186 protein-coding genes, 5 pseudogenes and 1 other annotated feature (1 of these 192 cut by a window edge) are annotated in these 182,421 nt (G+C 39.8%); of the genes and pseudogenes, 16 read left to right on the forward strand and 175 right to left on the reverse strand.

The genetic code is table 11. The annotated features are described in order from the left end of the window. The 10 genes from HMPREF2780_RS01090 to HMPREF2780_RS01140 all read right to left on the reverse strand — a co-directional run. A protein-coding gene (locus HMPREF2780_RS01090; protein WP_000769868.1) for a bifunctional lytic transglycosylase/C40 family peptidase crosses the window boundary here: on the reverse strand, positions 1-82 show its 5' portion. It extends 920 nt beyond the left edge of the window; only the first 82 of its 1,002 coding nucleotides appear in the window; the start codon lies at positions 80-82; its stop codon lies off the left edge, out of view. Then, complete coding sequence (locus tag HMPREF2780_RS01095; RefSeq protein ID WP_000804748.1) at positions 79-2,256, reverse strand: CD3337/EF1877 family mobilome membrane protein; 2,178 nt, start codon at positions 2,254-2,256, stop codon at positions 79-81. The genes HMPREF2780_RS01090 and HMPREF2780_RS01095 overlap by 4 nt, the downstream gene beginning before the upstream one ends. Before the next feature lie 2 nt (positions 2,257-2,258). Beyond that, positions 2,259-4,706: a conjugal transfer ATPase TcpF gene (locus HMPREF2780_RS01100; RefSeq protein ID WP_000331160.1), complete on the reverse strand. Its 2,448-nt coding sequence runs from the start codon at positions 4,704-4,706 to the stop codon at positions 2,259-2,261. Next, positions 4,690-5,082, reverse strand: coding sequence for a conjugal transfer protein (locus tag HMPREF2780_RS01105; RefSeq protein ID WP_000723888.1), 393 nt, complete (start codon positions 5,080-5,082; stop codon positions 4,690-4,692). The genes HMPREF2780_RS01100 and HMPREF2780_RS01105 overlap by 17 nt, the downstream gene beginning before the upstream one ends. 88 nt (positions 5,083-5,170) lie before the next feature. After that, on the reverse strand, positions 5,171-5,668 hold the full coding sequence (locus HMPREF2780_RS01110; protein ID WP_000342539.1) for an antirestriction protein ArdA: 498 nt from the start codon (positions 5,666-5,668) through the stop codon (positions 5,171-5,173). A 116-nt stretch (positions 5,669-5,784) separates the two neighbouring features. Beyond that, entirely contained in the window at positions 5,785-6,006 is a 222-nt protein-coding gene (locus tag HMPREF2780_RS01115; protein ID WP_001009056.1) for a hypothetical protein, read from the reverse strand. A 42-nt stretch (positions 6,007-6,048) separates the two neighbouring features. Next, positions 6,049-7,254, reverse strand: coding sequence for a MobT family relaxase (mobT, locus tag HMPREF2780_RS01120; RefSeq protein WP_000398284.1), 1,206 nt, complete (start codon positions 7,252-7,254; stop codon positions 6,049-6,051). Between the two features lie 177 nt (positions 7,255-7,431). After that, the gene (locus HMPREF2780_RS01130; RefSeq protein ID WP_000813488.1) at positions 7,432-8,817 is read right to left on the reverse strand and encodes an FtsK/SpoIIIE domain-containing protein; all 1,386 of its coding nucleotides are present in this window, start codon (positions 8,815-8,817) and stop codon (positions 7,432-7,434) included. Between the two features lie 28 nt (positions 8,818-8,845). Further along, complete coding sequence (locus HMPREF2780_RS01135; protein WP_000985015.1) at positions 8,846-9,232, reverse strand: YdcP family protein; 387 nt, start codon at positions 9,230-9,232, stop codon at positions 8,846-8,848. Between the two features lie 15 nt (positions 9,233-9,247). After that, positions 9,248-9,562 (reverse strand): YdcP family protein, encoded by a 315-nt coding sequence (locus tag HMPREF2780_RS01140; protein WP_105025970.1) that lies wholly within the window; start codon positions 9,560-9,562, stop codon positions 9,248-9,250. 441 nt (positions 9,563-10,003) lie between these two features. Here HMPREF2780_RS01140 and ucpA point away from each other — a divergent pair, with 441 nt between their 5' ends. Beyond that, on the forward strand, positions 10,004-10,804 hold the full coding sequence (gene ucpA, locus HMPREF2780_RS01150; RefSeq protein WP_045502954.1) for an SDR family oxidoreductase UcpA: 801 nt from the start codon (positions 10,004-10,006) through the stop codon (positions 10,802-10,804). A 45-nt stretch (positions 10,805-10,849) separates the two neighbouring features. Here the strand turns inward: ucpA and xerS are convergent, their stop codons facing one another. The 7 genes and pseudogenes from xerS to HMPREF2780_RS01185 form a co-directional block, all read right to left on the reverse strand. Beyond that, positions 10,850-11,920 carry a tyrosine recombinase XerS gene (xerS, locus tag HMPREF2780_RS01155; RefSeq protein ID WP_061595745.1) on the reverse strand — a complete coding sequence of 357 codons (1,071 nt, stop codon included), beginning with the start codon at positions 11,918-11,920 and terminating at the stop codon, positions 10,850-10,852. A 175-nt stretch (positions 11,921-12,095) separates the two neighbouring features. Continuing rightward, a pseudogene (locus tag HMPREF2780_RS01160) lies at positions 12,096-12,457 on the reverse strand (MepB family protein). 178 nt (positions 12,458-12,635) lie between these two features. Further along, positions 12,636-13,439 (reverse strand): alpha/beta hydrolase, encoded by an 804-nt coding sequence (locus HMPREF2780_RS01165; protein WP_061595744.1) that lies wholly within the window; start codon positions 13,437-13,439, stop codon positions 12,636-12,638. Positions 13,440-13,516: 77 nt separating this feature from the next. Continuing rightward, positions 13,517-15,091 (reverse strand): signal recognition particle protein, encoded by a 1,575-nt coding sequence (gene ffh, locus HMPREF2780_RS01170; protein ID WP_061583393.1) that lies wholly within the window; start codon positions 15,089-15,091, stop codon positions 13,517-13,519. 28 nt (positions 15,092-15,119) lie between these two features. Further along, complete coding sequence (locus HMPREF2780_RS01175) at positions 15,120-15,335, reverse strand: hypothetical protein (RefSeq protein ID WP_061583394.1); 216 nt, start codon at positions 15,333-15,335, stop codon at positions 15,120-15,122. Between the two features lie 2 nt (positions 15,336-15,337). After that, a complete protein-coding gene (locus tag HMPREF2780_RS01180; RefSeq protein ID WP_008808687.1) occupies positions 15,338-15,670 on the reverse strand; it encodes a putative DNA-binding protein in 333 nt (110 codons plus the stop codon). A gap of 162 nt (positions 15,671-15,832) precedes the next feature. Further along, positions 15,833-16,531 carry a GntR family transcriptional regulator gene (locus HMPREF2780_RS01185; protein WP_045502937.1) on the reverse strand — a complete coding sequence of 233 codons (699 nt, stop codon included), beginning with the start codon at positions 16,529-16,531 and terminating at the stop codon, positions 15,833-15,835. Between the two features lie 142 nt (positions 16,532-16,673). On the opposite strand from HMPREF2780_RS01185, the gene guaA reads away from it, so the two are divergent. Further along, complete coding sequence (guaA, locus tag HMPREF2780_RS01190) at positions 16,674-18,230, forward strand: glutamine-hydrolyzing GMP synthase (protein ID WP_061595743.1); 1,557 nt, start codon at positions 16,674-16,676, stop codon at positions 18,228-18,230. Between the two features lie 63 nt (positions 18,231-18,293). On the opposite strand, the gene HMPREF2780_RS01195 is transcribed toward guaA, so the two are convergent. The 36 genes and pseudogenes from HMPREF2780_RS01195 to HMPREF2780_RS01370 all read right to left on the reverse strand — a co-directional run bounded on the left by HMPREF2780_RS01195 (position 18,294) and on the right by HMPREF2780_RS01370 (position 56,577). After that, entirely contained in the window at positions 18,294-20,159 is a 1,866-nt protein-coding gene (locus HMPREF2780_RS01195; protein WP_061595742.1) for an ABC-F family ATP-binding cassette domain-containing protein, read from the reverse strand. Beyond that, positions 20,156-21,355: a CCA tRNA nucleotidyltransferase gene (locus tag HMPREF2780_RS01200; RefSeq protein WP_105025972.1), complete on the reverse strand. Its 1,200-nt coding sequence runs from the start codon at positions 21,353-21,355 to the stop codon at positions 20,156-20,158. The genes HMPREF2780_RS01195 and HMPREF2780_RS01200 overlap by 4 nt, the downstream gene beginning before the upstream one ends. Next, positions 21,352-22,119, reverse strand: a complete 768-nt coding sequence (gene dapB / locus HMPREF2780_RS01205) for a 4-hydroxy-tetrahydrodipicolinate reductase (RefSeq protein WP_045634841.1) — start codon at positions 22,117-22,119, stop codon at positions 21,352-21,354. Before dapB ends, HMPREF2780_RS01200 begins: the two co-directional genes overlap by 4 nt. Before the next feature lie 30 nt (positions 22,120-22,149). Next, positions 22,150-23,001, reverse strand: a complete 852-nt coding sequence (locus tag HMPREF2780_RS01210) for a DegV family protein (protein WP_105025973.1) — start codon at positions 22,999-23,001, stop codon at positions 22,150-22,152. After that, positions 23,002-23,376, reverse strand: coding sequence for a DUF1149 family protein (locus HMPREF2780_RS01215; protein WP_045634843.1), 375 nt, complete (start codon positions 23,374-23,376; stop codon positions 23,002-23,004). It lies immediately after the preceding gene. Between the two features lie 151 nt (positions 23,377-23,527). Continuing rightward, complete coding sequence (locus HMPREF2780_RS01220; RefSeq protein WP_061595740.1) at positions 23,528-25,489, reverse strand: PTS fructose transporter subunit IIABC; 1,962 nt, start codon at positions 25,487-25,489, stop codon at positions 23,528-23,530. Next, the gene (gene pfkB / locus HMPREF2780_RS01225) at positions 25,486-26,397 is read right to left on the reverse strand and encodes a 1-phosphofructokinase (RefSeq protein WP_061595739.1); all 912 of its coding nucleotides are present in this window, start codon (positions 26,395-26,397) and stop codon (positions 25,486-25,488) included. Before pfkB ends, HMPREF2780_RS01220 begins: the two co-directional genes overlap by 4 nt. Next, the gene (locus HMPREF2780_RS01230; RefSeq protein WP_048775420.1) at positions 26,394-27,137 is read right to left on the reverse strand and encodes a DeoR/GlpR family DNA-binding transcription regulator; all 744 of its coding nucleotides are present in this window, start codon (positions 27,135-27,137) and stop codon (positions 26,394-26,396) included. The genes pfkB and HMPREF2780_RS01230 overlap by 4 nt, the downstream gene beginning before the upstream one ends. Positions 27,138-27,275: 138 nt before the next feature. Next, complete coding sequence (locus HMPREF2780_RS01235; protein ID WP_061595738.1) at positions 27,276-29,531, reverse strand: CAP domain-containing protein; 2,256 nt, start codon at positions 29,529-29,531, stop codon at positions 27,276-27,278. 213 nt (positions 29,532-29,744) lie between these two features. After that, complete coding sequence (locus HMPREF2780_RS01240; RefSeq protein ID WP_008808699.1) at positions 29,745-30,665, reverse strand: aspartate carbamoyltransferase catalytic subunit; 921 nt, start codon at positions 30,663-30,665, stop codon at positions 29,745-29,747. 106 nt (positions 30,666-30,771) lie between these two features. Beyond that, positions 30,772-32,055 (reverse strand): uracil-xanthine permease family protein, encoded by a 1,284-nt coding sequence (locus tag HMPREF2780_RS01245; RefSeq protein ID WP_045502904.1) that lies wholly within the window; start codon positions 32,053-32,055, stop codon positions 30,772-30,774. Between the two features lie 8 nt (positions 32,056-32,063). Next, complete coding sequence (gene pyrR / locus HMPREF2780_RS01250; RefSeq protein ID WP_046165616.1) at positions 32,064-32,585, reverse strand: bifunctional pyr operon transcriptional regulator/uracil phosphoribosyltransferase PyrR; 522 nt, start codon at positions 32,583-32,585, stop codon at positions 32,064-32,066. 257 nt (positions 32,586-32,842) lie between these two features. After that, the gene (locus HMPREF2780_RS11700) at positions 32,843-33,061 is read right to left on the reverse strand and encodes a hypothetical protein (protein WP_223359926.1); all 219 of its coding nucleotides are present in this window, start codon (positions 33,059-33,061) and stop codon (positions 32,843-32,845) included. Positions 33,062-33,471: 410 nt separating this feature from the next. Next, positions 33,472-36,651, reverse strand: coding sequence for a carbamoyl-phosphate synthase large subunit (carB, locus tag HMPREF2780_RS01260; RefSeq protein WP_105025974.1), 3,180 nt, complete (start codon positions 36,649-36,651; stop codon positions 33,472-33,474). 23 nt (positions 36,652-36,674) lie between these two features. Beyond that, complete coding sequence (locus HMPREF2780_RS01265) at positions 36,675-37,751, reverse strand: carbamoyl phosphate synthase small subunit (protein WP_048779566.1); 1,077 nt, start codon at positions 37,749-37,751, stop codon at positions 36,675-36,677. 166 nt (positions 37,752-37,917) lie between these two features. Further along, positions 37,918-38,082 (reverse strand): annotated as a pseudogene (locus tag HMPREF2780_RS01270) (bifunctional pyr operon transcriptional regulator/uracil phosphoribosyltransferase PyrR); the annotation flags it as partial. Between the two features lie 260 nt (positions 38,083-38,342). Then, a complete protein-coding gene (locus HMPREF2780_RS01275; RefSeq protein WP_048779561.1) occupies positions 38,343-38,975 on the reverse strand; it encodes a Pr6Pr family membrane protein in 633 nt (210 codons plus the stop codon). Positions 38,976-38,982: 7 nt separating this feature from the next. Beyond that, positions 38,983-39,321, reverse strand: coding sequence for a zinc ribbon domain-containing protein YjdM (locus HMPREF2780_RS01280; protein ID WP_045502884.1), 339 nt, complete (start codon positions 39,319-39,321; stop codon positions 38,983-38,985). A gap of 65 nt (positions 39,322-39,386) precedes the next feature. Further along, positions 39,387-40,193 carry a pyrroline-5-carboxylate reductase gene (gene proC, locus HMPREF2780_RS01285; RefSeq protein ID WP_048779559.1) on the reverse strand — a complete coding sequence of 269 codons (807 nt, stop codon included), beginning with the start codon at positions 40,191-40,193 and terminating at the stop codon, positions 39,387-39,389. A 2-nt stretch (positions 40,194-40,195) separates the two neighbouring features. Beyond that, the gene (locus tag HMPREF2780_RS01290) at positions 40,196-41,458 is read right to left on the reverse strand and encodes a glutamate-5-semialdehyde dehydrogenase (RefSeq protein WP_105025975.1); all 1,263 of its coding nucleotides are present in this window, start codon (positions 41,456-41,458) and stop codon (positions 40,196-40,198) included. A 21-nt stretch (positions 41,459-41,479) separates the two neighbouring features. Continuing rightward, entirely contained in the window at positions 41,480-42,589 is a 1,110-nt protein-coding gene (proB, locus tag HMPREF2780_RS01295; protein WP_105025976.1) for a glutamate 5-kinase, read from the reverse strand. A gap of 244 nt (positions 42,590-42,833) precedes the next feature. Next, positions 42,834-43,598, reverse strand: a complete 765-nt coding sequence (locus HMPREF2780_RS01300; protein WP_061583408.1) for a (S)-acetoin forming diacetyl reductase — start codon at positions 43,596-43,598, stop codon at positions 42,834-42,836. Between the two features lie 346 nt (positions 43,599-43,944). Then, positions 43,945-44,475 carry a CbrC family protein gene (locus HMPREF2780_RS01305; protein ID WP_105025977.1) on the reverse strand — a complete coding sequence of 177 codons (531 nt, stop codon included), beginning with the start codon at positions 44,473-44,475 and terminating at the stop codon, positions 43,945-43,947. 95 nt (positions 44,476-44,570) lie between these two features. Then, positions 44,571-45,461, reverse strand: a complete 891-nt coding sequence (locus HMPREF2780_RS01310; RefSeq protein WP_105025978.1) for an RluA family pseudouridine synthase — start codon at positions 45,459-45,461, stop codon at positions 44,571-44,573. Further along, a complete protein-coding gene (gene lspA / locus HMPREF2780_RS01315; RefSeq protein WP_061600401.1) occupies positions 45,445-45,912 on the reverse strand; it encodes a signal peptidase II in 468 nt (155 codons plus the stop codon). The genes HMPREF2780_RS01310 and lspA overlap by 17 nt, the downstream gene beginning before the upstream one ends. Beyond that, positions 45,909-46,817 carry a LysR family transcriptional regulator gene (locus tag HMPREF2780_RS01320; RefSeq protein ID WP_105025979.1) on the reverse strand — a complete coding sequence of 303 codons (909 nt, stop codon included), beginning with the start codon at positions 46,815-46,817 and terminating at the stop codon, positions 45,909-45,911. Before HMPREF2780_RS01320 ends, lspA begins: the two co-directional genes overlap by 4 nt. Positions 46,818-46,911: 94 nt before the next feature. Next, complete coding sequence (locus tag HMPREF2780_RS01325; protein ID WP_105025980.1) at positions 46,912-47,835, reverse strand: TDT family transporter; 924 nt, start codon at positions 47,833-47,835, stop codon at positions 46,912-46,914. Positions 47,836-47,883: 48 nt separating this feature from the next. Further along, complete coding sequence (locus HMPREF2780_RS01330) at positions 47,884-48,747, reverse strand: GNAT family N-acetyltransferase (RefSeq protein WP_105025981.1); 864 nt, start codon at positions 48,745-48,747, stop codon at positions 47,884-47,886. A 94-nt stretch (positions 48,748-48,841) separates the two neighbouring features. Beyond that, complete coding sequence (locus tag HMPREF2780_RS01335; RefSeq protein ID WP_105025982.1) at positions 48,842-49,798, reverse strand: ABC transporter permease; 957 nt, start codon at positions 49,796-49,798, stop codon at positions 48,842-48,844. Between the two features lies 1 nt (position 49,799). After that, positions 49,800-50,858, reverse strand: a complete 1,059-nt coding sequence (locus HMPREF2780_RS01340; RefSeq protein WP_105025983.1) for an ABC transporter permease — start codon at positions 50,856-50,858, stop codon at positions 49,800-49,802. Beyond that, complete coding sequence (locus tag HMPREF2780_RS01345; protein ID WP_048779548.1) at positions 50,851-52,386, reverse strand: ABC transporter ATP-binding protein; 1,536 nt, start codon at positions 52,384-52,386, stop codon at positions 50,851-50,853. The genes HMPREF2780_RS01340 and HMPREF2780_RS01345 overlap by 8 nt, the downstream gene beginning before the upstream one ends. 139 nt (positions 52,387-52,525) lie before the next feature. Continuing rightward, on the reverse strand, positions 52,526-53,584 hold the full coding sequence (locus HMPREF2780_RS01350; protein WP_020992636.1) for a BMP family lipoprotein: 1,059 nt from the start codon (positions 53,582-53,584) through the stop codon (positions 52,526-52,528). A 70-nt stretch (positions 53,585-53,654) separates the two neighbouring features. Then, positions 53,655-54,044, reverse strand: a complete 390-nt coding sequence (locus tag HMPREF2780_RS01355) for a cytidine deaminase (RefSeq protein WP_008808721.1) — start codon at positions 54,042-54,044, stop codon at positions 53,655-53,657. Next, positions 54,031-54,693 carry a deoxyribose-phosphate aldolase gene (gene deoC / locus HMPREF2780_RS01360; protein ID WP_061595732.1) on the reverse strand — a complete coding sequence of 221 codons (663 nt, stop codon included), beginning with the start codon at positions 54,691-54,693 and terminating at the stop codon, positions 54,031-54,033. The genes HMPREF2780_RS01355 and deoC overlap by 14 nt, the downstream gene beginning before the upstream one ends. A 16-nt stretch (positions 54,694-54,709) precedes the next feature. Beyond that, entirely contained in the window at positions 54,710-55,987 is a 1,278-nt protein-coding gene (locus HMPREF2780_RS01365; protein ID WP_061595731.1) for a pyrimidine-nucleoside phosphorylase, read from the reverse strand. Next, positions 55,984-56,577, reverse strand: coding sequence for a class I SAM-dependent methyltransferase (locus HMPREF2780_RS01370; RefSeq protein ID WP_060553637.1), 594 nt, complete (start codon positions 56,575-56,577; stop codon positions 55,984-55,986). The genes HMPREF2780_RS01365 and HMPREF2780_RS01370 overlap by 4 nt, the downstream gene beginning before the upstream one ends. A 105-nt stretch (positions 56,578-56,682) precedes the next feature. Here HMPREF2780_RS01370 and coaA point away from each other — a divergent pair, with 105 nt between their 5' ends. The 3 genes from coaA to HMPREF2780_RS01385 all read left to right on the forward strand — a co-directional run bounded on the left by coaA (position 56,683) and on the right by HMPREF2780_RS01385 (position 59,630). Next, a complete protein-coding gene (coaA, locus tag HMPREF2780_RS01375; protein ID WP_048779535.1) occupies positions 56,683-57,603 on the forward strand; it encodes a type I pantothenate kinase in 921 nt (306 codons plus the stop codon). Between the two features lie 96 nt (positions 57,604-57,699). After that, a complete protein-coding gene (gene rpsT / locus HMPREF2780_RS01380; RefSeq protein ID WP_008808726.1) occupies positions 57,700-57,948 on the forward strand; it encodes a 30S ribosomal protein S20 in 249 nt (82 codons plus the stop codon). Between the two features lie 230 nt (positions 57,949-58,178). After that, complete coding sequence (locus HMPREF2780_RS01385) at positions 58,179-59,630, forward strand: alpha-amylase (RefSeq protein ID WP_061595730.1); 1,452 nt, start codon at positions 58,179-58,181, stop codon at positions 59,628-59,630. Positions 59,631-59,777: 147 nt separating this feature from the next. Here the strand turns inward: HMPREF2780_RS01385 and HMPREF2780_RS01390 are convergent, their stop codons facing one another. From HMPREF2780_RS01390 to HMPREF2780_RS01700, 63 genes are all read right to left on the reverse strand, one after another. After that, positions 59,778-61,184: a sensor histidine kinase gene (locus tag HMPREF2780_RS01390; protein WP_061599021.1), complete on the reverse strand. Its 1,407-nt coding sequence runs from the start codon at positions 61,182-61,184 to the stop codon at positions 59,778-59,780. Next, entirely contained in the window at positions 61,174-61,848 is a 675-nt protein-coding gene (locus HMPREF2780_RS01395) for a response regulator transcription factor (protein WP_008808730.1), read from the reverse strand. The genes HMPREF2780_RS01390 and HMPREF2780_RS01395 overlap by 11 nt, the downstream gene beginning before the upstream one ends. A gap of 130 nt (positions 61,849-61,978) precedes the next feature. After that, positions 61,979-62,434, reverse strand: a complete 456-nt coding sequence (locus tag HMPREF2780_RS01400; RefSeq protein WP_048779525.1) for a hypothetical protein — start codon at positions 62,432-62,434, stop codon at positions 61,979-61,981. A gap of 183 nt (positions 62,435-62,617) precedes the next feature. Then, complete coding sequence (locus tag HMPREF2780_RS01405; RefSeq protein ID WP_080889703.1) at positions 62,618-63,421, reverse strand: SDR family NAD(P)-dependent oxidoreductase; 804 nt, start codon at positions 63,419-63,421, stop codon at positions 62,618-62,620. A gap of 14 nt (positions 63,422-63,435) precedes the next feature. Continuing rightward, complete coding sequence (locus HMPREF2780_RS01410; protein WP_081102607.1) at positions 63,436-63,762, reverse strand: DMT family transporter; 327 nt, start codon at positions 63,760-63,762, stop codon at positions 63,436-63,438. Between the two features lie 50 nt (positions 63,763-63,812). Beyond that, positions 63,813-64,097, reverse strand: coding sequence for a helix-turn-helix domain-containing protein (locus tag HMPREF2780_RS01415; RefSeq protein ID WP_045502814.1), 285 nt, complete (start codon positions 64,095-64,097; stop codon positions 63,813-63,815). Positions 64,098-64,279: 182 nt separating this feature from the next. Further along, positions 64,280-66,823, reverse strand: coding sequence for a M1 family metallopeptidase (locus HMPREF2780_RS01420; protein WP_061599019.1), 2,544 nt, complete (start codon positions 66,821-66,823; stop codon positions 64,280-64,282). Between the two features lie 130 nt (positions 66,824-66,953). Continuing rightward, positions 66,954-67,574, reverse strand: coding sequence for a hypothetical protein (locus tag HMPREF2780_RS01425; RefSeq protein ID WP_061595725.1), 621 nt, complete (start codon positions 67,572-67,574; stop codon positions 66,954-66,956). Positions 67,575-67,633: 59 nt separating this feature from the next. Continuing rightward, complete coding sequence (locus HMPREF2780_RS01430; RefSeq protein WP_048779515.1) at positions 67,634-68,254, reverse strand: hypothetical protein; 621 nt, start codon at positions 68,252-68,254, stop codon at positions 67,634-67,636. Between the two features lie 152 nt (positions 68,255-68,406). Further along, the gene (gene phoU / locus HMPREF2780_RS01435; RefSeq protein WP_045502789.1) at positions 68,407-69,060 is read right to left on the reverse strand and encodes a phosphate signaling complex protein PhoU; all 654 of its coding nucleotides are present in this window, start codon (positions 69,058-69,060) and stop codon (positions 68,407-68,409) included. A 21-nt stretch (positions 69,061-69,081) separates the two neighbouring features. Further along, positions 69,082-69,840, reverse strand: coding sequence for a phosphate ABC transporter ATP-binding protein PstB (gene pstB / locus HMPREF2780_RS01440; protein ID WP_060970509.1), 759 nt, complete (start codon positions 69,838-69,840; stop codon positions 69,082-69,084). Between the two features lie 50 nt (positions 69,841-69,890). Continuing rightward, positions 69,891-70,694 carry a phosphate ABC transporter ATP-binding protein PstB gene (gene pstB, locus HMPREF2780_RS01445; RefSeq protein WP_008808747.1) on the reverse strand — a complete coding sequence of 268 codons (804 nt, stop codon included), beginning with the start codon at positions 70,692-70,694 and terminating at the stop codon, positions 69,891-69,893. 10 nt (positions 70,695-70,704) lie between these two features. Then, positions 70,705-71,589, reverse strand: coding sequence for a phosphate ABC transporter permease PstA (pstA, locus tag HMPREF2780_RS01450; RefSeq protein ID WP_008808748.1), 885 nt, complete (start codon positions 71,587-71,589; stop codon positions 70,705-70,707). Further along, complete coding sequence (pstC, locus tag HMPREF2780_RS01455; RefSeq protein WP_061595724.1) at positions 71,579-72,496, reverse strand: phosphate ABC transporter permease subunit PstC; 918 nt, start codon at positions 72,494-72,496, stop codon at positions 71,579-71,581. The genes pstA and pstC overlap by 11 nt, the downstream gene beginning before the upstream one ends. Further along, positions 72,493-73,374 (reverse strand): phosphate ABC transporter substrate-binding protein PstS family protein, encoded by an 882-nt coding sequence (locus HMPREF2780_RS01460; RefSeq protein WP_061595723.1) that lies wholly within the window; start codon positions 73,372-73,374, stop codon positions 72,493-72,495. The genes pstC and HMPREF2780_RS01460 overlap by 4 nt, the downstream gene beginning before the upstream one ends. Before the next feature lie 96 nt (positions 73,375-73,470). Beyond that, positions 73,471-74,775: an RsmF rRNA methyltransferase first C-terminal domain-containing protein gene (locus HMPREF2780_RS01465; RefSeq protein ID WP_061595722.1), complete on the reverse strand. Its 1,305-nt coding sequence runs from the start codon at positions 74,773-74,775 to the stop codon at positions 73,471-73,473. Further along, entirely contained in the window at positions 74,776-75,549 is a 774-nt protein-coding gene (locus HMPREF2780_RS01470) for an inositol monophosphatase family protein (RefSeq protein ID WP_061595721.1), read from the reverse strand. Beyond that, the gene (locus tag HMPREF2780_RS01475; RefSeq protein ID WP_045773960.1) at positions 75,539-75,817 is read right to left on the reverse strand and encodes a UPF0223 family protein; all 279 of its coding nucleotides are present in this window, start codon (positions 75,815-75,817) and stop codon (positions 75,539-75,541) included. The genes HMPREF2780_RS01470 and HMPREF2780_RS01475 overlap by 11 nt, the downstream gene beginning before the upstream one ends. Positions 75,818-75,820: 3 nt before the next feature. Then, positions 75,821-76,222 carry a Spx/MgsR family RNA polymerase-binding regulatory protein gene (locus HMPREF2780_RS01480; RefSeq protein WP_045773959.1) on the reverse strand — a complete coding sequence of 134 codons (402 nt, stop codon included), beginning with the start codon at positions 76,220-76,222 and terminating at the stop codon, positions 75,821-75,823. Positions 76,223-76,642: 420 nt separating this feature from the next. After that, positions 76,643-77,971, reverse strand: a complete 1,329-nt coding sequence (locus tag HMPREF2780_RS01485) for an ISLre2 family transposase (RefSeq protein ID WP_060971036.1) — start codon at positions 77,969-77,971, stop codon at positions 76,643-76,645. 114 nt (positions 77,972-78,085) lie between these two features. Next, positions 78,086-78,394, reverse strand: a complete 309-nt coding sequence (locus HMPREF2780_RS01490; protein WP_060971035.1) for a hypothetical protein — start codon at positions 78,392-78,394, stop codon at positions 78,086-78,088. Positions 78,395-78,406: 12 nt separating this feature from the next. Beyond that, positions 78,407-78,679 (reverse strand): hypothetical protein, encoded by a 273-nt coding sequence (locus tag HMPREF2780_RS01495; RefSeq protein WP_225915774.1) that lies wholly within the window; start codon positions 78,677-78,679, stop codon positions 78,407-78,409. A gap of 39 nt (positions 78,680-78,718) precedes the next feature. Further along, positions 78,719-79,513 (reverse strand): ParA family protein, encoded by a 795-nt coding sequence (locus HMPREF2780_RS01500; RefSeq protein ID WP_060971034.1) that lies wholly within the window; start codon positions 79,511-79,513, stop codon positions 78,719-78,721. 169 nt (positions 79,514-79,682) lie between these two features. Beyond that, a complete protein-coding gene (locus HMPREF2780_RS01505; RefSeq protein ID WP_060971033.1) occupies positions 79,683-80,273 on the reverse strand; it encodes a hypothetical protein in 591 nt (196 codons plus the stop codon). 12 nt (positions 80,274-80,285) lie between these two features. Then, a complete protein-coding gene (locus HMPREF2780_RS01510; RefSeq protein ID WP_225915787.1) occupies positions 80,286-81,587 on the reverse strand; it encodes a CHAP domain-containing protein in 1,302 nt (433 codons plus the stop codon). Between the two features lie 75 nt (positions 81,588-81,662). Next, the gene (locus HMPREF2780_RS01515) at positions 81,663-81,920 is read right to left on the reverse strand and encodes a hypothetical protein (protein ID WP_060971031.1); all 258 of its coding nucleotides are present in this window, start codon (positions 81,918-81,920) and stop codon (positions 81,663-81,665) included. Between the two features lie 17 nt (positions 81,921-81,937). Beyond that, a complete protein-coding gene (locus HMPREF2780_RS01520) occupies positions 81,938-83,887 on the reverse strand; it encodes a virulence factor (RefSeq protein WP_060971030.1) in 1,950 nt (649 codons plus the stop codon). Positions 83,888-83,896: 9 nt separating this feature from the next. Beyond that, positions 83,897-84,547 (reverse strand): hypothetical protein, encoded by a 651-nt coding sequence (locus HMPREF2780_RS01525; protein ID WP_008809712.1) that lies wholly within the window; start codon positions 84,545-84,547, stop codon positions 83,897-83,899. Then, the gene (locus HMPREF2780_RS01530) at positions 84,547-84,861 is read right to left on the reverse strand and encodes a DUF5592 family protein (RefSeq protein WP_105025985.1); all 315 of its coding nucleotides are present in this window, start codon (positions 84,859-84,861) and stop codon (positions 84,547-84,549) included. Before HMPREF2780_RS01530 ends, HMPREF2780_RS01525 begins: the two co-directional genes overlap by 1 nt. 191 nt (positions 84,862-85,052) lie before the next feature. Then, positions 85,053-85,337: a BRCT domain-containing protein gene (locus tag HMPREF2780_RS01535; protein ID WP_023917005.1), complete on the reverse strand. Its 285-nt coding sequence runs from the start codon at positions 85,335-85,337 to the stop codon at positions 85,053-85,055. Positions 85,338-85,343: 6 nt separating this feature from the next. Beyond that, positions 85,344-87,413 (reverse strand): pLS20_p028 family conjugation system transmembrane protein, encoded by a 2,070-nt coding sequence (locus HMPREF2780_RS01540; RefSeq protein WP_060971053.1) that lies wholly within the window; start codon positions 87,411-87,413, stop codon positions 85,344-85,346. Between the two features lie 126 nt (positions 87,414-87,539). Further along, the gene (locus HMPREF2780_RS01545) at positions 87,540-88,022 is read right to left on the reverse strand and encodes a hypothetical protein (RefSeq protein ID WP_008809716.1); all 483 of its coding nucleotides are present in this window, start codon (positions 88,020-88,022) and stop codon (positions 87,540-87,542) included. Between the two features lie 97 nt (positions 88,023-88,119). Further along, positions 88,120-91,260 (reverse strand): VirD4-like conjugal transfer protein, CD1115 family, encoded by a 3,141-nt coding sequence (locus tag HMPREF2780_RS01550; RefSeq protein WP_105025987.1) that lies wholly within the window; start codon positions 91,258-91,260, stop codon positions 88,120-88,122. Next, positions 91,253-91,504 carry a hypothetical protein gene (locus HMPREF2780_RS01555; RefSeq protein WP_105025988.1) on the reverse strand — a complete coding sequence of 84 codons (252 nt, stop codon included), beginning with the start codon at positions 91,502-91,504 and terminating at the stop codon, positions 91,253-91,255. The genes HMPREF2780_RS01550 and HMPREF2780_RS01555 overlap by 8 nt, the downstream gene beginning before the upstream one ends. A 223-nt stretch (positions 91,505-91,727) precedes the next feature. Continuing rightward, the gene (locus HMPREF2780_RS01560; protein WP_105025989.1) at positions 91,728-92,192 is read right to left on the reverse strand and encodes a single-stranded DNA-binding protein; all 465 of its coding nucleotides are present in this window, start codon (positions 92,190-92,192) and stop codon (positions 91,728-91,730) included. 15 nt (positions 92,193-92,207) lie between these two features. Then, positions 92,208-93,098: an LPXTG cell wall anchor domain-containing protein gene (locus HMPREF2780_RS01565; protein WP_105025990.1), complete on the reverse strand. Its 891-nt coding sequence runs from the start codon at positions 93,096-93,098 to the stop codon at positions 92,208-92,210. Between the two features lie 20 nt (positions 93,099-93,118). Then, positions 93,119-94,201: a hypothetical protein gene (locus HMPREF2780_RS01570; RefSeq protein WP_060971024.1), complete on the reverse strand. Its 1,083-nt coding sequence runs from the start codon at positions 94,199-94,201 to the stop codon at positions 93,119-93,121. A 17-nt stretch (positions 94,202-94,218) separates the two neighbouring features. Further along, positions 94,219-94,566, reverse strand: a complete 348-nt coding sequence (locus HMPREF2780_RS01575; RefSeq protein ID WP_060971023.1) for a TrbC/VirB2 family protein — start codon at positions 94,564-94,566, stop codon at positions 94,219-94,221. Positions 94,567-94,662: 96 nt separating this feature from the next. Next, the gene (locus HMPREF2780_RS01580) at positions 94,663-96,486 is read right to left on the reverse strand and encodes an AAA family ATPase (protein WP_105025991.1); all 1,824 of its coding nucleotides are present in this window, start codon (positions 96,484-96,486) and stop codon (positions 94,663-94,665) included. Next, positions 96,480-98,237 carry a type IA DNA topoisomerase gene (locus tag HMPREF2780_RS01585; protein ID WP_105025992.1) on the reverse strand — a complete coding sequence of 586 codons (1,758 nt, stop codon included), beginning with the start codon at positions 98,235-98,237 and terminating at the stop codon, positions 96,480-96,482. The genes HMPREF2780_RS01580 and HMPREF2780_RS01585 overlap by 7 nt, the downstream gene beginning before the upstream one ends. A gap of 194 nt (positions 98,238-98,431) precedes the next feature. Next, positions 98,432-102,649: a PBECR4 domain-containing protein gene (locus HMPREF2780_RS01590; protein WP_060971020.1), complete on the reverse strand. Its 4,218-nt coding sequence runs from the start codon at positions 102,647-102,649 to the stop codon at positions 98,432-98,434. Positions 102,650-102,667: 18 nt separating this feature from the next. Further along, entirely contained in the window at positions 102,668-102,928 is a 261-nt protein-coding gene (locus HMPREF2780_RS01595; protein ID WP_060971019.1) for a hypothetical protein, read from the reverse strand. A gap of 109 nt (positions 102,929-103,037) precedes the next feature. Then, complete coding sequence (gene mobP2, locus HMPREF2780_RS01600; protein ID WP_105026031.1) at positions 103,038-105,404, reverse strand: MobP2 family relaxase; 2,367 nt, start codon at positions 105,402-105,404, stop codon at positions 103,038-103,040. Positions 105,405-105,420: 16 nt separating this feature from the next. Then, positions 105,421-105,894: a hypothetical protein gene (locus HMPREF2780_RS01605; RefSeq protein ID WP_105025993.1), complete on the reverse strand. Its 474-nt coding sequence runs from the start codon at positions 105,892-105,894 to the stop codon at positions 105,421-105,423. Between the two features lie 21 nt (positions 105,895-105,915). Beyond that, positions 105,916-106,710, reverse strand: coding sequence for a DNA/RNA non-specific endonuclease (locus tag HMPREF2780_RS01610; protein ID WP_060971017.1), 795 nt, complete (start codon positions 106,708-106,710; stop codon positions 105,916-105,918). Then, entirely contained in the window at positions 106,710-107,057 is a 348-nt protein-coding gene (locus HMPREF2780_RS01615; RefSeq protein WP_053794433.1) for a hypothetical protein, read from the reverse strand. The genes HMPREF2780_RS01610 and HMPREF2780_RS01615 overlap by 1 nt, the downstream gene beginning before the upstream one ends. After that, positions 107,050-107,388: a hypothetical protein gene (locus HMPREF2780_RS01620; RefSeq protein ID WP_053794432.1), complete on the reverse strand. Its 339-nt coding sequence runs from the start codon at positions 107,386-107,388 to the stop codon at positions 107,050-107,052. The genes HMPREF2780_RS01615 and HMPREF2780_RS01620 overlap by 8 nt, the downstream gene beginning before the upstream one ends. A gap of 409 nt (positions 107,389-107,797) precedes the next feature. Then, positions 107,798-108,073, reverse strand: a complete 276-nt coding sequence (locus HMPREF2780_RS01625) for a hypothetical protein (RefSeq protein WP_060971016.1) — start codon at positions 108,071-108,073, stop codon at positions 107,798-107,800. A gap of 127 nt (positions 108,074-108,200) precedes the next feature. Continuing rightward, entirely contained in the window at positions 108,201-109,214 is a 1,014-nt protein-coding gene (locus tag HMPREF2780_RS01630; protein WP_060971015.1) for a hypothetical protein, read from the reverse strand. A gap of 16 nt (positions 109,215-109,230) precedes the next feature. Continuing rightward, positions 109,231-109,431 carry a hypothetical protein gene (locus HMPREF2780_RS01635; RefSeq protein WP_053794429.1) on the reverse strand — a complete coding sequence of 67 codons (201 nt, stop codon included), beginning with the start codon at positions 109,429-109,431 and terminating at the stop codon, positions 109,231-109,233. Between the two features lie 10 nt (positions 109,432-109,441). Further along, complete coding sequence (locus tag HMPREF2780_RS01640) at positions 109,442-109,669, reverse strand: hypothetical protein (RefSeq protein WP_060971014.1); 228 nt, start codon at positions 109,667-109,669, stop codon at positions 109,442-109,444. Further along, positions 109,666-110,106: a thioredoxin domain-containing protein gene (locus HMPREF2780_RS01645; RefSeq protein WP_060971013.1), complete on the reverse strand. Its 441-nt coding sequence runs from the start codon at positions 110,104-110,106 to the stop codon at positions 109,666-109,668. Before HMPREF2780_RS01645 ends, HMPREF2780_RS01640 begins: the two co-directional genes overlap by 4 nt. Beyond that, positions 110,103-110,519: a hypothetical protein gene (locus tag HMPREF2780_RS01650; RefSeq protein WP_020992730.1), complete on the reverse strand. Its 417-nt coding sequence runs from the start codon at positions 110,517-110,519 to the stop codon at positions 110,103-110,105. The genes HMPREF2780_RS01645 and HMPREF2780_RS01650 overlap by 4 nt, the downstream gene beginning before the upstream one ends. Further along, positions 110,503-110,691, reverse strand: a complete 189-nt coding sequence (locus tag HMPREF2780_RS01655) for a hypothetical protein (RefSeq protein WP_225915773.1) — start codon at positions 110,689-110,691, stop codon at positions 110,503-110,505. Before HMPREF2780_RS01655 ends, HMPREF2780_RS01650 begins: the two co-directional genes overlap by 17 nt. Positions 110,692-110,704: 13 nt before the next feature. Further along, positions 110,705-110,905 carry a hypothetical protein gene (locus HMPREF2780_RS01660; protein ID WP_008809739.1) on the reverse strand — a complete coding sequence of 67 codons (201 nt, stop codon included), beginning with the start codon at positions 110,903-110,905 and terminating at the stop codon, positions 110,705-110,707. Between the two features lie 194 nt (positions 110,906-111,099). Next, a complete protein-coding gene (locus HMPREF2780_RS01665; RefSeq protein ID WP_105025994.1) occupies positions 111,100-112,590 on the reverse strand; it encodes a primase C-terminal domain-containing protein in 1,491 nt (496 codons plus the stop codon). A gap of 33 nt (positions 112,591-112,623) precedes the next feature. Beyond that, positions 112,624-113,295 (reverse strand): DUF2786 domain-containing protein, encoded by a 672-nt coding sequence (locus HMPREF2780_RS01670; protein WP_023916838.1) that lies wholly within the window; start codon positions 113,293-113,295, stop codon positions 112,624-112,626. A gap of 168 nt (positions 113,296-113,463) precedes the next feature. Next, on the reverse strand, positions 113,464-113,964 hold the full coding sequence (locus HMPREF2780_RS01680) for a hypothetical protein (RefSeq protein WP_042763686.1): 501 nt from the start codon (positions 113,962-113,964) through the stop codon (positions 113,464-113,466). A gap of 37 nt (positions 113,965-114,001) precedes the next feature. Beyond that, positions 114,002-114,172 carry a hypothetical protein gene (locus HMPREF2780_RS11615; protein WP_023916836.1) on the reverse strand — a complete coding sequence of 57 codons (171 nt, stop codon included), beginning with the start codon at positions 114,170-114,172 and terminating at the stop codon, positions 114,002-114,004. Between the two features lie 135 nt (positions 114,173-114,307). Beyond that, positions 114,308-115,225, reverse strand: a complete 918-nt coding sequence (locus tag HMPREF2780_RS01685) for a bifunctional riboflavin kinase/FAD synthetase (protein ID WP_060970513.1) — start codon at positions 115,223-115,225, stop codon at positions 114,308-114,310. Positions 115,226-115,247: 22 nt separating this feature from the next. Further along, the gene (gene truB / locus HMPREF2780_RS01690) at positions 115,248-116,126 is read right to left on the reverse strand and encodes a tRNA pseudouridine(55) synthase TruB (RefSeq protein ID WP_060970514.1); all 879 of its coding nucleotides are present in this window, start codon (positions 116,124-116,126) and stop codon (positions 115,248-115,250) included. A gap of 22 nt (positions 116,127-116,148) precedes the next feature. After that, positions 116,149-117,402: a glutamyl-tRNA amidotransferase gene (locus HMPREF2780_RS01695; protein WP_105025995.1), complete on the reverse strand. Its 1,254-nt coding sequence runs from the start codon at positions 117,400-117,402 to the stop codon at positions 116,149-116,151. Between the two features lie 25 nt (positions 117,403-117,427). Then, positions 117,428-118,702 carry a DUF2130 domain-containing protein gene (locus tag HMPREF2780_RS01700; RefSeq protein ID WP_061595719.1) on the reverse strand — a complete coding sequence of 425 codons (1,275 nt, stop codon included), beginning with the start codon at positions 118,700-118,702 and terminating at the stop codon, positions 117,428-117,430. A 160-nt stretch (positions 118,703-118,862) separates the two neighbouring features. Between HMPREF2780_RS01700 and HMPREF2780_RS01705 the strand changes: the two genes are divergently transcribed. Next, positions 118,863-119,390, forward strand: coding sequence for a hypothetical protein (locus HMPREF2780_RS01705; protein WP_061595718.1), 528 nt, complete (start codon positions 118,863-118,865; stop codon positions 119,388-119,390). Positions 119,391-119,428: 38 nt separating this feature from the next. After that, the gene (locus HMPREF2780_RS01710) at positions 119,429-119,941 is read left to right on the forward strand and encodes a transcription repressor NadR (protein WP_046165657.1); all 513 of its coding nucleotides are present in this window, start codon (positions 119,429-119,431) and stop codon (positions 119,939-119,941) included. A 40-nt stretch (positions 119,942-119,981) separates the two neighbouring features. Here the strand turns inward: HMPREF2780_RS01710 and HMPREF2780_RS01715 are convergent, their stop codons facing one another. From HMPREF2780_RS01715 to uvrB, 8 genes are all read right to left on the reverse strand, one after another. Then, on the reverse strand, positions 119,982-120,449 hold the full coding sequence (locus HMPREF2780_RS01715) for an 8-oxo-dGTP diphosphatase (protein WP_046165658.1): 468 nt from the start codon (positions 120,447-120,449) through the stop codon (positions 119,982-119,984). Between the two features lie 22 nt (positions 120,450-120,471). After that, positions 120,472-120,897: a hypothetical protein gene (locus HMPREF2780_RS01720; RefSeq protein ID WP_199774037.1), complete on the reverse strand. Its 426-nt coding sequence runs from the start codon at positions 120,895-120,897 to the stop codon at positions 120,472-120,474. Positions 120,898-120,968: 71 nt separating this feature from the next. Beyond that, positions 120,969-121,412, reverse strand: a complete 444-nt coding sequence (locus HMPREF2780_RS01725; protein ID WP_061595717.1) for a hypothetical protein — start codon at positions 121,410-121,412, stop codon at positions 120,969-120,971. Further along, entirely contained in the window at positions 121,390-121,926 is a 537-nt protein-coding gene (locus HMPREF2780_RS01730) for a hypothetical protein (RefSeq protein ID WP_061595716.1), read from the reverse strand. The genes HMPREF2780_RS01725 and HMPREF2780_RS01730 overlap by 23 nt, the downstream gene beginning before the upstream one ends. Then, complete coding sequence (locus HMPREF2780_RS01735) at positions 121,916-122,461, reverse strand: DUF1697 domain-containing protein (protein ID WP_061595715.1); 546 nt, start codon at positions 122,459-122,461, stop codon at positions 121,916-121,918. The genes HMPREF2780_RS01730 and HMPREF2780_RS01735 overlap by 11 nt, the downstream gene beginning before the upstream one ends. 34 nt (positions 122,462-122,495) lie before the next feature. Continuing rightward, positions 122,496-122,993 (reverse strand): GNAT family N-acetyltransferase, encoded by a 498-nt coding sequence (locus HMPREF2780_RS01740; protein WP_061595714.1) that lies wholly within the window; start codon positions 122,991-122,993, stop codon positions 122,496-122,498. A 31-nt stretch (positions 122,994-123,024) separates the two neighbouring features. After that, positions 123,025-123,801: a hypothetical protein gene (locus tag HMPREF2780_RS01745; RefSeq protein WP_061595713.1), complete on the reverse strand. Its 777-nt coding sequence runs from the start codon at positions 123,799-123,801 to the stop codon at positions 123,025-123,027. A gap of 106 nt (positions 123,802-123,907) precedes the next feature. Further along, complete coding sequence (gene uvrB / locus HMPREF2780_RS01750; RefSeq protein WP_008808768.1) at positions 123,908-125,896, reverse strand: excinuclease ABC subunit UvrB; 1,989 nt, start codon at positions 125,894-125,896, stop codon at positions 123,908-123,910. A gap of 448 nt (positions 125,897-126,344) precedes the next feature. Here uvrB and HMPREF2780_RS01755 point away from each other — a divergent pair. Continuing rightward, a pseudogene (locus HMPREF2780_RS01755) lies at positions 126,345-127,730 on the forward strand (amino acid ABC transporter substrate-binding protein/permease); the annotation flags it as partial. Continuing rightward, positions 127,730-128,470, forward strand: a complete 741-nt coding sequence (locus HMPREF2780_RS01760) for an amino acid ABC transporter ATP-binding protein (RefSeq protein WP_008808770.1) — start codon at positions 127,730-127,732, stop codon at positions 128,468-128,470. The pseudogene HMPREF2780_RS01755 and the gene HMPREF2780_RS01760, both read left to right, overlap by 1 nt. 66 nt (positions 128,471-128,536) lie before the next feature. Here the strand turns inward: HMPREF2780_RS01760 and gloA are convergent, their stop codons facing one another. The 6 genes from gloA to HMPREF2780_RS01790 all read right to left on the reverse strand — a co-directional run bounded on the left by gloA (position 128,537) and on the right by HMPREF2780_RS01790 (position 131,637). After that, positions 128,537-128,917, reverse strand: a complete 381-nt coding sequence (gene gloA, locus HMPREF2780_RS01765) for a lactoylglutathione lyase (protein ID WP_045634900.1) — start codon at positions 128,915-128,917, stop codon at positions 128,537-128,539. Positions 128,918-129,051: 134 nt separating this feature from the next. Next, positions 129,052-129,411, reverse strand: coding sequence for a 50S ribosomal protein L20 (gene rplT / locus HMPREF2780_RS01770; protein WP_000124830.1), 360 nt, complete (start codon positions 129,409-129,411; stop codon positions 129,052-129,054). Positions 129,412-129,461: 50 nt separating this feature from the next. Then, positions 129,462-129,662 carry a 50S ribosomal protein L35 gene (gene rpmI, locus HMPREF2780_RS01775; protein WP_001125942.1) on the reverse strand — a complete coding sequence of 67 codons (201 nt, stop codon included), beginning with the start codon at positions 129,660-129,662 and terminating at the stop codon, positions 129,462-129,464. Positions 129,663-129,696: 34 nt separating this feature from the next. Beyond that, positions 129,697-130,227, reverse strand: a complete 531-nt coding sequence (gene infC / locus HMPREF2780_RS01780) for a translation initiation factor IF-3 (RefSeq protein ID WP_008808772.1) — start codon at positions 130,225-130,227, stop codon at positions 129,697-129,699. 117 nt (positions 130,228-130,344) lie between these two features. Then, positions 130,345-130,474 (reverse strand) — a sequence feature (ribosomal protein L20 leader region). A 26-nt stretch (positions 130,475-130,500) separates the two neighbouring features. Further along, on the reverse strand, positions 130,501-131,178 hold the full coding sequence (cmk, locus tag HMPREF2780_RS01785) for a (d)CMP kinase (RefSeq protein ID WP_045634901.1): 678 nt from the start codon (positions 131,176-131,178) through the stop codon (positions 130,501-130,503). Positions 131,179-131,187: 9 nt separating this feature from the next. Then, positions 131,188-131,637 (reverse strand): SAG1386/EF1546 family surface-associated protein, encoded by a 450-nt coding sequence (locus tag HMPREF2780_RS01790; protein ID WP_012000446.1) that lies wholly within the window; start codon positions 131,635-131,637, stop codon positions 131,188-131,190. Positions 131,638-131,682: 45 nt separating this feature from the next. Between HMPREF2780_RS01790 and HMPREF2780_RS01795 the strand changes: the two genes are divergently transcribed. After that, positions 131,683-131,880 (forward strand): ferredoxin, encoded by a 198-nt coding sequence (locus HMPREF2780_RS01795; RefSeq protein WP_282187224.1) that lies wholly within the window; start codon positions 131,683-131,685, stop codon positions 131,878-131,880. Here the strand turns inward: HMPREF2780_RS01795 and HMPREF2780_RS01800 are convergent. From HMPREF2780_RS01800 to miaA, 38 genes and pseudogenes are all read right to left on the reverse strand, one after another. After that, positions 131,877-132,365, reverse strand: coding sequence for an EbsA family protein (locus tag HMPREF2780_RS01800; protein WP_105025996.1), 489 nt, complete (start codon positions 132,363-132,365; stop codon positions 131,877-131,879). The two genes, HMPREF2780_RS01795 and HMPREF2780_RS01800, sit on opposite strands and share 4 nt — an antisense overlap. 149 nt (positions 132,366-132,514) lie before the next feature. Then, positions 132,515-134,983 (reverse strand): LTA synthase family protein, encoded by a 2,469-nt coding sequence (locus tag HMPREF2780_RS01805; RefSeq protein WP_061595712.1) that lies wholly within the window; start codon positions 134,981-134,983, stop codon positions 132,515-132,517. Beyond that, positions 134,980-136,728, reverse strand: a complete 1,749-nt coding sequence (locus tag HMPREF2780_RS01810; protein WP_105025997.1) for a rhamnan synthesis F family protein — start codon at positions 136,726-136,728, stop codon at positions 134,980-134,982. The genes HMPREF2780_RS01805 and HMPREF2780_RS01810 overlap by 4 nt, the downstream gene beginning before the upstream one ends. A 1-nt stretch (position 136,729) precedes the next feature. Then, positions 136,730-138,079, reverse strand: a complete 1,350-nt coding sequence (locus tag HMPREF2780_RS01815) for a glycosyltransferase family 2 protein (protein WP_105025998.1) — start codon at positions 138,077-138,079, stop codon at positions 136,730-136,732. A gap of 12 nt (positions 138,080-138,091) precedes the next feature. Further along, entirely contained in the window at positions 138,092-139,315 is a 1,224-nt protein-coding gene (locus HMPREF2780_RS01820) for an ABC transporter ATP-binding protein (protein ID WP_105025999.1), read from the reverse strand. Then, complete coding sequence (locus HMPREF2780_RS01825) at positions 139,315-140,121, reverse strand: ABC transporter permease (RefSeq protein ID WP_105026000.1); 807 nt, start codon at positions 140,119-140,121, stop codon at positions 139,315-139,317. The genes HMPREF2780_RS01820 and HMPREF2780_RS01825 overlap by 1 nt, the downstream gene beginning before the upstream one ends. Next, positions 140,121-141,062, reverse strand: a complete 942-nt coding sequence (locus HMPREF2780_RS01830) for a glycosyltransferase family 2 protein (RefSeq protein ID WP_105026001.1) — start codon at positions 141,060-141,062, stop codon at positions 140,121-140,123. The genes HMPREF2780_RS01825 and HMPREF2780_RS01830 overlap by 1 nt, the downstream gene beginning before the upstream one ends. Continuing rightward, the gene (gene cps2T, locus HMPREF2780_RS01835) at positions 141,059-142,207 is read right to left on the reverse strand and encodes a beta 1-4 rhamnosyltransferase Cps2T (protein ID WP_105026002.1); all 1,149 of its coding nucleotides are present in this window, start codon (positions 142,205-142,207) and stop codon (positions 141,059-141,061) included. Before cps2T ends, HMPREF2780_RS01830 begins: the two co-directional genes overlap by 4 nt. A 192-nt stretch (positions 142,208-142,399) precedes the next feature. Continuing rightward, complete coding sequence (gene rfbD / locus HMPREF2780_RS01840; protein ID WP_105026003.1) at positions 142,400-143,251, reverse strand: dTDP-4-dehydrorhamnose reductase; 852 nt, start codon at positions 143,249-143,251, stop codon at positions 142,400-142,402. 68 nt (positions 143,252-143,319) lie between these two features. Beyond that, the gene (locus tag HMPREF2780_RS01845; RefSeq protein ID WP_105026004.1) at positions 143,320-144,246 is read right to left on the reverse strand and encodes a glycosyltransferase family 2 protein; all 927 of its coding nucleotides are present in this window, start codon (positions 144,244-144,246) and stop codon (positions 143,320-143,322) included. Positions 144,247-144,323: 77 nt separating this feature from the next. Next, the gene (locus HMPREF2780_RS01850) at positions 144,324-146,051 is read right to left on the reverse strand and encodes a glycosyltransferase family protein (RefSeq protein ID WP_105026005.1); all 1,728 of its coding nucleotides are present in this window, start codon (positions 146,049-146,051) and stop codon (positions 144,324-144,326) included. 165 nt (positions 146,052-146,216) lie between these two features. Continuing rightward, on the reverse strand, positions 146,217-147,692 hold the full coding sequence (locus HMPREF2780_RS01855; RefSeq protein ID WP_105026006.1) for a DUF2142 domain-containing protein: 1,476 nt from the start codon (positions 147,690-147,692) through the stop codon (positions 146,217-146,219). 9 nt (positions 147,693-147,701) lie between these two features. Beyond that, positions 147,702-148,484: a glycosyltransferase family 2 protein gene (locus tag HMPREF2780_RS01860; protein ID WP_105026007.1), complete on the reverse strand. Its 783-nt coding sequence runs from the start codon at positions 148,482-148,484 to the stop codon at positions 147,702-147,704. After that, positions 148,484-149,752, reverse strand: a complete 1,269-nt coding sequence (locus tag HMPREF2780_RS01865; protein WP_105026008.1) for a lipopolysaccharide biosynthesis protein — start codon at positions 149,750-149,752, stop codon at positions 148,484-148,486. The genes HMPREF2780_RS01860 and HMPREF2780_RS01865 overlap by 1 nt, the downstream gene beginning before the upstream one ends. Further along, a complete protein-coding gene (locus HMPREF2780_RS01870) occupies positions 149,742-150,077 on the reverse strand; it encodes a DUF2304 domain-containing protein (protein WP_048779445.1) in 336 nt (111 codons plus the stop codon). The genes HMPREF2780_RS01865 and HMPREF2780_RS01870 overlap by 11 nt, the downstream gene beginning before the upstream one ends. A 1-nt stretch (position 150,078) precedes the next feature. Then, on the reverse strand, positions 150,079-150,789 hold the full coding sequence (locus tag HMPREF2780_RS01875; protein ID WP_105026009.1) for a glycosyltransferase family 2 protein: 711 nt from the start codon (positions 150,787-150,789) through the stop codon (positions 150,079-150,081). A 282-nt stretch (positions 150,790-151,071) separates the two neighbouring features. Then, positions 151,072-152,091: a UDP-glucose 4-epimerase GalE gene (galE, locus tag HMPREF2780_RS01880; RefSeq protein WP_105026010.1), complete on the reverse strand. Its 1,020-nt coding sequence runs from the start codon at positions 152,089-152,091 to the stop codon at positions 151,072-151,074. Between the two features lie 40 nt (positions 152,092-152,131). Further along, a complete protein-coding gene (gene rfbB / locus HMPREF2780_RS01885; RefSeq protein WP_012000428.1) occupies positions 152,132-153,178 on the reverse strand; it encodes a dTDP-glucose 4,6-dehydratase in 1,047 nt (348 codons plus the stop codon). A gap of 168 nt (positions 153,179-153,346) precedes the next feature. After that, on the reverse strand, positions 153,347-153,940 hold the full coding sequence (locus tag HMPREF2780_RS01890) for a dTDP-4-dehydrorhamnose 3,5-epimerase family protein (RefSeq protein WP_060970533.1): 594 nt from the start codon (positions 153,938-153,940) through the stop codon (positions 153,347-153,349). 4 nt (positions 153,941-153,944) lie between these two features. Then, a complete protein-coding gene (gene rfbA / locus HMPREF2780_RS01895; protein WP_045634915.1) occupies positions 153,945-154,814 on the reverse strand; it encodes a glucose-1-phosphate thymidylyltransferase RfbA in 870 nt (289 codons plus the stop codon). Between the two features lie 129 nt (positions 154,815-154,943). After that, positions 154,944-155,769 (reverse strand): annotated as a pseudogene (locus tag HMPREF2780_RS01900) (ZIP family metal transporter). Positions 155,770-155,791: 22 nt separating this feature from the next. Continuing rightward, positions 155,792-156,322: pseudogene (locus HMPREF2780_RS01905) on the reverse strand (NUDIX domain-containing protein). A gap of 1 nt (position 156,323) precedes the next feature. Further along, positions 156,324-157,418: an NAD(P)/FAD-dependent oxidoreductase gene (locus tag HMPREF2780_RS01910; protein ID WP_105026011.1), complete on the reverse strand. Its 1,095-nt coding sequence runs from the start codon at positions 157,416-157,418 to the stop codon at positions 156,324-156,326. Positions 157,419-157,429: 11 nt separating this feature from the next. After that, entirely contained in the window at positions 157,430-158,227 is a 798-nt protein-coding gene (locus HMPREF2780_RS01915; protein WP_105026012.1) for a Nif3-like dinuclear metal center hexameric protein, read from the reverse strand. Beyond that, entirely contained in the window at positions 158,214-158,903 is a 690-nt protein-coding gene (locus tag HMPREF2780_RS01920) for a tRNA (adenine(22)-N(1))-methyltransferase (RefSeq protein WP_105026013.1), read from the reverse strand. The genes HMPREF2780_RS01915 and HMPREF2780_RS01920 overlap by 14 nt, the downstream gene beginning before the upstream one ends. Before the next feature lie 148 nt (positions 158,904-159,051). Continuing rightward, a complete protein-coding gene (yghU, locus tag HMPREF2780_RS01925; protein WP_105026014.1) occupies positions 159,052-159,840 on the reverse strand; it encodes a glutathione-dependent disulfide-bond oxidoreductase in 789 nt (262 codons plus the stop codon). 67 nt (positions 159,841-159,907) lie between these two features. Next, entirely contained in the window at positions 159,908-160,588 is a 681-nt protein-coding gene (locus HMPREF2780_RS01930) for a DnaD domain-containing protein (protein ID WP_046165684.1), read from the reverse strand. 8 nt (positions 160,589-160,596) lie between these two features. Continuing rightward, positions 160,597-161,538 (reverse strand): homoserine O-acetyltransferase MetA, encoded by a 942-nt coding sequence (gene metA / locus HMPREF2780_RS01935; RefSeq protein WP_105026015.1) that lies wholly within the window; start codon positions 161,536-161,538, stop codon positions 160,597-160,599. 99 nt (positions 161,539-161,637) lie between these two features. Next, entirely contained in the window at positions 161,638-162,150 is a 513-nt protein-coding gene (locus tag HMPREF2780_RS01940) for an adenine phosphoribosyltransferase (protein ID WP_008808805.1), read from the reverse strand. Between the two features lie 84 nt (positions 162,151-162,234). Further along, complete coding sequence (gene recJ / locus HMPREF2780_RS01945) at positions 162,235-164,454, reverse strand: single-stranded-DNA-specific exonuclease RecJ (RefSeq protein WP_105026016.1); 2,220 nt, start codon at positions 164,452-164,454, stop codon at positions 162,235-162,237. A 105-nt stretch (positions 164,455-164,559) separates the two neighbouring features. Continuing rightward, complete coding sequence (locus tag HMPREF2780_RS01950) at positions 164,560-165,150, reverse strand: HD domain-containing protein (RefSeq protein WP_105026017.1); 591 nt, start codon at positions 165,148-165,150, stop codon at positions 164,560-164,562. Positions 165,151-165,187: 37 nt separating this feature from the next. Beyond that, the gene (locus tag HMPREF2780_RS01955) at positions 165,188-166,234 is read right to left on the reverse strand and encodes an acyltransferase family protein (protein WP_105026018.1); all 1,047 of its coding nucleotides are present in this window, start codon (positions 166,232-166,234) and stop codon (positions 165,188-165,190) included. Between the two features lie 55 nt (positions 166,235-166,289). After that, positions 166,290-166,994: a class I SAM-dependent methyltransferase gene (locus HMPREF2780_RS01960; RefSeq protein ID WP_105026019.1), complete on the reverse strand. Its 705-nt coding sequence runs from the start codon at positions 166,992-166,994 to the stop codon at positions 166,290-166,292. Between the two features lie 39 nt (positions 166,995-167,033). Beyond that, positions 167,034-167,789 carry an SDR family NAD(P)-dependent oxidoreductase gene (locus HMPREF2780_RS01965; protein WP_105026020.1) on the reverse strand — a complete coding sequence of 252 codons (756 nt, stop codon included), beginning with the start codon at positions 167,787-167,789 and terminating at the stop codon, positions 167,034-167,036. 104 nt (positions 167,790-167,893) lie between these two features. Then, on the reverse strand, positions 167,894-168,823 hold the full coding sequence (gene rnz / locus HMPREF2780_RS01970) for a ribonuclease Z (RefSeq protein WP_061583461.1): 930 nt from the start codon (positions 168,821-168,823) through the stop codon (positions 167,894-167,896). Between the two features lie 10 nt (positions 168,824-168,833). Continuing rightward, a complete protein-coding gene (locus HMPREF2780_RS01975; RefSeq protein ID WP_061603900.1) occupies positions 168,834-169,457 on the reverse strand; it encodes a hypothetical protein in 624 nt (207 codons plus the stop codon). Then, positions 169,450-170,688, reverse strand: coding sequence for a GTPase HflX (gene hflX / locus HMPREF2780_RS01980; RefSeq protein WP_105026022.1), 1,239 nt, complete (start codon positions 170,686-170,688; stop codon positions 169,450-169,452). The genes HMPREF2780_RS01975 and hflX overlap by 8 nt, the downstream gene beginning before the upstream one ends. A 31-nt stretch (positions 170,689-170,719) precedes the next feature. Continuing rightward, a complete protein-coding gene (gene miaA, locus HMPREF2780_RS01985; protein WP_045634933.1) occupies positions 170,720-171,604 on the reverse strand; it encodes a tRNA (adenosine(37)-N6)-dimethylallyltransferase MiaA in 885 nt (294 codons plus the stop codon). Positions 171,605-171,685: 81 nt separating this feature from the next. Between miaA and HMPREF2780_RS01990 the strand changes: the two genes are divergently transcribed. Beyond that, positions 171,686-171,856, forward strand: coding sequence for a DUF3042 family protein (locus HMPREF2780_RS01990; RefSeq protein WP_008808815.1), 171 nt, complete (start codon positions 171,686-171,688; stop codon positions 171,854-171,856). A gap of 95 nt (positions 171,857-171,951) precedes the next feature. Here HMPREF2780_RS01990 and HMPREF2780_RS01995 read toward each other — a convergent pair whose 3' ends face one another. From HMPREF2780_RS01995 to HMPREF2780_RS02015, 5 genes are all read right to left on the reverse strand, one after another. Further along, positions 171,952-173,199: an MFS transporter gene (locus tag HMPREF2780_RS01995; protein WP_045634934.1), complete on the reverse strand. Its 1,248-nt coding sequence runs from the start codon at positions 173,197-173,199 to the stop codon at positions 171,952-171,954. Positions 173,200-173,427: 228 nt separating this feature from the next. Next, positions 173,428-173,793 (reverse strand): nuclear transport factor 2 family protein, encoded by a 366-nt coding sequence (locus tag HMPREF2780_RS02000; protein WP_105026023.1) that lies wholly within the window; start codon positions 173,791-173,793, stop codon positions 173,428-173,430. Positions 173,794-173,876: 83 nt separating this feature from the next. Continuing rightward, positions 173,877-174,803: a helix-turn-helix transcriptional regulator gene (locus HMPREF2780_RS02005; protein WP_105026024.1), complete on the reverse strand. Its 927-nt coding sequence runs from the start codon at positions 174,801-174,803 to the stop codon at positions 173,877-173,879. 59 nt (positions 174,804-174,862) lie between these two features. Beyond that, complete coding sequence (metK, locus tag HMPREF2780_RS02010) at positions 174,863-176,053, reverse strand: methionine adenosyltransferase (protein WP_105026025.1); 1,191 nt, start codon at positions 176,051-176,053, stop codon at positions 174,863-174,865. 416 nt (positions 176,054-176,469) lie between these two features. Next, a complete protein-coding gene (locus tag HMPREF2780_RS02015) occupies positions 176,470-176,958 on the reverse strand; it encodes a hypothetical protein (protein ID WP_105026026.1) in 489 nt (162 codons plus the stop codon). 340 nt (positions 176,959-177,298) lie between these two features. Between HMPREF2780_RS02015 and HMPREF2780_RS02020 the strand changes: the two genes are divergently transcribed. From HMPREF2780_RS02020 to HMPREF2780_RS02035, 4 genes are read left to right on the forward strand one after another with little or no spacing between them, the layout of a single operon-like run. Then, positions 177,299-177,979: an amino acid ABC transporter permease gene (locus tag HMPREF2780_RS02020; protein WP_105026027.1), complete on the forward strand. Its 681-nt coding sequence runs from the start codon at positions 177,299-177,301 to the stop codon at positions 177,977-177,979. Further along, positions 177,939-178,616 carry an amino acid ABC transporter permease gene (locus HMPREF2780_RS02025; RefSeq protein ID WP_105026028.1) on the forward strand — a complete coding sequence of 226 codons (678 nt, stop codon included), beginning with the start codon at positions 177,939-177,941 and terminating at the stop codon, positions 178,614-178,616. The genes HMPREF2780_RS02020 and HMPREF2780_RS02025 overlap by 41 nt, the downstream gene beginning before the upstream one ends. 1 nt (position 178,617) lies before the next feature. Further along, complete coding sequence (locus HMPREF2780_RS02030; protein WP_045773912.1) at positions 178,618-179,376, forward strand: amino acid ABC transporter ATP-binding protein; 759 nt, start codon at positions 178,618-178,620, stop codon at positions 179,374-179,376. A gap of 11 nt (positions 179,377-179,387) precedes the next feature. Next, positions 179,388-180,242, forward strand: a complete 855-nt coding sequence (locus HMPREF2780_RS02035; RefSeq protein WP_008808824.1) for a cysteine ABC transporter substrate-binding protein — start codon at positions 179,388-179,390, stop codon at positions 180,240-180,242. Between the two features lie 76 nt (positions 180,243-180,318). Here HMPREF2780_RS02035 and HMPREF2780_RS02040 read toward each other — a convergent pair whose 3' ends face one another. Next, positions 180,319-180,786, reverse strand: a complete 468-nt coding sequence (locus tag HMPREF2780_RS02040) for a deoxycytidylate deaminase (RefSeq protein WP_045502598.1) — start codon at positions 180,784-180,786, stop codon at positions 180,319-180,321. 18 nt (positions 180,787-180,804) lie between these two features. After that, positions 180,805-181,371 (reverse strand): TetR/AcrR family transcriptional regulator, encoded by a 567-nt coding sequence (locus tag HMPREF2780_RS02045; RefSeq protein ID WP_105026029.1) that lies wholly within the window; start codon positions 181,369-181,371, stop codon positions 180,805-180,807. A 125-nt stretch (positions 181,372-181,496) separates the two neighbouring features. On the opposite strand from HMPREF2780_RS02045, the gene HMPREF2780_RS02050 reads away from it, so the two are divergent. Beyond that, the gene (locus tag HMPREF2780_RS02050; RefSeq protein WP_008808827.1) at positions 181,497-182,342 is read left to right on the forward strand and encodes a DegV family protein; all 846 of its coding nucleotides are present in this window, start codon (positions 181,497-181,499) and stop codon (positions 182,340-182,342) included. Positions 182,343-182,421 lie beyond the last annotated feature (79 nt).

The raw sequence follows: 182,421 nt of genomic DNA on the forward strand, positions 1-182,421 counted from the left end.
ATAAAATGGCAACAAACAGAAGCAGTGAGAAGACCATCAAGAATAATCCAGAACCACCAATCACTAAAGTTTTCAACTTCATGGTTTCTTACCGACTTTCTTAATGGTGGCGGTTTTGATTGGTGGTCTACTTCTTGTATTTTGTAGTGGTACTCTTTGAACAGTAGACGGACGTTCTTTTGTGATTGGACGTTGTGAAGTTCTATCTGCTGTAGTGGTTGAAGTTGCTGGCTTTTGAACGGTTTTTTCTTGAACGGTATTGCCTTGGCGTTCCACTTTTGGACTTGAAAAATCGGACTTAACTGCTGGACGCTCTTGTTTGGCTTGTTGAGATTCCTTATATGAAGTCTGAATATTAGACTGTTTTGAGGTCTGTTCATCATGATATTGTTCTTGTCTTGTAGTCGGTCTTTCATGAACAGAAGAAGCAGGCTGTTTTTTCTGTTTGACCTGTTCCATTTCAGAGCGACGCTTCGCAATGGTTTTTCGCCTTTGTTCCTGCTGTTCCTTGCGTCCACTGGCTCTGTCCGCTTTGGTTTGAGAAATACTACTGGTTAAATCACGGACATTCTCTTTTACTTTGGATTTTCCTTGATATACTGCATATCTTGCATTGGTCGGCAAATCTTTAACCTGTTCTTTCAAACCACTAGCAGTGTCTACCATTCTGTCTTTGGTATCAGCTACTGTACCGATGGTTTGACCGATACGTTTTCCAAGTGTTGATTTTTCCTTTCCGTCTGGTCGGGAGTGATCTGCTTGTGTCCTTGCAGAACTCCCCGAACCCGACTGTCCTTTTTTACCTGTAACAATGGCAGACCCAGCCCCTAGAGTAGTCATGGAACGTCCAAGTTTCCGCTGTAGACGGTGCATGTGAGCGTGCATAAGCATACGAGGTTTTCTCATCACACGACTTCCCACACTTTGAGAATCGTTACTCTGTAGAGAAAACATACTCATTAAATCGCCCAGCTTGAAGTAGATTCCTGCAAAGGTCACAATCTGTAGAAAAGCAATCAAAAAGAACGGATAACCAGCCGATAAGGTATAGAGCATGGTTGAAATACTAAATGCTGTCGTAATAATCAATGTGATTCCAGCTCGTGTCAAAATGGTATTAAAGAGCTTTGTTATGGCTCGTTTTGACATACCATCAAATGATGGAATCATGCTTAAAATAAAGCTCACAGGCAGAAACATAGCATAGATGATAAAAAGTACCTGCGAGAAAATCATGATTCCTGTTAATAGGAATACAAATATGGAAATCCCAATATTGAAGACAAATAGGAAGAAGACTGTACCTAAACGGTTAATGGTCTTTGTAATGGTTAGATTGGTATTGCTTCTGTCTTCAATTTCTTCCGCAACAATTTTTTCTCTGTCTTCGCCATTGTTGGAATCTGGGCTGGTGGAGAGCAGGCTTTCCACACGGTCAATACCGATACTTTCAATGTCTGAACTGTTGTATTGAAGCAGTAGCCACGGTTGCTGAACCTGTATGGAAAACAGGCTATCTCTGATTAAGTCCACGCTGTCCTTGCCTTGACTATCGGAATGGGGCATGACAATCTTCGTGCCAAGTGATAAACTGGCATTACTGATGTCTGATGAAAAGTCATTGATTTTTTTAATGTAGTCGGGAGCGTAGGCAATAAAGGAAGCCGATAGGATAAACACCAGCACAAAATTCATAATGGCATGAATTGCCTTTGTGGTTTCTCTCTTTATCAGTCCCGTATAGGCAACATAAACCCCAAGAACCAAAATCAAGAGTAAGAGGAATCCAACATAGAAACCCTCTGTTGAAAATCCGTTTGCACTCACACCAGCTAAGGTCTGCATATTCTTACCAATGGAATCTGCTGTAGCGGAAATGAAGTCTAAGGAATAGGCTTCCTGTACTAAGTAACCTGTCGCATTGGAAACATACAAACTGATTGTCCAAATAAAATTGGTAATGGCATATAGTCCATACATGACCTGTTTTCCAATCCCGTCCGACCAGTTCCACGGAAGCCAGCCCCAGCTATTATCCACATAAAAATCCAGTTGATAGTTTTCAAGTGGGTATCGGCTGTATTCATTTGCCACATTGACCGTATCATCTACCAAGCCCGCAGCTTGAACCACCGTTCCCAGCATGGCTAAAAGAAAAATGGCAATCACAAGTGTGAAAGCCACTGTCATTGCCACTTTACCTAGACGTTTCAGCGTCCAGTTTGATTTTATTCTGTTTACTATTGATGGTTTCACATTTACACCTCTTTTCGCACAGGTGGTCTGGTATCAAAGGCATGGAGCAGTTCTTCAAATACAGGGTGGAACTGTATCACACCGACACGACCATATAAATCACTGATAAGGCATTGCCCGTTTTCCAAATCACGCAATCGCTTCTGATTGTTTTCGTCCTCTGGGTCTACACCAAAAAAGGCTAAGGTCTTTTTAATCTCGTTAAGGTCAGTGGAACGAAATGCAAATTTTAAGCCGAGGTTATTTTTCAGTTTTTCATCTAAGAGGTCGTCTGTATTTTGGGTCACGAAATATACCCCAGCGTTCATAGCACGACCAGCCCGAACCAGCTTCATAGATAGTGTTTTTCCTTGTGCTACCTGTAAAAAGCTCCATGCTTCGTCTAAATCTACAATCTTGAAAATGCTTCGGTCTGTATGGATAAAGTCTAAAGCAAAGGTACTAATGACAATCAGCATAGCAACGGATAAAAGCTCCATAGTGGTATATTCCTCAAAGGAAGTTTCCTTGTCGGGAAGTACCAAGTCCGCAACCTGTATAATGTTCAGTTGTTTTTCTAAGCTGATAGACTGCTCCACATAACCATTACTGAATAATAAATGTGCAAAGTCATAGTCTGTAAAACTTTCGATATGGTCGGCTATACTGGTACTTAGTGGCGTATTCTCAACCCGTAATTCCTCAATCACTTTCATCAACCCTCGTACTTCACTATTGGTTACTGCACGAATGGCTTTTCTAAGGATTGGGAAGCGTTCCCCATCACGAGAGGAAATCCCCGTAAGGAATGTCAGAATATCAATAGCCAGTGATTCAGAATCTTTGGGATTTTTCATAATCACATAAGGGTCAAGTAAGCCTTTGTTTTTCTCATCAGAAGTCAGAGTGACGATATTGATTTCATGGGAAATCTCTGGCAAGGTTTCTTTCCATCTGCCACGTTCTGCTTTTGGGTCTACAATCACTGCTTGTGCCCCATAAAGCACCGCATAATAGACGATAAGGTTATTCGCAAAGGATTTACCACCACCCAGCGAACCAACAAAAGCCGACGCTAACGCATTGGTTACTGAACCCTTAACCCCTTGACTGGCAAGAGCAGGTTTCAGATAGACATTGCGTCCAGTATCTAAGCTGTAGCCAACATAAATCCCCTCATTTTCCCCCAGCATTTGAGTAGCACCAAAACCTAAACCAGCGAGGAAATCAGAGGTCACGTATTGAATATAATCATTCATATAACGCTTGCTGGCAGGTAAAAATTCTTCATGTAAGCCGAGCATATCCCCAAATGGTCGTACCAGTTTTACGCTTAAATCGTCATAAAAATCTTTCACTTCATTACAACGACGTTTGAGTTCGTCAAGATCATTTGCTGATACCCTTACCACATAAGACAGCTTGTACATAGATTCCTTGCTTTGGTCTAAATTGGTTTCCAGCTCATTCACACTTTCCAGAGCTTCCGCCACATTGGAGCTGGTTTCATTATCACTTTGCCAAGCGTGGTTATCCAAGTCTTTCAGTTCTTTCTTTTTATTGCGGACAGTAGATAGGGCTTTACGATTCGCTACAATTTCCACATTCATTGACGTATCAATCGGGAATGTAAATTGCTGTTGCTGGTAGTAGAAGATTTCAGAGGACGGGAAGTCCAGTTCTCCGACAATGCTGTTAATGGTAAAGTAAGCTACATAGACGGTTTCATCTTCCTGCTGGATTTTCAAATATCGCTGTTTTTCTTCCACCAAACAGCGAGTAGGCTTAATCAAGTCATAGTATTTAATCAGCGTTTCATTATCCAGCTTTTTCTTTGATAGATGGTACTCATACTCTTCATAGGCAGTGCCTGTCTGTCCGTAAAGGTGTTCAATCAGATAGCCGAAGTCGTCCTTATCTAACCTGCGGATTTTGAAACGACGAGAGATTTTATTTTCTAAGAGCTTTTCCATCTTCTGAAAACGCAGGATTTCATCATTACTCATACTAACAAAATCGCCCATCAGCTTATGGTTCACATCATAGACAAAATCAGACAAAGCATTTTTTGCTTCAACGGTAAGACTTTTCATAGAAAACTCCTGATCGTTGAGAAGCAACTTAAAGCCGATAAAGAAACGGTAGTTCACTTGATTTTCGCCAATCATGGATATTAAAGCGTCTGTCTGTTGGTCGATTTTGTCATAGGCAACCGCTTTGAGCTTGCCAGTGACTTCATTTTTGGAACGCTCTTGTGCAGAACGTATGCTGGATTCTGTACTGATTTGTAAAGCATGAATTTTGCCATCACGATTTTGTGCGATAAGCTGTCTGAAAGAATCATGCACTTGTATTTTCTGTTCTGGACTTAGAAATGAGTAATTGTAAGGAACAAGCTCATAGTAAGCATAACATTCCCCGTCTTTATTCCAGACGAGATTGTTTTCAATGTATTTAATTGGATATGCCATAAAATTCACTCCTAACTGCTGTAATGGCTTCTTGTGGCTGGTTTCTGCCAAGCGTTACTTTTTTTCCTGCATAGGTCAGCTTTGGTCGCAGTGCATAAGCAATGACAGACTTCAAAAATCCATAAGGCTTTTTACCATCAAAAGTTTTTGTAGACATAAACCATGTGAAAGCCACAGGAATCCCAAAGTATTTGAGAAATGCTCCCTCTATCATGGAAAGAGGGGGCAAGTTGCCAAGTATCATCACTGCAAAGAGTGACACGACAAACCATGTCATTTGCGTAAAGGTTATGGGAAACGGAAGTCTAAAATCATTGATAGAATACAGTACCTTTTCCACAGACCAGATACTGGTATAGCTTCGTATTTTCTTCATGTAATCAATCCTTTCATAAAAAATAGGGGTAGCTGATTGAGCCACCCCGTAAAATAGAAAATCTGCCAGTAGTAATGTACCGACAGATTTAATAGACGATTTCAAAAATCCCATGATTGGTTGAGATAAACGTTCCTGAAAGGTCTAAATCCCGACCATAGGCTTGATAATCAATATAGTTTTGAAGACTAGCTGGTACTTCGCCTAAAGCACCCGTTTCTTCAATGTAGTAGCGTGCCACGTCATACATATCATCACAATCGGAATGAATGATAATATCCTCTTGATGTTCGCTTAGTTCTTCAATGCTTGAAAAATGAGTGAGCAGAGCAGATAGCTCCGATTGTAATTCTTCGGGTAATTCCGATACCATTTCCCATAGTCGATTGAGTTCGCCAATGGAAGTGTATTCGTCAACCGTAAAGGGTAACTCGTAGTCATGAATGGCGTATTCCTCATATTCATCATTCAAGCCGATTTTCTCTTTGACTTCCTCAAAGTCAATGGGAAAGGTAAACCACGCACCGACCAATTCGCCCTCATTGTATTTGCCTAAATTCGCAATATAGACTTGCATATCGTCCATATATTCACGTCCTTTCTTTGTAGAGATTCAAAAATCCCTACCGCACTTCGTTTGGTGTACCATTCCTTTGCGGAACATAAGAAAACCACTTATATTCCACAAAAGAACGGTTTTATTTAAGCACCAATAATGCGATTGAATAGCTCTAGTAAAATGTCTTTTACTCCAGCAGCGTTGAAGACTAAGCCAACCGCAATAATCGCAATAATTAAAAAGCCAATCAGTTTGCTAAACTCACGCTTGAAGCCAAGATACAAGCCAATCACAACGATTGCTAAAAGCACCAGTGATTGAGCGTTTGATAGAAACCAGTTATAAAGGTTTTGTCCAAAATTCATAAAAATGTTCTCCTCTCTATATTCAATGAATTTGTATTTGAGTTATTTTTTTGTTGTTATCACGTCCTGTTCTTTTACTGACTGTTGCTTCAAAATCTGCTTGTGTCGGTCTGTCAGTTTCGCATGGTCGAGAATGTCTTTTACAACCTGCGTCTGGTTGATTTCATCAAGTTTAATCGCAACCTTTAAGGTCGGGGCAACTTGATGAGATAGCCAGTTCAGCGTCCTTTGGAAGGAGTAAGGCTCTGGTTTTGTGGTTAGTTTTAATCGTTCACGATTGTTCCCAATAAACCAAGCCCATTCTTCATTCAGTTTCCAATCAGAACGAGGTTTGGAATCGTCTTTATCTACAAAACGGATATACCGATTGATAATTTTAAAGGCGGTATGCTCTGGATTGTCATAGACGAGTAAATCACGGACTGCATAATAGGCACGCTCATTTTTCAATCGAATCTCAAAACGGTTTTTTACTTCTGCGTCTTCAATGGGAATATCATTTTTCTTGTACTGCTCGTAGTCCTTTTCATAGATACAGAAATAAACTTCACTTTGTAATGAACCGATATAGAGGGTGTTTCCCATACATTCCTTTTCCTCTTTGCGTACCAGTTCGCCACTGCGATAGCTTTTAAAACTGCGGAAGACGGAGATACATTCTTCCTGTTGGCACTTTTCAGTGAGTACAGGGATATTCAAAATCCCTGTCTTATCGTTAATGGCAAGGTCAAGGCGTTTCATCACACCGCCAGCCACCAAAACGTCCATAAAGAACTCATACCAGCTTCTTTGTTGTGCCAGAAGATAGCTTTCAAATTGTCTGCACCCACGACCTTTCAATTCCACCAGAACTCCTTTGTCCAGTTCATGGGAGCAAAGGACGAATATGTCGCCTAAAGCATAATGCTCTGAATAAGAATAGAAACCATAGTCCTCATGAAGAAAATAGGACAGTTTCAGTTGTAAGATGTTTTCGACCACCTGCTGTACGTCTGTTGTCGGAAAGCGAATCCTTACATAATCAAACAGCATTTCAAGGGGAGCGTCGGGATTGAAGCGTTCCAGAGCTTCCCAAAGGGACTGCTGTAAATCCTCTGATGGCTTGACTTTTCCTGTTTCAATATCGCTTAGATACTGCCTTGTAATACCAGTCGCAACAGCTAAACGGTTTTGAGATAGTCCATAAGCCAAGCGTTTTTCTTTTAAATGCTGTAACCAAGTTTGTTCATTCAGTAAAAATCCCTCCAATCAAAAAGGCGTATGTCAACTTTTAAAGCCCATTTGACATACGCTGAAATTTTGTAAATCCCTTGTAACCAAAGGATTTTCTAATGTTTTTTTGACTGTTTCCTGTCGATTTGTACCCCCCTGTTAGATACGGGGGGTTAAGTGCTGGCGTGGCTATTGCCACACCAGCCAGCAAGATCAGTCCACACCTGCGACTTCCGCTTCGCACGTCGCCTGCGTGGACTGTCTGCTGTTGGATAACTTTTTAATTTCCTCCAAGAAATCATATCCTTTTGGTACAAGGGGAGTATAAAACTCTGATATGACACTTGTTCCTACATCAACATAGCCACGACCTTTGATTCGCTTTAAGAAGAAATCCTTTTGTACGTCACTGCCAAACATCATGCCATAGCCCATTTCAGACATACGACCTAAAGCCACTCTGAAATTAAACTGATCACGGATTCCGTCGCCTAAATATTTTGCGTCTGGACGTTGACAAGCCAGTATTAGAAAGAAGCCAGCTTGACGACCTAACATGACAATCTGTTTCAGCTTATTCATAACTGCGGTGTTTTCTTTTGTTCCCAGCATTTCCATGAAAGCGACGTATTCATCAAAGATTAAGAAGTGTGCCGGGAGACCTAAGTAAGCATAATTTTTGCCAGTCTTATAGTTCTTCATCTGCTTCATTTCCTCACTACGTTTCATCATTTCTTCATAGAATGTTTCAATGCAAGAAAGCAAGTCTTCTTTTCTATAGTAGACATTTGCCATCACAGAACCTAAGTCCGCAAGGTCAGCATTTTTCGGGTCAAGAATATACAGTTTTGAATCTGTATGAAGCAAGGCTTCAATCAGTGTCAGTATAAAGTAAGTTTTACCGCCACCTGTACCACCAGCAATCAACATATGAGGGAGCTTATCATATTCCCACCATACGTTTTTCATTAAGCGAAGTTTACCATCTTTAGCTTCTACTTCATCAATAGAAATACGACTGGCTATGGTGTCATAGAGCAAAGTATATTCCACATAGGAATCCTTTAACTCTTTATCCGTCAGCTCACAGTACAAGCCACTCTCTAATTTCTTTTCCAAGTGTAAGAGTTGGTCTTGATATTTTCCCAGCGTGATTTCCACCCGTATCTGTATCAAGCCATTTTTAAGTCGATAATACATTTTAGGGAAGTAGGTTATCTTTTCCTTTGTACGACCAGCACTATCTTTAAAGAAACCCTCTGTTTTGACCTGTTCAGATTCATACCACTTGTTTTCAAGTATCATCTTTGCCAGTTTTTGACGGTGGTAAAGTTGTTTAACCGTATCATAGCGAACCCGTTTGAATACAAACGCTACCAGCAAGCAGATAAGAATTGCGACACTGAAACTGATAATTAAATAGGGAATGTCAATCTTATCTGCTTGTGATAGGTTAAAATCCTGCCAGTTGATCTGCTGGATTGTCTTCACATGAAACAGTCCGACAACCAGCAGGAAAACAGGCAGGAGTGACGCTATCGTAAAATGAAAGACTAAATCTTTACCAGATGGGCGAATCCTTTTACCACGCTGTTTCATGCGAAAAAGTCTCCTTTCTACCTAGCGACTATTTGTCTTGTGTCGGTTCTTTCTTTGCTTGTGGTTGAGCTTTGAATGAACTAGAATCCTTTGTCAGCACAATATCGTCTGCCTTGATATACCAGTCAACATCTGCTCCTTGATAGGTGGCAGTAGCAACGGTGTCCGCAATGGGATTGATAAGTTCCACCCGTGCGTTATAATCAAACTCTTTCAAAGGCACGCTGGCAGGAATACTTACTTGAATCATGCGTCCTTGTCCTTTGGATTTTAAGTCATAGGTACGTTCCTTGATTTCATCTGAAACCGACCCGTCTTCATTTTGGATTCTCACTTCACGACGTAGAGCAGAGAATTTCAATTCTCCAAAAGTCGTGTCTTTATCTAATACAATGCCATTTGCTAATCTCATCATTTTTCCTCTCTTTCTTTATTCTTTTATCATGTCGTCAGCATGTAAAAGGTAATTTGTAAAACCACGAGTGCCGATTTTGTAGCCCTCTGCGGTAATACGTGGATTGACTGACTTCACACGTTCCTCAAAGCCGAAATGTTTTTCGCCAGCTTCAGCAGGAAGCACCACCACAATATCATCTGCTCTTTGAACATCAGAATAGAGATTATAGCTTCTTGATAAGACAGTTAGCCGTCCGTTGATTCTTCGCTGAACGACTTTATCCTCGCCAGCAAATTCTAAATTGCCGAATGTTTTTTCCATGTTGGGAATCACAAATTTAAGTTCCATATTTTTACCTATCCTTTCTTTTTTATTGGCTGAATGAATGTTTGATGGTCTTAAAGAGTGGGGAACGACCTTTTGATTCTTGATTTTTTGTTTTCATAAGTTCACTTCCTTTCAAAATCGGGTAAAAAAATAGACACCTCATTTTTTGAAGTGTCTACCTATTAAATATTCAAATTTTATTGGAAGTATCTTTATATCTTCACTTTTCAAGGATAAATCGTCGTATCAAAGCTCATTCATAAGTAGTAAATTAGTAGTAAATTGAGTGGTTTTGACCTTGATAAAGTGTGATAAGTCCAGTTTTTATGCGGATAACTAGATTTTTATGCTATTTTTATACTTAAAAATAAAAAACATCCTTAGTTTGACAAGCTTTTCACAAAGTATTAAACTAAAAGAGAAGACAACGCCAATCAAGTTTATTAGAAAGGATTACTAGCTATGGATAAATTAAGCGGAAAAATTGCTTTAATTACTGGTGCAGCTGTTGGATTAGGTGAAGGAATTGCTCAAGTCTATGCCAAATATGGCGCAAAATTATGTCTTTTTGATTTAGATCCTCACGTCGAAGTAACTGCTCAGAAGTTAAGAGATTATTACCATCAAGATATTATTAGTTTTATAGGTGATGTTAGTAATAGACAAGACTTAGAAGAAGCAGTCACTCTAACACTTGAAAAGTTTGGTAGCCTAGATATTGCCTGTTGTAATGCTGGTATTTGTCGCTTGGCACCATTTGATCAAATGTCCGACCAAATACGTGATCAGCATATTGACGTCAATATTAAAGGTGTGTGGAATAGTTGCCAAGCTTCTTTAAAACCTATGCTAAAACAAGGATATGGTTCAATCGTCATAGCTTCTTCTGTCACTGGAGACCTTGTGGCAGATGCGGGGGAAGCGGCTTATGCAATGACAAAGTCAGCTCTTGTTGGTTTAACAAAAGCACTAGCAGTAGAATACGCCCACAAAAATATTCGGATAAACTGTACTCAATTAGGCTATGCTCGAACACCCATGGTTGAAAAAATGGCTCTTGAATCTAATCCTATTAATCCAGAAGAACCTATCCAAGATATTGCTTCAGCAGTCCCAATGAAAAGATTGGCAAAACCAACAGAAGTTGGCGAGTTGTTTGCTTTTCTAGGTAGTGATGAATCTTCTTATCTAACCGGTTCTCAAATTGTAATTGATGGAGGCAGCACTCTTCCAGAAACGCTAAGTATGGGGACAGATCATTAATTAAGCAAAAAACATTACATAACCATTATTATGTAATGTTTTTTGCTATAATTTATCCAAAGCATTCTTTTGCTCGTCATTGACAATGTGGGTGTAGAGGTCTGTTACCTGAGTGCTAGCATGTCCTAGCTGATGACTGACGAGAACTTGAGATTTGGTTGCATCGTATAAACGTGTAGCAAGCGTATGGCGGAGCTTGTGAGGGGTCACTCGCACCTTGAAGTCCTCAGAATACTTTGCCACCATTTTTTCGACACTGGAAGCATCGATTCGATTAGGGATGCCACGATATTCAGTCAAAAAGAAGGCTGTATCAGTCTTTTCGGCCTTATATCGCTTACTCCGAATGCTCAGATACTCTTCTAAATAAGGCTTTGCAAAGGCAGCAACGTTGACAGAGTCCCTTTTTCCGCCTTTTCTTGTCACTTCAATGACCATCATTTTGAGATTGATGTCTTTTAGGTCCAGATTGACAGCTTCAGACAGACGAACACCAGAGGCTAGCAACAAGGCAATGATGGCTAAATCTCGTTCTTTGTTCTTGTTGAAGGAGGATAGCGCACGGTTAGAGAGCTTCTTAGGATACTCAGTATCGATATATTGGAGAAATTCTTCCGTCTCATCCCCTAAAAAGAGCTTCTGCTTAATATTTTCTGCACGGGCAGCCAGAGTTTCCTTTTTCTTCTTGGTAGCAACCTTTTTCATCACATTTCGATAGAAGTAAGGCTCACCCTGCTCGTTTTCAACTTCCTCAGTCAAATACTTATAGAGACTAGACAAAGCAGAAAGTGTTCGGTTAATGGTTGTCTGGGAAACACCGTTTTGGGTGGTGTTAGCATTGAGAAGCGGGCGCTCTCGCAGATACAGAATAAAAGCTTCCATGTCTTTCTTGGTCATGTTTTCCAAGACAGAGAGAGGGATCTCAGCAATATGCGAAGCATTCGTTATACCAGATTCTAGCACCCAGTTAAAAAAGCGATCATATTCTTTGAGATATTCATATAAGGTTGTAAAACTATAAGGCACTGCCAGTTTAGACTGGTAATATTCCAGAATGTACCAGGGCATAGTGGCTTTAAGTTTATCAATTCTTTCTAATAACAGTTCACGTCTCATCATATTTCTCCGTTTTTTATAATAGTAGTATAGCATATCTAGATATATTTTTCAAGAAAATTATAGTTTTTCGGAAAGATGTAAGAGGGCATATATAGTCCAACTTTATTACAAAAACAGATAATAAAAACAAGACAAAGTTGAGAAACTAAACTCTGTCTTGTTTTAGCAAAACTTATTCTTCTAATTTGATTTTTTTTAAATAATCCAGTTGCCATTTTTGTGTTGCCTGAGCTGTTTTATTTAATTTTGTACACCAGGGTGGATAAAATCGCATAGCCATCTTTCCTTTACAATTCTTTGTAGAGAGAATTTTTTTACTGATAGCCACCTCTTGGGAAATGATAAATAAACAGCAATGACGGTTGTTGATGACGACAATAACCACAGTTCATCACCTAAGTCTCTATCGGTATAAAGAATATTCTTGTTGTCTTGGTCTTTTTTCCAAAAGACTGTAAAGTAGCCTTCTTTTTTGGGTCTTTTCTTTGCCAAACGGCATCTTTTATATTCTTGATTATCCTTTGGCCTAATCAAAATGCTTTCATAGTCTTCATTCTATTTTTCATTTATCAGATCAAATTCACCATAATACCTATGAAGAATATCTGTCATTTTCATTGTTTCTTGTCTTTCTTAATCTAAATTTTTTCCTCACAGATAATTCTTGAGCATTACTTGCAAATTTTTTACCTAATTAAAATTATGTAAAAAATCACAAAAATAAAAACTCTTTAATTAAATCAACTACTTGTTCATTTTGTGGTAGAGAGGAATGATGAGCATCCTTCCCTACGATGACTACTTCTCTGTGTGAAGCAATCTTTCCTTTGTAAATCAAGCTCCCAGCCTCTACACTGCTTTTATGGACAATTCCGTCACCGTCTCGGAAAAAGATTCCCATAATTGACAAATGTTGCAACTTCTTAGGTAGATTTTCTTGATTAGATATGAAGTCATCTAACATCTCAACTCGATGATTGATGTTTTTCTTATTCAGATTATAAGGACTACCAATAGTCAGGAGCTTTTCCATCTCCAAGCCAGAATGGTTTGCCAGGTATTGTTGCAGGAATACCGTAAAAACTAGACCACCGTTTGAATGCCCTAGCGCTTTAAAACTGTTAAAAGAATACTTCTCTCTTAAAACTGTTAAAGCAGTGTCAAACATTGCGGCCTGTTTTTTGATATTTTCATAACCATCACGATTATTTTGAAATCCAACTACAAAAATGGGATTTCTGTCCTTGCGCTTCAAATGCCCTCGGTAAGTCATGTGTCCGTCATTCCAGACTTTGATTCGAACAAGGCTATGATGTGAATGCTGATTGCGGTTGAGCTTTTTAACCATTCGATTAAAGCGATTTTCCGTTGCAGAGCTACCAGGAATCATGATAATGGGGCGTATTTCGACCTTGCTGGCAGGTAGATGAGAGATAGGGTGGGAAGGCAGCTTATCAAATAATTTTTGAAAGGTTTTAGCAAGTCGATGAATCAATTGAGTCAAAAAAGGCTTCATTCTAGTCTCCATATCCGAATCTGATATTTCCAAAAACAAGCCACATAAAACTTAGTTATGCGACTTGTTTTTTGTTATTACTTCCGCTTCTTCTTATTCTTTTTCATTTGCTTAGCCATTTTGTTCATACTTCGACGCATCAGAAACTCTCCTGCCTTGCCTTTAAGACCGCCGCCAAACATTTGACTCATATCGGGCATACCAGCTCCTCCCAAAGCTGACATATCCGGCATGCCGCCTTGACCCATCATATCTTGAAGTGCTGACATATCTGGCATTGCACCGCCTCCTGGCATGTTTTTAGGCATATTGTTTGGATTGAGTCCCATTTGCTTCATCATCTTGCTCATGTCACCAGAGAGAACACCTTGCATCAATTGTTTTGACTGATTGAAATCTTTGATAAACTTATTGACGTCTACAAAGCTATTTCCTGAACCATTAGCAATTCGACGACGACGGCTAGGTGTCAATAAATCAGGATTTTCACGTTCTTCAGGTGTCATTGAAGATACAATAGCACGCTTGCGGGCAATTTCTCTTTCATCGACCTTAAAGTTTTTAAAAGCAGGATTGCTAGCCATACCAGGTAGCATTTTGATCAAATCTTCCATAGGACCCATGCCTTGTACCTGATCCAACTGATCAATGAAATCATTGAAATCAAAGGTGTTTTCCCGCATCTTTTCAGCCATTTCAAGCGATTTTTTCTCATCGTATTCTTGAGAGGCTTTTTCAATCAGAGTCAGCATATCCCCCATGCCCAAAATCCGACTAGACATGCGATCTGGGTGGAAGGTTTCGATATCGGTGATCTTTTCACCAGTACCAGTAAATTTAATAGGCTTACCAGTAATCTGACGGACAGATAGAGCTGCACCACCACGGGTATCGCCATCAATCTTAGTCAGGATAACCCCGGTCACTTCCAATTGACTGTTAAATTCGCGAGCAACATTAGCCGCTTCCTGACCAATCATGGCATCGACAACTAAGAGGATTTCATTGGGATTAGCCAGCGCTTTGACATCTGACAGCTCCTGCATGAGCTTTTCGTCAATCTGAAGTCGACCAGCCGTATCAATCAGGACATAGTCGTTGTGGTTGGCTTTGGCTTGCTCCAAACCTTGACGGACAATCTCAACAGCTGGAACTTCCGTACCTAAGGCAAAGACTGGTACATCAATTTGCTGTCCCAGTGTTTTCAGCTGATCAATAGCCGCTGGCCGGTAAATATCTGCCGCAATCATGAGCGGGCGAGCCTTTTCTTCTTTCTTGAGCTTATTAGCAAGCTTTCCAGCAAAGGTGGTCTTACCAGCCCCTTGTAAACCGACCATCATGATAATAGTCGGAATCTTTGGTGATTTGATAATTTCAGCAGTATCAGAGCCCAGGATAGTTGTCAGCTCTTCGTCAACAATCTTGATAATCTGTTGAGCTGGGTTGAGGGTATCGATAACCTCGTGACCGACCGCACGCTCACGGACTTTCTTGATAAAGTCTTTGACAACTGGCAGAGCAACGTCGGCTTCTAAAAGGGCTAGACGAATCTCTTTGGTTGCTTCCTGTACATCACTCTCTGAGATTTTTCCTTTTCTGCGCAGATTTTTAAAGACGTTTTGCAGACGTTCTGTTAAACTTTCAAATGCCATTTTTTATTTCTCCTAGTTTCTATTTCAATCAATTTAGTGGAAATCGTCCATGACGACTTAAACATTGGTATTCTTTTGTAGAGAGTTCTTTCATAATCTCATTTGGATATCCCCAGCAACTGAATCCTAATTTCATCGCTTTAGAAAGATCGTCGGGGGAGATGATTTGCACTCTGGCAGGGAAAGGTTCTTCCGACTCCAATAACCAGCAAGACATTCCCTTGTAGATAACTTGTCTAGCCATGATTAGTCTCTGTTATCAATGCTGGATAGAGTCGCAATTTGTTCTTGCAAGAAACTATCTTCAGGATATTTGTCAGCGATTTCTTCCAGAATTTGGCTCCTAACAATGTAGTCAGAATACATATGCAACTTCATTTCATAGTCTTCTAAAATCTTCTCTGTTCGTTTGATATTATCATAGACTGCTTGACGGCTGACACCAAATTCTTCTGCTATTTCAGCAAGACTATAATCATCAGCATAATAAAGCTCGATGTAATTCATCTGTTTATCTGTCAATAGAGCAGCATAAAATTCAAACAGAGCATTCATACGATTGGTTTTTTCGATTTCCATAAGAAATATTATACCAAAAAAGGCTAATAAACTCTAGTTACTCACAGAGTAAATGACTTTTCTTTATGAAATATTTTAAGGTAATTCAAATTAATCCTTTTTTATGTTAAAAAAAAACACCCTTGTATTCTCAAGGGTGTGACATAATCAAAATTATGTAAATTAGTTGTTTTCTAGATAAAATTCAAAACGTTCGCCGACATATTGACTTTTTACATACTCAAAGGCTGTTCCGTCTTCGAAATAGGATACCTGAGTCAAAGCCAAAATGGCATGACCTCTCGGAATTCCAAGATAATGGGCGATCTTTTCCTTAGCTAAGCGGGCGTATATCGTTTGTTGGGATTTGCCAATCTTATAACCATGTTCTTGAAGAGTTTGGAAGAAATGACTGGTAATTTCTTCTTTGTTGAAATTTTTAATAAACTTTTCTGGTATTGAAGCTACTTCGTATACCACTGGTAGCTTATCAGCGTAGCGAACCCGCTCCATTCGAATAATATTTTCAGTCTTGTTTATTCCTAGCTTTTCGACTTCTTGTTTGCTTGGTAGAGTTCGTCGATAGGAGATCAACTGACTGGAAGGTGTCTTACCCTGAGACTTCATAATCTCAGTAAAGCTGGTAGTGCCTCTCATTTTTTCCTGGACGCGCGTGCTGGCAACAAATGTTCCGCTCCCAACCCGTCGTTCCAGTACTCCTTCTTCTACAAGGAGTGTGATAGCTTGGCGAAGAGTCATTCGACTAACTTGAAAAGTCTCAGCTAAGTCTCGCTCACTGGGTAATCTCTGTCCAATTTGCCAGACTTCTTCATCAATTTCTTTTTTGATTTGATCATGAATTTGTAAATAAGCAGGGAGCATAGTGATCTCCTTTTGGATTTCCTTTTAAAAATATTGTATTATCAATCGAAATAAAAGTCAACATTTACTTAATGGCATTGGAAAAAGCCTCTCTTTTATGATAGAATAAGGAAAAATAAATTTCTTTTAGGGAAGGAAAAAGATGACTAAATCTGAATTGCAAGATGTCGAAAAAATTATCGTATTGGACTACGGCAGCCAATACAACCAGCTCATCTCTCGTCGGATTCGTGAAATTGGGGTATTTTCTGAATTAAAGAGTAATAAAATTTCCGCTGCAGAGGTAAAAGAGCTCAATCCTGTCGGAATTATTCTTTCTGGTGGACCAAACTCTGTTTATGAAGACGGTTCCTTTGATATTGATCCTGAAATTTTTGAGTTAGGCATTCCAATTTTAGGGATTTGCTATGGTATGCAACTTCTGACTCATAAATTGGGAGGTAAGGTAGTGCCGGCTGGTGATGCTGGAAACCGTGAATACGGTCAGTCTAAATTGATTCGCACTGCTTCTCCTCTTTTTGAGAGTACACCTGAAGAACAATTGGTTCTTATGAGCCATGGAGATGCGGTAACTGAAATCCCTGCTGACTTTGTCCGCACTGGTACTTCTGCTGATTGTCCTTTTGCAGCAATTGAGCATCCTGCTAAGAAGATTTATGGGATTCAATTCCACCCTGAAGTTCGCCATTCTGAGTTTGGTTATGATATTCTTCGCAACTTTGCTCTAAATATCTGTGGAGCCAAAGGCGACTGGTCAATGGACAATTTCATTGATATGCAGATCAAACAAATCCGTGAGACTGTTGGTGACAAGCGTGTTCTTCTTGGTCTATCAGGTGGGGTTGATTCTTCTGTGGTCGGTGTTCTTTTGCAAAAAGCTATTGGGGACCAATTAATCTGTATCTTTGTTGATCACGGCCTTTTGCGTAAGGGTGAAGCTGATCAAGTTATGGAAATGTTGGGCGGAAAATTCGGACTAAATATCGTTAAAGCAGACGCAGCTAAACGTTTCCTTGATAAACTCGCAGGTATTTCTGATCCAGAACAAAAACGCAAAATCATTGGAAATGAATTTGTCTATGTCTTTGACGACGAAGCCAGCAAACTGAAAGATGTAAAATTCTTGGCACAAGGAACTCTGTATACCGATGTGATTGAGTCTGGTACTGACACTGCTCAGACTATCAAGTCTCACCATAACGTGGGTGGTTTGCCCGAAGATATGCAGTTTGAGCTGATTGAACCGCTGAACACACTTTATAAAGACGAGGTTCGTGCCTTAGGTACAGAGCTTGGTATGCCTGATGAAATCGTCTGGCGCCAACCGTTCCCAGGCCCAGGTCTTGCTATTCGTGTTATGGGAGAAATCACTGAAGAGAAATTAGAAACTGTTCGTGAGTCTGATGCTATTCTTCGTGAAGAAATTGCTAAGGCAGGGCTTGACCGCGATATCTGGCAGTACTTCACCGTCAATACTGGTGTTCGTTCTGTTGGGGTCATGGGAGACGGACGGACATACGACTACACCATTGCTATTCGTGCTATCACTTCTATCGATGGCATGACAGCTGACTTTGCCAAGATTCCTTGGGAAGTTTTACAAAAAATTTCTGTACGTATTGTAAACGAAGTAGACCACGTCAACCGCATCGTCTATGATATCACAAGCAAACCACCTGCAACCGTTGAGTGGGAATAAAATTAGACTAAAAAGCGTAGGAAGTTTTCTTTCCTACGCTTTTTAGTCTAATTTTTTGCTTTTCTACTCTAACCCACTCAGGTATTCATAGCGCTCGTATTTTTCCAGCAGTTTTTCGTTCTGCTCATCCAGTTCCTGCTGGAGTTGAGACAGGCGAGCAAAGTCAGAGCCATTCTCCTGCATGGCCACTTCAATCTCAGCAATTCGCCCCTCCAGCGTCTCGATATCTGCCTCGATAGTCTCCCACTCCTGCTTTTCAAAGTAGGTCATGCGCTTTTTCACCTCACGCACTTTGGTCGATTTTTCCTTTTCAGTCTTTTGGAAAATAGCAGAGCTTTCTGCCAAAAAGGCTTTTTCGTCTAAGTAATCCGTGTAATTGCCAAAAAACTCTTTGATACCCCCAGCTTCAAAAGCCAAAATTTTGCTGGCTACCTTGTCTAGAAAATATCGGTCATGGCTGACCGTAATAACTGGCCCGGAAAAGCCTTGCAGAAAGTTTTCTAACACCGTCAGAGTTGCAATATCCAAATCATTAGTTGGCTCGTCTAGAAGCAAGACATTGGGCTTTTCCAAGAGAAGCTTGAGCAGATAAAGGCGTTTTTTCTCTCCACCAGATAGCTTGTTGATCAAAGTTCCATGAGTAGAACGAGGAAAAAGAAACTGCTCCAAGAGTTCTGCAATGGAAGTCGTTCCACTGCTTATCTTGACCTCTTCAGCCACTTCTTGCAGGTAGTTGATGACCCGCTTAGACTCATCCAATCCCTCAATCTGCTGAGAGAAATAGGCCACTCGGACTGTATCTCCGATAATGAGCTGACCAGCCTGAGGCTGAAGTTTTCCAGCAATCAGATTGAGCAAGGTTGACTTGCCGACACCGTTATCTCCTACAATCCCAATGCGGTCCTTGTTCTGAATCAAAAGACTGAACTGAGAGAGAATAGGCTTCTGATCATAAGCAAAATCTACATTTTGAAACTCGATAACTTTCTTACCAATACGGCTGGTTTCAAAGTTCATTTCCAGGTTGCTATCAGTCGTCTGACCGGTCAAATCTTTCTTGAGGTCATGGAAACGATTGATACGAGCCTGTTGCTTGGTTGCCCGAGCCTGAGGCTGCCGCCGCATCCAAGAAAGCTCCTGCTTGTATAGTTGCTGCTTTTTGTGAAGTAAGGCCGCATCCCGTTCATCCTGCTCTGCCTTGAGACGAACATAGTCTTGATAATTTCCCTGGTATTCAATCAAGCGACCGCCATCTAACTCAAAAATTCGTGTCGAAATATTATCCAAGAAATAGCGGTCGTGGGTGATGAAAAGGACGGTTTTCTTTGAATTTTTCAAGAAGTGCGTCAGCCATTCAATGGTATCAATGTCTAGGTGGTTAGTCGGCTCATCCAGTAAGAGCAAATCTGCATCGCCTAAGAGAACCTGGGCCAGCTGCACTCGTCGACGAAGGCCTCCTGATAACTGACCAACCTTGAGAGACAGATTTGTTAGACCAAGCTTGGACAGGACTGTCTTAACCTGGCTTTCGATTTCCCAAGCATGTAGTGAGTCCATCTCTGCCATAACCGCTTCTAGCCTAGACTGCTGACTTTCATCATAGGTCGTCAAAAGCAGCTCATACTCTCGAATCAACTGCATTTCCCGTAAATCACTGGACAAAACAGTATCAAGCACCGTCTGCTCCTCATCAAAATCAGGCTCCTGAGTCAGGTAAGCAATCTTATAGCCCGTCTTAGCAGAAAAAGGGCTGACATCGCCGTCAAAACCTGACTTGCCTGACAAGACATCTAGTAGCGTTGTCTTTCCTGTTCCATTGACACCAATCAGACCAATCCGGTCTAGGTCGTGAATGATAAAGGAAATATCCCGAAAAACAGTCTTATCTCCTACTGATTTGGTTAGCTTGTCAACGATAAAATCGCTCATTTTTTCTCCTTGATATAGGCATAAATGGCCTCTAAGTCATTAGGTAAGTGGCCGTCTACAATAGCGTATTCCAACTCTTTTAAAATTTGACCAAGTTTTGGTCCTGGCTCAAAGCCGAACTCCCGCATCAGCATGCCACCATTGACTACCATTTCCTGCTTGCTGTGAATAGTCAGACTGGCATCAAGATTATGAATCGCAGAGAAGTCCACTGTCAAACCTTGCGCCTGACGAAGTTCTTCTGCTTGTAGCAATAAGTCTATATCGTAATCATAGCAGTCACGCTTGGTCAAGTCCCGTTCTGAGCGAATCGTCACAATTTCAACAATATCTGCTACTCTTTTGGCAAATTCACGAGAGGTTTTCCAAATTCTCAAAAATCGTTGAACATCCTGTGTTTTCAATGCTAACAAAAGAGCTGCCCAAGCCTGTTCAGATGCTGAAAAGCAAAAGTCTGAATCCAATTCAAAGAGCTGCTCTAATTTAGCTCCGCTTCCCTTCAAATCTGGCAAAAATTCAATGGCACCGCTTGTCAAGAGTGACTCTAAGCCCTTGCGCCAAAACGGAGCCAGTAAGAGTTTGTCAAACTCAATAAAAATGCGTTCAACTGAAATCTTTTCCAGCAGGGGAGAACAGTCCGTCATAGCTGATAAAGTATCTTGCTCCAAGTCAAAATCCAAGGCAGCCTGAAAGCGAAAGCCCCGCATGATGCGCAGAGCATCTTCATTAAAGCGCTCTGCAGCCGTCCCAACAGCGCGCAAAATATGATTTTCCAAGTCATCCAAGCCTTGGAAAAGATCAATAACTTGACCGTTTTCGTCCAAAGCAAGGGCGTTGATGGTGAAATCGCGTCGTTTGAGATCTTCTTCCAAAGAGCGCACAAAAGAAACCTTACTAGGCCTGCGGTAGTCCACATAGACATCCTCGGTCCGGAAAGTCGTCACTTCGTATTCACGGTTATTTTCCAGAACCAAGACGGTTCCATGCTCAATCCCCACATCAACCGTACGGTCAAAGATACGCTTAGTTTCCTCAGGATAGCTGGAGCTGGCAATATCCACATCGTGAATAGGTCGCTGCAAAAGGGCATCGCGAACTGAGCCGCCAACAAAATAAGCTTCAAAACCAGCAGCTTTTATCTTCTCTAATACTGGCAAAGCCTCCTGAAATTCAGAAGGCAGAGTTTCTAATCTCATAGTAAATGTTCCAATCCATAGACTAATTCTGAGCGTTTAATAACTTCTTTAATGGCGAGATTAACTCCTGTCATAAAGGAGGCGCGGTCATAGGAATCATGCCGTAGGGTTAATCCCTCTCCCTGGCTGCCAAAGATTACTTCCTGATGGGCAACCAGACCTGGCAAGCGGACCGAATGAATACGCATGCCATCGAAATCAGCTCCGCGGGCGCCGGCTATAGACTCTTCCTCATCAGCAGCTCCCTGCTGCTTGCTCGGTCTGACTTGGCTGATGAGCTCGGCTGTCTTAATAGCAGTACCGCTCGGTGCATCCTTTTTCTGGTCGTGATGTAGCTCGATAATTTCTACATTTGGGAAATACTTGGCAGCCTGAGCTGCAAATTGCATCAGCAAAACAGCCCCCAAGGCAAAGTTTGGAGCAATCAATCCACCCAACTGCTTTTCCCTAGACAGCGTGATCAACTCTTCCAATTGCTCTGGAGTAAAACCTGTCGTTCCAACTACTGGACAAAACCCCTGTTCCAAAGCGAAGCGAGTATTGTCATAAGCTACTTTAGGGGTTGTAAAATCAACCCAGACATGGGCTTCCAGTCCAGCCAATTCTTCCTTGGCATTGAAGACAGGAACACCTGCTACTTCTTTTTCATCCGTAAAAGGATCCAGCAGTCCAACTAATTCTAGTTCTGGATCTTCTGTTACCATTTTATAGGCTGCTTGGCCCATTTTACCTTTGAAGCCTGCAATGATTATTTTAATTCCCATCTGCATCTCCTTTTTTGATAGATTTGATTATTAGTCAAACAGAGGAATGTAGCCTAATGCGATACTTCCTTCTCCAAGATGTGTTCCAATAACACTACCAAAAGTTGCTAGAGAGATCTCTGCACTAATGTTACTTTCTAGTAGAGATTGACGTAAGGTTTCAGCCTTGTCAACTGCATTAGCATGAATGACGATAATTTCATATTTTCCTGACGAAGTCCGTTCCTCAACAAGTTCAATTAGACGCTTAGTTGCCTTCTTCTCCGTCCGAATCTTTTCAAAAACTTCAATCACTCCATGATGATTAAAATACAGAATTGGTTTAATACTCAGTAGATTTCCTAGAATCGCAGCGCCATTTGAAAGGCGCCCCCCTTTAACAAGATGATTCAAATAATCAACCATGATAAAGGCACTAGTCCCGTCAATCTGAACATTAATTCTTCTGAGGATCTCATTGAAATCAAGTCCTGCTTCTGCCCAGTTGAGCGCAGATTGAACCATAATTCCTAATGGAGCACTGGTAATCTTGGAGTCTGGAAAAGCAATTTCCAACTGAGGAAATTCATCTTTCAAAAACTGAATGTTTTGATAAAAACCAGAAATACCGCTAGAAAGGAAGAGTCCCAAAACGTGTGTATATCCGTTTCCCGCTAAAGTAGAAAGCAGATCTTCCAATTCAGCTATACTAGGCTGGCTTGTTTTGGGTAATTCAGCAGAGAGTGCCATTTTTTGATAGAATTCTTCAGCAGTCAGATTTTTCCCTTCCACGTATGTTTTTCCGTCGATGAAAACTGGAATATCCAGAATAAATAGGTTTTCTTTTTCTAAAACTTCCAGTTTTAAGTAGGCTGAGGAATCTGTAATAACAGCTAGTTTCATTTAGAACTCCAAATTAATACCTGGTAAATCCAGGGCGATTTCTGTCACTTCATAAGTCAAGCGGTTGAGCATTGCTAAGCAAGGTTTAGCTAATTGCTCTACTTCTTCTTGATCAAATTCACTCGGTTCGCCAATGATTCGATCTTGAATATGGTTAACTTGAGAAATCACTCCACTAATCACAAAGGCTTCAAAAACGATCATGTAATTCAAAATAACAACCAAAGAAGTTACTTGATTTTCTTGATCATGATTCAATAATTGAAAATTGACATCGACTTTTGTTTCGGGTGTTCCGTTTTCTTTTTCCCATTCAAAATTACGTGCATCAAAGTGATATTGGCTGACGAATTCTTTTTCGCGTTGTAGTTCCATTGTTGTTCTCCTAAAAATTTGCGTTATGTAAATTATAGCATAATTTTCAATCACTGACTATAGTTTGCTTCTCTCTTGCTCATTCTCCTTTTCTTCATAATAAATAAAATTATCTACAAAAAAGGACCTCCGAAGAAGTCCAATATTATACTTATTTTGACAATGGTTTGCGTAAGAATCCAAAGATAATACCACTGACTACTGCACCAATCAAAACATATACTAGGTAAAGAATTGGGTTGTTTGTCAATCCAATAACGAAGATACCACCGTGAGGGGCCATGAGTTTGATTCCAGAAAGACCTACAAGAGCACCTGTAAGGGCTGAACCTACGATAAAGCTTGGAATAGCGCGGGCTGGGTCAGCAGCACCAAATGGAATCGCACCTTCTGTGATGAAAGAAAGTCCCATGACAATGTTAGTAATTCCAGAATTGCGTTCTTCCTCAGTGAATTTATTTTTAAAGAAGAGAGTAGCCACAAATACTGCTAGAGGTGGGACCATACCAGCTGCCATAACCGCAGCCATAACAGGTGATCCACCAGTTGAAACAGTACTTGCGAGTGTACTAGTACCAAATACGTAAGCAGCCTTATTAACTGGTCCACCCATATCGACCGCCATCATACCACCGACCAAGAGGCCAAGAAGGACAGCTGAACTTCCGCTCAAACTAGCAAGGAAATCGTTGAGGGCTGTATTGATTGCAGACATTGGAATATTTACAGCCAACATAAGGAATCCAGTAACTAATACCCCAAGAAGTGGCAAGAGCAAAATTGAACGGATACCTTCAAGTGAGCGAGGTAGACCTGCAAGTAATTTGCGAAGGACTAAAATCACCCCACCAGCTAAGAAACCACCGACCAGAGCTCCAAGGAAACCAGACGATACGCCTACCAAAGAAAGCGTCTTTTCACCACCTGCAGCGTAAGCAACGCCACCAAAGGATGCGCCACTGCTAGCAATTGCACCGGCTACGAAACCAGAAACCAGACCTGGTTTTTCAGCGATTGAGTAAGCAATGTAACCAGCCAATACTGGTAACATGAAGCCAAAGGCTGCTCCACCAATTGATTTAAACTGCGCTGCAATCTCATGATAGCTTCCTAGATTAGAAAGCTGATCTTTTGGTACACCTAAGATCTGATCCAGCAAGAATGCGATAGCAATCATAATCCCGCCACCGATAACAAATGGGAGCATTTGAGATACACCACTCATCAGGTGCTTATAGAAAGCGCCGCCCAGACTAAGTTTTTCGTTGCTAGATTCTGCAACACCACTGGCATTAGTAGCCTTGTATATCTCAGCCTTTCCTGAAAGAGCCAAATTGATCAGTTCTTCTGTCTTACGGATACCATCCGCGACTGGACGATTAATTAATGGTTTGCCATCAAAACGATCCATCTCTACTGCCTTGTCAGCAGCAATAATAACAGCCTTAGCATTTTTAATATCCTCAGCTGTCAACTTATTTCCAACACCGCTGGCACCATTGGTTTCAACCTTGATACCAACACCCATTTCAGCAGCAACTTTTTGCAAGGCCTCTTGAGCCATGTAGGTATGCGCAATCCCTGTAGTACATGCTGTTACAGCTACAAGGAAGTCTCCACCTTTATTTGCAGGTTCAACCACAGCAACTTCTTCTGCTTTTTCTGAAGCTTGGTCAAAGAGCTCAATCACCTGATCAGGCGAAGTTACTTGACGAAGTTTATCCGCAAAGCCATCTTTCATCAGGTATTGAGACAATTCTGCCAAGGCTGCCAAGTGAGTATCATTAGCACCTTCTGGAGCAGCAATCATGAAGAATAGATCAGTTGGTTGTCCATCCAAGCTTTCGTAGTCAACACCCTTGTTTGACTTAGCAAAGAGAACAGTTGCTTCTTTAACAGCAGAGTTCTTGCTATGAGGCATAGCAATTCCGTCACCAAGACCTGTAGAAGTCAAGGCTTCACGCGCCAAAATCCCTTCTTTAAAAGCCTCAAAGTCAGTTACATAACCGTGATCAACCAGGCTTTTAATCATCTCTTCAATGACAGCTGTTTTTTCAGTTGCTTGCAAATCTAGCAACATAACGTCTTTTCTTAATAGGTCTTGAATTTTCATCGTTTTTCTACCTCAACTTTTTCATATGTTTCTTTAATAAATTCTGCTGTTGCCAAGTCATCCGAGAAGGTAGTTGCTGTTCCGCAAGCTACCCCCCATTTAAAGGCTTCTACTGCGTCTTTTGATTTGACAAATTCGCCTGTAAATCCAGCGACCATAGAGTCGCCAGCTCCGACAGAATTTTTGACACTCCCCTTGATAGGTTTTGCAAAGTATGCACCTTCTTTAGTCACCAACAAGGCACCATCACCAGCCATAGAAATGATCACATGCTGTGCTCCTTTGTCTAAAATTTGACGAGCATATTTCTCGATTTCATCTAAACTTTCTAGTTTCACTCCAAAAATATCGCCTAGTTCGTGATTATTAGGTTTGACCAAAAGTGGCTCAAACTCCAAGGAATCAAGTAGTGTTTGTCCTTCGAAGTCACAGACTACTTGCGCTCCTGTTTTCCTGGTTAATCCAATCAGGTCTTTGTAGATAGTATTTCCTAAATTTTTAGGACTACTTCCAGCAAAAACTACTGTATCATCAGCAGTTAGAGAAGCAAGAATATTCTTTAATTCCTCCAGCTTCAGGCTAGAGATATCAGGGCCGGGTCCATTAATTTCCGTTTCAGCATCTGCCTTTATCTTGACATTGATGCGAGTATCTTCCTCAACTTCTACGAAGTGACTGGAGATTCCTTCTTCTTCAAGAGTGTCCGTGATAAATTTACCAGTAAAGCCACCAATAAAACCAGTTGCTTTGTTATCAATACCTAATCTTTTTAGAACTCGGCTAACATTGATACCTTTTCCACCAGCAAACTTGTCATCACTATCCATTCGATTGACACTTCCTATCAGGACCTTATCCAAACGAACAATATAGTCAATGGACGGGTTTAATGTTACAGTATAAATCATACTTCAATCACCTCCGTTTTTTCCTTAATTTTTTCCAGCAAGATGGACGAAATTTTATTAGTAATTATTTTTGCTTTAGCAAGAGGAGCCACTTTGACAAAGGATACTTGATCCAGTTTTGACGAGTCTGATAAGACATAAGTTTGTTTTGCGTTTTCCATAATGGCTCGCTTAACAGCTCCTTCTTCCATATCTGGTGTTGTATAGAAACTATCATCAATTCCATTCATTCCAATAAAAGCTTTATCAAAATTCAGTTGACCAATTTGATTAAGAGCTATCCCTCCTATACTGGCATCTGTAGATCTTTTTACTGTTCCACCGACAATAACTGTAGGGATATTTCGCTCAACAAGTTTTGATGCATGATGAATAGAATTGGTTACGATCGTTACTTTGTGGTTATGAATTGCTTGTATTAATAACTCATTTGTAGTACCAGCATCGATAAAGACAACATCATGATCCTGAATAAGACTGGCAGCTTTTTCTGCAATTTTCTGCTTAAATTGAATGTTTTTGATAGATTTTTCTTGATTGCTTTCTTCTTCTTGTAAAAAATGAATGTTTTCTGCACCGCCATGAATCCGTCGTAGTTTCTGTTCGCTTTCTAATTCATCTAAATCGCGCCGAACGGTGGATTCTGAAGTTTTTAGAATATGAACTAAACGATCTAAGGAAACTGTTCGATGATCTTTTAACTGTTCTAAAATCACTTGTTTTCGTTCAGACTTTAGCATACTTCTCCCTCCTGAAACAGCTTACATTTATCATTATACACCAATATTTTTCAATGTCAAGCAAATTCTATCATTTTCTATCACAAAAGAATATAAAAAAAGAGGATGAAATTAGATCTCAAACCTCTTTGTTATTTTTTAGGATTTTCTTTTAAATCGTTTAAGAGCAACACCAGCAAGTCCAAAGAATCCAGCTACTGCCGCAATAATTCCAATTTGCTCTGTCTTTACTCCTGTAGCAGATACGTTTTGTTTTGTTTTAGAAGACTTATCTTGTGTTTGATGTATTGCTTCACCCTGATAAACATTTTTGGCATCAACAGGCTGATCTTTAGCAGTTTCTTTTGTGGCATTCTTAGCTCTTAATTGATTGTGTTTTGCTTCTAATCTAGCATGAACTTCTTGATAGAGCTCCAAAAGACTCTCTTCAGCTTTGTATTTTGTTTCTTTTGCGGCAAGATCAGCTTTGGCTGATGCAACTGCCTTACGAGCCTTAGAAAGCTGTTGAGGAGCTTGTGATAATTGTTTAGCTCTTTCTTGAACTTGTTTCAAGCGAATTTGAGAATCAATTAATTGCTTTCTTGCTTCAATTGTATTAGCTTTAGTTGAGTGCAAAGCAGCTCTTAAAGATTCAAGTTTTGAGCTTTCTGCAGCTAATTTCTCTCTTGCTAAATCTAAAGCCAATCTCTTAGGTTCTAACTCCGCTTCATATCTTCTAGTTGCATTTTCAAGAGCTAACTGTTTGTCTGCAGTGTTTCTTGCAGCAGCTGCTACACGATCTTGAGCGTTCAGTAGTTGATATTGAGCATTTGCTAAAACTTGCGCTTGGTCATTTGATTGTGACTGGAGATCATTTAGTTGACTGTTTAAAATACCAGCTCTTACTTCGCGATTTGTTTTTTCAACTTTTAAGGCAGCAATTTCATTTCTTAAAGCAGCATATTTTTCGTTTGTATTCGTCCGTGTTTGGCGTGCACTAGCTAGTAAGTTTTCGTAATCAGCTAGGCTCATCAAGGTCCCGTTTTGCAAGCGTTGGTTCAAGTTTCCTACTTGATGGAAACCAACTGTTGCAGTTCCATTTGTTGAACTGTACTGATTAGGAACAGTGTTATAAGATGCAGAAATTGCAGTTGCCTTATTATCCAACATTTGCAAGTAATGACCAACTCTTGCGAATTCAGCAGCACCAATTTTCATATAAATATCATTGGCATCCAGCTGAGATTCGTCGGTTGGTAAATTATAGCGCGCAGCGATCTCTTGATACAATGCTTTTTCACTGTACCAAAAATCAACTGATGCCTTAGGTGTAAAGCTGATAGCCACATTTTCATTTTTTATATACTTAAACATGTGGCGACCGTTTTGCTCGAAAAAGGCTGATTGAATTTGACTGGCAACATTTGCATATGGATCAACATATAATGGAGGTAATCCTGCCTGTGCTCGGTAGTTATTTATCGCTCGAATAACTTCTACAGCTTTTAAATTATTTTCAAGAGTCGCTGAGCTGGTAGAGTCGCTGCCAACTGTTAACCCATCTTCAGCTTGGGACCGTTTGTATAAAGCGAGTGCGTTAGCTGCAGCATCTCTAATTTCTTGAGTTGCTCCTTGGCTTTGCAAGTTTTGAAGGAGCTCTTGATAGGTATTAGCAGCTTGTGTTGTTGTTTCAGTTTGTGGGGTATTTGCCAATTCAGCTTCTTTTTGATTAATTGCAGTCTGAATCTGGTTGATTTCATTTTGGTTTGTTTGGATAGCCTGCTCAAGATTAGCTGTATTACTTGGTGAATTTGCAATGTTTTGCTGAACAGCTGCAAGATTAGCTTGTTTAGCTGCGAGTTCTTGAGTAGCTTGTTCTTCTTCTGCCTTAGCTTGAGCTAGTTCTTGTTCTTCTCTAATGATAGGGGCTTTCGCTTCGTTATATTCTCTCTCGGCAACGTCTACCAAAGTCCGTTGTCCGACAACGACATTTTCCTGTTGTTGAACTGCTTGTTCTGAAGGAAGTTCTTGACTTTGCGAGTTGTTTAATGAAGCTTGATTTGCATTCACTTCAGCTTCAGCTTTACTTACTTCTGCTTTAGCTTCTGCGACAGCTTCTGGACTAGCTTCTTTGTTGACTTCTTTCGCTTGATTGAGCTGAGCTTGAGTGTTTTGATTTGCTTCTTGAGCTTTCTCAAGTTCATCTTTAGCTTTTTCAACAACATCTTTCTGAGCATCTACTTGTGCTTTTGCCAGATCTTTCTGAATTTCTGTCACTTCAAGATCATTTTGTTCTGATCGTTGAGAAGGTTTTGTTAACTCATCAGCATTTACATGATTTCCCACAACTCCTGAAATCAAAGTGGTTGCTGCAATCCCTGTTGCAACAACTGATTTTCCTAATTTCTTTTCCATTTCTCTCTCCAAATCCTCCTAATTTTTATATTGATATTTATTCATACCACTTCGCTTGACTCATTCTATCATGTCTTTGTGAAAAACAAAGATAAAATTCGTTTCGTTTTCATAGCTTTTTGATTACAATTTGATGACTATTTGCAAATGTAAGTTTTTTTATAAAATAATCAAAAAATCAGACTAGATGCCTGATTTTTGGGATATTTCTTATCATTTTTGGCGACCTTTGAGAACAGCTTCTATAATTGCCATTCTGACAAAGACTCCATTCGTCATCTGTTCAACAATACGTGATTTTGGTGCTTCAACTAAATGGTCAGCAATTTCTACATCTCGGTTAACTGGAGCTGGATGCATCAGAATAGCTGTGTCTTTCATACGGTCGTAACGCTCTTGAGTCAGCCCATGCAGTCTGTGGTAGTTTTCTTTAGAAAAGATAGACTCATAATCATGACGCTCGTGTTGAACACGCAAGAACATCATGACATCTACTTTGTCAATAACTTCATCGATTGTTACAAATTCACCATAGTGAGAGAATTCTTCACTTCTCCATTCTTCTGGTCCTGCAAAATAAAGCTCTGCTCCCAATCTTTTAAGAATCTGCATATTGGATTTAGCCACTCGTGAGTGGTCAAGGTCACCAGCAATTGCAACTTTGAGTCCTTCGAAGTGTCCAAATTCTTGATAAATGGTCATCAAGTCTAGGAGACTTTGACTTGGGTGCTGACCTGAACCATCACCACCGTTGACGATGGAAGTCGTAATGGTGGGGCTTTCCACTAACTCTTTGTAATAGTCTACTTCTGGGTGGCGAATGACACAGATGTCAACTCCGAGTGCGGACATAGTTAAAATTGTATCATATAGGGTTTCACCTTTGTTGACTGAACTAGTTTTTACATCGAAATCCAGTAGGTCGCAACCCAATTTCAATTCTGCTACTTCAAAGGCCTTGTGGGTTCTTGTAGAAGGCTCGAAGAAAAGATTGGCCACGATATGCTGTTCGTCATAGTTGGCTTTTGCTCCATTTTTAAATTCAATTCCTCGTTTGATCAAGGCCATAACTTCTTCGTTTGACAAAGTTTCCATTGAGACAAGGTTTTTAAGAGCGATTTGATTAGATGACATGATAAGATCTCCTTTGTGATAATGATTAGAGCTCTATTTCAATTTTGCCTTAGAGATAAATTGAAATAAATTAATGTTGAACAGTTTAAAAAATCAGATGTCTGACCTAATTCTTAGGTTCAGGCAGGACAAGATAGAGGACAATTCCCAAGATAGTTGACAAGGCAACTCCTGAGATTTGCAGACCCGACAGTTGCAAGGTCAGACCACCGATACCAGAAACCAATATGACACTGGCAATCAGTAGATTCTTTTTGTTATCAAAATTTGTCTGTGCTTCTATGAGAATTTTAAGTCCACTTGAGGCAATTACACCGAAGAGAGCAATGGATATTCCACCTAGAACTGGACTTGGGATGGATTGAAGCAAAGCCGAAACTTTTCCAACAAAACTCATGACAATGGCAAGGACCGCTGCACCTGCTATCACATAGACACTGTAAATTTTATTGAGAGCCATAACTCCAATGTTCTCTCCGTAGCTAGTCACTGGAGGTGCTCCAAAAAGTCCTGCAATAATCTGAGCCAGACCATCACCAGTCAAGGTTTTATCTAAGCCTGGATCTTTAAAGAAATCTTTTCCTGTCAAGCTATTCAGTACCATAACGTGGCCAAAGTGTTCTGTCATAGTTACAAAGGCGATAGGTGCCATGGTTAAAATCGCACTAGGGTAAAATTTTACATCATAATCTAAGAAAGGAAGGCTCATTGGTGGAAGGTGGAACCAAGATGCTTCACCAACCTTTGCAAATGAGACAATCTCCTGTCCAGTTATTGCACCAAGAATTAAACTAAAGAAGTAGCCAACTATCAAACCTAGTAAGACAGGAATGATACCGATAATCTTTTTACCATAGATGTTAAAGAGAATAACTGCTAACAAGGTCACCATTCCAATAGTGAAATAAGTCAAATCATAAACCTTTTCACCATTAGCTCCTGTTTTATTCATAACATCACTAACTGCTGTGCCGGCCAAACTCAGACCAATGACCATGATAATTGGTCCTACAACTACAGGAGGTAGGATTTTATCAATCCAGGCGTTTCCAGCAAACTTCACAATCATGGCTACGATAAAGTAGACCAAACCGCCTGTGATAGCTCCTTGTGCTACCGCTCCAATACCATCTGTTTTCATCAATAATTGCATGGCTGCTATATAAGCAAAACTGGATCCCATATAGGCTGGTATCTTATACTTGGTAACTGTGAGGTGTGCTAGGGTTCCTAGGCCACTTGAGAATAAGGCAACTGCTGGATCAATCCCTACTAAGATTGGGACTAGAACAGTCGCGCCAAACATGGCAAACAGATGCTGGAAGGATAAGCCTAAAAGTAAACCTGGCTTTGGCATATCGTGGACATCATATTTTACATCTTGATTCATATAGATTATTATTCCCCCTTTATCAAAATACGATCCTGACCATCAGTTTCGGTCATTTCTACAATGATTTCTTCTGTTCTACTAGTTGGAATATTTTTTCCAATATAGTCAGTTCTAATTGGTAATTCCCGATGGCCTCGGTCAACCAAGACTGCTAGGCTAACGCGCGAAGGTCTACCGTGGCTTACGAGATTGTCAATGGCCGCCCGAATGGTACGACCTGTGTAGAGAACATCGTCAATCAGAATCACTTGACGGTCAGTAATATCTACAGGAATCAAAGTCGTATCTTCTTCCTGACTCTTTTTATCATCTCTAAAAGGTTTTGTATCAATTTCAGCTACTGGAATATCAATTTGTTCCAATTGTGCTAATCGTTTTTGGATACGATGAGCCAAGTGAACTCCACGAGTTTTAATTCCCGCCAAGACTACTTGGTTCAATTCTTTGTTGCGTTCGATGATTTCATAAGTAATCCGTGTGATCGCACGGTTCATTGTAATATCATCAACAACTTCTTTTGTTTTCATGAATACCCCCTAAACCAACAAAAAAGTCTCCTTTTTCAAGGAGACTACAGAATAATTTGCTGGGTGTGCAAACAAGACGCACCTGTATATGCTCAACCCAATTTCTACTTGCTCCTTGTCTACCTCTCTGGATAGAATTAAAGGATTATTTAATTGTTAATACTTTATCACAATTTCCAAACAATTTCAAGAATTAAATTCAAATTTTAAGCAAAAAATAGATTGTTTATTCAAGAACTCCTTATTTTTCTCGTTTTTTATGTCTGTCTATTTTTTATTAGCTCTAAGAGACTCCTTTTCATCAATGATTGGCAAAGACTTTTCATCTTTTGCTTCAGATCTTGACGTGGCTTTAGAAGGTTCTTCTTTTTTAAGTCCATCAGCTTTTTTTCTTTAGCTTCCTTGTTATTGTCAATGTTATCCCCCTGAACATCAGGAAAATGCTGCGCGATTGCTTTTGGAATTTTTATTTTCATTTGATTCAAGCTCTGCTTTGGGGATATAATTGTCGCTGACATTGATAAAAGTCACAGTCTTATTTGGTTCCTGAAGTGCTTAAGTTATGATTTTATTCTTGTTCATATCCAAATTATCTAAAGAAGTAAATTGATTAATTCCATCCAGTTTTTCAGCTCATTTTCACCTAAGTTTAAATTCTTCAAGGAAGGCTGAGAGTGACTAGAAATCAAAATAAAGCAAAAAAGGAAGCAGGATACTTTCCCACTTCTTCTTTGATTTTAATTTTATATATTTGAATGGTCATTTATTATGGCTATTTAAGGACAGAATAAGCTTGGACAGTTGCATTTCTCAAGCTTAACCGTATGAGATTACTTTTCAGACTTTCAGACAGTCAAACGACAATCTAGAACACAAAATTCTAGCTCTATATCGCCTCTGTAGTGAAACTGCGGCTTTCAAGCACCTTCAGCATGGCATCAGCTGTGTCCAAGGCTGTGAAGAGTGGAACTCCGTGCTCGATAGCTGAGCTACGGATAATTTGACCATGCTTATCTGCTGTCCGCTTGGTTCCGACCGTGTTGATAATAGCCTGAATCTTGCCCTTTCGGATATAGGCTGGAATGTCCTTGTTATCATCACTGCCGATTTTTTCTACCAGACGGACGTGCAGGCCGTGATTTTCAAAATAAGAGGCTGTTCCCTTGGTTGCCCAAATACCATAGCCAATATTGGCAAAACGCTGAGCCAGCTGCAAGGCTTCTTCCTTGCTATCGCCTGCAATAGTAAAGACGATATTTCCAAAGTTTGGCAGATGGAGATAGGAAGCCTCAAAAGCCTTATAGAGTGCTTTTTCGAGCGTGCGGTCACTACCCATGACTTCGCCGGTAGACTTCATTTCAGGTCCCAAAAGACTGTCAACCTTCGCCAGCTTGGTAAAGGAGAAGACTGGCGCCTTGATATGAACCATTGAACTTTCTGGATAAAGACCATCTTCATAGCCCAGCTCTGCCAAGCTTTCCCCAAGAATCAAACGAGTCGCCACTTGCGCCATTGGAATATCGGTCACCTTGGACAAGAAAGGAACAGTCCGGCTGGCCCGTGGGTTGACCTCAATGACATAGACCTGCTCATCCTTGATGACGAACTGAATATTCATCATACCGATACAGTTCAGTCCCAGAGCCAAACGCTTGGTATAGTCTGCAATGGTATCCTTAACTTTCTGCGATAGGGTTTGTGGCGGATAAGCCGCCATGGAATCTCCTGAGTGAACTCCTGCCCGCTCGATATGCTCCATAATCCCTGGAATCAAGACCAGCCGGCCATCAGAAATGGCATCTACTTCGCACTCATCCCCGACAATGTAAGAATCAACCAAAACCGGATGATCTGGACTGGCCTTAACCGCTGTCCGCATATAAGAACGCAAATCAGCTTCGTTTTCTACGATTTCCATGGCACGGCCACCCAAGACATATGAAGGACGCACCAGAACGGGGAAGCCAATCTTACGAGCAGCCTCTACTGCCTCCTCTTCATTAGTGGCTGTCTGACCTGGTGGCTGCGGAATATCCAACTCCTTCAGAGCTTGCTCAAAGAGATCCCGATCCTCAGCTCGATCCAAGTCCGCCACTTGGGTACCTAAAATCTTAACACCAGCCTTGGACAGAGGCTCTGCAAGATTAATGGCTGTCTGACCGCCAAACTGAACGATAACCCCTTTAGGCTGTTCCAGCTCAATGACATTCATGACATCTTCAAAGGTCAGCGGCTCAAAATAGAGCTTGTCAGAAACAGAAAAGTCAGTCGAAACAGTCTCTGGATTGCTGTTCATGATAATCGCTTCGTAACCAGCCGCCTGAATAGCCTTTACAGAATGAACGGTCGCATAGTCAAACTCGACTCCCTGCCCGATTCGGATAGGACCAGAGCCCAGCACCAGAACTGATTCCTTGCTGGATTTGACAGATTCATTTTCAAAGCCATAGGTAGAGTAGAAATAAGGCGTCGCAGACCCGAACTCAGCAGCACAGGTATCCACCATCTTGTAAACCGGCAAAATCTTCTGCTCCTGCCGGATGCGACGCACCTGCTCAGCTGTCATCCCCCACAAGGATGCAATCTTAGTATCCGCAAAGCCATTTTGCTTAGCCTTCTTAAGCACATAGCTATCTCCGATATGACTGGCCAGCTCCTGCTCAATTTCGTAAATATGGAGCAGCTTATCCAGGAAAAAGACATCAATCTTGGTCAGCTCCGCAATTTCATCCGGACTGTAACCACGACGAATAGCCTCTGAAATATAGAAAAGTCGGTCATCTTGCGCCTTGACTATCTTCCTCATCAACTCATCATCGCTTACTTGACTGAGAGCAGGCAGCTCGTTGTGGTCCACACCAACTTCCAGAGAACGGCAAGCCTTGAGCAGACTCTCCTCAATATTGCGGCCGATAGCCATGACTTCCCCGGTCGCCTTCATCTGGGTTCCCAGACGGCGCTCACCCTGCTCAAATTTATCAAATGGAAAGCGCGGAATCTTAGCGACTACATAGTCCAGAGCCGGCTCAAACATAGCATAGGTAGAGCCTGTCACCGGATTGATGATTTCATCCAATGTGAGCCCGACTGCGATTTTAGCCGCCAGCTTGGCAATCGGATAGCCGGTCGCCTTAGAGGCAAGGGCTGATGAGCGGGAAACCCGTGGATTGACCTCGATAACATAGTATTTGAAACTATGCGGGTCCAGAGCCAGCTGCACATTACAGCCGCCCTCAATCTTCAGCGCTCGAATAATCTTGAGGCTGGCGTCCCGCAACATCTGGTATTCATAGTCTGAGATAGTCTGACTTGGCGCAAAGACGATAGAATCGCCTGTGTGAATGCCGACGGGGTCAAAGTTTTCCATATTACATACGACCAGCGCATTGTCTGCGCCATCCCGCATGACTTCGTATTCGATTTCCTTAAAGCCTGCTATGGAGCGCTCAATCAGGCACTGAGTCACTGGAGAGAGTTTGAGGCCGTTTTCTGCGATTTCCTGCAGCTCTTCTTCATTACTACAGATACCACCGCCAGTTCCTCCCAGTGTAAATGCCGGACGGACAATGACTGGATAGCCGATTTCAGCCGCAAATTCCAGCGCTTGATCCACTGTATTGACAATTTCTGACTCAGGGATGGGCTGGCCAAGCTCTTCCATCAGCTGCTTGAAGAGATCCCGGTCTTCCGCTTGGCCAATAGCTGATAACTTAGTTCCCAAGAGTTCCACTCCCAGCTCTTCTAAAAGTCCTGACTTGGATAGTTCCATGGCCATATTGAGTCCGGTCTGGCCGCCCAAAGTAGGCAGAAGAGCATCTGGCCGCTCCTTACGCAATATCCGCGCAACAAACTCCAGCGTGATAGGCTCGATATAAACCCTGTCTGCAATTTCCTTGTCCGTCATGATGGTCGCTGGGTTAGAATTGACCAAAACAACACTGTAGCCCTCTTCTTTTAAGGACAGGCAAGCCTGAGTCCCAGCATAGTCAAACTCCGCGGCCTGTCCGATAACGATAGGACCAGAACCGATGACCATAATTTTCTGAATATCTTTACGTTTTGCCATAGTGTACCTCTCAATCTTGCTTCCTAGTATGCCTGATGGGCATCCATCATTTCCATAAATTCATCAAAGAGATAATCTGCGTCATGCGGTCCCGGCGCAGCATCTGGGTGGAACTGTACAGAAAAGGCAGGATAATCCCGATGGCGCACACCTTCGACAGACTTATCATTGATTTCTTCATGGGTCACAATCAGGCATTCTGGCAAATCCTCACGGCTGACGGCATAGCCATGATTTTGACTGGTAAAATCAACTCGGCCTGTTGCAATCTCACGTACCGCATGGTTGAAACCACGGTGACCGAACTTCATCTTATGCGTCTTTGCACCGTTAGCCATGGAGAAGAGCTGATGTCCCATACAGATTCCAAAAATTGGAATCTTGCCCTGAATACCTCGAATCATGTCCAGAGCCTCCGGCACATCTTCCGGATTTCCCGGTCCATTTGACAACATAACCCCATCAGGATTAAGCTGGAGAATTTCCTCAGCGCTGGTATTATAAGGTACCACTGTCACGCTACAGTTGCGTTTGGCTAACTCCCGCAGGATAGAATGCTTGAGACCAAAGTCCACCAATACCACGTTTCGACCAGTTCCCGGAGCAGGATAAGACTGCTTGGTAGAAACCTGCTTAATGTTATCAGTTGGCAGAACTATAGACTGAAGCTGGTCTTGTAAACGCTCAATACTACCATTCGCGTTGGCAATGATTGCCCGCATGGTTCCATGTTGGCGTATAATCTTAGTTAGTGCTCTTGTATCAATCCCTGAGATTCCTGGTATCTTCTTGATTTTGAGGAACTCATCCAAAGACAATTGCTGGCGCCAATTGCTGGCACGTCGTGCATACTCATAGACCACAACTCCCTTACAGGTCGGCAGAATAGATTCATAGTCGTCCCGATTGACACCATAATTTCCAACTAAGGGATAAGTAAAGGTCAAAATCTGTCCGTTATAAGACTGATCCGTAATTGATTCTTGATAGCCTGTCATGCCCGTGTTAAAGACGATTTCGCCTGTTACGAGAAGATCTGCTCCAAAAGCTTCCCCTTCGAAAATCATGCCATTTTCTAATATTAAAAGTCTCTTTACCATTGTTCCCTCCTGTCTAAGATGCAGACCACCTATGACCATCCACATAAGAAATATAATAATAGGGAGTAGGATTGCTTCGCATAGCTTCACCCACTCCCGGCTCACTGTCCGAGATTATTGTCGTCCTTTCAGAACTGCTTCAATAATAGCCATTCTGACAAAGACACTGAGCCAGTCGCTTCTGAATGCGATAAGCCAAGTGAACCCTCCGGGTCTTAATGCCAACCAAAACAACTTGGTTTAGGTCCTTGCTGCGCTCAATGATTTCATAGATAATCTGCGTAATCGCACGATTCATGGTGATGTCATCAACTACTTCTTTTGTTTTCATTCATTCCTCCTCAAACAACAGAAAAAGCCTCCTCATACAAGGAGACCTCAGAAAAATCTAATCAGGCAAGCTAAAACAAGACGCACTTGCTTACACTCCACCTATCATTTTACTTGCTCCTTGTCTATCTCTCTGGATAGAATTAAAGGATTATTTAATTGTTAATACTCTATCACAAATTAAAAACTAATTCAAGAGAAAAATGTATTTTTATGCATAGGTAATCACAAAATTGTGTTTAATTTATCATTTGTCTCTTTTTAAGAAGCTTTCTTCTTTGAAAAAGAGAACGATTTTACACCGTAAAAGATAAATCCAAAGACCAGATAGGCTACAAAGATGATTAAGCACATCTTGATGACATAGGGCCATTTGTGTTTAAAGACATTTAGAAAAAAGTAAGGAAACGGATTGTCCTTGGATCTTGGAATATCAATCTTGAGAACAAAACCGTTAATCAGTGAAAAAATCATGTAAATCAAAGGGACGCTTGTCCAAGAAATAGGATCAAACCAACGGTATTGACGGGCTTTGTCAAAAACTAAAGTATCCAAAAGAAAAGCAAGGGGAACTATATAATGACAAAGGAAATTCTCTAAACGATAAAAGTCTGTCGCAATTGGGGCCAGTAAAAGATGGTAAACCACGCAAGTAATCATGATAGACATGGTTACACCACCCTTGACTCTAAGCACTCCTGCTGACTGCCATTTATCATCTGTTCTTGTCATGAGATAGATAAGGTAGCCAGTAAAAAGCAAAACTAAAAGATTTGACAGGACTGTATAATACATGAGCATACCCCAACCATATTTAGATATTTCGAGATATACTCCGAGGAAGCTTAGAAAAAAGAGTATGATACGATATGCAAAAATCAATCTACGATTCATACTTACCTCAGATTTTCTTTACAAACTCTGACTTGAGCTTCATCGCACCGAAGCCGTCAATCTTACAGTCGATATTGTGGTCACCTTCTACAATGCGGATATTTTTCACACGTGTACCTTGTTTGAGATCTTTAGGTGCACCTTTGACTTTCAAGTCCTTGATTAGGGTAACAGTGTCACCATCAGCCAACTTATTGCCATTGGCATCAATAGCTACCACTCCTTCTTCTACCTCTTGAACGTCAGCTGGGTTCCATTCATAAGCACATTCTGGGCAAATTAAAAGTGCACCATCTTCATAGACATATTCTGAGTTACATTTTGGACAATTTGGTAAAGTGTTCATTATTTTCTCCCTTTTAAAAATATACTGATTTATTATACTCTATTCTGCGACTTTTGACAAACTAGTTAGGATTTTTTCCCTAATTCCTGGGTCCTCTTGTAGGCAGCTTGAACGGCATCCATGACTGTTCCTCGAAAGGCATTTTCTTCCAGACTAGCTACCCCTGCAATGGTCGATCCGCCTGGACTGCAGACCTGGTCTTTGAGCTGGGCAGGATGTTGCCCACTGGCTTGGCTTAGCTTTGCAGCGCCTAAAAGAGTCTGATTGGCAAGCTCAAGCGATATATCGCGACTGAGTCCTGCTCGAACACCAGCATCCGCTAAAGCTTCTATAAAGAGATAAACGAAGGCTGGTCCACAGCCAGCAAGAGCAGTCGCTGCATCCAACTGTTTTTCCTCTAGTCTGACCAAAAGACCAGCAGAAGACAGAAGCTCACGCAACAAATCTTCGTCTACTTGATTCGCCTGGTGAGATAAGCTATAGGTAATAACACCCTCACCTACGGCTACTGGTGTATTAGGCATGATCCGAATCCAACGATGGTGGCTAGGTGTTAATTTCTCTAATAGCACCAAAGGCAAACCAGCAGCCATCGAAACCAGCAGAAGAGAATCTCGTTTTTCTATAATTTCCTGATATTCAGCTAGCAAGTCAGCAAATTGAGCTGGTTTGATGCCAAGGAAAATCACTTCTGCCTGAGCAAAAACTTCTGCATTACTGACAGGCTGGCCACCAAGTTCCGCAGCAATCTTTTCAGCCTTGTCACGACTGCGATTAGCCAGGAGTAATTCACTTCTATATCTTTCATCTTGGGCAACTAGGCGAGCGAGACTGCCGCCCATATTCCCCAGACCGATAAATCCAATTTTCATCATTATTTCCTCACTTGACCAGTCCCTTGGATGACGTATTTATAGCTGGTCAGCTCTTTCAGCCCCATAGGACCTCTGGCATGAAGTTTTTGAGTAGAAATACCCATTTCGCAGCCAAGGCCAAATTGACCGCCATCTGTAAAGCGGGTTGAAGCATTTACATAAACTGCTGCGCTATCCACCTGCTCTGTGAAGTAAGCTGCCGCTGCAGACTTCTCCGTCACAATGGCATCCGAGTGATGAGTGCTGTGAGCCTCAATATGCTCCACCGCTTCTTCCAGCGAAGAAACCAGCTTGACCGCTAAGACATAATCCAAAAATTCGGTATCAAAATCTTCCGGTCTAGCTTGCGAGCTCGAGATATACTGTGCCGCTTTCTCATCCAAACGTAATTCAACAGACTTTTCTTGTACAGCATCACGATCTGTCACCAAAATCTTCTGCAAACGTGGTAAAAATGCAGCTGCAATCTCTTCATGTACCAGTAGTACTTCCATGGCATTGCAGACTGAGGGGCGACTGGTCTTGGCATTCTCAATAATCGCCAAAGCCTTGTCCTGATCAGCGTCCTTATCTACATATATATGAACAATTCCAGTACCTGTCTCAATAACTGGCACAGTAGCATTTTCTACAACCGCCTGAATCAGTCCCGCGCCACCACGAGGGATGAGCAAATCCAGATAACCCTTGGCCTTCATCATAGCCTGGGCGGAAGCCCGGCTGGTATCAGAAACCAACTGGATACAATCCGGCGAAATCTCCGTCTGAGCCAAGCCTTCTTTCAAAGCTGTGACAATTGCTAGCGCTGTCTGATAGGCATCCTTGCCACTTCTGAGAACGACTGCGCTACCACTCTTTAGGGCCAGAGCCGCAGCGTCAGAGGTGACGTTGGGCCGACTTTCGTAGATAATACCAATTACGCCCATGGCCACCCGCTTTTTACTGATGACAAGACCGTTATCAAGCTCAGTCCTTTCCAAGACTTCCCCTACAGGATCCTCTAAGTCAATCAGCTGACGAATACCCTCTGCCATGGCAGCAATGCGATCCTCATCCAGATAGAGGCGATCCAGCATCACATCTGAAATCTTACCTTTAGCTGTGGTCATATCCAATTCATTGGCTGCTAAAATATCCGCACGAGAAAGCCAGAGTTGCTTTGCCATTTCTTCCAAAGCATGGTTTTTCTCAGCCGTTGTGGCCGTATTGATCGTCTTCTTGACTTTCTGAACCCTTTCAAAAATTGCTTGTGTTGAGGTCATCGCTTCTCCTTTCCTCGTCTTCTAAAATTCTGAAAATAAATCATTCAACTCCGGCGTCAAAGAAATCCAGTCATCCCGATGAATAACAACACCTTTAGGTTTATTGGACTTGAGCATATCTTTAAGAGCAGACTTGCCAAAACGCACGCGCCCTTTACCAAGAATAGCTTCGCTGCCTTCTTCATAAACTGTTACCGTATCTTGATAGGCAAAGCTACCCGATACCGAAACAAGACCGGATACCAACAAACTTTTTCCATTATTTCTGAGAGCGTTGGCTGCTCCTTGGTCTACATAGATTTCCCCTTGACTTTTAGCATAGAAAGCCAGCCATTGCTTCTGCGTTTTTAATCCCTTTTCCTGAGCCAAAAAGAGACTGCCATCCTTGGTTTCCTCCGCAGCTTCCAGCAGAGCATCCGTCTTGAGCGAGGAGCAGATATAGACCGGAACACCAGACATGGTCGCCAGAGTTGCAGCCTTAATCTTTGTCAGCATACCGCCAGTCCCATTGCTCGTTCCTGCACCGCCCGCCATATCAATCAACTCAGAAGAAATCTTCTCAATCTTTTCAAGTCGCCGAGCATCTGGATTGGTAGACGGATTGGCTGTGTAGAGTCCGTCTACATCAGTCAAGAGTACCAGGAGGTCCGCCTGAACCATGGCTGCCACCTGCGCACTTAGTGTATCATTATCCCCGACCTTAAGCTCCTCGATGGCCACCGTGTCATTTTCATTGATAATAGGAATAGCGCCGCGATTCAGTAAGACAGACAAGGCTTGATGGGCATTCTTGTAACGCCTCTTATCTGCAAAATCATCCTGAGTTAAAAGAATCTGAGCAGAAATGATTTGCTTCAAAAGAAGATTGGTTGTATATTCCTCCAAAAGCAAACCCTGTCCAACTGCAGCAGAAGCCTGTTTGTCAGCCACCTTGGTCGGTCGTTTTTTAAAGCCTAGAGAAGAAAAACCTGCCGCAATAGCTCCTGATGAGACCAGGATCAACTCGTGCCCCGCCTCGTGCAAGAGAGCCAACTGCCGAGTAATTTCCTTTACCTTGGCGCGTGACAGACTGCCATCTGCGTTTGTCAACGATGAAGTCCCCACCTTAAATACGATTCGCTTTGCTTTCATTTCCTTTTCCTTCACTGCTAGATTGTCTTATTATACCACGATTTACAGAAAATAAAAACGACCGCGATTGAAGCGATCAAAGGGTTGAAGGATGTTATTTAACTCGAAAGTTATACAGCGAGCATTAAACAACTATTTGTCTAGTTTAAAACTATACTTTGATAAAATAGCTCCAACTAACTAAAATCTTTTCTATTAAAAACGTAAAAAACTGCGACCAATCGGTCACAGTTTTGAACGAATCTTAGTGGAATTGCATACCACCATCAACGATAATGGTTTGACCAGTAATGTAGTCTGAATCAGGCCCGGCTAGGAAGCTAACTGCGGCTGCAACATCTTCCGGTTCAGAAAGACGTTTCAGCGTGATATCTTTAGCGAATGTTTGCATACCCCACTCATCATCTTTGCCAGCATTTTTTCCGACTTCATGAGCGATATCAAACATCATTGGTGTTTTCACGATACCTGGCGCATAAGCATTGACTGTAATTCCAGAGTCAGCCAAATCACGCGCTAAGGTTTGAGTGATTCCACGAACCGCAAATTTCGTACCACCATAGACTGTCAAATTAGGATTTCCCACAACACCCGCCTGAGATGTAGCGTTGATAATCTTGCCTCCGTGACCAAGAGCCTTAAATTGTGCTTGAGCTGCTTGAGATCCCCAAATGACGCCACCTACGTTAATGGCAAAAGTACGTGTGAATTGTTCTTCTGTGATGGTATCAAGTGGTGTTGTTGGTGCTACACCAGCATTATTGACAACAACATTTAAATCCCCAAAATGGTCAACGACTTTTTGGAAGGCGGCAGCCACCTCTGTTTGTTTAGACACATCCGCAACTACAGCAAAGGTCTTAGTAGCAGACAACTCCGCAACAGCCTTTTCAACAGTTTCCGCATTATAGTCCAATAGTCCGACTTTAAATCCATCTTGAACCAAGCGCTTTGCAATTGCAAAACCAATCCCTTGACCTGCACCTGTAACAATAGCAACTTTTGACATATGATTCCTCCTTGGTATCCATGATACCGCGACACGTTCATAGCTGAACAGCAAAGGGTTTACAAGTTAGTTATGGCAAAAAATTTCATTATGAAACTTCTGTCAGAGCTATGCTATGATTATACTCCTATGTGAAAACTGTGTCAAACTTTTGCAGTTTTATAGATTATTGATAAAACCTATGATATATCATGTAGAAGGTATATTAGGAACTCGTAACATTATTTTAAGTTTTTTGGTCATGAAATTCTGGAATAAGGCATAATTCAAGTCCGTCACTCTGACGCTCATCTGCCCAAGCATCTCGGTGGACAAAATAGGTTCTCTTTGTCATGTCAAGTAACTCCTAACTGGCATCTGCATAAAGTCGGTATTTACTGCAATGACGGCATTGGAAAAGATAGCCGGTAATGTCTCCGTCTCGGCTAAGATACTCTTCTAGAGTAGCACGGTCAAAGCCTCCTAAAAGCTCATAATCCGATAAAATAGCTTCTTTTTCTGGCATTTTGTTTAATTCTGCTATTCCCACATAGTCAATGAAATTACAAAAATCATCGCAACAAGCTAGCCAATATTCTCCTTGCCAACTAGTATAACCTGGTGTCGTACGAAAAAAATTTTTAACAAGTGCTGGATCACTGACCTTCTGCCATTCCGCATCTTGAATATAAGATCCGTCAAACTGATCAGCTGCGGCTCCGCTAGCAACACATTGCAGACAAAGACAATGAATTGTTTCAGTTGAGTACATTCTATCTAGATAAAGCTCTGGGACACAGCCACAGACCTGACAAAGACGAGCGTCTTGATTCCGCTTGATTGGGCTAAAGTCTAATCGATAGATATTCGGGTGATAAGGAAATTCAACTTGGCACATGACTAATTCTCCTCTTTAATATAGTAAAAACAGCCTCAAGGCAGCTTCAAAAGCACCGATAGACTGTTTTGTATTTTAATAATGACTGAACCTGATTATTCTTGTCGCAGCTTTTTCAAAGTTTCTTGGAAAATAGCTGGCACTTCAGCTGTAAATTCCAGTACTTCGCCAGTTCGAGGATGGGTAAAGCCCAGCGTTCGCGCGTGCAGAAACTGGCCATGTCCTTTCAACGTCTTACGCGGTCCATAAACTTCATCTCCAGCCACAGGGTGCCCAATGTAGGCCATGTGAACACGAATTTGATGAGTTCGTCCCGTTTCCAGCTGAAGCTCAACCAAGCTGTAGTCACCAAAACGTTCCAAAACTTGGAAGCGCGTCAGAGCTGGCTTGCCTTTAGCCGTCACAGCCTGCTTCTTGCGGTCTTTTTCACTGCGGCCAATTGGAGCCTCAATCACTCCACGGTCGTTAGGCAAATTTCCATGAACAATAGCCCAATACTTACGTAGGGATTTCTTGTCCTTTAATTCATCAGCTAAAGCAACATGGGCTTGGTCATTTTTAGCAATCATGAGAAGCCCAGAAGTGTCCTTGTCGATCCGATGAACAATCCCTGGACGGAGGACTCCGTTGATTCCAGACAGGTCTTTAATGTGGTACATAAGGGCATTGACTAGCGTACCGCTTGTATGGCCTGCAGAAGGATGGACCACCATTCCCTGCGGTTTATTGACAACCGCCACATCTTCATCTTGATAGACGATTTCTAATGGAATATCCTCTGCCACATACTCAACTTCCTCAATCTCTGGCAACTCGTAAGAGATGACATCACCTTCTTTGACAGTGTACTTAGCTTTTTTTATCAAGCCATTCACTAAAATCTTGCCAGTCTTAATTTGCTCATTAGCTAGGCTTCTTGACAAATCAGTTAAATCAGCAACAGCTTTATCTAAACGTGCCCCAGCCTGCTCAACTTTCACTTCCATTATTTTCTTCCTTTATGATGACTAGGAGCATAATTAAAACTCCAAAAGTTAGATAGGTATCCGCAACATTAAAGACTGCAAAATTGATAAAATCAACTTGGAACATATCGACAACAAATCCTTGGCGCAAGCGATCAATAAAATTACCTAAACCACCTGCAATAATCAAGGTCAATCCACTGATAAGCCAAAATGAACCTTTTATATTTTTTATCAAATACCAGATCGCTCCACCAATCACAAGGAGTGTGATAATTGTAAAAAGCCACTGCTGATTCTCTAAAATAGAAAAAGCAGCTCCTGTGTTTTGAAGATATGTTAGGCTCATGATTGAAGGAACAAACCCTTTGACCTCACCTAATTTGATATTGCTGACAACAGCCCACTTAACCAACTGATCTAAAACAATAAGCAAGACAATCGTAAGGGGAATGGTTATTTTTCTTCTCATACTTTTCTCTTCTTCTCAAAATATTCTTTCATAACAGCTACAAATGCCTCTCCAACTTGAGATAGTTCAACCTCAGACCGTTTGACATAAACCATTTTATTATCTAAAGCATCCTTGAATGGAATCACTGTAATGCCATTCACACTATTACTATCCAAGAAACCTGATCCAGTCGCATAGGCATCTGTTCTTTCTAAAATACCATTCAATGTAGCACGGTCGGTCACATTAAACATCTGGGAACTGGCACTGGTATCCACAAAATTCTCTGAATAATAGAGATACTCATCCTTTTCCTGAGTGAAGCGAACAGTCGGTAAAGCAGCCAAATCTTCCATGACCAACTCCTTCTTCTGAGTTAGAGGATGATCTTCCCGCAGGTAAATGTGAGTCTGAAAAGGAATGAGCTCAATTACTTCCAAGCCTAGCTTTTCCACCCGCTGCATAATACCCTTGGTATTCTGATTATTAAGGTAGATAATGCCGATTTCACTATGGCCTTGAGCCACCTCGTCTAAAATCTGAACCGTTGTCGATTCAAAAATCCGAAAATTCTTGTAAGCTGGATATAGCTTAGAAAACTCAGTGATAAGCGGGGGTAAGAAATCATAGTGCTGACTGGCAATGGAAAATTCGTCCTTTTCTTCCTCGGGATTAGCATATTGGTTTTGAAAAATATCAAAGCCCTTTACCAATTCCTGAGCCCGTTCATAGAACTCCATTCCTCGACGAGTTAAAAAGGTACCACTACTAGTTCTCCGAAAAATCTTAAAACCAAGCTCTTTTTCTAAATCACGCACAGAAATGGAAAGACTCGGTTGGCTGACATACATTTTTTCTGCCGCTTCGCGAAAAGTACCACTATTTGCAATAGCTACTACATACCGTAATTGTTGAATATTCATTTTATCTTCCTCATATAAAGTATTGATATTATACCATAAATTCACTCTTTCATAAAGAAATGGAGGGTCTCCAAACTAGAGATCCTTTTTTCCATTATTCTGTTAATTCAAATATGTCTTTCAAATACAAGAAAGTCACTCTTAGAACAACAACCAAAGCTATTAGAACTTCACATACGTAAAAGATTTTTCCAGTGATTCCTATATCAAAATGCAATAAAAAAGCTTTCAGGGCCGTTGCAGAAATCACTAAAGGAAAAGTAAAGGCGGAAAATCCTGCAGAAAAAGATCTTCTAAAAAGAGTAGGAAGTTGATATAGAATAAAGAAATAAAGTGCCTGTCCAAGTATGATGAGGAATAAGAGCAAAAGATTGTTTGGGTTTGGGAAACTAGCGACATAAGCTGCGGTTATCAATGAAATTGGAGCGCAAATCGTCGTCATATTTGGAAGAGTTGCTTCTGCCAGTCCAATCTTAAAAGTCTTATAGAAAACAATTGGCAAAACTAGAATGGAAGCAAGAAGACAATACCAAAAGATTATCTGTCCTAGCCAGTATTGATGAGTTACAAAAATTGTCAAAGGAGCTACGCCAATTCCTACAAATAGAACAGTCCAAGAAGGATAAATATTTTCCCACTTGAAGGGAATAACAAATGAACAAATGTAATAAACCATCAATAGAATTAGACCAATCAAACTAATCCACCAAAGGAAAGAAGCCAAGAACATGGTCCAAGCTCCTAAAAATGTCCAACTTGCCAGATAACTTGAAATCAACATCCCTTGCATAAAAAAAGTCGGAAAGACAGAAGCAATAAGAGGATCTCTTAACTGATTTCTGACCAACTTTCTGTATGAGACCATACCAAATATAAGGTGAATAAAAAAGAGAACTGCTAGTCCCGCAAAAAAATAACGTAAGATTTGGCTCCAACTTCCAACCAAGTTTCCAATGGCTAACAAACCTAAAACAAGACCGGATTGGACCAACAAGGGTTCTCTTCTCTTTATCTTCATAAATCCTTCTCCAAAGTGGCTAAAGTTAAACTAACCATGGCCTTTTTATTAATTATCTTTTCTTTCCAAGTAAACTATTTCTGACTTTTTCTCAAAGCCCAACCTTTGATATAATCTCAAGGCGCCAGTATTTACAACTTCAACAACTATTTGACAAAGTCGGCCATTGATTTTATGTAAATCGTTTAGAATATATTTGACCAGATAGGACCCTAATCCTTGGCCTTGATACCCTTTTTCCACAGCCAAACCAAATAAGTAATTCGTTCCTAAGCTGATATCTACCGAACAAGATGCACGAACTTGTCCATCCTTACGTAAAACATATAAGCGACAAGTTTCATCAAGTACAGCCTCTCTAGCATACTTTTCTGCACAAGTCAATGTAGTACCAAACTCTTGCGATTGAAAATTTGCGATATCACTAATTAAACTTAGGTCTGCTAAAGCAACTTCTATATCTGAAACATCATCCAAATAGAATTGACGAGAATCTTGTTCCAGCCAAATCTCATTCTCTTCTAGGTTAGCAGAATATTCATTCCAAAAATCTGGATGTTGGTCTAAAAAATTAGTTTCTGAAACATAATGGACTTTAATAAGCTGATAACGCTTAGCAGTCTTCTTAAATTCACTTACTAGTGCCTTAGCGATGCCTTGACAGCGATAAGCAGGAGCAACGTAAATAGATACTTCTGCTTCATGTGGTTCATCAGCATATATTGATAAAAAGCCAACCAAAGCCTCGTCCTCAAAAGCTAAGATAAAAGCAGGCATGTTGGGATTGTCATTGTAATTGTTGTCTAAATATGGAATTCTATATGTCTGATCTACTTGGTTGCATTCTTTTACAATAGCCAAAGCAGCATTCTTTTCTTTATCAGACAATTGAACTTTTACTTGTAGATCCATCTTTTACTCCTAATTTGTTATGGATATTATATCACATAATACAATTTTCCTCTCCATAAAACAAAAAAGAAACAGGAAAAAATCCTGTTTCACTTTATTTAGATTTGATATAGTTAATACCATCCGCCTTAGGAGCAACAGCTTTTCCGAAGAAGACTGCTAGGACAAGAATTGTCAAAACGTAAGGCGCAATCTGCAAGTAAACCGCTGGAACATGAGATAGGAATGGTAATTGACTTCCGATTACTGCCAAACTTTGAGATAATCCAAAGAAAAGACTTGAAAGCATTGCTCCAATTGGATCCCATTTACCAAAGATCATAGCCGCTAGAGCAATGAAACCTGGTCCAATGATTGTTGTTGCAGCAAAGTTAACTGAGATTGATTGTGCGTAGATCGCTCCACCGACACCACCGAGGAATCCAGAAATTATTACTCCCCAATAGCGCATCAGATAAACATTAATTCCCAGTGTATCTGCAGCTTGTGGATGTTCACCAACAGAGCGAAGACGAAGACCAAATTTCGTCTTAAACATGATGAACCAAGCGACAAAGGCAAAACCTACAGCCAAGTAACCCATCAGACTGGTGTGCTTGAAGAAGATATCACCAATAACAGGAATATCAGACAGAATTGGGAAATTAAATTTACCAAAAGAAACTCGAATGTTATCAGTTTGACCTTTCCCGTAAAGAGCCTTTACTAAGAAAATTGCCAAGGCAGGTGCCATCAAGTTTAAGACCGTTCCGCTGACAACGTGGTCTGCACGGAAGTTGATAGTAGCAACTGCATGGATAAGCGAGAAAATAAGTCCGACTATTCCACCGACCAAAAGGGCCAACCAAGGTGTTAAACTTCCGAAAGTACTTTCAAACGTAAGGTTGAAAACAACACCTGAGAAAGCACCCATTACCATGATACCTTCAAGTCCCACGTTAACAATACCTGAATGTTCAGAGAAGGCACCACCAATACTAGTGAAAACCAAAGGAGCTGCATAAATAAGCATTGACGACACTAACAAATTTAGCATTGAGACAAAATTCATCTTATTTACCTCCCTTTTCTTGTTTGCGTGGTTTGATGAAACGTTCAATAATGTAATGAACACTTACAAAGAAGATGATAGATGCTGTTACGATGCTGACCAATTCAGAAGGAATGGTTGCAACATTCATACCTGGAGCTCCAACTTGAAGTACTGCAAACAGGAAGGCTGCAAAAGGAATTCCCACTGGAGAATTACTTGCAAGAAGACTAACTGCCATACCATTGAAGCCAACGCTTAATGAGCTACCTTGAACATAAACGTTTTGGAATGTACCAAGTCCTTCTACTACACCTCCGACACCAGCAAGGGCACCAGAAATGATCATTGAAAGGATAATTGTACGTTTTGCTGACATACCGGCATACTCACTTGCATGTGGATTGATACCAACTGAACGAATTTCAAAACCAAGTGTAGTTTTCTTAAGAAGGAACCATACAAGAACAACTGCAATAATTGCAAAGAAGATTCCGATGTTCATCCGCGAATTATTGGTCAAGGCACGCAACCATTCTGTCTGATAAGTAGCGTTAGGGCCTACAGTGATACTAGAATCCACACTCTGCATGACAGATTTCGGGAAACTATGGATAAAGGCATTACCAACATATAGAACGATATAGTTCATCATGATCGTTACGATGACCTCTGAGGTTCCAAGGTAAGCACGTAAAATACCAGGAATCGCACCAATAATACCACCTGCTACAATACCTAGGAACACTGTCATAAAGAGCATAAGTGGGCGCGGTAAATTTGGAAATGATAGGGCAAACCAACCGGCAGTAATCCAGCCAGCCAAAGCTTGACCAGGCAAACCAACGTTGAAGAAGCCAGCTCTACTAGCCACTGCAAAACCAAGGGCGATCAAGATCAGTGGTCCCATTGCACGAGAGATTTCCCCCAAACTTCTTAGAGTACCAAAGGCTGTTTTGAAAAGTTCTTCATACCCCCAAATAGCATCGTAGCCGAAAATCCACATGATAATCGCACCGAGTAAAATCCCAAGAACGACAGAAATCAAAGGAACGGCAATCTGCTGTGTTTTCTTAGACATTAGAATCTCCCTTCTTTAGTTCTCCTCCGGCCATCAAAATACCAAGTTCTTGTTTGTTGGTTTCAGCTGGCGTTACGATACCTTGAATTTTACCGTCATGAATAACAGCGATTCTATCAGATAAATTGAGAATCTCATCCAATTCAAAGCTGACAACAAGAACTGCTTTTCCTTTATCACGCTCACCAATTAAACGTTTATGGATATACTCAATCGCACCAACGTCTAATCCACGTGTAGGCTGACTAACAATTAGAAGATCTGGATCACGGTCTACTTCACGAGCAATAATTGCCTTTTGCTGATTACCTCCAGATAGAGCTGATGCAGGAACATAATCATTTGCTGCACGAACATCGAACTCTTCCATCAGTTTACGAGCATAATTATGAATATTAGTATAATTCAAAATACCATTCTTGCTCAGTGGTTCTTTATAGTAAGTTTGTAAAGCAATATTTTCAGAAATAGTCATATCTAGAACCAAACCATCACGATGACGGTCTTCAGGAACGTGACTGACCTTCATTTCCGTAATCTTACGAGGAGGCAAGCCAACTACATCCTTACCTTTTATATTAATAGTTCCTGACTTAACTTTACGCAAACCAGTAATCGCTTGAATTAATTCACTTTGTCCATTTCCGTCAATACCGGCAATACCAACAATTTCACCTGCACGAACATCAAGTGATAAATTCTTGACAGCTGGAATACCACGGTTTTCATTAACAACTAAATCTTTGATTGAAAGAATTACTTCTTTTGGTTGTGGAGGATTTTTTTCTGTTGTAAATGAAACAGAACGTCCTACCATCATTTCAGCAAGATCTTGGTTTGTAGCACCAGCAATCTCAACCGTTTCAATACTTTTACCACGACGAATAACTGTAACACGATCAGAAACTGCACGAATTTCATCCAACTTGTGCGTAATCAAAATAATCGATTTCCCCTCTTTGACAAGGTTCTTCATAATGATCATCAATTCGTCGATTTCAGCTGGCGTTAATACAGCTGTTGGTTCGTCAAAAATAAGGATGTCAGCACCACGATAAAGAGTTTTTAAGATTTCAACACGTTGTTGAGCGCCGACTGAAATGTCTTCGATTTTTGCAGAAGGATCTACGGCAAGTCCATATTTTTCAGATAATTCTTTTATCTCTTGGATTGCTTTTTTGATGTCTAGAACACCATTCTTAGTAATTTCACTTCCTAAAATAATATTCTCGGCAACAGTAAATGCTTCGACCAGCATAAAGTGTTGGTGCACCATTCCAATACCTAAAGAGGCTGCTTTCGACGGTGAGTCTAGTTTAACAACTTGCCCATTTACTGCAATTTCACCACTAGTAGGCTCAAGCAATCCTGCCAACATATTCATCAAAGTAGATTTACCTGCTCCGTTTTCTCCTAAAAGAGCATGAATTTCACCACGACGAAGATGAAGGTTAATTTTGTCATTTGCAACAAATTGTCCAAAAATTTTGGTAATCTCCCGCATTTCGATGACATTTTCATGTGTCATTGTGATCCCATCCTTTCAAAATTTTTATTTCAATAGAACCTACTAAGAGTTAGTAAGCTCTATTGAGACAAAACCTTTTGCCTCAATCTCAAAGAAGCGACCTCTCTAAGATCGCTTCCTGAGAGTCAATGTTTGAATTTTATTCTGCAGGAACTTTGATGCTTCCGTCAAGAATTTTAGCTTTAGCATCTTCTACTGCTTTTTTAGCATCATCTGACAAAGCTTTAGTTGTCAAATCAACACCACCATCTTTCAAACCATAAACTGTTGTTTTACCACCAGGGAATTGGTTTTTAGATGCTTTGGTTGCGATGTCTTTAACTGTTCCACCAACTTTTTTCAAGGTAGAAGCAAGAACGAAGTTAGATTCTTTACCATCTTTAGATTTAAATTTTCCTTCGGCTTCTTGGTCACGGTCCACACCAATAACCCAAACTTTTTCGCTTTCGTTTCTTGTTTCATTGATTGACTTCGCTTCGTTGAAGACACCAGCACCTGTACCACCAGCTACTTGATAAATGATATCAGCACCTGCTGTATATTGTGCAGCGGCGATTGTTTTACCTTTAGCAGCATCACCAAATGATTCTGCATATTGAACATCAATCTTGATAGATGGGTCTACTGATTTAACACCAGCTTCGAAACCTTTTTCAAAACGAGTCAATACGGCACCTTTAATACCACCTACAAATCCAACAACTTTTGTTTTAGTTGTTTTCGCTGCAGCTACACCTGCAAGATAAGCTGCTTCGTTATCTGCAAACAAAGCAGAAGCGACATTGTCTTGACCTTTGATTTCATCATCAATGATGACATAGTTGATGTCTGAGTGGTCTTTGGCAGCAGCTTCTACAGCGTTACGAAGAGCAAATCCAATACCAAAAATTGCTTTATAACCACTTGATGCAGCTTGCTCAAGGTTGTTAGCATACTCTGATTCGTTTGTTGATTGGAAGTAAGTGAAACCATGATCTTTTGAAAGACCGTTTTCTTTACCCCATTCTTGCAAACCTTCCCATGCTGATTGGTTGAATGACTTGTCATCAACACCACCAGTATCGGTTACGATAGCAGCTTTCAGATCTGTTTTAGCATCTGAATTGCTATTTGAGCGAGACGCACGGTTACCACATGCAGCAAGTCCTACTGCTGCGACAGCTACTAGACCAAGGCCTAGCCATTTTTTCTTGTTCATTTCTGAACCTCCTAAATAAGATATGCAACAATGTTGCAAAATTGTGTGGTCAGATGACCCAGACTACCAACTATTTTAAGTCGGTAAAAGAATATGGAAGTAATTCCCCGACCGTCATCACGACCGTCGATTTATCTTTAGCGACTAATGTCACTTTTAGATCTTTATTAAAAAATTCTGCCATCACTTGACGGCATGCTCCACATGGAGAAATTGGCTTTTCTGTCTGCCCATAGACAATCAGCTCTTCAAACTCAAGTGCTCCTTCAGAAACTGCTTTAAATATTGCTGTTCGTTCACCACAGTTTGTCAAACCAAAACTAGCATTCTCAACATTAACTCCAGTGAAGACACGGCCATCTTTAGCAACTAGTACAGCACCAATTGGAAAGTGAGAATATGGAACATACGCATTTTTGCTTGTCTCTACGGCCAAATCGATTAAATCAGTAGTTGCCACTAGCTGTTTCCCCTTTCATGATAGCAACGCCCGATGAAGCTCCGATCCGAGTAGCTCCAGCCTTAATAAAAGCTTGAGCATCTTCATAAGAACGAGCACCTCCAGATGCTTTAACGCCCATATCAGGACCAACTGTTTGTCTCATCAAAGCTACATCTTCTACAGTGGCACCACCAGTTGAAAAGCCAGTCGATGTTTTTACAAAGTCGGCTCCAGCTTTTTGGGAAATTTGACAGGCCAAAACTTTTTCTTGATCCGTTAAAAGGCATGTTTCAATAATAACCTTCACAAGTTTCTCACCACTTGCTTCTACTACTGCTTGAATATCTTTTTCAAGCAAATCCAAGTTACCAGACTTGAGAGCGCCAATATTGATTACCATATCGATTTCATCAGCCCCATTTTCAATCGCATTTTTTGTTTCAAATGCCTTTACTTCAGGAGTGGTTGCCCCCAAAGGGAAACCTATAACTGTACAAACTTTTACATCAGATCCGCTTAGTTCTTCAGCTGCAAGCTTTACCCAAGTCGGATTAACGCAGACACTTGCAAAATCATATTCTTTGGCTTCTTCAATTATTTTTTCAATTTGCTCTTTTGTTGCTTCCGGCTTTAAAAGAGTATGGTCAATGTATTTGTTCAATTTCATTTTTTCTCCTTTAAACTCAAGAAATGACCTCAATGATTTCGCTTACTTTTTTTCGTTCGACATCTATTCTAACATTTTTTTTGAATTCTGTAAGCATTTCCTCAGAGATTTTTTGGTTGGCATAGATTTTAGCAACTACTTCACCTGCCTGAACAGCTTCACCAACTTTTTTCTCAAAAACAATTCCTGTTTCATAGTCTAGTTTGTCAGATTTAACTGCTCGACCAGCACCTAAACGCATAGCAAACAAACCAAATTCCATAGCTGGTAGTTCAGAAATGAAACCAGACTGATCTGCAGTGACGTCTACTATATACTGGGCTGAAGATGGCCTATAAAGGTCTTCCAAGTCACCCCCCTGTGCTTGAATCATAGCTTCAAACTTTCTGAGAGCAGAGCCGTTCATTATGTGCTCGCGAACTTCCTCTATAGTTTTTTCCACATTTGCTAAGCTAAGCATAATCTGAGCTAACTCGCAGATAAAATGGGTTACATCTTCTCTGCCTTTTCCTTGAAGAATTTCTAGAGCCTCAAGGATTTCCAAACGATTACCAATGCTTGTTCCCACAGGTTGGCTCATATCCGTAATAACAGCTACTGTTCGTCTGCCTACAGCTTTACCTAACTCAACCATGGTCTGAGCAAGGCGACGCGCATCTTCGATATTCTTCATAAAGGCGCCTTCACCAACTGTCACATCTAGAAGGATACTATCTGCTCCGGCAGCGATTTTCTTACTCATGACAGAACTCGCAATTAGAGGAATTGTGTCAACTGTTGCAGTCACATCACGAAGAGCATAAAGCAACTTATCAGCTTTCACAAGTTGATCTGACTGACCAATTACAGAAAGACCGATATCTTGGACTTGTTTGATAAATTCTTCCTGACTGCGCTCAACTTGAAATCCTTTTACAGATTCCAGTTTGTCAATCGTTCCTCCTGTATGACCTAGTCCTCGCCCACTCATCTTGGCAACTGGTACACCAAAGCTAGCAACCAAGGGAACAAGAATCAAAGTGACCTTATCACCAACACCACCAGTAGAGTGCTTATCCACTTTAATACCAGAAATTTCTGATAAGTCAATTTGCTGACCTGTTCCTACCATTGTCATAGTCAAGTCTGAAATTTCTCTGGTTGTCATTCCCTTAAAGTAAATAGCCATTGCAAAAGCAGACATTTGATAATCGGGCACTGTACCAGCAACATAACCATCAATCAACCATTGAATTTCTTCTTTTGTTAATTCAAAACCATCACGTTTTTTTTGAATAATGTCGACAGCTCTCATTCTAGTTTCTCACTCCTTAAAATATAGTAGCCTTTATCTTTTTTGACAACTTCACAATTTCCAAAAACTTCTTCCATTTTGGCTTTAGCGCTTGGCGCCCCCTGCTTCTTCTGTATGACGATAGTTAGGTCACCACCTACCGTCAAATGCTCAAGGCTACCTGCAATAACTTGATGAACTACTTGCTTCCCAGCTCTAATAGGAGGATTACTAATTATATGGTCAAAAACTCCAGTTACTTGATCATAGATATTAGATTGAAAGATTTCCGCTGAAACCCCATTAAGTTCGGCATTTTTTCGGGCTAAATCCAAAGCACGCAGGTTAATATCCACTAAGGTAGCTTTCACAGCTTGCGACTTTACTAATGTTAAACCTAATGGACCATAACCACAGCCCAGATCCAAAATAGTATCCCCTATAGAAAAATCTATGGTAGACAGGAGGACCTGACTACCATAATCGATCATCTTCTTGCTAAAGACGCCAGCATCCGTAAGGAAGGTCATTGGTTGACCTAATAAATTCAGTTGTAATTTATGGATATCGTGCTTAGCATCCGGATTTTCTGCAAAATACATCTTCGACATAAATTAATTTTATCACAATTTTACCTAAAATGTAAACCGTTTACAATATTTTCTACAATTTTTTTAACAATATGGTATACTAATCAAGTTGATAGGAGAAAAAATATGACAAACGAATTCCTTCATTTTGATAGAATTAGCCGAGAAAGATGGCAACAATTACATAGAAAAACAACACCGCCATTAACTGAAGAAGAATTAAATTCAATAAAAAGTTTTAATGATGAAATTAGTTTGCAAGATGTTATGGATATCTACTTACCATTAACTAATCTGATTCAAATTTATAAGAGAGCCAAAGAAGATCTTGCTTTTTCAAAAGGAATTTTTCTGCAAAAAACCTTAAAAAAACAACCTTTTATCATCGGTGTTTCTGGAAGCGTAGCTGTTGGAAAGTCTACAACAAGCCGCCTTCTCCAAATTTTACTGTCTAGGACTTTTGAGAATGCAAAAGTTGAACTGGTAACTACAGACGGTTTTTTATATCCAAACTCTGTCTTGCAAGAACTCAATCTTTTAAATAGAAAAGGTTTCCCTGAAAGTTATAACATGGAACTTCTTCTAAACTTCTTAGATCACCTGAAAAACGGACAAAATTATCAGGTACCTGTCTATTCCCATGAAATCTATGATATTGTTCCAGATCAGACACAAACAATCCAAGTTGCTGATTTCGTCATTGTTGAAGGGATTAATGTTTTTCAAAATCCTCAAAATGAACGTCTCTATATAACAGATTTCTTTGATTTTTCTATTTATGTGGATGCTGAGGTTGAAAATATTGAGAAATGGTATCTTGATCGTTTCGGTAAATTACTAGACTTGGCTAGACGGGATTCAAAGAACTACTACCATCGCTTCACTAAAGAACCGGTTGAAGACGTTATGAAAATGGCTCGTAACATATGGAAATCTATTAATTTAGTTAACTTAAAAGATTATATTGAACCTACTCGCAATCGAGCTGAATTAATCCTTCATAAAGCTCATAACCATGAAATTGATGAGATTTACTTAAAGAAATAACTATAATTGATTGAAATCAAGTGATATTTTTTTAAAAGAATAATTAAGGCTTGTCAAATGCGAACTTTTCATATATAATTAGATAGTTAGTATACATTGGAGGTGAAAAACTTGGCAAACATTAAATCAGCTATCAAACGCGCTGAATTGAACGTTAAACACAACGAAAAAAACTCAGCTCAAAAATCAGCTATGCGTACTGCAATCAAAGCTTTTGAAGCAAACCCAACTGAAGAACTTTACCGCGCTGCTAGCTCAGCTATCGATAAAGCAGAAACTAAAGGTTTGATCCACAAGAACAAAGCTAGCCGTGATAAAGCACGTCTTGCAGCAAAACTTGGTTAATAAACTAACTGCATACAAAATGAGCTCTTCGGAGCTTTTTTTGCGCCTTAATTCATTAGGATGCGATTTTGCCAATTCTAAACGATCATAATTGTACAGTATTTGAGATAAGGTTCAAAAAACAGTGACGCAAACTTTTGCGTCCTCCTTCTATTTTTGATAAAATAGCGGTAAATCTGACATGAATACATTCTATGAGTCAGAAGAATTGATTAAATAAGGAACATAATATGAAAAACCAAACTTTAATGCAGTATTTTGAATGGTATCTTCCAGATGATGGCCAGCATTGGAATCGTTTAGCAATGGATGCGCCAAATTTGGCAGCCAAAGGAATTAAAAAAATATGGATGCCTCCGGCTTTTAAAGCAACTGCCTCAAATGATGTCGGCTATGGCATTTACGACTTATTTGATTTAGGAGAGTTTGATCAAAAAGGAACCGTTCGGACTAAGTATGGATTAAAAGAAGAATATCTTCAAGCGATCCAAACACTAAAAGACAATGGAATCGATCCAATTGCTGATGTCGTTTTAAATCATAAGGCTGCAGCCGACGGAACTGAAACATTTACGGTTATTGAAGTAGATCCAAATGACCGTACTACTGCTATTTCTGAGCCCTTTATGATTAAAGGATGGACTCACTTTACTTTTCCAGGAAGAAACAAGCAATATAATGACTTTGAATGGCATTGGTACCATTTTACTGGAACTGACTTTGATGCAAAAAGTCGTCGGTCTGGAATTTATTTAATTCAAGGTGACAATAAAGGTTGGGCGAATGACGAGCTGGTAGACAGCGAAAACGGAAACTATGACTATCTAATGTACGCCGATCTGGACTTCAAACACCCAGATGTTATTAAAAACCTATACGATTGGGCTAGATGGTTTATCGAAACTACAGGTATACAGGGTTTCCGCTTGGATGCAGTTAAGCATATAGATTCCTTCTTTATGGCCAACTTTATTCGAGATATTTTGCAAGAATATGGTGATGATTTCTACGTTTTCGGAGAGTTTTGGAATAATGATGAAGCTGCTAATAATGACTACTTAGAAAATATTGACTATCGCTTCGACCTTGTCGATGTTAAATTGCATACTAATCTTTTTGAAGCAAGTCAAAAAGGTGACGAATTTGATCTGCGTACTATTTTTGATCATACTTTAGTGAAAAACCACCCTGAATCAGCAGTGACATTTGTAGAAAACCATGATACTCAGCGTGGTCAAGCACTTGAATCGACTGTGGAAGAATGGTTTAAACCAGCGGCTTATGCTCTTATTTTACTTCGAGAGTCTGGACTACCATGTATTTTCTATGGAGACTACTATGGCATAAATGGTGAATTCGCTCAGCAAGATTTCCGAGAAGAGATTGACAAACTATTAGACCTTCGTCTAAACCTAGCTTATGGTGAAGAGACCGACTATTTTGATGACCCAAATTGTATCGGATGGACAAGGGCTGGTCAAGAAGGTAGTCAGCCTATCGCAGTTCTAATTTCAAATGCTACTTCTACGTCAAAACGGATGTATTTTGGCCAAGATTGGTCAGGGCACGAGTGTTCGGACTACCTGGGTAATTGCCAAACAATTGTCACTATCGATGAAGAAGGCTGGGGAGAGTTCCCTGTTGAAGAACAATCTGTTAGCGTTTGGTCTATTAAAAATTAAAAATCAGCTCTTTGAGCTGATTTTTAAATACAACAACAAAGCTTGGCTTAATAAAGCCAAGCTTTTTAGAATCACTATATATCTGTTAATCCTATTTTGACAAAGACAATGATGTCTATCCAATAGCTTCTCTTTAGAATAAAACCTTCAATCTTTTTTCCCATCACTCAATCGTCCAACTCGTTTCTTGCTTTCTGATTTGATTGAAATTTTGACTTCAAAAATGGTACCTTTAGGTCTATTATCTTTAACAGTAATTGTACCCTTTAGAGCATCGGCTATTTGTTTTGCAAGAGATAGACCTAGACCAAAACCACCCTTTTGTCTTGTTCTAGCCTTATCAACCCTATAAAAACGATCAAAAATTTTCTTTTTGTCTTCATTATTGATTCCAGGGCCGTTATCGGACACTCGTAAGTATAGAGAACGGTCTTTTGACCATACTATAAACTTAATAACCCCATCTTCTTCTGTATATTTCACAGCATTATCAAAGAGAATAGTCATCAGCTGTTTTAGAAGTGTTCTATCTGTCTTGATGTTGTGGTCGATATGATTTTCGTAGATAAATACTTTCTCATTTTCATCCGCAATGATTTCATAGTTGGCAAATGTTGTAGTGAAAAATTCTGGTTCAACTTCAGTAATTTCAGCCTTAATGCCATCATCTCTTCTTGCAAGATTCAATAGATTAGTTGTTAGCATCCGCATATTCCGAACTTCTTCCAGACTGGAGGCAATATTTTCACTAGATTCCATAATCGTAGCTTCCGGTTTTCGGAAAAGAGTTTCCAAACGGTTCTGCAAAACAGCTAAAGGAGTACGCAACTCATGGCTGGCGTTTTCAACAAAAGATTTTTGCTTCTGCATACTGTCTATTAGAGGCTTCACGCTGACCCGAGCCAAATAAATACTGGCAATAATTGAAATTAACCAGAAACTAATCATAACAATGACAATGATTTGTTCATGATTCTGACTGGTTTGCTCCAATTGATTGACATTAATCAAAACTGCTGCATATTTTACTTTGTTCAAAAGATTCCCAGATAAGAATTCGCTTGGATTAATCTCAAAAACCAACATACGATAGAGTTCTTCTTGACCATAGTTGTTTTTCAAAGTAGTCTGAATAATTTTACCTACATCCTTTTTCTTGATTGAAATCTTTTTTAAACTAAGAAAATGATCTGCAGTAGTCAATGGTTTCAAGTCTTCATCGAACAAGACTGCTTCAGTGTTCGAATTCACCTTCAGATTATCCATTGGTCCAGGGTCTGGGGCGTCTTGTGGCCCAGTATCATCATCAGATGACTGACCCTCATCAATCGTTGGTTGCATATTGGCTGCACGAGCCAAAGCAAGGTGGAGGACAGATCTGGGATTCTGACTTAAACTTTTTAAATTATCGTCAACTGTTGTATAAAGCCCTGAGCGCATAATCTGAATGATTAAAAGAGTCATGGCCGAGAAAATAAGTGTGAATACACCAAAATAGCGAATGAAATATGAAAAATCATCCGCATAAAAAGTTCGTCTAAGTTTATTCAGCATTCTTCAAAATGTAACCGACACTGCGAAGGGTTTGCATATTGTTCGCGAAAGTCGTTCCTTTCAATTTTTTCCGAATTTTTGAGACATAGACTTCAACGACAGAAATGGTAGTATCACTGTCAAAGCCCCAGAGTCGATCAAAAATCTGAGTTTTAGGTAGAATTACGTTTTGGTTCTGCAAGAAATAAACTAATAAATCAAATTCTTTTCCTAGTAATTCTACTTCTTTTCCGTTCACCAATGTGGTATTGGTAGAGAGGTTTACTGTTACATCACCATATGATAAGGTATTTTCATTAAATTTTCCTGAACGCTTGAGTAAGGCTTGGATCCGCATCTTTAATTCTTCTAAATAAAACGGCTTGGTTAGATAGTCATCTGCACCCAATTCAAAACCATGCCCTTTATCATCTAAACTTTCTTTAGCAGTCATGATGAGAACAGGAGTTGAGACTCCTTTTTCACGCAAGTCTTTTAAAACTTGAAAGCCATCTTTTTCAGGGAGCATCAGATCAAGTAAAATCAAATCATAAACACCGCTTTCGGCTTCATAGAGTCCTTCTTCACCATCAAAAACCTGCATGACATCCGCAAAGTCATCTAAGAAATCAAATACAGAGTTCGACAACCCTAAGTCATCTTCTACTAGTAAAATCTTAATCATCTTGTTCTCCTCCTGCTATAAGATACTGATCTGCTTCATCTAAGATTATGTAAAATAAAGAATTTTTGTCCCATTTTTTTGGATCTTAGTATAATTCTTTAATTATTATATCATGACTTTAACAAATGGATTAAGATTTTGTAGCGTTTTCTTCATTATTTTGATTAGAATTGCTTTCCTTATCCTTTGTACTTCCATCTGCATTGGCTGGCTTCTTCTTAGAATTGCTACCGCCTTCTTGATTATTATTTCCTTGCGGTGCCTGTCCTCCTGGCCCTCCAGGTCCACCGTTACCACCAGGACCACCTTGTCCATCTTGACCATTCATTTGAGGTGGCATACCATTTCCATTATTTTGACCCTGTCCTTGAGGCGGTTGTCCACCGGGACCTTGCATATTATTGCCGTCTTGATTATTTTGCTGCGTTTTCGATGCTTGAACGGTTGACTGCTGATTTGTTGCTTTTTGCGTCAAAGAACCGAATGTATAGCCACCAAGCAAGCCGACTACTAAAGAACCTGTCGCTACTACCGATAGCCACCACTTGGTGCTTTTTTCTACAACAATCATTTTCTCTTTATTCATTCTAAGTTTTTCCTTCTTTCTGTTTTAAGTTTCTGTGATAAAGTAAAGAAGTTTTACTTCATGAATTCACCACATCCTTTCTTTAGGATACATACATCTTAATTATTTTTTCTTAAAGAGGCCTAAATTTTTTCTTAAAGAATACTAAAAGATGAGAAAATTCTTAGAAAAATAATAGAAAATTTATCCAAAATATTTTTTTAAAATACGACCGTATCGTCTCAGTAAAAGATAATCCGCTATTGCTGGGGATAGCAGGTTCAATGTTGTAAAAATCTTTGTACCTTGTCCCATCAAAATCACTCTTTTACGAGATTTTATACCTTTAAGTAAAGCTTGGATTACTTGATTTGTACTTGATATAGAGATCCCCATCTCTCTCCAAACTGGATGATAAGGCTTTTCTGATGGTGTATCTGCTGCATTGGGGCAAAAATAAGTTAGATGCATTTTTTTCTTCTCCTGTTTTAATTCTCGATTCATTGATTCGATAAAAGAAAAAAGTCCGGCGCGGCTCGCCACATCTACACTATAATAGGGAAAGGCCAGCCTACCATCTGCAAAACCTCCTGAATGCACAATGGTTGCTCCTTTTTGATTTTTTAACAAAGGTAAAAAATGTTTGCTGACAAGAATAGCCCCTATTAGGTTAATCGTCATAGTCTGATTGATCTCCTCCTCAGAGTGAGATAATAAAGATTTTCGTACATCAAATCCTGTTGCATTAACAACAATATCTATATTATCCGACCACTTTTGAACTTCAGACACTGCAACCCTAATAGAAGTTTCGTTCGTTATATCTACTGAGCAAATAGGAATATTGGAAGCAATATCCTCAGAAAAACTAGCCAATTTATCCATATTGCGACCTAAAAGAAATAAATGAGCACCCGCTTGAAAAAAAGCTTGTGTATAGGCTTGTCCCAAATTACCACTAGCACCAATAATAACGACCTTTTTATTTTTAAAATAATTGTCACCCATAACATACTTCCTCATTAGTGAACCTTTTGCGATAAGTTTAATATAACAAGCCCCACAATAACCAAAGCAATTCCCAAGAGGCTTGCGAACGTTACTTTTTCATGAAAAAACAAAATAGATAGTACTGTTGTTCCAACTAAACCAACACCCGACCAAATGGCATACACTAGATTTAGTTGTATGCCTTTCAAAGACAAGGATAAAAAGAAAAAACACAAGCCATAGAAAACTAAAGCAAGAATCCCAAAAAGCATTTTCGAAAAACCTTGCGACAGTTTTAACAGACTTGTGGCAGCTATTTCAGATACAATAGCAAGAGTTAAATAAATGTAAGACATCATTGTCCTCCCAGAATCAATAGAATTGAAAAGCTAGTCGGAAAACAATTGATTTAGCGATGAGCGGAAGTGAAGCAAGTCCAAAGTGTGCAAGCATTAGCTAAAATCATAGACTTGATCTTTGAATTCTTGTAAACAGGAATCTTTGTTCGTCCACATAACTCATCTAAAGAGATCTGATAAAAATCAGCTAAGCGAATCAAACTATGACTATCTATAATCGTTTTATCATTTTCCCAATTTGAGATAGTTTGACGAGTTGTTCCCAGATATTCTGAAATTTGATTCTGACTATAGCCCTTTTGTTCTCTAAGTAATTTTAATTGTTTTCCTAACATCTGCATTTCCTCTTTATATTATTCTTTTCTTCACGAATTGGCTAGACGAAATTCTTTAACATCCTATACAATTCTAGGTAAAATTTCTTTGACATTGCTATTATAACATGATTTTCAGGATGGACACTTTATACTGACTTCCAAAAAAACAGCAGATTGCAAGATCCGCTGTTTTTTATCTATTACTTACTTGCTTTCAAAGCCTTTTCTACTGCTTCTTTTTCTCGTGTAATTAAGTCAACACGAGCTGCAATTTCTTTGATACCCATGCTGATATTACGACTGATAGCCATATCTGACAATTGAGGTTCGAAGAAAGCTTTGTATTCAGCGAGCCTTTCTGCTGTCTTAAAGGCATTAGCTGGATAGATGACAAACTTATCAAAGCTCATATCACCTCCCAAGGCCGCCTTAATCCAGCCCCAATTCTCACGAGCCCAAGCCCAAACAGTAGCTTGAGTAAAATCGTGATTGAGCAAAGGCAGATACCAGCTCATAGCTAAATCTTGTGGCTTAACAATATCTTTATTCTTCAAAGCTTCTAAAATTTGGTCAAGCGTTTCCTTATCATTAGTGTAGGCTAAAGCCGAAGCCAATTGTCTCTTGAAACTTCCATCAACTGTCGATACGTAGTTCTTCAGATATTGATCCGTCAGCTCCTTGTTCTCATGATGTTTGATTTGGTTAATCAGGATATGCAAGCGGATAGCTGCAGGAAGTTTTTCCAGATCATCTTGATGAGCTTTAAAGATGCCGTCAGCTTCTTGAGTCGCTTTTTCATCATTGGCAGCAATCAAGTTTCCAATAACGATTTGACGGACTAATTCATCCTCATCGCTTTCTCCATCTTTAGCTTCAAAGCCTAGGCGATCAAAGTTGAATCGGCTAAGTTTGATAACTAAGTCATTATAAGCTTTTTCACTCTCGCTACCTTCTTCAACAAAGATTTTCAAACCACTCAGAACAGCTTTAACCCCAGAAACAACCAAGTAAGAGCTTTCTTCTGTCAGTTTTTCAATTACTGGAACTAATTCAGCAAATGAAATGTGGCCAGCTTCTGCTAAGAGACGGCGTTCCTGCACCACTTGGAGCTTGCTGGTGCTGTCTAACTCAGTAATCGTATCTAGAATCTGGTCTAACAAGACACCTTGATAATCTGTGATATAGTGGGCTGTGTTTTCTGTATTGAAGCGCAAAGCTCCTTGGTTCTGAGCTGCCAAAGCAGAATAGTTTGGAATTTCAAGTGTTTCAGTTTCCAGTGTATCAGGCAAACCATTCCAATTACTGTTTAATGGCAGAACCCAAGTCCGCTTCTTGTCTTCATGTTCACCAATAAAGAATTGCTTCTGAGTCAACTTCAAGGTGTCATTTTCTACACGGGCAGTCAAAACAGGATAGCCAGGTTGCTCCAGCCAAGAGTCCATAAAGGCTGCCACATCACGACCAGAAGCATCTCCAAGTGCATTCCAAAGATCACGTCCGATTGTATTTCCATACTGGTGTTTAGCAAAGTAGGCGTTTAAACCTTTGGCAAAGGCCTCATCACCCAACCAGCGGCGAAGCATATGCATGAGACGGCTTCCCTTGGCATATACGATTGCTGGGTCAAATAAGGTATTAATTTCGTCTGGATGATTCACCTCCACATGGACAGACTGAACCCCGTCTGTTGCATCTCGTTTCAAAGCAAGCGGAACTCCTGTTGTTTGGAAATTCTCAAAAATATTCCAAGTCGGCTCAATAGCATTGACGCAGACATATTCCATCATATTAGCAAAGCTTTCATTAAGCCAAAGGTCATCCCACCACTTCATAGTGACAAGGTTTCCGAACCATTGGTGTGCCAACTCATGGGCAACAACAAGAGCTACATCTTGTCGACTGGATACCGTAGAGTTTTCATCAACTAAGAGGTAAATCTCGCGATAAGTAACCAGACCCCAGTTTTCCATAGCACCAGATGAAAAGTCAGGCAAAGCTACATGAAGAGACTGTGGGATAGGATATTTAACTCCATAATAATCCTCATAAAACTCAATGGAACGAACAGCAATGTCCAAAGCAAACTCTAAATTGCTAGCCGGATGTGCCTTTGTCGCATAGACACCGACTAAAGTTCCATTTTTAGTCTTGGCAGTTACTCCTTGCATATCACCTGCAGCGAAAGCTAGTAGATAAGATGACATACGTGGAGTTCTTTCAAACTTCCAAATACCAGTTGCTTTACGATTTTCAATGTCAATTTCTGGCATATTGGATAGAGCTAACTCGCCTTCTGCCTGGTCAAACTTCAAAGCCAAGTCAAAAGTTGCTTTAGCTTCTGGCTCATCCACGCTTGGAAAAGCTTCACGAGCAAAGTGACTCTCAAATTGAGTAGAAATGATTTCTTTTTTTACACCATCCACTGTGTAGTAAGATGGGTAAATACCAGTCATATTATCCGTGATCTTACCAGTATAAGTCACCGTTACTTCAACTTGACCTGTGGCATCTAACTCGATGTAAAGAGCTTCGTTCGCATTGTCGACTATAAAAGGACGTGTTTGACCGGCTACTTCGACGGTTTTGATTACTAGGTCCTTTTGGTGCAGGGAAATCTTACTTGACTTAGCTTCCCCAATAATAGTCACCTTGCCTGAAAAGGTCTTATCTGCACGATTGAGATCTAGAAATAGATCGTAGTGTTCAGGAACAAAAGTGTCAATAAAGTGTGCAACTGCTTGCATGTTTCTCTCCTCATCTAAGATACAGGAAATCCTGTTCATTAAATACTTTTTGAAACCATTTTACCACATTTTAAAGCAAAGAAAAAGACAAGGATGACCTGTCTTTGTAATTCACGAGAAACTCAAAACATTAGGTTTTTCTTTTTTCTTTTTCGAGTTCTGCGTCACCTTTCCGTAACTCTACATTATATAATATTTCAGCTTCTGGACTGCCTTTTTCATCCTTTACGACCTCTTTTAATTGACCATCTTTTAATAATAGCTCAATATTTATATCTATACTTTCTGCATCTCTTAGTTTAGCTTCTTTAGGTAATTTCTTTGCATTCGAAACATCAATTCTCTCGTCATCTGAATCAAATAATTCAATTACCTCGTTACCATCCCAGTCAAAATCAACGATTAAGTCAGTAACAATACCAAAACTATTTGGAGCATAATTTTTTATTTGTGTACCTAGAGTTGCTTTATTCCCGTATTTATCATATAAAGTCGGACGTACATAGGCATTCAACATGGAAGACCCGTCATCCCCAGTAACATATATAGGAGAAAATTCAATCCTCTCAATACCTTTATAGTGTTCTTTGATGTAGGTTCCAATTTGTTCTTCAAGAAGTTGAAATCCGTGTTGATAGAGCTTGGTTGTTTTAGGACCAAAGTTAGGTTTTGTTAGTTTGTTGTATACAAAGATACCTCCTGATATCAAGACTAAAATAAGAGCAAGTGTCGTAAAAATTTTTTTCTTCATAACTTTTTTCCTCTGGGTAGTGATATTAAGAATAACAGTATCGTTTTTCTTTTCAAAGCCTATTTATATTTCCAATATTCTCCTCTTTCAATTTCAAGGTTATAATTTATTTTTGCTTTAGGACTTCCACCATCACTTTTGATGACATTTTTCAACTGACCATCTTTTACCAAAGCATCAATGTTATCGTCTGTTCCTTTAATTGGAGGTGTTAATTTCGCTTCTTCCGGTAAAGTTTTAGCATTACTTACATCTATTTCAACTCCTAAACCCTTTCCGGAATCTTCTAATTCAATAATTTCATTATCATTATGGTCAAAATTTAAAAGTAATCCTGAGAGTATTCCATAAGAAGGATAACCAGTTTTCCCTATTTGTCCTCCTAAAACAGCTCTATTTCCTTCTTCATCATAAATTACTGGCAGAACGTCCGCTGTGAATGGAGGATTGTCCTTACCACCTTGGATGAAAATCGGAGAGAATTCTATTTTAGAAATTCCTGAGTAGTTTTCTTTGATGTAGATCCCAATCTGTTCTTCTAATAAACGAAAACCATGTTTAATGATTTTTTCTTCCTTTCGGTCTAAACCTGTTGTGCTGTAAAATTGAGTCATATAAACAAAGCCAGCTAAAAGAGAAATAAACAAGATACTGATAATAACTAAAATTTTTTTCTTCATTTTCGTCTCCTAAATTCTTTGCTATGAAAATATTGCCTTTCGTATATTCTACTAGTGTATCATAGTCAAGCTTAAGATCCAATGAAAAACAGACCTCTTATATAGCTTCATATATAAAAAAAGACGCGACATAAATCGCATCTTTTATAACATTACATTTCAACAATTTTACCTGTTTCGAAGTAGACAACCCATTCGCAAATGTTCTTTGCGTAGTCGCCAATACGTTCCAAATAATTGATTACTTGGAAATAATCACGACCAGTTACGATGGATTCAGGATTCTTGCGAATTTCTTCTGTCGCTAATTCCTGAATATTTTCGAAATAATGATTAATCTTTTCATCTAAAGCAGCCACTTCATAAGCTTGATCTACACTTCCATTCAGATAAAGATCCAAGGCTGATTCAACAAAGTCTTTCACATCACGACCCATCTTCTTGATTTCTTCCTCGACAGACTGAATGCGAATTTCACCTTTCATACGAATAGTTGCCTTAGCAATTGATACAGCATGGTCGCCCATTCTTTCCAAGTCTGAACTTGCTTTTAGTACGGTGATAACTGTCCGCAAGTCTTGTGAAACTGGTTGCTGCAATGCAATAATCTCTAAGGATTTCTTTTCCAATTTCACTTCGTATTCATTGACTTCAGCGTCTTCCTCGATAACTTCCTTAGCCATATCTCGATCATGTGTTACAAAAGCACGGACCGTCCGATTGATTTGCGAAAGTACTTCATTTCCCATCGCATAAAATTGATTATGCAATTTCTCTAAATCTTCTTCAAATTGTACACGAAGCATACCTGTCTTTATCCTTTCTTCTTATCCAAATTTACCAGTAATATAATCTTCTGTCTCTTTATGAGCAGGTTCTAGGAACATTTGCTTGGTCGAATTAAACTCTATCAAATCTCCACCTAGGAAAAAAGCTGTTTTATCTGAAATCCGTGAAGCCTGTTGCATAGATCTTGTAACCAAGAGCATGGTATACTGATCTTTCAAACCGTAGAGGGTTTCTTCAATTTTCCCTGCTGAAATAGGGTCTAAGGCCGAAGTTGGCTCATCCAGAAGAATAATTTTAGGGCTTGTAGCAAGTACACGTGCTACACAGACACGTTGCTGCTGCCCACCAGAGAGACCGATAGCCGAATCATGGAGACGGTCCTTCACTTCATCCCAGATAGAAGCGCCTTTTAAAGAAGTCTCAACAGCTTCATCCAAGATATGCTTATCTTTAACCCCATTAATTCTCAATCCATAGACCACATTCTCATAGATAGACATCGGGAAAGGATTGGGTTGCTGAAAGACCATACCGATTTCTTTTCGCAGCTCTACAGTATCAGTCCTAGGCCCATAAATGTTGTGTTCATTATAAAGAACCGTTCCTGTAGTCGTCACCTCTGGATTAAGATCACCCATACGATTAATAGCTTTTAAGAGGGTTGATTTCCCAGAACCAGATGGTCCAATCAAAGCTGTAATTTCATTGGGCAAAAAATCTAGAGTGACACTATTCAGAGCCTTCTTTTTATTGTAATAAACCGACAAGTCCTTGACTTGTAAAATAGGTTCTGTCATTTTTTCTATCCTTAATTTTTATACACTGTTATGGTCAACATGGAATTCCCTTATCCGAAATGACCAGACACATAATCATTTGTTGATTGCAATTTAGCATTCTGGAAGATATTGGTCGTCTTGTCGTATTCAATCAGATCTCCCAAATAGAAAAATCCAGTATAGTCACTTGCACGTGCCGCCTGCTGCATATTGTGGGTCACAATGATGATGGTATAGTTATTTTTGAGTTCAAACATAGTTTCTTCCAGCTGCATAGTCGCGATAGGATCCAAGGCTGAAGCAGGCTCATCCATCAGTAAGATATCAGGCTTGACAGAGATAGCTCGAGCAATACATAATCGTTGCTGCTGTCCACCTGAGAGAGTCAGAGCTGACTTATGTAAGTCATCCTTGACCTGATCCCAAAGGGCAGCCTGCTTGAGTGAAGTTTCTACAATTTCGTCTAAGACTTTCTTGTCCTTAACCCCTGCCCGCTCGTGAGCAAAGGTAATGTTCCGATAAATGGACTTAGCAAAAGGATTGGGTCTTTGAAAGACCATGCCAATGTGTTTCCGCATTTCATAAACATTAATTTCAGGACGGTTGACATCAATCCCCTCATAGAGAATTTCTCCTGTTACGCTTGCGATATCGATGGTATCATTCATTCGATTAAGGCTTCGTAGATAGGTTGATTTCCCGGAACCTGATGGACCGATTAAAGCGGTAATCTTATTTTTTTCAAACTGCATATCAATGCCCTTTATGGATTCTTTTTTACCATAGTAAACGTGTAAATCCTTGGTCTCTAAGGCCACTTTTTCTTGAGGAAAAGTAATGATATGTTTTTCATTCCAATTATATTCTGTCATTTCTTCTCCTTTATGCAGAGGTTAGTTTCTTATGTAAATAGCTACCGAGCTTGCGAGCACCAAAGTTGAAAATCAATATGAAAATCAAAAGAACGGCTGCTGACCCAGCAGATACAGCTGTTGCATCCGGAATGGTCCCCTCACTATTGACTTTCCAAATATGAACCGCAAGAGTCTCTGCCTGACGGAAAATAGAGATTGGACTAGTGATACTAAAGATGTTCCAGTTGGACCAATCCAAAGCTGGAGCGGATTGACCAGCGGTATAGATCAAGGCTGCAGCTTCACCAAAGATACGTCCTGAAGCCAGGACAATCCCTGTCACAATCCCTGGGAGAGCTTCTGGAATAACTACGTGAATCACTGTCTCCCAACGAGAAATCCCTAAAGCTAGTCCTGCTTCCCTCTGTGTATGGTGAACATGGCGCAAGCTATCTTCAACGTTACGCGTCATCTGTGGTAAATTGAAAACGGTCAAAGCCAGGGCACCAGAAATGATTGAAAATCCATATTCAAACTGTACAACGAAGATTAAATAACCAAAAAGTCCGACAACGACTGATGGCAAAGAAGACAGAATCTCAATACAGGTTCTGATAAAATTGGTCACAGGACCTTTTTTAGCGTACTCAGAAAGATAGACACCAGCCCCCATAGAAAGAGGAACAGAGATAATCAGAGTAATCACCAAAAGAAAGAAGGAATTGTATAACTGAATCCCAATACCACCACCAGCTTGATAAGAAGATGATTTGCCGGTCAAGAATGACCATGAGATATGTGGCAATCCTCTTACCAAGATATAAAGAATCAAGGAGGCAAGAATGGTCACAATGATGCCTGCTATGGTATAGAGAATGCTCGTTGCTAATTTATCTAATTTCTTAGCGTGCATAGTTTTTCTTACCCCTTTCTTTCGTAATCAATTTAATCACACTGTTGAAGGCCAAGCTCATAAGCAAGAGAACCAAAGCCAATGACCAAAGGACATTATTATCAACTGTACCCATTACGGTATTTCCGATTCCCATAGTCAAGACAGATGTCAGAGTTGCTGCTGGTGTTGTTAAAGAAGTTGGGACTACAGCAGAGTTACCAACAACCATTTGAATGGCAAGTGCTTCACCAAATGCGCGCGCCATCCCAAAGACTACAGCTGTAAAAATACCTGGACGTGCTGCTTTCAAGGTTACTCGCCAAATGGTCTGCCAGCGAGTAGCGCCCATGGCCAAACTAGCTTCACGATAGTGACGAGGTACAGCACGTAAGCTGTCTGTTGTCATAAAGGTAACGGTCGGCAGAATCATAACGAATAAAACGAAGATACCTGACAAGATACCAAAACCAGTTCCACCAAAAATAGAACGAACAAAGGGCACAACTACTTGCAAACCAATAAAACCATATACAACAGATGGAATACCAACTAACAGTTCAATCGCAGGTTGCAGGATACGAGCTCCTTTTGGAGATACCTCTGTCATGAAGACTGCCGCTCCAATTGCAAAAGGCGTTGCAATCACAGCGGACAGGATGGTCACGATGAAAGATCCCAAAATCATTGGTAAGGCACCAAATTCCTTGCCGGAAGGATTCCATGTTGAGCCAAAGAGGAACTCAAAGACATTTACTCCGTTGACAAAGAAAGTAGAAAGACCTTTTTGAGCAACGAAGATCAAGATCATGGCAACGATAATGACAATCAAAGATAAACAAGCAAAAGTCAGATACTTACCAAACTTCTCCAAACGAGAATTCTTAGAAGATGATAGCAATTTCTTAGCTAGTTCTTCACGTTTCATTTCTTATCTCCTTCTATCTTTGTGACATTTCCGTCAGCATCCTTACTAACTTTCATATCATTGATGGAAATATAGCCCATTCCCTTAACAACGCCTTCTTGGACTTCATCAGACAGCATATAATCCAGGAATTCTTTTGCTAGGCCTTTGGGCTTACCAAGTGTATACATATGCTCGTAGGACCATAGTGGCCAAGCGTTCGTAGCTACATTTTTTGTAGTCGGTTTATTTCCATTCAAACTAATCGTTTTTACTGAATTATCCAAATAAGCAAAAGCTAGATAAGAAATTGCCCCTGGTGTTTGGGAAACAATAGACTTAACCATCCCATTTGAATCTTGCTCTTGACTTTGGACAGCTGAAGTACCATCCATAATCACACTATCAAAGGTTGCGCGTGAGCCTGAGCTGGCTGCTCTGTTGATAATGGAGATTTCTAAGTCCTTACCACCTACCTGTTTCCAATTAGTGTATTCACCTGAAAAGATTTTTTTCAGTTGCTCTGTTGTAAGGTTATCAACGTTGACTTCTTTGTTGACAATTACTGCTAGTCCAGCGACAGCAACCTTATGATCAACAAGAGCCGAAGCATCAATTCCCTCTTTTTCTTCAGCGAAAACGTCTGAATTTCCGATTTCAACTGCTCCAGATTGAACCTGGGACAAGCCAGTACCAGAACCACCGCCCTGTACATTTACTGTCTTTCCAAGATTGTTGGAGCTAAATTCATCAGCTGCAGCCTCAACCAAGGGCTGTAATGCAGTTGAACCCACAGCAGTCATGGATTCTCCACGATCAATCCAAGAAGCACAGGCTGATAAAGTAAAACTACTAAAAATGGTTATCAGCCCTAAAGCTATTTTCTTACTCGTTCTCAAATTATATCTCCTTTTAGTTTGGACAGAAAAGCCTGCAATTTCGCATTTGCTCCTCATTTCCAACTATATCATATATATAGATTTTTGAAAAGATTTTTACCTAAAGCGAAGACCTTTAGGAAAATAGTTTTTTAATGTTTGATTAGCTAATTTTGCAAAACCTAATCCATTTCCATGAATAATCAATTGATACCAACCATTAGGAAGAGATTCCTTAATTTGAAGAGTTTCTCCTCCTACATAGACTTCAAAGTCTTGTTGACTTAATTCTAGTTTATTCCTAACTTCACTAGGTTGCAAGGCTAATCCTAAAGCAAAGCTTGGCTCAAAGCGCTTCTTCTTAAAGGTACCTAAATGAAGGCCGTTACGAGCTATTTTTACTTTGGATAAATCAGGAAGACCAAGTGGTAATAGATAAAGTTGATCACCAAAAGTTTGTAAATCACCTTTTAGCTCTACTTTCAAATGCTCTTTTTGGAAAATCTGCCAAAGACTTCTCTGGTCGGCGGTTAAATTCGATCGAGCAGGCTTCAACTTTGGTAATTTGTGTTCTCCAACAAATCGAAACTTAGCGACAAATTGCCCTTCGCCTTTGAAATGATGTGGATACATCCGAGCTGTTTCTGGATAGTCTATTCCAGGAGTCATCCCATTAAGCTTTGGAATATCAACCAATTCCAAAGGGAATTCATCTAGTAGCCAAGCCACGATTTCTTCATTTTCTTCTGGAGCCCAAGTACAAGTTGAATAGACTAGCTCTCCTCCATTAGCCAACATCTTAACTGCATCTTCTAAGATTTCTCTTTGTAGAGTAGCACATTGAGCCGGATAGTCAAGTGACCAATAGTCCATGGCGTCGGGTTGCTTGCGAAACATTCCCTCCCCAGAACATGGTGCATCTAAAACAATTAAGTCAAAAAATGATGAAAATACTTTTGCCAAGCGCTCCGCTGATTCATTGGTGACAAGGACATTTCTCGCACCAAATCGTTCGATATTTTCTACTAAAATCTTAGAGCGTTTATTGTTGATTTCATTTGAAACCAATAGGCCTGTATTATTTAGATAGGATAGCAAATGAGTGGATTTCCCACCTGGTGCTGCAGCTAGATCTAGAACCCTCATGCCCTCATGAGGATGAGCAACTTGAGCAACCATTTGAGCCGCAGGCTCTTGTGAATAAATCAGGCCTGTTACGTGTTCAGGTGATTTTCCTGATACCTTACCATAATACCCCCACTTGGTTCCAGGAATAGGATTAGAAAATGTAACTCGCCCTTCTTTCAAAGGATTGGTCCGAAAAGCTGAAATAGGCTCTTGATCAAAAGTAGAGAAAAAAGAAGCGGCTTCTTTTCCTAAAAGTCGCTGGTATTTTTCTTCAAAACCTGTAGGAAACCGCATTTAATTCTCTCCTCTGCGATAGATATATTCTTGTAGTTCAGATATTTTTTCTTTAGGAAGCATCATAATCCCTTGTCTCGTCTTATAATCGGGTTTACCTCCATCAAGAGTCATTACTTGATAGCCCAGCCTTTCCCCTAAAATTGACGCTGCAGCATAGTCCCAAGGATATAGATAGGTGATATAGGTTAGCAAACGCCCCTGTAGAATACGGCTGAAGCTAATAGCTGCACTTCCATAGGCACGCGCTCCAAGACAGTCCTTTGTCAGGTCTGCTACTCCCCAGTCATTTCTTTCTAGCATTCCAGCATTTGAAGCGATCAAAAAACGTTTCAAAGGGCGATTGCGAAAAGGTTTCAGGACTTTGTCATTACATTTGACATCAAACTGCCCACCACCGTGATACATTTCATCTCTCATAACGTCATAGATAATCCCAAATTGTCCAATACCGTTCTCATAGTATGCAACCATCACTGCAAAGTCATATCCCTGCGCCACGAAATTCGCCGTTCCATCAATCGGATCAATCACCCAGACTGAGCCAACTTCTATATCTTCCTTGAGTTGACCTTCTTCAGCGAAAATAGCATCATTAGGGTAATGCTTCAAGATTTCAGATACCAATAAAGCCTGAACATTTTTATCCATCTGGGTTACTAAGTCAGTTGCACAAGTTTTTTCTTCGACTTCCAAGCCTTCTTCCATATGTTCCAATATATAGGCACCAGCTTTGTATACCAAATCTTTAGCAAAAGCAAATTTATTTTCCAAGAGAAATCATTCCTTTCTCTGTATTTTTAGCTGCTTGAACTGCACGATAAAGAGAATAGCCACTAACTGCTTCAAACTCACGACCGATTCTTTTCTCTTCAGCCTTGCTGGGAACAACTTCCTTAAAGACAGCATAAGAGCCCAGTAACTGCTGAGCAGAGACTTTTGACTCATAGGCCTTTTCAACATCATTCAAAAAAGAAAGCACTGAAGCAAGCTCTTCAGTGCTCCACGATAGATCTAGTGGGTAACTATAGTTCTTATTCATATCTTATTCAATTTCAGCTCGTAAAGTAGCTTCTCTAAGTTCCTGTTGACGATAACTGCGAGGTAAAAACGCTCGAATTTCATCTTCGTTAAAACCAATCTGCATCCGTTTGGCATCCAAAATAATTGGACGACGCAACAAAGAAGGGTTTTCCTCAATCAATTTTATTAATTCTGATATAGATAAACTCTCAACATCCAAGTCTAGCTTTTGGAAAATTTTTGATCGAGTTGAGATAATATCGTCCGTTCCATTTTCTGTCAGTGATAGGATGTGTTGTAACTCCTGAGCTGATAGAGGGCTGGTCATGATATTATGTTCCACGAAAGGAACTTCATGGTTTAACAGCCAAGCACGCGCCTTACGGCAAGACGTACAACTCGGTGATAAAAATAATGTAATCATGCGCTTCTCTTCTTATTTCTTAATAACTTCTTCTATTATACTAAAAATATAAGTGCTTGACTAGACCTTTTTATATCCAGTATGTGGTAGAATTTTTTAGAAAGCCCATTTCTTGTAATATGAAAGGAGAACTTTGACCGAGGAGTGCAAAAAAAGACTGAACATTTTTCTTGCTCAGTCTTGACAGAATGGACTTTATCCTGTATCATTAGATGAAGACTGAGTAAGAAGGACGAGTTCTTACTCGGTAAGGCGGAAGGTGTTGACGCACCTTTCGTCTTTTTTTATTCGATTTATTTAATAAGTATTATAGCACACAAGTACCCACTATGCAAGTATTTTCTGTAAAAAAACAGCAGAAAAAACACTTTTTTGAAAAAGCGACTATTATATAACTTATTATATACTTTATTGTATAACTTACTTTTTCCCAAGACGACGTTTAGAAGGATAGCGAAAATTAGGCAAGCGATAGCAACGTTTTACCTTATTTTGTTTAACCTTGATTGTCCCTCCAGTTATATCATCAAGTTCCATCATTTCCTCATATTCCTCTCGCCAACAACCAAAGAAAAGCTCACGCAAGCCATCCTCATAATTCAGAATAATCATTTGGCTCATGGTCTGGGCGCCAAGTACCGTCCAGTACATACCACGCTTTTTCATGCGATAGGTGACTTTTCTGTGCTGGCTTTCCATAACCCCAATTCCTGAAGAACTAAGTCCTCTTAAATTAGCTGGTTTGGTGTATTGAAAATTTTGTAGGAGTTTATTTTTAAAGTGTTCAAACTCTTCTTCCTCCTCTTCTGTAGACAGTAAGCCCTCTGTCGTATCAAGGACAGTCCGCAGCTTTTCTTTGTCGTGCTGCTTGATCGCCTGGAAAGCTAAATCCAGGAGTTCTTCTGCATAAGGCCTAAAAGCAAGCTTCAGCTTCTGGTTGACATGGTAAGCGTCCCAGAAGTGCTCATGACGTTTTACCTTTAGGGCTTTGGCTATCTCTTTAAAGATATAGGGTGTATAACCATGACCGCCGTCCGAATTGGTAATCAGGATAGTTTCTTCCTTGATGTCAAAGTGGTTATAGAGGTAGTCTAGCACTTGATCTCTCGTCAATCGATTATCTAAGGAGATAAACTCTTTTTTCCCTTGAAGTTCAAAGCGGTTACTTCCTACCTTTTTGCTTCCCGTGTGAATGACAAAATGAGAGAGATCATAGTTTCGACTAGGATCTTCCTGATCACTCGCTTTCACCATCACCCCATCTCCTTCAATATAAATCACATCGACAGGCTGCTTTTCTTGAGCCTCTTCATCTCCATAAAAGCGATAAGTTGCTTTCTCCTTCAGAAGTTCATCGCAAAGTTTGACAGCCTTCACAACAATCGGCTTGGTGATACGGATATGATAAGTCAACTGAATAACCTGGATGACCTTATCATAAGGCATCATGGTAGAGAGGCAGGCCACCTGGTACATAAACTCCCAGGAGAAGCGAGTGTTCTTAGACAAGCCTAGCTTCTCATCGACAGGCACAACCCACTCACCCCCTTTCTTCCAACGGCGGCGTCTGAAGGTTATTTCTCCAAAAGTAAAGGCAACCGTCCGCTCCATTGAGTGAATACAGGTATAACCTCTGGCTTTCATGATGGGAACCATCTCTTCATCGTACTGAACGATGCTTTCATAAACATCTTTCGCATTTTGCGCAAATAATTGATCCTTTAATTCTCTTTCATCAAAAACAGTCATTAACACTCTCCTTGAAAGTTAAATTAAAATCTATTTTAATCAATTTTTACCTCTTTTTTCAACTAATAGACCTTAAATAAAAAAGAGCCTCACTTTGGAATGAAGCTCATTTTCTTATTTTTTCTTCTGGATAGAGTTCACCAGACGTTCAAAGACTGGATAAGCAATCATTGAGCAGGGGATGACTAGGAAAATAGCTACAATTGAGTCTGCTATAAAGGAGAAGTCCCCTGTAAAATGAACCATTATAGCAATAAGGGCAATAGGAAGAACCAAGACTGGTACAAACTTCAGAGCCAGTAGCCCTACAATCAGCAAGAACAGCATGCTTAAGCCGTAGGTCTTATAAAAGACAAAGACGGCCACCGTTCCCAAGAAGATAAAGAACAATCGGACTAAGGTTTTCATATTCAGGATAATCATGAGCTTATCTCCTTATTTTTTCAGTTTTCGCTGCATCCTTTCCCACTCCCGAATAATCAGATTTTCCAAATAATCTGAAGCTGATTTAGCTTGGTGATACTCCACCAACTCCTCCAGCTTGTCATAGCGGACATCATGGTGCAAGGAAAAAGGATAGCGGCCTTTCTTGTTATAGTTAGACGCAGCCTTTTTAGAGGTGCGGTTGCTTTTTGGGGGTGTCACGGACTGAGAAAGGGCTTCATTCAGGGATTGTTTTAACTTATCTTTATTTGGATTAAATGCCATTATTAATCTCTCCTCTTTAAATATTCTATAAATAAATCTTTAAGCTAATTGATTCATAGTTTCAATAATTGAATCTAAACTATTTTGAAGTACATCAAAGAAAGCCTGATGCTTTTTGTAAATTCTAGGATTGTTCTTCATATCAATAATTGTATTATCTTTTGTAGTTTGATTAAATAATTCTTTTTGTGGAATTGGACTTAAAACATTATCTTCTTCAGCCAGACCTGCCATCAACTCTTTTGATTTTATCTTACTACTAATCATATTTGGAAGGAAAAAAAGTTTAGCTGTAATAAGAGACTCACGACTTGGACGAACAATCTCTTCTTTACGATAAGCCTCTAATCTTAATTTAAGATTCTCCTTCCCTTCCTCAGAAAAATCACTTGGAATCACCGGACAAATAACCGCATGGCTAACCGCTATTGCATTCTTTGTTGCAGTACCAAAATCTGGGCGGCAGTCGATTAAGAGATAATCATATTCATCTAGGTTCATAGCTTGATAGTTAGCATCTAACCAGTCATAAAAATAAACATTTTTATTAGGATCAGTTTCTAACTTTCTTTCAATTTCGTCCAATCTCATAAATCCTGGAATTAAATCAATATTAGGTGCTACAGATATAATGTCTACTTCTCCACCCATATATACATTAGCAATAGTACCTTTTGTAGGATAAATATTAAAATAATGTGTAAGATTACACTGATGGTCTTCATCAGCTGCCAGGACTTTATAACCTTGTTCTGCTAACTCAGCAGCCATCATCAATAACGCAGTTGTTTTCCCTGCTCCTCCCTTTATAGCTGCAAATGTAATAATTTTCATCTAACTTCTCCTTGCATTATAATTATAAACATATACCTTTCTATACTTCTATTATACCACTACACAAAGGAATCGTCAACAAAAAATACACAATAAGTTATATAACTTATTGTGTATTTTATTATATACTTAATTATCCATTTCATTATCTAAGTTCTTACGTAAGAGCTTAGCCAAATGTCGCTCCGATATTCCCGCCAATGTAGGCTTTCAATTGGATTTGATTGACTGTGGTATTGAAGTTTCCAATAAAATAACAATTCTCTTCATTCTCTTTAGTCAACACCACCAAGAATTGAACCACATCGTCACTCTCTGAAGTGCTGACTTCTAGTTTTGCCTTTTGATAGGTGTATTGATTGACTAAAATTGCCATCGCAAAGGTTTGTATCATAGCGTTATCGGTCATGGAGAGGTGATTTTCAATCGTCCCTTTTACATCAGCAAGAGTTTTAGCCTTTTGGATATCCGCCACTGCCTCATCAAAAGCCACAACAACTGCTTGCGTTTGAACCTCATCTGCTTGGCTATAGGGATGTTCCAGCTTTAATTTAGCTGTTCGATGGTTCTTTTCATCCACTGTCTCCTCTTCGACTGGAGAAACTGTTTCCTTCTTCTTTGAAGGTTCTGTCTGCTCTGTTTTAGGCTCCTCTTTTGATTTTTCTTTGGTCAGGTATTGGTAAATACCAACACCAGCTGAAGTGATTAAGAGAGCTGTTGCAATGATGAATACCATGTTATCTTTAATCCTTTTCTTCATTCTTGTTTCCTTCTATTTTACTAATTTTGGTGACTTATTATCTGGATAAGCAAAGGTCGTAATCTCCGCCTTTTGTTGGGCGGGACTCCAAATCCGATAATCCCATGTGTAGGGCTTTTTGAAATAGTCCCATCCACTGATTGGCGTGTTTTGTTCAACAATCAGGATAGAACCATCTTCAAAGACATGGCAGACGATACCTGTATGCCCATATCCGCCTCCTCCGTTTTGAGTAGAGAAGATAGCGCCCTTCTTAGGGGTCGTTTTGACGCTATTTCCGAATATAGAGGCCCAAGATGACGCCTGGTCTTTCCCGTTCCCTGAGACAGATCCAGAGTGGCCCCAAAGATGATTTCCTAAACTAATAGTTAAGTTTACACACTGGCCATCTAAGCTAGGCCCATACCCTGTCACATACCAGCCTTGAGAAGAAGCATATTCCATCCCCAAACTTTTTGGATCGATGATGTATTGTTTCAGACTAGCTGGAAGATTATCAGGACTATAGCCCCAGGCTGTTGCATCCCCTGGAACAGTTCCTGTCCCATCAGATACTCCACCTGAACTGTCATCATCGCTGCAATCAGTGTCGCTATCGCTGGAGCTATCCTCAGCTGAAGAAGTGTTGGGAGCTTCTGAAGCAGCTGTCGTTGTACTGCCCTTATAGGGTTTAGTTCCGTGAGCAGCAATAGCTTTGTCATCCAGCCACTTGTACTTCGTACCCAGAGTATCATACATAGCAAGCAGTTTAGTCTTATAAGTGCCATCTGTTGCCCAGCCACCGTCCGCAATCGCAGTTAAGGTACTCTTTCCATCTGTATTATTGATAGCGGCTGTGTAGAGGGTCTGGTGAGCCATGAACTCTGCCTTCCCTACAATCCCTGCATCATAGCTGGAAAACCAAGTATAAGCTCCGCCAGTTCCATCTCCGACGTTGGCACCTGGCTTGGTACCGCTTAAGTCAACACTATCTTCCCCATAAGTCGCAAGCGTGACTGGGAAATTACTTTTACTAGAGGTTTTAACTCCGCCCATATTGTGAGCCATCCAAAAGGAGGTACCGTTTGGATTGGAGAAGTTAAAACCATTTTCTATCATCGTCTGAGTGATAGAAGCAGACGGTAGGAAACCACCTGCTTTCCAGGAGTTGATATAGGCTTCTTCATGCTTCTTAACAAAATCATCAATCGAGCCATCCCCTGAAGGGATTTCACCTGAAGAAGTAACCTGGGTATCAGAGCTAGAGCTACAATCTTTTGAGCTACTGCGAGACACGGCACCAAATACTCCAGCCAATATACTTGTCAGCATCATCACCAAGATGATAAAAGCTCCTAGCGTGAGCCCGATTTTCCATACAAAAAGTTTCTTCACAGACTCCCTCTCTTTCTACCAGAGACCCAGGACTGTTTTTAAAAGAACATAGAAAATCAAAAAGATAATAAAGCCAATCGCAACCTTCTTGAGACTATTGATAAACTCCTGATCACGGGCTTTCTGAGCCTCTAATCGTTCAGGGTCAGAATCTCCTTCAGAAGCGAAATAGTCTCGTTCCGCTTTCATTCTGGTTTTTCTGATTAACACATATTCATCAAACGCTTGCTTCTTACGTCCAAAAAATCCTAATCCATCGTTTTTGCGTGACATTCTTTCTTCCTTTCTGATTACTGGAGCCCGCCATAGCGTTCTATTTCAGGGGCTAACAACTGCTGGTTAAAGACAATATTTCCTACACTGGAGATATTCATGAACAGCTGGCCTTTTCTTAGTCGTGGTAAAGTTTCCAATTCTGATTGGTTCATAGATCCCGATAGCGCATTGGCCAAAAGCGGCACACTGGTATCATCCGTTTGAGCAAATACTCGATACTGCATCAATCCAAAGATACGTTGAACTGCTGTCACATACGGATCCTTAAAAGTAGCACTTCCTGACTCAAAGAGGATGCCTCGAAGGGAATTTACCGACAAGACCACGCCAGCAAAGTTCTCACCCATCGAGTCAATAATATCTGCCAGCAGTTTTACGCTGCTTTCATACTTAGGATTTATGAGCGTTTGTGCTTCAGAAATATTAACAATATAGTGAGGCATATCCATCTCATTTTTATCAGGTGAAGCCTTCAGGGTCTGCTTGCATCGTTTCCCGTGGTTAACAATATCAGCCGAGACCAGGGATAAAACAGAGAAAATCTGCGCATTCAGCAAGTTTGGCATGGCTTTGAGTCCTGACAGGTCAAAGGTCACAACCTGCTCTCTTGAAATATCCTGAAATTCGGTTGTCCCTTCAAACATATCCGCATTGGTTGTCAGAAGCTCATTAAAAGTATTGTAAATACGATTAACAGAGCTTAGTTCAATCTTATTGGTATGTTTTTTACTCTGAAGCTTATCTTGATAGTCTTCTACATACATCACAAAGTCAGACAGAATAGGGTACTCATCCGTGACAAGTTCAGTTGCCTTCAGCTTTTCAGGGGTCAGGGTAGGATTACGAGCCCAGAGACCTTCCTCAATATAGAATTCGTTTAAAATTTGGCCAAGAGTAGTCAAGTCATCTCTAGTAGCTTCATCGTTTAACAGCTTGAAAATATTCTTGAGCTTCTCAATATGCAAGTTATATGATTTCTTCTTGTCTACCTCAGTTCCTTCTTCATTCGTTACGGTTGGGAAGACCTGAAAGATATTGATCCGATTGGCCTCACCTGAGAGATCTAAGATCAGTCCGTGTTGTTTACGGGTCTGATCGAGAAACGTGCCATTGGCATCAAAATTACGAATAAAATTCCCTTTGGCATACAGGCCATCAGTATGTTTGAGAAGGAAGGAGCGCTGGCCCATTTTAGGGTTACCAGAGATAATCATGAAGGAACGGGTTCGACGCTCATCCCGTTCTAAAAAGTTAAAGTTGACAGCTCCTCGAGTCGGCGTCCACCCGAGATAGACGCCTCGCTGATCTTCCAATTTGGTATGATTGAAGAAATAGCCACCTGCCAGATCATGAGGCTTAACAGGAATGCCTCGACGACGATTAGGAAGGTCAATCTGATATTGAGCTGGAATAAACGGAGCATGGTATTCAAAGTCTAATTCACCTGAGAGGATGGTTGATTTGAAGTTAGAGGTCTTATCCTTGATGTCCTCAACTTTGCGGAAGAGCCCTTCTTTCGTTGAGGCGGGCACAAAAATTCTCACATACATCCCCAGTATAGAAATATTCTTCTTCGTAATTTCACGGTTCAGTTCCTGCAAGTCCTTGATTTCATCTAACTCTTTCTGGTTATCCGTAAGCTTACTATTGCCAGTAATACGGGTTGATTTCTCCTCGATGGAGTCCGTAATCTCTTGACGAATGACCTTACTGTTTTCTCGGTAGATAGAAAGGAAAGCCTGTGTTCCAGGAATGAGCATCAGATCAGATAACCAGAACCGATCCAAGTCTTCTGACGGATATTCATAGAAATGAAGCACGGTATGGCAGCCGTCTCCACTCGTCCAATAGCGGTCATTTCTAGCAAAATCAATATTCCCTTGAGGTTGGATTTGGCTGAGAAAGGCTAAGTCATAGCCATCTGCTTTCAGTTGACGTTGGCGGCGTTTTGATAATTCTGGCATAAGAACCTCCTATACTTTTTCGTTCATGTTGTTAAATTGCTTTATAATCTGGATTTTCTTTGTCTTCGTCACTTCCTGTGGAACAAAGTCATTATTCCCGTAAGTCTTAGCCTTACGCACTAACTCATCAAGTTCTGATGTCGTTGGAGCAAAGAGCCAGAGTATAAACTCTGTATTGTAGATTTCCTGTTGGATGTTTTCCTCGGTTTGGATTTGGGAGATTAACCATTCTTCACGGTCTTTCAATTGCAAGTAACGTCTTTCTTCAGGAAGCAACCTCGCTTTCTCCTGACGAACCTGACTCAGATGATGCCTAAGATCCATAATCTGCGTATCCGTATTGGTGGGAAGTGTTGTGGTTTCCACCTGAATATCCGTATTAAAATCTGTCAGCCACTTTTCAAAATTATCCAAGGTACGGCGGATTTCATCATAAGACAGGGAGCCTAGGTCTTTGCCTGGGATTTCCAAAAACTGCAAATAGCCAAAGTCCACTAGTTCAATGTAAGCTTTATGATTATTAATAATCTTTTTGGTATCCAGGAGCTCGACGCAGGAGTGAAGATCGAAGTATTCCTGTTTGAATTTCTTATCTTGGCGGATTTGACGCCCCAAAGGCCGTTTCTCTTGAGAAACTGGTGAGTAATGTTTTATTGCCATTAGTGTTTTTCCTCCTCTTTAGATCGTTGGTAATTGATACTGGTATAGTGTTTACGACGGCGTCTGAAGAAAAGATACATACTCTGCCAATTCTTCTTTCCGCCGTTGGTTGGCAAAACTAAATATAGACACATGAGAGGCGTTAGGATAATAAAGGCTAACAGCTGGGGCCACTGGCTCGTCGGAAATATCTTCGTGCCAATAGAGAGAGCCACAACCGCTGAACCGCCAACAAAAATAATATCTGCCATGAACAGTCCGATGATTTTGACTTTCGCATAGATGTCCCTAGGGACACCGTACTTTTCGTTCATATTTTCTTCTCCTTTATCATTGATAATCCTAGTGTAAAGGATAATTCAAAAGCTTGCTCTAACGGGACAAGTCACCGCAAAAACTCTTTTCCAGCTGAAAGAGAATAGATTTTTATTAGCCATAAAGTTATATATTTTTTTATACATTTCATTACACACTGTCTGACAAATAGGAAGGCAAAAAAAGAGCCTCACTCCTGAGACTCTTTCACGATAGTGAAGAAGGATTCTTCAGATAGAATGGTAATCTCCTGCCCTTCCTCTAACCTCTTTAAAACGGCTTCATATTTCTTAGAGCGGCGATCAGGTTTAAAGAGATCCAGTTGCTTATGGCCCGCTACTAAAATTTGTGTTTGAGCGGACACATACCCTTGAACGATAGCTCCTCTCTCGGTAAGAAAGGCTACTGCTTCATTTCGAGTCAGTGGCCTCAAGCTTCCTGTGATGACCACCACTTTATCTTTGAGATCAATCATAGGCACTTACTCCTCTGTTTCGTCAATCTCTGCCCCTCTGATATGACTTTGGCCTTGCATTCGTTGGCCTGCCTGCTGCATCTGTTGGCTCATATAGTTCATCTGGGACATAGACTGCTGGAAGTTGCTTTTCGCAGGTGAGGGGTTTGGAGGAGTTGTTGGATCACTCACTCCCTGAAATGATGCTTCTTCTGATGGAGTTGGAGGTAACGTCGGATCCGTCACTCCGCCACTTGGTGAAAGGGAGCTTGCATCATCTGAGAAGATCGGTTCTCCACCATATTGACCTGAAGGGTTCAAAGTATAGTCACCATCTCGACTAAATCCTGGCTCAGGGACAACGGCATCATTTTTCAGCCCCTTATAGACTGCATTTTGAGCATTTGAGGCTTTCTGATCAAGATTATCCGTCACTCCGCCCATATAATCTTTAATCTTGCCAGCTCCCTGTTTGGCCATAGCATCCGCCAAATCTACGGCATTACTTACACCGCCTTTGGCTGTATTCCAAATGCCTTGATCTCTCACAGCATTAGCAACACCACTCAAGCCACCGCCTGTCGCCGCCAGGCTATTGCCAAGAACTTTACTACCTGTCACCACGGCACCTGGGACTTTCTTAGCCATATCTACACCGAATTGACCAGCGCCAACCGCTCCATGAGCTAGGGCACCTGCACCAGTCGCAAAGGCATTCCCCATCATCATGGCTCCAAGAAGTTGTTGTGCGGTGTCGCTGTGACCTGTTGAGACTCCCAGCCAGCGTTCAATCATGCTCACTCCTTGCATAGCTGCAAAGAAGACTCCGATATAGACAAGCCCAGCAGCCAAACATTGTTCCCACATATTTAAGCCATCGAAGAAACCACCTGATAGTTTGGTAATAGCAGAAACAGATAGGGTAGGAAGGTCACGACAGATCTCCAGCGTCACACGCATGATGACAACTTCAAAGAAGATACCAGCGAAGGCTCCACCGATTGTCCGAAGCAGCTCTTTATACTTCTTAGAATTTGAAAGGGATGAATACCCCTGAATTGGCGAGATCATTGCTTCAATGACGATGTCAAAGACTGACTTTACAAACTTTATCGACATACTCACCAAGAGGATGATTAAAATGATATATTGCATATACATTCCAATCCAGTTGACCTTATAGCGCAGGTAGACTGACTCAAAGGCATTTAAACCTTTAGCAAATCTATGTTCTGTGATTGTTTCGACTCCTACTTGCTCAGAATCTAACTTATGAAGGAATAATCCTTTAATTCCTTCATAGCCAAATTTTTTCTTGTATCGTTCTTGTACTTGTTTTAGCAACTCGCTATTAGTAGCTCCGTATGTAGCTCCAAAATCAATCCGAGTCGCAAAATCAGATGTGTCTCGTTTGTCTGTGCTGTCTGTAATATTATTGACAGGAGTTGATCCTTTCTTAACAGGTTTGATATAACCATAAGAGTCCATAGGGAAGAGCTCCGTTGAAAAGTCATTATCAATCAAGACTTTCAAATCCACTACGTTATTTTTCATGGGTTGTATTGCTAGAGAAGAATATTGTTCACTTCCTTTTGGTGCTTCACTAGAAACAGTCTGAACAGACATCGCATCTTGCGCAACAACAGTAGCTATCGAGGTCAAGGCTAGCGGCATTACAGCTGTAACAAAGGTCACCAAAAGAAAATTGGTGATAACTCCTTTGTATTTAACAGGCTTTGTAAAGACTCCAGTTATAGCTGATACAACCAAAATTAAGCTAAACACCACAGTCCCCAGCACCTGGAAGCCTCGGAAAAACTGGCCAATAACCGTGTTAGAATCTCCCAAATAACCAAAGAGGCCAAAGAGTTTGAACATGTTATTAAAGACATGTTCTAAGCTAGCTGTAATTTGATATAAGGCTTTACCAATCCCACCTGGAATATAAGCTATAAAAGCCATAAAAGCAGGGGTAGGCTCCAGGTAATTACTCCAGTAAGAATAAAACTGAGCCAATTTTTCTGCTTTATCGCCGCTAAGATCACCGTCAGTACTTCCAATCTCCTTCATGAGATCAGAAAAAGTTTGGTAATTCAATAAAGGCACCTACTTTCTTTTTTAGATACCTTTATCATAAAAGATAATCAAGATACCCGCTCTAAGAGGACAAGTCACCGCAAAAAAAGGAAGCCTCAAAATCGAGACTTCCTTTTTATAACACAACTAGTCAGCTTTCCCAGTGAAATCATAAAATGCATTTCCGTCTTTATATCCTCGACGTAATTCAATTATGCGAATTGTTTTCCCACTATCCGTGAGAACAATTTGATAAAAAGCTTTATCTTCAAACTTATCAAATTCCCCAACTGCAATCGTGAAATTATCTGTACCTTTTAGCTCGTTTTCCAATTCATCTAAAGCACCTTTAAACGAGGAAGGCAATTCTTTTACTTGTTTTTCCGAAAGAACTTGAAACTTATTCTCATTATTAGCTCCGTTAGTAATAACATGATTTTTCTTATCAAATTTCAACGTATCTCCGCCAGCTGAGAAAGGATATTCATAACCAGCTTCTTTTGAGTATCCAGTGTAACTATCCTTCAATTCTGTTTTCATAATATCTTCAGCGGATTTTTGGCCGCAGGCCACAAGGAGCACAGCCATGAAACCTAGCAACATAACACCAAATATCTTTTTCATTTTCATGAGTACTTCTCCTATCTTTTATTGAGTTTATTATAGCAGATATATCTTATTAATGCAAAAGGTATATAACTTATTATACAATTCTTTGTACCTCATCTTACATCACATCATCTGCAAACAGATCCTCATATTCATCCATATCCTCATACTGATAGCCGTCATAGAGAATTTCTTCAGCTGCAGCCGCAATCATTTCAGCTGGAGAGGAGAATTGCTGGTTAGGAGACGGCTTCCCTTTTTGATAGCGAGTCGCTAATTTGGCTGTTTCCCCGCTGTTTGAGCCAATCCGATTGCTTAGTGCTCTCCGCCAGTCAATGATATTATCAAAGCTCCTCTGAGCTCCTACAGCTATTTCTTGTAGGTCAAGATTGCGGTGCGGACTTTCCACTGGAATATCCGCAAAAGTCATAGACTGGTCAAACTCTTCCTGAAGGAACATGTATCGATACGGAAGACTGGTCTTTTCGTGCAAGAAGATTGGATCTGTTGTCACTTTACGGCCTGCATTATCCCGTCCTTTGACTCCACGCAGAATGACCGCTTCTCCCTCTTGGAGCTTGGCTAGCTGAGTTGGCGTCAGCAATTCCTGACGTGGGTTTTCAATCGCCACATTTGGATTGGCTTCATCCAAAATATTGCTAGATCTGCGGCGTTTGGTAATTGTGCGATAGCCAAGCGCTTTACTAAAGGTTGAGTTCGTATCTTCAGACGTAGACTTGATATAAATCTGAAGCGAACAGTTATCCTTGATAGTTTTAGCTGTGTTCTCACCATATTTATCAGTCAGCTGTTCCAAGTTTTGGATCCACAAATAGTATAAAATATTCTGTCCCAAACAGATGGAGATTTTTGTATCCATGTGAGGGATGGCAGGGATATTGGTAAACTCATCCAGAATGTGAAGGATGCGGTTCACACATTTTCTCCCAGCGGACAAAGCCAGCTCATAATTAGCATTAAAGAGCTGGTCAAGAAAGAGCGACACAATACTGTTGTACTCGGTACGATTAGGCGGTGTCACCAGGTAAATGATGGTTGGATTATCAGAGTAAATCAACTCAACATCTTCTTCCTGAAGCAAGTGACCTGCTTGTTTATCAAGCACTGTTACTTTGATAGAGTCCAGAACTGGTTTCTTGGTGTACTCATCCAAATAGATGACATTGCTTTGGTTGCGATGGACCTTTTCAGCTGAGAAACGATAAATCTCCTTTTCAAAACCAAGGCCATTATTCGGATGGTTGAAGTCAATCGTAACGAGAAATTGATCTGGCAATTTAGGCTCAATAACATAGGTTAAATATCCTTCACCATCGACCAGAGCCGCCGCTTCCTTCACGTAGATGCCCTTACCATCCGCTGAAGAGATGGAGACCTTAGCCGTTTGATGCGCAAATTGATTAGAGATGGCGTTAGCTGTACTAGATCGAAACTTTACGGATAAGCGACGTGGGAAACCGATAGACTCCAAATCAATCGAGTTTTTGGAGGTGAGCTTGGCGATATTGTCTTGCAAGAATAGGTTAATCCCTGACATCATGCTTGAGTAAACATTGCCCTTGGTTTCTTCAGCCGCAAAATCGGACGACCTGAAGTTGAGGTCAGCCATTTCCCGAAACTTCGAGAATTGACGTTGATTGATACTTCTCAGATTATCGAAATAAACCGTAATTTTGGATTTTTTTGTCAACTGTTGGTCTTTCATCGGGTTCTCAACTACTTCTCCCATTTCATCCACCAAGACTTCTTCAGATCCTAAGTCCGTCAAAAATTTGGCGATATTTCTAACGGTCACAGTATCCCAGGCATCAGTCTCTCCATTTTTAAAAGTCTCATTAGCTCGATCAATCAAAGCCATCGCAATCGCATTGAAAAGAGAGATAGAAGTGTCTTCCCAATATTTAGCATTTCCGTTCCCCATACCTGGCTTAGTCTTACGGTAAATCGCTTCAGATACTGCATTGACACGAGTTTGAGTTTTTTCATAGTAGCCCTTTTTAGCGGCTGCAACCGCTAAAGCCAAAGGATTATAGGACATTGACCAATCCATGTTCTGAAAAGACAAGACATTGACATCATAGCCACGGCGGCGCATCGTCTTATACGAGGACTGATAGTGCTCTCCTTTTGGATCCCCAAGGATCATTGAGGGTGGAATGGCTGCTCGGCTGTTAATATCCGTAGTTGTTGTAATGGCACTTTCTCCTTTTCCAGAACGGGTTGACCCAATCCCCAATAAATTAATAGGCTTATCCTCGATGTAGTAGTCCCCAGAAGGAGTCGCAAGCATGCCTAACACTCGCTCAGATTTGAGTAAATAACGGCTAAATCTGCGATTTTGCCAAAGCATTTGGGCTCCTAGAGTAAGTCCTGATAAATTTTTTCTAGTTTCATGAAGAACCGGCGCACCACCTTCACCTGGGAAGATTTCTGTCTTGTTCGGCACTTTCTTATATTGTCCGTGGACCTCCTTAACCGTCGCAAAACGATCATCTCCTTCCTCGTTGTTATTGTAACTGCGATATTGCTCGAAATTAACCCAAGCCGATTTCCAGGCAATAATCAAGCCAACAATCAAAAGCGGAAAAGTAAGAATAGGCGCTAGGACAAAGACTCGGACGTTCAGGAGATTTTGGATTAAGAGGCTGTCCGTATCAAATTCAGCCATTTGACTATTGTCTTTTAAGGTCATCACTGCAAAATAAAGATAGCGAATAGCAGCACGCAAAACCGTCACTCCATAATTAGTAGTCATAAAAGCAATCAGACTGAAACCCAGCCCCATGAGGACTAAGCTACGGTAACTATTGAAATACAAGATTGGCTTCATCTCTTTATCAAATCGCTTTCGCTCTTGTTTAACAAAAGGCAAAAGATAGACTATCCGAAAAAGTAAATTTCCAAAGAATAAGAAAGTAAAAGCTGGGATGACCTCCACCAATCGCTTGATAAAAGTCAAGATACTGTTCAAGAACCCTCTCCAGTTAATTTTTTCTTTCCCTGTAACAATTGCTTTGACCTTATTCCATTTTTGGACAATTCTTATCTTGATAGTTGCTCTATTCTGATAGGCTTTTGTGAGTTGCTTCAAAACTCTCCTGATTGATGGTCGCTGCCATTTAAACACCTGGAAAAGAAGATAGCCTAAGAAAGCTACAATAATCAGCAAGTTGAAATAATTGACTTTGACCAGCTGGATGATGGTGTAATAGATCACCTCCAACCAATTATTATTCATTCACTTCACCCCTTTCTATATCATGAACAATCTTTCTGTCATAGAAACTGGAATAAAGAAAGATTTTGAAGCGTAGATCTGGACTGGCTTTTTGGTAGCGATACAAATAATGATGAAGCCAATCTTCCAATCCCAGCTGGATAGTTGCCAGAGAGCAAGTTCTCCCCTGCTTCAGATAATTTTCAGCCTGAAGAGAGTCAGCCATCAAATCATCTGCTATTGGTTCTGTCTGTTGTTTTGCCATAGGCAAAACTCCTTTCTTTTTGATTTACTCCTTTAGTTTAAGGGATAATGAAAAAGCCTGCTCTAACGGGACAAGTCAGAGGAAGCCCCTTCTCCAGGCGAAAAAGGAACGCCCATTAGTAAATAAGTTGTTATATAACTTTTTGTGCAACTTATTATTTAATTTTTTGTTCCATTCAATAAAAATAGCACCTGGCTTTTAAAGCCAAGTGCTGCACTGAACTTTAGAAAGGTTCATCAGCATCCATGGGGATAGGGTAAGCTGAACTTCCTTCAGCTTCTTGATGAGTTGGAGCTGGTTCAGACTGGAAAATATTAGTTCCTGGAACTTGAGCTTGACGACGCTTGACCGCTGCATCTTTACTTTCTAAGAAGGTGATCCCGTCAAACTGTGCAGGAGCAATATACTGATAAGAGCGGCGCTGACCGCCTTTACTGGTATAGCTCCGCTGGATAATTTCTCCCTTCAGCAAAATAGGAGACCCTTTAGAGAGGCTTTTTGCCATCACTTCTGCTTGTTTCCCGTACATTTGAACGTGGAAGAAGCTAGGCGTCGGCTTGCGGTTCTCATCCAGGAGACTGGAGTCACACACAAAATCAAATTTGAAGCTGACATTCCCATTAGAAGTTTTACCTACTGCATCTTGAGGAATATCAGAGACACGGCCATCAGCTATAAATGTTTGCATAAGCAATTGTCCTTTCTAGACTTCTTTAGCCTCACGGCATTTCTTCAGGAAGAAAGTACCTACACCCAGCAACAAGCTTCCAAGGACAGTCAATAGACTTCCTTTATCTCCTGTAGATGGAAGAGTGGTCATCTTTCCTACTTGATCTGTAACTGAAATTGTTTTATCTGAATTAACTGTAGCGCCAACTACTTCAGGAGCCACCGTTTGAGTGGAACCATCCGCAGTCGCAATCACGACTTGGCTATTTTGTGTAGAGACAATTTGATAGCCCGTGTTCGTAAAAATTGGTTCAGTCGGAGATACGTTAGAAACAACTTGACCAGTCACCTGGGAAGTTGTTCCTACCTGACTAGCTCCCACGCTGGCAGCTGTTTGAGCAGAAATAGTAGGGTCATTAGTTGGGGTATTGGTATTTGGTGTAATCGTAGCTGTACCGCCGTTAATCGTTGGAACAGTTGTTGGCTCATCCTGACTAGGAGGGGTCACAGGATCTTTTGATTTAGGATCTTCAGCAGTCTGACCTTTTCCATCAGCTGGAAGCGTTTCTGAAGAAGATGTTGTGTTGCCTCCTGGCTTAGTTGGTTCCTCCGTTGATGTTGGAGGGGTATTCGAGTCACTTGGTGTTACCGTACTTGGAGGGGTACTTGGCTGTGACGGTTCAGATGGTAGCTGAACTCCTGGGGTAGTCGTTCCATCGACGGGATTCGTTTGATCTGTTGAAGATGGGGTTTCTGTTGGCTGCGTCACACTCGTACCTGGTTCAGCTGAAGGGGCTGGAACTGTTACTGAAGGACTGGAAGTGTTATCTACTGGAGCGACATTCTCAGCAGCAAATACAGCACCTGCCTGACTCAAAATGATTGTAGAGATGGCTAGACTAGCTAAAAGTTGTTTCTTTTTCATAAGATATGTTCCTCTTTCATTTATTTTTTGGGCTTGAGATAATCTGTTTCTTTCGGTTCTGTTATGACCACAAAGCCGTAAGTACTAGATTTATCTTCTTTGACAGAAAAACTCAAGCGGTGATTTGAAGCTTCTTCACCTTGTTTAACAGATAAAACATAGGTTGCTTGATAGCTTTTCTTTTCAGCATCATACGTGATTTTTTCTAAGATGACAGACTGCAAAGTACCCTCTTTAGGAGTGGTGTACTTAGCATCTCCAGCATCTAGGAACGGGGCCAGAGCTTCCTTATTTCCTGAATAATAGTTTGGCAGGAAATAGCGATTGAATACATCTACCTGGTGTTCAGTAGCTACTAAGTGTTGTTCTTGCTTCAACTCCTGGTAAAGATACTGAAGCTGCTCGTTTTGTTTGGTTAGGCGGCTGATAGATAGCATTGACAAGCTCAAAGCTCCTGCCGTCAACACCCCTATCACTCCCAGCAGGAGATAAACTTTTTTCAGATTTACAGGCTGAGGTGTCACCTGTTTTGAAGAAGCCATCGCTTGAGGCTCCCGTGGAGTTGTAAAATAGGAACTTTTTACAGGTTCCATCGCTTCACCTTCAGCTGGAAAGAGAGGGAGGGCCGACTCAGGAATACCTAAGCTTTGCCTATAAATAGGGTACACTTGATTTTCAAAGTATTCCTTTTTATCTGAATGAGTATAATTTCTAAAAGCTTCATCTGTCATAATCGCCTGGATTAATGGGATAAGCAAATTTTGATAGGTTTTGCCAATCACAAAGGGACTGGCAAATACTTCTCCTTCGGAAACAGCTTCTTTCCCTTCCAGGTGACAAACGGCTACCTTCTGAAAAGCAAATTCTCCATAGGCTTTTTTCAGTTCCTGAAAGAGTAGCTCTGCCGTCAAAAAACTCACATAAGGAAGAGAGTCTTCAACCGAAATCTGTCCTTCTGGCAGATAGCTATTATCTAACCCTTCAATAATGCCAAGCAGTTCGTTGTCATCCTCAGGAGATTTACCTTCCTCCCAGGTAAGCTCTAAAAACAAGTCATCCGTCATCAAGCATTTTTTGTTTTTTTGAAACGGGCTAAATGCCATAGGTTCTGACTCCTTTCTTAGTTTTTCACAAAGTTAAAGCCCCACTCCACGATACTTGGGCCAGCAGCTACTGCGATAATACCAATGGCAATAGCCACCCAATGTTTTTTGATAGCAGCCTTCATTTCGCGACCGCCCAGACCATAGGCAAGCCCAGTCGCTACAATAGCCAGACCAAAGGTGATAATCCCAATTCCCTGGATCTTTGAAATTCCCTGTTGAGCGAGATTTTGAGTTTTTGCGAATGGATCATCTGCATAGACAGGAGAAGCCAACAGCCCAGTCAAGAAGAGAGATAAGATCAGAAAAAAAGGTTTTGTTTTTTGCTTAACGGTTTGAAGAGTGTTTGTCAATTTTTGTTTCATGTGAAATCCTCCTTAAAATTATTGACATCTTTAGTGTAAGAGATAATGAAAGTTTTCGCTGTAAAGGGACAAGTCACTGTAAAAGAAGTATTTTTTTCAACTGAAGAGAACTTCCAGGGGCTCTGTCACATCAAAATGAAGTTGGCGCTGATCGACACGGTGACTGCCATCTGGAGCCTCGCCCTCTACCCAAACATGGATATTGTAAGATTGAGTCGTTTTATTGAGGTCTAGGCTTTTAGCAGAAATAGGAGCCAAGACTTTCCGCTTAATCAAACGTTCCAGTGGACGGGCCCCATTTCTAACATCTGTTCCCACGTCGGATAAATAAGCAATCAAGCTAGAGTCATAGGATAGAGTGAGATTTTGGCGTTTCATCCGCAACGCAATCTCTGATAGATTTTTCTCCGCAATTTCTTCAATAACATCACTTTCCAGCAGATTGAAAATCAGTTTATTTTCAATACGATTTAGATATTCAGGTCGGAACTCTCTCTGGAGTACATTTTCCATACTGCGTTCAAACTGTTGGCGTTCCCGATCTGTCAGATTTTTAAAGTTGCCTTTCAGCTCCGCCTTATCAATGATTTTCTTCGCTCCAACGTTTGTCGTCATAATCACAATCGTATTTTTAAAACTCACAAGGCGGCCTGTGGCATCTGTCAGACGACCATCATCTAAGACCTGCAAGAAGAGATCAAGCACCTCACCATCCGCCTTTTCAATTTCATCCAGCAATAGCACACAGTAAGGTTTCTGTTTGACTCCTTCAGTCAGCTGGCCCTTTGTCCTGGTTCCTCTATTACCAATCAGTTTGGCAACGTCTTCCTTCTGTTTATATTCAGACATATCAAAGCGCAGCATGGCATCTTCATCATCAAAAAGTGCCTCCGCCACTGCTTTTGATAATTCAGTTTTTCCGACTCCTGTTGGGCCAAGAAAAAGGAAAGATGAAATTGGTTTATTTTCATCCTGAAGCCCTGCTTGAGCAATCGTAACAGCATCTACCACAGCGTCAATAGCTTCATCTTGGCCTTTGACCCGTTTCAATAGCTTTTCTTTAAAGCCAGCTAGGCGTTCATTATCACCTTTTAGAATGGTGGTAATCGGGATCCCCGTCTTATTCTTCAAGACTTGGGCAATTTCTTTTTCGGTGACCAGCTCTTTGTTTTCGGCTGAGGAAATAGTGGCAGCCTCGTCAATCAGATCAAAGGCCTTGTCAGGCAGGAAGCGGTCTGTAATATAACGAACTGAGAGCCTGACTGCCGTTTCTACGGCAGCTCGACTAATTTTGATGCGATGAAAGTCTTCATAGATTACCTTAGCTTGATCAATAATTGTGATCGCTTCAGGAATTGTCGGTTCTTCAACCATAACTTTTTGAACCCGCCGTTCCAAGGCTCGGTCTGTTTCCACGTAGTCGTGAAATTCGTCTAATGTGGTAGCCCCAATTAGCTGGAGCTCCCCACGTGCTAGGGCTGGCTTGATAATATTTCCAGCGTCAAGAGACTCCCCGTTTTGGCTTCCCGCCCCAACAATAGTATGAAATTCATCGACAAAAAGGATATTTTGGCCTTTGGTAGCAATCATTTCTTGAATGATGTTTTTAAATTTAGGAATAAAACCACCGTCGTCACCACTCATTAGACTGGAGAGCTCCAAAGAGCGGACAGTTAAGCCTTTTAGATCATTTGGCACCTGATCTCTTAAAATGGCTAAAGCAAGCCCTTCTACAATAGCAGTCTTCCCAACGCCCGCTTCTCCAACCAGAATTGGGTTATTTTTAGTGCGCCTGCGAAGAGAAGTAATGACGTTCTGGATTTCCTCATCTCGTCCATAAACCTCATAATCTGCTTCTTTTTTAGCAATTTTAGCCGATAAGTTATCCGTGTATTTTTCCAAAAATGGAGTTTTCACCATGTATCAGCCCTCCCTTCTTTGGCCTGCTCAATTTGAATTGTTAATTTATCTTTAATTGCATTTACAAAATCACGGGGATTGATCGCTCCCTCGCCAATCTGGGAGAGAAAAAGCTCCCAGCCTCCTGTCGTTTCAGGATTGGAAAATTCATTATCCCATAGATAGTTAATCAGCAAGTACCCCTTATATGTCGGAAAGAGCTGATCCGTTTTCTTATCCTTTTTCACGTAACCACGGGATTGAATTGTTTGAATAACTGCTCCACGTGTCGCCTGTGTTCCTAGACCATATTTAGGAAAGACTTGGCCAATCAGATGACTTTCCGTCAATCGTTTAGGCGGCTTTGTAATACCGTCTACAATCGTTATCTGACAAGCTACCGGATCATCCAACCGATAGTTTGGCAACTCTACATCTTTCTTGATAGGCAGATCACTCCATTCTATCCAGCCTGGTTCCAGGGTTCGTTTGCCTTTTGTTTGAAAGACTTGCCCCTTATTTTCCAGCTGAACCGTCGTCGTTTGATACCGACAGTCAGCCGCAAACATCAAAATAGATCGTTTGACGACTGCCTCATAAATCAATCGTTCATCTGGAGAAAGGCTTAGGAGATTAGGGATATTCTCCGTTGGGATAAGGGCATAGTGGCTGCTTTTAGCCACTTTAGCAGGATCTACATAAAAATCCCTAGGCTCTAAGAAAAAAGGCTTAAAATGGCAATGAATAGTGTCCTGATAGCTGGATAGGTACTGCCTCAAATAATTAAATTCATCTTCAGTAATAAAACGACAATCTGACCGAGGATAGGACAAGTATTTTTTCAAGTACAACCCTTCAACCAGCCTCTCTGTTTTCGTTGCTTCAAACTTCCAACGTCTAGCCGCATAGCTTTGTAGGTCAGAAAGATTGAAGAGTGCTGGAGCAGGCTTTGCCTTCTCTTCAGCTTCAACTGAAGAAACGAGAGCAACATCAGCAAGGCTCCTGGAAAGCTCCAAAACTTCGTCGCTATCGGTAAATTTATCCTTATTAGTAAAGATTACCTCATTTTCTTTATCTTCAAGCTGAAGTTTCCAATAGGTTTGTTGGACAAAGTTTCGGATGGCCAGATCATTCTCGCAGATCAGACGAACGACTGGGGTTTGAACACGGCCAACTGATAAACTGTTTCCCTTTGCTTTAGGGAGCATTCCCTGTTTCTGAAGGTTTAGCGTGGCCATTGGAGATAAATTCATCCCTACCAGCCAATCACTTTGTGCTCTAGCTTCAGCTTCTAAATAGAAGCTGTAGGTTTCTTGAGGATCCCTCATATTCTGAAAGGCTCGCTGTAGAGCTCTTGTTGTCATGGAATTGACCCAGAGACGCTTTTTAATTTTCGCTTTACCTTCAGGAATATGAGATAAAATGGAATAAGCTATTCTCTCCCCTTCACGGTCAGCGTCCGTCCCTATAATCACTTCATCCGCAGCCGTCACCTCTTCATAAATTCGTTTAAACATTTCTTTTGAGGTACGGTCTTTTTTGAGAAATTGTTTAAAAGAGACATCGACCAAGGGGAGTTTAGTTAAATCCCAATTATTTTTTGGAAGTCCATATTCAAATAAATGACCTTCAGCGGACACTATATGCACTTCACCTGAAAGAAAGGGTGTCTGTTTGATAATATGAACTTTCTTTCTTGTCGTGAAGGTTCCTAGTGCCTCTGCATAATCTAAGGCTTGACTTTCTTTCTCAGCCAGAATAACTGTTAGCATCTTTTTCTCCTTCCATTTGTTTTACTTCTTTAATGTAAGGGATAATGGAAAAACGTGCTCTAAGAGGACAAGTCGCTGCACTCAATCTTTTCCAGCTGAGAAAGGCGCCTTTTTTATTGTTCACTAAGTTATATAACTTAGTGTGTATCTTCTTGAACAAGAAAAGGCGCTCCGCATAGGAAGCACCTTGACTGTTAAGGCTTCAGCCCTTTAGTTGGGCTTTTGGGAAAATTTGGCGATTGCCCTCTATTTTTGGGAGGTTCATAAGGTTTTGTGTGGTGTTCAATATGCTTAACCATTTTTGAGACGGTCTGATGGATCCGTTTCATGGACTCTGCCAGCTGCTTATCATCCAACTGTGTTAGATTTTTAGTCCAGCCAGCCATGTAATCGATGGCAGCCTCACTCGTATCTAAGCCAAAATGCTTCGACACCAGGTGACTGGTCATTTCAGCTTCTAGTTCCTTACGAGGAGTTGACACATCTTCCTTGTAATGAGCGGTAAATTTGGGATTATGGAGAGTGGCATGCGCCAACTCATGAATAGTTGTCGCAATTTGTTCTCCAGGTAAATTATTAGGGTTCAGGAGAATTTTTTGTTCTCCTGGATAAAAGGCCCCTTTAGCATTTCCCAGCTCATGAACCTCATCCCGTAACAGACGAACTCCTAAAGTCCCTGCATAATCACATAGACCATCTAATACCTCTTTCGTTTTTACTTGATCAGTGTCAAACTGGTATTGACGGTTTGGCATAGCCTTTGGATAACTCTCTGGCTTCAAGGTTGTTTGAGAAAGTTCAAACACCTTGTAAGTGGTGAACTTAGGCAGCCCTGTCTCTTGGTCTCTCTCCTGGAATTGAACCACCTTCAACTTTCCTTCCTTCAGCAAAGCTTTCTCTTGAGTGGTCGCTTCTGAAATCTTCTTGAACTTCGGATTGCCTTTACTGTTCTTAACCTGGTTTCCCTGATCATCCAAGACGGGGATCATTTTAGCCATGAGAGGACGGAACAGAGTAATCTGTGCCTTCTCACCTGACTTCACAGACAAGCCCTGGTGAATAACTTCTTTCGTCTCACCTGTCCGCTTATTGGTGTAGGTGTTCCTGGTCTCAATGACATCTTCAGGCTTAATCCCTAATGTTTTCCCTAGTGCCTGCCACTGGTTATACGTCGCCACTGCATTGGCCCCTTGCCATTGATCCTGGATAAGCGCCACGTTTCTTGGGGAGAGCTGTGGAAATTTACTCATGAAATCCATATACTCAGCTAAGGCTTCAGGAGAACGGGTAAACTCCCTAATTTTTTGAAAGGCAATTTCACTCAGTTCATGAGGCGAGACCAGGCTGTAATCAATTTCTCCTGGAGACTCTTTAGCCGGGGCCACTTCTTCAGCAGCTTTCTGATTATCTGCTACAATTTCATTCACCCGTTGTTCCAGCTGGCCCTTTGTTTCCTGCTTAGGAGAGCGAAATTCTTTTTCTTCAGCAGGGGAAGCTGTCAGATCTGTTTCTGGAGTAGCAAGTGAATTTTGAGGATTGTTAGCCTCATGAGAAATTTCTTGATTAAGAGCCAGATTTTCCAGCTGAGAAAGGACATTCTCATCAATGTTAGCTAGTATTGGTTGACCTTTTAGACGACGATAGCCCAATCCTAGCATTTGTGAAATTGGCTTAGTTTCATCACCAATATTAAATCGAACCCCCTCTTTAATCATCTCTCCCCCTGGAGCATAAATATCAAATTTGATTTTAGAAATATTAGCTTCAGTATTGTTTTTGGTTTCTTGATTAGCCTTGTATAGCTCTCTAGCAAAGTCTTGATAAGAAACTAGGCTATGTTCTTCAAATTGTAATTTAAGATTATTCTCCTGTTCTTCTAACCACTGAAAACGTACATGATAATTATTATTATAAATATCTTCTAGGCGCCATTCTTGATAAAAACTAGAGTTTTTGTCAAGTAAACCTAATTCTTCTGCTTTGAGAACAATTGTATTAAAATCTCCTGAAGATACATCTGATAACTCTATATACTTAGCCCAAGCTTCCTTAGCCTCTTCTGGTATAGTCACACCGAGTTCTACAAAGTTGCCTACATTACGTGCGTCATCTAGTACTTGTGTAAAAATAGCTGCATCAATATTTTTTTCAACTGGAGATAATGTGGTTTTTTGTTCTTGACTTGGTTCATTTAAAGAGGACAGTTGATTTTTTAGATTATCTAACATTTCTTCTCCACCATCTGTAACGAACTCTTCATTGATTGATAACTGTTCAATTTGATTATCCCGTTCTCGATAAACACCAAGAATAACCTTTTCATCTAGCGATTTTACATTAGCTGCAAGCTCTCCCTTGAGTTTCATGAGAGAGGCAGGGATTTTTTCACCTTCAGCGTCTTTAAACAGCAACAAGAAATCTTCATCTTTTGCCTTGATAGCTTCGCTCATATTGAGATTGTGTAATTTCTCAACACTGCTCAAATCATCCAGAACAAAGGATTGTGGCTCTAAAATGTCCTGAAACATTGGAAGAACCTGCAACTTATCCTTAATTGCATTACTGACTAGCATACTGTCATAATGACCTTGACCAGTCGCAAAATCTTCTAAGAAGTCAGCAGCTCCTTTTCCTTCTTCAAAAGGTCTAATCCCTGAAAGATGGATAAAGTTTTCTTTTAGGAAAGTTACTTGAAGAACGTTTTCCTCTCCATTATCCGCATAAACAAAACTGATTTTACTTCCAGCCAGTTCGCTTAAGTACCAAGACGCCGTGCTTTGAATTGACGGCGCATATTGATTCAAGCGCCTCAAATCAGAAGGTGTAATTGGGTGATAATTTCCTATCCGCCGTTGCACGTTATCATAATTTGTGCTAAAATGAAGGTAAGGATAGGATGATGTCGGGTGACTGGTAACAGTTTGCTCAAAGGTGCTTGTTTCAAGTACAGGTGTGGGACTGCCTTCAGCTTCTAGCTGTAAAGACCCCGTGCCACCACTGGTCCTATCAATCAAGCGCTCCTGACTTTGTTCAGGGGCTTTTTCTATGTACTCCAGTATTTGTGCATCTAAACGATCAATCTCTTTTCGGATAGACGTTGAACTATCCGCAAAATAAGCATCCCTTTCCAATATGGTACGTTTTGCGAATAACTTGTCTAAATCAGTCGTTATAAATCGTGACATTTCTTTTTCAAATTGCCATGCCTGTAGTTCATGGTTAATACCTAAATCTTCCCGAATTTTTTCTGCTAATTCATCTTCCCATTTTCCATGTAATTTCCAAACTGGCTCTAATGGATTATTAGAAAAATTTTCATTTTCTACTGTTTCTACTGATAGAGCTGATAAATCAACTAACGGTTGTTCATTCTGAGTTTTCAAGACGTCATTCCAGTCTGTTTTATCTTGTCCTTGCTTTAGTTCAGGCAAATCTACAGTAACAGCTGCTCCTTTGGCTTTCAGTTCCTCAACGAATGTTCTTCCTGCGGTATCATTATCCACCGCAAGAGTAATCATATCAGTATGTTTCCCATCCGCAAAATACTGACTGTCAATCGCTGTTTGGAGACCCTTAGCTAGTTGTTCAGGCGTCCAATTTAGCGGACGGCCTGATAATTCTGATTGAAGCTGGGCCAGATGACGACCAATCGTAGCTTCTTTAAGACCATCCATAGATACAAGCCGAACGTCTTGTAAAGTATCCTTATTGATCTCATAATAGGACATTAGATCAATTGGGCTTTCAGTGAAGATGAGCCGATTAGGCTTTCCAATATCCACATGCAAGCCATCCATTCCATCAGAATTTCTGATAATATTTTTGGCAAAGCCACGACCCGGCCATTTATCCCGATTTTCTTCAATGCCTTGTAGGGTAGCTCCTGTAATTTCACCTGAAGAAGTCAAGGTTTTAAAAACAACCACAGGCTCCACGCTGTTATTCAGCATCGCATTAGCCTGGGCTAGAACACCTTTTTCTAAAAAGAAGTCAATCGTTTCATCAGAGAGACCACGATTTACTTTTAAATAATTTCTGGCTTCTACAAAGTCCTGCTCATACGGTTGAAGATGATAACGAAATGGCTCTTTTTCCCTCTCGACAGCAGTAAACTCTTTGAAGGTACCATCATTGAGATAGTCAATTGCTTGATTGAAATTGATCTCTCTAATAGTTTCTACAAGAGCAATCACATCCCCGCCTTGATGGCGGGAAAACCAATTCCACTTGTTCTTATCAGGTGAAATTACCAGAGAGTCGTGTTCTTTCCAGCGATAGTCTTTCCCATCTCGTACCAATTCCATATTCAATTCATTGGCGACATCCAGAATATCTCTGGAACGGGCAATTTCTACTCTTTCTCGACGGCTGCGGCCACGGTTTCCTTGAGGTTGATTTGTTTCTTCTGGCATAATAGCTCCTTTCTTGTATTAAAAAGGTTCACAGATCGGCTGGAAAGGTTCTTCTTCGGCCTCTAAAAACAGTTCTTTTGGCAGCTGAACCAGCTCCCCTACTGCAAGTTCTTCAAAATCCTTGGGATTGGCCTGGTAATCAATCGTCATTTCAAGATCGGCATTTTTGCCTTGACCCTCAAAAAGGACTCGGTGAGTCTCACTATCCAGCGCTTTGACAAGCCAATCAGCTTCAAAGTCAAAGTCTTCTATTGTCACACTTGGAAAACATAGCTTCATGATGTTTTCTCCTTTCTTTTGTTTTATTCTTCTAGTCTAAGGGATAATGAAAAAACTTGCTCTAACAGGACAAGTCAACATAAAAAAAGCCATTGGTTGCCAATGGCTTTTAACGACGATTTTCACGGCGTTCTTCCTGTTCTTCTCGCTCATCACTCCTAGCTCTTTCCATAAGGGCTTTTTGACTGCTCCTTTGAGCTTGATTGAGAGAAGCTGTCAGATTTCTCATAAAGCTAGTATCAACCTTCAGGCTGCCCTGTGTTTGTTGGATGGTGCTACGTCTGTTTTGTTTTTGAGACTGGATCTGTTTTTGTACCGTCTGAAGAAGAGCTTCTTTTTGTCCCTCTTCTTCAGGTCGTAATTTACCATACAATTCTTTCAGTTTGGAAAACTCCTTTGCATTGAATTGTTTATAGACTTTGATTTGAGCTTCATCCGTGGTTTGGGCTATCTTCTGATTGGTTTTATAAATCCCATGTTTCACCTGGAAAATGGAGATTTGTGTCTCCAACTCTTCCTTGTAATCCTGCTTGGAAATAGGATAACCTTTCAGCAACATTAGGATCCCCTCATCCTGGAGTGGTTTCAACGCTTCCAGCTCTGATTGTAGGTGTCGGATAGGAAGTTGGATAGTGCCCCTATCTGCTTTAGAAATAGGGAGATTGACGCTCTCTACAAACTGACGGCTCAGTGATTGTTTTAGTTCCAATTCAGACTTAGACAAGCGATAGTTTGGTGTCAGCTGTAGTTCAACTAGTTTTAGTTCTGTGGCCAGTCTTTCTTGTTTTAACTGGAGAAAAGGCTGATCAGACCGTAAAGGCTGCACCTGGTGAAGAAGCTTTTGACTGACTAGTAAAGCCTTTTGACGCTCTTCTAGCTTACTTAACTTTAGAGCATAGCGAAAGGTCCCCAGCTCCTGCCTTTCTTTCTCCGTCTGATTTTCTTTCTTTTTGGCCGCATCAACAAGCTCCTGTAGTTCAGCTGAAGAAAAGAGAGACAATTCTTTCAAAGACAGCCTTTTAGTCAGGATATTTTCTTCCATCTGTTTGATGTCGTAAACATAGCTGGTCTCAAAGCTCATTTCTCCAATCCCATTTCCATGTTTATCATACTCTTTATAGACTGGCTTTATAATTTCAATCGGCTGCATCCCTTCCTTGGGACTGTAGCCTTTTTTCTCCCAGGCAGCTAAGGACTTTAAGTAGCTGGCTTCTGGAAACTGCTGGAGAATACGCTTTTGATTGCCTTTAGAAAAATCTGGCAAATTTTTTTCCAGCTGAACGTCTTCAATCTGCGGGGCCGCTTCTTTAAAAGAGCGTAGAATACGATTTCCTAGCCGTTCTCTCAATTCCAGTTCCCGCCGATGGATCACACCTTCTAAGTCATAGCCTTTGGCCTGTTTTTCTGATCGTACCGTTTGGCCATTCACCTTTCGGACACGTTCATACGTTTGATTTTTTCCAGCTAAATAAGCCCTATCATAAAGTCCCAAGAAGTTTCTGGTCTCCTCCATAAACTCCTGATAAAGTTCTTTCCCTTCATTCTGTAAGTAAGAGTCAATATATTTATCCAGGAAAAATTTACTAACCGCAAAGTCTTTGGCATTCGAGCCATAGCGCCAATTTTTTTGGAGCGGCAAATGATTATATGCCTGCTCCAGAAAATTTTTCTCAGCTGAAGAAGTCACCTGTTGATTATGAAAAACTTGATCAACAAGATTGGATTTTAGGTTCGCCAAAATCTGCTCTTTTCTGATGAGGCGCTTGCGAGTCTGATCATTAAGCAACCCGTGAAACACATCACTTTTCAGTTTTGAAATGGTCTTCTGCGAAAAGTTGCCTTTATACTCCATCCGCCCTCTCGGTTGATAAAAGATTTTTTCACGGGCACTTTGAAGCTCAGACAGCCCAAAATGGACGTGAATATTCTCCGTATTCAAGTGAATGTTGGCCCACCAAAAAGAAGAGTCTGACAGTCCTTCTTTAGCAATCACTTTCGGCAAGGCGTCTCTTATCACCGATTTGATAGCCTGCTGGTCAACCTGACCCGTCGCAATATCATATAGCCCCTGTTGGGCCAAAAAGGCATTATCAAAAGAGATTACTCCCTGCCAAAGAAGGGAGCCGTTTTGACAAGCTGTTTCAAGATTTTCCTTTAGCTCATTGACCTTGCTTCTTTGAAGATAATTCGCATCTGCTGTAAAGATAGCCGTTAGCTCCTCTGATTGATTTTCTGTCGCATAAGAACGGTTCATATAACTCAGGTAGTCTCTAAAATTGAGATTGAGTTCAGGAACCGCTGCCTGCATGGCCAAAACTTGTTCTTCAGTCAATCCTTCGATTTCTTGACGATGAGTTTCAAGAGCTAATTCTTGATCCTGTTTGACTGCTTCAGAACGGTTTGTGTAATCTACAAATCCACTATTTGCCTCCGTGTACTGCAACATAAATGTCACGGCTGGACTGTTCATTTCCATAGGCATTTACAGCTCCTTAATGAGAATGTTTGATGGTTTGACCCCTGGCCACATCTTCTTGAATGACATCATCAATTCTGGCCATTAGTTTGTGCTGGTTAGGATCCATCCGTGAGTGAATAGACTCTAAATCCTGCACATCAAATTCTTGCCCTTTGGTAATAGCATGGAAATTAGTCAGCTCCAAATACTGCAATCTATTGAGCTGATTTTTCATTACTTTCAGATCCTGCTCTATATTTTCCAGCTGGTTATTTTTGGCCCCTTGAAGCTCAGCTAAACGTTGGATATAAGGCCGAGGGCGATCAATATCAAGGAACAATTTATAGAAAGCATCCAGGGCTAATTGAATTGTTTCTGACTTATTCAATTCTGGCCCGTGTGGGGATCCCTGATCTTGTAAATAATCAATAATCGCTGTAAATTTTTCAGCACCTTCATCTCCTAGGTATAGGCTAAACCGACGGATATTTGATTTTTTTCTTGGCATGAGTTCTCCTTTTTTGGTTCATCAAGGGGCAACTTTTTGAGAGTCCCCGGTTAAATAATTGAGTTCATATCCTGGCTGGATATTGAAAATATACACGTCAAAAGAGATGGTATCATCTTCTACACTTTGGGCCTCCAGACGGATGCCCCGACACACCAATTCCACATTTTTGAAAATTGGTGTGACCCTGTAGCGGACATGATGATTTGTTTCTTTGATATAGTTTGAGATAAAATTTTCATAGTAAAGCATAGAAGATTTTTCATCTTCAAAATTTGCATTCAGGGCCCGTGTCCCTGTGAATAGATTTTGCGGATTATCATTTTCACCACTCAACTGAAAAGCAATTAAGTGGGAACGATTGTAGAGGTAATCCGACTGACCGTTAAAATCAATCTTCTTGTTTTTCCAACCAGTCGGTGTGACGGTTGAAATATCTTCTCGCTCTTTTTTAGGCAGTAGGTCTTGACCTAACATGGCTTCAGCCACTCCTACACGATTGAGCAGATCAAGACTGGAAAATTTTTTCCAGGTGCCTTTTTCCAAATTCAATTCTTCACTCGTAAATTGAGCTTTAGAATGAACTTCAATGACTTGATTTTTTCCATCATAGATTTGTGATTTCAGTTCACTATTTTTAGAATGATAGGTGGATGAAATATCAGAATTTTTTTCTCCAGGTGAACCAGTAATATTGAGCTGACTTTTCAAATCATTTTGTGTAAAAAATGAGACGACCGCTTGAAAATTTTGAGGCTGTACCAGAAGGATGGCTAAAAAGATTATAGCGACAAAAACAAATTTATTTTTCTTCATCAGTAATCACCTGCCTGTCGTTCAGAAGTCACTGCTTTTTCGTCATTCATAAATCCAAGCCAATCAATCGTCAGCTGTTCTACCAGTTCTTGTTTTGCACCATATCCTGATAATTTGATTTCATTCTTCAACAGCAACTCTAAAATCTGGCTCTGTTGCTTTTTAATTTCAGCCAAAGTCTCCGCAAAACGATTTTCATATAAATCTAGTCCATCGTTCATCACGACAGACTCACATTGTGAGAGCATAAATTCATTGAATGATGAATACTGATATTTGTTCGCTATGGTGTGCAGCTGCTCAAACGTATGATCTGGAATATTTCTGATTTTGATCTCCTTAGTCATCTCTTTCCACCTCTCCCTCGTATTCCAACCAGCGGGAAATGTGATTAGCGTATCGGGCCATTTTCGTTTCAAAATCTTGTAAAATGTCGGACTGTTTTTCTGTCAAAAACAAAACGTGGTCAGATGTCAGTTTGATATTTTCAAGATGGGAGACGTACAAATCTTCTGCCCGATTGAATTTTCCTTTTTCAATTTTTTCACGGCACATTCCCAGCAAAAATTCATTAAATGATTTTGCCTTGGTATCTTTCGCAAGAGCTTTTAGATAATTCACCTCTTGGTGTGAAAGTCCTCGGATTTTGATTTCAACAGTTTGATTTTTGGTCGGCATTTCATCTCTCCTTTCTTCAAAAAATGAGCGCCCTTCTTTTTTCTTTTTACGAGGAAAAAGCAAAAAGAAGCAAAAAAGAAAACCTGAACCTCGCAACGTCACGAACCGAAACGGTTCTACTTTTGCGGTTTTTCAGCACACCAGCGCCCACCTGCAAGGCTTAAGGCCTTTTAGGGTCTTAGTGCTTGAAAAGAGCATAAGGGAAACTGTCCCCACGTCCCGTGTGGAGTTGATAGTATCAACGTTTCCTTTGTCCCCAATTTTCTCGGCTACGCCTACCTAAGCACACTGCTCTAACACACCTATACTTACTCTTATTTCTAATCAGCACACTTTCAGCCACTGAACTTTTAAGAGCAAAATCAGGTTATTTAGTGCTCATTCAGCTGGAGAAAATCAGTCTGTTTTTTTAAGAAACCTGTTCACTTTCTTCAGTAGCTTTTTGAGCAGCCTGACGACGTTCTTTTTCTTCTTCTTTGAGAAGAGCGAGTTCTGTTTTTAGGTCAGCATGAATTTGTTCATACGACAAATTTTTATCTTTTTTGAGCTGCACCTGGACGTACAATTTACCAATATTTTTTTGAAGCTTTTCTTCTGCTTCTTTACGAACTGACTCTAAAGCAGCAACTTTTTTCTTTGCTTCTTCCAATTCTAAATCAATTTTTTTAAGATCTTTTTTTGCCATCTTATAGCCTCCTTTTTAAAATTAAAATCAGTATAAGGGATAAAAGATTTTTGTGCTGTAAAGGGACAAGTCACCGCAAAAAGAAAACTCCCCAATCTATGATTAGGGAGAAAAAGTTCATGAAGGATTAGTTCATTTCGATGGTTTCAATCGGATTAGAAAATTCAAATGTCCCATCTTTCACGGCTGCTTTTTTCTTGTTCAAGGTCTCAATCTTACCTTTTAGTTTTTCGATATTCTCTGTAGCTGTTTCAATCGAACGGTTCTTTGTTTCGATGTTACTATCAATGACAGAAATATCTTTTTGGTTGGCTTCCAGGTCATCACCTGTAAGATATTTTGCTTCAGTATTCAATCCGTCTTTGCGAGACTCATCATCTTCAATAGAGGTTTTCAGCTTAGAAATAGACTCATTCAATTTTTTGATTTGTCCTTCCTGATAGCTGATTTCAGCCTCGATTTCAGTCAGTGTAAACTCTTCACGAGACACCGCATCGATTGTCTTTTGTTTGAGATTTTTATTTTGAGTTGTGACAAAAAATTGGACGGTTCTTTCTGCTTCCTCCTCTTTCGGGGACAAGGATTTTGAAGTGGAACTATCGTCACTTGATGGCGATGTAATGTCAATATCAACTGAACTAGTTGAGACAGTTGTATTGATGACATCAATCGCAAAAGCGCCAAAATCTTCAGGTACTCCACGGATAATCACTGAGATTTTATTATCCACGATTGGGACAACTTCCATGCTCGTTTTAGCTGATTTATTTTGTGAGTAAAGCTTCCATTTTAAGCGCTTGGCATCAATTCCACGCTCAACAGATGAAGTCGCATCCCTAGTCTCAAACTGAAGAACAATGATACCTGTTTTGGGAGAATAGGTCTGACTGGTCAGCTTAATTTCTCCAGTTCCATTGACAAATGTTTGCTTGGTTTTAAGCTGATCATCTGTGTAGGTTTGGCGTTCTGGAGAATAGAGTGCTCCAGCCAAAAGACTGATCCAGGCCGCAAATAAAACGGAAAAAATGACTAATTTTCGTTTGATCACATTCTCCTGAAACCAGTTTTTAACGGCCAGAAATGGTTTTACAACGGTGCTGGATTTTGCATTTCCCATCCAGCGTTTTAATGTTTCTATCATGTCTAACAAATCCTTTCTAATTTTCTTTTCCCCACTTCACCTGACTATTAGGCCAGAACATTTTCAACAACATCATCAAGACGACAGACGCTCTCATTTGCTTTTTCTCATTCTCATATTTATCTCTGATTGTCACAGAACAAATAGGAAGAAACCAAGCGCATAGCAAGCTAGCCAAGATGACAAAATGACTAATAAAATTCGATAAGTTATTCATGGGAAACCTCCTAGATACAAGACATTTTTTCTGGTGCAAGTTCGAGAGTTAGCCACAAAGCCTCACTCTCTGAGATATAGGTAAGGCTGCCGCCCTCGTCATGGAACTGGAGAAGATAGTAAGGATCTTCTCCAACATGTCTGCCTAAAGCAACCACACCTTCAGGCGTCTTAGCACGCCACAATTCATTATCAAAACGAAACAAAGCTTCCGTCTTTTTGCTTACCTTTTTAGTCATTTCATTGCCTCCTTAATAGCGGACTCATCAGCCTTGATTTTGCCTTTACTGTCCTTAGTCGCATAGAGAGAAAGCTGTTGTTTTCCATCTCTCAGTGTAACAATCGTCGCCGCTTTTTTTACCTGGTATTTCTTTACCAAGACCTGGCCTTTTTCCGACTCAACATTGATATAAAAAGTCGGATAAGCACTCTTTTCAGCAGCAGAAATAACTGCTTGTTTTCCTGCCTGGCAATAGGGACAGCCTGACTTGTAAAAGACCAGGTTTGCATTCTGATCAACTACCGCAGCCGTATATTCGTTTTGGGTCAGATGGCTGTCATAATCTTTGAAAACAACCTCTTGCCAAACTGTCTTTACTCCAATAGCAGCAAAACTCAAAAGCATGATAAAAAGAACAATGCCAAAACCCAATTTGATTGCTTTCAAATCTTTCATAGAGAGTCCTCCTTGTCCAGAAAATCAAAGAGATTGCCCTGGATCACTTGGAGTTTAGCCAGCCGTTTCATGTCTTGCTTTAGCTCCTGAAAGCTGGTCATAATCTTATTAAAAACAAGCGGATCAAAATCATCATAAATCGCCACAATCGGCAACATAGGCAGATGATCTTTCTTCTCACTATGGAGAAATTCATTGACCTGTCTTTCAGCTACAATGACCCCATCAACTCGTACCAAAGCTGGTAAACTTGTGATAGTTTCTCCATTTTGATAAAAGGTCAGGGCTACATCTCCAGGAGCAATCGTTTCAAAGTCTGCATCGCTTTCAGACACTTTGAAGTAATAAGCTGAGGGCTCTTGTCCTAGTCCTGTCAGATAAGTCCCTCGTACAATCTTAAACGTTTTTGTCATCTTCCCTCTCCTCCTCGTCATCAAACTTAAACATCACCATTTTATTTCTTGATGACATCTCCATTTCAATTTGTTTCCATTCTTGCTTGGTCTTTGTCGTTTTCCATAATGGAATAATATCAAACAGATAAAGTCTTCCAGTATAAAGAACATCATCTTCATTTTTCACCATTAAAACCTCCCTTCTAACAAACCTTATGAAATCTAAATGGAGCCTGATAGTAATTCGGATACTGAATAATTCTCTTTGTCCTCGTTACTGGTACGGGTTTGTGATACCATTTTTGAAGATATTGAGAAGCCATCCCCTGAGTCTCAAAAACTAGAAGGTTCTTCTTCTCATCACGCAGATAATCTCCAATCTCAAAACTAAAAATAGCAATCATTTGACTTCCTCACTTTCTTGATCTTCCAAGTTCTTGACTAGCTCCAGAACATTGAGTACACCCAACTCTTATACTTTTTTACGTGTTATTTGTTCTCCTACCTAATGAATAGTTACTAGCTAGTTTTTCCCCGCCTCCGAATTGCCTCACATTATCCTAGATATAATGTAAAGGCACTTGACGGGTTTTATTTTTTATCCAATGTCGAGCTCAAATAAAGAGAGTTGTGATACTTGTTTAAGGTCATTTTTAACTCCTTCTATCACTCGCCGAGTGAGACTCAAGCTTTCTTCAAAGAAAGCAGCAATATAACCAACATACGCTTCCTGGCGTTCCTTTTTCACCTGGAGAAGGGACAGGAAGATAGCCTTGACGGAAGCAATACGGATCCCGCCGCCACGGCCAGATTTAATCGTGAAGAAGATCTTCTGATCTGCCTTTAGTGCTTTCAGTACTCTGTCTAAAGAGCGTTCAGGGATACTGAGAGCTTCTCTCAGCGCCTTTTTCGTTGTCTGAATAAATGGATCTTCTGACTGGTAAAAGTCCTCTAAATAGGCCATCACATCGGCTTTCCATTCATACAGATGACTGTTCTTGCGATCAGCCCGCTTCTTCTTGAATTTGTACCACCGCTGCTTGGTAAAGAGATCCGCAGCCTTCAAATCCTTATTGACCCAGGCCCGACACAGCAGCATGATATAATCTCTGCTGGCTGCCTCATATTTGCCTGAATAAGCACTGGCAATAATCTTTAAGAGTTCGCTTGTAGTGACTGGTTCGTCCAGTCGTAGGCTAAATTCGTTTAACACGACCTCACAATCGCCTTGTGAGACACCGCTGGAGAAATTAGCCAAGGCTAAAGTGAACAATACAGAATTTCGACCCATTAAGTCCTTAGTACCTTTGATGTTTGACTCATTCATCAACATCTTATACCAGGGCTCATCGGTCTGTTTTGCCCCTTCTGTTCCTGAAATAACCGTTAGGTTCGGTTTCTTACTTGGGAAAGGCAAGTCTGATTGTTTCATCGACCAATTCAGCCACTCCTGGAAAGAATAGGTGTACTCTTCGTCAAAGAATTCGATATTATCTGTACGGGGTATTCTGCAAATACCAAAGTGATTACAGGTCATATCAACAGGTAAAGTCTGACCAAAGTAACTTCTCAAGTTTTGAGAGATCGCCTTGGCCACCTTTACCACCTTGAACTGTGAATGGGCGGTCACATAGGCTGGCTCAGACAGAACAAAGTAAGCCTGGTATCCTTTATCTGACTTTAGAATTAACGTTGGCATGAAGCCTAAATCAAGAGCAGCCGTCAGGATGTCTCCTGATGTCATTACATCGTCTGAGGACAGGTCAAAATCAATCACAAAGGTATTGATCTGACGCAAGTTCTCTTCAGCATGGCCACGTGTAATTTGTCGTCGGCTGTCACTGTATGATCCGAAGCGATAAACGTTCGGCGTCCAGTGAGTGAAGCCATCTTGATTTTCTTTAATAGCTTCCATTGAGGTTAGAACAAGTCCACGGGCCTTGATCATGTGAGCTTTGGAACGGTAAGTGAATATAGCTCCTCGCTTACCTTCCTCAACTGAAGAAACAGGTTTCAAATGACTGTTTCTAAATTTATAATTCCTTAATCCATCTTTGAGAATTAAAGGATAGATTGTATTCAAATTCATATTGAAATATTCCTAATTTTTTTCATCACTGAGCTAGCTGTTTAACAATTCATCAGTCATTAGCTTTGTTTCTTTTGCATGTTCAAGTCCTACAGAATAAGCTTCCAGGTCTACTTTTTGAATTGGAATTTTGGCAGATCTCTCATTGAGTTTTCCCATTCGTTTATACTGTTCTTCCAATACTTCAGCAGGAACCTGAACCATCAAAGCAAATTTTTCTGATGATTGAGTTTGTTTCTCAAAACGCTCATTCAACCCTGTAAGAAATCCAAACAAGTAAGACTTCTTGTAGTCTTTCCAGCGAGCTTTTGTAATTGTAGGGAAGAGACGTTTTAATCGATATTCCAGATATAAAACAGCACCTTCATAAACTTTGGTGCAAAATTCAGCATCACTATCATAGCCAAAGAAAATCATTTTCGTAATTCCTTCATCAACTTTCCTTTGTCTAATGACTTTACACCTGAAGTTTGCACCAAGAATACCAGCCAATTTCTCTTTCCACCAAACCATTCTATATTCTGAGGCTGCAACAGTCTCTCCAATATTATTCTTGTGGATCTTTTGTATATCACTCATGGCTAAATTGTGTTTTACCATCAACTTCTGGGCCATGAGAAGCGCTGACTGCCCTTCTTCATCATTTGGAGCGTCATAGGCTAATTCAAGTAAGTTTTGAACTTTTAAAATAATCTTATCGTTCATTTGGGACCTCCTGAGCTATTCCTAATCCATAATAGCAATGGCTGCAAATTGTTTCTTCTTCATCTATCCACCAACAAGCCCCCTTGTCTGGAGTGTAGCAAGCATTGTTCCAAGTGCAGCCACAGATACAACATTTTCCCTGTTCTTTTGAACTCATGTCAACCTCTCTTAGTTCTCTTTCATACTCTTAGGAGGAGCAGCAACCGAAAAGAAGTAGCCGTCCTTTAAGTCCTCTTTACTGTAAAACTCAGTCTCTGCGGTCGTTACATAATCGCACCGACTCCAGTCACTCCGTAGCTTTTTGTAGGACAGTGATACTCTTTTTTCAATTTCTCTAAAGCGAAAACCTAGCTTCAAATACGTGGTCACGATTTCTTCAATATGTTCTTGAGTTTCTGGAACCTTGACCCTGGTTTGGATATTCTCTTTCTTGTCTTCTTCACGTAGGCTTAGCTGATATTGAATATAGAGTAATCGCATTTCCTCAATTTTCTCTTGCCAGTAAGGATTATAAGGCTGACCTGAATACTTGTTCGTTAAGCTGCGGACAGGTTTTCTGAATTTCATCTGAACCTTGTCAAACTCTCCTAGATCTGTCAGCGGATCAATAAATCCTAACGGCTCACTATTGAGTAACTTTTCATATAAATTTAAACTGTTTGTCATCATCGTTTGTCTCCTCTGATACAGTTCTTTACAATCTCCCCTAGGATGTGTTCTGACAGCTCATGCTTTCAAATAAATCAAGTTGAAAGGCACCTGGAGAAACTTCAGAATCTTCTAGCGGTAATTTCTCTGACTGATTTTCTTTATCGTGATCAATCACTTCATAAACTTCCAATGTGTCAATATTCATGACAATCTCCAATCCTCGCATGATGATCTCCTTTCTCTTTAAATTTAAAACGAACAAAAAAGGAGAACAGATTTCTCCGTTCTCCTTCCTATACAAGATATTCAATTTATACTTTTCTAAAAACTCTTACCACTTACTTATATCCAGATACTTCTTTTATGCTTTCCAAGCACGTGCAATGACTTCATCTGATTTTAACTGATTGAGTAAACTTTCAATTCCATCAAACTTCACCATATCCCGAATTTTATCAAGCCAGTATATTTTAATCGTATCACCATAAATATCTTTTGAAAAATCAAAAATGTTTGCTTCAAAACGAAGTTCATCGCCTTCAAAAGTGACATTCTTTCCAACGCTAGCCATACCTTTGTAACGTTCACCATTATGTTCAACTTCAACGACATAAACACCGTCTCCCGGCAAAAAAACACGATCTAGTGGTGCTAAATTAGCTGTTGGATAACCAATGGTTCGACCACGAGCATTTCCATGAACGACGATCCCTCTAGTTGACAATGGGTAGCCTAGTAATTTTGAAGCCTCAGCAACACGACCTTCTTTAATGGCTTGACGTATCCGAGTAGAGGAAATTTTCTTTTCATCTTGGTTAACTGATGAGACAATAACAATTTGCCCGTCAAAAAACTGACTAAGCTCCTTAGCTTCTTTTTTGTCTGATCCAAAATGATAGTCAAAACCAGCTACAACTGCTCTAGCTTTCAGTTTCTTAACGTACTTTTCAAAAAAATCTTTCGCTTTATTTCCTGCAAAACAGCTGGTAAAGTCAATCAGATAAAGGTAGTCAACTCCTTGTGCTTCAAGCAGTTGCTCTCTTTCTTCAGGACTGTTGAGATGAAGTAATAAATCAGGCTGGTAACGCACAAAAGCTAGCTTGGGAGATTCTGGAAAAGTAAGCACAGCGATCTTCAGTTTTTTTTCTGCTGCAATCTGACGTGCCTCGGCAAAAAGGGCTTGGTGCCCCCTGTGTAAACCATCAAAATAACCTAAAACTAAGACAGTGTCCTGAGTTTGTTGGATATCTTTGTCATTTGAAATATGGATTGTTTTCATTCTTATATTCTATCATAAATTATCAGAGAAAGACCTTGCGAGGCTTGAACTGGTCCTTTCTTTTTTCTAAAATAGCTACCAGCTTTTCTCCATAAAAACCAGCTAGCTCAGCTTCATCTGACACCAAGCTGATAAAACGACCATTTCTCACATCTTCAACCTGCTCGTCTGATAGCTCGACTTTCAGTAAATCCCCGATACCCAGTTCTAGTGGCTGGAGAAAAGAATAATCTTCCTCTGCTACTCGCTCTGCTATTTGATCCAAGCTTAAGGCGTCGGCCAGATTCATACCTGCAGCACTAGTTCGTATTAAATGAGACATATGAGCAGCATAGCCCAGCTTCTCTCCCAAGTCAACAGACAAGGTACGGATATAAGCCCCCTTACTACATTTCACACGAAAGGTAAAACGTGCAAGTTCGCCCTCATAAGAAATCGGACTTGTCCGTTCAAATTGATAAATAGTCACCTGGCGTTCTGGACGCTCCACTTCCTGACCTGCACGCGCATATTCATAGAGCTTGCGACCATTAACCTTAACAGCCGAATACATAGGTGGAATCTGAGTAATAGGCCCAGTCAGACTCGCAATCGCTTCATCGACAAGCTTTTCATCCAAGGGCGACAAAACAGGAGTCTCTGAGACCACTTCCCCACTAGCATCCTCGGTCGTCGTTGAATAACCGAGAGTGATTTCCCCCTCATAGATCTTGCCCTCGTCCTGCATAAACTCGACCATGCGTGTCGCCTTGCCAACTGCAATGGGTAAAACACCCACCACATCCGGATCCAAGGTCCCACCATGACCAATCTTTTTAGTTCCCAAAATCTTACGCAGTTTAAAAACCGCATCATGCGAGGTCATTCCCGCTTCTTTTTTTAAGTTGATAATACCGTTCATGTGTTGCTTTCTAATTTCCCTTTCACTTATATTCCCCATTGTTTAAATCAATTTTTTTAATATCATATAAATCCTCAGAGTAAAATGGTTTTCCCGACTCAATTGGTAAAATATATTCAAAATTATCATCCTTTTCAAGCCGTTTATATTTTCCATTAACAACCGAAAAGTAGTCAGAGTTTATGTTGTAATATCCATCTGGAAGGCTTGAAAAATCAATATCACCTAGTTCCAATAGGTTGCTTTTGCTAAGTGTTAAATGCAACGAAAGAGCTCCCTCCTTCATAAAGTCTTTAACAGAAAGAGTCGCATATCCTCTAAAAGCTTGTTTTTCTTTACTGAATGAATTATGATTTTGAAGAGCTTTTTCTTTTATTAATGGAGTTATTCTATATGAACTTGATATTTTAAAACCAGGGTTAGCTAATGGCTGTTCTTTATCATCAATAACGACTAAATCATAGCCTTTCTTTTGTATTGCACTTTCTACAGCTGATTTAAAATCATTCAGAACCGTCTGAGCTTCTTGGCTCGATACAGAAAGCCTCAAGAATTCTTTAAAACCATAATTCTCATTAATGAAACTGACCTCTGTTAATTTTTGACGAATATACTTAGCACCTACTTGAATGGTTATTCCGTTATCCGATACATCAAAAATACTAATATCTGAAACGTTACTATCTATTTCTACGCTTTTAAGAGCGACATCATAATTCATTCCCCTAGAAGAATAAAACTCTTTTAATTGTTTAACTTTAGCATTATTTCTATAGTGGACCTGAATTCTACTTCCTACAAATGGAGAAAAAATACCAATCAAAAATATAATAAGTAACATACGACTTATTTTTGGATTGTAGTCTTCCTTTTGATAAATCCAATCTAAATACGGAAATAAAAATAATGAAAAAATGAAACTCCAAAGGTCAAGATCCTTTATAAAGTCAAAGGAAACGATCATCTTAAATCTTAGCAAAAACATCAGAAAAATTGCTAAAAAAACATTCCCGATCAATAGAAAAGCAACAATACGTTTTGATTTTTTATGTGCTTTTCGCGCATAAGATATACCTACGATGAGATTGGCTAAAAAGCTAATTCCATAACCGAATATAGTTGGAATAAGTCCAAAAATACCAAATAATAAACTATAGTTTGAGTCTGTATCGCCTACGCCTTCAATATTTAAAAGACCATATAGGAGATTAAGAAAAAATACAACTAATGGTAAATAAGCAATATAAATATCTGAGAATTTCAAAGATTTTTTCATATAAACTCCTGTTTTTAAGGTAATCTCACTCTCCCTTCAGTGCTTCAAATTTCGCTTTCATGGTTGGATTTTTTCGGGTCAATCTTTTGACTGAGACATCCTCCAATTTGTTGTTGGCAAGACGAAGTTGGTTTTCTGATGTGGTCAGGAACTTCTTGACCTCTTCCATACGCTTAATAGCCTTGTCGATTTCATCAATGGCTTTACCAAAATTGGTCGAAGCTGAGTTGTAGTTCTTTGCAAAAGCTAGTTTGAAGGCATCCAAATCTTCTTCAAAATGGGTAATATCAATATTCTGCTCCCGAACCAAGGCTAGCTCTTGCTTGTATTTAAGAGAATTAAGCGCCGCATTTCGCAGGAGACCAATCAACTGAATAAAGAACTGAGGACGGACCACATACATCTTTTCATACTCGTGACTGACGTCAACAATCCCTGTGTTAAAGTAGTCGTTATCTGCTTCTAACATGGTCACCAAAACGGCATACTCACAGTTTTTCTCCCGACGGTCCTTGTCCAATTCTTTGTAAAAACCTGCATTCTTATGCTTCTTCTCTGTTCCGTCCGCTTCATTTTTCATCTCAAACATGATGGAAATGATTTCGATACCATTTTCATCGCATTCACGGAAGATAAAATCTCCCTTAGACCCTCGCGCAGAGACCTTGTTATCCTTCTCAAAGTAGGCATTTGGAAAGGCAAAACTACGAACCTTGTTAAACTCACTCTCTGCATACTGTTCCAAACTTTCCCCGATAGCCTTAGTGGATTGTTGAGTCTTGAAATTCTTATAAAACTCGACTTGTTCACTAACTGCCTTGAGCTGAGCTTCGTAATTCTGTTTGACGGAAGCTAGAGACAACTCGTTTTCCTTTTCTTGCAAGAGAAGCTGATTTTTGACCTGGTCTCGTTCTTTTTCTAGGCCAGAGAGGGTCTTTTGCAGTTGATTTTCATGCTCTAAACGTAAGGTAGCCAATTGGTTTTCCAAGGCCTGTACTTCCTTGTCCTTGGCCAATAAAGCCTCATAGCTTGTCTGCTCTATTTCTTTCCTAGCGAGTTCTTTTTCTGTATCAAAGTTTTGGATTTGACTCTGCAATTGAGCGATTTCTTGGTCTTTTTGAGCTAGTTTAGACTGTTGCTCATTCATGGCTTTCTGCTCAGCCAAGGCCAGTTCCTGCTTCATCCGATCATGCAGTTCCTTATCAAACTCAGCTGTCCTCACTTGGGACAAGAGTTCAGCATACTGACTCTCATTTACTGTAAAGACTTCCCCACAGTTGGGGCATTTTATTTCGTTCATGGATTATCCTCTTTCATGAAATTTCTTCATTATATTATACCATTCCTTGTTATAAATGAAAAACTCGGGCTAATGATCTAAGGCTTGCTTCAAATTCCTCTTGACTTACTTGACAAAACAGTGTACTATACTACTGTATATACACCAAAAGGAGGTTGTAATGAAAATTAAATCTAAAAATCAATTTTTAACCATGACCGCTTTGCTCACAGCCTTAGCAATTGCCATTCCTATGGTTATGCCCTTGAAAATTGTCATCCCCCCTGCTTCTTATACGTTGGGGAGCCACGTCGCCATCTTTCTGGCTATGTTTATCTCGCCTCTAATGACTGTGATTGTCATTTTAGGATCTACTTATGGTTTTTTGATAGCTGGTTATCCATTTGTAATTGTCCTACGTGCTTTCTCTCATATTGTATTCGGTACCCTTGGGGCTATCTACTTGAAGAAAGCTCCCGAAACCTTAAATAATCCAATTAAGAAGTGGATTTTCAATATTGTAATGGCCATTATCCACGCATTAGGGGAAGTGGTGGTCTGCGTTATTTTTTACAGCTCCACTGCTTATCCAAGTGGTAATCTTTTCTATTTATTGTTTATCTTGGTTGGCTTTGGTACTATTATTCACAGTATCGTAGACTTTTTGATTTCTGATTTTATTTTTCAAGCTTTGAAAAAAATTATATAATCCTTGCAACTTATTCTTATTTGTCTTAAAATGAAGCTATGACAAAGCAAAGAAAAGAAAAATTATTAGAACTTTTAAAACAATCTAGTGTTGCTATCAATGGTCAAGCTTTGGCTGAGCATTTCCATGTGACCAGGCAGATTATTGTGCAAGATATTGCCTTGCTTAGAGCTGATGGTGCTCCCATTCTTTCAACCAATCGTGGATATCTATATAAAGGAACTGACGACATTCCTACTTTTCATCGGCTATTCAAGATTAAACATGGCGTAGAAGATATGGAAACTGAACTATTAGCCATTGTTGATAATGGTGGTCGAGTCCAGAATATTCTGATTGAGCATCCAGTTTATGGTGAAATACAGACTTACCTGAAGCTGACCTGTCGCCGTGATGTCCAACATTTTCTTCAACAGGTCGAAGGATCTCAATTCCGTCCTTTATCTGAGCTGACAGATGGAGTTCACTATCACCTGATCCAAGCTGACTCTCAACAGGATTTGGATTATGTTGAGACTGCTTTGAGGGATTTGGGGTTTTTGTTGGAGTAAACAAAAAAAGACTGATTAGGATCTAACCTAGTCAGTTTTTTTAGTACATACTTTTACGCCATCCACCTTCTATCCGCTCGTGATAGTAATATTCCGAAAGCTCCTCATCTTCCATCATACGCAGAAGTTCTAGCATATCATAGGCTAAGTCTAGTTTTGGCAGAGCATTCTTGTCTACCCAAGAAATCTCGCCCTCTTCTGTCGAGTGAATCTGACCAGAAAATTCAGTCGCTTTGTAGCAAAAGACGATATAGCGAATTCCCTCATCCGTATGCCAGTTCTTTACCCCGACCAATTTTGGATGACGAATGGTTAAACCTGTTTCCTCTAAAATCTCACGCACAACTGCATCATGGAGAGACTCGCCCTTCTCGATATGGCCACCCGGAAAGGCATAGCCAGACCAATGATTACGCTCAGGAGAGCGGTATTGCATAACCACACGTTCGTTCTCGAGATCTTCTATAAGGCAAATATTAGTTAAAATCGTTTCTTGGGCACGTGACATGGATTCACTCACTTTCTATTTGTTAATATTCATCCCGAAATTTTACTTCGGACTTCATCATAAAAGAATTAACTAAATCGTGGTATTCACGATAACCATGAAGCAAAGATCCTCTAACGATGATAACTTCCCTATCTACTATCCTACAATCTACTGTAATTGGAATGCGTGAATCTTCTATAAAAGAAAAAGCTAAAAGCGAAACACCCCAGATACAAAAAACTACAAAAGCACTAAAGAGCTCTAGAATAAGATGGCACTTTTGACCTACCCTTGATTTATAAAATCGACCCCATAAATGGAACAATAAGGTTAAACAAAGACAAAAAAACCAGAAATTCCACAGAGTAGAAATAAATGCTAAACCAAATGTTAATAAAATAAGATGGAAAATGACGAAGGATAACAAGGCAAGATAAACTATTCTATACACATTTAAATATTTCATAATATTTTTCCTCTTCTCAAGATTATGACTAGATCTCAAACAGGCTATGGATCAACTCACTTTCTAAGTTATTAAAACATATCTTCGTTATATTTTACTTCTGACTTCATGATAAAGGGATTGATCAATTCATGGTGTTCATAGGTACTATGGACCACAAAACCCCTGACAATGATGATTTCTTTATCTTGTATATGATAGTCTATATTGATAGGAATGGCTGGATTCTGGATGATTGACAAAACAAAGAACGCTGCAAACCAAAGATAAAGTGCCAGTAATGCACTGAATAATTGAAAGATAAGGTGGTACCATTGAAAAATCCTTGTTCTTAAAAAGACGATCCAAGGATGGATAAAAAGGGTCAAACAAAGAATGAAAAACCAACTATTCCACAAAAACGGAGTAAAGGATAGGCCAAAAGCTAACAAAATCAAATGAAGAATGACGAAAGTTAGCAAGGCCAGATAGAGTGTTTTAAATGAAAACAATTTAATTAAATTTTCTTTGGTCATGTTTTTCCCTCTTTTTTTCATTATATTTTAAAATCAATATCGTTAACGCTGAAATGAAGAAAAAGATTAGATAGGTAGCAATCGGAAACCAGACATAGCGAGAATCCAAACTGATTAAAGGTGGCAAAAAACCCTTTCCGTGTTTCAATCTAATCCCTACAAAACAATGAAAAAGAAAAATCAGGCCATTTAGATAGAGAAAAAATTCTGAAATATCTTCCAGCGAGTTGCTCCCCTCTCCTCTCAGACTTCCAAACCAAGAATAGAATGGAAAAGTAACCAGAAGAAACAAATTTAGATACAAGGGGCTAATATAACTAAACTCACGAAGCGGAGCAGGAATACTCTCATTACCAAATGTTAAATATCCCACGCCAAGACCAACCATTATAAAGAATATATAACCTAAAAGAGCTTCTACTATCCAATGTTTTTCCAACCAAAGGATAAATTTGTTCCCCTGAACTTTTACTTTTCTTTTGTTTTTATTTTTCTTTTTGGTTTTACTTTTCATTCACCAACTCCACAATCTTCTGGAAAGTCTTACCGTTTCGGATGGTTAGTTGCTTGTAAAAACTAGATTTGAGCAGTTTCTTATGGTAGTTGGACTTGAGATAGTCCGCTTGGTCAGCATTGCTATAAAAGAAAGCCGTCTGTCCAAAATGCAGCTGCTCCTTGTCATTTGCCCAGTTACCCGCCAGTTCTTGAACAGTTTCCCTATCTGTCTCCGGCAGATAAAAGAGAACATCTCGCCGAAAGGCTGTTTCATCCTGCCACCAAGTAGGCAGATTGGCTGTTTCTTTTTGAAGCATGGCAGAGCTGACAAGGACGAAAGGCAGAGGAAAATCATAAGACTGACTAAAATAAGCCGACAATATCTCCCGAATCCTCTCCTCCTGCTCCTCGCTCTCAAAGAAAAGATTGCCACTATTGATGTAGGAAACTGGGTTTTCAAAACCCAACTCTGCTAAATCCTTCTTCAAATCAGCCATAACGACCTTGTTTTTTCCGCCGACATTAATACCGCGGAGTAAAAGTGCATAACGCATGTGTGCTCCTTAAAATATATCTATTATGTCCAAACTAATTGTTAGAGTTTTTCGAGTAAATCAGCCGTTTTTCTTTCACGGCTTTTCCTAAGTCGATGACTTTTTCCTCACTGTCAAAAACAAAACCCATTTTTTTATAGAAAGCGATGGCACGTTTGTTATCTTCTAAAACCCATAATACAATCTCTTGATAACCATCCAAGGCAGCAAAAGCAGCCTGCATTAACTGCTGTCCTACACCTTTGCCATAATAATCTTTTAAGACATACAAGGCGAAAATTTCACCCGCTCTTGTATCTGAGTCTCGAAAATCACCGTAGCTAACAAAGCCGACCACTTTAGCATCATCCAAAGCGATCAAGGTATTTTCAGGATACTTTTGACTATAAAATCGACACTTATCCAAAGTCATCTGCTCTTGAAATTCCGCAGGCAAAATCTCATCATAAGCTTCACGCCATGTCTGCCAATGAACTCGGGATTTCCCTTCTATCTCCTCAGCTGTTTCCATTGCTTTGATAGTGATGACCATTTGTTTTTCTCCTTGAATAAAACTATCTAGATTATTCCGCCTGAAAACCATTACTATCTAATTTCCCATTTTCTCCCCAAACAACTACATAAACATTTTTGGGTAAGGTAGTAAAATCAACATAATCAGTTAGAGTCGCACCATCAGGAATTCGACCTTCCAGATTGAGATACAAATTCAATTGAGCCCCATACTTTTCTGATAATCGGATCATATCCTTTCTCAATTTCTTTATGTTCTCTGCTGATGCTTCATACTTCTCTGTCTTGGGATTATACTTTAGTTCCTTTTTAATTTGAACCAAATCACGATAAAACCCTTTTTGGTCGTCAGTTACATCGTAATCTAAATCTGTACTCAGCTTCTTAAATTTCACCGGCTTTAGAACAGACTCTTTGTCAAAATATAAGGTATTCAACATTGGATGGGAATTTGTATCTAAGACAGAAGAAAAGGTAAGATCTGTTAATATGGAAGATGGCTCATCATCACTATTAGCGTAATAGGAATAAGTTCTTTCTTCTAACTCATCTGTTAAAATTTTGTCCGCCTCTTCAGTCAATTGAACTTTTACTTCATATTGATAAGTAACATGACTAACCCAAGTTGGAATCTCTATTTTTTTAACCTTCAATCCTAAATTATCTTCAAAAGCTGTGTTCACAACATATTCAATATGCTGCTTTTCCTCTTTCGTAACAAGTTTTGTCGGCATAAATGCCCAAATAAATTGAACTATCGGTATCATGCCTATCACAAAAATTGAAATAAAGAAAATAAGTATTAGTTTAATTAGATCCTTTTTCACTTCAATTCCCCCACTTAAACTTCTCTATCTTATTTTTACATAACAACTTATTGACTAAAAAAGAAATTAAAAGCTTAGTTCGTAACTTTGGTACAAATTATATTATTTAATCCATCGCCTTTATTTCCAGAATCATATCGCGAATCTGTGCGGCCAGTTCGAAGTCGAGGAGTCCGGCAGCTTCTTGCATTTGGCCTTCCAGTTTCTTGATCATGTCCTTGCGCTCCTGCTTGTTGAGGCTTTCGATTTCGACAGTTTCTTCCTTGTCTGGCAGGGCTGCCTTGGTCACGCTTATCAGGTCACGGATTTCTTTCTTAATAGTCTGCGGTACAATGCCGTGCTCTTCATTATAAGCCATCTGGATTGCCCGGCGGCGGGCAGTTTCATCGATAGCGCGCTGCATGGACTGGGTCATGGTATCGGCATACATGATAACATGCCCTTCGCTGTTGCGGGCTGCCCGACCGATGGTCTGGATCAGGCCACGCTCGTTGCGGAGGAAACCTTCCTTGTCCGCATCAAGGATTGCCACCAGACTAACCTCGGGTACGTCGATTCCCTCGCGTAGCAGGTTAATCCCAACCAAAACGTCAAAGACACCCAAGCGCAAATCACGGATAATCTCAGTCCGCTCCAATGTCTTGATATCCGAGTGCATATACTTGACCTTGACTCCCATTTCCTTGAAGTAGTCCGTCAAATCTTCCGCCATCTTCTTGGTCAGGGTTGTGATAAAGGTGCGTTCGTTCTTTTCAACACGTGCATTGATTTCACCCAAAAGATCATCAATCTGTCCCATAGTTGGGCGGACTTCCACCTCTGGATCCAGAAGCCCTGTCGGTCGGATAATCTGCTCAATAACAGTATCCGTCTGTTCATTTTCATAGTCGCCCGGCGTAGCCGATACATAGACAATCTGGTGAACATGGCTTTCAAATTCTTCTCGGCGCAGCGGACGGTTGTCCAAGGCAGACGGCAAGCGGAAACCATAATTAACCAACATCTCCTTACGAGAGCGGTCGCCATTGTACATACCGCGAATCTGTCCCATGGTCATGTGACTCTCGTCAATCATAATCAAGAAGTCATCAGGGAAAAAGTCCAAAAGGGTATAAGGCGGCTCTCCTTCGCTCCGACCATCCATGTGGCGAGAATAGTTCTCAACACCATTCGTATAACCCATTTCGCGCAGCATTTCGATATCGTACTCTGTGCGCTGTTTCAAGCGCTGGGCTTCCAGAAGCTTGCCTTCCTTCTCAAAGATAGCTAGCTGCTCCTCCAGCTCCGCCTGAATCTTAGCAATGGCTACTTCCATGTGGTCTTCATTGGTCACGAAGTGGGTGGCTGGGAAGATGGCCAAATGGTCCACCTCGCCCAAGACTCGACCTGTCAAGGCTTCAACCTCACGAATCCGGTCAATCTCATCTCCAAAAAACTCCACCCGAAAAGCATGCTCATCCCTAGAAGCTGGGAAAATCTCTACCACATCACCACGAACCCGGAATTTCCCCCGCTGAAAATCAATGTCATTGCGCTCAAACTGGATATCTACCAAGTCATTGAGTAGCTTATCACGAGAAATCTCTAGTCCAGGACGCAGGCTAACCACACTATCGGAGTATTCCTTAGGTGAACCCAGACCATAGATACAAGAGACAGAAGCCACGACAATCACATCATTGCGCTCTAGAAGGGCAGATGTCGCTGAGTGACGGAGCTTATCAATCTCGTCATTGACCGAGCTATCCTTTTCGATATAAGTATCGCTGGAAGGCACATAGGCCTCAGGCTGGTAGTAATCATAGTAGGAAACGAAGTATTCCACCGCGTTATTGGGGAAAAACTCCTTAAACTCGCCATAAAGCTGGCCAGCCAGCGTTTTATTGTGGGCGATAACCAGAGTCGGCTTGTTGACCTGAGCGATAACCTGACTCATGGTATAGGTCTTACCAGTACCAGTCGCCCCCATGAGAATCTGGGCTTTCTCGCCGCCCTCAATATTATCCACCAGCTGCTCGATAGCCTGGGGCTGATCTCCTGAAGGCTCATACTTGGAAATCAATTCAAATTTATTATCTGTTATTCTGTTAATCATCTTTTATTCCTCAAATTGTGCTTCTATCATTTTACCATATTTGCCCTATTTTCTCTGGATTTGGATGTGAGCCAATGGTCCACAACTCTATCATCATTCTTTTTTTATCCTACATTTCATTGACAGACAAGAATAAAGTCCGTTCTAAACTATGCAAATTGAATTTTGAAACATAGGTAATAAATCTTATTAAAATAACAAAACTATTAATTGCTTGAAAATGATAACTAAAATAGGGCAATCAGTAAACACAGCATGTTTCCAAATCGATGAGATTAAGTGATTGATGTTATATAATCTAACATAAACTCGTTAAAATTTGCTATCTTCGTCAATATCTGATATAATCGTACAATATTCTAAAAAGGAGACTAGTATGAAACAAAAAATTATAGCACTTTTACTAACATTCTCTTCGCTACTTACTTTTGCTAGTAGCGTTGTTCATGCAGAAGATAAAGCAACACCTGTAAAATCAAAATACGTTATTTCCAGTGATTCCTCTTTTGCACCTTTCGTTTTTCAAGACAATAACAATCAATATACAGGTATTGATATGGATTTGATCAAAGCCATTGCTAAAGATCAAGGCTTCAATATCACCATTAAAAATCCTGGTTTTGATGTGGCGCTTAACGATGTACAAACCGGTCATGCTGATGGTATGATTGCAGGAATGACTGTAACGGATGCACGAAAAAAGACCTTCGATTTCTCAGATTCTTATTATTCAGCAAATTCAATCTTAGCTGTGGCTAAATCCAGCACCATTTCTTCTTATGAAGACTTAAAAGGGAAAACTGTCGGTGTTAAAAATGGGACGTCCTCTCAAACTTTCTTAACTGATAATCAAAAGAAGTATGGTTACAAAATTAAGACTTTTTCTGATGGCGCTTCTCTCTATGATAGTCTGAATTCCGGTTCAGTAGCAGCTATCATGGATGATGAACCTGTCATTAGATATGCCATTAAGCAAGGGAAAAAATTTAAAACACCTATCGAAGGAACTCCTAGCGGTAAATTGGCTTTCGCCGTAAAAAAAGGAAGCAATCCTGAATTGATTAAGATGTTCAACAATGGACTAGCTAACTTGAAAAAGAATGGAACTTACGATAAGATTCTCGAAAAATACCTAGCAGATAATTCTTCTGAATCAGAAGTTGATGAATCAACTATTTTGGGACTCTTAAAGAATAATTATCCTCAACTTCTTAAAGGTTTTGGTGTAACGATCGCTTTAGCACTTCTTTCCTTCGCTATAGCTTTAGTAATCGGTATTATCTTTGGAATGTTTAGTGTCAGCCCTTATAAACCACTACGTTGGATTGCTGAAATCTTTGTCGATGTCATTCGTGGTGTGCCACTTATGATTCTTGCTGCCTTTATCTTCTGGGGTATACCGAACTTGATTGAATCAATTACAAACCAGCAAAGTCCTATTAACGATTTTGTGGCTGGTACCATTGCTCTCTCTCTTAATTCAGGCGCATATATTGCTGAAATTGTGCGTGGCGGTATCCAAGCAGTACCTGTAGGACAGATGGAAGCAAGCCGGAGTTTGGGTATTTCCTATTCTAAGACTATGAGAAAAATCATCTTACCACAGGCAACTAAAATCATGCTTCCAAACTTTGTCAACCAATTTGTAATTGCGCTTAAAGATACTACAATCGTATCAGCAATCGGACTTGTAGAGCTCTTCCAAACAGGTAAGAACATCATCGCTCGTAACTATCAAAGTTTCCGTATGTACGCTATTCTCGCTGTTTTATATCTTTTGATTATTACTTTCCTTACTAGATTAGCTAAACGCTTAGAAAAGAGGATCCAATAATGGCAAAATTAAAAATTGATGTAAATGACCTTCACAAATACTATGGAGAAAATGAAGTCCTTAAAGGTATTACTGCTAAGTTTTATGAAGGGGACGTCGTTTGTATTATCGGTCCTTCTGGATCAGGAAAGTCAACTTTTCTTCGTAGTCTTAACCTACTTGAAGAAGTTACTAGTGGTACCATCACTGTTGATGGTTTTGATCTAACTGACAAAAACACTAATGTAGACTTAGTTCGTGAAAATATCGGAATGGTTTTCCAACACTTCAACCTATTTCCACATATGACTGTTCTTGAAAATATCACCTTCGCTCCTGTTCAGCATAAGCGTATGAGCCAAGCTGAAGCGGATGCCTTGGGAATGGAATTACTAGAAAAGGTTGGATTAGCTGACAAGGCCGATGCTAGCCCTAACAGCCTCTCTGGTGGTCAAAAGCAACGTGTAGCTATCGCTCGTGGCTTAGCTATGAACCCCGATATTATGCTCTTTGATGAGCCTACTTCTGCTCTTGACCCAGAAATGGTCGGTGACGTTCTAAATGTTATGAAAGAATTAGCAGAGCAAGGTATGACAATGATTATCGTAACTCACGAAATGGGCTTTGCACGTCAAGTAGCTAATCGTGTTATCTTTACAGCAGATGGTGAATTCCTTGAAGATGGAAAACCTGACCAAATCTTCGACAACCCTCGGCATCCACGCTTACAAGATTTCCTAGACAAGGTTCTTAATGTATAAAATAACTCCGGCAAAAAAAATTGCCGGAGTTATTTTATTTTTTGAAATATTAAAACTATATCCTTTTTATTTCTCACGGATCACTTCGACCTTGTAGCCATCAGGATCTTTAACAAAGTAATAGTTTGGTGGATTACCTGGAAGCCCCTTTGGTTCTGTAACCTCATAACCTTTAGCACTGTGTTCTTGATGGAGAGCCTCAAGATCTGGTGTGCTAAGTGCAATGTGAGCAAATCCATCCCCTACAACATAAGGACCATGATCATAGTTATAGGTTAATTCTAATTCATAGTCATCACCATCAAGTCCTAGATAGACAATAGTGAAGGCATAATCTGGAAAATCCTTACGACGTAATTCTTTAAATCCAAAAGCATCTTGATAGAATGCGATTGATTTTTCAAGACTCTCAACTCGCAAGCAAGTGTGTAACATTTTTGAAGCCATAAATATAATTCCTCCTTTTGTATATTATAACATTTTCAAGACTAGGTTCCTATTTATCGATTTTATAAAACGTCATGTTTTTTTAAATACTAATATTATAAAAAGAAAAAAGGTCCCTGAGGACCAATTTGATATTATTTACCAAGTTTTGCTTTAGCTGCATCTGCAAGAGCTGTGAAAGCTGCTGCATCGTTAACAGCCAAGTCAGCCAACATTTTACGGTTAACTTCAATCTCAGCCAATTTCAAACCATGCATCAATTGTGAGTATGAAAGTCCGTTCAAACGAGCTGCCGCATTGATACGAGTGATCCATAATTTACGGAAGTCACGTTTTTTCTGACGACGGTCACGGTATGCATAGTAGTAAGAGTTCATTACTTGCTCTTTTGCAGTACGGAACAAGATGTGTTTTGCTCCATAGTAACCTTTAGCTAATTTAAGAATACGTTTACGACGTTTGCGCGATACAACGCCACCTTTAACACGTGCCATGTTTTATTTCCTCCAATATTTCCTAGAATTGTTCAGTCATTAACTTGCTCTTATTTCAAGCGAGTAAGCATTGCTTTGATACGTTTGAAATCTCCTGAATGCACCATAGATGCTTTACGAAGATGACGACGTTGTTTCTTAGTCTTTCCGTGGAAACGGTGTGAAGTGTAAGCACGGAAACGTTTCAAGCCACCAGAACCTGTACGTTTGAAACGTTTAGCTGATGCGCGGTGTGTTTTTTGTTTTGGCATGATAAATTTCTCCTTTTTTTAACTTTTGACAAAATTATTTTTTGTCTGGAAGCGGTGCTAACTGCATAAACATTTGACGTCCATCCATCTTAGCTCTTTGCTCAATAATGGCAACATCTTGAGTTGCTTCAGCAAATTCCGCTAAAACTTTAGCCCCAATCTCTTTATGGGTAATCATCCGCCCTTTGAAGCGAATGGAAACTTTAACTTTATTTCCTTTTTCAAGGAACTTGCGTGCATTGCGAAGTTTAGTATCAAAGTCTCCCTTATCAATGGTCGGACTAAGACGCACTTCTTTTACAGTTACAACGCTTTGTTTTTTACGTTGTTCCTTTTGTTTTTTCTGATACTCAAATTTGAACTTTCCATAGTCCATAATTTTCGCAACAGGCGGCTTAGCTTGTGGTTGAATCAAAACCAAGTCCACATTAGCATCGTCAGCAAGTGCTTGCGCTTCACTAAGTGGCTTAATTCCTAATTGCTCACCTTCAAGACCAATTAAACGAACTTCACGTACACGGATTTCATCATTGATGAATAAGTCTTGCTTTGCTATAGTTTTCACCTCTTTTTTATTTTTCTACTCTTCCAAATCTGAGTCAAGATTTTAGAATTCAATGTTTATGTCAGATGAACCAACTAGCATTTAATCCCTAAATTAGACCAAACTTAGTTAAGTATTCGAGAAAAACAAGAGCGGACTTGCTAACGCAAGCCCGCACTACATGATAGTATTTCATTACTGAAACTTAATCCGTAGAGCCAGACAACGTTAGTCGCAAGGCGAGAAGCTCTCACTTCTGCTTTTCTCAACTCTACTATCATACCAAGTTTCTTATTACTTGTCAAGAATTTTTTTTGCTTTTTCCTCAATAAATGCCACTACATCAGAAATACTTACTCCTGTCGTATCAAATGTGATGGAGTCTTCAGCCGGACGTAAAGGAGAAACACTACGGTGACTATCTTTATAATCTCGATCAGCAATTTCTTTCTTCAAGACTTCAAGATCTGCTGAAATACCTCTTTCTAAATTCTCTTTATAGCGACGTTCAGCTCGTTCATCAACTGAAGCCACTAAGAAAATCTTGAGCTCGGCATCTGGTAGCACGACCGTGCCAATATCACGACCATCCATAACAATGCCACCTTGACTGGCGATCTGTTGCTGAAGACTTACTAGTTTTTCTCGAACTTCTGGAATAGCTGAAACCCAAGAAACATTATTGGTAACATCATTTTCGCGAATCGGATGAGTCACATCTACATCCCCAACAAAAACTAACTGTTGACCAGACTCAGAACGACCGAAACTCACAGAATAGTCATCCAACAGTCTAATAATATCTTCTGTATCTGCTGCAGTAAGCTGATGTTGCAAAGCCAGGTAAGTTGCTGCACGATACATAGCCCCTGTATCAAGATAAGTATAACCCAAATCTTTAGCAATTATTTTTGCAACCGTGGACTTCCCACTGGAAGCTGGACCATCAATTGCGATTTGAATCTGTTTCATAGTATCCTCCTAACGAGTTTTAACAACATCGCCTGGATTAGCATACCATGATCCAGTTGTCATATGAGAAGGGTTTAAGCGTTCTAATTCAGCAATAGAAATTCCAGCTCTAGCAGCAATGGCTGCTTCTCCTTCTCCAGCTTGAACAGTAATAGTTCCTTCAGATGAAGCTGTTGTGCTTTCAGAACTAGTTTCAGAGCTTGCAGCAGGTGCAGAACTAGCTACTTGACTACTAGCAGGTGCACTAGTATCAAGAAAACCTTCTTTAGCGGCTTTTTTCCCACCGCCACCAACAGAAAGATAAATCATTCCTGCAACAATCACAATGACCATGATGAAGAAAATAACCGCTAAAATAGTTAGTACTCTATTCGCTAAAACATCACTCGATTTTTTTGTTCTTTTCAAATCTTTTTCTCCATTATCGTAAATATCTTCTTCCCATGGTTCTTTTGCCATGACTTCCTCCTTGAATTTTTTCAAAAATCTTATTACAATATGACTATGAAAGTAACACTCATCCCAGAACGATGCATTGCTTGTGGGCTCTGCCAAACCTATTCTGAACTTTTTGATTACCATGACAATGGTATTGTCAAATTTTCCCACAATGATGAGCTCCTAGAAACTCATATTGAAGAATCAGATGATGTTCTTGAAGCAATCAAAAATTGTCCAACACACGCTCTAAAAAAAGATTAAGAGTGTTTATCCTGATTAGCATAATAGGTTTCAAAGTAATCAATGTGTGTCAAGTTATCAACTAATTCGACTTCACCTTTAAAATGCTTATTTAAAGCTAAATCATTCACAAAATACTTTTTAGGCCACTTTCTCATACAAAAAGTTCGGCCTTTTTCTTTGCCATCAAAATATAGTGTGATCGATGTTTTCGTTACAGCCACTTTTCGAATGGTTGATATGTCGATTTTTGATGGCGTAAAGGGATTAGCTGTTATGATGCGTAAAATCCCATTATCATAAAAGGTAAAATAACGATGAACTCCTACACCAAGTAAAACCATAAATAAAAACAGGAAAAACAAGACTAAAGTAGGAACATCCGAACTCTCATACATCAAAGACAGTCCAATAAAGATTGGAATGACAGATAAAGACCAATAAATAACTAAGATTGAAAGATCTGGTTGCCAGTGATATCGAAGTTGTCCAAAAATCTTTATCATATCCTCATCCTCCTCTAACTAGTTTAGCATATTTTGAGAAAAAATGGGAGTATAAATCATCCTATAAAATGATTATTTTATAAGAAATTTTCAAAATAAAAAGTGGTGAAATAACAACCTTTAGGATTGCTTTCAACCACTTTTATAAACTATTGAGGGACTTTGAAAAAGTCTTTTGATAAATATCCTTTACCAGCAACCATATCGTATTCAATCATTCGCATATCGTTAGCTATTTCTTGAGCCTCAGCATCCAGATCAGATTTATCTACACTTGCTTTATGTAATACTTCGGTTTGTAATGCATAGTATGGTGAGACTTTAGAATTTGTTTGCTCCATGACTAAAGCTGAGAAATCACTGGAATTAACTAGTGAATAATTCAGTTTTGGTGTTTCATAGTTGCTCCAAACAAAATAATCTGTCAGGTATTGGTTTTCTTCCTGGTTCTTAAAAATCGATGTTGGATACAATCCTGGTAAATGGTCGCCGTAAAAGACAACTGTGATTTTCTTATTGATTTTTGACAGTTGATCAAGGAAGTTTTTGGTTGCTACATCAGTTTGAAAAAGCAAGCGACTATAGAAGGTTAGCTTTGAATTTTCTTCGTCTGTAAAACCCTCTCCTTTTCCTTCCATTGTTTCAGGATTCGCTTCAAGCCAAGGAGAATGATTTTGCATCGTCATTACAGAAAAGAATTGATTATCTCCTTCTTTAATGTTATCTAAGACTATTTGATAAGTTGAAGCATCGCTAGGACTGACCCCTTCTTTTTGATAACTAATTCCTTTTGTTTCTACGGTAATAAAACGATCATAATTCAAGTGATTATAGATATAGTTTCTTGAATAGTTTGCAGCACCTGCTAAGTGAAGAGCAATTCTATTTTTGCTTTCGTATAAGTCACTTATAACTGGAGTTTTATTCATCTTAGGAAAAACTTCTGTGTAAAGTATCGAAACACTTTGAGAGATATTATAAAATGGCAAACCAGTTAAAGTCTGGAATTCCATATTAGCTGTTCCTCCACCATAACCATCAGATCTCATGAGTCCACTAGTTGATTTAGTTTTGATCTCTTCAATATTCGGAATCGGATTTTCAGTCAGTGTGACCCCTTGTATGCGTCTTGGATCAGCAAAACTCTCACTCAATACATAAATAACTGTATGGTCTTTTAAGTTGTCTGTTCGAGCTTGATTGATCTCCTCTGCCTTTTTAGCATACTTCTCTTCTATTTCTTTTATCTTAGACGCCTTATAGCCTTCTGGTTTAGCCATTACCTCTGTCGTCAATTGATTTATCCAGACGTAAGCTAATGAACGATAGCGGGCATTATTTGCATTACCAAGCCAGGTAATATCTTGTAAGTTATTCAGAACTGTAATGACAGGTATATTTCTTTTGACCTTACCATTTTCCTTCTGAGCAAACACCTGAAAAATCCCAATCAAACACAAGAAAACACAAACTAGTCTTACAAACCTGCGACTGAATTTTTGAATCATTTTTCCTTTGAATAGGAAATAGTTAAGAATTAAAAATCCAATAATCAGTATAGTTAGCCATTTCAATGCTTCATTCATGTAAGAAGTATCCACAAAACTAAGCAAAGTACTTGGTGAAGAAAGCCAAATCATATCACTTGGTAAGACCGGCTCACCTCGCATGCTAAACTTGATTGAATTCGCAATTACAAATAAGCTCATTCCTCCAATCAAGATGACTGTTGTCAAAAAATATCGGTTAATGAGCAGGTATAAGAACAAGAAGATCAAAAAGAGAATAACGATCTGAAGACTAGTCGCTCCAGGCAACTGGTAGTATTCTAAAAAAGGTGTTCCCTTACCAAGTCCCATTTGAATCAAATAGTTAAAGACAACTGCAGCTGTCATACTAGTTGCCACCGCTAAAGAATAAGAACTTCTATTTTTAAGTAAGTGACTTAAACCTCTTACGAAATGGTAGGAAATAAATGTTGCTAGCAGTGAGAATACTGCTACTATCACTGTTACAAGCCAGAAATGGTGTTCTGTAAACAATTCACTGCTATATTTGTGATTTAAAGCCATAAACCATTCAGTTTGGTAAAGTGCTTGAGGAAATTTACTATCTGTCAAAAGGAAAGATAGTAAAATTTGTGACAAAAAAAGGAATTCAACATTGGATGACAATTGAATCTTGTTGAGACGAAAAGACACTATCTTTAAGGTCCTAAAGATCAGGGTTAAAATGGCAATAGCAGGTACTAACCACAATAAAACTGGAAAGAAATTCCTTTGAGAAAATATATGCTCAAACCAATTCCAACTTTTGTAGCTTTCATTATTAATATTTAAAGCATCTTCAACTAAATTTGACAAGAAGGAATACAAAAAATATATATAAGCTAAGCGAATCAGAGATACAAATTTAAAACGATAACAAGACAGTAAAATTGGAATGCTACCTAACCCAATGAGGTAAAAAATTCTTTCTTGCTTAATTAAAAGTCTTACTGTAGCAGTTGGATCAGTCTCCCTAACCAACTGGCTTTGAATTAAGAATAAATTGATAAAAAAGAATAAAATAGGCAGGATAAACAATAAAAAACGTTCTATTTTAACTGCTTTTTTCATGACTTGCCCTTCCCTAACAATCGTTTTAAGATATATTTGATAGCTCTTGCAGGTCCAATAAAGATGTATTTCATAGCCCCCTTGATTCCACCAATCTGGTTAAAATCTACAAAGGTATGAGGCTGTAAATCTTCTCGATTATTTAGTTGCTTGTTATCAATAAAAGCTGTTAGTCCAAGTTGATTATAAGAAATCTTAAAGTCATACTGCTTGTCCCAAGCAATATAAACCAAAAGTCTTTCAATCGCATGAAGAATGGAATTTTGCGGAAGTGGCTCACTCGGAACATCATTCTCCGTCAAGTTCAAATCAAATAAAGGAGACAAGGCGTCATATTTAAACCAAACAAAGGTTCCATAGCTCATGACAAAGGTGTTCATTTGCTTAAAGTCAACTTCTTTTTGACAATTCATGCGCTCCCACAGTTTGTGCATCTCAGGAGAAATCAGGGCTTCATTCCAGGCGACTACAATCCTGTTAAAGCGGAAGAAGCTAGGAATGTCAGCTATGACTAGCCCTAAGCGATCATCTTGTCCTAATTGACTAACTATCTGATCTGCTGGATGAACAAGCATGTTAATTAGCTCTTTACGCCAACTTTCTCCAGCCCAATAATCAGCTTCTTTAGATTTTTTTGTATGAAAATGCCCAATATAGTCATACTGAGATAGATGTCTCTTTAATTTAAGCATAGGAAGAACATCTCGCCCAACATTTCCTGTTACAAAAACTTCTGCTTTTGCTTGTTTTCCCTCTAAAATGCCAAGTATCTCGTTCTTTTTCTTTTCGCTATCTGTTGTAATGAATAAGTCGTAAGAGAAATGGAAAGATTCAAATGTATGAAGGAATTCACCTAGTAAATCTACATAAAAAACATGAAGGTGGACAGCTATTTTCTTGTCAGGTATAGAAATTGGAAGAGACAAATCTAAAATTTTCCTTCCAAGCAAGTAAGGATAATCAGGCAAATCAATACGAGACATATGTTTGACAATCAAATCAACTGGATAGTCCGTTGTATTTTCAATGTCCTTTAAAATATAAGGCGTCAATCCTTCATTTGCAGCTATCGTTTTTACTTTGATAAATGGCACTCTGTTTTTTAGAATAGAGGTCGGATTATAGTAAGAAAAATCCGGATAGAGCATGCCTGAATCATCAGCCTGAATAGTATTAAAAACAGTCTGATAATGAAATCCTGCTTGGACTAAATTGGTTGTAACCTGAGTTTCATAATGGTCTATAACATCTTGAACTTCTGTATAATCCTGAATGTTTTGCCAGAACAGTTGAAAGGTTTCTGAATTGACTACATTTTTCTTAAAAGATAGATAATAACTTTGGATATGCTCGTTAAAATCTTTGTCTTTACGATAATTCGTCATTCCCCAGAAATCAACATTTCTATCACCTTCAAAATCTTGGTATATAGGCTCTAAATCCCACAAAGGTCCAAAGCATGTGTCATTCATTAAAGTGACTGAATCATATTTTTTTAATTCTTCAAAGCCAACAGAATTCATTCCATCTCGCCAAGCAGCGAAGTCAAAACCACTATTCTTTCTCAAAAGAACCTCATCAACCAGTTCTTTCTTCAGTCCATCTTCCTGATCTTGACTTATCTTGCTGTTTGAAATGAAAATCACCTTCCTAAAGAGGGGACGCATTTTTTCAAGCTGATAGAGTACATGTTCACTAATCTGATTGAACTTATTAAAATGAACATATAAAAGTAATCGTTCCATTTTATTTCCTTATTCTTAAGAATTTCAAAATTTTTGTTGGGATAGTCCAACGTTTTGAATTGATAATTGTCTTGTAAGCTTCTTTCGTAGCCTCTAATTCAGCTTCAAGCTCTTTAACCTTATTACTACTGTCCAACATTTCAGCCGCAAATACTTTTCCAATATAATCGGGAGCAGAGGCATCATCCACAGAAAGCATCTTATAGCTCAATTGATAGATTGCTTCTTCTTCAACTTCATAGATCAACTGAGGATCAGGTTCGTTAAAGAAATACAAGCCGTCAGCAATAACACCGTTCGTATAGATAGGTGATGATGCATTCCCGTCAGGCCCCCTCAGTTCTACTTCAGAATAGTAACTTGGACGTTCCGAAAGATCTACTCGAATAACAGACGTTCCTTTAGGAATTTCAAATGTTAAGCTGTCTTCTTTTTGAAGTAGTTTGGCAAAAGTGCGCTCTTCTGAGTAAGCATTTTCACCATCCCCAAAATAAACTGTGACTGACTCCATACCAATATGAGACAAGGAATCCATGGGTTTGGATAGACGAATTTCATAAGTATTGTTTCGCTCAAGAAGAATCTTAGTCATCTCTTTAAAATCAGCATTAGGATATTTATCAAGATAGTCAAGTTGCGTTTGTAACAACTTTTGGAAACGACGTTCTAATTTTCTAAAATCACAAGGACGTGAATCTGACCCTTGATTAATTGTATACGCAACCGTCGGTTCATCTAGAAAAGCTAAAGAGGTCCGTTGGAAGAGCTCCATTTGCAGATTAAAGGTGTCATCTGATGTAGTTAAATCTAACTCTTGATTTACTTCTAGCATTAGATCCCTATCAACCAACCAGGTAGATGCCATAGTAAATCCACGGGTGGCCAACATTTTTTCATAGGTATCCGCAAGTGGGATTATTTTGTTGGCAAAGCCTGCCTTGGAAACAAAGTCTCCCTTTTCATCATAGATATCAAAATCTGTATTAGACCATTTACAGTCAGGCTTACTCTCCAATAAGTCTACTTGCTTTTGAAGTTTTAGAGGATCCAGCCAGAAGTCATCACCATCACATCGAGCAATGAAGTTCCCTCGTGCCTCTTTACAGATAGTAACCCATGTTTTGGCAATTCCTTGATTTTCATCATGATAAAAGGCACGAATCAAATCGGGAAAATTTGCTTGATAGTCTTGTATTATTTTGCGAGAGTCATCACTTGAGGCATCATCCACTAAAATAATTTCAAAGAAAAAACTTGTTTTCTGAGCCAGAAAACTATCGATTGTTTTTTTCAACCACGGTTCTTTGTTAAAAACAGTACAAATAATCGAAACAAAAGGCGTCGTTTCCATATCTCCCTCAGTCTAGTCCGTTATTGACCATGTTCCATTGCGCTGGATTAAGCCACTTGCTGAATCCATAGCAGACTTATCATCCAAATCTATATCATCTCGATTGATAAAAATCAGTGGAGTTTGAGTAGCGTCTGAGAAGGCCAGCATCTGCCCCTCAGCATCCCGCACCGTTACTTCTAATTTCATTTTCAAATCATTCACTGTTGGAAGTGAACAAGTGTAATGAACTTTTTTGTGACCAGCACCAGTCATTAATTGGTTCATCGAATTGTCATTATAAATCCAAATGTTCCGATCGATATCTGTTAAAGAAAGAGCAATATAAGTTTGAATATCCTCTCGAACATCAAAGTCAATCTGGAACTGAATTGGATCTTGTGGGCGTAACTTATTCGAACTTAACAACTGTAATTGAAAGTTTTCAACTAAAACTTGTTCATCCGAAGAAGCTTGTCCATCTCCAGTCGCTTCTCCTCCATGTTGCAAAGGTGCTGTATTATCAAAACTATATTGGTTAGCTACATTTTCTGGACTACCGATTGCTTTAACCAAGCCATTTTCAATCAAAACAGCCTTATTGCAATACTTCTTAACTGCTCCCATATCGTGGGTAACAAGAATGGTCGTTTTCCCTGATTTCTTCCGTTCTTGGAAGTAATCATTACATTTACGCTGAAAAGCCTCATCTCCAACTGCAAGAACCTCATCCAAAATCAAGATATCACCCTGCGCTTTAATGGCAACTGAGAAAGCAAGACGAACCTGCATTCCAGAAGAGTAATTCTTAAGTTTTTGATTCATGAACTCATGCAACTCAGCAAAGTCCACAATATCATCATACATGGCGTTAATTTCAGCTGTTGAGAAGCCCAGCATGGCACCATTCATGTAGACATTTTCACGACCTGTCAGTTCAGGGTTAAAACCGACTCCTAGCTCAATGAAAGAAACTAACTTTCCATCGATTGTGACAGAACCTTTTTCAGGAACGTAGATTTCAGAAATAATTTTTAAGAGAGTAGACTTCCCTGAACCATTTCGACCCAAGATTCCAAAAAAGTCTCCTTTTTCTACTTCAAAAGAAATATCATTAAGAACGTGCTGTTCTTTATAGCCTTTAATTCCTTTAAAGCGATTGACCATAGCAGTACGAAGACTGTTAGTTGCCTCAGTTGGTAACTTAAAGTACTTGCTGACATGGTCTACTTTTACTGCAATTTGTTTATCTGTCATTAGAGAATCTCCGCAAATTTCTTAGCATGTTTGTTAAAGTAAGCAAAACCAGCTAGGAAAATAAGAATTGGCAATACATAAGGAACAAGAACCAAAAACTTATTTTCAACCAAAAGCCAGACAGGTGTATTGGCCTTATCAATCAAGAAATAACGCATGTCTTGGATAATCTGAGCCAGAGGATTCATCATAACTAATTTGGCAGCCCATGGATTACGGTCCGCAATAAATGTAATGGGATAAATAATTGGTGTCGCATATAAGCCGGCTTGTAGCACTACTTCCCAGATTTGAGATAAATCACGGAAGCGGACAAAGAAAGTCGATAAGATCAGAGCACAACCTGTTGCCATCAAAAACAATTCAAAAAAGAGAGGGATTACCATCAAAGCCGACCAGCTGAAGGTCACTCCATTAAAGAATGAGAAAATCAAGACCACGACTAAATTGATAGCGAAGTTAATGGCAGCACCTGAAATAGCTGACAAGACAATAATATGCTTTGAAAAGTTTAGCTTACGCAAAAGATCGCCACGACTAACAACTGATACCATCCCCATAGAAGTTGCTTCTGAAAAAAATCCCCAAATAACATTGGCTAATAACAAAGCAACTGGGAAATGAGGAACATCTCCACCTAAGCGTAAGAAACGGATGAAGACGATATACATAATACTAAAGGTCATCAAGGGTTTCAAAATAGACCAAAGATAGCCGATTGCTGATCCTTGATAGCGTAATTTAAAGTCCGTTTTAATTAACTCTCGTAATAAAATACGATTTTTCTGACTAAAAACGTCAAACATTATTTTTTACCTCTATATGCAAACTTTGTCAATATCAAGGTTGTAAAAACACAAGTGTGAAAAGCACGATTCTTACGGTAGCCATGTTTGCGTATACGTGCTAAGCGTTCCCTAAACGTCACGTCCATGATAGTCACAAAGTTTTCAATTAATTCTTTATTTTCAGGGCTCAAAGACAGATCTAATAAATTTTTTGCTTGCTCTTGACTAGCCTTGATAAGTTGCCAATACTTAGCAAAAAGCACATGGGGCCGAACCCAGTTTTTCACCCTTTTTCTAAGAGTACGTGCTCCTAAAACGTTACTGCTATGCTGACGATAAAGCTCGGTTGGCTTATCAATATAGACAAGCTTTCCAAAAGCGGAAGCCAACAAGCCTAAGTACCAATCATGCATGAGAAGCTCATGGGCTTCTTGCCCCGTCCATAACTCAGCCAAGGCATGATTGATCATGGCTACTCCGCCTGTTACAGTATTTTCTGTCAACTCTTGTACCAGTTCTGTATTTGCATGATCTGACTGAGTACGAATCATACTTTCATGCCGAACAGTCAGGTTTTCATCCACTACTTTTAAATCAGTATAAATCAGTAACGGCTTATCTTGAGGATATTTCTCTGCTTCGGCCACTTGAAGTGCAATCTTATCAGGGAGCCAGACATCATCTTGGTCACTAAAGCAGTAAAGGTCTGCTTTCTCATATTTTAAGAGAGTGTGAAAACTCTTTATGACTCCAAAATTTTCAATCTGATTTTCATTGATAAAGTGAATACGTGGATCCTGAGCTACCAATCTTTGAATAACCGTAACAGTTCCATCCGATGACCCATCATCTCGAATAAAAAGCTGCCAATTTTGATAGGTCTGCTGCTGGATACTTTCAACCTGCTCTTTCAGATATTGCTCACCATTGTAGGTGGACAACAAGATATTTACTTTCATGATAAGAATAACTCCTCATATTCACCGACAATCTTTTCCCAAGTATAATTATCTTTCATGTTTTGCTTAGCTGTTTGGCCAAAATTAGAAAAGTCATTTTGGCTGTCCACTTGATTTAACAAATCAGCTAAGCTATTCTTTTCCTTTTTCCAATAAAGAGCCGTTTCTTTAGCTACTTGTCGATTAAAATCTACACCTAAAACTAGGTTGAGATCTGTTTGAGCCAAAGCCTCAAGTAAGCCTGGATTAGTCCCTCCGACTTCATGACCATGAAGATAAGCAAAAGCATGGTTGCGAATATATTTCAATAGTTCCTGGTCATAAACTGTCCCTACAAATTTGATCCTCTTATCTCGATCAAAGTTCGTTTTCTGACGCAATTCTTCAAAATAGGCATTTCCTTCATGATTGCATATGATAACTAAATCTCGCTTGGTATCAGAAGACATAAATTCACGAATAATAGTCTCATAGTTATTTTCCGGAACAAAACGACCAACAATCAGATAATACTCTTTCTCTTTGCTCTGCCATTTTCCGAAGAAATTTCGAACTTTCTCATCTTGATCAGTCAAGCTAGAAAGCTTAAGATCTGTACCATAAGCAATAAAAGTCGTCTTAGACCATGGATAGGCATTCTGGATGTAGGATTCAATACCTTGATTATCGCATATAACCAAATCTGCATGTTTTGTCATCAACTTTTCGGAGTACTTAAGGTAACCTTGAACAGGCTTAGGCCACTTGGCCCGTTTCCACTCAAGACCGTCTGGATTGATAAAAAATGTCCCGCCTGCTTGATGAATCATTTTGGCAAAAGGTGCAATAAAGGCACCAATCGTATTTCCTAAAATGTAGAAAATGGGTGATTCAATGTTTTGTTCTTTAACCATTTTTAAAGCATAGCGAATAGCCATCATATCATAGGCAATCACTCTAGCTGGGCCTAGTTTAGGTGCTTTAATACTAAAACAATCAACACCTTTATACATGGTATGCTGTCCTGTCTCATGCTCTGACAAACAAGCAACATGATATTGCAATTGAGAAGATACTTGATGTTCAACTAATTTTTCTACAAAGGTTTCAAAACCTCCGTATTTTGCAGGAAGACCTCGACTTCCAATAATAAAGATATGTTGCATATTCTTCTCCGATTCAAATTTATTGCAATCCAATCTATTATACCATTTTATCGACTTTTATGTGAGCTTAGACCTGAAAAAATAGAAGAATCCTAAGAGATTCTATTGATTAGAGGATCATCATTTGATAAATTCCAGGCTTTCTTTCATCATTATAAAAAAGACTGAAACACCTGTTTCAGCCTCTTCTTCTTATTTCTTTTCTTGTTTATAGAATTCTTTCAGGGCATCTTGCCAGCTTGGAATAACAAAGCCAGTCGCCTTTGCCTTAGTCAAGCTCATAGTTGAATTGAGTGGCCGTTTTGCTTTAGCAGGGAATTGGCTTGAGTCCACCGGTTTAACTTCTACATTCGTATCCTTTAGAATCTCAACTGCAAAGTCATACCAAGTAGTGTCTTCTGCAGCGTCATTAGACAGATGGTAATAGCCGAATTCCTTTTGATTTTCAGCCAAGTAGGTCATGAATTCAGCTAAGGTACGAGTCCAAGTAGGACGGCCATGCTGGTCGTTAACAACTGTCAAGGTTGGGTGAGTTTTAGCTAGATTTTGCATAGTAAAGACAAAGTTTTTACCATAATTACCAAAGACCCAAGCTGTACGAATAATGTAGAAACGACTAGAATACTTCTCTACCAACTCTTCACCCATGCGCTTGGTACGACCATATTCTGTCTTAGGATCTGGTTGATCATCTATTTCCCATTCTTCACCGACAGGCTTTTGACCATCAAAGACATAGTCCGTAGAAATATAAACTAATGTCGCTCCGTGTGCTTCAGCCGCTTTTGCTACATTTTCAGTTCCAGTCACATTGATAGCATAGTTAAGCTCTTTTCCTTCATCTTCTGCTGCATCGACAGCTGTATAAGCCGCACAGTGATATACCAAAGTTGGTTTAACTTCTGCAAAGACCTCTTCAACCATTTCAGCATTCGTAATATCCATTTCGGCAACGTCAACTGCAACATAGTCCTCATTGCGCTCATCTAAAAGATGACGAAGTTCTGTTCCCAGCTGACCATTTGAACCTGTGATTAAAATCATGTATTATTCCTCTCCTGTCATAAACATTCAATGAAAATATTATAACAAAAAAAGCAGAAAAAATCTGCTTATTTACTCTTCTCTTTGATGATGTAGACAGGCCGTTTTTTAGTTTCTGTAAAGACTTTGCCAATATATTTCCCCAAAATTCCAATGGTTAGTAACTGAAAACCACCAATAAAGAGGATAACTGTCATGAGTGATGGCCAACCTGATGTAGGATCACCGAATACCAGAGTTCTTACAATGATAAAAACAACCAAAATAAATGCAATCATCCAAGAAAGCAAACCTCCCAAGAAAGCAATGTGTAAGGGCGCTTCTGAAAAGTTGACTATCCCTTCTAAAGAATAGTTAAAAAGTTGCCAGAAATTCCAAGAGGTTTTTCCCGCCACGCGCTCAACATTTTTATATTCTAAATACTCTGTTTTAAAACCTACCCAGGCAAAAATTCCTTTAGAGAAACGATTGTATTCAGAAACCTCCAAAATAGCATCTACCATAGGTCGACGCATAAGGCGAAAATCACGCGCACCATCCACCATTTCTACCTGGCTAATTTTGTTAATCAGTTTATAAAAAAGATTTGCAAAAAAACTCCTAATAGGTGGCTCACCATCACGACTAGTTCGACGTGTCCCCACACAGTCTAGATCTTTCTGTTCATCCAACATGGTTTTCATTTCAACTAAAAGCTCTGGCGGATCCTGTAAATCCACATCCATGACCGTCACAAGCTCTCCTCTTGCATGCTGAAGACCAGCATATAAAGCCGCCTCTTTCCCAAAGTTCCTAGAAAAAGAAATAAAGTGAGCATTGGGATCCATCATATTAAGTTCATGCAAAACTTCCAAGGTTCTGTCTTGAGAACCATCATTGACGAAAATATATTCTATGTTATCACGAAGTCTTGGCTTTATTTTTTCCATTTCCGCATAGAAAAGCGGAAGGCTTTCTTCCTCGTTATAACAAGGAACAATTACTGAAATGGTCATAGTTACTCCTTTAAGTGTTAATTGTATAATAAAATATTTCACCTGTAAAGTTTGATTTCATTTTTTAAATCAGCTTTTCAATTCTTTCTTCTTTTTATTTGATAAAAAACGAAAATAATAAATCCCCATAACAGTCCTTCAACCAAGAAAAAGAAATGCTGAAGGAAAGTCTTATGATGACTAATTTTAACATGGCCACTAGAAAAAACTCTTAAAAAAATCTTCCCATTATGTAACGCCATTTTCTGAGTCTTGGGTCTATGGAGTTTCTGATTCTTCTCTTGTTCCTCTTGACTTAACTGACGATACTTCAAAGCAGGCTGACTACCTGAAGCACCATTAGTATAGTCAGCAATATATCCCTTATACCAAGGTCTAGGGACAAAGAAACTTGCATTTTTTTCAGTTAAGATAACATCAAATTCTAAAGAATTGTAAGAAGACTTTATATTTTTTATTTTTGCCCCTTCTACATCATCAAATTGAGTAATCGAACTGTCACGTATAGCAACTGGATCAACATCTAAATTATAATATTCATCACCAATAGTATTTGAAAACTGTTCTCTATCTCCTTTATAATAACTAAGCATTCTTTGATTTATTTCTGATATATAGTTCTTATGATCTGTCCTCAGGTTAACAACTGGGGAATAAGAAATTAAAACTGTCCCAAGATATACCAATGTTGATAGACTAGCAAAGCTGATAGACCAAATGTGACTAAAGTCGTTAACTAAAATCCAAATCAAAAGAAAAGGAACGAAAAAGAGCAGACGACCAGTATATTGGATAGCTCCCAAAAAACCAAATTTTAACAAACTATTCCAAGGTAAAACTGCTGTTGTAGAAATCGCCATAATGGCTATTAGTATTAATAGTTTCTGGCTAGCTTCACTTAAATATTTAAAACGATATACTAGATAAAAGAATAATATAATCGCTAGGATATCGATTCCCAAAAACAAAGATGTAAATGGTTCAAATAGCCCGCTAAATTTGAACTGTAAAATATTTGGAACATTAAACATTCGAGTGTTTTCAACAGGAAAATCACGAGCCGTCCAATTGAAATAGAAAATTTGTGAACTGACCTGTTCCAGATATTGAGCTAAGTAACCAATCGAAAGTAAAATGCCAATAAAGATAGATACTAGAAAAGAGATTATTTTTTTTACTGTTAATTTACGAGCACATAGCAAAACAAAAATCAGTGAATAGATGGCCAAAATCAAGGTAGATAAAATATGTGTTTGAATAAGTAAGGCAATGGTAATTCCTAATAAAGCCGGGCTATATTTATTTAAAAAAAGAACCTTGTATATGGTATAAAACAGAATAGGTACTAATGGCAAGACCATTGTCATACCATATCCAAATAAAGGAAAATAGAGAGGGATTAACAAAGCTCCATACAAGCTTTTAATGGAATCTTGACTGATTTTTTTAAAGCAATAAAAACTTGTCAAGGAAGTGGAAAGAACCAACAAGAATGCAAAAAAATCAAAAGCCAAATCAGCTTGCTGAACTAGCACAAATAAGAGAGCAGGTAAATAAAATTGCCAATTACCATAAAACATTGGAACCGCATATCCTGTACCAAAAGCAAATATATGATTTAAGTTAGGCAATAAATCAAAATGACTGATAGACTGTGATAATCCGACTATTCGAGTCAAATGAAAAACATGGTCAAACTCACGGCTTTGAGTATTAATCGCAACATGGGAAACGAGAACAAACAATAATGAATAGAAAAATAGAATCAAAGGATATCTATACTTTTTTATTAAATCTAAAATCATATTTCCCCCCAAAACCAAGCAAAATAACTAATAATCATTCTATATTCAAGGATAAAAATTTAAGTTATACCAAGTATAGCAACATGTTTAAAGACCGTCAAGATGACTGATATTAAAACAGACAGGACTTAGATTCCCGTCTGTTTTTATTTAAATATAAAAATATTAAACTACCGCATAAATGATTGCTAAAGTATGGATCATGGATAAGCCAACAATAATAACACTGCTTTCTACAATCCAGTGATCAGTTATAAAATCAAATTTTAATTGATTTTTAGAACAGCTAACAATTACTGGGAGCATTAGAGCTAAGACTCCCAAATAATATCTTCCCTGAACACCTAAGACAGTATAGGATCCTACAGGAGTCCATGTCAGGTAGAGAGTCAAAGAAATCAAACCAATAATTGCCAACGAAACCAGCACTGCTCCAATTTTTGAAATCAAAGGAATCTTAAAACGTCCAACATTAGCTAAAGCAATTAAAGTGTAAAAGACATAAATTGGAATAAGAACCTCATTCATTGATAGATCCAACCAACCAAAGTTAAATAGTTGATCAAGATGACTAACGGACAAAAGGATTTCTTTAAAAATAACTGGTAGGTAATCTTGTGGATGATGGATCAGGTTCATTAATTGACCACGTAAGTCAGCACCTTCTAATTGAAAATTAGCTAATTTCACTTGTTGGCTGAGTAAAAACCAAAATACAGTTACTGCTCCTACACAAAGAACAGCAGAAATAACCTTGCCATAAAAGAATCTACCATTAAACTTAGATTTTGGAATAAAAAGCAATAATCCAATTAGCAGAACATAAGGGAGCTTCATCGTGGCTAGAAGGCAACAAATGATGACATAAAGAATCAAATCTCTATTTCTTACCTTCTTCTCGCTATCACTAACCCAACTAATAAAGAGTGATACGATAATATAAGCCAATCCGAGTGATACACTGTCCTGATTATATGAGCCAGCTAGTACTAAATTCATTGGAATAAACGCAACCATCATTATAAGTTGCTTAGCTTTACCTGATAATCGAATGGCAATATAAGCCAAAACTGCATAAGCTAATGCGTTAAATATTCTCCCTAAATAATACGAGATACCTACACTCAAATGTAATAATTTACCAATTCCAAAGCCAATTGCCTGAGGAATATAACCAATGAACCAATATGAATTAGTAGCCCGGTAATCAGTAGTACGACCGAAATCAACTTTCTTATCTGTCTGACCTTCATTGAAAAGATTTGTTTTAGTTAATGGAGACTTTATTTGATCATAAATATCAAAAAAATCTTCTGAAATAAGAGGTTTACTATTATCTAGATTCAAATCTCCCTCAACGATATGAATCGTTCTAGCTAAATGAACTGGTTCGTCAGGAGTATTCAAAACCGGAGTTATCAAAGAAGTCAAAACTCCCGAAAAGACAAGGGCATAAAATATTGCAATATTTTTTTTAGGTAAAAATAATAAAAATACTGCAATAAGAAGAACAACTGCCAATCCTATCTTTGGGACATCCAAAAGATGTTTTGTATAAATTACAAACATAAAAGCGGATAAGACCAAAAAAGTAAAAATATATTTTATGTTAGCCTGATAGGCATCTTTCATGAATTTCATATTTATCTCCTAGTGGTTAGTATCCTGACTCTTGACATAAAACTTCATAATCACTTTTGAAAACCACTTTGGCCAAAACAGATTATACATATATAAATCTTCTTTTGTGCGAGTGTTATCTGAAATAGTCTTAGTCGTCTCAGATTCTTGATGGATTCGATGGCACATTAACGCGTCCGGAATATAAAGGAAACTTCCTTTGTATTCACTAATTTTATACCAAGCATACCAATCAAGACTAACTCTCATCTCTTCATCAAAACGGAAATTTCTTAATTTTTCAAGATTGTATGAAACTGCAGGACAACAGATGGGATTACCAAAAGCTAAAACACGATTTCTCCAAAATCGTGAGGCAGGAAAAATTGATAAGGTAGCAAGCATTAGACGCTTAATTTTTAAATTTGTATTCGCATCAATTTTACTTCCATTTTTTTCTTCAAAATAATCAGTGAAAGTAATCAATCCATCTTGGTAAGCCTCAAAAGCTTCCAGAGTTTTTTCAAGAAATTTGGGATCGTAATAGTCATCCTGATGGGCAATTGTAGCATATTTTGTAGTTACGAATGATAATGCTTGATTCCAATCTCTTCCAATTCCACCACCGGTTTTGTGATGAACTGGAATATCATACTTCCCACAAATTTCATAAATTGAGGTCAAAGGTGTGGAGGTATAACAAATTATCTTTGAAGTAAGAGTTTGATTTTTTAAAGACTGAATACACGCTTCTAGATACTGACTTTCACCATAGGCACAAATCACCCAGGTATGTTGAGAATTTAAGGGCATTAAAGCTTTCCTTTCCATTTTCTTACCTTGATATAAGTTAAGTAACTTCCGAATGAATAAATAAGCATTACAAACAGAAAACTATACGAAGCTCCAAGTAGACCTTTTGACATTACAAAAGGATTTGTAATAACAATTGAAACGATAAACATAAGTAGGTATACCACTAAGAGTTTTCGTTGCATTCTAAAAATAGTGAGGATATCTCCAAGAACAATTCCAGCTGAATAAAGAATCCCAGAAAAAACTAGAATTGTCAACGTCAGAGCGTCGCCAGCCAGATCCACACCAAAAACTATACTTAAAACTGGAGTTCCAATTAAAAAAGCTAACATCGTTAAAATAGCTCCACCTCCAAGCAAGTAGATACCGATCTGCTTCACTGTTCGATTAAACTTTGCAAACTCTTTTCTTTGCCATTGAATAGCTAAGCTTGTCGTTAATGGTCGAAGAATAAGAATAAATAAACTCATGAAGAACACTGGCATGAACAAAATATTGTAATTCCTTTGAAGCCCTTCTGCTAATTTTCCAAGTTGAATAGCTTTATCAATTGCTATCTTAGGTTCATTAAAGATATAAGCTAAAAGGAAACCGCTAATAAATAAAGGAATACAGCCTTTTAAAATCAAAAAGGCGTCTTTGACCTGCAACCTGATGGTACTCTTGTCAAAAGAAACTTTATCAAAGGATAGTGACTTGGGAAAATCATAAATCCAAACAAATACAAAATTAAAAAGAAACAAGATTAAAAGAGAAACTTCTAAAGATTTGAGAACAACTAGAGAGATAAGAAGAATAAAAATACTTGCTCCGTATCTCATTGTCATGGATTTACCAGCAATATCTAACCTCTCATGTTGCTGGAAGAGCCCCTGAAATAAATCAGATATAGCCTCACACATCCGAAACAGAACATATAAAACCACTACTGCTAGCTTTGATGTATCTGAAAAATCAAAATGAACTAGAAATAGATATGGAAATAAGGTAATTAGCATGAGAGTAATAGAAAATACTCTTGCAATCGTATAGCTGGTAAAACTATGTTTAAAAGTCACATCAGTTCCCTGATAGGTTCTAACTTGAAAAAGTCCAAGAACAACTAATATACCAGCAATACCATATGCTAAACTGAATACATCAGCCATTTTTGCAGAAGAAAGTCTAGAAACAATCATCATAAAAATAGCTGAGGAACCAGCAAACATTAGATTCCCCAGTAAATTCCAAAAATATATTTCTTTTGCTGACACTTTATTCTTCATCTTGATCACTTTTTTCCTTTAAAGCAATTTTTTGCGCCAATTGACGAATCTGAACTGACTGTTTCGAAAGATGTCTAGTTAAAGAAAAAGTTAAATAAAGCAGTAAGCAGATAGCAACAAAGAATATTAAGTTACTAGCCACTTGTATTCCCATTAGATGTGCAAAAAAAGTTAGAATGTCTGGAAACCAGACAAAAGGGAGAGAAATGATAGATAAAACAATCCATGAAATAACATTTTTCATCTCTACTTGCTTTTTAGCAACTAAACGAAGAATATTAAACAAAAATGCCAAAATGAGAATAGTAATTAAAAAAATAAGCATATTATTTCTTATATCCTCCACTAATCTTTGCAACCAGTATTGCTATAGATACTTTAATCATATAATACACAGACTTAGTCAAGGTAATCGAAGATGTACCATGTTCTCTTTCATTCATTAGAACAGGCATCTCTTCCACTTTAAAACCAGCCTCTAATAAGGAAACTATAGTTTCTGGTTCAGGATAATCACTAGGATAGTGCTCAGCAAATAATTCAATGACTGATTTATTAACAACTCGTAATCCTGATGTTGGATCCGTGATCTTCTTTCCAGTCAATAATTTAATTAATTTTTCAAAAAAAGTGATTCCAATTCTTCTAGCGAAAGAAGACTGAAATCCTTGATTCTCAATAAATCGAGATCCTATTACCATGTCAACTTTATCTTTTTTTATACGTTCAAGCATCATCTTAATATATTGAGGATTATGTTGACCATCTCCATCTACTTGAACAGCATATTGATAATTATTTTGAACAGCATAGAGGTATCCTGTTTGAACCGCACCGCCGATTCCTAAATTAATTGGCAAATCAATAACATTAAATTTATTTTCACGACAAATTTCCAAAGTATTATCTGTAGAACAATCATTGATAATTACGTAATCAAATTCTGGTGTATGTGTTTTTATCATCTTGATTGTTTTTTTTATATTACCACTTTCGTTAAAGGCAGGGATAATAATCAATAATTCCGAAGACTTCACTAACTCACATTCTCCTTAAAAGTCATATAGACTCATTATACTATAACCAAGCCCTTATTTCTACTGTTTCCATACAAGAAGGAGAGAAATCATAGAATGAAAAAGAAATATACCTTAGCTAATGGTATGTTCATGTGCTATAGTCAAAATTAATTCACCATAATATCCGTGAAAAAGATCATCTTTATTATATTAAGAAAGCTCTAAAATATTCAACTATTACAAAAAGCCTAACACATATTTATGCTAGGCTTATCTAAAATTTCTAAATTCCAATAATAACTATTCGTCAAATCCATTGGGATGTTTGCTCTGCCAACGCCAAGCATCTTGGCACATCCTCGAGATATCAAATTGAGATTCCCAACCAAGTTCTGCTTTGGCTTTAGCTGGATTAGCATATGAAGTTGCAATATCACCAGGTCTGCGTTCAACAATCTTATAAGGAATTGGTTTGCCAACAGCTTTTTCCATACTATGAATGATTTCTAAAACCGAATAGCCTTTACCAGTCCCTAAGTTATATATATTCAAACCTTGCTTGCCATCAAATTTTTTCAAAGCAGCAACATGACCTTTAGCTAGATCAACCACGTGAATATAATCTCGAACACCAGTACCGTCTACAGTTGGATAATCATTGCCAAATACCTGTACTTGTTCTAGTCTTCCAACAGCAACTTGAGTTACATATGGAAGTAAATTATTCGGAATTCCATTTGGGTTTTCTCCCAAATCACCACTTTCATGAGCACCAATTGGATTGAAATAACGAAGTAATACAATATTCCAAGTAGAATCTGCTTTGTATATGTCCGTCATAATCTCTTCATCCATTAATTTCGTACGACCATATGGATTAGTAGCAGAAACAGGGAAGTCTTCCAAAATTGGAACAGTAAGTGGATCTCCATAAACTGTTGCAGATGAACTAAAGATAATATTTTTACAATTTACTTCTTCCATTACTCTCAAAAGAGTTAAGGTACCTGCAACATTATTTTCGTAATAGGTTAGAGGGATTTGGCTAGATTCTCCTACTGCTTTTAAACCAGCAAAATGAATGACTCCAGTAGGTTTAAAGTCCTTAAAAACTTTTAATAAAGCTTCTTTATCACAAATGTCCACTTCATAAAAAGTAATGGTCTGTTCAACGATTTTTTCGACAGCCTCTAGACTCTTTTTGCTGCTGTTACTAAAATTATCCACAACAACTATCTCATGGCCAGCTTTAATAAGTTCGACCACTGTGTGAGTACCAATATAACCAGCCCCACCTGTTACTAAAATTTTATGTTTCATGATATAACTGCTCCTTTAAGAATCATTAAATTGTTTAAAATTATTTAATGACCTCTTGTGTTTTAGCATAATTAGCTTCTACTGCTTCTTTTTCAGATTTCCACCAGTCTTGGTTGTCTGTGTACCACTTGATTGTCTCTTTGAGACCTGCTTCAAAGTTAGTAAACTCTGGCTTCCATCCTAGCTCATTACGGAGCTTGCTAGCATCAATGGCATAGCGGAGGTCGTGACCAGCACGATCTGTCACATGGTCATAAGCATCAGCTGGCTGCCCCATTTCCTTAAGGATGAGCTCCAGTACTTCCTTGTTATTCTTCTCACCGTCAGCACCAATCAAGTAAGTTTCACCGATTTGTCCCTTGGTCAGAATCGTCCAAACACCTGATGAATGGTCATTGGTATGGATCCAGTCACGAACGTTTTTACCTTCACCATAGAGTTTTGGCTTGATACCGCTCAAGATATTGGTAATCTGACGCGGAATGAACTTCTCGATGTGCTGGTAAGGACCATAGTTGTTTGAACAGTTAGAAATAGTCGCTTTGACACCAAATGAGCGCACCCAAGCTTTGACAATCAAGTCTGAAGCTGCCTTGGTTGATGAATAAGGCGAGCTTGGATTGTACTTGGTTTCAGCGGTAAATTTCTCACCTGGTCCTTCGCCATGACCTGGCAAATCTTCACGCAGAGGGAGATCTCCATAGACTTCGTCAGTCGATACATGGTGGAAACGAATATCGTATTTACGAGCTGCTTCCAAGAGTGTGTAAGTTCCGATGAAGTTGGTGTGGATAAATGGGCTCGGGTCATTGAGCGAGTTATCATTGTGGCTTTCTGCCGCATAGTGAACGATAGCATCCGCTTCAGCTGCCAGCTTATCAACCAAGGCTGCATCAGCAATATCTCCAACAACCAACTCAACTCGGTCACCTAAAATCTCTTCAATATTGGCACGATTACCTGCGTAGGTCAGCTTGTCCAGCACTGTCACATGGACATCTGGAAAGTTATTGTAAACATAGTGGACAAAGTTAGAACCGATAAATCCAGCTCCACCAGTCACGATAATTTTTTTGTATTCAGTCATTTTTATTCCTTAATATTTTTATGATTACCTTTCATGTAACAAGATAGACATTCTATTATATACTTTATATCACTTAGGCAATCAATTCTTCCACTCGCTTCGCTAAGATAGAAGCTGAGCTAAATCGTATATTTTAGTATCAATTAATGGATCAGAAAAGAATTCTTTTTACAAATCTTCTTTTCTTAGTGGTTTTACATCCTTAAGTAGTGGATGGTTCTTGTCTGCTTCTGAGACTTCTGCTGCTTCTAGGTTTTCCCACTGGATGCCTAGAGCTGGGTCTGCATAGTTGACAAAGGCATACTTCGGTTTGAGCTCCAAAGCCCAATAGTCGTTTACCAGATAGCTATAAGAAACAGTGTCAGAAAGGACTTGGAAGCCGTTGGCTACGCCACGTGGCACAAAAATCCCCTTGCTAGCATCGATTACTGTCTGATAGGTATTACCAAAGGTCTCTCCCTCACGCAGGTCAACCCAAGAACCTAGAACCTTACCGTCATCTGTAACAGAGATGTACTTGTCCCATGGCTCAGCATGTAGACCACGCAACACATTTTTACGAGAAAAGCTGACATTATTTTGCAGTTTTCCTTCTGCAAAAAAACTTTCAGGAAAGCCTAGCGGCAGCATTTTTTCCTTCTGGAAATTCTCCTTAAACCAGCCTCGGTTGTCCCCGCGAACAGGGATATCAAACTCCAACATTCCTGGAATTCCAGGAACCTCACGAGCTGCTAATTCCTTATCAAAAAATTGTTCACTCATTTTCTTATTCTTCTCCAATCAAGCGCAAGAGATAGTGGCCATATTCATTCTTTTTCAATGACTGTGCCAATTCATGCACTTGCTCTTTAGTGATATAGCCCATACGATAGGCAATTTCTTCCAGATTTGCCACCTGAACGTTCTGCATACGCTGAACTGTTTCGATATATTGAGCGGCTTCTAAGAGACTTTCGTGAGTTCCTGTATCCAACCAGGCAAAACCACGTCCCATGAGCTCAACAGACAAATCACCACGATCTAAGTATGCCTTATTGACATCTGTGATTTCCAGTTCCCCGCGAGGACTTGGTTTGATGTTTTTAGCAATTTCAACAACATCGTTATCGTAGAAATAGAGTCCAGTCACTGCATAGTTAGAGCGAGGTTGTTCCGGTTTTTCTTCGATGGAGATAGCGTTCATATTTTCATCAAATTCTACAACACCAAAACGTTCTGGATCCTTAACATGGTAGCCAAAAACAGTTGCCCCTTTTTCTTTAGCAGCTGCTTTCTGAAGCATCTTACTTAAACCAGGTCCATGGTAAATATTATCCCCAAGAATCAGCGCCACACGGTCATCTCCGATGAAATCGGCCCCAATGATAAAGGCTTGCGCCAATCCATCTGGACTAGGCTGCTCTGCATAAGAGAGCTTAATACCAAATTCAGAGCCATCACCTAATAGATCCTCAAATCGAGGAAGATCAGTTGGAGTTGAGATAATCAAGATATCTTTAATTCCAGCCAACATCAGTGTTGATAATGGATAATAGATCATTGGCTTATCGTAAATTGGCATGAGTTGTTTAGATGCCGCACGTGTCAATGGGTATAAGCGAGTCCCAGATCCACCTGCAAGAATAATACCTTTCATATATGTTTCCTCTCTGTTATATATTGCTTTTATTCTACCATTTTTACAAGCGAATGTCACTTTTTAAGATATTAACTGTTTCCAAGCAAAAAGTCTCTGAATCTAACAACTCAGAAACTCTAAAGTCCTTTATCCTAAAGCAACATCTAAAATCATCATAAGAACAAAGCCCACCATGAGACCTAAAGTCGCCACATCAGTATTGCCATTGGTCTGCGAATCCGGTATCAGCTCCTCTACCACCACGAAAATCATAGCACCCGTAGCAAAAGATAGGGCATAGGGTAGAATAGTCGTCATAGCCATGACAGCTACTGCACCTAGTACTACCCCGACTGGCTCTACAATAGCGGACATAGAACCCCCAGTAAAAAGCTTTAAGACGAGACTTACCGTCCATCCGAATTGGAATGGACAAAGCCGCTCCTTCTAGGACGTTTTGCAGGCCAATTCCCAAAGCTAGGCCATTCGCGACGACAAAGGCCTCTAGACTAGGGTTGGCAGATAAAGCACCAAAGGCTACTCCGACTGCCAAACCTTCTGGAAAATTATGAATGGTAATAGCTAAAAAGAGCAGAGCAGTCTTGGACAGCTTCTTCTGGCTATGTTCAGGAACACTTTCTGCCTCTGAAATATCCTTACTCAGATGCAAGTGAGGCACAACCGCATCAATCAGACGTAGAAAGAAACCACCTGCTAAAAAACCTATTGCAGCTGGGAACCAAGAAAGCTTACCATAAGAGCTTTGCGCATACTCGATAGACGGTGCTAAAAGTGACCAAAAGGATGCCGCAATCATGACTCCTGCCGCAAAGCCCATCATAATATCCAGTAACTTCCTACTAATATATTTAAAGAAAAACACGATAGCCGAGCCTAGAATGGTACATCCCCATGTGAAAAGACCAGCCAAAAACGCCTGCATCAGAACTGGTTGCGATCGTAACCAGTCCATAATTTCTCCTTATCCTCTAAAATCAACCATACAAAATCGTCTTGGTTTCCCCGATACAGTGTTCTTCCTCATTCCAGTAATGAATCCGCTCAAAAGATCCTTTCCGCCAGTAGAGGGGCAAACGTTCACGTATGTCATTCTGCATATCTATCTGGTCAAGTTCCGAAATCTTCCACCATTTGGGCTCCCCTTCATGATCGTTTCCCCTAACTTGCCCTTCAAATGCAGTACAAAGAAAATCATAATACACATACCGTTCTTTTTTACTTGGATTAGTGAAGCCTGAAATCCCTTTCAATTCCAAGTTTAGAGCAGTCAGCCCCGTTTCTTCTTTTAATTCGCGCCTTGCAGCTTCGAAAAAAGATTCTGGAAACTCTTACGAAGGTAAAAAGCTTAGCTTTTTCCATCCCCAACCTTCACCAGTCTATCCCCAGACTGATGAAGCGCCTGGTTGTATCCACCCTTTAAAGTTATCATGCTGACGATTAAGCAATAAAATTTCATCATCTTTTTTCACACAAATATTGACCCAATTCAAAATAGTTTCTGTCATATCAAACCTTCTTCACATACCGCTCGATAGGATAGTCTTCTGGATTCAACAGCACCGCTTCTCCTAGAGCCATCTGAGCCAATTGGCGTCCGATGAGAGGGCCAGTTGTCAGACCAGAAGAGCCCAATCCGCTGGCAGCGTAAACATGCGACAAGTTTGGAACAGGTCCAAAGAAAGGCGCAAAGTCGCTGGTATAAGCCCGTGTTCCCACGCGCTCGCCTAGAATCTCTGCAGTAGCCAACCTCGGCAAGTAAGTTTCCGCTTCTTGCTGCAACTGATTCAATACCGTCTTATCAACTGTCAAATCAAAGCCCTGATCATTTTCATGGCTAGCACCGATGCTGACCTTTCCTGCTAGAAAAGGAATGATATCCAGCTCGCCCTCAGGCATAACAACTGGGTAGTCATCCGTCTGGTCAGCCAGTTTAAAATCACGTAGCTGTCCCTTTTGCGGCCGAACATCTGTCTTATAGCCCAGTGGCTGCAAGATTTCTCCCAGCCAAGCCCCCACAGCCAAGATCACACAGTCAAAGCTCCGACCTTCCACCAGAAATTGCTCTCCTTCTACTGCCAGGCTTACCTTTTTCTCAACCAGATCTGCCTTGCTGGCCTTCAGAATCGTCTCCGTCAAGAGCGCTCCATCTACACGAGCACCACCGGAAGCATAGAGAAGCTGCTCAAAGCCTTGCAAGTCTGGAAATTTCTCTTGGACTTCCTGACGGCTGAGAAGACTCAGTTTTCCTATCAAGGGCGACTCTTCCCGACGATTAGCAGCCAAATCATAAAGCTCCTGCAGCTTGCTCTCATCCTTTTTCAGCAGATAAACTCCTGTCTGTTGGTAAAAGTCTGTCTGGATTCCAGCATCTTTCAGCTCCGCAATCAAGTCCTGATAAAAATCAGCGCCCAAACGCGCCATCCTATACCAAGCTTTGTTGCGACGCTTAGAAAACCAAGGACTGATAATGCCAGCGGCTGCCTTGGTTGCCTGCCCCTTGCCGTCATCAAAGACAGTCAACTCAACATCTGGAGATTTGGACAGATAGTAAGCCGCTGTTGAGCCAACAATCCCAGCTCCAATCACTGCTACTTTTTTCATGTCGCTCCCTCTCAAATATGCCGGAAAGGATTGGTCGAAGCCTGACTAACCAAAATCTCAAGCTCCCATCCCTCTTCAGCCTTCCAAGTATCAAGCTTTTCTTTTATTTTTTCCGTAAAAAGAACCTCGATATGATGTCCAGGATCCAGCGCCAAAAGCCCTTCTGTCAGCATTTCCTGAGCTGTATGATAGTAAATATCACCTGTAATGTAGACCTGCGCTCCCTTGGCGATAGCCTCTGGATAAAAGGACTGGCCACTGCCTCCACAGATAGCCACACGCTCAATCACGCGTTCAAGATCCGCTTCTTCATAAGCTACCAGACGCAAGCTATCTAGTCCAAAACTTGCCTTGACCTTAGCCGCAAAGTCCCCAAAGGTCTGAGGAGCAATCTTCCCTACGCGGCCAATACCATAATCTGGCCCCGTCTGACTAAGAAAACTTGTCTCCTCAATATCCAATAGCTGGCAGAACCAGTCATTAAGTCCGTCCTCCACAACATCAATATTGGTATGACTGACATAGACAGCAATATCATGCTTGATGAGGTCTAAAATGATTTGATTTTGTGCCTTATCCGCCACTAGGTCCTTAAGCGGGCGAAAGATAGGAGCATGCTTAACGATAATCAGTCCAGCACCAGCCTCAATAGCCTCCGCCACCGTCTGCTCACGAATATCCAGCGCTACTAGAACCTTGGCTACTTCTTTATCCAAAGTCCCAATTTGCAGTCCTGAAATGTCACCCTCCATGGACAGTTCTTGCGGACAGTAGGCTTCATAACGGGCAATAATTTCACTTGCTAACATGAAGCACCTCCTTGATACTTTCGATTTTTTTGGACATAGCAGAGCGTTCTAGCTCATTTTTTTCTGGGATATGGGCTAGAGCTCCTTCTAGTTTTTTCAGTTCTTTCTGCCATCTTAGCTGAAAAGCAGGTGACTGTTCCTTCATCAGAAAAGGACCAAAACGCTTTTCTTGCTCTGTCAAAGTTTGCTGGCCAGCTTCTGCTACCAGGATTTCGTAAAACTTACCAGCCTCTTCTAAGATATCCTCAGCCAGCAAGAGAAAGCCGTTGGATACCAGCCAGCTGCGAAGCTCATCCTCTCGGTTATTGGGCTGCAAAATCAAGCGGGAAATAGACCCAAGCTTAGCTCTGCCATTTTCCAAAATCTCTGAAATCAAGCGACCACCCATACCAGCAATAACGATAGTATCAATCCGATCTTCCACTTCAAAAGCCGCCAGACCATTGGCCAAGCGAACCTCAATCTGCTCCGTCAGTCCTTGCTCAGCTACATTTTTCTGGGCAGACTGAAAAGGCCCTTCCACCACTTCACCGGCCAGAGCCTTTTCTATCCGTCCCTGCTGAACCAGGTAGATCGGCAGGTAGGCATGATCGCTCCCCACATCCAGCAACTTTGCCCCATCCGGAACAAAAGCAGCTACTCGCTCCAAGCGTTGGGAAATCATCTTTTTTTGCATGTCGTTCTCTTTTCTATTTATTCTTCAACTTAGCACATTTCAGTATATCATTTTTAAGAGTATAAAAAAAGCAACGAAAAAAATCAGCTTGTTAATAAGCTGACTTTGTCTCACTGCTTTATGAAGAGCTTTTTCTATCCCTTACAAATTATTTGATTTCTTGATACTCAGCAGCTAAACCACGCTGAACTGCTGGACGAGCTGCAATTTTCTCCGCCCAATCAGATAGATGTTTGTAGGATGTAGCATCCAAGAACTCAGCAGCGCCTGGATAAAGCTTATCCTGCACCAACTGCCCATACCAAGACCAGATAGCAATATCAGCAATACTGTATTCATCCCCTGCAATATAAGCTTTCTTGGCCAATTCTTTATCCAACAAATCCAGCTGTCGCTTGGCTTCCATGGTAAAGCGATTGATAGGATATTCTAGCTTTTCTGGAGCATAGTTAAAGAAATGACCAAATCCGCCTCCCAAGAAGGGCGCAGCACCTGTCTGCCAGAAGAGCCAGTTGAGCACCTCAGTCCGACCAGCCAAATCTGACGGAATCAACTTTCCGAACTTCTCTGCTAGATAGAGAAGGATATTCGCCGATTCAAAGACAGGAATCGGCTTATCAGCTGACTGATCCAATAAGGCCGGAATCTTAGAGTTGGGATTGATTTTCACAAAATCTGAGCCAAATTGGTCGCCCTCCATGATGCTGATCTTATAAAGGTCATAGCCAGCCTCTGTCACACCTGCTGCCACAAGTTCCTCAAGCATAATCGTCACCTTGACCCCATTAGGAGTCCCAAGCGAATAAAGCTGAAAAGGTTCTTTACCAACAGGAAGCGTCTGCTCAAAGCGTGCACCTGCAGAAGGTTGATTAATACCTGAAAATTTTCCTTGGTCGCTGTCCGCAGCAGACCAGACTTTTGGCAATTGATACGTCATACTTTTCTCCTTTTTTATAAAACCAAGGGCCTGTCATATCTAACAGGCCGCTGTATATCTAATAAAGTCAGTCCTTCCACAAATCCATTGCTCTAAGGAAATCATCTGAAACCGTAACATTCTGTGGATTAAATGCTTCACGTTCCTCTCTTTTGGCTTCAACTTGTGCTAAAGTCGTAATACCTTCTCGTCTCCAATTTCGTAAAATTGCTTGGATATACTTCCAGTTAGCCTTCCCATTGAAAACTGCTTCTCGAAGAGCGGCTTTTACCAAGTCAGGATTTGTTTTATCTTCTTGAATAGTTTTGGTCAAATCCTCAATCTCAAATGGTGTCAAAAGGCGACCTAATTCCTGTTGAAAGGTTTCAACTAAGTCTTTTAAAACATTTTGAGATGCTTTTGCAGTTGGCTGTTGACTAAGATTAGCTCCCAGCAGTTCATCTAACTTTTCCAAGGCTGGAGAGGCATCAAAAATCGCTTCAATCTCTCCATTTAATTCAATGGTTTTATACTGTAATAAGCCTTGTTCGGTCAAATGAGACATAATGCGATTGACCTCAGACACCGTTTTTCCAATGCTTTCAGCAATCTGACTCGGCTCTATCTCTTCCAATGCTGTTGTATTCTGCAAATAAAAGAATTGCCAAACAAGGAAATCTTCACTAGACGAGAAAATCTCTTGAAAATGAAAGTACAAGGCACTTGGTAATACTAAATTGCCTTGTTGAAAGGCTGATAAATAAGTCATAGTCCCTCTTATAAATAAGCAAAATAGGAAGCGTCATTTTCTGGATTCTCCCAATCAAATGGCGTTTCTTGATACACTGCATAGTTAATCCAATTATTGAAAAATAAAGCCGCGGCTGAACTCCAACGCAAGGCCGGTGTCGCATGGACATCATCGTTTTTGAAATAATTCTCTGGAATATGTGGATTCTTCCCTGCCTTCAAATCGCGGAAATACTCCTTGGATAGAGTATCGCGGTCGTATTCCATGTGACCGAAGCTATACACCTCTCGCAAGTCTCGGCTAGCCAGCACAGAGAGACCCGTATCTTCTCCATATGAGAGAATCTCCAGATTGGTTAGATTGACAATATCTTCCTTCAGAACCTCAGTATGGCGGGAATGAGGGGCATAAAACTCATCGTCAAAGCCCCGGAAAAGCAGATTGTTACTGTCAGCTGACTGGCTATAGACACCTGATAATTTGCGCGGCATCTGGTACTTGTCAACGCCATAGCGGGCGTAAAGTCCAGCCTGAGCTCCCCAGCAAATATGCAGAGTCGAAAAAACATGGCTCTTGGACCATTCAATCACCTGCTGGAACTCTTCCCAGTAATCCACCGCTTCAAAAGGCAGATGCTCTACTGGTGCCCCAGTGATAATCAAGCCATCAAAATAGCGATTTTTAATCTCATCAAAAGTCTTATAGAAAGTCTCCATGTGCTCTGCACGAGTGGTTTTAGATTGGTGCGAGCTCATATAGAGGAAGTCAATAGTCAACTGTAGCGGAGTATTAGCCAAATGGCGAAGTATCTGAGTCTCCGTCACCATTTTCTGAGGCATGAGATTGAGTACCAAAATATTCAGAGGGCGGATATCCTGATGGTCCGCCCTATCGTCATCCATGACAAAGATATTCTCAGAACTTAAAATTTCAACAGCTGGTAATTTTTTATCGATCTTAATTGGCATGAAAATATCTCCTATTCTCTAATATATTTATTATACTGAAAGGAGATATAGTTTTCAATTATATTTTATCTTTACCTAGGTATAGCCTGAAACTATGTATTAATAATGCATCAATACTTTATAGTCATATTCGCCAATAACTTCACGGCCTTTTAATTCATCCAATTCAATAAGGAAGGCACATCCTGCAACGATACCACCAAGACGTTCAATCATTTCAATAGTTGCCTTAACAGTTCCGCCTGTTGCCAATAAATCATCAACAATCAATACACGCTGACCTGGCTTGATAGCATCTGCATGCATGGTCAAAGTATCTACACCATACTCTTTTTCATAGTCAGCTGAGATAACTTCGCGAGGAAGTTTGCCAGGCTTGCGGACTGGAGCAAAGCCGATTCCTAACTCAAAAGCAACTGGACAGCCCACTATAAAGCCACGAGCTTCCGGTCCAACAATCATGTCAATCTTCTTGTCTGTCGCATATTGAACAATCTCACGAACAGCGTAACTGTATGCATTCCCGTCTGCCATCAAAGGGCTGATATCACGGAAGGTAACACCTTCTTTTGGATAATTCTCAATTGTTGCAATATAGTCTTTTAAATTCATAATGTTCTTTCTATATAAAAATTTTTTACTCTCTATTATACCATTTTTTTATTTAAATGTGCTTGAAATATTATTACTTAACCTTTATTTCTCCATCAAATAATCATAAATCTCCTGCACAGTGCCCAAAGCCATAAGTTCTTGTTCCTTGACTAGGCGCTTGAGGTCTTGGTAAATGTGACTGCTTTCGATTTCTTTCTTTTCAGCTTCCTTATTGACCTTCATGACGCCTTCTGTGATGCTGACAAAGCCCAACTCCTCAAAAATCTGAATCATTTTGACCAAGAGAATCGAGTCAATTTTCAGGTAAGCTGCCAGATCATTAAGCTTATAGCGAACGTCAAATTCGGGGAACTGATAGATGGTCTTGTAGAGTTTGGCAAATTGCTCACGGCTACCGTAACCTGTCAGATAGTATGGCTTGCCAATCTCATTTTTAAAGTAAATCGCTTCGAAATCTTGAGTCTGAAGAATCTTCTTCAAGGCCTGTAAATCATCAGGCAGGTCATAAACCACAACTGCTCTGCTATTTCCCAAATCCGGCAATTCCTCTGTGAAACGCAAAACTGGAACCTTGTCAGGTAGCGTCGCATTTTTTCCGCGGATATTGAAAAGCTGAACACCATCTACACGAGCATCTACCAGCATGAGCTGGAGACTGGTCTGTCCATTCCATTTATTGACAGAGAGGCTGACAGCTAGCTCCAGATTCTTGGTTTGTGCAAACTCTGTCGCCAGGCTTCCTTGGCCAAAAGCAACTACTTCAAAAGTAGCATCTTCCTGAGAAATCTTCAGCTTGAGATGGCTATTGCCAGCTCCCATAGTCCGAGCATTGTCCACTTTAAAATCCTTGAGGTAAAAAAGTGGCTTCTTATTGTCCATACCAAAAGGCGCCAGTTTTTCAAAGCTTTTGAGTGTATCCAGGGTCAGTTCTGGCAGATGCAGCTCCTCATCTAAATACAGAACAGTTTTACCAGTCAAATCCAAATCATTATCTAAAATGTAGGCTGTTAGGATATCAGATAGCTCCGCCAGCTTATCTGCCTCGAGAGTCATCCCAGCTGCTCCAGCATGGCCACCAAAGGCTACAAAGAGATCACGATGACTGTCCAAGGCCTCAAAAATATTGACCGCTTCAATACTTCGGGCGCTGCCCTTAGCGATGCCATCCTCAATATTGAGCACTACGACTGGCTGGTGTAGCTCTTCTAGCAAGCGCCCAGCGACAATTCCTAGCACACCAGGATTCCAGCCTTCCTTGGCTAACACCTGCACTGGTCTCCCAGTGTCCAGCATGGTTTGCGCCTCTTCATAAATCTGCTGGACAATTTCCTTACGCTCGTCATTTTTCTGGTTGATCATGAGCGCAATATCACGAGCTTCTTCATCGTCAAATCCTGTTAAAAGCTCAACCGCTGGATTGGGATCATCCAGCCTTCCCAAGGCATTGAGGCGTGGAGCAAGCTGGAAGCCAACTGTTTCTTCGTCCAGTTCATCTGGCTGAATACCAGCGATTTTGAAGAGTTCCTGAAGACCTACCCGCTGGGTATTTTTGAGGACGGAAAGGCCGTATTTGACCAATATCCGATTTTCCCCCGTCAGACTGACCATATCGGCAATGGTACCGATGGCCACTAAGTCCAAAAGTTCGACTTGGACTTCTTCTAGTAAGGCTGTTGCTAGCTTAAAAGCCACCCCACAGCCAGCCAGATGCTTGAAAGGGTAATCCGCTCCGCTATGTTCCGGATGGACAATCGCATAGGCATTTGGCAACTCCTCAGGCATGGAGTGGTGATCCGTCACGATAACATCCACGCCTAGAGAATGGGCCAGCTCAATAGCTTCAAGTCCCGCCACTCCATTATCTACTGTAATAATGAGCGAGATACCTTGATTTTCAATAAAATACTTGTAAACACTGCTATTAGGACCATAGCCATCTGTAAAACGATTGGGCAGATAGACCTGACACTCAGCCCCCAACTGCTCCAAGGCTTCCTTGACAATTGATGCCGAGGTCATCCCATCAGCATCATAATCACCATAGATCAAAATCTGCTCATAATTCTCAATCGCCGTGCGAATCCGCTCCACTGCCCGATCCATATCATGCAGATCATAAGGGTCGTGAAGCTGGTCTAAACTAGGCTCCAAAAATTCCTGCAGAGCTTCTTCAGTCTGCACACCTCTTTGGTAAAGGAGACCAGCAGCGGCAGGTTCTAATCCAGCTTTCTTAGCCTTTTTTAAAAAATTCTCGTCTGTAAAATTAGTGGCAAACTGCCAGTCGTATTTTGAGCTAATCATGATGAGTGAAACACTTTCTCCGTTCAATCTTGTCTGAATATTATAACATGAAAAGACTGGTTCAACCAGTCTCAAACTTTCTATCTACGAGCAAGGTCCTCAGCCTCACTCATCTAGGTAAAGCCCCTTAGCAACACTTTGGTCAATAACTTCTAAAGCCAATTCCCAAAGACTCTCAGAGGTTTCTTGAATAAAGGATTTCTTTGCGATGACCTGCGACTTGGTCAGGCCATGAGGGTTGTCATGGGGCTGAGCAACTTCCAAGTGATTGAGAAGGGGAACCAGAGCATCCAGCACTCGGGCATATTTAGCCTCTATGCTAATGCCAGTTTCAAATTCCTGCCAAAGCCCTAAAAAGGAATCCTGCTGATCTGATGGTAGCTTGTCTAAACTGATTTTCAAGGACTCAAGCTCTCTATGGTAAGAATCTCTCTTGCCAACATCGTCAAAGATAAAGGTATCGCCAGCATATATTTCGCCCAAATCATGAATCAGTAACATAGACATGACCTTTTCCAGATTGACCTCTTCGGGGATATATTCTCGAAAAACTAGCGCCATGAGCGCCCCCTGCCAACTATGCTCGGCAGAATTTTCAAAACGATAGGCGTCCAAGGTCCTATTGTTCCTATGAGTGGGTTTCAGTTTTTCCAGCTCATTGGTAAAAGCCAGCTGCTGTTGTAGACGTTCAAGCATGATAAGACCTCCAAAAAATCTTGTTACCTTAACACGTTTAGACTCTATTGATTTTTTTCTTTGAAAATACTGTCTTAGGGATTTTTAAAATAATTTCTGAAGTCAATTGAGTCAAAACTATAGTAAGAACAAATACAATTTGACCCTTATGCCATTTAGAAAAATTTGTCTCTTTCAAAAGATAAAAGGAAATTTCTATAAAAATCGGATGTAAAAAGAAATAGAGAACACTTAATTCCTTAAGATGGTATAGATTCCATTTCCTTCCAATCCTTGTCCTTAAAACACCATTGACCAGAAAAAGTGAGAAAGGAAGTAAGGCTAGAAAGAAATTTTTATCGATTCCCTGATTGACAAAAACTAACCAACCATCTAGAGCAAGTAAGATTGAAGCCAGCAGAAATTTTTTCCCTACATCTTTCTTAAAGAAATCACTATTCCAATAATCATAAAGCAAATAACCAAAGAGAATGAAGATTGGCGCGTAAAATAGACCATTACGGGTTGAGAAGAAAATACGTGCATAAACATCATATAAACGAGTCGGCCATGTATTAGCAAAGTAAGTGTAGTAAGTCTCAATTGAGCCAAGTAAGTAGAGGAGCAAGGAAACAAGAATCGCCCATTTAGGTCCTATTTTTTTGTATAAATGATGGACAATCCAAAGCCCCAGCAAAAAAGCAGGAATATACCAAAGCTGGTAACAAAGTCCAATATATAAAAATCCAGCGATTAAGGCAAATGGTGCATAATACTTCTCAACTGGAAGCGACCAAAAATAGATAAGTGCGTATGGAAGATAAAGAATACTCCAAAAAATATACTGTTTTAAAATCCTACTTACGTAAGTTCTCATACTCTTCTTTTTTGCAAGACTTGATTTAAGCATAAAGGCAGATGATATGAGAAAAAAAGGTACAGCCATTCGCCCAAACATACTCTTTTGAGTGAAATGCAAAATTTCATTAGGAAAGAGACGTTGACAATGCACCAAAATAACTAAGATAGATGCTACATATTGAAAAAGGCTGAGCATGGCATAATTAACTGATTGCTCTTGCTCTTTAACTTCTTTTTCCACCATCTAGTTTTCTCCAAACAAGGTCAAAAATTCATTCATACACAAAAAATCTAAGCTATTATTTTTTCACGAGCCAGTAATGCTGAAAAGCTGCAATATCGCGATAGGGTGACTGGTTATTAACAGCAAGTTCCATTTCTAGCATATTTTCACGCCATCCTGGATCAGTTTTTACATCATTGGGCTGTAAGCCATAAAAAATTCGAATTCCCTGAAAATCTAAAATATCGAAAGGATAAGGCTTAATGACCTCTGGCATCTCATAATAATTAGCTTGGCCCATGCTATGCGTCAGATAATCTTTTCCAAGCAAGAGTTCTCGAGCTTTCTTAATATCATTTTCAAAAATTACTGTATGCATAATGCGGCCCACGTGATTATGTTTAACAATCGATAGCTTCCCTCCCTTTTTGAGCAAGCGAGAGAAAGCCATGAGGTATGGATCAATATCCTCTACATACTCTAAAACATTATGGCAAATTATAAGGTCAAAGGATTCATCTTTAAAAATTTCTAGCACTTCTAGACTTCCCTGCAACTGCTCATAAGAATTCGTTCTTTTCCGATGAATAATCATTTCCATATTCGGTTCCAGCGCAGTGACCTGATTTTTTTCAGCAAGGTGGTTGGCCACAATCCCAAACCCACTACCAAAATCAAGAACTTTTAGCCCTTCAACATTCTTCAACTGATCAAACAGAATGTCATAATAGATTTTACCCCAAGGCTCTTCTAAATGATTTTTATAAGCTTGTAAATCCATTTTTTCATTTTCCTTTTCTAAAAAGTTGAAATTTAACTTTTATTTATAATTAAACATCTTAACCGCCAATTTATCAGCTATTCTTGGAAACAGGGTATAAAATTTATGAGCAAGATTGAGAATCCCAGGAAGATTAATTTCTCGCTTTTTTTTGCCAAAAACGTTGACGATTTTGCCAGCTACAAAGTCAGGCTCCAAGATATACTTATCAACAGCTTTAACATAGGATCCATCAGGATCGGCTAGATCGAAAAAGGCTGTTTTGATAGGCCCGGGATTAACCGTCGTAACATAAACACCAAAAGGCAGGAGTTCCAAGCGTAGGGCGTTGGAAAAACCAATAGCAGCAAACTTAGTCGCTGAGTAAAGACTGGACTTACTACTTGCAATGAGGCCAGCCATGCTGACGATATTGATGATATGTCCTTGTCCAGTCTTTTTCATACGACTACCAAAAAGTCTAGACAGGTTCATCAGAGCAAAAGTATTGACCTCAAACATGGCCTCAATATCACTGGAGCTGATTTTGTCAAATTCCTCAAAAATCCCATAGCCAGCGTTATTGACTAGAACATCAACGTGGCCGTACTGACTATCAATCTGCTCAGCAAATCTCTCCAAAGCTGAGCTATCTGTAATATCCAGTTCCACAAGGTCAATATTTTCGCTTTCTCCATATAGTTTTTCAAGCTTTTCCTTGCTACGTCCGACCAAAATCAATTTATCCTTAGACAAAAGCTTAACCATTTCCTGTGCTAGCCCTCCACTAGCCCCTGTGATGATGATTGTTCTCATTCTTTCTCCTTTTTTTACATTATAACATAAAGAAGACAGGAAAATCTCCCGCCTCTTTGACAATATTGTAATTTTTTCTTGTATTAAAAGTCCCTTTAATATCCTTAAATTTCAACTTCTTCCAAATCCTTAACCACATGAACCTTTTCGAAAACTTTACTAGCATCTTGTCGCATAACGCTGATATCTTTCGACAAGAACCGAGCACTGACGTGATTAAGAAGAAGTTGTTTAACTCCAGCTTCTTTGGCTACTTCAGCCGCCTGCATATTGGTAGAATGCCCATGCTTACGGGCCATTTTTTCATCTCCCTTACCATAGGTAGCTTCATGTACAAGAACATCTGCAGCCACAGCTAATCGTACACTAGAATCTGTTTTCCTTGTGTCCCCTAAAATAGTAATTGTTTTCCCAGGACGAGGGGCTGAGATATAGTCTGCTGCGATGATTTTGGTACCATCTTCTAGGACGATATCCTGACCGTTCTTGACCTTGCCAAAGAGGGGGCCAAAGGGAACACCCGCTACTCGTAGTTTATCGGCATCCAGAGTGCCTTCCAAATCTTTCTGCATCACGCGGTAGCCCACACAAAAAATCGTGTGATCCAGCTTATCTGCATAAACAGTGAACTTGTCCGTTTCCAAAATCTTTCCCAAACTATTTTCATCAAATTCATGAAAATCAATTCGATAAGGTAAACGAGAACCAGAAACTCGAAGACTGGACATAACAAAGTTCTTAATACCTTTAGGGCCATAGATCTCTATATCCGTCTGCTCTTCATTAGCTTGAAAAGAACGACTGGATAGAAAGCCAGGCAAACCAAAAATATGATCACCATGAAGATGCGTGATGAAAATCTTGCTAATTTTGCGAGGTTTGATCGTTGTCTCCAAGATCTGGTGCTGGGTCCCTTCACCACAATCAAACATCCAGACCTCATTGATTTCTTCCAAGAGCTTGAGAACGAGGCTGGATACATTGCGGGCCTTTGACGGCTGACCAGCTCCGGTTCCTAAAAATTGTAATTGCATATTTTTCTTTCTAAATGATATAAATCATGGCAGAACGATTCTGCGAGTGATAGTATTTTCTGCCAGCATAGGACTGAGCCAGATCACTGACTTCATCTTGATTGTAGCCCAAAAGTCTTTGGCTACCATCCGCCAGCTGTTGCCATTCAGTCAAAGCAGTCAGCTCCTTACTGTCCACGACTTGAAACTCAGCTTTGAAAGGTGTCATTTTTATTCTCCCAGCTTCTTCGTAGACCAAGTACTGTGGAAAGACTTGCGCGATTTCAAAGAGCAAATCAGCTGTTACAGGCTCAGGATTTTCAGGAAAGACCATGCCGACTTCCTTCTTCTCGTAGCAAAATCCATAGGACTTGCCAGAAAGGTTAAGCCGGACAAAAGGTTTATTTTCTACAAAGCTAGGCTCCGCATTCCATAAGTCCAAAGCCTGACTGATTTCTAAGAAGTACTCTGTCGCAGCTTCCGGACTTTTCTTTTGATAAAGCTCAGCAAAGTAAGCGTTGATAACACTGGGTGGTGGTGTAATAAAGCTACGCTTCTGCTCTTCTGTCAGACCAGTCAATACTTGTTCTAAGTAGACCCTATCTAGGCTTGTAAAACCACCGTAATTGAGGGCCAAGTCAATATAATCAGTCATAAAATTCTTCCAGTTTCCATTTGTTTTTCTCGGCAATCCAGCCTGAAATGACTTCGATATCGTCTATGTATTCTCGATTCCCCATAATCGCGACTTTCTCTAAATCATGAATCTTGTAAGCTTTAGCCGGAGCTACCTTGATGGTAAAAGGCAAAAATAACTCTTTCATCCGCTCCAGCAGGACTTGCTGTAAAACAGCTCTGCTATTATCCGCTTTAGCCGAAATCAAAGAATAAGGAGTCAGGGTCGGAGTAAAATCCTCAGCCTTATCTGCTTTGTTATAGAGAGTCAATCGGGGAATATCCAGCATGTCCAGCTCTTTCATAATGTCGAGGACAGTCTTTTCGTGCTCCTCATGGTGTGGATCACTAGCATCAATAACATGGACCAGCAAATCAACATTTTTACTCTCCTCTAGAGTAGACTTAAAGCTTGACACCAGCTCCGTCGGCAAATCCTGAATGAAGCCAACTGTGTCTGTCAGCGTGACATTTAGCTGGCCACTGAGATTGATGTTCTTGGTCGTGGCATCTAGCGTCGCAAAGAGTTCGTCAGCCTCATACTGACTCTTACTAGTCAAGCAGTTCATGATCGTAGACTTGCCAGCATTGGTGTAGCCGATGAGGCCGATTTTGAAAATACTGGATTCCAACCGTTTTTCACGAACGGTAGCCCGATTTTTCTCCACTGCCTTGAGCTGGCGCTCAATATCATGAATCTGATTGCGGACACTGCGTCGATTGAGCTCAAGTTGGCTTTCACCAGGCCCGCGGGAGCCAATACCACCTGCCTGACGGCTGAGCATAATTCCCTGGCCAACCAAGCGAGGCAGCAGGTACTTGAGCTGAGCCAGATGCACCTGCAACTTGCCCTCATGACTCCTAGCCCTCATGGCAAAAATATCCAAAATCAGCTGCATACGGTCAATGACCTTAACGCCTAAGCTTTCCTCTAGATTGACATTCTGGCGGGGTGTCAGACGGTTATTGACAATGACGGTCGAAATCTCTTCGGCATCAACCATCTGCCGGATCTCTTCTAACTTTCCAGAACCAACAAAGGTCTTGCTGTCATACTTTTCCCGCTTCTGGCTATAAGAGCCAACTACTTCCGCCCCTACCGTCTTAGCTAGACTTTTTAGCTCCTCCATGGATAAGTCAAAATTTTCCGTGTCTGCTAGTTCCACACCAACCAGAAAGACACGCTCTGTTTTTTTCTCTGTTTCTATCATCTCATATCCTTACTATGACTTGGTCAGCCAGCTACTTATCCAGAAAATTCTTGATGTCCCCCATAACCTGATTTTTGTAGTCTGGATTTCCCACCTGATAAAAGGTCACAGACATCCTATTGCGAAACCAAGTCAGCTGGCGCTTGGCAAAACGGCGGGTATTTTGCTTGAGCTTGTCCACGGCCTCTTCAAGACTTATCTGACCTTCGAAGTAGGGGAAAAGTTCCTTGTAGCCGATACCCTTACTGGCTTGACTGGTTGGAGCCTGTTCATAAAGCCAACGGGCTTCTTCTAAGAGACCATCTTCTATCATCAGATCAACTCGCTGATTGATTCGCTCATAAAGTCGCTCTCGCTCATCATCTAGGCAAATCAGCAGGGCTTCATAGTCTGGTTGATTGTTTTCTAACGAGCCACCCAGATGAGCAATCTCCAGCGCTCTCATAGCCCTGCGGCGATTTATCTGGGGAATCTCGATACCCAGCTCTGCTATTTTTCCAAACAAATCCTCATCTGACCAACTGTCCAGCTGCGCCCGATAGGCCAGAATCTCCTCGTGAGGAACGGAGCCGCCTAGATGATAGCCCTCGAGCAAACTCTGGATATAGAGCCCTGTGCCGCCGCAAATGATGGGAAGCTGACCTTGAGACTCAATCTCACGAATAGCCTGAGCCGCCTCAGTCACAAAATCATAGGCCGAGTAGCTCTCTCCAACCTCCCGCACATCCAACAGATGATGGGGAATGCCCTCTTGCTCCTCAGGACGAATCTTAGCCGTGCCAATATCTAAGCCACGATAGACCTGTTGACTGTCACCACTGACGATCTGACCATTAAAGGTTTTAGCAACCTCAATGCTCAGAGCCGTTTTTCCAACAGCTGTAGGCCCTACAATTACAATTATCTTAGTTTTCATTTTTTTCCTTGAAAAAATTTTGATTTTCCGTTACTATTAATTATAACATAAATAATTAAAGTTCAGAAAAGGAGAAATCTTATGGCTAAAGGATTTGGAAAAGGCGTACTTACAGGCGTTGCAGCTACTGTTGCTGCTGTAGCAGGTGCAGTTTATACTGTCAAGAAAAAAGTAATCGAACCTGAAGAGCAAAAAGCAGCTTTCATTGAAGAAAACCGTAAAAAAGCAGCTCGCAAACGTGTAGCACACTAAGAATAACCTTAAAACTCTCTATTTAAAGTAGAGAGTTTTTTACATGATCATAAAAAGACAAAGAATAATTCTCTTTGTCTTTTTTTATTTAATGGCTACGCTTTTTCTGCTTCAAGACCTTGACCTAAGTCTTGATAAATATCAGATTTCAAATTGCCGATTGTCCAAAGAGCAGCTAGACTGATTAGATACAAAGAGGCAAGAAAAATCATAACTGTTGAAACACCTGAGATATCCAAAATCTTTCCAATAATAACAGATGAAAATCCGCCAATTGCTCGTCCGACATTTAAGATAACATTATTAGCAGTTGATCGAATTTGATGAGGATAAAGACGAGTGATCATGGCTCCGTAACCAGCAAACATTCCATTCACAAAGAAACCAACAACTGCTCCACCTATTACCATAGTGGCCATAGAATTCGCAAACTGGAAGAGATAGACACAGACAGATGATGCAAGAAGAAAGCTAGAGTAAACGACCCTAGGTCCCCATTTATCCAAAATTTGTCCAAAAGTCAACATTCCTAGGCACATTCCCAAAATGGTTGCCACCATCCAAAGAGAAGAATCTTTAACAGAAATATTCAAACTAGTTTGAATAATCGTTGGCAACCAGTTCATCATTCCAAAGTAACCTGCAATTTGTACGGTCGTCATAACCATTAGAGCTATGGTTTGTGATGTCAGAGCTGGTGTTTTGAATAGCTGACTTATTTTAACAGGTTGTGTTGTTTCTTCTTCTACCTTGGCTCCACCGTCGTCACGAATATTCTGATCGTCAATAGCTAAAGCCATCCATAGTACTAGGGCAATGGGTGCTAGCCCAAAGAGGAAGAGGCCACGCCATCCAAGAGCAGGAGCTAGCCAGCCTGCAAGTAAAGCCGATGTAATCGAGCCTATCTGTCCCGCAATACCATTTAGCGATGAAATCCGCCCCATTTTTTCTGGCGGAACAATTCCTGCCATTATAGCAATGGCCACACCATATTCACCTCCGACACCCATGCCTGCAATAAAGCGCATAATATAAAGGTAATTGACGTCTTTCGTAAAGAAAATCAGGCCCGTCGCCAGGGAGAAAATGAGAATGGTCCATTTAAAGACCTTAAATTTGTGATATCGGTCAGCTAACAGACCGAAAATTAATCCTCCAACAAGCATTCCCAAATTAGTTATAGTAGCTATCCAACCACCCTGGGTACCACTAATCCCAAGTTCCGAGATAATAGAGGACATTGAAAAGGCCAGAAACATGACATTCAAGTCATCCGTACCAGAAGCGACAATCGCAGCGACTAAAGCCCGTTGATTGTTTTTGTCTAAAGACAATTTTGACATATGATTCTCCTTAATCGCAGCTCACAGACTGCATTTATTAAATTGAATATAGTTTAAAAAGAGGTTGGAAATCATGTTCCCAACCTCTAAAAGTTTACAGAAAATTAGAGCATAGCAATTGCTAGTCTCATTTTAGAACTTTCATGTCTCACGGAACATGTTTAAAGTCATATTTAATTTTTAACAGTATAAAACAAGTTCTACTATTTGTCAAATGAAACTTAAGAATTATTTGCCCTGCATAAACTCTTGGAAACGATGAGTATCAAAGTAAATGTTGGATGCTATCAATTTGTCTGATTCGTCAAATTTTAAAAATTCCGCCACATCCAACTCTAGTTGATTTCCTTGTGGCGACTGCAAGCGATAGCGATTTAAAGCCACTACTTCTCTTCCATCTACCAGCAACTTCTTCACTTCAAGATGCTGACTTAAAGCATAGAATTGACCTGCACCTTTCAGATAAACATCACGACCTCGCTTGATGTCCTGACTGTCACACATACCATAATCAAAGTTTTCAGCTACAAAATCTTCCCAGCCACCTTTATTGACTGAGGTAAAATAGCTTTCTGCTAATGTTCTTGTATCCATTTGGAACCTCCAAAAATAATTTAGGCAGTTTTCAAACTAATGAAAGCTTGAGCCCACTTAAGAGTATACAAAAAGCAATATGACTACAGTCTGTCATATTGCTGAAGATTTTTTTGAAGAGTTTCAATTAATTTATCCTGTAAGATTTTTGGTGATATGACCTTTACTTGCTGAGCAAAACTTAAAATCAATTCGAAAAAGGCCGGTGTCAATGCTCTGAAAGCATGGACTATTATTCTGGTTTGCTCAACAGTGATTTCTTCTTCTGTGAAGTGGTCATAAATTTTTGGAAGCGCAGACTCTGTGAAAATCAACGCTACTTCCTCTTTACTGCCCTCAACTTTATCTTTAGATGGATTTAGAAAAAGATCTAGCTTTTCTTGAGATAAAAGTGGGTAGTCACCAACTTCTATCCCCTCATCTACTATCAGCAAATCACGAATTCTGCTAAGCTTGAAAATACGAAAATCTAATTTTTCAAAGCAGTAGCCGATCACATACCAGGCATTTAGTTTAAAAATCAGTCGATAAGGAAGAATTGTTCGCAGGCTTCGTTCTTGTTTTTTAGAAAAATAAGAAAAGGAAACTTTCTTTCCAGTTTGTATAGCCTGCTCAATTTCAAGTAAATAATTTGTATTGAGAGACCATGAAGTAAGATCGAAGTAAACAGGATTAACATTATCAGTCACTTCTTGAGAAGTAAGCTTATGCTCAATGCTGTCAAAACTTGGACGACCGACAATTTTGCCAACATTTTGGCTCATATTGATGATAAACTGCTTTTCTTCTTCTGTGAAAAAGCTGCTGTCCATCTTGTAGTCATCTGGTATATAAAAGCCTCCCTTATCCCCACGTTCAGAGTAAATAGGGATTCCAGCTAAGCTGAGCGTATCCATATCTCGATATACTGTACGAGTAGATATTTCAAAACGTTCAGCAATTTCTTTAGCTGTTATCTGTCTCTTATTCAAAAGGGCTAATAAAATATAAATTAATCGTTCTAATTTCATAATCTTTATTTTTCTATAAAGTAGAAACCATCAAATAATCATCTTGCAACTCTTTATAATTAGGCCAGATAATCCTTCAACGCTTGAACTTTATCCGTTTTTTCCCAAGGCAGATCAATATCTGTCCTACCCATATGGCCATAAGCAGCTGTCTGACGGTAGATTGGACGTTTCAGATCCAGCATTTGAATGATACCTGCCGGACGCAAATCAAAAATCTGACGAACAGCTTCCTGAAGCTTGCTTTCTGCAACTACTCCAGTGCCAAAAGTATCGATACGTACAGAAACCGGCTGAGCCACACCAATGGCATAAGCTAGCTGTACCTCTGCTTTCTTGGCTAGTCCAGCAGCCACGATGTTTTTAGCAATATAGCGTGCTGCGTATGAAGCTGAGCGGTCAACCTTGGTTGCATCCTTACCGGAGAAGGCACCGCCGCCGTGACGAGCATAACCGCCGTAAGTATCCACAATAATCTTACGTCCAGTCAAGCCAGAGTCACCTTGCGGGCCGCCAATTACAAAACGTCCGGTTGGATTGATGAAAAATTTTGTCTTATCATCCAGATACTGGGCAGGAATAACAGCTTTAATCACCTTTTCAATCACGTCACGATGAATCTCTTCATTGGTCACTTCTGGGTCATGCTGGGTCGAAATAACCACCGTATCCACGCGCACAGGCTGGCCATTTTCATCATACTCAACAGTCACTTGTGACTTAGCATCTGGACGCAGATAGCCAATCTTTCCTGATTTGCGCAACTCTGCCAATCGACGGACTAGCTTATGACTGAGTGAGATAGGCAATGGCATAAGCTCCGGTGTTTCATCCACTGCGAAGCCAAACATAAGCCCTTGGTCGCCAGCACCGATCAAGTCCAATGGATCTTGATCTGCATTCCCACGAACCTCTAAAGCTTCATTGACACCCTGAGCGATATCTGGCGACTGCTCCACCAAAGATGGATGCACACCGACGGTCTCTGCCGAAAAGCCATACTCTGTATTGGTGTAGCCAATCTCTGCAATGGTATCACGAACCACACGGTTAATATCTACATAAGCTGTAGTCGAAATCTCACCAAAAACATGAACAGAGCCTGTATAAACAGCTGTTTCAGCAGCCACATGGGCATCTGGATCCTGACTCAAGACGGCATCCAAAATAGCATCGGAAATTTGGTCTGCAATCTTATCAGGATGTCCCTCCGATACAGACTCAGACGTGAAAAGTTTACGTTCTGACATAGAAATGTCCCCCCTTAAAAAATATTGTTATAGAGTTACAAAGTACTGATAGAAAAAACTACCACCTTATCGGGACTATATAACTTTTACATTATAACATAATTTACGCTAACACACCTTTGTTTAAAAAAAGAATAAGGTATAGACATAAACTATACCTTGTTGAAAATTATGAATCTGCTGATTTTGACGCACCACCCCATATTAGGACCACGACTACAATTGCTACAATCAAAAAGAGGCTAAAAGATGAACCAAGTGCCCATACATAAAAAAGCATATACATAATCATTGATAGATAAAGAAAGCTCTTTTGATTGCTTAATTTTTGAGAGTGAAAATAGTTGTACTAGAATGGGGATCGCATCCTTTATGGTTTCAAAAATTTCCGTAAAAAGATATGGCTTCGCGCCATATTATCTCTTTTCTTCTTTAGCCATTAGCGTTCCAACCAAAACAAGAACTGCGAAAACAAAAGGAGCTATTTGAAAAAGATGCCAATCAGGATCTCCTGCACAAAGAGCTGAAATCAGGTAAATACCTGAACTTGCATATAGTAAACCTTTCCTCCCATTAGTCATCCCAACCCTAGTTAAAAAAGTTGCAATAAAAAAACAAATTAAGCTAGGGCCTAGAAAAATCAACAAGACAATTCCCCATGGTAAAGCTATACTAAAAAGTGACACGAAAAGAATCAGATAAATGATCGATGAGAAGAAGGAAAATGAAAGAAGAGCCAATGTATACTTGATCTCTTTTGAATCTTTTACCACTTGTTCTGACCCATTTGCTTCATCAATAGATTGTTTTTCTTCAATCTTCTCCTTATTTTTTTCGTTATCTATCTCTGGACTTATTTCATTACGCCTTTGACTTAACTCCTGGTTTATCTCTTTATTTGACATTTGATTGATCCATCCTACTGTTATATTTCTTTAAAAAAACAAAATACTCTTTCATATTTTTCTATATCCATTATACTCTATTCTTTAATTATTTTCAGTATAAAAATCAAGTATATCCATCTTCTCTCAAAACAATCCAGCATCTAGACAAACATCTTTGTCTAGATCAGTTACTAAATTACAATCCTTTTGGCGGTCCTGATAAATTTTTTCTATCAGACCGATAAAATATACATATTATTCAAACAGTGTAATTGATGGTAAAATGACTCTATTATTATACCTATAAGTTCAGGAAGAAAAATGATTTCCTGACTTAAGGGAGGGGAGGAATTCATTTTTGGATTGGTCTATTATCGAACAGTACTATCCACTATACCAGCAGGCCTTCTTTTTGACCCTGCATATCGCTATTTGGGGGATAATTGGTTCATTTCTTTTAGGCTTGGTTGTTAGTATCATACGACATTACCGAGTTCCCGTCTTGAGTCAGCTAGCTACTGCCTACATTGAGCTATCTCGAAACACGCCACTATTGATTCAGCTCTTCTTTCTGTATTTTGGGCTACCTAGGATTGGTCTTGTCTTGTCTTCAGAAGCTTGTGCGACAATCGGTCTCATCTTCCTAGGTGGATCTTACATGGCTGAATCCTTCCGTAGTGGCTTGGAAGCTGTTAGTCAAACCCAGCATGAAATTGGTCTCTCTATTGGTTTGACACCAAGACAAGTTTTTCGCTACGTTGTTCTTCCACAAGCGACTGCTGTAGCACTTCCTTCCTTTAGTGCAAATGTCATTTTCTTAATCAAGGAAACCTCAGTTTTCTCTGTAGTAGCTTTAGCAGATCTTATGTATGTGGCAAAGGACTTGATTGGACTCTACTACGAGACAGATATTGCCTTGGCCATGTTGGTTCTTGCCTATCTACTCATGTTATTACCGCTTTCACTTCTCTTTGGTTGGATAGAAAGGAGATTACGCCATGCAGGATTCGGGAATCCAGGTACTCTTTCAGGGAAATAATCTCCTTCGTATTTTACAGGGCTTGGGAGTCACAATTGGTATTTCAGTTATTTCCGTTCTATTATCCATGATCCTTGGTACTTTTTTGGGAATCATCATGACTTCTCAATCTAAAATCGTTCGTCTACTAACTCGCTTTTATCTAGAATTCATCCGAATAATGCCCCAGCTCGTCTTACTCTTTATTGTTTACTTTGGGTTAGCACGTAACTTTAATATCAATATCTCAGGCGAGAGTTCAGCCATCATTGTCTTTACTCTTTGGGGAACTGCTGAAATGGGGGACTTGGTTCGAGGAGCTATCACTTCTCTACCCAAGCACCAGTTTGAAAGTGGTCAAGCGCTTGGTTTAACCAAGTTTCAGCTTTACTATTATGTCATCATTCCACAGGTTCTAAGACGTTTACTACCACAAGCCATTAACCTGATTACACGTATGATTAAAACAACTTCGCTAGTCGTTTTGATTGGTGTTGTTGAGGTTACGAAGGTCGGTCAACAAATTATCGATAGCAACCGATTGACCATTCCTACTGCTTCCTTTTGGATTTATGGAACTATTCTTGTTTTATACTTCCTTGTCTGCTTCCCTATTTCCAAATTAGCAGGTCATTTAGAAAAACACTGGAGGAATTAATATGCCTGAAACGATTTTAAAAATAAGGGACCTTCAAAAATCCTTTGGAGACAATCCTATCCTTCAAGGTCTTTCACTTGAAGTTAAAAAAGGTGAAGTTGTCGTGATTTTGGGTCCTTCTGGATGTGGTAAAAGTACACTTCTTCGTTGTATTAATGGCTTAGAAAATATTCAAGGAGGTGATATCCTCTTAGATGACCAATCCATCACAGGCAATCAAAAGAACTTTCACCTTGTCCGTCAGAAAATTGGCATGGTTTTTCAAAGTTATGAACTCTTTCCACACCTAGATGTTCTGCAAAATCTTATTTTAGGACCAACAAAAGCCCAGGGACGTAAGAAAGAGGAAGTCATTCAGGAAGCCGAACAACTACTGAAACGTGTTGGACTTCTAGATAAAAAGCATAGCTACGCAAGACAGCTCTCTGGAGGTCAAAAACAACGGGTGGCAATTGTTCGTTCCCTTCTCATGCATCCTGAAATCATCCTTTTCGATGAAGTAACCGCCTCTTTAGATCCTGAGATGGTACGAGAGGTGCTAGAATTAATTAATGATCTCGCCCAAGAAGGACGCACCATGATCCTAGTCACACATGAAATGCAATTTGCTCAAGCTATTGCTGATCGAATCATTTTCTTGGACCAAGGACAGATCGCTGAAGAGGGAGATGCTCACTCTTTCTTTACCAATCCTAAAACAAAAAGAGCGCAAGAATTTTTAAACGTATTTGACTTTAGCCAATTTGGCTCATATCTATAAAGGAGACGATTATGAAACTAATTAAATCAATTTTAACTGTAATGACACTTGCCCTTGCTCTAGTCTTTATCACAGCTTGTGGTGCTAGCAAAAACTCCAATGCATCAAGTTCTAAGGCTCGGACCATTGATGAAATTAAGAAAAGTGGCGAGCTTCGTATCGCAGTCTTTGGAGACAAAAAACCTTTTGGTTATGTTGATAATGATGGTTCTTACCAAGGATACGATATCGAACTTGGAAATCAACTTGCCAAAGATCTTGGAGTCAAGGTTAAATACGTCTCTGTTGACGCAGCCAACCGTGCAGAGTACTTGATCTCAAACAAGGTTGATATTACACTGGCAAACTTCACTGTAACAGATGAACGCAAGAAACAAGTTGACTTTGCGCTTCCTTATATGAAGGTTTCACTTGGAGTCGTTTCTCCTAAAGATGCCCTTATAAAAGATGTTAAAGAACTTAAGGGAAAAACTTTGATCGTGACCAAAGGTACAACAGCTGAAACATACTTTGAAAAGAATCACCCAGAGGTTAAACTTCAAAAATATGATCAATACAGTGACGCCTACCAAGCTCTGCTTGATGGACGTGGTGATGCCTTCTCAACGGATAACACTGAAGTCCTAGCTTGGGCTCTTGAAAACAAGGGTTACGAAGTTGGTATAACTTCTTTAGGTGACCCTGATACTATTGCTCCAGCCGTTCAAAAAGGAAACAAAGAACTTCTTGACTTTATCAACAAGGATATAGAAAAGCTTGGTAAGGAAAACTTCTTCCATAAGGCTTATGAAAAAACTCTTCACCCTACCTACGGCGATGCAGCTAAAGCTGATGATCTTGTTGTAGAAGGTGGTCAAGTCAAATAATCAGTAAGATCGTAAAAAGACTCTATCGAAATGATAGAGCCTTTTTATCTTAAACAATAACTAGGATAGTCACTTTTTAAATAAAATCTGTTTCCGCTATGGCTGACTTCACTTCCTCTAAAGGCAGGTGCACTAACTCCACTTCTTTCTCTCGATACAAGTACTCAGCATACTCGTCAATCCGATACTGATTGATATATACTACGCGCTTGCATCCAACCTGGAGCAACTGCTTGGTACAGTTGAGACAGGGAAAATGAGTTACATAGGCAGTAAATCCTTTTGGAACACCTCGTTCAGCGCCTTGTAAAATAGCATTCACTTCAGCGTGTAGGGTCCTTACGCAGTGGCCATCGACTACCAAACATTCGTGATCAATACAATGTTCTGTTCCTGATACGGAGCCATTATATCCCGTAGAAATAACCTTGTTGTCTTTGACCAAAACCGCTCCTACTCTTGCGCGCTTACAAGTCGAGCGATTGGCAATCAAAAGAGCCTGTGCAGCAAAATATTCATCCCAAGCTAATCGTTTTGTTTCCATTTCTTTCTCTTTTCTTTACTAGATATTTTCTTGAACCATTAAAGGCAAACCAAGAGAAGCAATCTTTTCAGCTGGCACTTTCATGCCTTCTTTGATCCATTTTGACAGGACAGAAACCAAAGCTGAGCTCCAGAAAGAATTAACGTAGGACGAAGCATCTTTCTTGGACTCTTGACCTTTCTCTAAAAAGTTAAAAACTGCTTGCGTCAAGTGTTTCTCTAAATTATACTCAACAGCTAAACGAATGAGATGCGCTTCCTTCTGTGCCTCTTTAAACAGAGCAAGCCATACTTGGTAAAGCTCCGTCTTAAAATCAAACTGAGCCATTTTTTCCATAATATTATGCACAATCTGGCCGAAAAGCTCCTCTAGAATCTCTTCTTTTGAGCTGTAGTTTCGGTAAAAAGACGCTCTGGATACACCAGCACGGTTTACTAACTCAGAAATAGTGATTTTAGCCAATTCTTTTTTTTCTAATAACTGTAATAGGGAAATTTCCAAAGATTCACGAGTTAAACGATTGGATTCCCGATTGGAAATCGTTAGGTTTTCAAGAGATTTTTTGGATATTTTACGTTCAGGCATAACAGTTTCTTCCTTCTTGTCTCATCGGATATCAATAGCTTTCTGGAAAAAGTCTTTCATGATATAATTGTAAAAAAAGACACAATCTTTGTCAATGTATAATTATAGGAACAAGGGGATTAAAAATGACTTGGAAAATCGTTAGTGACTCTGGATGCGATTTTAGAGAATTAAAAGACCTGGCTTTAGACACAAATTTTGAAAATGTCCCATTAACCATTCAGGTAGGCCAGGAAATCTTTATTGACAACGCAGAACTAAATATTGACTTAATGATGGAAAAAATGTATGCCACATCAACTGCTTCTAAATCTGCTTGCCCAAGTCCAGATGACTATCTAAAAGCATTTGCAGGAGCTGATAATATCTTTGTTGTCACTATTACTGGAACCTTATCTGGTAGCCATAACAGCGCTCAGGTTGCTAAAAAGCTTTACCTTGAAGAGCATCCGAATGTCAATATTCATGTGATTGATAGTTTATCGGCTGGAGGTGAAGTTGACTTGCTTGTTCAAAAGCTCAATCAGCTAATTAGTAACGGCCTTTCTTTTGACGAAATCGTGCAAGAAATTACAAACTACCAATCAAAAACCAAATTACTTTTTGTCCTGGCCAAAGTGGATAATCTGGTTAAGAATGGGCGATTAAATAAGCTGATTGGAGCTGTCGTAGGCTTGCTCAATATTCGCATGGTTGGGGAAGCTGGGCCACAAGGAACCTTAGAACTATTGCAGAAGGCTAGAGGCTATAAGAAGTCGTTGTCTGCTGCTTTTGAAGAAATCATCAAGGCCGGTTATGCAGGAGGTGAAATTATTATCTCTCACCGCAATAATGATAAATTCTGTCAGCAATTCTCTGACTTAGTCAAGGAAAAATTTCCTAACGCCCAAATTCAAGCTATCCCGACATCCGGCTTATGTAGTTTCTATGCAGAAGAAGGCGGATTATTAATGGGATATGAAATCGGCTAATAATGAATCAACTTCCTAATATTTAAATCAAAAGAGACCCTAGTCTGAACCGCACCCCAAAAGTTAGACAGAAAAAATC

Source organism: Streptococcus sp. HMSC062B01, assembly GCF_001811085.1.
Lineage (GTDB): Bacteria > Bacillota > Bacilli > Lactobacillales > Streptococcaceae > Streptococcus > Streptococcus gordonii.

Bases quoted from the DNA above. Each gene is read 5' to 3' on its own strand.
- HMPREF2780_RS01625 (WP_060971016.1), bottom strand. From the start codon at position 108,073: ATGGCAAAAAAAGATCTTAAAAAAATTGATTTAGAATTGGAAGAAGCA.
- uvrB (WP_008808768.1), bottom strand. From the start codon at position 125,896: ATGATTAACAGAATAACAGATAATAAATTTGAATTGATTTCCAAGTAT.
- HMPREF2780_RS02005 (WP_105026024.1), bottom strand. From the start codon at position 174,803: ATGAAATTAGAACGATTAATTTATATTTTATTAGCCCTTTTGAATAAG.
- HMPREF2780_RS01730 (WP_061595716.1), bottom strand. From the start codon at position 121,926: ATGAAAAGTAAAACCAAAAAGAAAAATAAAAACAAAAGAAAAGTAAAA.
- HMPREF2780_RS01550 (WP_105025987.1), bottom strand. From the start codon at position 91,260: ATGAATAATAATTGGTTGGAGGTGATCTATTACACCATCATCCAGCTG.
- HMPREF2780_RS01130 (WP_000813488.1), bottom strand. From the start codon at position 8,817: ATGAAACAGCGTGGTAAAAGGATTCGCCCATCTGGTAAAGATTTAGTC.
- HMPREF2780_RS01305 (WP_105025977.1), bottom strand. From the start codon at position 44,475: ATGTGCCAAGTTGAATTTCCTTATCACCCGAATATCTATCGATTAGAC.
- HMPREF2780_RS01290 (WP_105025975.1), bottom strand. From the start codon at position 41,458: ATGACCTCAACACAAGCAATTTTTGAAAGGGTTCAGAAAGTCAAGAAG.
- HMPREF2780_RS01700 (WP_061595719.1), bottom strand. From the start codon at position 118,702: ATGAACGAAATAAAATGCCCCAACTGTGGGGAAGTCTTTACAGTAAAT.
- HMPREF2780_RS01685 (WP_060970513.1), bottom strand. From the start codon at position 115,225: ATGAAAACAATCCATATTTCAAATGACAAAGATATCCAACAAACTCAG.
- lspA (WP_061600401.1), bottom strand. From the start codon at position 45,912: ATGAGAAGAAAAATAACCATTCCCCTTACGATTGTCTTGCTTATTGTT.
- yghU (WP_105026014.1), bottom strand. From the start codon at position 159,840: ATGACGTATCAATTGCCAAAAGTCTGGTCTGCTGCGGACAGCGACCAA.
- HMPREF2780_RS01235 (WP_061595738.1), bottom strand. From the start codon at position 29,531: ATGGAAAAGAAATTAGGAAAATCAGTTGTTGCAACAGGGATTGCAGCA.
- HMPREF2780_RS01670 (WP_023916838.1), bottom strand. From the start codon at position 113,295: ATGAACGATAAGATTATTTTAAAAGTTCAAAACTTACTTGAATTAGCC.
- HMPREF2780_RS01105 (WP_000723888.1), bottom strand. From the start codon at position 5,082: ATGAAGAAAATACGAAGCTATACCAGTATCTGGTCTGTGGAAAAGGTA.
- HMPREF2780_RS01850 (WP_105026005.1), bottom strand. From the start codon at position 146,051: ATGATTTTAGATTTAATAAAAAAGTATAGATATCCTTTGATTCTATTT.
- HMPREF2780_RS01530 (WP_105025985.1), bottom strand. From the start codon at position 84,861: ATGAACGAAAAGTACGGTGTCCCTAGGGACATCTATGCGAAAGTCAAA.
- HMPREF2780_RS01610 (WP_060971017.1), bottom strand. From the start codon at position 106,710: ATGAAGAAAAATAAATTTGTTTTTGTCGCTATAATCTTTTTAGCCATC.
- HMPREF2780_RS02015 (WP_105026026.1), bottom strand. From the start codon at position 176,958: ATGTCAAATAAAGAGATAAACCAGGAGTTAAGTCAAAGGCGTAATGAA.
- HMPREF2780_RS01805 (WP_061595712.1), bottom strand. From the start codon at position 134,983: ATGAAAAAAGCAGTTAAAATAGAACGTTTTTTATTGTTTATCCTGCCT.
- phoU (WP_045502789.1), bottom strand. From the start codon at position 69,060: ATGCTTCGTGTACAATTTGAAGAAGATTTAGAGAAATTGCATAATCAA.
- HMPREF2780_RS01175 (WP_061583394.1), bottom strand. From the start codon at position 15,335: ATGGCTAGACAAGTTATCTACAAGGGAATGTCTTGCTGGTTATTGGAG.
- HMPREF2780_RS01525 (WP_008809712.1), bottom strand. From the start codon at position 84,547: ATGGCAATAAAACATTACTCACCAGTTTCTCAAGAGAAACGGCCTTTG.
- HMPREF2780_RS01555 (WP_105025988.1), bottom strand. From the start codon at position 91,504: ATGGCAAAACAACAGACAGAACCAATAGCAGATGATTTGATGGCTGAC.
- HMPREF2780_RS02040 (WP_045502598.1), bottom strand. From the start codon at position 180,786: ATGGAAACAAAACGATTAGCTTGGGATGAATATTTTGCTGCACAGGCT.
- HMPREF2780_RS01420 (WP_061599019.1), bottom strand. From the start codon at position 66,823: ATGCAAGCAGTTGCACACTTTATTGACACTTTTGTTCCTGAACACTAC.
- HMPREF2780_RS01495 (WP_225915774.1), bottom strand. From the start codon at position 78,679: ATGGCATTTAATCCAAATAAAGATAAGTTAAAACAATCCCTGAATGAA.
- HMPREF2780_RS01645 (WP_060971013.1), bottom strand. From the start codon at position 110,106: ATGAAAGATTTGAAAGCAATCAAATTGGGTTTTGGCATTGTTCTTTTT.
- HMPREF2780_RS01650 (WP_020992730.1), bottom strand. From the start codon at position 110,519: ATGACAAAAACGTTTAAGATTGTACGAGGGACTTATCTGACAGGACTA.
- miaA (WP_045634933.1), bottom strand. From the start codon at position 171,604: ATGAAAACTAAGATAATTGTAATTGTAGGGCCTACAGCTGTTGGAAAA.
- HMPREF2780_RS01310 (WP_105025978.1), bottom strand. From the start codon at position 45,461: ATGGAAGTGAAAGTTGAGCAGGCTGGGGCACGTTTAGATAAAGCTGTT.
- HMPREF2780_RS01820 (WP_105025999.1), bottom strand. From the start codon at position 139,315: ATGACAGATAAACAAATTGCAGTAAAAGTAGACCATGTCAGCAAGTAC.
- HMPREF2780_RS01585 (WP_105025992.1), bottom strand. From the start codon at position 98,237: ATGCTAACAGTTATTCTGGCTGAGAAAGAAAGTCAAGCCTTAGATTAT.
- HMPREF2780_RS01990 (WP_008808815.1), top strand. From the start codon at position 171,686: ATGGCTAAAGGATTTGGAAAAGGCGTACTTACAGGCGTTGCAGCTACT.
- coaA (WP_048779535.1), top strand. From the start codon at position 56,683: ATGACAAACGAATTCCTTCATTTTGATAGAATTAGCCGAGAAAGATGG.
- HMPREF2780_RS01135 (WP_000985015.1), bottom strand. From the start codon at position 9,232: ATGATGAGATTAGCAAATGGCATTGTATTAGATAAAGACACGACTTTT.
- HMPREF2780_RS01560 (WP_105025989.1), bottom strand. From the start codon at position 92,192: ATGCAAACATTTATAGCTGATGGCCGTGTCTCTGATATTCCTCAAGAT.
- HMPREF2780_RS01500 (WP_060971034.1), bottom strand. From the start codon at position 79,513: ATGAAAATTATTACATTTGCAGCTATAAAGGGAGGAGCAGGGAAAACA.
- pyrR (WP_046165616.1), bottom strand. From the start codon at position 32,585: ATGAAAACAAAAGAAGTTGTTGATGATATTACAATGAACCGTGCGATC.
- HMPREF2780_RS01490 (WP_060971035.1), bottom strand. From the start codon at position 78,394: ATGATTATCCTGAATATGAAAACCTTAGTCCGATTGTTCTTTATCTTC.
- HMPREF2780_RS01230 (WP_048775420.1), bottom strand. From the start codon at position 27,137: ATGCTAAAGTCTGAACGAAAACAAGTGATTTTAGAACAGTTAAAAGAT.
- xerS (WP_061595745.1), bottom strand. From the start codon at position 11,920: ATGAGACGTGAACTGTTATTAGAAAGAATTGATAAACTTAAAGCCACT.
- HMPREF2780_RS01480 (WP_045773959.1), bottom strand. From the start codon at position 76,222: ATGATTACATTATTTTTATCACCGAGTTGTACGTCTTGCCGTAAGGCG.
- HMPREF2780_RS01330 (WP_105025981.1), bottom strand. From the start codon at position 48,747: ATGGATCTACAAGTAAAAGTTCAATTGTCTGATAAAGAAAAGAATGCT.
- HMPREF2780_RS01110 (WP_000342539.1), bottom strand. From the start codon at position 5,668: ATGGACGATATGCAAGTCTATATTGCGAATTTAGGCAAATACAATGAG.
- HMPREF2780_RS01200 (WP_105025972.1), bottom strand. From the start codon at position 21,355: ATGAGATTAGAAACTCTGCCTTCTGAATTTCAGGAGGCTTTGCCAGTA.
- HMPREF2780_RS01425 (WP_061595725.1), bottom strand. From the start codon at position 67,574: ATGAAGAAAAAAATTTTTACGACACTTGCTCTTATTTTAGTCTTGATA.
- HMPREF2780_RS01345 (WP_048779548.1), bottom strand. From the start codon at position 52,386: ATGACACATGAAAATGTCATCGAAATGCGGGAGATTACCAAAATTTTT.
- rpmI (WP_001125942.1), bottom strand. From the start codon at position 129,662: ATGCCAAAACAAAAAACACACCGCGCATCAGCTAAACGTTTCAAACGT.
- HMPREF2780_RS01960 (WP_105026019.1), bottom strand. From the start codon at position 166,994: ATGGATTTACAAGCTTATAAAAATCATTTAGAAGAGCCTTGGGGTAAA.
- rnz (WP_061583461.1), bottom strand. From the start codon at position 168,823: ATGCAATTACAATTTTTAGGAACCGGAGCTGGTCAGCCGTCAAAGGCC.
- mobP2 (WP_105026031.1), bottom strand. From the start codon at position 105,404: ATGGAAATGAACAGTCCAGCCGTGACATTTATGTTGCAGTACACGGAG.
- deoC (WP_061595732.1), bottom strand. From the start codon at position 54,693: ATGAAATTGAACAAATACATTGACCATACTCTTTTAAAGCCGGAAGCA.
- HMPREF2780_RS01265 (WP_048779566.1), bottom strand. From the start codon at position 37,751: ATGGTAAAGAGACTTTTAATATTAGAAAATGGCATGATTTTCGAAGGG.
- HMPREF2780_RS01995 (WP_045634934.1), bottom strand. From the start codon at position 173,199: ATGTCAAAATTGTCTTTAGACAAAAACAATCAACGGGCTTTAGTCGCT.
- gloA (WP_045634900.1), bottom strand. From the start codon at position 128,917: ATGGCTTCAAAAATGTTACACACTTGCTTGCGAGTTGAGAGTCTTGAA.
- HMPREF2780_RS01515 (WP_060971031.1), bottom strand. From the start codon at position 81,920: ATGTCACGCAAAAACGATGGATTAGGATTTTTTGGACGTAAGAAGCAA.
- proC (WP_048779559.1), bottom strand. From the start codon at position 40,193: ATGAAAATTGGATTTATCGGTCTGGGGAATATGGGCGGCAGTCTCGCT.
- pstB (WP_060970509.1), bottom strand. From the start codon at position 69,840: ATGACAGAACCTATTTTACAAGTCAAGGACTTGTCGGTTTATTACAAT.
- HMPREF2780_RS01415 (WP_045502814.1), bottom strand. From the start codon at position 64,097: ATGTTAGGAAAACAATTAAAATTACTTAGAGAACAAAAGGGCTATAGT.
- HMPREF2780_RS01965 (WP_105026020.1), bottom strand. From the start codon at position 167,789: ATGAGAACAATCATCATCACAGGGGCTAGTGGAGGGCTAGCACAGGAA.
- metA (WP_105026015.1), bottom strand. From the start codon at position 161,538: ATGCCAATTAAGATCGATAAAAAATTACCAGCTGTTGAAATTTTAAGT.
- HMPREF2780_RS01140 (WP_105025970.1), bottom strand. From the start codon at position 9,562: ATGGAACTTAAATTTGTGATTCCCAACATGGAAAAAACATTCGGCAAT.
- HMPREF2780_RS01535 (WP_023917005.1), bottom strand. From the start codon at position 85,337: ATGATTGATCTCAAAGATAAAGTGGTGGTCATCACAGGAAGCTTGAGG.
- HMPREF2780_RS01660 (WP_008809739.1), bottom strand. From the start codon at position 110,905: ATGATTGCTATTTTTAGTTTTGAGATTGGAGATTATCTGCGTGATGAG.
- HMPREF2780_RS01405 (WP_080889703.1), bottom strand. From the start codon at position 63,421: ATGGGTGACAATTATTTTAAAAATAAAAAGGTCGTTATTATTGGTGCT.
- HMPREF2780_RS01370 (WP_060553637.1), bottom strand. From the start codon at position 56,577: ATGTCGAAGATGTATTTTGCAGAAAATCCGGATGCTAAGCACGATATC.
- HMPREF2780_RS02050 (WP_008808827.1), top strand. From the start codon at position 181,497: ATGACTTGGAAAATCGTTAGTGACTCTGGATGCGATTTTAGAGAATTA.
- HMPREF2780_RS11700 (WP_223359926.1), bottom strand. From the start codon at position 33,061: ATGAAAATAAAAATTCCAAAAGCAATCGCGCAGCATTTTCCTGATGTT.
- HMPREF2780_RS01865 (WP_105026008.1), bottom strand. From the start codon at position 149,752: ATGAAGAATAAAGTGTCAGCAAAAGAAATATATTTTTGGAATTTACTG.
- dapB (WP_045634841.1), bottom strand. From the start codon at position 22,119: ATGGGAATTAAAATAATCATTGCAGGCTTCAAAGGTAAAATGGGCCAA.
- HMPREF2780_RS01465 (WP_061595722.1), bottom strand. From the start codon at position 74,775: ATGCGGTTTCCTACAGGTTTTGAAGAAAAATACCAGCGACTTTTAGGA.
- proB (WP_105025976.1), bottom strand. From the start codon at position 42,589: ATGAAAGCAAAGCGAATCGTATTTAAGGTGGGGACTTCATCGTTGACA.
- HMPREF2780_RS01325 (WP_105025980.1), bottom strand. From the start codon at position 47,835: ATGAAGATAAAGAGAAGAGAACCCTTGTTGGTCCAATCCGGTCTTGTT.
- pstC (WP_061595724.1), bottom strand. From the start codon at position 72,496: ATGAAACGTGAAGAACTAGCTAAGAAATTGCTATCATCTTCTAAGAAT.
- galE (WP_105026010.1), bottom strand. From the start codon at position 152,091: ATGAAACATAAAATTTTAGTAACAGGTGGGGCTGGTTATATTGGTACT.
- HMPREF2780_RS01350 (WP_020992636.1), bottom strand. From the start codon at position 53,584: ATGAACAAGAAAAAATGGCTAGGCCTTGGTCTAGTAGCTGTCGCAGCA.
- HMPREF2780_RS01725 (WP_061595717.1), bottom strand. From the start codon at position 121,412: ATGACCAAAGAAAATTTAATTAAATTGTTTTCATTTAAAACACTCTAT.
- HMPREF2780_RS01180 (WP_008808687.1), bottom strand. From the start codon at position 15,670: ATGGAAATCGAAAAAACCAATCGTATGAATGCTCTGTTTGAATTTTAT.
- HMPREF2780_RS01275 (WP_048779561.1), bottom strand. From the start codon at position 38,975: ATGAATCGTAGATTGATTTTTGCATATCGTATCATACTCTTTTTTCTA.
- HMPREF2780_RS01335 (WP_105025982.1), bottom strand. From the start codon at position 49,798: ATGAATTTTGTCTCAATGCTAAATTTGTTAGTGTCGTCAATGCTTATT.
- recJ (WP_105026016.1), bottom strand. From the start codon at position 164,454: ATGATTAGCTCAAAATACGACTGGCAGTTTGCCACTAATTTTACAGAC.
- truB (WP_060970514.1), bottom strand. From the start codon at position 116,126: ATGAACGGTATTATCAACTTAAAAAAAGAAGCGGGAATGACCTCGCAT.
- HMPREF2780_RS01340 (WP_105025983.1), bottom strand. From the start codon at position 50,858: ATGTCTAAGAAAACACAGCAGATTGCCGTTCCTTTGATTTCTGTCGTT.
- HMPREF2780_RS01720 (WP_199774037.1), bottom strand. From the start codon at position 120,897: ATGAAATATTTAAATGTGTATAGAATAGTTTATCTTGCCTTGTTATCC.
- HMPREF2780_RS01245 (WP_045502904.1), bottom strand. From the start codon at position 32,055: ATGAATCAAGATGTAAAATATGATGTCCACGATATGCCAAAGCCAGGT.
- HMPREF2780_RS01195 (WP_061595742.1), bottom strand. From the start codon at position 20,159: ATGAGCGATTTTATCGTTGACAAGCTAACCAAATCAGTAGGAGATAAG.
- HMPREF2780_RS11615 (WP_023916836.1), bottom strand. From the start codon at position 114,172: ATGCGAGGATTGGAGATTGTCATGAATATTGACACATTGGAAGTTTAT.
- HMPREF2780_RS01185 (WP_045502937.1), bottom strand. From the start codon at position 16,531: ATGCTCCCTGCTTATTTACAAATTCATGATCAAATCAAAAAAGAAATT.
- HMPREF2780_RS01955 (WP_105026018.1), bottom strand. From the start codon at position 166,234: ATGGTGGAAAAAGAAGTTAAAGAGCAAGAGCAATCAGTTAATTATGCC.
- HMPREF2780_RS01795 (WP_282187224.1), top strand. From the start codon at position 131,683: ATGAAAGTAACACTCATCCCAGAACGATGCATTGCTTGTGGGCTCTGC.
- HMPREF2780_RS01975 (WP_061603900.1), bottom strand. From the start codon at position 169,457: ATGACTGATTATATTGACTTGGCCCTCAATTACGGTGGTTTTACAAGC.
- HMPREF2780_RS01695 (WP_105025995.1), bottom strand. From the start codon at position 117,402: ATGAAAAAATCTTTGAAATTCTCAGATATTTATATTGCTTATTTACCA.
- cmk (WP_045634901.1), bottom strand. From the start codon at position 131,178: ATGAAACAGATTCAAATCGCAATTGATGGTCCAGCTTCCAGTGGGAAG.
- HMPREF2780_RS01605 (WP_105025993.1), bottom strand. From the start codon at position 105,894: ATGCCAAGAAAAAAATCAAATATCCGTCGGTTTAGCCTATACCTAGGA.
- rplT (WP_000124830.1), bottom strand. From the start codon at position 129,411: ATGGCACGTGTTAAAGGTGGCGTTGTATCGCGCAAACGTCGTAAACGT.
- HMPREF2780_RS01475 (WP_045773960.1), bottom strand. From the start codon at position 75,817: ATGAATAAGAACTATAGTTACCCACTAGATCTATCGTGGAGCACTGAA.
- HMPREF2780_RS01400 (WP_048779525.1), bottom strand. From the start codon at position 62,434: ATGAATAAAGAGAAAATGATTGTTGTAGAAAAAAGCACCAAGTGGTGG.
- carB (WP_105025974.1), bottom strand. From the start codon at position 36,651: ATGGCAAAACGTAAAGATATTCAGAAAATTATGGTCATCGGTTCTGGT.
- HMPREF2780_RS01630 (WP_060971015.1), bottom strand. From the start codon at position 109,214: ATGATAGAAACATTAAAACGCTGGATGGGAAATGCAAAATCCAGCACC.
- HMPREF2780_RS01800 (WP_105025996.1), bottom strand. From the start codon at position 132,365: ATGATAAAGATTTTTGGACAACTTCGATATCACTGGCAACCAGATCTT.
- HMPREF2780_RS01825 (WP_105026000.1), bottom strand. From the start codon at position 140,121: ATGTTTGACGTTTTTAGTCAGAAAAATCGTATTTTATTACGAGAGTTA.
- HMPREF2780_RS01790 (WP_012000446.1), bottom strand. From the start codon at position 131,637: ATGGCAAAAGAACCATGGGAAGAAGATATTTACGATAATGGAGAAAAA.
- HMPREF2780_RS01570 (WP_060971024.1), bottom strand. From the start codon at position 94,201: ATGGCATTTAGCCCGTTTCAAAAAAACAAAAAATGCTTGATGACGGAT.
- pfkB (WP_061595739.1), bottom strand. From the start codon at position 26,397: ATGATTTATACTGTAACATTAAACCCGTCCATTGACTATATTGTTCGT.
- HMPREF2780_RS01635 (WP_053794429.1), bottom strand. From the start codon at position 109,431: ATGAATAACTTATCGAATTTTATTAGTCATTTTGTCATCTTGGCTAGC.
- HMPREF2780_RS01580 (WP_105025991.1), bottom strand. From the start codon at position 96,486: ATGGTGAAAACTCCATTTTTGGAAAAATACACGGATAACTTATCGGCT.
- HMPREF2780_RS01665 (WP_105025994.1), bottom strand. From the start codon at position 112,590: ATGAATTTGAATACAATCTATCCTTTAATTCTCAAAGATGGATTAAGG.
- HMPREF2780_RS01320 (WP_105025979.1), bottom strand. From the start codon at position 46,817: ATGAATATTCAACAATTACGGTATGTAGTAGCTATTGCAAATAGTGGT.
- HMPREF2780_RS02000 (WP_105026023.1), bottom strand. From the start codon at position 173,793: ATGGATACAAGAACATTAGCAGAAAGCTATTTTACCTCAGTCAATAAA.
- HMPREF2780_RS01890 (WP_060970533.1), bottom strand. From the start codon at position 153,940: ATGAGTGAACAATTTTTTGATAAGGAATTAGCAGCTCGTGAGGTTCCT.
- HMPREF2780_RS01595 (WP_060971019.1), bottom strand. From the start codon at position 102,928: ATGAAGCTATGTTTTCCAAGTGTGACAATAGAAGACTTTGACTTTGAA.
- HMPREF2780_RS01215 (WP_045634843.1), bottom strand. From the start codon at position 23,376: ATGGAACTACAACGCGAAAAAGAATTCGTCAGCCAATATCACTTTGAT.
- HMPREF2780_RS02025 (WP_105026028.1), top strand. From the start codon at position 177,939: ATGCAGGATTCGGGAATCCAGGTACTCTTTCAGGGAAATAATCTCCTT.
- HMPREF2780_RS01505 (WP_060971033.1), bottom strand. From the start codon at position 80,273: ATGAAGAAAAGGATTAAAGATAACATGGTATTCATCATTGCAACAGCT.
- HMPREF2780_RS01280 (WP_045502884.1), bottom strand. From the start codon at position 39,321: ATGAACACTTTACCAAATTGTCCAAAATGTAACTCAGAATATGTCTAT.
- rfbB (WP_012000428.1), bottom strand. From the start codon at position 153,178: ATGACTGAATACAAAAAAATTATCGTGACTGGTGGAGCTGGATTTATC.
- HMPREF2780_RS01485 (WP_060971036.1), bottom strand. From the start codon at position 77,971: ATGACTGTTTTTGATGAAAGAGAATTAAAGGATCAATTATTTGCGCAA.
- HMPREF2780_RS01910 (WP_105026011.1), bottom strand. From the start codon at position 157,418: ATGAAAAAAGTAGCAGTGATTGGAGCTGGGATTGTTGGCTCAACAGCG.
- HMPREF2780_RS01210 (WP_105025973.1), bottom strand. From the start codon at position 23,001: ATGAAACTAGCTGTTATTACAGATTCCTCAGCCTACTTAAAACTGGAA.
- HMPREF2780_RS01385 (WP_061595730.1), top strand. From the start codon at position 58,179: ATGAAAAACCAAACTTTAATGCAGTATTTTGAATGGTATCTTCCAGAT.
- pstB (WP_008808747.1), bottom strand. From the start codon at position 70,694: ATGACAGAATATAATTGGAATGAAAAACATATCATTACTTTTCCTCAA.
- HMPREF2780_RS01740 (WP_061595714.1), bottom strand. From the start codon at position 122,993: ATGGTCATCACTATCAAAGCAATGGAAACAGCTGAGGAGATAGAAGGG.
- rfbD (WP_105026003.1), bottom strand. From the start codon at position 143,251: ATGATTTTAATCACAGGTTCAAATGGTCAGCTGGGAACAGAACTTCGT.
- HMPREF2780_RS02035 (WP_008808824.1), top strand. From the start codon at position 179,388: ATGAAACTAATTAAATCAATTTTAACTGTAATGACACTTGCCCTTGCT.
- HMPREF2780_RS01365 (WP_061595731.1), bottom strand. From the start codon at position 55,987: ATGAGAGCTGTCGACATTATTCAAAAAAAACGTGATGGTTTTGAATTA.
- HMPREF2780_RS01565 (WP_105025990.1), bottom strand. From the start codon at position 93,098: ATGAAAAAGAAACAACTTTTAGCTAGTCTAGCCATCTCTACAATCATT.
- HMPREF2780_RS01300 (WP_061583408.1), bottom strand. From the start codon at position 43,598: ATGTCAAAAGTTGCTATTGTTACAGGTGCAGGTCAAGGGATTGGTTTT.
- HMPREF2780_RS01395 (WP_008808730.1), bottom strand. From the start codon at position 61,848: ATGATTAAGATTTTACTAGTAGAAGATGACTTAGGGTTGTCGAACTCT.
- HMPREF2780_RS01930 (WP_046165684.1), bottom strand. From the start codon at position 160,588: ATGACTTATTTATCAGCCTTTCAACAAGGCAATTTAGTATTACCAAGT.
- HMPREF2780_RS01520 (WP_060971030.1), bottom strand. From the start codon at position 83,887: ATGCCAGAATTATCAAAACGCCGCCAACGTCAACTGAAAGCAGATGGC.
- HMPREF2780_RS01220 (WP_061595740.1), bottom strand. From the start codon at position 25,489: ATGAAAATTCAAGACCTATTAAGAAAAGACGTTATGTTGCTAGATTTG.
- HMPREF2780_RS01545 (WP_008809716.1), bottom strand. From the start codon at position 88,022: ATGAAAATGAAAAAGATATTTGGTGTTATGTTGCTAGGTTTCATGGCT.
- HMPREF2780_RS01940 (WP_008808805.1), bottom strand. From the start codon at position 162,150: ATGAATTTAAAAGACTATATTGCAACAATTGAGAATTATCCAAAAGAA.
- HMPREF2780_RS01410 (WP_081102607.1), bottom strand. From the start codon at position 63,762: ATGATGTCTTACATTTATTTAACTCTTGCTATTGTATCTGAAATAGCT.
- cps2T (WP_105026002.1), bottom strand. From the start codon at position 142,207: ATGCAACATATCTTTATTATTGGAAGTCGAGGTCTTCCTGCAAAATAC.
- HMPREF2780_RS01860 (WP_105026007.1), bottom strand. From the start codon at position 148,484: ATGCCCTTAAATTCTCAACATACCTGGGTGATTTGTGCCTATGGTGAA.
- HMPREF2780_RS01710 (WP_046165657.1), top strand. From the start codon at position 119,429: ATGACAAAGCAAAGAAAAGAAAAATTATTAGAACTTTTAAAACAATCT.
- HMPREF2780_RS01165 (WP_061595744.1), bottom strand. From the start codon at position 13,439: ATGAAGCCTTTTTTGACTCAATTGATTCATCGACTTGCTAAAACCTTT.
- HMPREF2780_RS01575 (WP_060971023.1), bottom strand. From the start codon at position 94,566: ATGAAACAAAAATTGACAAACACTCTTCAAACCGTTAAGCAAAAAACA.
- HMPREF2780_RS01855 (WP_105026006.1), bottom strand. From the start codon at position 147,692: ATGAAATTCATGAAAGATGCCTATCAGGCTAACATAAAATATATTTTT.
- hflX (WP_105026022.1), bottom strand. From the start codon at position 170,688: ATGATAGAAACAGAGAAAAAAACAGAGCGTGTCTTTCTGGTTGGTGTG.
- HMPREF2780_RS01430 (WP_048779515.1), bottom strand. From the start codon at position 68,254: ATGAAGAAAAAAATTTTAGTTATTATCAGTATCTTGTTTATTTCTCTT.
- HMPREF2780_RS01735 (WP_061595715.1), bottom strand. From the start codon at position 122,461: ATGCGTTATGCACTTTTACTCCGCGGTATTAATGTCGGCGGAAAAAAC.
- HMPREF2780_RS02045 (WP_105026029.1), bottom strand. From the start codon at position 181,371: ATGCCTGAACGTAAAATATCCAAAAAATCTCTTGAAAACCTAACGATT.
- ucpA (WP_045502954.1), top strand. From the start codon at position 10,004: ATGGATAAATTAAGCGGAAAAATTGCTTTAATTACTGGTGCAGCTGTT.
- HMPREF2780_RS01915 (WP_105026012.1), bottom strand. From the start codon at position 158,227: ATGTTAGCAAGTGAAATTATTGCCCGTTATGAAGCCTACTGTCCGCAA.
- HMPREF2780_RS01510 (WP_225915787.1), bottom strand. From the start codon at position 81,587: ATGATGCTGACAAGTATATTGGCTGGAGTATTTGGTGCCGTGTCTCGC.
- HMPREF2780_RS01705 (WP_061595718.1), top strand. From the start codon at position 118,863: ATGAAAATTAAATCTAAAAATCAATTTTTAACCATGACCGCTTTGCTC.
- HMPREF2780_RS01815 (WP_105025998.1), bottom strand. From the start codon at position 138,079: ATGGAAACGACGCCTTTTGTTTCGATTATTTGTACTGTTTTTAACAAA.
- guaA (WP_061595743.1), top strand. From the start codon at position 16,674: ATGACTAAATCTGAATTGCAAGATGTCGAAAAAATTATCGTATTGGAC.
- HMPREF2780_RS01950 (WP_105026017.1), bottom strand. From the start codon at position 165,150: ATGCTTGAACGTCTACAACAGCAGCTGGCTTTTACCAATGAGCTGGAA.
- HMPREF2780_RS01920 (WP_105026013.1), bottom strand. From the start codon at position 158,903: ATGCAAAAAAAGATGATTTCCCAACGCTTGGAGCGAGTAGCTGCTTTT.
- HMPREF2780_RS01810 (WP_105025997.1), bottom strand. From the start codon at position 136,728: ATGGAACGATTACTTTTATATGTTCATTTTAATAAGTTCAATCAGATT.
- HMPREF2780_RS02030 (WP_045773912.1), top strand. From the start codon at position 178,618: ATGCCTGAAACGATTTTAAAAATAAGGGACCTTCAAAAATCCTTTGGA.
- HMPREF2780_RS01640 (WP_060971014.1), bottom strand. From the start codon at position 109,669: ATGACTAAAAAGGTAAGCAAAAAGACGGAAGCTTTGTTTCGTTTTGAT.
- pstA (WP_008808748.1), bottom strand. From the start codon at position 71,589: ATGCACGCTAAGAAATTAGATAAATTAGCAACGAGCATTCTCTATACC.
- metK (WP_105026025.1), bottom strand. From the start codon at position 176,053: ATGTCAGAACGTAAACTTTTCACGTCTGAGTCTGTATCGGAGGGACAT.
- HMPREF2780_RS01830 (WP_105026001.1), bottom strand. From the start codon at position 141,062: ATGAAAGTAAATATCTTGTTGTCCACCTACAATGGTGAGCAATATCTG.
- HMPREF2780_RS01655 (WP_225915773.1), bottom strand. From the start codon at position 110,691: ATGGTGAAAAATGAAGATGATGTTCTTTATACTGGAAGACTTTATCTG.
- HMPREF2780_RS01620 (WP_053794432.1), bottom strand. From the start codon at position 107,388: ATGCCGACCAAAAATCAAACTGTTGAAATCAAAATCCGAGGACTTTCA.
- HMPREF2780_RS01240 (WP_008808699.1), bottom strand. From the start codon at position 30,665: ATGTCATCTAATCAAATCGCTCTTAAAAACCTTGTCTCAATGGAAACT.
- HMPREF2780_RS01590 (WP_060971020.1), bottom strand. From the start codon at position 102,649: ATGCCAGAAGAAACAAATCAACCTCAAGGAAACCGTGGCCGCAGCCGT.
- HMPREF2780_RS01615 (WP_053794433.1), bottom strand. From the start codon at position 107,057: ATGACTAAGGAGATCAAAATCAGAAATATTCCAGATCATACGTTTGAG.
- HMPREF2780_RS01115 (WP_001009056.1), bottom strand. From the start codon at position 6,006: ATGAATTTTGGACAAAACCTTTATAACTGGTTTCTATCAAACGCTCAA.
- ffh (WP_061583393.1), bottom strand. From the start codon at position 15,091: ATGGCATTTGAAAGTTTAACAGAACGTCTGCAAAACGTCTTTAAAAAT.
- HMPREF2780_RS01390 (WP_061599021.1), bottom strand. From the start codon at position 61,184: ATGCTGAATAAACTTAGACGAACTTTTTATGCGGATGATTTTTCATAT.
- HMPREF2780_RS01870 (WP_048779445.1), bottom strand. From the start codon at position 150,077: ATGCTTATTTTTTTAATTACTATTCTCATTTTGGCATTTTTGTTTAAT.
- HMPREF2780_RS01715 (WP_046165658.1), bottom strand. From the start codon at position 120,449: ATGTCACGTGCCCAAGAAACGATTTTAACTAATATTTGCCTTATAGAA.
- HMPREF2780_RS01680 (WP_042763686.1), bottom strand. From the start codon at position 113,964: ATGATGACAAACAGTTTAAATTTATATGAAAAGTTACTCAATAGTGAG.
- HMPREF2780_RS01100 (WP_000331160.1), bottom strand. From the start codon at position 4,706: ATGGCATATCCAATTAAATACATTGAAAACAATCTCGTCTGGAATAAA.
- HMPREF2780_RS01760 (WP_008808770.1), top strand. From the start codon at position 127,730: ATGGCAAAATTAAAAATTGATGTAAATGACCTTCACAAATACTATGGA.
- rfbA (WP_045634915.1), bottom strand. From the start codon at position 154,814: ATGAAAGGTATTATTCTTGCAGGTGGATCTGGGACTCGCTTATACCCA.
- HMPREF2780_RS01845 (WP_105026004.1), bottom strand. From the start codon at position 144,246: ATGACCATTTCAGTAATTGTTCCTTGTTATAACGAGGAAGAAAGCCTT.